Origin of the sequence: Streptomyces sp. NPDC050164 (assembly GCF_044459945.1) — a bacterium.
Classification (GTDB): Bacteria; Actinomycetota; Actinomycetes; order Streptomycetales; family Streptomycetaceae; genus Streptomyces; species Streptomyces coeruleorubidus_A.
Genome location: NZ_JBITJK010000002.1, coordinates 342,560 through 548,202, shown reverse-complemented (window position 1 = coordinate 548,202; position 205,643 = coordinate 342,560). Strand labels below are relative to the sequence as shown.

Below are 205,643 nucleotides of genomic sequence, written 5' to 3'. Positions count from 1 at the left end.
CAACCACTGATCGTCCGAAAGGTCCCCACGCCCCACACCGAGATCATCACGGCCTGAGGCGTGTTCAGGAGCTCAGTTCAAAAACACGCCCTAGGTCACGAAGGATCGCCAGGCGCAGCGGCGGCACAGAGTCCCTGGCGCACCGGATGGCCAGCTGCATGGCGGCCTCGCGGTCCATGCCGACGGCGACACCCCCGCGCACCACCTGCGCGAGCTGCTTCGCGAACCGGGTCGGTGCCTCCGGCATGTCGGCGTCGATGACGCGCCCCTGGTAGTCGTGCTCGACCCCGGTGCGGGCCAGCGTCACCACGTCGGCGGCGGCGAGGAGCCGTTCCGTCTCGTCGTCCGTCACCGTGATGCCGGACTCCGCGTCGACGCCGGCCAGGACTCCGCCCACGGCAGCAGCCAGCTCGGCGCGCATCTTCACCTCGTTGCCGGTGTTGCCGATGGCGCGGCGGCCGATGGCACGGCGGTGCTCAGTGGAGGCGGTGCGGATCAACACGAAGCGGTCGCCCATGGTGGAGATGACAGCGTGTGCCCGGTCCCACGCTGAGGTGACCGCACCGACCACGCAAATCCGCCCCGTCCACTCCAGGCGTCGTCCGCCGTCGGTGCCCACGTCGCGTACCCAGTGCCCGTCGTAGATCTCCCGGAGCGCGGCGAGCACTTCGGCGCGCGCGTCGCGGTTCATCGACAGGATCGTCGCCACATCCTTGATCACCAGGGTGCCCCGGTTTCCGAGTTGTCGGAGCAGGCCACCAGTCGCGTCCTGGGCGCGGTCCTTCTTGCCGGTGGCGGACAGCAGCGCGCCCTGGGAGGCAATCGCCGACACGACCAGAGCCCCTGCACCCTGCAACGGCGCCACCGTCTCGGTCTTCGTATGGCCGGGGCCGGACAGCACCAGCAGCCACAGCGGGTCGCCGTCGAGGCGTTCCACGGCCGCCGCCGCGAGCACTGCGTTGAGAGCGTCGAGGTCGTACTCGGTGCCGAGCCAGTTCCTGAACACCTTGTGGCAGGCGTCGAGGGTGAACTGTTCTATCGGCCGCGGCGCTGCGGCGGCCTCCTTCCGCTGCTGCGGGATCTTGCCCGGCGACAGCACTGTGCCGAGGATCTTGTCGAGATCCCTTGGCTTGGCCCAGCCAGCATCGACTGCGCCGTCGATCGTGGTCCACTGATCCCGTTCGGTGCTGGTGCGGAACATCCACCCGGAGATGGCGTCGCGCATCACCTCGCGGACCCGTTCCCGGTTGAGCAGGTGTGGGTCGAGCTGCGAGACGGCAGCGCCGAGGATGGCGAGGCTGTACGTCGCGTCGTTGAGCGTCTTGTTGCCCGTTCCGTTGTCAGGTGCCGTCCTGACGGTATCGGTCTCCTCGGCGACCGCCTGCTCGACGTAGCGGAGAAGCCGGCCCACGTGGTGCTCGACGTCGTCGGCGGAGCCGTCCATGAACTCTTCGGGGGTAGTCATGACCGCCTCGGAAGCGGGCTGCGAGCGGGAGAACTCTTCGGCCTCCAGGTCAGGCACATCGACTTCCTTCGTCGTACGGTGAAGGTCGAGCAGCAGGTTCAGCGGGCGTATCCCGGCGTGGTCGTATGCCCGCCCAAGACGAAGCGTTCCTATAGGACGGTGCCTGTACCGCAGAGCGTCATCGATGCCCTGGCCGCCCACCTGAAGGCGTACCCGGCCGGCCCGGACGACTTCGTGTTCGCTGGCCCCGTCAACGCGGACCACTTCGCCGACAACGTGTGGCGTCCGGCGGTCAAGGCGGCCGGGCTCCCGACGGGCACTCGTCTGCATGGCCTGAGGCACACGTACGCAAGCGTCCTGATCAAGCACGGAAAGGGGCCGAAGACCGTCGCAACGAGACTGGGTGACACGGTGGCCGTGGCGATGGCGATCTACGCGCACCTGTTCCCGGACGAGGACACCCGCGACGCGGTCGAGGAGTTCCTGTCGGAGGCAGCGTGATGTGCCCTCGATGTGCCCTCGGATCTTGGCCGAACAGATGAACGCCAGGTAGTCCAGATGGCAGCACCGCTCAGGTGAGTTCGCCCACAACAGCCCTTGGCGGAGGAGCTACCGGAGGTTTTGCGCCTTACGCTCGACGCACCGCACGACCCCCGACGCCCCTCTCAGACTTTTCCCGCCAGCGGAGGTTTCTGCTTCATGAAGCTCACCGTCGTCGGCTGCTCGGGGTCGTTCCCGTCCGCGGAATCGGCCTGCTCGAGCTACCTCGTCGAGGCCGACGGCTTCCGGCTGCTTCTCGACATGGGCAACGGTGCCCTGGGCGAGTTGCAGCGCCACTGCGGTCTCTACGACCTCGACGCGATCTTCCTCAGCCATCTGCACGCCGACCACTGCATCGACATGTGCGCCTACTTCGTCGCGCGCTACTACCGCCACGACGGCGGCCGCTGCGATCCGCTCCCCGTCTTCGGACCGGAAGGCACGGAACACCGGCTGACCACCGCCTACGCGGACACCCCCTCCGCCTCCTCCATGAGCGAGGTCTTCGACTTCCACACGGTCAAGCCGTCCACCTTCGAGATCGGCCCGTTCACGGTGCACACCGAGCGGGTGGCCCACCCCGTGGAGGCGTACGGCATCCGCGTCGAACACGACGGCAAGGTCCTGACGTACTCCGGCGACACCGGTGTGAGCCCCGCCCTGGACGAACTCGCCCGGGACGCCGACCTGTTCCTGTGCGAGGCGGCGTTCACGCACGGCAAGGAAAGCATCCCCGACCTGCACCTCAACGGCCGCGAGGCGGGCGAGACGGCCGCCCGAGCGGGTGCCCGCCGGCTGGTCCTGACCCACATCCCGCCGTGGACGGACCCCCAGGTCAACCTGGACGACGCCCGCGCGGTGTACGACGGTCCGGTGGACCTCGCGGCACCGCGGCAGACGTACGAGATCTAGCGGGTGTCCGCACCCCGAGTACGAAGAGGCCCCGGAACCGAAGCGGTTCCGGGGCCTTCAGCGTGTGCGGGCTACTTCGCCTCCGCCTTCTGGAGCTCGGCGAGTTCCTCGTCGGACTCGCGGCCCGGCGTCGGCAGGTTGAACTTGGTGATCGCGAAGCGGAAGACCACGTAGTAGACCGCCGCGAAGCACAGGCCGACCAGGGCCAGGCCCCACGGGTTGGTCGCGATGCCCAGGTTCAGGAAGAAGTCCACCGCGCCGGCCGAGAAGCCGAAGCCGTCCTTCATCCCCAGGGCCCAGGTCAGCGCCATCGAGACACCGGTGAGCACGGCGTGGATCGCGTACAGCACCGGGGCGATGAACATGAAGGTGAACTCGATCGGCTCGGTGACGCCCGTGACGAAGGAGGTCAGTGCGAGGGAGATCATCATGCCGCCGACGACCTTGCGGCGCTCGGGCCGGGCGCAGTGCACGATCGCCAGGCAGGCGGCCGGCAGGGCGAACATCATGATGGGGAAGAAGCCGGTCATGAACTGGCCGGCGCTCGGGTCGCCCGCCAGGAACCGGGCGATGTCGCCGCTCTTGCCCTCGTAGGTGCCGGCCTGGAACCAGGGGAAGGAGTTCAGCAGGTGGTGCATGCCGATCGGGATCAGCGCGCGGTTGGCGACACCGAAGATGCCCGCGCCGACGGCTCCGGAGCCCACCAGCCACTCGCCGAAGTTGTGCAGGGCCGTGCCGAGGACCGGCCAGATGCAACCGAAGACGATACCGATGACCAGGCCCGCGAAGGCGGCGAGGATCGGGACCAGGCGGCGACCGCCGAAGAAGCCCGCCCAGTCGGGCAGCTTGGTGCGGTGGAAGCGCTGGTAGAGCAGTGCGACGACGAGGCCCATCACCACACCGCCGAGCACCTTGGCGTCCACCGGCGCGTCCGTCATGACGACCTTGCCGTCGACGGCCGTCGCCACCTTGGGCAGGTTAGGGTCGGTGAACGTGGCCAGTACGTTCTTGAAGACCAGGTAGCCGACGACGGCGGCCAGAGCGGTCGAGCCGTCCGACTTCTTCGCGAAGCCGATCGCGATGCCCACGGCGAACAGCAGCGGCATGTTGTCGAGGATCGCGTTGCCGCCCGCGGTCATGAAGCTCGCGATCTTGGTGATGAACTCCGGGAACGACTCCCGCCCCAGCATGTCGGTGTTGCCGAGGCGGACCAGGAGCGCGGCGGCCGGCAGCACGGCGACGGGCAGCATGAGGCTGCGGCCGATGCGCTGCAGGACCGCCATCACCGCGGACCCCTTCTTCGGGCTCGCGGGCGCGGCTGTGGCTGTGGACATGAACTTCCTCCATGGGGCACGGCGCCGCCCAGGGAAGAGCTCGACGGGGGACGGCGGCGTCTCAAAAGGGGAACGCGGTTCGAAAGGGCACCGCGCGACCTTCACCAGTGAATGGTGTAGACCAGTTGTAGCACGGTAGACCGAACGAGTGGAACCCGCCAATTCCGCCCGTCTCCACCATCACCTTGGAGACGTTCGTCCGGCCCAGCCCGTCGTCCCTTTGTCGAGAGGCAGGATTCTGGTGTAGACCAGTCGAACGGACGGTCGCACACTGACGTGACGCCATCCTCGGCAGGCACGACATGACCGCTCGCAAAGTTTGGTCAACTGTGGGCTACTGCGACAAAGCGGTTCGGATCAGGGAGAACGAACATGGCCACCAAGGCTGAGAAGATCGTTGCCGGGCTCGGCGGCATCGACAACATCGAAGAGGTCGAAGGCTGCATCACCCGCCTGCGGACCGAGGTCGTGGACCCCGCCAAGGTCGACGAGACCGCCCTGAAGGCCGCCGGCGCCCACGGCGTCGTCAAGATGGGCAGCGCCATCCAGGTCGTCATCGGCACCGACGCCGACCCCATCGCCGCGGAAATCGAAGACATGATGTGAAGCGCGGGGATCGTCCCGGGCTTCACCCCCTGACAGATCCCCGAGGTCACCAGACCCCAGAGGTCACCGATGAGGGCCCCTTCCCACCGCGGGAGGGGCCCCTTCCGCATGTACGGATAGGCTCAGCGGCATGTCTCGAATCGACGGCCGCACCCCCCAGCAACTCCGCCCGATCACCATCGAACGCGGCTGGAGCAAGCACGCCGAAGGCTCCGTCCTCGTCTCCTTCGGCGACACCAAGGTCTTCTGCACCGCCTCCGTCACCGAGGGCGTCCCGCGCTGGCGCAAGGGCAGCGGTGAAGGCTGGGTCACCGCCGAGTACTCCATGCTGCCCCGCTCCACCAACACCCGCGGCGACCGCGAGTCCGTCAAGGGCCGCATCGGCGGCCGCACCCACGAGATCAGCCGCCTCATCGGCCGTTCGCTCCGCGCCGTCATCGACTACAAGGCACTCGGCGAGAACACCATCGTCCTCGACTGCGACGTCCTCCAGGCCGACGGCGGCACCCGCACGGCGGCCATCACCGGCGCCTACGTGGCGCTGGCGGACGCCGTCGCCTGGGCCCAGCGCAAGAAGCTCATCAAGGCCGGCCGCCAGCCCCTCACCGGCACCGTCAGCGCCGTCTCCGTCGGCATCGTCGGCGGCGTCCCCCTCCTCGACCTCTGCTACGAAGAAGACGTCAAGGCCGACACCGACATGAACGTCGTCTGCACCGGCGACGGCCGCTTCGTCGAGGTCCAGGGCACCGCCGAGGCCGAACCCTTCGCCCGCGAGGAACTCAACGCCCTCCTCGACCTCGCAGTCGCCGGCTGCACGGAACTCGCCGCCCACCAGCGCACCGCGCTTGATACCGTCCTCGAAAAGTAAAGGGCGCGCCAAGACGAGTGCTCGGCACGGGCAACCGTGCCGAGCGCGCTCGCGTCTGAAGGAGTACGGGCGCACGGCTCATCCCTGTGCGTCCGGCCAGCCGCACGGGCCGCCCGGCCCGACCGACGAGAGGGACCGTTCCATGGCCGCGAGCCGCCGACGCCGCACCGCAGCCGTCGCCGCCACCCTGGCGGCCGTCGCGCTGACCGCCGGACTCACCACCGGCTGCGCCGCCGTCGACAAGGCGCTGGACTGCGTCCAGACCGCCGACGCCATCGCCGACAGCGTCACGGAACTCCAGCAGGCCGTCGACAACGCGGCCAACGACCCGACGCAGCTCGACGAGTCCCTCGACTCCATCGACAAGAACCTGGAAAAGATCGGCGACAAGACCGACAACGCCGACGTCAACAAGGCAGTCGACGACCTCAACCAGGCCGTCGGCAACGTCCGTACGGCGATCAAGAACGGCGACGAGACGCCCGACATCAGCCCGGTCACGGACGCGGCGGGCGAACTGACGAAGGTCTGCACGCCGTAACGCTGACGGCCGGTGATCGACCGCGGGCCCGTCGTGGTCGCTCGCGCAGTTCCCCGCGCCCCTGACGGGGCGCGGCTGCCGCAATACTGGGGCCATGACGCGCTTGATCCTCGCCACCCGCAACGCCGGAAAGATCACCGAGCTCCGGGCGATCCTCGCCGAAGCCGGGCTGCCCCACGAACTCGTCGGCGCCGACGCCTATCCGGACATTCCCGACGTCAAGGAAACGGGCGTCACCTTCGCCGAGAACGCGTTGCTGAAGGCCCACGCCCTCGCCCAGGCGACGGGTCTGCCCGCGGTCGCCGACGACTCCGGCCTCTGCGTCGACGTCCTGAACGGCGCCCCCGGCATCTTCTCCGCCCGCTGGTCCGGCCGCCACGGCGACGACAAGGCCAACCTGGACCTGCTCCTCGCCCAGCTCTCGGACATCCCCGACGAGCATCGCGGCGCGCACTTCGCCTGCGCGGCGGCGCTGGCCCTGCCGGATGGCACGGAGCGGGTGGTCGAGGGTCAGCTGCGGGGTGTACTGCGCCATGAGCCGGCGGGTTCGGGGGGCTTCGGCTACGACCCGATCCTCCAGCCGGAGGGGGAGACGCGGACCTGCGCGGAGTTGACTCCGCAGGAGAAGAACGCGATCAGCCATCGGGGGAAGGCGTTTCGGGCGGTGGTGCCGGTGGTGCGGGAGCTGTTGGGCTGAGGACGAGGCCCACCTGGCTTACGCCAGGTGGGCCATCGATTTGAAGGTGTGCGGCCGGAGGGACTCGAACCCTCAAGGGATTTCTCCCACAACATCCTAAGTGTTGCGCGTAGGCCAATTCCGCCACGGCCGCGTCCAGGTCATGGTACCGGTCATGTGGGGCGAGGCTGTGGCGAACGCCTGCTGCCGCCTCTGCACCAGGTACTCGTCACCGCATGGCAGTTGGGGCACAGTAACCGCAAGTTCTCCAGCCGGTCGTCGCTCCAGTCACCGTTGATGTGATCCACCTCCAGCGTCATGGGTTTGCCGAGCCACTCGGGGCCGATCCCGCAGTCCGCGCACTCTTCGGCTATGCCCATCTCGTGGAGTGCCCGACGCAGTACAACGGTGCGGGTCCGACGCTCGCCGTCGTGCTTGACCAGGATCTCCTCAGGACGTCTGCCCAGGGCCGGACCCCGCTTCCCTCGCTGGTGGGCCTGTCCCAGAAAGTGCTCGGTGGTGAGCTGTTCCTCGTCGATCCACCGGCGCAGATGCTCGCGCTGGGTGCCACTGTCCGGGCGCCCCAGGCGGCGAAGCACCTCTGCGATGGAGACGGACTCGGCGACCGCGACACGCAGTTCCTCGGGTGCAGGTCGTGCACGCCGGCTGTTCATGAGGCGCGCCCCTGCTCACGCACCTTGGCGCGCCCCCGGTAATTGTCCGTCGTCGCGTGGCAGTTGGGGCACAGGAACCGAAGGTTCTCGATCCGGTTGTCCCTCCAGCGGCCGTTGATGTGATCGACCTCCAGGGGGAGTGGGCGGCCCCGCCAGACCGCCTCCATGCCGCAGAGGGCGCACCGCTCCGCCACTCCGGAAACCGTCATCGCCCATCTGAGGCGGTCGCTCGGAACACGCCGGGCGCGATCGGCGGGCTGCTCGACGAGGAAGGACTCCGGGGTGCGTGGACGCCAGGGCTTCCCACGCCTCGTCGGCACCCGGAAGTGCGACGTGTCGATGCCGTACGCCTTGATCCGGCGGCTGATGTGCGTGTGATGTCCGCCCACCACTTCGAGCCCGAGGTGCCGCAGCACGTCGCCCATGTTCGTCGACGCCGCGACCGCCTGCTCAAGGACGTCTCTCGTCCACTTCACCCCCTCACGCTCGAAGTGCGACACGTCCACCCCGAGCTTCTTCATCCGCTCGTGCACATACCGCCGCGTCGAACTCTTCGGATCCACCCCCAACCGCACCAATGCATCGGACAACGTCCGCGCCCCCCGAGCGGCCTCCTCCAGCCGCTCCCTGGTGTACGCACTCGCCCCCATCGAGCCCCTCCGTCACTCCGTCCCCGACCACCCGTTCGCGGTCTCGCACGGAGTAACGAACCGTTTATCGGACAGTCACGCCCGAAATACGGAACGGCTCGTACCGGACCTATCCGGTACGAGCCGTTCCAGGAAGCGGAGAGGGCCTCAGATCCCCAGATCCTTGATGATCTTCGCCACGTGCCCCGTCGCCCGGACGTTGTACAGCGCGCGCTCGACCCTGCCCTCCTCGTCCACGACGATCGTGGAGCGGATGACACCCATGTAGGTCTTGCCGTAGTTCTTCTTCTCGCCGAAGGCGCCGTACGACTCCAGGACCTGCTTGTCCGGGTCGGCCAGCAACGTGACCTTCAGGGACTCCTTGTCGCGGAACTTGGCCAGCTTCTCGGGCTTGTCGGGGGAGATGCCGATCACCTCGTAGCCCGCGCCGGCCAGCAGCTCCAGGTTGTCCGTGAAGTCGCAGGCCTGCTTGGTGCAGCCGGGGGTGAGGGCCGCCGGGTAGAAATACACGATGACCTTGCGGCCCTTGTGGTCCGACAGGGACACCTCGGTGCCGTCGGCGTCGGGCAGGGTGAAGGCGGGGGCCACGTCCCCCGGCTGGAGTCGCTCGCTCATCAGACCAGCTTGACGTGCTCCCTGGCCTGAAGTCCAGAAATCCCGGCCTGGATCGTCTGACCCTTCCGGGGGCTTCCTGCTTCACCGCGCTGTGCGGGCACGTGTGCCCGTCTTACCGGCGCTCCACAGGCGTTTTGCGTCTCCGCCCGTCCGGCGGCGACGATACGGCGTCCTTCGAAGAGGACGTTGCGGGCTGCGTTGTGATCGCGATCGTGCACCGTGCCGCACGCCCCGCACGTCCACTGCCGGACGTGCAGGGGCTTGGGTCCGTCCCGGTATCCGCAGGCCGAGCAGACCTGCGTGGACGGGAAGGCGCGGTCCACCTTGGCGAAGGTGCGGCCGTGCAGAGCCGCCTTGTACTCCAGCATGCCGACGAACGCGGACCATCCCGCGTCGTGCACGGACTTGGCGAGCCGGGTGCGGCCGAGACCGGACACCGCGAGGTCTTCCACGTACACCGCTTGGTTGTCGCGAATGATCTGCGTGGAAGCCTTGTGATGCCAGTCCCGGCGCCGGTCGGCCACCTTGGCGTGCTGGCGTGCGACCTTGAGGCGGGCCTTGGCCCGGTTCTTCGAACCCTTGACTTTCCGGGACAGCTCCCGCTGCAGGCGCTTGAGCTTCTTCTCTGCCCGGCGCAGGAAGCGGGGGCTGTCGATCTTCCGGCCGTCGGACAGGACGGCGAAGGCGGACAGGCCCAGGTCGATCCCGGTATCGGTCTCCACCTCGGGGAGGGTGTCCGGCTCGGTGTCCACGACGAAGCTGAGGAAGTAGCGGCCGGAGCTGTCCTTGGTGACGGTCAGGGATGTGGGTGCGGCTGGAAGCCGGCGGGACCACTTGACCTTGAGGTTGCCGACCTTGGCCACGTACACGGTGCCGTTGTCCTAGAGGGAGAAGGCGTTGGTGGTGAGGCGGATCGACTGCCGGGTGTCCTTCTTCGACTTATAGCGGGGCGGCCCCACTTTCCGGCCCTGCCGCTTGCCCTTCACCGAGTCGAAGAAGTTCTTGTAGGCGGTGTCGAGGTCCCTGAGGGACTGTTGCAGGACGACCGCTGACACGTCGGCGAGCCAGGCACGTTCCTCGGTGCGCTTGGCCTGGGTGATGCGCAGCCGGGACAACTCCGCCGACGTCACATACGGCAGCCCCGCCGCGTGTGCTTCCTTGCGGTCGCGCAGGCAGTCGTTCCACACCACGCGGGCGCACCCGAACGCTCTCGCCAGCGCACGGCGCTGGGCGGCGTCAGGGTAGGCCCGGTAGTTGTAGCGAAGCTGCATACCGATCACCGTATGAACGCTTCGTGGGCGCTCGCGGCGAAAGATCACATCCAACTGGAATTGCACACGATGTGAGCAAGTTTGTTCGAGGACTTCGAGATCTCCGCCTGCGGCGGTCGTCCGTGTGAACGCCGCGCCCTCTGCAAAGGCCCCGGTAACCGGGGTCCTGACAGTGCGATGAGCCGTGGAGCTGACAGACTGTCCGGCACAGGCTTCATACCGACTTCGGAGGCGACACGGTGGCGGACACGGCGGACACCAGAACCCCGGCGCAGATCGAGGCGGACATCAGGCGCCGCCGCGAGACCCTGGCCGAGACCCTCGACGAGATCGGGGTGCGGGTGCACCCGAAGACCATCGTCGGGGACGCCAAGGCCAAGGTCGCGTCCAATATCGATCACACCCTCGGGCGGGCGTATGTCGGGGTCAATCGGGCCGTCACCGATGTGCGGTCCCGGTTCGTGGACGAGGACGGGGCGCCGCGGCTGGAGCGGGTCGTGCCGGTCGCGCTCGTCGTCGTCGGAGTGGTCGGGCTGCTGGCCGTCAGCACGCGGCGGCGCAGGGGCTGACCCGACTGCGTACGTTCACGGGGAAGACAGGTAGGTTTCAGGGCGTGAGCGCCAAGAGAAACGAGCACAGCACCCATCCCGACAAGCTGCCCATCCGGATGCTGCACGACCGCGTACTCGTGCGGCAGGACACCAGCGAGGGCGAGCGGCGTTCCGGCGGCGGCATCCTGATCCCCGCCACGGCGGCGGTCGGCCGGCGGCTGGCCTGGGCCGAGGTCGTCGCGGTGGGGCAGAACGTACGGACCGTGGAGCCGGGCGACCGTGTTCTGTTCGATCCGGAGGACCGCGCCGAGGTCGAGGTGCGCGGTATCGCGTACGTGCTCATGCGCGAGCGCGATCTGCATGCCGTGGCCGCGGACCGGTTCGAGGGCTCGGAGGACTCGACGGGTCTCTATCTGTAGCCCCAGAAGAAAAGAAGCAGAAGCAGCAGCGGAAGGGACCGGTGGCCATCGTCACCGGTCCCTTCCGTGTTCCTTTGTTACGTTGGAGGGACCCGACGAGACGCGCCGTACCGGGACGAAGGCAAAGACGACGCACCCGCACCGTCAGCCCGTTTCCCGGAGGTGCCGTCATGGCCTGGGTTCTGCTCGTCGTCGCCGGTCTGCTCGAAGTCGGGTGGTCCGTCGGTATGAAGTACACCGACGGCTTCACGCGCCCGCTCCCCAGCGTTCTCACCGGTGCCGGGATCGTCGCCAGCATGCTGCTGCTGTCCCAGGCCGCCAGGACCCTGCCCATCGGCACCGCCTACGGCGTGTGGGTGGGCATCGGGGCGGCCGGGGCGGCGGCGTTCGGCATGGCCGTGCTGGGGGAGCCGGCCACCGCCGCCCGGATCTTCTTCGTTTGCCTGCTGCTGGTCGCCGTGGTGGGGCTGAAGGCGACCTCGGGCCACTGAGCCCGGCCTATTCGCGGCGCGCGCCCTGCGGGACCACACCCCAGCCGGGGCCCGACGGCCCGCCCGTCGAGCCGCCGTCGGTCTCGTCGCCACCGCCCTCGCTCGTGCCGCCGTCGGTGGCGGTGCCGCCGTCGCCGGTCCCGCCGTCCGCGGTGCCGCCGCCGGTGGGGGACTCGCCGCCCGTGCTGCCGTCGGTGGTGCCGCCGTCGGTCTGGCCCTGGGTCTGCCCCTCGGGCGCGCTCGGGGTCTGCCCGGGCGTCTCGGTGCCGGTGTCCTGGCCGCCGGTGGAGGTGCTGCCGCCGTCGGTGGCGTCGCCCGTGGTCGGGTCGGCCGGCGGTTCGGTGGCGGGGGCCTGCGGGACGTCGGCGCCCGGCTGGAGCCTGAGGTCGAAGTCGGTGACCGGCTTGTCCTTCAGGGCGTCCCGGGTGAACTGGGCCCAGATCTCGGCGGGCGCCCCGCCGCCGTTGATGCGGTCCAGGCCCATCGCGCCGTACAGCGACTTGTGGGCGGCGGTGACCGGGTCCTGGCCCATGACGGAGACGACCGTGGCGAGGTCGGGGGTGTAGCCCGCGAACCAGGCCGCCGTGTCCTCCTCGGCGGTGCCGGTCTTGCCCGCGGCGGGTCGGCCCGCGGCCTGTGCGGCGGAGGCCGTGCCGTTCTGGACGACGCTGCGCAGGACCGAGGTGGTGGTGTCGGCGGCCTCGCGGCTCACGGCCTGCCGGGTGCGCCGCTCGGGCAGCGCGATGGGCGAGCCCTCCTTGGTGACCTTCTCGACCATCGTGTACGTGCCGTGCCGGCCGTGGTTGGCGAGCGTGGCGTACGCCTCCGCCATGTCGAGGACGCTGGCGGTGGCCGTGCCGAGTGCGATGGCGGGGCCGTCGGCGAGGTCGGGGGTGGTCTCGGGGACGCCGAGGTCGATCGCGGTCTGCTTGACCTTCTGGGGGCCGACGTCGGCGGCCATCTGCGCGTACACCGAGTTCACGGACTTGTCGGTCGCCTCGGTGACGGTGATGTCGCCGTAGGAGACCTGGTCCTCGTTCTCGGGGGCGTACGGGTCGCCGTCCCAGCCCTGGACGGTGCGCTTGTTGGTGCCGTCGTAGATCGTGTTCGGGGTGATCGGGCGGCCGTCCTGGGTCTGCGAGTCGTTCTCGACGGCCGAGGTGAACACGAACGGCTTGAAGGTGGAGCCGACCTGGAAGTCCCTGCGGGTGGCGTTCGGGGTGTACTGCTTGACGTAGTCGATGCCGTTGTACATCGCCACGACCCTGCCGGTCTTGGGGTCGACGGCGGCGCCGCCCGCGCGGACGTAGGTGTCGACCTTGTTGTTCTTCTTGTCCAGCTTGTCCATCAGTTGCTCGTTGACGGCCTTCACGAACGCGTCCTGCCTGGGCTTCTGGAGCGTCGTGGTGATGCGGTAGCCGCCGGCGTCGAGCCGGCTCTCGTCGATGATCTTGTTCTGGGTGAGGTAGTCCTTGACGGTCCGGACGATGTAGCCGCGCTGCCCGGACATGCCGGTGGACAGGGTGGACTCCTTCGGCACCGGGAACTTCATGCCGGCCCGCTTGGACTCGCTGAGCCAGCCCTTCTTGACCATGCCGTCCAGGACGTAGTTCCAGCGGGACTCGGCGGCCTTGCGGTTCTCGGGGTGGGCGACGACGTCGTACTGGCTGGGGGCGTTGACGAGCGCGGCGAGGTAGGCGGCGCGGGCCGGGTCGAGGTCCGTGGCGTCCATGCCGTAGTAGGCCTGGGCGGCGGCCTGGATGCCGTAGGCGTTGCGGCCGAAGTAGCTGGTGTTGAGGTAGCCCTCGAGGATGTGGTCCTTGCTCACCTCGCGGTCCAGCTTGATCGCGATGAAGAACTCCTTGGCCTTGCGCGTGAGGGTCTGGTCCTGGCGCAGGTAGTAGTTCTTCACGTACTGCTGCGTGATCGTGGAGCCGGACTGCTTGCCCTTGCCGAGGGCGGTGTTCCAGGCGGCGCGGACCATGGCCTTGGGGTCGACGGCGGACTCGGTGTAGAAGTCGCGGTCCTCGGCGGCCAGGATCGCGTGCTGGGCGTCCTTGGAGATCCGCGGGAGGGTGACGTTCTCCCGGTTGACCTCGCCGTCGCGGGCGATCACGGAACCGTCCGCGTAGAGGTACACGTTGGCCTGCTTCGTGGCGAGCGCGTTGGCCGGCGGGATCTTCACCAGCGAGTAGCCGAGGAAGAAGCCGCCGACCAGCAGCAGGGCGACGATGATGAAGGCGCCGAGCGTCATACGCCAGGTCGGGATGATCCGGCGCCAGCCGGTCCGCTTCGGTTTCCCGGCCGGCCGGGCCTGAGGCGTGTTCGGGTCGCCGTCCGCCTGCGGCTCTCTCGGTGCCCAGCCCGGTGTCGGCTGCTGCGGCTGAGGCTCGTCACTCATGTCGTGCACGGACTCCTGTTTCGCGTCGTACGTCGTTCCCGTACGTCTCTGCTCGCTCTTGCGCCCCTGTGATGAAGACTGTCCCATCCGGCGATCAGTTCCCTGACCGAGGGCCGTGTCGTGAGCCGTGTGGCGAGGCGGGCGGTGTGCGCGCGAGCCCGCGGGCGGGCGCAGGGTGAACCGCGCTGTTGCGCACGCCTGCCCGAATCGCGATCTTGCCTGCGCGACAGTCGCCCGAACCTGCGCGACATTCGCCCGAAGGGGGACACGACCGTGGATGCGACGGCTCGTACGCTCCGTCCCGGCCGGCACCGCCGCCATGCTGCTCGCCCTGGCCACGGGCGCCTCGGCCCACGCGGACGCAACGGATCGTACCGTCTGGGCCGGTGCGCACACGCCCGCAGCGCCTTTGCCGCCCCTCGAAATTGCGTGGCACGCGTGATCACCGCTCCACTAAGCTCCTGCGCTTCGGTGCCGGGCGGCGAGGAGGGCTGTGGATGTGGGCTCGGGACGGTTGTACGCGGCCGTCGCGGCGGGGGGCTTCAGGCGGTACGCGACCTATAAGGCGGCCACCGTGGCCGGGGTGTTCACCAACACGGTCTTCGGCCTCATCCTCGTCTACACGTACCTGGCGCTGTGGGACGAGAAACCGCATCTGGGAGGGTACGACCAGGCGCAGGCCGTGACCTATGTGTGGCTGGGGCAGTGCCTGTACGCGACGCTGGCCATCCAGGGCGGCGGCGCCGAGAAGGACCTGATGGAGCGCATCCGCACCGGCGAGATCGCCGTCGACCTGTACCGGCCGGCCGATCTCCAACTGTGGTGGCTGGCGGGCGACGTGGGGCGGGCGCTGTTCCAGATACTGGGGCGGGGCGTCATCCCGTTCGCGTTCGGCGCGGTCTTCTTCCCCATGGCGCTGCCGACGTCGGTCGTCCCCTGGGCGGCCTTCGTGGTCACGCTCCTGCTGGCGACGGTCGTCAGCTTCGCGATCCGCTACCTGGCGGCCCTGAGCGTGTTCTGGCTCATGGACGGCATGGGCGTCAACCAGGTCGTGATGATCACCGGGGTCTTCTTCTCGGGCATGGTGCTGCCGCTCAACGCCTTCCCGGGCGTGTTCGGCGACATCGTGCGGGTGCTGCCGTGGGCGGCGCAGATCCAGATGCCGGCGGATGTCCTGATGGGGGAGACCGACCCGCTCGGGGCGTTCGTCTTCCAGGCGGCGTGGGCGGTGGCGCTGCTGGCGGCGGGGCGGCTGTTGCAGTCGGCCGCGACGCGGCGGGTGGTGGTGCAGGGTGGGTGAGCGCAGTGTCCTGCTGGAGGGGCTGCGGGCCTACCGGTTGATCGCCGGGATGTGGGTGCGGTCCAGCATGACCTACCGCACCTCCTTCGTCGTCACGGTGTTCGGCAACCTGATGGTGACCGGCCTGGACTTCGTGGGGATCCTGCTGATGTTCTCGCAGGTCGACTCGCTGGGCGGCTGGTCACTGCCCGAGATCGCCTTCCTGTACGGGCTGTCGGTGACGGCGTTCGGGATCGCCGACCTGGTGCTCGGCTCGATGGACGTCCTGGGCGCCCGGATGCGCGACGGCTCGTTCGACATCCTGCTCGTGCGTCCCGCGCCGGTGCTCGCCCAGGTCGGCGCCGACCGCTTCGCGCTGCGCCGTCTGGGCCGGATCACCCAGGGCGCGGTGGTCCTGGGCTGGGCGCTGGTCTCGGTCGACGTCGACTGGAGTGCGCCGAAGGCGCTGCTGGTGCCGGTGATGGTGGTCAGCGGCGCGGCGATCTTCTCGGCGGTGTTCGTGGCGGGCGCGGCCTTCCAGATCTTCGCCCAGGACGCCGCGGAGGTGCAGAACGCGTACACGTACGGCGGGACCACGCTGCTGCAGTATCCGCCGACCGTGTTCGGGAAGGACCTGGTGCGCGGCGTGACCTTCATGCTGCCGCTCGCCTTCGTCAACTGGGTCCCGGCCGCCTATGTGCTGGACCGGCCGTACCCGATCGAGCTGCCGCAGTGGACGGCCTTCGCGTCGCCGCTGGTGGCGGTGGCCTGCTGTGCGCTGGCGGGGATGGCGTGGCGGGTGGGGCTTCGTTCCTACCGGAGTACAGGGAGTTGAGTTGACCGGGGTGGACAGCGGGCTGACAGGGATGGACGGCGGGGCGTCCGGGGTGGACGGCGGGTTCATCGAACTCGACGGCGTCGAGAAGGTCTTCGACGTGCGCAAGAAGACGGGCTTCATGAAACGGGAGCGGCGGCAGGTGCGGGCCGTCGACTCGATCTCCTTCCGCGTGGAACGCGGCGAGATGGTCGGCTACATCGGCCCGAACGGCGCCGGCAAGTCGACCACGATCAAGATGCTGACCGGCATCCTCACACCGAGCGCCGGCCGGCTGCGGGTCGCCGGCATCGACCCCTCCCGCGAACGCATGCGGCTCGCGCATCGCATCGGCGTGGTGTTCGGGCAGCGTACGACGCTGTGGTGGGACCTCCCGCTGGTCGACTCCTACCGGCTGATGCACCGCATGTACCGGATCCCGGACGCCCGTTACCGCGAGAACCTCGACCGTCTGGTCGAACTCCTCGACCTGGGCGACCTGCTGGACGTGCCGGTGCGCCAGCTCTCCCTCGGGCAGCGGATGCGCGGCGACATCGCGGCGGCACTGCTGCACGACCCGGAGGTGCTGTACCTCGACGAGCCGACCATCGGCCTCGACGTCGTGTCCAAGTCCAAGGTGCGGGAGTTCCTGCGGGAGCTGAACGCCGAGCGCGGCACGACGGTGCTGCTGACCACGCACGACCTGCAGGACATCGAGCAGTTGTGCAAGCGGGTGATGGTCATCGACCACGGGCGCCTGATGTACGACGGCCCGCTCGCCGGGCTGCACGAGGCGGGGGAGAGCGAGCGGACCCTGGTCGTGGACCTGGAGCGGGAACTGCCGCCGATCGACGCCCCGGCACCCGCCCGGGTCGTCCGGGTGGACGGTCCGCGGCAGTGGCTGGCGTTCCCGGCGGCGGAGTCGGCGGCGCCGCTGGTCGCGCGGATCGCGGCGGAGTACCCGCTGGTGGACCTGTCGGTGCGGGAGCCGGACATCGAGGCGGTGATCGCCAAGATGTACGCGGAGCGTGCGACCGCATAGTGTCCGGGACATGTAACTCGTAGGCTGCTTTACATGACCGACGACTCAGTCCCGGACCTCCGCGCCTCCGACGCCGACCGTGAACGGGTCGCCGAGATCCTGCGGGACGCCCTCGCGGAGGGCCGTCTCGACATGGCGGAGTTCGAGGAGCGGCTGGACGCGACGTACCAGGCGCGGACGTACGGGGAACTGGCGCCGATCACCCGTGACCTGCCGGCCGCGGGCGTCACGGCGCCCTCCGTGTCACTGACCAAGGAGCCCGCCGCCGGCTCGGACGGCCGGGACTGGTCCGGGCGGATCGTCGGCGGTGAGGGATCCTCGACGTGGGCCGCCGCCGTGATGTCCGGCTTCCAGCGCAAGGGGCACTGGACGATGCCCCGGCGGTTCACCTGCTTCGCCCTCTGCGGTGGCGGGGAGATCGACCTGCGCGAGGCGAGCTTCGCGGACCGCGAGGTCGAGATCAACGCGATCGCGATCATGGGCGGGGTGGACGTCATCGTCCCGCCCGGCGTCGAGGTCGTCGTCCGCGGCATCGGCATCATGGGCGGCTTCGACCACCAGGAGGAGGGCGTCCCCGGCGCCCCCGGTGCCCCGCGCGTCATCATCACCGGCTTCGCCTTCTGGGGCGGCGTCGGAGTCCAGCGAAAGCTGACCCGGGCGGAGAAGCAGCGGCTCCGGGAGGAACGCCGCCGCCAGCTGGACTGAGGCGCCTGCTGCCTGCGGGCAGTCGTGCCGCTGGGGCGGCACGGGTGGGCGCAGGCGGCACCCCGCAGCGCCGGGTTGCGCACCCACCCGCGCCCAGCACCGACGCCGGTGCTGGGCAGCTGGCAGCTCTACAGCTCCGCCGGCGCCGACCCCTTCAGGCTCTCCAGGTCGAACGCCTCCGCCATCCGCGCATACCCCTTGTCACTGGGATGCAGATGATCGCCCGAGTCGTAGTCGGACCGCAGCCGGCGCGGGTCGTAGGGATCACGCAGCGCCTTGTCGAAGTCGACCACCGCGTCGAAGACCCGCCCCGCCCGAATCTCCGCGTTGATCTGCTGCCGCACAGCCTCCCGCGCGTCCGAGTACCCCCGGTGCCCGCCGAACGGCATCAGCGTCGCCCCCACGACCTTCAGCCCCCGCGCATGCGCCTGCCCGACCATCGTGCGCAACCCGCCGAGAATCGCGTTCGGATCGGCGAGCCGCGGATTGCGCAGGATGTCGTTGACCCCGAGGTCGATGACGACGACCTTGACGTTCGTCCGCTCCAGCACGTCCCGCGCGAAGCGGTTCAGCCCGCTGGGGTTGTCCGCCGGCCGGCCCAGTCCGTCCGTGAGGACCCGGTTCCCGCTGATGCCCTGGTTGACGACGCTGTAGCGGGGCAGGTCCCGCCCGGCGGAGATCTCCGCGCGTAGCCTGTCGGACAGGACGTCGGTCCACCTGTTGTTGGCGCCGGCGGTGGAGGTGATCCCGTCGGTGAGCGAGTCGCCGAGGACGACGACCGTCCCCTCGGACTCGTTGCTCAGCACGTCCAGCGCGGTCAGGTAACGCCAGTACATGCTCTGCTCGGTGTAGGGCGCGCCCGTCGCGTCGGCCGTGTGGTCGCCCTGGGCGACGTAGGAGATCTGCCGGGCGTGCGGGTGGTACGTCACCGGGCCGGAACTGGTCGGCGTGTACGTGGTGATCAGGACGTCCGCGTCGGACGGGATGACGATGCGCACGGCGTCGCTCATCACCTGCCGGCCGGGCGGGATGACGACCGTCGGCCCGCCGTTGAAGGTCAGCTGCCGCATCGTGTCCGTCAGCGCGGCGGGCGTACCGCCGCCGGCGGCGACCGCGATCGAGGCCTGTGTGATGCTCAGCGGCGACTGGCCGTAGAGATTGGACAGTGTCACGCGGGCACTCGTACCGCCGACGCTGGTGTGGACGACGTTGCGCACCGAACGGTCCGCCATGCCGGTCGTCTCCGTGCCGGGCTCGGCCGCGGCCGGGGAGGTGGACCAGGTGCCGACCCAGGTGCCGGTGGAGGCAGGGGCGGCGTTGTTCGGAAGACGGCTGTCGGTGATGGCGTTCCGGCTCTGCGTGCCGTCGTCGGACGCCACTCCGACGTATATGGCGGTGGAAAGGGCCACGATTGCAGCGACCAGTCCGGCCAAAAGGGCGTAACCACGACCCCGGGTCATGCTGTGTAGTTCTCCTCGGGCGATGGGAGCCCCAGGCTCCGATCTGATGTGCCCATGATGCGTCATGGGCAGGGGGGAAGCTCACAGGACCCCCCGTGGCATTACCCCCTCCCGACAGACGTCGGGAACTCCTGCTCCGTTCCAGGAGTCGGTGAGGAAGGGACAATGTGTGCGGGATCACCAAGCGGGTGGAGCGGATGGAACGGACGAAAGTGGAAGAAAAGGGCGGGGCCCGGGGGCAGCATGCCCGCCCGGGTGCCGTCACGAACCGTGCGATGACAGCCTTCAGCCCGGCGGACGAGGAGAAACAGCGCGGCGTGCGCCGCATGAAACTCACCGCCACCGGGCTCCTGCTGTTCGTGGCCGTGGTCTACGTCCTCGCCAAGTGGGCCCAGAACTCCGGCGCCGGACCCTGGGCGGGCTATGTCGCCGCGGCCGCCGAGGCGGGCATGGTCGGCGCGCTCGCCGACTGGTTCGCCGTCACCGCCCTCTTCCGCCACCCCCTGGGCATCCCCATCCCGCACACCGCGATCATCCCCACCAAGAAGGACCAGCTTGGCGTCTCCCTCGGCGAGTTCGTCGGTGAGAACTTCCTCTCCGAGGACGTCGTACGGCAGCGGCTGCGCGCCGTCGGCATCGGCAGCCGCCTCGGCGCCTGGCTCGCCGTCCCCGAGCACGCCGACCGGGTCACGGCGGAGCTGTCCACCGCCCTGCGCGGCGCCCTGACGGTCCTGCGCGACTCCGACGTCCAGGCCGTGGTCGGCGAGGCCATCACCCGCCGCGCCAACGCTCAGGAGATCGGCCCCGGCATCGGCAAGATGCTGGAGAAGGTCGTCGCCGACGGCGGTCACAAACGGGTCGTCGACCTGGTCGTCACCCGCGCGCACGACTGGCTGGTCCTGCACCGCGACGAGGTGATGGACGCCGTGGAGGGCGGCGCCCCCGGCTGGACCCCGCGCTTCGTCGACCGGAAGGTCGGCGAGCGCGTCTACAAGGAACTGCTGCGCTTCGCCACCGAGATGCGCGACATGCCCGCCCACCCCGCGCGCGGCGCCCTCGACCGCTTCCTCACCGACTTCGCCTCCGACCTCCAGTCCGACACCGACACCCGCGCCCGGGTCGAGCGGCTCAAGGGCGAGGTGCTGGGCCGCGGCGAGGTCCAGGACCTCATCGCCAGCGTCTGGACGGCCGTACGGTCCATGATCGTCGCGGCCGCGGAGGACGAGCGCAGCGAGCTGCGGCTGCGCGTACGGGCCTCCCTGCTGTCGCTGGGTTCCCGGATGGCGGCCGAGCGCAAGGTGCAGGACAAGGTCGACAAGTGGGTGGAGGGCGCGGCCGTGTACGTCGTCACCACCTACCGCAAGGAGATCACCTCCCTCATCACGGACACGGTGGCGAGCTGGGACGCCGAGCACACCACGAAGAAGATCGAGGCGAACATCGGCCGCGATCTGCAGTTCATCCGGATCAACGGCACGGTGGTCGGCTCGCTCGCCGGCCTGCTGATCTACACGGTGTCGCACGCGCTGGGGGCGTGAAGGGCGCAGGCGTGAGCGGTGGGACGTGACGCACCGGTGGCGTCAGGTGTCAGGGCGTAAGCAAAACCGCTCAGGGCACTCGAACCGGGTTCTTCTCGATGAGGAGGGAGCCCATGACCACCGCCGCACAGGCCGGGACCGGCCGAACCGTGACCACCGACATCCCCGCCCGCCTCGACCGCCTCCCGTGGTCACGCTGGCACTGGACGATCGTCATCGGCCTCGGCACCGTGTGGATCCTCGACGGCCTCGAAGTCACCGTCGTGGGCAACATCGCCAGCCGCCTGTCGGAGCCCGGCAGCGGCCTGCCCATCACCTCCGGCGAGGTCACCGGCCTCGCGGCCGCCCTGTACGTGGCAGGAGCCTGCTCGGGAGCGCTCTTCTGGGGCCGCCTGACCGACAAGTGGGGCCGCAAAAGACTCTTCATGATCACGCTGGCGGTCTACCTCGGCGCCACCGCCCTGACCGCGATCGCCTTCGACACCTGGTGGTTCTTCCTCTTCCGCTTCCTCACCGGCTTCGGCATCGGCGGCGAGTACGCGGCCATCAACTCCGCGATCGACGAACTGATCCCCAAGGAGTACCGCGGCCGCGTCGACCTGATGATCAACGGCAGCTTCTGGCTGGGCGCGGTCGGCGGCTCCCTCCTCTCGATCGTCGCGCTGGACACGGACATCTTCGCGGCGAACGTCGGCTGGCGCCTCACCTTCGCGCTCGGCGCGGTCCTGGCCCTGGTGATCCTCCTGGTCCGCCGGCACGTCCCGGAAAGCCCCCGCTGGCTGCTGATCCACGGCCGCGACGACGAAGCGGAACGCATCGTCTCCTCGATCGAGCGGAAGGTCGAGCAGGAGATCGGCGAACCGCTGCCGCGTCCGGACGGCGAGATCACCATCCACCAGCGCCGCAGCGTCTCCTTCCTGGAGATCGGCCGCACGGTCTTCTCCGACTACCGCCGCCGTGCCGTCCTCGGCTTCTCCCTCTTCATCGGCCAGGCCTTCCTCTACAACGCCATCACCTTCGGCTTCGGGGCGATCCTGACGACGTTCTTCGACGTCCCGAGCGGCAACACCGGCTACTACTTCGCGGTCATCGCGCTCGGCAACTTCTTCGGCCCGCTGCTGCTGGGCAAGCTCTTCGACACGGTGGGCCGCCGGGTGATGATCTCCGGCACATATGTGCTGTCCGGCCTGCTCCTGTTCGGCACGGCCTGGCTCTTCGACCAGGGCTCCCTGAGCGCGAGCACGCTGACGGCATGCTGGTGCGCGGTGCTGTTCTTCGCCTCGGCGGGCGCGTCCAGCGCCTACCTGACGGTCTCCGAGGTCTTCCCGATGGAGACCCGCGCCATGTCCATCGCCTTCTTCTACGCCATCGGCACGGCAGCCGGCGGCATCAGCGGCCCGCTCCTGTTCGCCGACCTCACCGGCACGGGCAAGGTCGGCGACACGGTCCTCGCCTTCCAGATCGGCGCGACCCTGATGTGCCTGGCGGGCCTGGCGGCGGCGATCCTCGCGGTGCGTGCGGAACGGCGTTCCCTGGAGGACATCGCCACGCCGCTGACGGCGGCGGCCGATGAGAAGGCGGGCCCGACGGGGCGAGGTGAGGGACGCGGCGACTCCACCTCCGCCTCGGGCTCCGGCTCCGGCTCTACGGGGTCGAGGACGGCGACGGCGTAGGGGTGCGTGACCTCCGGCTGGGGGTGGCCTCGGCTGTCCCGGGCTGGGGGCGGCGACGGTGTGGCGCGCCGCCTTTGGCTGGGGGTGGCCTCGGCTGTCCCGGGTTGGGGGCGGCGACGGTGCGGCGCACCATCTTTGGCTGGGGCAGCCTCGGCTCTCCCAAGCCGCGGGCGGCCGTGCCGACTTAGCTGCGGGCAGTCGTGCCGCTTGGAGCGGCGCCCGTCCCACAGAAAGCGGCACCCCGCCAGCGCGGGTGAGCGACCCCACCCGCGCCCGGGCTACCGCCCCAGCACCTTCGCAACGTGCCGGACGCTACTCGGCCCCACCCCGCCGCACCCGATCCCGCCGCCGCAGCAACAGCAACCCACCCGCGACAGCGGAAACCCCCGCCGCGGCGGCCCAGCCGACCAGATCCTCGGCGCCCGTAGCAGCCAGGTCACGATCCCCAGCGGGTGAGGCCGAGGCGCTCACGGCCCCCTGCGGCCGCGCACCCCCACCCGAGGCAGCCCCGGACGGACCCGCACTCGGCGCCGCCCCCGAACCCGCCCCCTCCACCCGCTCCCGATCCCGAGTAAAGGCCAGCGTGCCAAAGCCAAGCTGGTCGTAACCCCCACTGTTGGGCCCGTAATCCCCGCCCCCACCCTCAGGCGCAGCCTTGGCCGCCGCACGCGTCACATACGACGCCGACAGCCCCCGCCGCTTGGTGTAGTGGTTCGCGATCACCGCCCAGATCGGCCGAGTCATGGCCGGATTCACACCCGCGGCCTCGCTCGCGGTCTCACTCCCCGACCACCCTCCGATCGCCCCCTTCTTCCGCGTGTTGGCCGTATACGTCACATCCCCGCCCAGACTCCACTTCGCCACGTACTGCGCCCCCTTGAGGAACCGGCTGTCGTCGTACCCGTACAGATCGATCCCCTGGTTCCACGCCATCTCGCACACCGTGCCCATCAGCCCGACGCCGAGCAGCGCGTGCCCCTGGTCCCGCCCGGCCTCGACCCACTCGGCGAGCCCGTCGTCGTGCACGACGGGAATGGCGTGCTTGACGGACCCCATGCCGTCCCCGTGCTTGAAGTACTCCACGGCCCGGTCGACCACGGCACGGTCGTCACAGAAGATGCCGGTGGCGAGCACACAGGCGATGGCCGTCAGGTCCCAGTTGGGCCAGTAGTTGGTGACCACGGCGCCGTTGTGGCGGGTCAGGAAGTCGTCGCTGAGCGGATGGAAGACGTTCCGCATCACCTCCTGCGCACGCGCGAGCTCGAAGTCACCGTGATCGCGTACGAGTTCGGCGGCGTTGGCGAACTGGTAGCCGTACAGCCCGGCGGCCAGGAACCGGTCGGCGGAGCCCTGGATCGACGTCAGCTTCCCCGACCAGGCGTTGAGGATCGCCACCGCGGTATCGGCATGCGCGGTCTCGCCGCTGACGTGGTACCGCAGGGCGTTCTGGTAGGCGGCGTGGATGTCGTTGTAGAGGACCGCGTAGTTCTGGGGCGAACCCGCCCCCCGATACACCGTGGCCTGAGGATTGGCCCGCCAGCCGCTCTGCGCGTGCCGGTTGGCGGTGAGCTTGGCGAACCCGGCCGTATAGGGTCTGGCGCCCGCCTTCACCTTGGCCGCCATACGGTCCAGGTCGGTACGGGTGTGCAGCAGCCCGGGGTGAGCGAAGGCCGCGTCGGCGGCGGAGGCCGGGGCCGCCAGCGCGGTCGTACCGACGCCCACGCCGACACCGGCGGCTCCGGCTGCCGCGCCCGCGGCCTTCAACATGCTCCGGCGGCTGATCTGTCGTGTCACGTTGTCGTACCTCAGCGTCGTAAGTCGCGTTCCTGTGGGGACGGTGAGGAGACGCCCGGACGGCGCAGCGATAACAAAAACTGGGCTATAGTTGATCTGCATCCGGTCGCCGGAACTCCGGCAGACGGACGATGCGTTGGTGGTCCAAGGAAAGACGCCCCGCTTCCTGCGGGGAGATGCAGGTGCAAGGCCTGCCCGGCGCTCAAGACAAGAACCCCGGCCCTGGGTTTCAGGGCCGGGGTTCTTCGCTGTGTGCTGTTCTCTGCCGTGCGCGCGACACGCCCCGGACGCCGAAGGCCCGGAGCGCGGCCCGACTCACCGGAGCGCGGCCCGCCTCAGCCGCGCCGGTCGGCGACAACCCAGGACGTCAGACCCACGGCCCCCGCCACCCCGAACACGGCAGGCCAGGCACCCACCTTCTTGGCCAGCGGATGAGACGCGGCGAAGGCGGCGCCATACGCGGCCGACAACGCCCCCGCGGCCACCCCACCGGCCTGCTGCCGCCACTGCCGCGCGGCCGCGGCCCCGGCGACGGCGAGCACGACCCCGCCGAGCGGCCGCTGCCGGGTCCAGCGGGCCACGCCGTACCCGCCCACGAGCCCGCTCGCGGCGATCACCGCACTGGGAACCTTCGCCATACCTGCCTCCTGGTCCTGCTCCTGCTCTTGCTCCTGCTTCCGCTGCGCCTGCCCGCCGGCGATCCCTGAGGCTAACTCCCGAGGTCGGGGGCGCACGCGCCGGGGCGTATGAAGGCGCGTTGCCCAACGGCATCCGAACCTGAGTCGAGGCTTGTCAAGTTTCCGGCTCCGAGCTATATAAGAAGGCGAAGAACGTAGGGCATCGCACCGACAGAGCCTGAAGAGAGGAGTGACCAGTGATGCTCATGCGCACGGACCCCTTCCGTGAACTCGACCGGCTCACCCAGCAGGTCTTCGGCCCCGCCACGCGCCCGTCGGCGATGGCGATGGATGCCTACCGCTCAGGGGACGAGTTCTTCGTCCACTTCGACCTCCCCGGCATCGACCCCGAGACGATCGAGCTGGACGTCGAACGCAACGTCCTGAACGTCCGAGCCGAGCGCAGGTCCCCCGCCCCCGAGGGCGCCGAGCTGCTCGTCGCCGAGCGTCCCACCGGCAGCTTCACCCGCCAGCTCTTCCTCGGCGACACGCTGGACACGGAGCGCATCGACGCCTCGTACGAGGCCGGCGTGCTGACCCTGCGCATCCCGGTGGCCGAGCAGGCCAAGCCGCGCCGCATCCAGATCACGGGCGGCGACAGCCGCAAGCAGCTCAGCGGCTGACGGCACGGCACTCACCTACCCACGCATCCACGAGGGCTGTCCCGAGGACCGAGGACGTCCCACCCGCGGGACAGCCCCGCCCCACCCCCACCCCGCGTCGCCGGTGTCGTAACCCGGCGGCGCGCGACGCAGGACCGGATACGGAGGAAGACCCGCACATGAGCGTGACGACGGTGCCCAGTGTGACGACTGCTCTCACGGCCCCGAAGACCCTGATCCCCGCCCCGCCGCGCAACCACGACACCCGAGGCGACGACAACGCCTGGACCCGACTGATCGAAGCGGTGCGGGAATCGGGCCAGTACCCCACCAGGTCGGAGGCGGAACGGGTCACCCGTATCGTCCTGTCCGCCCTCGGCGGTCATGTGATCGGCGACGAACGGGTCGACCTCGCCCGTGCCCTGCCCGAAGAGGCCGCCCGGGTGGTCGCCTCCCAGATCCCGGCCACGCGCCGGCTGACCGCCGCGGAGTTCGTCGACTCCGTCGCGGCCCGTATCGAGGGAGCGACCCCCGCCACGGCCCGCTGGGACGTCAGCTCGGTCCTGAGCGTGCTGCCGCCCCTGGTCGGCGACGACCTGGTGACCCGCATCCTGGCCCAGCTCCCGGCCGGCTACGCCCTCCTGTTCGGCCGAGCGGACCTGAGCCCGGCGTCGTAGGCTTCTGAACCGCGTACGACGGCCACCGCCGAGGCCGACGGTGGCCGTCGGGCAGATGGCCAAGCCGCCGACAGGAGCCGCCACTTGACCCGCACGAGGTCCGCGACCCTCACCACCCCCGACGGCACGTACCTCGCCCACAGAGACCACCACCCCGCCGGGGAACCCGCCGCCACGTTCCTCCTCCTGCACGGCCTGGCAGGCCACCAGGGCGAGTGGGACACGCTCGCCGGGCAGCTGTCGGCCGACGGCCACCGCGTGGTGACGTACGACGCCCGAGGCCACGGCGCCAGCACCCGCACCCCGGCGACCACGACCCGCGCGGCCCATGTCCAGGACGCCGTAGCCCTGATCGAGGAACTCGGCCTGGCGCCCGTGACCCTGCTGGGCCAGTCCCTCGGCGGCCACACGGCCATGCTGCTGGCCGCGGCACACCCCCACCTGGTGAACTCCCTGATCCTGGTGGAAGCGGGCCCGGCGGGCCCGGCCCCCGACCTCCCCGCGCAGATCGCGACCTGGCTGGACAGCTGGCCGACCCCCTTCAAGTCCCTCGACGAGGCGGAAGCCTTCCTGGGACACGAGGCCTGGGCGAGAAGCCTGGAGAAACGAGAAGACGGCTGGTATCCGGGGTGGGACCGCACCACGATCATCGACACGGTCGCCGAACTGGCCACCACGGCCTACTGGACCGAGTGGTCCCGCATCACCTGCCGCATCCTCCTCATCCAGGGCGAACACGGCACGATGCGCTCCGACGAACCGGCCACGATGCTCACCCACCGCCCGCACACCCGGCTCACCCGCATCCCCGACGCGGCCCACGACGTCCACCTGGACCAGCCGGACCGTCTGTACGAAGCGATCAGGGCCTTCATCGGCTGACCCTTGACCTCAACCAAACTCGAGTTCCTACGTTGATCGTGTCCAGGCAACCACGGGAGGGGAACGCGTGAGCGCGCACACGAAGGACCAGGACCTCAAGGAGTACACCCACGACGAGCTGGCCGCCCAGCCGATCGGCGCATGGACGGGCCAGGCCTACCGCCTGGTGGTAGGAGCCCTGCGTGCCCAACTGGCGGTGGAGGGCCTCACCCAGCCCCACTGGTGGACCCTCAACCACGCGGCCGGCGCCCCCGGTTCATGGACCCGCACGACCCTGACCGACCGCCTGACCCCTTACGGCGACCTGAACACCGACTTCGACGAGGTATACGACGGCCTGATCGCCCGAGGCTGGCTCACGGAGGACGCGACGGGCGCCATGACCCTGACCGAGGAGGGCGAGGCCGGCCGCCTCCGTGCCCGAGAACGCAACCTCCGCGTCCACGAGCAAACCCACCAGGGCGTCCTGCCCGCCGACTTCGTGGTGACGGTCAACGTCCTGCGCCGGATCGTCGCCAACCTGGGCGGCAACGGAAACCTTCCCGACGACGGGAAATAGTTCGACAGCGCCCCGTCTCCCCGCCCATCCTTCGGTGGCGCACCAGCGCCCCCAACCCGCCCGAGGGAGACGGCCGTTGAACCCCGCCATCCGTCACATCACTTTCGACTGCACCGGAGAGCCCTACGAACTGGCGCGTTTCTGGTCCGAGTTGCTCGGCCACCCGATCTCCGACGAGGACAAGCCCGGCGACCCCGAGGTACTGATCGAGTTCCCGAACGGCGCCCCCGGCCTCCTCTTCGTAAGCGTCGAGGAGGACAAGGCAACCAAGAACCGCATCCACTTCGACCTGCAGCCCACAGGCCGCACCCGCTCCGAGGAGGTCGAACGCGCCATGACCCTCGGCGCCCGCATCCTGACGGACCGCACCCTCCCGAACGGCAGAGGCTGGGTCGTCATGGCCGACCCCGAGGGCAACGAGTTCTGCGTCGAACGGGGAGAACTGGATCCGGTGGAGGACCGGATGGAGGACTGACGGGTCCCGGCGTACGACAACGGCGGCGGCCGGAAGAGACGAGGACGCTCAGTCCAGCGATATCCCCACGCCCGGTAAGGGGCCTGCGGCCTGGCTGCTGCTTTGCAGAGCTGTCAAGTTCATGGCAAGCTACCGAACGATGATCGACGTCTCTATTCGGCTCGCGAATAGACGTCTGGTAAATGGGGGGATAATGCTTAAGTCCAAGTTCGCCCGCGCGGTAGCAGGGGCTGCAGGTGCTGCCGCGATGGTTGTCGCGACAGCGAGTCCGGCCTTTGCCGCAAACATGCGGGTAGAAACTATCCGCGGCTACATGACTTTCACTGACGACGGTGACGTCTTCAAGCTCTGCGACACTCTGGCGGATGGCAAGGGTGTGTACGGCGCGGTTTTCTACAACTCGTACATCGCCACTAACGGCTACCAAAGAGTGATGACGATGTCCGACGGCGGTGACGCCGGATGTGGCAGTAAGGGTCACAACATCGGAAACGGTGGCAGCTATACGTTCGTTATGTGCTGGGGGCGGTATCCGACTGGTCCGTTTGAGAACGAGTTGAGTTCTCCCTGTGACTCTACTGGCGAGTTCAACGAGTAGTAGCCGGCTGGTCTTTCGTGAGGGGTCGTCGGCTTACCGACGGCCCCTATTCGGTTTGAGGAGCGCCTCGTGGATGTCGGCCCGTCTTTCCCAGCGCACCCGGAGACGTCGGAAGCCATGCAGCCAGGCGAACGTGCGCTCTACCACCCACCGGTAGACACCCAGTCCGCTGCCCTGGGGTGTGCCGCGGCGGGCGATGACGGGCAGGATTCGGCGGGCATCAACCTTGTCGCGGTAGAGGTCGTGGTCGTAGCCGCGGTCGGCGAACAGTGAGTCAGGCTTGCGGCGGGGACGGCCGACCCGGCCGCGGACTGGCGGGATGGCGTGGAGCAGCCGCAGCTAGCTGGGTAACGTCGTTGCGGTTGCCTCCGGTGAGGATGACTGCGAGAGGAGTGCCGCGCCCGTCGGTGATCAAATGGTGTTTGGAGCCGGCCCGGCCCCGGTCGACGTGCCTCATGCAGTCGTTGCCAGACTCCGGAGTCATTCCAGTCTCGTAGTCGTCTCCAACAGGTCATGCCCGACCCGAAGCCCATCTCGTGGGCAGGTACTCGCCTGAACGCCGGTGGGCCGCCCGTACAGGATGCCGCAGAGAACCTTCCGATCCGGCACGGGCTTGCGTCCCGGGTACCGGAACCGCCGTTGCTTGCGCGGCAGCAGCGGTCCGATCCGTTCCCACAGCTCATTCGACACGATCCATGGTGAAGCCCCCATGGGATCAGAATGCCCAGCCCACCCTGCGGACACCACGGCCAGGGCCAAGGCGCCTCACTGCGTTGACCGTTGTTAGCCGGAATGCGACATCACCCGTGAAGGGCAAGGGTGCAGTCGCGGATCTGCCAGCCACCTCTCGATGAGGCCTGCTGGACTGATCGCGAAACGCGCTGCCTTTCACAGGACGGGACGCCATGCAGGCAACCACTACCGCTTCAGTCAACGGCAAACTCTTACCCCCTCGGTCCCCGCTGATGGGGTGGCTGGCCGTGGTCTCGGTGATGCTGGGAATCTTCGTCATCGTCACCACCGAGATCCTGCCGATCGGTCTACTGACCTCGATCGGATCCAGTTTCACCGTCTCGGACGGGATGGCTGGACTGATGATGACCATGCCGGGCTTCCTGGCAGCGATCGCCGCTCCACTGGTCACCGTGGCCACGGCACGCTTCGATCGCCGACTGATGCTGTGCGTCTTCATGCTCTTGCTGGCACTGGCGAACTTCCTTGCCGCCGCGGCACCCGATTACTGGCTCGTACTGACCTCCCGGATCATGGTCGGGATCACGATTGGCGGCTTCTGGTCGATCGGAGCCGGGTTGGCGGAACGACTGGTGCCGCCGGCCTCGGTCGGCAGGGCAACTGCTGTGATCTTCTCTGCCGTCCCGTTGGGATCCGTCCTCGGCTTGCCGACGGGCACCCTCATCGGAGATCTCGCTGGATGGCGAACGGCCTTCACCGTCATGGGAGTTCTGACGGTCGGCGTACTGGTCATGCTGCTCTTGTTCGTGCCGCCACTTCCTCCGGTCCAGGCCACACGGCTGGGCGTGCTCAACGGCATGCTCCGCAGCGTCAACACTCGCTTCGCACTCCTGCTGACGTTCCTTGTTGTGCTGGCTCACTTCGGCACCTACACCTACGTGACACCATTTTTGGAACAGGTCACCCACGCCAGCGGTGTTCTGATCACTACATTCTTGCTGCTCTATGGTGCCGCTGGCATCCTCGGCAACTTCCTGGGCGGCGCCTGGGTGGCCCGATATCCGCGGACCGTCTTCGGGCTCGCGGCCGCCCTGATCGCCGCGGTGACCCTCCTGCTTCCAGCGTTGGGCCGCTGGGAGACCGGCGCAGTGATGCTGCTGATCGTGTGGGGCATCGCGTATGGCGCCGTACCAGTCGCGTCGCAGACCTGGTTCTCCAAGGCGGTACCGCACGCCCCGGAAGCGGCATCCGTCCTGTTCACCGCCTCTTTTCAGGCAACGATCTCGATTGGTGCACTCGTAGGGGGAGTCATCCTGGACCGCACCTCTCCGTCCGCGCTCATGTTGCTAGGTGGTTGCACCGCAGTGCTCATGGTCCTGGCAGTAGGGGCACGCCCCGTCGGGCCGGACTGCAACGAGCGGTCCTGAACACACGGAGATTCGTCCACGGATGCTTCTGTCGAACGCTGAGCGCATGGCCCTCGACCTGGCTTCCGCTCGGTCAGCCACTGACCACTCGGCTCAGGACGGCTGGCCGACGCCGGGTGGGACCGCACCACGATCGTCGATACGGTCGCCGAACTGGCCATCACGGCCTACTGGACCGAGTGGTCCCGCATCACTTGCCCCACCCTCCTCGTCCAGGGCGAACACGGCACGATGCGCCCCGACGAACCGGCCACGATGCTCACCCACCGCCCGCAGCCCCGGCTCACCCGCGGGGAGAACTGGATCCGGTTGAGGGCCGGGTGGAGGACTGACGGGTCCCGGCGTACGACAACGGCGGCGGCGGAAGAGCCGAGGACGCTCTCAGCTCAGACCGAGCCCCAGCACGTCCGCCCATCCGCTCCACGATCAGGCCTTCCATGCGCTCCCCACCCCTCAGAAAGCCAGCGGACGGTCAATGCCAGGGAGTAGTAGATCCATTATCGCGGTCCAGGGAGGCGCCTGTCGCCGTTCTCCAGAATGATCTTTACACCCGATATGCGCCCGTAAGGTTTCCGGCGACGGGCACAACGCCCCCCACCAGGACGGGAGTTGAGAGTGACGCACGACGTTGCCGCGCTGAGGGAGGAACTCACGGCCATGGCCGTAGCCGATCACGGGTCTTCGGCCCACGCGAACAGCGATGACCCCGCCGAGCAGCTGGCGTGGCGCCGGCTGACCGCACGGCACGGTGACCGGCTCAGCGAGATCATGGACGAGTACGGCTGGCCGACGGCGGAACTGGTCGGCGAGGAGGCCGCCCGCGCGGCATGGCTGATCGCCCAGCACGCCGACCGGCAGCTCGACGTCCAGCGACGCGCCCTCCACCTCATGCAGCAGGCGGTGTCGGCAGGCTCGGCCGGCCCCCGCGAGCTGGCCTTTCTACGCGACCGCACCCGGGTCAACGAGGGCCGCAAACAGATCTACGGCACACAGATCGCCGGCGTGAAGGACGGGGCACCGGTTCCGTGGCCCTGCGAGGAACCCGACCGCGTGGACGAACTCCGCGCGGAAGTCGGCATCGAGCCCTTCGACGAGTACGTCGCCAAGTTCTCTACGACCTGAGGCCGGGCAGTCCCCGGCGGGCGCACCGAGCGCCTGCGCCAAGGCTCTTCGGGTAGCGCCGGGAGCCACCGAAACGGAACCCGGACATCCAGGAACACGTGTACGAAAAGGTCTCGCCGCGCGTGGCTGGAGGTGACAGGATCCCTTCAATCGGCCTGCTGAAGGCCTGAGTTGGGGGATTTACATGAGAAACGGGAGCTACAGACGTGCCACGGCGCTGGCTCTGGGGGTGACGTTGCTGGCCGCACTGCCGTCCGCCGCGACCGCTCATGCCGCGGACAGCGCAGCCGCCCGGACCACGGCCGAGGCGGACCGCACCGTGGATGCCGAGACCACCGATGACTTCGCCACCCTCGCGGATGCCGTTCTGACCAGACGGACCTCCGCACTCCTGGACGGATCTCAGGCAGCCCGCCGTGCCACCGCGGCGCTGCCGCTGAAGGGCGAGGTGCACGTCACCAGCGGGCTGGCCCGCGCCGAGGACACCGCGACAGACGTCCTGCGTGACCGCAGAGCGCGGCTCGCCGCCCTGGACGAGGCCTACACGGCGGCCGAGACCGAGGTCGACGTGGACGAGGTGCGGGTGACCGGCGACCGGGCCACTGCTCAGGTCACCGAGACGACGATGCTCACCTACAAGAAGATCGAGGGCGAGGAGCCGCCGACCACTGGCTTCCAGGCGAGGCACGAGCTGACCTTCGTGGCAGCGCCGGACGGCACGTGGGAGCTGACCGGATTCACGCCTCTCGACGAGGAAGGGCCGGCCGCGGTCAACTCGGTGGTGGACACCGCCGGGGACAGCGGCCCCACGTCCGCCGGCGCGGCGGAGGAACCGATCGACGAGGGCGGCGAGCCGGAAACCGACGGCCCCGCACCCCAGGAGACCAAGGCGGGCAGCACCCAGCCCACCGTCCAGGCCCAGGCCAAGGTCAGCGCCACCGCGAGCTACAACTACACCGCCATGGCGAAGTACGCGGAGAAGCACTGGAAGAACTACAACTCCAACTACCGCAAGTTCAACGACGTCGGGGGCGACTGCACCAACTTCATCAGCCAGGCGCTGCGGGCGGGCGGCTGGAAGAACGACACCGGCTGGTACAAGAGCTACAAGAACTGGTGGTACAACTCCTCGAACCAGACGACGTCCTGGATCAACGTCAACTACTGGGCGTCCTTCGCTTTGCACAGCGACCGGGCCTACAACCTGGACAACGTGTACAAGCTGGGGATCGGGGACATCCTCCAGATGGACTTCAGCGGCAACCGGTCCAAGGACCACTCCATGATCACCACGTACAAGAGCAACGGAGTGCCCTACCTCACCTACCACTCGACCAACACGTACCGGAAGTCGGTGAAAAGCCTTGTGGCGCAGTACCCGCGCGCGACGTATTACGCCTTCCGCACCTGACGGGAGCGGACACCGCTCATGGCGGCGTCGCGCCGGGCTGCTCATGGCGGTGCTCTGCGCGGTACTGCTCACCGCCTGTGGCGTCGGGGACGACTCCGCGTCCGCGAAACCCGACCTGGCGGACCAGGACCGTTTCCTGCACGACTACGTAGAGTTCCTCAACACATCGGACGAGGACGGGCTGGCCGGTCTGCTCGACGCCCATCCCCAGGGCTCCAAGGACGCCCGCGCCCGGATCAAGGAGTACGGCGGACAGGACTGGGACGTTCGGTGGACGCGTGCATCTGACTTCGCGGGCGTATGGAAAGTGGATATCACCGGCACCGCAGGTACCAAGAACCGCCCCGTCCGCGTCACTGAGACCATCACCTGGGAGAAAGCGCACTGGTTGATGGCCCCGCTCCCGGGTGTCGTACCGACCCCACCGGACGCGGCGGGGACCGAACCGCCCGGGTGAGCGCAACCGAGCCCCGCCGTTTCGCCCAAGAGGCGTCGGGGGCTTGAGCAGGACAGCGATAGTGCCTTCTGAACTGGAACGACAGGGCTTCTCCAAGGCTCCTGTCGTTCCAGTAGGAAGGCACTTCTTGCTCTGCGCACGAGTGGCTCCGCGCACCCACGGCTACCACCACTCACCAGCCACCCGGCGACGGTCCCGCACCCCGCCCCAATCGGCCCCGCCGCCTCACCCCCGGAACCGCCAACCTCGGAAGAACCGGGCGGCCGTGAGTACGTCACAGCCAACGTGATGGGTACAGACCTGGTTTGCTAGGCCAGCGACTTGTGCAACGCCTCAACCAGCGACGCCGCCCGAACATCGTCGGGCCCTCCGATGATGTGGTTCATCACGTAGCCGAAGGCGATGCCGTGCTCCGGGTCGGCGAAGCCGAGTGAGCCACCTCGACCGGTGTGGCCGAACGACTTCGGACCGGCCATGGCATTGGTCTCAGTGGGCAACATGTAGCCCGAACTGAATCGGCTCGGCACCAACATCACCTGATCGACCCCGCTGACCTGCTCCGCGGTCGCGAGCGCAAGGGTCCCAGGACTGAACAGACGCACGCCGTCCACCTCACCGATCAGCGCGGCGTACATACGCGCCAGTCCGCGCGCGGTGCCGATTCCGTTGGAGGCCGGGAGCTCCGCAGCCTGCACCTCGGGCGAGTTGAAGTCGATCTCAGCCGGATCTGTGACGGCGAACGCCCTGTTGCTGAGCGAGTTCGGATCGCCCCAGGCAGCAACCAGGTCGCGGAGTTCATCGGGGATCGACTCCGGGGGAGCGGCGGTGAGGTCGACCTCGGGCTGCTTGTACTCCATCCTGCTGACCCGTTTGCGTTCGCTCGAAGGCAGCCCGATGAAGAAGTCGAGCCCCAGAGGAGCCGCGATCTCTTCGGCGAAGAAGCGCCCCGGCGTGCGGCCCGACACCCGGCGGATCACCTCACCGACCAGCCAGCCCCAAGTTCTGCCGTGATATCCGTGCGCGGTTCCCGGCGCCCACACCGGACGCTGAGCAGCCAGTGCGGCCACCATCGGCTCCCAGGCCAAGGCCTCGGACAGTGGCACCGGCCGGTCCAGAGCGACCAGGCCGCCCTGGTGAGCCAGCAGCCAACGCACCGGAAGATCCATCTTGCCGTTCGCGGCGAACTCCGGCCAGTACTCGGCCACCGGAGCGTCCAGGTCCAACGTGCCGCGCTGGACCAGCAGATGGGCCGCAGTCGCCGTCGCCCCCTTGGTCGCTGAGTAGACGAGCTGCAGAGTGTCCCGCGCCCACGGGCGACCGGTGTCGACGTCGGAGACCCCACCCCACAGGTCCACCACCGGCCGGCCATCGCGATACACAGACACCGCTGCTCCGATGTCCCCGTGCCGGGCGAAGTTCGCTGCGAACGCCTCACGCACCGGTTCGAACCCGGCCGCGACCTCACCGTGGATCGTCGTCATGCCGTCCATCCTGGCGTGCTGCGGTGTGCTCCGAGGAACAGTTATTGCGGGAGACGCCCCGTGTCAGGGCTATCAACTGAGCAGCGACAGACCAGGCATGTTCGGGTGCCGCAGGAACTGCCCACCGCCCCACACGTGCAGCGTGAACGGCTCAGGCCCCGGTCGGCCCGCGCCATCGAAGGCGTCCAGAACTCCCTCGACGCGTTCCCACAACTTCACCGGGCCGCCCTCACGTACATCCCAAACACCGTCGCCAGGCGTGAGAGTGGCTGCGGAGCCACTCACGACGTCGACCAGGTGTACCACCTCGTCAACCTTGACCAACTGGGCTCCTGAAACGGCACATTGTGCGAGAAACCGCAGATGGAACGCCTCCTCCGTCGCGGCCATGAGGCGCTCCGGGCCGTGCCGGGCCGTCCTGGGCTTGTCCGGCAGGCCGGCGGACCAGTGGGCAGGGTTGCCGAACGACGGTGCGGCATGGGTTCGGGCAGCCATGAATGAGACCGTGCCCGGCAGCAGCGCCCCCTCCGCCGTGCCGTCCCCGGCGACGGTCAGCAGGACACGGGCGTACCCGTAAAGCCATCCCGACAGGGTGAGCAGGATCTTTCCGCCTGGCCGAGTCTGGGAGAGCAGTGCGGGCGGGACGGCGCGGAAGGAGCAGGCAGCCACGATGCGGTCGAAGCGGGCCTCGGGCCAGTACCCGTACAGCCCGTCCGCCACGGCGAGGGTTGGGTTGTAGCCGCAGCCGTACAGCGCGTCTGCTGCCGACTCCAACCGCCGGGGGTCGACCTCGATGCTGGTGACATCTCCGGAGTCGAGGCGTTCGCAGGCCAGCGCCGTCGAGTAACCGGTCCCGGTACCGATCTCGAGCACCGTGTGACCCTCGGTTACTTCCGCCTCGGCCCACATGCGCACCACCAGGGACGGCAGCGTGGATGACGAGGTGGGCGCACCACCACGCCGGACGACCGGGGCCTTCCAGTCGGGCTCCGCCCCGTCGAACTGGGTGATCAGCGTCGTGTCGGAGTACGCGGCCGCCAGCCACCGCCCGTAGTCCAACTCGGCGGTGACCGGTTCCCACAACGTCAGTTCTTGCTCGTCGCGCTCGTCGGCGGGCAGGTAGAAACCGGGTACAAACCGGTGTCGCGGCACTGCTGCGACTGCCGTTCGCCAGGCCGGGTCCACCAGGCCACCGTCTCGGGCGAGGACGTCCGCCATGGCTTCGCGCAGGCGGACCGCGTCGGTCTCAGGGTCGGGGGGCATCGCCATGACCTGCTGTTTCCTTCCTTACTCCGGTGCTCAGAGTGTCGGCGAACGCCTCGGCGATGTCCGCGGCGTCCGGAAGCCAGCCCCATTGCCCGTTCGGGTTGCATTCGATGGCCCACCAGTCTTCGGGATCGTCCCCGTCCTCGGTGAGCGCGAAGTCGAAGCAGCCGAAGACCAGGCCGAAGGAGTCCAGGTACTTGTACAAAGCGGCCTCGATCGCGGGAGGGACGGCGATGGGGGCATGCGCCAGCTCGTCCCAGTCACCTCGACGCCAGTCAAGAGCTCCGTCCGGCGCGGTGATCCGCTGGGCGAAGACTCGACGGCCGACCACGGTGATCCGTACGTCCCCGCTCTTGGGGATCTCGGCCTGGAACATGTGCGCGGTCATCGCCAACGTGTCGTCGAAGGTGTCGGGTTCAACGCGTTGGGTCCAGATCGCGCCGGTGTGGCCGTCATCGCTACGGGGCAGCCCGCGGAACGTCTTGTAGATGACCCGCCCATGGTCGGCGGCGAACTTCCTGGCCGCGCCCGCCTCATTGGTCACCAGGGTGGGCGGAACCCGCAGCCCGAGCTCGGCGAATCTCTGCAACTGGACCGGCTTGTAGTCCGCACGGGTCACCGCGTGTGGATGATTCACGTACAGCGCCCCATGCAGGTCGTTCAGGATACCGCCGAGCCCGTGCCTGGCCTCGGCGACCGTGAAGTCCCGTGGCTGCTGGGGTAGGTGCTGGAAACGCGTGGTGTACGGGGTGGGGCGACGGTAGTAGACCGCGGTCACTTCCCTCACCTCCACCTCTCGGCTCGTCGTGCGCAGTCGCCCATCCCAGACAGGGGTGTCGGGGCCAAGGCGGAATCCGAAGGCCAGCTCGGGCCCGATGTCGGCGGGATCGACGCGTACGACGGGCACCTCGCGCTCGTTCAATGCCCCGATGACACGGTCCGCTGTGCAGTCTTCCAACGCGGTGATGACCAGGACAGTGGAGGTCATCGGTCAGTCCGACTCGTAGTCGGTGGTGTTGTCGTCCTGCGTCTGGGGCTGCGGATTCTGTCCGTCTCCTCCTCCGGAGACGGACGCGGTACCGGTCGTCCTCGATGTGCCGTGCTTGCCCATCTCGATCACCTGGCCCATGGCGTCCCTGTACCTCGCCGTCTGGGTGGAACCGTCCAGTACGACGGTCGCGTACGACGGCGGGCGTACGGGGAGCCGGTCGGTGACCAGCCGCATGCCCCAGGGGCGCTGAGTGGTGACAGCCGTCTTGAGCTCACCCATGTCGTGCGGACAGACCTCCGCCTCCCCGGTTAGCCGCAAACGGCCCTTCTCGACCAGGCTGACGACCGAACATGGTCGACACAAGTCGCCGGCGTATCGCGGCGGAACCACCCAGTACGTTCCCGGTGGCCGCTGTCGGTCGATGCGCGGCACTCCCAAGTAGGTGCCACGACCAAGCCACGACACGATTCCGTTGTAGGCCCAGGCGAGAACGGCATGCCCGTCGACCAGCGCGTAGTAAGTGCCACCCGCCACTCGACGGTCGTAGATGATCGCCCCTCCCAGTAACTCGCCGAGCGCAGCCGCCACTCGGTCCTGATCCTCGGACTGAACAGCGGCGTGCACGACATCGGAGGCCATGCGCACCGCTGCGAACCCCTCGCCGAGCGGAAGCAGCGCGACGCCCTGTGCGGCCCACTCCGTCCGTACGCGCTCGGGCACTGGATGCGTCCGAGCCAGCCACTCCGAGATGTCCAAGTCCTCGTGTGTGTACACGGCATGTCTCCCTGCTGTCCGTCGGTCGGTACGGCAAACAGAGTCCACTACCCAAGTCGCCAATTCGAGGACTTCAAAAGGCCATCGAAAGGACTTACAAAGGGTCTGAGTGACCCCTTGAGTGGGAAAGGGTGTGCTGTCGAGGACCTTCATGGGATGGTAGGAGCGTTGTCAGCAGGAGGAGGTGGCCCCGTGCCAAGGCCCACAGGCAACGTTCGACTCAAGGCTGCTCGGGTGGCCGCCGGCTTCAACTCGCAGCAGGACCTGGCCAACGCCCTCACCGAGCACGCGAAGGACTTGGGCATTCGCGGCCTGTCCATCGGGGTACGCCAGGTTCGCCGCTGGGAGTCGGACAATCCACCGTGGCCGCAACCGGACTGCCAGCGTGTACTCGTCCACCTGCTCGGCCAAAACATGGAGTCTCTCGGTTTCACACCCCCGTGGGGTTCGGAGGGATCGACACCCGACCCCGTCCGGCGCACGTTGGTCACCGCTGGGGCTGCCGCCTTCGGGCTGGCGATGGGGCCGGGCCGAGCCACGGCTGCATCGCAACCGGTCACCGCCGGATCGGACTTCGAGGCGGTCACCCGCTCCCACCGCCGGCTCTACTGGTCTGTCGCACCGACCAAACTGCACCCGGCCGTCCTGGCGCACGCGACGCTCGGCTGCGCCCTACTGCCGGAGACGTCGGACTCCACTCGACGCACGATCGCCGCGGCGCTGGCAGAGACCTACCTCCTTGCGGGCCGGATCGAGTTTTTCGACCTCTCCGAGCCGACCACGGCACACGACACGCTCCTCCTCGCCCTGCAAGCCGCGGGCGAAGCCGACGACCCGTTGCTCGGTTCGGCGATCATCGCGCACATGGCCTTCATCCCGGGCTGGGCGGGCGATCAGGAAGGAGCCCAGGAACGCATGATCGCGGCACGCACCTACGCGCGCCGCGCTCCTGCCTCCGCGGAATTCCTCGCGTGGCTGGACGCCGTCGAGGCCGAATGCGAGACCAGGTGCGGCAACACCCGCACCGCCCTGCACCTGATCAGCCATGCGGAGGACACCCTGGAGGCTGGCAACGAGCATCCCTCCCCATCGTGGATGGACTGGTTCTCCCCGGCGCGACTCGCGGCCTTCAAGGGCAACACCCAGCTGCTCGCTGGCCACCTCCCGCAAGCACGTGCCGCGTTGCTCCAGGCGCTCGAAGCCATGACCCCGGGTGAGGAGAAGCAACGCACGGTCGTCTACGGCGACCTGGCAGCCGTCGAGGCGGCGTCCGGCAACCCCGAAGCGGCCTGTGAGTACGCGGGCAAGGCGCTCGATCAGCTGGCGCTCACCTGGTACGCCACCGGCATGGACCGCGTCCGCGAGGTCCGTCGTGCGCTCACGCCCCACCAGCACGAGAGCTGCGTTCGCGACTTCGACGACCGCCTGTACGACTGGTCTACGACACTCAGCGCGCTGAGGCGTTGAACTCGCGCACTCGGCCGCTTAGTTCAAGCAGCCCTTCGATGCGGAAGGTCGGCAGTTCCACAGCCTCGGTGCTGTTCCACTGAATGGTGGCCCACGGTCCGCGACGCACAAGCGCTGTGTGCATGCCCGCCTGCCTGGCAGGCCTGATGTCGTTGTCACACCGGTCACCGACATAAAGGATCTCGCCGACCTCGAAGGGCACGGCGTCGGCCACCCGCTTGAAGAACTCGGGGTCGGGCTTGCTGGCGCCCCAGTTGTCGGACGTACCGATCAAGTCGACGTCGTCGGAGAACAGCGCCCGCAAGATCCCCCCGGCGCGTACGGTCTGGTTACCGGCGATACCGAGCCACAGCCCGTCGGCCCGGAGCTGCCGGAGAGCCGGCCGGACGTCCTCGTACAGATCCTCTTCCCCAAAGCTCTCCGGCTGCCCGGCAGCGGCCCGCTTCTCCCGCTCCTCATAAAGATCGAACCCGGGCCGGAACTCCTGGAACGTCTCCCGGTAGTCGCGGCCTTGGGCGATCACGGCCCCGAACATCGCATGGAAGGTGTGCCGCGGCACACCCAGCCAGTCGGCCCAAGTGCCATACTCCCGGGTCTCGTCCACGAGGCACTCACCTACGTCGAAGACCACTGCGCGAATCATGGAGGGCAGAGTACCCGCGGCGCTGCCGGCCTCGTACGTGATCATCAAGCCGAGGCTGGTCCGAGGTGCGGCAGGGAAGAGTGTTGTCCAAGTCCAAACCATGGCGCTAGCTGTCGACTACGGTTATGTCGGCGTCGCATCATGATGACGTCTGATGCACCTATAAACGGGCGCTCGTCCGATAAGGCAGGTCATGGTCAGCGAGTGGCAGTTCGAGGTCCCTACGGCGGGTAGCAAGCGCCTGCCTCCCGATGGACGCTACATGGAGGCGCTCAGCAGCCAGGGATACGGATTCGACACCGCCATCGCCGACTTGGTGGACAACTCCATCGATGCAGGGGCCGAGAACGTCGTCATTCACTTTCTGCGTGATGGGGACGAGCTCGTCAGCCTCGTGATCGTCGATGACGGCAAGGGCATGGACGAGGATGAACTCGACGTGGCCATGACCGTCGGCGGCCGTCGTGGTTACGGCAAGGGGTCGCTCGGCATGTTCGGCACCGGCCTGAAGTCGGCCTCACTCAGCCATGCCAACTCGGTCACGGTGGTCAGCCGCACAAAGCGAACCCGGCCTGCAGGTCGTCGTTGGCTCATGGAGCATGCGAAGCATGGCTTCGAGTGCGACATCATCGATCCGCACTTCGCTCAGGATTTCGTCGACTTCTACCAGGGGCGCCCGATCTACTTCCAGGGCACCATCGTCCGTTGGGACGGGGTGAAGGACTTCCCCAATCATGGTGGTGGAGGCCAAACAGACCGCTACTTGCATCGGACCGTCAACAAGCTGGGCCTGCATCTGGGCCTTCACCTGCATCGCTTCCTTGCGCGGGGCAACTTCCACATCACTATTTCGATCCAGGACGTGCGCACGGGGGTCGAATACTCGAATTACGGAGTCGAGTCGCTCGATCCATTCGGATATCCCGTCTCCGGGGATCCGGCCTATCCGAGCACCTTCACCGCCCTCGTCCCGTCCGTGGGACCGGTCGAGCTCGCAGCGCATATCTGGCCGCCGCGGTCCTCCCTAGACGAGTACAAGGCGTTCGGCGCAGTGGTGGAGCGGGAAGGGTTCTACTTCTACCGCAACGATCGCCTCGTCCAGGCAGGCGGCTGGAACAAGTTCCGCCAGCCCGAGCAACACCTCGCCTTGGCGCGCGTGGCCGTGGATCTGCCGGACGACCCCGACGGCAAGGTCTTCCGGTTGACGGTCAAGAAGGAAGGAGTGCAAGCGTCCCCGGAGTTCGTCGATGCGCTCGATTCCGCCGCAGACGATCAGGGCCGTACATTCGCCGAGTACCTCGGAAGCGCCGAGCGGGTTTACCGGGAGGCTCGCAAACGCGCCGGTGTGGAACGCAAGGCCGTCGTTCCACCCGGGCGCGGTATCGATCCGCAGGTTCGCCAGGTGATCGAGGAGGAGCTGCCCGTCCTCACACAAGAGGAGCCCCTGCAGTTTCGCTGGCAGAAGCTGTCCAACGAAAAGTTCTTCGAGATTGACCAGGAATCCCATGTACTTCTGCTCAATCAGCGCTACCGCGCCGCCCTGCTCGGTGGCCGCAGCGGTTCCCTCAACGATGCGCCCATGGTCAAGTCCCTCATCTACCTCCTCATGCAGGATGCCTTCCAGCGCGAGCGGATGGGGAGCCGCCTGAAAGACAACATCGAGTTGTGGCAGTCCGTCCTCGTCGCTGCTGCTCGTGCGGAACTCGACCGAGTGGCTGACTGATGAGCCCACGCCAGGACAGGACACTGAAGGCGGCGGGCGAGGTCCCGATATCCACGTCGATCGAGCTGCCATGGACCACGGTCGAGCATTATCTCGGCCGCGGTCTCGGCGCGAGCTATCGGCTCTCTGCCGCCGACAAGCCGCTCGTCTCGTACGAGATCGTGGACGGCGGGCGTGACATCGCCCTCCACGTCGAGCTCGGCCGCCACGGTCCGCCCCGTTCACCGTTGCCGGCCGTACGCATTGACCAGGTGGCTCACGCCGGTCGACGCATGGCACGCCTCACCACGCCCCAGCCGGAGCTGCTCCGCGACTTTCACGACCTGTTGCTGGCCGTAGCGGATCGCATCGTCTCCGGCGGGCGGAACCTGAATGAGGCCTTCGACGAGACGGTGCGCGGCTGGAGCACACTGCTGGGAAGACCGCGCGGCTTGTCACTGGAGAGACGACTGGGTCTCCATGGCGAACTCGCCGTGCTGGTCAGGATGTCCCGAGTGGTCGGATGGCGGGCGGCGCTCGACATGTGGGTGGGACCGAGAGGCGAAGAGCACGACTTCGCTCTGGGAGCAGCCGATCTCGAGATCAAGACGACCGCCTCTGAACTTCGCAAGCACACAATCCATGGTCTCGGACAGCTCTCGCCGACCCAGGGTAGGCCGCTGTGGTTCGCGTCCCTCCGCCTCACGCGAGGAGGAACCGGAGGCCGCACTTTGAAGGATTCGGTCACTGCCGCCCGTGATGCCGCTGCCGCCGAGAACGTTGCCTCCGGACGACGTTTTGACCGGCTCCTCGAATCCGCGGGCTGGGACCCGGACCAGCCGGATGACGAACGCTGGACTCCACGCGACAACCCCTTGCTACTGCGAGCTGACGACATGCCTCGCATCACAGCCACAAATCTGCCCGGCAAGACCCTGGGACGAATCAGCCACGTTGCCTACGACATCGACGTCACGGGGCTGCCGCCGGCCGAGGAGCCTCCGATCGTCGACCTTGCGGGCCTCTCGCTTCCCTGACTCGCCCATTCCCGCCCACCATCCGGCCACCGTTCGGCACCTTGAGGAAGACCATGACTATCAGTTCCACCGACGACCTCCTCTTGCAGCTGCACAACGCCGCTCTTTCGGACATGCACACCAGTCGCCCGAAGAACCTGGTAAGGGCGCTTGTCTACCAGGCGGAGGACTTGTCGCCGGATGCGGAGAAGCTGGCCACCGAGGACGTCCTGCGGGAGGCGTTGGAGAAAGCTCACTCCACGGATCAACTGGTCGAGTTGTGGCGCAAGAAGCTCACGGATTGGGACTTCGCGCCCCACCCCACCTGGTCGGACAGTCCGGAGCGTACCGAGATACGGCGGTCAGACATCTACGGACTTCTTGGTCTTTCCGAAGAAACCCGCAAGCTGTTGGACGACCTCATTCCTGTCTCCAGGGTTGAAGCCCCGGTCGTCATCACCGACGAGTTCACTCCCTGGTATACACCCCAGTCGCAGCAAGGCCGTCCCTGGTATTGGCCGTCATACCGCTCCTACCTGGAGCAGAAGGGATGGGCTCCGGAGGCCGTCGCCGGGCTCGACGTAGCCACTGACGCCGTGGTCGAGCGCCTCGCCGATCCGACACAATCAGCGGCGTACCAGTCGAAGGGGCTGGTCGTCGGGTATGTGCAGTCAGGCAAGACGGCCAACTTCAGCGGTGTGATCGCCAAAGCGGTCGACGCGGGCTATCGACTGATCATCGTCCTCGGTGGCACTCTCAACATGCTCCGGGCCCAGACCCAACGACGCCTTGACATGGAACTCGTGGGTCGCGAGAACATTCTGCGCGGGGCGAGCGAGTACGAATCTGACTACGCTGACGACCCCGCGTGGAGCCAGGGCAAGTTCGTGACGTTCGGCGCCCTGCCGTCCGCCCTCGGCGCGTTCGACATCGTGCGCCTGACCACGCGGGACGACGATTACAAGAGTCTGCTCCAGGGGATCACGGCGCTCGAATTCGAGAAACGGGAGCCGGCGCTGCCCCTGTACGACCCGCACAACCTTCACCGGTCATCGGCGCGGCTCATGGTGGTCAAAAAGAACAAGACGGTTCTCGGCAAGCTCGTGAAGGACCTCAAGAAGATCAAGACGCCGCTGGCAGAAACCCCCGTCCTCATCATCGATGACGAGTCGGACGAGGCCTCCGTGAACACTTCGGACCTCGCCAAGCCCGATGCCGAGCGCACCGCGATCAATCAGAAGATCTCCGAGCTGCTCCGAATGCTGCCGCGGTCCCAGTACGTCGGCTACACCGCTACTCCGTTCGCCAACGTCTTCGTGGACCCGAGTGACGCCGAGGACATTTTTCCCAAGGACTTCATCGTCTCCCTGCCTCGTCCGGAGGGCTACATGGGAGCTCGCGACTTCCACGACCTCGACTCCCCGATCCCGGATGATCACCGAACCGTCGCCAACTCCAACGAGCTCGCCCACGTCCGCAACATCACGGTGGACGACGAAGCAGGAGAAGAGGACGTCTGCCTTCAGCGGGCCATGGACATGTTCGTACTCACGGCGGCCATGAAGCTGTATAGGGAGGAGCAAGGCGGCCTCGGCGATCGGTACTTCCAGCACCACACCATGCTCATCCATGAATCCGTCCGCACAGAAGTCCACCGAGAACTTCTGGGCAAGGTGACCCAGTTGTGGTGGAACGCCGGATACATGGGGCCACGCGGCCACGAGCGCCTCCGTGACCTTTTCGAGAGTGACATCTCTCCTGTGTCAGCCGTCCGCGCCGACGGCTACGCCGTCCCGCCGTCATATGACGACCTCGCCCGCTACGTGGGTCCAGCCGTCAACCGGATCGGTGGGGATGACAACCCGATCATTGTGGTCAACGGCGACAAGGACATCGAGACCGGCGAAGCCGACTTCGACAAACGCTCCATCTGGAAAATCCTCATCGGCGGCCAGAAGCTGGCGCGCGGTTTCACCGTCGAGGGGCTCACCGTCTCGTACTTCCGTCGTCGGGCAGGCAACGCGTCCACCCTGATGCAGATGGGTCGGTGGTTCGGCTTCCGCGAAGGCTACCGAGACCTGGTACGTCTCTTCCTCGGTCGGGCCGAGACCATGGGAGTCAAGGAAATCGATCTGTACGCGGCATTCGAGGCGATCTGTCTGGACGAGGAGAACTTCCGCGCCGAATTGAAGCAGTACGCCACCACGGTCGACGGAAAGCCGCAAATGACACCGGCTCAGGTGCCGCCTCTGGTTTCTCAGCATTTGCCTTGGCTCAAGCCGACAAGCCCCAACAAGATGTACAACGCACGCCTCGTCGAGCTCCACTCGCCGGGGCAGTGGCAGGAACCCACCGCCTACCCGACGAAGGCCGCCGATCTTCGGCACAACACTCAATTGTGGACGCCCGTCCTCGAAGCGCTGCCTCCCACCGTCACTTCGCTTGCCTACCACTTCCCCGCCGAAGGCGGCCGTGCGGCTGTCACCCACAGGTTCGATGCGCTCGTAGGTCGGCTCGATCCAGTAGAGCTTCTCGACATCGTTCAGGAGGTGCGCTGGGGTGCTCCCTCCCAGTTCGCACCCAACCTCGCGTATCTCGATGCAATCACCGCAGGTGCCTCGCAAGAGGTGGATGACTGGCTCCTCATCGCACCGCAACACTCCAAGCGAGGTCAGCGGCTGACGCTTGGTACGACTGGGCGCACCTTCGCATGGTTCGGCCGCGAACGCCGACGGGGTCCGCTCTTCGGTGCCATAAGCGAACCCAAGCACCGCGCAGTTCCACTGCGCATCGCCGGAGGCCTCGCTGACTCGGGTGACGCTGCCACCGAAAGCCTGGTCGCGCCTCGCAGGGGCGCCGTCATAGTCTACCCCGTCGTCGAAGTCAAGCATCGGTCCGACATCCCCGACGACGGCCGACTGGCGATGGAGAAGGTCGTCATGGCCTTTTCCTTCGTTGCTCCCGCCACAGCCCGCCGCGCCGACGGCCGCGTCCTCCGCTTCACGACCATCGATTCCGCCAAGGAGGGACAAGCGATCATCGACACTCCGTGACAAGGAAGCTGATTGGGCAGATCGGTCCGTCGGCGTGAGGACGGCCGATATATGGGGACGACGGGAGACAGCACTACATGACCTGGGGTAGCACGACGGGCGCGGCCAACCGCGGCAACATCGACCCATTAGGCCGGCTCACCTCGCTTGAGGTCTGCGCGGGTGCGGGAGGTCTCGCGCTCGGCCTCGAACGGGCCGGGTTCGACCCTGTACTGCTGATCGAGAGCCGCCCTATCGCGTGTGAGACGCTCCGTAGCAATCGCCCACACTGGGATGTGCGCGAGGTAGATCTTCTCGACTTCGATCCCGCCGAAGATCCGCAGGTATACGACATCCAACTGCTGTCCGGCGGCCTGCCCCGTGTGAAGTCTCCGGCGGCTGTGGCACGCACGCGCGGGGATGACGTGGAGCTGTCCGTACTCAAGGCTGCGGTCGACCTTGTCTATGGCGTGCAGCCACGTGCGATCCTCTTTGAGAACGTGTCGGAATTGATCACAAAGAGCGACTACGAACCGATCCGCGAGCTCATCGGTGAGGAACTGAGGCACCTCGGTTACCGGTTCTGCTGGCACGTCCTGAACGCCAAGGACTTCGGTGTGCCACAGAGCCGAGAGGTCGGACTGCTGGTGGCATTCAAAGGCGACCTGATCGATCGTTTCGAGTGGCCACAGCCCAACGCCGAGCCTGCTCCTACCGTAGGCGAGACACTGCAGGACTCGATGGGTGCCAGAGGCTGGCCCGACGCCGCCAAGTGGGCCGCTCAAGCGGACGTGGTTGCCCCGACCATCGTCGGTGGTTCTTGGGATCGTGGTGGAGCGGACTTGGGGCCGACGGGTGCCAAGCAGAAGTGGGAACGCATGGGCGTCGACGGCGTCACAGTCGCCGACCGGGTTCCGGACGCTGCCTTCTCCTGGAACCCTGCCTCGGGTCGGCAGGGTCGTGTCCCGCTCACCGTCGATCAGGTGGCCCTGCTGCAGGGCTTCCCACCGGACTGGCACATCGCAGGCCTGAAGACCGCCCGGTATCGGCAGGTGGGCAACGCCACTCCGCCTCCTCTCGCACAGGCGTTGGGGGAGTCGATCGCGAAAGTCCTGCGTACAGGGGCTGACGGCGCGGTGCGTGCGACCAGGGGATGAAGTTGCGACTCCCCCTCCCCGGCAGGCCGATAGACTTCCCCACCATGACCAGCACGCCATCCGACCAGCCAAATCGTCGGGATTTCCGCATTATTGACCTATTTGCGGGGCCCGGAGGCCTGGATGTGGCGGCCGAAGTGCTGGGCATCCCCTCAATCGGTATCGAGTGGGACGACGATGCCGTGGCCACACGAGTCGCGGCGGGGCTACCGACAGTCCATGGGGATGTGCGCCTCTTCGGCCCGGACAACCCGGGGTTCGAGGACTGCAACGTGCTGGCCGGCGGACCGCCGTGCCAGACGTTCTCCATCGCGGGCAGCGGTTCCGGCCGCAAGGCGTTCGACCTCGTTACGGGCTTCATTCACCGCATGCACGCCTGGTACAAGCGGGAAGAGGTGGGCGAAAAGGGGGAAACCTGGGAGGATATTCAGCGAGAACTGGACAAACTCGACGACGAGCGCACGGGGCTGGTCCTGCAGCCGCTGCGTTGGATCTTCGAGGCGATGCTCCGTCCTCGCCATGGTGGCGAAGGCCCTCAGCCGTTCGAGGTTGTCGTCCTGGAGCAGGTCCCCGCCGTCATCGAGGTCTGGCACGAGTACGAGAAGGTCCTGGGCGCCGTCGGCTACAAGACCAAAGCGAAGGTCTTCCATACGGAGCAGTACGGAGTCCCTCAGACCCGCCGGCGTGCCGTGCTTGTGGCTCGCTATGGCGATGCGCCCGCGCGTCTCCCGGAACCGACGCACCAGCAGTACCGCAAGGGCACGGCACCCGCCGACACCCTCTTCGGCGGTCGTGGTGCATGGATCTCCATGGAGGAGGCCTTCAACGCCGTGTACGAGCGGGTGGATGAAGCCCCCCGTCGTATCATGCCTTTCTGCGTCGTCTCCAACTACGGCAGTGGCGGTGATCCGAAGGCCCGCGGACGCCGTGCATCGAACGAGCCTGCGGCGACCATCACCGGTAAGTGGAAGCGCAATCGGATCGTCAGTGCAGATGCCCGAGAGGCGGATCTGGGGCGCTTGAGCAACGAGGAAGCAGGAGTCCTCCAGAGCTTTCCGTACCGATACCCATGGCGTGGTAACGAGCAGGCTCAGCAGATCGGTAACGCCGTGCCGCCGCGGTTCGGGGTGCATGTGCTCAGCGCAGCCCTGGGTCTCGGCGCTCCCGGAAGCGACGTCTGGGAAAGGGTGCTGTGTTGGAGTCGTGAAGGGGCTGCCTGAGCACGGTGTAGGGGCAGTGCTTCGGTTTCCCGGGCAGGGCTACCGCGGGGGCGGACGTGTGGCCGACCTGCTTCGATTTTGACGAGGCCAGTCGCTACGCCCATGCGGCAGACTGCCCGCTGTGGCTGATCAGCAGTACGAGGACGCGTACCACGCTTGGCGACTGTCGCTGCGCACACTGATGTTGGATGCACCGCGGCTGGCGCGATGGCAGGAGCGACGATTCCAGTTCGCCCATCAGGTGGGCGAGTTGTTGACCATGCCCTTCGGCGGCTCACCTGCGACGACCGGCCCTGCGCTTTACGGGGTGTTCCTCGCTGGAGTGGGGCTTGGCTACGTGGGCCAGACGCTGGAAGCCGACCGACGCCTGCGGGACCTTCCAGTGGGTGAGAGTCACCACTTGGCTAACACCGCCCCTCCCGAAGTCTGGGACAGGGTTGTCGTGGTGCGCTGGACCGATCTCTTGGCGAGCATCCCGGAAACCGAACAGACGGCTGCCACCGAGCTCGGGTATGGCGTCTGCGGCCTCGTTCTGGAGCACCGACTACAGCTGGAGTTCTCCCCTCCCCTGAACAGTCGCCGGCGACACCGCAGCGGAGAATGGCGTCCCCGGGATCACGGACAGAGCCGGTCCCGCGGCGCCGTCAACGCGTATGCGCTGCCCGAGTTGTGGCGAGAGACCCGGGCCACCTGGCAGCATCTTGCAGCGTTCCCGCCACCCGCAGACGGCACCCCGATCCTCACCACAGCGGCTGGTCGCGCAGTCTTCCCCACGGCAGCTTTGGATAGGGGCCTCACCGAATAACCGCTCCCCGCACGGGACTTGCTCGACCCGGTCGTCCCAACTAGCTATAGCGTTGTACTTCCAGCCCATCGACACAGGGGAGGCACGCACATGGCGCCTGAGACGGCCCGGCTCCACATTCAGTTCCACGGCAGAGTGATTGAACATCTCGGGATAGATATGTATCAGTCCCCTGTCGCTGCCATCGCTGAACTCGTGTCGAACGCTTGGGACGCGGATGCAACAGAGGTTGAGATCTCGCTACCGATGAACGTTCGGGCCGGCTCCGAAATCCTCATCAGTGATAATGGCGACGGGATGACTCTGGCCCAGTGCCAGGATCGCTACCTGAAGGTCGGTTATAACCGCCGTATCGAGCAACAGGCGGAGAAGACAAGCGGTGGCCGGCCGGTAATGGGCCGAAAAGGTATCGGCAAGTTTGCAGGTTTCGGAATCGCGAACCTTGTCGACGTGGAGACGGTCAGTGGGGAGACCGGTGAGCGGACAGTATTCAGGCTGGATGTTGAGAAGCTGACTGGATCGGGGGCCGAATACGCCGACAACACGCCCATGGAAGTGGAAGTTTTGGAGTACTCGGGGCCGGACGAGGAGAGGAAACCTCGGCACGGCACTCGAATACGACTGCAGCAGCTCACCATGAAGAAGACGCCCAATTCCGACCAGTTCAGGGTCAGTATGGCGCGGCGCTTTCTGCTCCTGGAGCGTGCAGAGGACTTCACTGTCACTGTCGACGGAATCCATATCGCTGAAGAGGGGGACAGTGAGCGGATCGAGTTCGACTATCCGTCGGATTATGACGACAAGCAGAGGCCCGCCGGATTGGAGATCGAAGATGGCTGGGGAGTCGAGTCGCTCTCGAATGGGGCGGAGATTCGATGGCGTTTTGTTTTTTATAGCGATCCGATCCAAGAGGAGGACTTGGCCGGCATCTCGATATTCAGTCATCACAAGCTTTCGCAGCGACCTTTCACCTTTAATCTGAGTGGAGGGTTCGGTGCTCAGCATGCGATCAACTATCTTTCTGGACGTGTGCAGGCTGATTACATAGACGATCAGGACAAGGATTTGATCTCCACGGAAAGGCAACGCATCAACTGGGAAGCCGATCAGGCCCTCCCGCTGCTCACCTGGGGACAGGAACGAACCAAGTCGCTACTGCGAATCTGGCAAGGTCGACGGGCCGAAGCCAAAGTCAGCGCCATGAACCTGCGCATGGCGCCCTTCTCGAACCGCTTGGACAAGCTAGAGCCGTACGAAGCCAAGATCGTACAGCGTGCACTCACGGCTGTGGCGCGAGTCTCCGCCCTGTCCGACGCCCAGTTCGATGATCTGGCCAACGCAATCTTGAGTGCATGGGAAGGTGGCCGCCTCAGGGAACTAATCAATGAACTTTCAAACGCGGCCGAGCTCGACGCCGAAGAGCTCGTCGGGATCCTGGCGAAGTCACGGGTCATGACGGCCCTTCACGCCGCAGAGCGAGTTCGCAGTCAACTCAACTTGATCAACGGCCTTGAGGAGCGGATCAACGAAAAGCAACTTGAGAATGCTGTCCGTGACTACATCGCTCAGAATCCATGGATGATTTCTCCGGAGTGGGAGACGTTCCGAGTCGAGCGAGGTCTGTCGAATTTGATGGAGGAGATCTCGAAAGAGACCCTCGACAAGGAGGAAGCCTGGAAGGCGCGAGTAGATTTGGTGCTGTCGTCTGGAGATCAGCTACTTGTGCTTGAATTTATGCGCCCAGGGAAGACGGCTGATTGGGACCATGTGTACCGATTCGAGAGGTACATCGAATCGGTACGGGACGTTGTCGACGTACGACGCTCGGAGTTCAGGTCGGTCACCGGTCTTATGGTGGCCGATAAATTGGAACGGCCAGCGGGATTCGCGAGGAAGCTCGACCGGCTACGCCGAGACGGCATGGACGCCACAGACTGGGCCGGTCTCCTGGAGAAGGCAAAGAGGCAGTGGCAGGACTACTTCGACATCCTTTATGCGCGTGCCCCGGAGGACGAGAGGATGCAGGCCCTCGCCTCGGGTGGCAGCAATGAGAACGAGACAGGTGAGGACGAGCCGTCTGATTCGTAGAGCGGGGATCCTGGGGCTATGCCCTCGCCCCGATACTGTCTCTTGAGGGGGTGTGTGCTACGTCATCCAGGAAGGGAGATCCTTCGCCAAACTCACCCCCTCTCGTGGCGCCGGCACCGCCGACTGCTGTGGGGAATCGCCCACATCCTCGGGCGTAGACATGCGGCCACGACGACGAACAGGTGCCTCGACCAGGAGTTTCTCGATGAAGGGAACCAGGGCATCGATGGCGGTACGGGGTACCCGGCCGTCGTCGGGGCCCTCGGGAAGCCGGTCCCAGTGCACGGCGGGAGCCGTTGCGGCGTCGGTGATCCAGTCCTGCAGGTCTTCGATGAGGGGCGGATCGTCGGGGGCAAGTACGTCGTAGACGAGGGTGCTGCCCGCGGTGTTGACTGCTGAGGAAAGCGCGTTGATGTGATCGCCGGGACGAGGGACGCCGGATGAGATCAGGCCCTTGAACACGGCCAGCAATGCCTGCGCCGTGGGCCGGTGGTCGATGACGTCCAAACGAAGCGTGGTGTTGAGGATGTCCTGGATGCTGCAGGCGACCTCGACGGGGCGATAGTCCGGACCGTCGCGGAACAGCTCTGCAGCCCACCACAGGCGAGAGAAACATTGCGTGTAATGGGGGCCGGAAAAGCGAGAGCTCTGGGCGATTTCAGCGCCCTTGTGTCGCCACACCACGTAGTCGGGCGCGACCAGCATCGCCAGGTGGTTCCACAGGTTCCCGTCGCCGGCTTCCGCGCGCGTCATTCGCAGTGTGGCGTGCAGACGGGGAGCGAGCCAGCCGTCGGCGGCCGTGCGGTTGTCGTCGAATCGCGTCATCGCCACGCCGATGAGTTCGCGGATCGGAGCGGTACGCCACCGAGTCTCGTCGTCGGGAAGGGGAGCGCTCGCCTTACGAAGAGCTACTTGGGGCGGGTTTTCCTGGCCCGATTGCATGCCTCGACTGAGGTGCTTGGCCACGGCTGCGTCGGGCAGCAGGCCAAGCAACGGCGGGACGTCGAAGGGCACAGCGCGCGGCATCAGTCGGTGTTCCTCTCGGTACGGTCGACGGTTCGCACCGCAGTGGTCAGTTTCTTGGAGATCTGCGCGCGGCGGCCCGCTGCGTACTGAATGCCGGTCTGCAGCTCCGACCAGCCGAAGCCCTTCGTGCGGCGTTCGTTGATCTCGTACAGGGCATCCGTGAGCTGCCGCCCTGGCAGAATGTCGGGCAGCATTTGGCGCAACACAGACTCTCGCCAACCGGTCGGCATCACAGGGGTCCCGTCCTCGTCGGTGTCGAGATCGCTGACGGCGGTGTGGAACATGGCCGTCCAGGCGTCCTGCGCGACCTGCGAAGCCGTCATCTCCCGAAGGACCTTTTCCGTCGGACCGCCACCGCGACTGCCGAGCACCTCCATAAGGCCCTCGACCGCTGTGGTGTTGAGATAGACGATCGGCATGTCACCGGACGTCTCGACGACCCACGATGAATCCTTGTAGGGGCGCAATCCCTCGTGCGGCCCGTCGCGGAAGTCGATTTCCACGATCTCGATCTCACGCTGCCGAACCGGCGTGGCCTCCTGGAGATCGACGTACCAGTCCTGCTCGGCAGAGCCCACAAGCCGCCCCGCGACGCCCTCGACGGTGGCGATCACCAGGAGGGAGAGCGTTGCCCGCCGCAGGTGCAGAGCACGCGACAGGGTGATTGAGCCGGTCCGGGAGCCGTCGGATGCCGGGAGGAGACGTGCGGTGGTGCGTGCGTTGGTCGCCTTCTCTGTCAGAGTCGCCAGGCAGATCACGTCTTGCCATGGACCATCGCCCAACTCGCCCTCCGGAAGGGTGGCGCGCAGGTCGAGGGTGGCCTCCTCCCAACCGGCTCGGCCCGATTGGTGTAGGGCCACTACGCGTTCCGTGGCCGATACGTTGGTGTAGGGGAGCGGCTTGCCGTCGATGCTGACCGAGACGACTTCACACCCCACGTCGCCGAGGAGAGTCGGGTACGGGAACACCGGTTTCACGCCGCACCTCCACGGGCCTTGGGCACATCTACGGCCAATCGGGCATAGCGTCCCTGGACGGGGTGAGTCGTCGGGTCTGTCACGCCGCTGAACACCGCTGTGCGAACGCCGGGTTCGACAATGACCGTGCCGTTCTCTGCACGGCACGACTCGGAACCGACGAGCAACTCCCAGTCCACGGACGGTCGGCCTCCGGAGCGCACATCGAACTTGGCGACGGGAGCCAGGACCCATGGGTCTGGGGCGTCCGGCAACCGCAGATGCACGGTGACGTGCCAGGCGCCTCGGTCGTCGACGCGGGCTTCGATATTCCGCACGGTGGGGAACGACTGGGCGCGACGCCCGGCGGGACCGGTGGATGTGTCGAGCTTGAGCAGCTCGCGCAGGACAGCAGGGCCCTCACTGCGTGCGATCTCCCGCTTGCCCAGGAGCAAGCGAACCGTCTTGTCGATCGAGGACCGGAACTCCTTCAACCTCGCCAGTGCTCCGCGTTGGTAGGCAGTGGTCAGTTCCTCGGTCCTGTCCCAACGATCGTGTTCGGGTGGTTCGGAGGCGCGTAGGTAAGCCTCGGCGAGTGCGACGTCCTCGCCGTCCCGCCCGGTCGCGTACCCGGCTAGCAGAACGGCTTGGAAGGGCGGGGTACCCAGAGGCAGGTCTCGCGGACGTTGCTCGGTGATGGTCATGCGGTTGCCGCGCATGCAGACCACACGGTTGATCTGTGCGTCGTTGTCGTCGGCGGGTGTGAGCAGGAGTGCGGCCCGGTGTTCGCGGCCCTTGTCGCGTTGGCGACCTTGGCCTTTGAGAGGCGTGACGATCAGGGGGACGTCGGCACGTACCACCTGCCCCGCGGAGGTAAGTTCGGCGACTGTGTCCCCGTCGAGGTAGGCCTGGAGGGCTCGACTGAGCGCCGGATGATGGAAGTGCGGGTCCACCTGTTGTTCCGGAATATAGACCTCGCCGTTGCGTAGTGTCGTGACACGTGCTTCCAGCAGCGGGCCGGCGGACCGTCCGCCGAGCATCGCCGCCCAGAAGCCGTCTGCGAGCGAGCGTACGAGTTTGTCGTGCATCTCCTGCAATGACTCGGTGTCGCCCGAAGCATCGTGTGCGCCGACGATCAGGAACGAGGTGCCGGGCTGGCCACTCGAACGACCGAGGTGCAAGCTGTGCACGGTTTCATCGTCGGCCCACCAGGACCTGGAGACACCCTCGTGTTCGGGGTCGGTGTCCGGTTCGCCCAGCCAGGCCGGTCCTGCGTACGCCTCCCCGTCCACCTCGTGCCAGGGGAGATCCATGCGTCCGATTACGCGGCCGGCGGTGCGTCCCTCATGCGGCTCCGACAGCGTCGAGTTGATCAGTACAAGGCCGAAGCGGCTTGTCGCCCACAACGTGGCCTTACCCAGGCCGTAGGAGCCGCCCGCTCGTCCTCCGGTGACCTTGTGGCTGTCGAGTTGGCGACGGACCACCGCGGCGAATCGTCCGTCGCTGTATTCCGGACCGGTCAGGCCCGCCGCGTTGTAGTCGTCGATGCGCAGAATTCGCAGTCGACGCTCCTGTGCAAGGTCTTCCAGAGCGGAGCGGAGACTTCGGGAAACCTTCTGGTTGCCTCGGGAGGCCTCTTCATAATGGGGCAGGAGCTCGTTCCAGCGCAGGGCGCCCAGGAAGGCGTCGAGATGGGGCCCGTCCAACTCGTGCAGCGTGTAATGCACGCGCACCGGTGAACGGTCGTCGTAGCGCTCGTCCAGTGAATTCTGCGTCGCCTCGCGCGCCAGTACCGAAAGGTCGGCGTCAAAGGCGAACGCGGCGGCGTTCCCGTACTCGCGGCCGCCGTCGGCATGCGCGGGTCGGTGATGCCAGCGCACCGGCCGGCCGGTCGGTACATCGACCGTGCGTGTCACGATCGCGGCGAGATCGGTGCCGAGGATCTCCGCGATGCGGGCTTTGGTCTCCTCACGTGGTTCCGCGCGGCCGTTGATCCATGCGGAAACGGCGGCACGCGTCTTGCCGACCTGGGTGGCCAAGTCGGTTTGCGACATGCCGGCTCGACGCAGCTGACGCGCCAGCCATGGGCCGAAAGCCTCGCCGCGTTCGGCGGGCGGAGGGGATTCGGGCATAGTGAGTCGCGCCTCCTGACACTGGGGCCATCCGAGGATGGTTCGCAAAGTGCGCCCAGGCTAACAGGCATCTTTGACGCTCGAAGAGGATGTCAAAAAGAGTCTGACATCGACGCTCGGGCCCACGATCAGACCAGCTGACGCGCCGCGCTCCGCCCATTCCCCACTCCGGAGTGGCTATGGGAGCTCATAGGTGGCTTTACGTCCGGGGGCTTGCCGCCCGGCGCGCCTCCACCAGATCCCGAACGCGAATCGCGGCTTCAATCGGGTCCTCGTGCTCCCACACTCGTACCGCCAACCATCCAGCTGAGGCCAGCCGCTCGTCGGTGTTCCTGTCCCGTCGCTGATTGCCCTCGATCTTCGTACGCCAGAACTCGGCATTGCTCTTGGGCCATGTTGCGTGCTGCGGGCACCCGTGCCAGAAGCACCCGTCCACGAAGACGGCGACTTTCGCCCGCCCGAACAGGATGTCGGCTTCTCGCCGGACTCCTTTCAGCGGTTTGCGATGCACTCTGTATCGCATCCCTGCTGCATGCAAAGCCCGGCGAAGCGCCATCTCGACTTCGGTGTTCCGACTTCTCTGCCGGCTCATCCGCGCACGGGTCTCAGGGGTCGTATCCACCGCTGGCCGCGCCTTTCCTTCATTGAGTCGGTACGTTGCTGCCCGGCTATGCGTCCGAGCCGTGGCACAGGCCGTAAGCCCGCCCCGACCCGCACCAGCAAGCAGCCCCCTGCTGCGGCGGCCAAGCCACTGCCCGCCCCCGGGCCGCCAGTGTCGTCGCGTACTGGGGGAGCAGCGTCGCGTCCGCCGGGGAGGAGAGTTCCGACGCTGCGAAGGCCTCGTAGGACGGGACCGTGCCGGTGACGATGCCCAGGTTGGGGGTGCCGGAGGAGGACAGTTCTCGTAGGGCGGACTCTATGGTCGCGAGGTGGGTCTCGTGGGACGGGTACTCCGAGGCCAGGGTCGGGTACGCCTCGAGGAGTTCCGAGAGTTCCGTTGCCGGCCAGTGGAGGATCGCCACCGGGAAGGGGCGGGAGAGGGCCTCGCGGTAGGCGCCCAGTTCGGCTCGGAGGCGAGTGATCTCCGCTTCCAGTTCCGCTGGGTTTTCCGAGCCCAGGGACCACACGCGCTTGGGGTCGTGGAGTTCGTCCAGGGTGATCGGGAGGGAGTGGACCGTGTCCGCCAGCGCGTCCCACTCGTCGTGGGACTTGCCCAGCATGCGGCGGACCCTGTGGCGGCCGAAGAGGAGGGGGTGGGTCGGCTGTGGGGGTTCCGGGACGTCGGTCAGGAGGAGGTGGACCGCCTCCGTGAACGTGTCGTGCGCCGCTTCCAGCTCGTCGTGGGACTCCAGGGCCTCGGCGACGATCACCCAGGGGGCCGGGTCCCTCGGGGACGCCACCCGGACGCCCTCGATGATCGCCCTGGCCTCGGCCTCGTGGCCGTACTCCCAGAGGTTCGACGCCTTGAGCGCCCGTACCAGGTGGGGGTTCTCCAGGCCGTCCGTGGAGGACAGCAGACGGTCGTAGAGGGCCGTGGCCGTGGGGCGGTCGCCGGCGAGTTCCAGGTGTGCCGCGGCGCGCAGCAGCAGGGCCTCGGCGTCCTCGGGATACAGGCCGGCGGTCCGCTCCAGGCGTGCCGCCTCGGCGGTGTGGTCGACGGTTTCGGCAGGCGTGTCGGGGCGCATGGGGGACACCGTACTGCCGGGAGGTGACGAGCGTGAGAGATGCGCGGGCCATACCTCTGGCCTGCGCGGGTTCCCCATGCTCGCCATCCCGGCTCTACGAATCGTCCCGAATCACCGCCAGGACGTCGGCGTGCCGTCGGCCTACAGCGTCACTCCGTCTATTTGGAGTGTTTGGACCGACTTCGCCGCGAACGGGACGCGTACCGATTTTCCGTTGAGGCGGATGTCCGAGCGGGGGGTGTAGAGGTCGCCGCCGCCCGTCGTCACCGTGTTCCAGCGGGGCACCGCGCCGTTCGTGCCGCCCGTCACCGTCGAGAAGCGGGAGAGGTCGAAGGTGAGGGTCTGGGCTGATGTGGACGTGTTCACCGCTACCAGCACCAGGCGGCGGGTCGACGCCGAGTACGCCGCCACCGCGTAGCTCACGCCCGTGTCCAGGATCGTCATGCCCGGGCGGATGTGGCGGCTGAACTGGGCCAGTACGTAGTGCTTGGTCTGGACTGTCGTCGGCTGGAGGGTGTTCTTGTCGTAGGCGATCATCGCCCAGCCCGTCGACGGGTCCATGACCTGCCAGTAGCACCACGCCGTGGGATGCAGCCAGCGGAAGTCGTAGCAGAGGTTCGACGCCATGGTCAGGCCCGTGCCGTCGCTGTCGCCCGTCTCGGAGTTCCACAGCTTCTTGCGGGACGTCGTCACCACGTCCGTGTAGAGGAGGTCGCGGCGGCCGCCGGAGCCCTGGTAGCCGTGCACGTTGACCTGGGAGACCAGGGCCTTGGTCGACGAGTTGAACGACGCCCACGTCGAGCGGGCCGTGTCGTAGTTCGTTTCGTCCGAGGCCGCGATGCGGATGCCCGTGAGGCCTCGTTTGTCCAGCTCGCTGCGCATGTACGGGAGTACGGCCGCCTGGACCGCGGGGTCCATGTGGCAGCCCTCCTGGGTGCCGGTCGCGGTCCACCAGGTGGAGGCCGGCTCGTTGAAGGGGTCGACCGTCGCGAAGTTCACGCCCCAGTTGTTGCGGGCGTACAGGGCGGTCGCCGCCAGGTGGGAGGCGTGCTGGCGGTAGTTCCAGGTCTGGAGGTTGTTGCCGCCGCCCGCCGCGCCGGAGGGGTTGTGGTTGCTGCACATCCACCACATGGGGGAGTTGGCGAAGAGTTCCGTGATCGCGCCGCGCTGCGTCGCCTTCACCAGCATCGCGCGCTGGTTGGCGTCCGCCGACCACTTCCAGGCCGAGGAAGTGGGGTCCTCGTTGTTCCAGTCCTGCCAGAAGCCCTCGATCTGCTTGAAGGCCGGGATGTTCGGCGACTCGACCATCCTCTCGCCGCCGACGCTGTTCCAGCTGCACGCGCCGAGGTTGTAGCGGGCGATGTTCAGGCCCAGGCCGGGGAGCGATCTGCCGTTGTACGTCACCGACTTGGTGGTGAAGAAGAGGTCCGCGAAGTCGTCCCGGGCGCCGAAGACGTTGGCCCACCAGGCGAGGGAGGTGCCCCAGCCCTCCCAGGTGCCGTACGTGGTCGAGGGGTTGACGGCGATCGTGGCGTCCGCGTGGGCGGTGCCTGTCGCCAGGGCGCTGCCGAGGAACGTACCTCCTGCTGCGGTCAGCAGGGTTCTGCGTCGTATCACGGCTCCTCCGTAGGGGAATCGGGGCAGGCGCCGGTCCCCCGGGGTCCGGCGTCGCGGGTTGGCCCGTTCATGGCAACGAGAAGCATCGGGTGTGGCGGGTGGGTTGTCGAGAGTTGCGACGAACCTTTCTAAAACCCGTGTACGAAGTCTCGGACGCGACCCGTCGGAGCGATCCTGTATAACGAACAGAGCGAAGAGAACGGGTAGTCGAGCGAGCGAGTGTTCGGGAGGAGGGGAGCCCATGGTCCGCGGTTGGACGAGTCTGCGTCCCGCTCTCGCGCTGCTCTTCCTGGTCCTGGAAGTGGCGCTGCTGGACACCGGCAGCCTCTACGCCACCGTCGCGCTCGCCGCGACCGCCGCGGCCTTTGCCGCGCTCGCGGTCTGCGCCCTCGTCGGCTCGCGCTGCGCGCCCGCCGTGCCGCGCACCCGGGTGCGCACGGCCATCCGCGACCGTGACCTCCGTACGGCCTTCCTGCCCCAACGCGACCCCGACGCCCGGGGACGCACCCGGCCCCGGGCGCCCGGACACGCCCTCCGGGCGACCTTCGCGTAGGGGCACCTCCAGGCACGTTCATGTAGCCGGCCCCGCGCGGGTCGTCATGCCGCCATGTCCCACTCCCGGCACGACGAGACCCCCGGAGGGCTCACCCATGTCCGTCTTCGCCAACCTGGTCGAGCGACTCGCCGACCTCCTCCAGCCACTGTTCGGCGCCTGTGCGGCCGCCGCCGCGATCGTCCTGTTCACCGCGCTCGTACGACTCCTCGTCCACCCCCTGTCCCGCGCCGCGGCGCGCGGCCAGAAGGCCCGGACCGCACTCCAGCCGAAGATCGCCGAGCTGCGGAAGAAGCACGGGAGGAATCCCGAGAAGCTTCAGCGGGCCGTGCTGGAGCTGCACGCCGAGGAGAAGGTGTCGCCGCTGGCCGGCTGCCTGCCCGGGCTGCTCCAGGTGCCCGCGTTCTTCCTGCTCTACCACCTGTTCTCCAGCGACACGATCGGCGGGCGGGCCAACGAGCTGCTCAGCCACCAGCTGTTCGCCGCGCCGCTGGGCGGGCGGTGGACGGATGCGCTGGGCGAGGGCGCTCTCCTCGGTGGTCCGGGGCTCGTCTACGCCGGGCTGTTCGTGGTCGTCGCCGGGGTCGCCGTGTTCAGCTACCGCCTCAGCAAGCGCATGATGGCCGCGAACCCGGCGCTCCCGGCCGGTGGCGAGCAGGTGGCGGGGCTGGGGGCGGTGACCAAGGTGATGCCCTTCATGTCCTTCTTCACGCTGGTCACCGTGGCCGTGGTGCCGCTGGCCGCCGCGCTGTACGTCGTGACCAGTACGACGTGGAGTGTCGTCGAGCGCGCTGTGCTGTACCGGTAGCCGGGTTCTGTACCGGTAGCCGGTCGGGTCCGTGGCGGTCCAGTACATGAACTGGGTATTGCGGAGCGGACGCCCAGCTTGGAGGATCGACCAGTCCTCCGATGGCTGCCCCGCCGCATCCGGGTCGCATGCCTCGGGCGGGCGCCCGCGATCGAGGGAGACGTGATCATGAAGCTGCTGCGAGTCGGTACGGCGGGGACCGAGCGGCCCGCGCTGCTCGACGCCGACGGGACCCTGCGGGACCTGTCGGGCGTCGTGCCGGACATCGACGGGGCGCTGCTCGCGGACGACGCGGCGCTCGGACGCGTCCGTGCTGCCGCCGACGCCGGTGAGCTGCCCGTACTGGACGCCACCGGGCTGCGGATCGGGCCGCCGCTGGGGCGGATCGGCAAGATCGTCTGCATCGGGCTGAACTACCACGACCACGCACGCGAGACGGGTGCCGAGCCGCCCGCCGAGCCGGTCCTCTTCATGAAGGCGCCGGACACGGTGGTCGGGCCGAACGACACGGTGCTCGTGCCGCGCGCGTCCCGCAAGACCGACTGGGAGGTCGAGCTGGCCGTCGTCATCGGGCGTACGGCCAGGTACCTGGGGTCCGCGGAGGAAGGGCTCGCGCATGTCGCCGGGTACGCGGTGGCGCACGACGTGTCCGAGCGGGAGTTCCAGATCGAGCGGGGCGGGACCTGGGACAAGGGCAAGAACTGCGAGACGTTCAATCCGCTGGGGCCGTGGCTGGTGACGGCGGACGAGGTGCCCGATCCGCAGCGGCTGTCGCTGCGGCTGTGGGTCAACGGGGAGTTGAAGCAGGACGGGACGACGGCCGAGCAGATCTTCCCGGTGGGGGAGGTCGTGCGGTATCTCAGTCAGTTCATGACGCTGTACCCCGGGGATGTGATCAACACGGGGACGCCGGCGGGGGTGGCGCTGGGGGCGCCCGAGCCCAAGCCGTTCCTTCGGGCCGGGGACGTCGTGGAGCTGGAGATCGAGGGGCTCGGGCGGCAGCGGCAGGAGTTCAAGAGCGCCTGAGGGGCGGGGCACACCGCCCTGCCTCTCCGTGGCACGAATCGAGGGCCTTCACCTTCCATGAGGTGAAGGCCCTCGCGCTTGGCGGTGACGCCGAGGGCGGACCGCTCAGGAACTTCGTCGGTCCAACACGCTCAACACCAGCCCCGGCCGGCGGCTGGAGCCGACGTCATCCGGATTTGACCTGGGCCCCTGTGCGCCGGTCTGACAGGGCGGCAGGCGGTGGCAGCAGCCCCGCCGCGGAGACCGTCAGGTCCGTCCGGTAGCCGTAACCATTCGACCGCGACGGTGCCGCATTGAGGACACAGCCGAGGAAACGGGCGTTCAAGGCGGTCAGCGCTTCAAGGGACTGGCGGAGGTGGCGGGTCCTGGTTTTGGGGCATCGCGCGACGAGGAGGGTGCCGTCGGCGAGCCCTGCCAGGACACCGGCGTCAGCGTACGGCAGCAGTGGGGGCAGATCGAAGAGAACGACGTCGTAGCACTCCCTCAGCCGGGACAGTAGTTCCTTGCATCTTCCGGAAGCCAGCAGTTCGCTGGGGTGGGGCGGCAGCGGCCCAGCGGGGAGAATCATCGGACCACCCTCGCCGAACTGCTGGACCACCTCTTCCAGTCGGGCGTGGCCGGACAGCACGGTCGTCAGTCCTTCCGCATCTCCCAGACCCAGGTATTGTCCACTGCGCGGTCGACGCAGGTCGGCTTCGACCAGAAGGACGCGGCGCCCGCCACGAGCCATCGCGATCGCCAAGTTGCAGGCGATGTTGGACTTTCCTTCGTTGGCCACAGGGCTTGTGATCGCGATGAGACGGGGCGGGGAGCTGATCTCGACGCACTCCAGGTGGGTGCGCAGGCGGACGAACGCCTCCGACCACGCGCCCTGGGGGCTGTGCAGGATCAGTGGATTGCGGGGAACGTTCGCATCGTACGGAATCGAGCCCAGGACAGGCGCGCCTGTTGCCTCGCGCAGATCGTCGACGCCCCTGACCTTGTCGTCCGTCAGAGCCCGCAGCCGTGTCAGGCCGACGCCGACCAGCGATCCCAGCAGCGCACCCAGGAGTCCGTTGAGCAACGGCCTGGGTGACACCGGACGGCTTGGTGCTGTCGCCCGGTCCAGCAACTCCGCGCTGACTGATCCCGTCCCGTCGTGGCGAATCCACCCCACACGGGGCAGCAGGACTTGGGCGGTGGCGTTGGCGATCGCGGCGGCCTTGTCGGCCGTCGGCGCGTCGGCGGTGAGCGCGAGGATCTGCACCCCCTCCTGGGTGTCAGCGCGGATGTGGCGGACAACCTGCCTGGTCGGCAGCCCCATGGTCTCGGCCGTGGCCTCGGCGACCTTGCCGGATTCGGCGAGCCGCGCGATGGTCGGCATCAGGTTCTGGGTGGTGTTGCTGACGTAGAGCTGCTCACCGGAGGCGGCGCCGCCGGTGACGAGCACGGTCGCGGTGGCCTCGTACCTCGGGGGCGTCATCGCGGTCACCACCAGGGCCCCGGTGATTCCGGCCAGGAGCGACAGCAGCACAAGCCCGCCGTTGCGCCAGGCCATGGAAAGCACCCGGGCGGCATCACGTGAGGTCGCCACTGGGCCCTCCCTTCGACAAGATGCCGGCCGTCTTCGCGGAGTGGGTGACGGGCCCACGACGGGGCTGGACCGACGCCTGATGGCCGGTGCGGCCCACGCCCGGCGGGTGAGGGACGAGGCGAAGGCGGAAGCGGCCACAGTGCGCGTCCAGCCATTGCGGGGCCCGCCCGGTGAGCGCGGAGGGGGCGGCCGCGTGGACGGTGATCTGGATGTCCGTCCGATCGGTGAGGACATCGAAGAGGCTGATCCAGTGTTCGGTGCGCTTTCCGGCAGCGGCGGTCAGAACGTGCATCGGCCCTCCCTTCTCATGGTGCTGGCGGTCGCGGTCAGGGCGATGCGGGCCACGTGCCACCAGGCCCTGCCCCGAGCAGGGTGCTGCCCGCGTCGGCGTGCGACGGAGAGCCCGATGCCCAGCAGTGCGCGGAGCAGTACCGCCGCCCTCACCAGGGGGTAAGTGCGGCGTCGGTGCCGGGCGAAGAATCGGAGCATGCTGCGGTACAGATGGGGCCAGATCCACGACGGATCTCGGCTGCTTGCCCCGACGACGTGTATGGCTTCGACCTCGGGTACGTAGTACACGCGGGCCCCGAGCCGCCCCGCCTGCCAGCACAGTTCCTCGTCCTCGTAGTACATGAAGTAGCCCTCGTCGAGACCGCCGAGCTGTTTGAGCAGCCCGGTGCGAATGGCCATGCAGGCTCCGGACACCCAGTCCACCGGGACGGGCGGTCCGGGGTTGCGGCAGGCGTCATAGGTGCGTCGCCGAGTTCTGCCGGACAGCAGGCGGCGCAACCCGACCGGCATCAGGCTTCCGCCGAAGCGGCTGGCCAGCACGGAGGTCAGCGACTCGAACGGGTGGGCGCTGATGGCGACGCGCCCGTCGGTACCGACGAGCCGGGGACCCGCGATGCCGACATCGGGCCGGGCTTGCAGCAGGGCGACCAGGGCTCGAGCAGTGGCCGGCGGCACCACGCAGTCGGGATTCACCAGAAGCACGATGTCGGTGTCCACCGTGGGGAGCGCCTGGTTCACCGCGGCCGCGAATCCGATGTTGGTCGGGTTGACAGTCCGCGCAACGGTGGGGAACCGGGTGGCGAGCACTCGTGCGGTCCCGTCCGTGGAAGCGTTGTCGACCACTCGTACCGCCAGCCCGGCGCTTCGCAACGCGGTGAGGCAGTCGGCGATGTGGGCCTCGGAGTGATAGGTGACGACGATCGCGGTGGCGACGGGCCCGGCGGTGCCCGGCTCGTCGGCTCCGGTCCGTTCGGCCGTCATGGGCGACCTCCTGTGGTCGGTGGATCGATGGTCCCGGTCCGGGTGGTGAGCAGCGTCAGTGCGGGCAGTAGCCCCAGTTCCCAATGGCCGTCGGTGGGGCCCGCGAAAGCCGCCGCTGCCAGGAAGCCGCAGACGAGAGCACCGAAGGCCAGAGGAACGCCATCCCGTACGGCGAGGGCCGCGCGCAGTGGGCGCAGCAGCGGCCACAGGACGGCGATGAGGCCGACGAGGCCCAGATTGGCGAGGATCATCACCCAGAAGACGTGGTAGGTCGGCCCGACGTCGGTGATCTTGAAGGTGGGGAGGTAGACATCGCGGGTCGTCTGGCCGAGACCGGCTCCGGTCAGCGGCCAGTCGGCGAAGACGCGCAGCCCGACCATCGCTTCGGGTGTCCGGTAGCCGGCCGTTTCGTCCAGGTGCTCGCCGGACAGCAGGATCCGGGCGCGCAGCCCGGCGCTGACAGCGGCTCCGCAGACCACGAAAACGGTTGCCCCGACCGCAGCCATGACCACGCTGAGGCGGACTCGCCTGGTGCCGCGCACCAGCAGAACCAGCAGGCCGATCCCGGCGGCCAGCCACATGGCCCGGTAGCCCGCGACAACCGTGTCGGCGGCGAAGAGGGTGATCAACGCTCCCAGACCGATGCGCCGCCACCCGCGGGTGCGGCCGGCAACGACGAGCAGCGGCACAAGCGCGAGTACCGAGAGCAGACCGCCGTGCCGCCCCGGCATCGTGAGCTCCAGCGCGGCGAGGGCGGCCCCCCCGGTCACATAGAGCACCGCCGCCGCTTGCATCCTGCGTGCGTTGGTCAGGGTGTGGGTGGTGACGAAGAAGTAGGCAGGGATGACCGCCATGTGATAGGTGGCGATCAACACCTGGTGGAGGGCGTGTCCGCGTGCCAGACCGAACAGCGCGCCGACCAGGGCGATCACCGCCAGGAGCGCCATCGCCTGGTCCACGGCGGTTCGCCGGGGTCGGTCGTCGGCCGCAGAAGCGGCGCGGCGTACCAGCAGCGCCAGGCAACCGATCGCCAGCACGCCGATGTGAAGGGCCGTGATGAAGGTGACATCGGAAGTGCCCAGCGCCTTGGCGGCCGCGACGCCACCGACGATGCCTACTGGGAGAACGGCCCATGGCCACAGGACAAATGTCACCAGGCACAACAGGGCCGCGGCGGGCAGGATACTCAGACGACCGGGAAGAACTTCCGCCGCAAGGGCTCCGGCGGAGCCGAGAGCGGCCGCGAGGCATGTGGCCGAAGCGGGAACGATGAGCTTCCTCGGAACGACGAGCAGCCCGCTCATGGGCCGGTCCTCTCCAGCCCCTCGAGCAGGCCCCGGATCTGCTCGCCCCGCGCCGACCAGCTGTTGCAAGCAGCAGCGGCGCGACGCCGGGCCAGCGCGGCCGGGCAGTGGCGCGAGTCCAATGCCTCCTCGATGGCCCGGACGAACCCTTGCGGGCCGGAGCCGAGATGGACGAGACCGGCCATCGGGATCAGAGACGGCAGCGGTGTGGCGGCGACAGGTTTACCTACGGCCAGGTACTCGTACAGCTTCTTCGGGTGCACGTAGTCGATCCGGCCGCCCACCCGATAAGGGATCAGGCCGGCATCACAGGCACGCAGTACGGCGGGCATCTCGTCAAAGTCGACCGGGCCCCGCAGATGTACGTTGGGCAGCCCCGCCAGCGGTGCACGGCCGGTACGGGTGGACGGCCCGACCAGCAGGAACGTCCAGTCGGGGCGAAGACGGGCCACGGCGGCCAGGAGTTCCGCGTCAAAGGCCCGGCTGTCGATCGCCCCGGCGTAGACGAGCCGCGGGTCGGCCAGCTGTGTGATCCACTCGTCGAGTGGACCTTCCGCGACGAACCTCTCCGGATCGCACCCGTTGGGGACGATCACGGGCGGGCGCCGTGAGGACGGCAGCCACCGCGGCAGCGCCGAGGACGAGGCCAGGACGAGATCTGCGGCGCCGACCGCCTTCCGCAAAGCGCTGCGCAGGTGGGGGCGGTTCCAGCGGTGCGTGAACGTCCAGTCCAGGTCCACTGCGTCATAGACGAGCAGATCTTCCCCCAGCCGACCGGCCGTCGGCGCGGCCAGGTCTTCATCGATCCACAGGATTCGCCGGCTGCCCGGGCGGCGGTCCAGCCAGCGGCGTACCAGCGCTGCGGCAACCCGGCGGTTGATCCAGTTGAGCGGGGGCAGCAGCCTGCCGAACGGCACCACGGTGGGAGGCACCGCGTGCCACAGGGATGGCGCGACCTGGCTGACGATGAAGGCCCAGCGAGGGCGTCGGCCCGGCGGGTCGACGAACAACACCCGGCGGCCGACTGCGAGTTCCCGGGCGAGGGCATGCTGACGGTGCGCTCCGGCGAGCCAGGGCACTCCACTGAGCATCACCGACCAGCTTCGCCCGTCACCGTCCGGCAGGGGGCCTACGTCGCCCTGGACGACGGCCCAGAGATCCCGGAGGCCGAGTTGACCGCGCCACCGCAGCGCGCGCCGAACCAGCCAGTCCACAAGCACCAGGGCCTGGAGTGTCCGCAACCGCCATCGGGGCTGCGTGACCTCGGCGTAGCGGATGAGCCCGTCGAGACGGAACTTGCTGCGAACGGCGGAGCCCAGCAGTCGGGTCGACGCACCGAGAGTGTGCGTAACGACCGCGTCCGGTGTCATCCAGAGCCGATGGCCGGCGAGGCGGAGGTTGCGGGCGAGCAGAACGTCATTGAAATAGAGCGGAAACCGCTCGTCGAAGACTTCGGCCGGATCCAGCACGGCACGGCGTAGCAGCAGACAGCTCGCAGACGGTTGTTCGACCTGCCCCTGGCGGGACAGGTCCGCTCCGCCCATGAGGTGTTCGCGCCATGGGCGCCTGAAACCCGGCAAGTACCGCAGCGTGGTGGCCAACGCCACGAGGCTGCGGAACGTGGGCAGGCGCATGTAGTGCTGTTGAACGCTGCCGTCAGGGTTGAGGTACAGCGGCGCCACACCAGCCACGTCGGGGCGCTCGCGCAGGAAACCGGCGAGGGCTGTGAGCGCTCCGGGCCACAGACGGACATCACTGTTGAGGAGAAGGATCATGTCCCCGCGAGCACGGGCGTACGCCTGATTGACCGCCGCGGCAAAGCCGAGGTTCCGCTCGTTGCGGAGAAGCAGCACGTTCGGGTGGGCGGCAAGCATGTCCGGGGAGCCGTCCCGCGACCCGTTGTCGACGACGATCACCTCATACCGCAGCCCATCGGTCGCGGCACGGGGCAGCGAGTCCAGACAAGCACGGGTTTCGGCACAGGTGTTCCAGCTCACCAGGAGCACCGATACTTCGGGCAGGGTCATCAGCTGTGCCACCCCGGCAGCCGGGCGAGCAGCTCGAGAGGATCGTGCCCACGGGGGTCCGGTCCTGCATTTCGGCGCGCAGACGCTCCAAACAGATCAATCATGTGAAGCACGACCATCCTCCGAGCGGCAGGCTGCTCGATCGACGCCACAAGACACTCGAAGCCGCATTAATTCATTTCAACCTCGGTTGGATATGGCTTTACTGGGTATTGGCCTATTCGGTCAGACGGTAATGGTGTCGATATCGATTCGGTTCCGACACGTCGGCGTGTCGTCTGTTTTTAGTGCATTCGTGCTACTCGCCTTTGCAATTCTCAGCGCCATTGCGGCGCCGGAAGGGTGTATGTCCTACACCCTTCCGGGGGGTCATCGCCCCCGTGGCGTTAGCTGTGCTTGACATGGCGTTATATCTGCCTGCGACAGGATTTTCCTCGTCACGGCCGACCCTGCCGCCGGGCCGGAAGCCATCCGAGAAGGTGTGAGGAGCGTGGAAAGTGACTACGTCTCGCAGACGGCGTAACGTCCTCGCCTCCGTGGCAGCAGCCGCTGTCATCGCCGCCGGCCCGCTGGTGCCCGCAGAGACGGCACATGCCGAGTACCCGCCGAATGCACCCAGTCTGAGCATCGATACGACAGGGATCGCCGGTGATCCGCTCACTTTCACCGCGACGGGGTTCGCCGCCAAGCAGCAGGTCGTCGCGGAACTCATCTCGAAGGCACCGGTGCTGGGCACGTTCTTCGCCGACTCGAAGGGCACGGTCTCGGGGACCGTCACGATCCCCGCCACCACCAAGCCCGGCCCACACACCTTCAGACTCACCGCCCGTGATCCGGACCTGGTCCTGTCAGCGGTGATCAATGTGCTGCCGCGACACCACAAGCTCCCGCCGGACGGTCAGCTCCCTGAGACCGGTTCCGGCCAAAGGACCTTCGTCATGTTCAGCACGGCTGTCGGTTTGCTGGCAGCCGGCGGGGGAGCCGTCCTCGTGGTACGACGTCGGCGCACGCGCCGCTGACCTGGCCGCCACCATGCAGCACTCCCCGGCCCCTGGAAGCACACGTCCCGCACAACCGCACCGCCGACGCCGGCGCGTCCGATATCTGCTGGCGGCCGTCGTGTTCCTGATCCTGGCGGGAGCGGCCTGGATCGCGGTCACCGGTCTGATCGCCCGTACCGAACTGCTGGCCGCACAGCGGGATCTGCACACGCTGCGGCAGTCGGTCAACGCAGGGCCGTCGCGGGACTCAGCCGCCGCACCCGTGCCTGGCACGTCGAAAGCCGAGGCGACGCTGCGTTCCGCGGCGGCACACGCTGCCCGAGCGCACGACCTCACCACCGGGCCCGCCTGGTACCCGGCAACGCACCTGCCCTTTCTCGGCGACCCGGCACGTATCGTGCGCGGCACGGCGCACGCCGCTGACCGGCTGACCCACGATGTGCTCACTCCCCTCGTCCGCAGCGTCCCGGATCTCACGGCCGACGCACGAGGCGGCGACACTCATCACCTGCTGACCGCCCTGCACGACGCGGCCCCGGCACTCGAACGCGCCGCGCAGGACGCCGCGGAAGTCCGTGCCCAGGCCCGCGGACTGCCACACGCCACCTGGTTGCCGGCAGCCGAGCGGGCCCGTACGCAACTGGTCCGCCAACTCGACCGGATTGCCCCGACGACGGCCGACGCCGCCCTTGCGGCCCGGCTCCTTCCGCCGATGCTGGGGGAACAGGGGCCACGGCGTTACTTCGTCGTCTTCCAGAACACCGCCGAAGCCCGCGGTACCGGCGGGCTGCCCGGGGCCTTCGCGGTGGTCACGGCCGACCGGGGCCGCATCGGCTTCGACACCTTCGGTAATGACACCGTGCTGCAGCCGACCCGGCCCACAGTGGACCTGGGAACGGATTACGCCGCCTTGTACGCCGCCAACGAGCCCACTCGGTTCTGGGGGAACTCCAATCTCAGCCCTCACTTTCCCTATGCGGCCCGTATCTGGGCCGAGGCATGGAGAGAGCACAGTGGCCAGAAGGTGGACGGGGTACTCGCCGTCGACCCCACTGCGCTGGGCCGGCTGCTGGAGGCCACCGGGCCGGCCCGTCTGCCCGACGGCTCCCTGCTCACCGGCGCCAACGCCGTGGAGCTCACCGAGCGAACGAGCTATGCGGCCTACCAGGACGTCACCGCCCGCAAAGCGTTCTTCCTCGACGTCGCCCGCACCGCCGCCACACAGTTGACCGGCGCCGCCAAGGATCCGCGGCGGATTCCCGCGCTGTTGCGGGCCGTGTACGACGTGCAGCGGGACGCACGTCTGAAGGTGTGGAGCACGCTCCCGGCCGAGCAACGCCTCATCGAACGCAGGGCATTCAGCGGCTCACTCCCCAAAGACGCGGGCCCCTTCGCCGGGGTCGTCGTCAACAACGCGGCGGCCACCAAGCTCGACTACTACCTCGACCGAAGGCTGACGTGGGAGCCGGGCCCCTGCACCCCGCACGGACGAACGGTCACCGCCACCGTGACGCTGACCAACCGGGCGCCGGCCTCGGGACTCCCGGCCTACGTCACCGATCGCCTCGACACCCGGGCCCGTTCCTCCAGGCCGGGTGACAACCGACTGCTGGTCTCCTACTACGCCAGTGCGGGAGCCGCCCTGACCGGGGCGATGCTGGACGGCCGTCGTATCCCGCTGAATCATGCCGTCGAACACGGCCACCCGGTGTACACCCTCGATCTGGAACTGCCCGGGGGGAGCACCCGCACCGTGACGCTGCACCTGTCGGAGCCGATCACCGATCGCGCCCCGACCCTGCTGCGCCAACAGCTGGTGAATCCGCTGCGGACCGAGGTGAAACCGTACCCCCCGTGCCGCCGTTGACGACGGCCGCAGCCGTTCGGCTCCGTCACCGGTCAGCCGGGTTCCGGCGTGGCGATCGGCCCACCGACTCCCCGATCCGCATGGCACGGCGACGCGGCCCCACCCCACCCTGGGCCGCAGTTCGCGTACCACCATTCGTTGATGCTTGCCGAGGACTGGGTGACCGGGAGACATCGGGAGCGATCAGCGGATCGGCGGGTTCTCCGGCAGCCGGGCGAGCAGCCGCAGGTGATCGCCGAGCCGCGGATGGGTGGTACGCGGTGAGCCGCAGGCGGCCCAGTCGGCGAACAGCAGAGACATCCCCGACGGGCTGGGCAGGCGGGAGGGCCTCATGTAGTACCGGGCGAAGACGGTGTCGCAGCGCTCGACCACGAAGCCGCACTCCTCCACCAGCGTCGTCAACGACCGCGCCGAGAAGTGCCAGCGGTGGCAGTCCGGCTGCAGATGCGGCCATGATCCACCCTGCCGTTGGGCGGAGGACGATGCGATGTTCGGCACTTCGAGGGCGAGCCATCCTCCGGCGGTGAGCGATGCCCGGGCCTTGGTGAGGAACCGCCGGGGCTCGTCGACGTGTTCGAGCACATGGAAGGCGCACACGGCGTCCACCGCGGTGGTCGGTGCGACCGTCTCGAAGCAGCCCTGCCGTACCGGCACCTTGAGCTCGCCCCGCGCATGGCGGACACAGACCTCGGACAGTTCCACTCCGTCGGCTGCGATGCCGGCTCTCCGGGCGGCTTCGATGAAGTAACCGCCTGCTGAGCCGGCCTCCAGCAGAGACCTCGGGCGGGTGGCCGACAGGAGCCACCGCATCCGTCGGGCGGCTTCGTACCGCCACTGCCCGGCGCGGGCGAAGTAGCGTCGGTAGTAGTGGCCGTCAAAGAGGTCCCACTGGTGTGCCCCGTCGCCGTTCGCGGCGGTCCAGTGGAATGCGCAGGCCGGGCAACGGCGCAGCAATCCGTCGAAGACCGGCTCGTCGCCCGCGGCCTGGTGGCAGAGGGGGCAGCGGGTCGCTTCCATCTGCAAGGTCATGTGTTGCTCCTTTTCCGCACGGAAACCGCGCCGCGATGTGGTGTCAACCCGGCGAGAGCCATGCGCAGTCGGGTCAGGTCTGATGCGCCGAAGAATCCGAGCAGGGCCAGCAGCGTGGCCGCGACCAGCACGGTCAGGCCACCCCGGCAGGCGACTGCCACGGCGGCGTCGGCCCGGTCCGTCCCGGGAGCCAGCCGGAACGTGACCAGACAGGCAAGGGTTCCCGCCGTCACGGCCGCGAAGACGGGTGGCCACAGTGCCCGCAGTAGCGGTGCCACCGGCCGCCGGGAAATGCTGTGGAAGTGCGCGAAGAAGTAGACGGTGCTCACGCAGGCCGCCAAGCTGGTCGCCAGCGGGACCCCCCAGGGACCGAGAAGCCGAAGCAGCGGAATGGTGAGCAGCAGATTGAGCACGGCGGCCAGCACTGTGCCGCGGGTCTCACACCCGGGCCTGCCCTCGGCCCGGGTCACCATCGCGGCCGCGCCGGCGATCACACTCGCGGCGCAGCCGGGGGCCAGGACCATGATGGTCACTGCCGCGGCAGGCAGTGGACGGCCGAGCCACATCCGCACCAGCGGATCGGCCGACACGACCAGGACGGTGGCCGCGACCGCGGCGAACGCCGTCAGATACCGGGTCAGATCGATGTAGAGCCGGTCGAGCCGACCGGGTTCATCGTCGGCCGCCGCGGCAGCCGACGGGAAGGCTGCCGTGAGAATGACCCCCGAAGGCAACCGCAGCAGCCCGACAAGGCGGCTGCCCAGGTCGAATCCAGCTACCGCCGACGGACTGTGGAAGCCTGCGAGCACCAGCCGGTCCGTCTCGCTGTTGACCGCGGCTGCCGCGCCTGCCACCTGGACACGTGAGCCGTACGACGCCACATACGCCACATCGGACGGTCTGATGTCCCGCAGGCTGGGCGTCAGCCCAGCGGCGTACCGGCGGGCCAAGCAGACGAACATCAGTGCCCGCAACGCACTGCTCACCACCACCGAGGCGGCCAGCTCCACCAGCCCGCCGCCCAGCGTGACCACCGCTGCCGCGAGCCCCGCGCCGAGCACAGCGGTGCCGGCGACGACCCAGGCCACCGGACCATAGCGCTGGGTGCCCTCGAGCACGCTCCGCCAGGGCAGCGCGAGGCTGTCGAGAAGAAAGCCCACCAGCAGGAACAGGGCGGCGCCCCGCGCCGGCGCGGAGAGCTCACCCAGTTGGAACACGCGGGCCAGCCACGGCCAGCAGATCGCCGTCCCGGCAAGGGCCAGCGCGGAGAGAACGGCACCCCACACAACGCCCAGGCCCAGTACGGCGCAGACCTGTCGCTGCCGCCCGCCTCCGACGGCTCGGGCGACCTCCCGGATCTGAACCGAGCCGAGCCCCAGATCGGCGAGCGACACAATAGCGATCAGACCCGTAAGCAGCGCCCACACACCGTACGAGCGGGCGCCGATGCTCCCGTACACCACCGGTAGCGACGCGACGCCGGCTAACGCGGTGGCGACCCTGGCCGCGAGAAGCCTGGCGCTGTTGCCGGCCACCCGAGCCGCAACGGCTTCGGCCGGAGCGGCGCTACCGCTGGAGGACTCGGGCGGGCTAGCCACCGGGAACCCACCCGGACCGGTCAGGAGCACAGAACGGATCCAGCTTCATGGCATTTATGTTTTGCCGTCACATCCCATGCCCGCCACTTGAGAAGCCAGGATTGCGTCATAAGGGAGCGAATCACTACACGCATGCGCGCCGGTACCTACCTGGATGACGCCGTTCGCCCTGTTAATCTCCGGCCACAAAGGGCTCTTCCCCAACAAGATCGAGTACTCAATCATGCCGGAATCCAAGACAGTCGGCGGGCAGCACGGCACACCCCTCAGTCCGCCGACCCATGCTCGGCCGTCACGCCAGGATGCCCAGCGGATGAGCGGCCTGCGCTGCGTGTGCTGCGGGAGCCGCAGTTTCACGCAGCGTCCGGCCTTGTGGCTGAAGCTGATCGAGGAGTGGCGGCTGAGCGAGGAGGAGGCCGGCTATATCGATCGGCAGCAGGGTTTGCATTGCACCCGCTGCGGGGCAAGCCTCCGGTCCCTGGCCCTGGCCCATGCGATCATGAAGGTCTACGGCTCGACGAGACTTTTTCCCGTCTTCATGCTTCGCCATCCTCTGCTCAAGGTCCTTGAGATCAATCGGGCCGGAACTCTTCACCGCTTCCTGCGGAGGATGCCGCGCACGAAACTGGTGAGCTTCCCCGATATCGACATGATGGCGCTTCCCTTCGATGACGCGTCGATGGACCTGGTTGTGCATTCGGACACGTTGGAGCATGTGCCCGATCCTGTACAGGGACTGCGCGAGTGCTTTCGCGTGGTCCGGCCGCGAGGCTGGGTCTGTTTCACGATTCCGGTTGTCGTCGGCCGGCTGACGCAGACGAGGGCCGGTAAGCCCCCGAGTTACCACGGAGTGCCGCCGGAGGGGACACCCGACTGCCTCGTCCATACGGAATACGGCGCTGACATGTGGACCCACGTCATGGAGGCCGGCGGCGGCGAGTGCCGCATCATCCGTCTCGAGTTTCCCGCCGCTCTCGCCATCGCCGCCCGTAGGTTCTAGTTCGGCGTCCCGGTCTTGACTGCGGGCTGATCAGAATCCTGCTCCGCTCGATGCGTCGGCCGTGTCACGGTGCGGCGGTCCGAGGCCGTGCCGTGCGCGAGGTGCTGCCAGGTGTGGCAGAGGTCGTCGGCGATCCTGCGCCAGCTGAATTCGTTGTCGGCACGGCTGCGTCCCTCGGCGGCGAGCCGCCGGGCGAGGCCGGGCTCGTCGCGGATCCGGGCCAGCCGGTCCGCGAGCGCCGCGGCGTCGCCGGCGGGAAAGAGCAGGCCCGTGGAGCCGATGACGTGGGGGATGTCTCCGATGTCGCTGCCGACAACGGGGACGCCGCAGGCCATGGCCTCGATCAGAACCCGCCCGAACTGCTCCCGCAGCGGGATGCCGATCCAGGGCACCACATTGCGCTGCACGATCTCGACCGACGGCAACGCCAGCACGCTCATCCGGGCCAGCAGCGAGGGCAGTTCAGCATGGTCCGCCCACCGTGTGAGCCGGACCCGCCCCGGACGGCGCTCACTTGCCCGCTGCACCTCGCCGCTCAGGGTTCCGTCGCCCACCACCTGCAGGTCGCAGTCGAGAAGCTCCGCGGCCAGGAGCAGGTCGCCGATGCCCTTGTGCGGCTCCAACCGGCCGACGAACCCCACGGTGAACGTCTGTGGGCGCTCCTGCTCGCGGGGGCGGAAGACACCGGTGTCGACCCCCAGTGGCACGACGGTCGCAGGCCCTGTGTAGCCCTTGGCGCGCAGCACGCGCAGTGCGCTCGGGGTGATCGGGAACGCATGGCTGACGGCACGGTAGGCACGCCGTTCCAGGAGTGGGAACGGGAACGGGAAGCGCATCACGATGTTCTGGGCCGCGTAAAGGGTGACCGGTGTACCCGGCCGGATCCGGTCGCGCAGCCTGATCGCCTGCCAGGTGGACAGGTAGGCGGCCTCACCGATGACATGCACGACGTCAGGTGCGGGCACGTCGCGCAACGCGTGCCCGGTGCCAGGGGCGAAGAGTACAGAGGCCATGTGACCGGTTCTGTCTTCCCCGAGCAGATGAGGCCGGAGCACGGGGCGGAAATTGCGGTATCGGTCTGCCAGCCCGCGCAGCCCTTGCTCGGTCAGCGGTGATACGTCGGCGGCGACCACCGTCAAGGTGACGTCGGGGCGGTCTGCGAGCGCGGCGAAGAGGTCCAACCAGTGTTCTGTGCGTTTTCCGACCACAGTGATCAAGATGTGCATGGCATGGCATCCTTCTAGTTCAGGCGGCTGGTAGTGAGAGCGAGCCGGACCACGCCGGCCCATGCCCGGGCCCTGAGTTCCGGGTGAGGGAACATTCGCGCGGGGAAACGGCGCTGAGGGTCACACCGAGAGACGCCCGGGCACATGTGGCCGGAGCTATATGGCATCCCTGCTGCTCGCTCTGCGCAGGTGCACGGCCGTAAGTGCGGGCACATACAGCACCTGGGCTCCGCGCCGCCAGGCCTGCAGGCACAGTTCCTCGTCCGCGTAGTACATGCAGGAGCCCTCGTCGAGACCACCGATCTCGGACAGCAGGGAGGCCCGCACCGCCAGGCAGGCCCCGGACACCCAGTCGACGGTCACCGCACGCCCGTAGCGGCCGCAGTCGGCGTAGGTACGACGCCGTTTCCTGCCCCAGAACAGCTGGTGCAGTCCCAGCGGCGCCAGGTTGCCGCTGAGGCGACCGGTCAACGCCAAGGCGAGGGAACCGAAGGGATGTGCGCTGGCGACGAGCCGCCCGCCCGGGTCGATGATGCGGGGACCGACAACACCTACCTCTGGCCGGAGCCGCAGCGTGGTGACCAGAGCCCGTGCGGTGGGTTCCCGCAGGATGCACTCGGGATCGACCAGAAGCACGACGTTTCCGACGGCGCCCGGCAGGGCCTGGTTGACGGCCGCGGCGAAGCCGACATGGACGGGGTTGGCGATCAGCTCGATCTCGGGGAAGTGTGCCGCGACAACGTGCACGGTGCCGTCGGCGGACGCGTTGTCCACGACGCTCACCCGCAGCCCGGCGTGACGCAGGGCTGACAGGCAGGCCACGACATGGTCCTGGGAGTTGGAGGTCACCACGATCGCGGTGGCACCCAGATCGCTCACGGGTGCCGCCGTCCCGGTGGTGCGGGCGCTCGGGCCGGCGCTAGCCACGGGGAAATCCACGGAGCAGATCGAGCAGCGTGCGCGCGAGCAGCATGAGGTCCAGACGGGGGGAATGGCAGCCCACATAGAGCAGGTCGCAGCGGAGCTTTTCCTCCACACTCGCTCCGTAGCCCCCGGTGAGCTGTGCGATACCCGTGAGTCCCGGCCGGACCAGGTGGCGCAGGTCGTAGTGGGGGACGTTCCCGAAAGTCGTGATGAGTTCGGAACGCTCCGGGCGAGGCCCCACCAGGCTCATCTCGCCGCGCACGACATTCCACAACTGCGGCAGCTCATCCAGCCTGGAGCGGCGCAGGAACCGGCCGAATGAAGTCATCCGGGGATCATCGGCGGCAGCCAGCACCGGCCCTGTCGCCTGCTCCGCGTCCACTCTCATCGTGCGGAACTTGATGATGCGGAAAGGCCGGCCACCCGCGCCCACCCTGTCCTGGAAGTAGAACATGGGGCCGCCTCGGCAGACCAGCATCGCTATGGCGAGCATGACCGGAATGACGAGGGGCGCGCCCAAGGTCACCAGTAAAAGATCGGACGCTCTCTTGATCCGAGCACTGGAGGCACGGTTTCGCGCAGTTGCCCGCAGCCGCAGCCACGGCAGCCCGCCGAAGCGGTAGAAGCGTGCCGAACCCAGCAACCCGTAGGCGGGCTGCGCCAGTACGAATACTTTGACGCGATGCGCTCTGCACAACTCCACCAACCGGTAGTCGAGGCCTTCCAAAGGGGCCTTCACCAGTAGCAGATCGGGATGATCCAGTACCAGTGACGCCTCGAACTCGGCAAAACCTTCGGAGAGCGTGACGCGCCTGACGACGTCGAACTCTTCCTCCAGGTTGTCTGAATCCCCGATCTCCTGTGTCGACTCGGCTACAATGACCTTTCGTTTCCTTCTCCATCGCACTACGGAGGGCGAAGGGACTTGACGGGACCGCCAGTTGACTCTCCCGGTCGAAGAGCTCTCAGTGACCGGAATCAGGGTGGCGCGGTTCATTCGCAATACTCCATTCCAGTTGCGAGATCGCACACCTCAGCGAAGCCAGTCAAATCTGGGCTTCAGAAGTTAATCACACAATACGTATGATGAAGCGGATGGCGCTCTGCGAAACTGGAAGGACTACCTGTTGGGAGCAAAGGCTGGACGGTCGCTGGTGCCGTCGATGAGAGCAGTACTTGAGCGCCGTGAGAAGGCTGCTTTGGTGCGGGTGGCGGAACTGCGGGCCGAGTTCGATCGGGTGAAGGCAGCCCTCGCGGAGGAGGTGCTGCATCACCGGTGATCGGCCCGGAGCAGTATCTCGAGGCGCTGGGAGCAGGACGCGTTCGCCCCGGCCGTCCATCCACGCCGGCACCGGCAGCGCGGCCCGCACTACCACCCTCTCGGCGTCCGTCATGTCCGTGCCGTAGCGGGGGCGGCGGTCCGGTTGGTCGGCCGCGTTGCCGAACCTGTCAGCGGTCGCCCTCATGCAAGGAGCTCGGCCAGGTCGCGCCACGCCTTCCTCGGGAGGGTTTCCCGGGGCTCGCCGTCCAGGATCTGGAGGGCGAGGTGGTCCGCCCCCGCCTCGAAGAAGGCGTCTATCTTGGCGCGGATCGCCGTCTCGTCGCCCCAGGCGAACAGGGCGTCGACCAGGCGGTCGCTGCCGCCGTCCGACAGGTCGTCCTCGGTGAAGCCGTGCCGGAGGAAGTTGTTGGTGTAGTTCGGCAGCGGGAGGTAGACCTCGAGGAACTCGCGGGCCAGGGCGCGGGCGCGGGCCGGGTCCGTCTCCGGGATCACCCCGAGTTCGGGGGCGAGCAGGGGGCCTTCGCCGAGGAGTTCGCGGGCGTGCGCGGTGTGTTCCGGGGTGACCAGGTACGGGATCGAGCCCGCCGCCCGGTCGCGGGCCAGCCGGAGCGACTTCGGGCCCAGGGCGGCCAGCAGGCGGCGGTCCGCCGGCACTCCGGCGGCGTCCAGGCCGTCGAGGTGGCCGACGAGCGCGGAGTAGGGACGGGAGTACTGCTCCTCGCGCTTGGCGTGGCTCACTCCGAGGCCCAGCAGGAAACGCCCGGGGTGGGCCGACTCCAGTTCCCCGAAGGCCGTGGCGGCGGCGTCCGGCTCGTGCTGCCAGATGCTCTGGATGCTGGTGCCGAAGGTGAGCTTCGAGGTCGCCTCGATCAGCGGGGCGGCGTTGGCGGCGGAGCTGTTGCCGCCCAGCCAGACGGCGCGGTAGCCGAGCTCCTCCAGTTCGGCGGCGGCCTCGGCGAGTTCCCCGCGGCGGTCCGGGTCCTCCGAGCGCAGGCCTACGCTCCAGATGCCGTACCGGCCGACGGTTTCCTTCAGGGCGGTGGTCATCGGTTGGGATCCCTCCGGTTGGGCGCCGTACGTGATCACGCGTACAGCAGGTGCCAACCGGAGGAGTCCGGCCGTAATTCCAAGTCGGCGCCGTTGATTTCGGCGCGCCGGCGGTCGCTAGCGGTCCTTGCCGAGGAACTCCTCCAGCGCCTCCACCACGAACCGGTGGTCCTGGAGCTGCGGCAGCCCCGACACCGTCACCGCGCCGATCACGCCGACGTCCTCGACGGTGATCGGGAAGGAACCGCCGTGTGCCGCGTACGTGTCGGGGTCGAGGCGCGAGGACTCCTCGAACGTCGTGCCCTTGGCGCGGAAGCGGGCGCCCACCAGGTAGGAGGCGGAGCCGTAGCGCTCGACCACACGGCGCTTGCGGGCGATCCAGGCGTCGTTGTCGGGCGTGGAGCCGGGCAGCGCCGCGTGGAAGAGCTGCTGGCCGGCGCGGTGGATGTCGATCGCGACCGGGGCCTGTCGCTCCCGGGCCATGCCGACGAGCAGCGAGCCGAGCGCCCAGGCGTCGTCATGGGTGAACTGGCGGAACACCAGGCGGCGTTCCTCCTTCTCCAGCTCCTCCAGGCTCGGGGTGAGCTCCGGGTGGAACTTCGGGGTCAGCTCCTGGCTGTGCGAAGGGTTGTGCGTGCTCTTGTGGGTCACAGGGTCACCGTCACCTTCTCGCGGGCCGAACGACGGGCGGCCTCCAGTACGTCCAGGGCGGCGGCCGCCTCCAGCGCGGTCGCCGGGTTCGGGGCGCCCTCCAGCAGGGCCTTCGCCACGGCCGCATAGTAAGCGGGGTAGTCGCCCGGGAGGGTGGGTTCGGGTCGGCCGCCGCCCGTGATGGGGGACTCGCCGGAACCCACGCGGCCCCACAGCGACTCGGGCTCCACGCCCCAGCCGGGCCCGGGGCGGTGGCCTTCGCGCAGGGCCGCCTCCTGGGGGTCGAGGCCGTACTTGACGTAGCCGGCGGCGGAGCCCAGGACGCGGAAGCGGGGGCCGAGCTGGGCGGTCGTCGCGGAGACGTAGAGGTGGGAGCGGACGCCGCCTGTGTGCGTGATCGCGATGAACGTGTCGTCGTCCGTCTCGGCGCCCGGGCGGCGGATGTCCGACTCCGCGTACACGGCGGCCGCCGGGCCGAAGAGGACCAGCGCCTGGTCGACGACATGGCTGCCGAGGTCGTACAGCAGACCTCCGATCTCTGCCGGGTCGCCGGACTCCCGCCAGCCGCCCTTCGGCTTCGGACGCCAGCGCTCGAAGCGGGACTCGAAGCGCCGGACGTCGCCCAACTCGCCCTCGTTGAGCAGCTTGCGCAGGGTGAGGAAGTCGTTGTCCCAGCGGCGGTTCTGGAAGACGGAGAGGAGCAGGCCGCGCTCCTCGGCCAGGGCGGCCAGCTCGCGCGCCTCGGCCGCCGTGCCCGCGACGGGCTTGTCGACCACGACCGGCAGACCCGCCTCGAGCGCGGTCGTCGCGAGCGGTACATGCGTCTTGTTCGGGGACGCCACGACGATCAGGTCCAGCTCGGCGGCCCGGTCGAACAGCTCGTCCGGGCCGGAGGCGAGGCGCACGTCCGGGAACTCGGCGCGGGCCTGCTGCTGCCGCTCGGGGTTCGAGGTGACCACCGTGTCGAGTGTGAGGCCCTCGGTGGCGGCGATCAGCGGGGCGTGGAAGACGGAGCCGGCGAGGCCGTAGCCGACGAGGCCGACGCGCAGGGGCGAGCCGGGTGTGCCGGAGGTGCCGAGGGGTGTGCCAGTCATGCCGCCCACTTTGGCAACGCTGTTGCCAAAGTGCAAGCGCCGGGGACAATGGGTGGCGTGAACAGGGCGAACGACCGTACGGGCGGAGTGGGCGCGGTAGGCGGAGCGGGCGGCATGGCTGGTGCAGGGGCCGGAGCGAACCTGCTCGCCCTGCGCAGCCACAACACCGCGCTGGTGCTCGACCTGCTGCGGACGGCCGGGTCCGACGGCATCAGCCGGCTCGAACTCGCCGAGCGGACCGGCCTCACCCCACAGGCGGTCAGTAAGATCACGGCCCGGCTGCGGGAGGACGGACTCGCGGCGCAGGCGGGGCGCCGCGCGTCGACCGGGGGCAAGCCGCGCACGGTGCTGCGGCTGGTGCCCGAGGCGGGGCACGCGGTGGGGGTCCACCTGGACCGGGACGAGGTCCGGGCCGTGCTCGTGGATCTGCGCGGGACGGTGGTGGGGGAGCGGCGGGCCGCGCTGGATCTGGGGGCCGGGGCGCGGGCGGTACTGGCAGCGGTGACGGAGGCCGTGCGGGCGACGGTGGAGGAGGCCGGGCGGGCGGTGGTGTCCGAGGCTGGGCGAGCGGCGGTGGCCGAGATGCCGCCCGCCGGACCGCTCCTCGCCCATGCCGGTTCCCTGCTCGGGGTGGGGGTGGCGCTGCCCGGGCCGCTCGATCACGTCCGGGGTGTGCTGCACCGGGTGACCGGCTTCCCCGAGTGGGACGGCTTCCCGCTGCGGGAGGCGCTGGCCGAGCGGCTCGGGGTGCCGGTCGTGGTCGACAAGGACACCAACGCGGCGGCGCTGGGCCTGGCGGCCGGGGGCGAGGCCGGCTCCTTCGCGTACCTGCACCTCGGTACGGGGCTGGGGGCCGGTCTGGTGATCGGCGGGAGCGTGCACCGGGGAGCCCGGACCGGGGCGGGGGAGTTCGGCCACCAGGTGATCCAGCTGGACGGCCCGCCGTGCACCTGCGGCGACCGCGGCTGTGTGGAGGCGCTGTGCCTCGGTGCGGCGGCGCGCGGCGATGTCGAGGAGGCGGCGCGGGTGCTGGGAGCGGGCGCGGCGAACCTGGTGGGGCTGCTCGACATCGACGTCGTCCTGCTGGGCGGCCGGACGGTGGCCGCGGCGCCGGAGGCGTTCGTGCGGGGGGTCGGGGCGGTACTGGGGGCGCGGGCCCGGCGGACGGGGGAGGACGCCGTGCCGGTACGTGTCGCGCCGGGGGGAGGGCGAGTCGTGGCGGTGGGGGCGGCTCAGCTGGTGCTGGGGCCGGTGTTCGGGCGGGGGGACGGCTGAGGGGCGGGGGCCGGACTCGTGCCGGGGGCGGGCGCCGGATCCGGCTGGGGCGTGGGTGTGCAGGCGGCGTCCGGGAAGATCCGCCGCAGGTGGTACTCCAGTACCGTGCGCACGTCCGCGAGTGAGCGGCGGCCGTGCAGAACGTCCAGGCCCAGCCCAATCGCACCCGACACCAGCAGGTCCGCCTCGTGCGCCCGGTCGATGCCCGGCGCGGTGCTCCCCGACGTCTCGCCCACCCCGATGATGTCCGAGACGAGCCGTTCCAGCGGCTGCTCAGCGGCCAGGAAGACCTCCGCGAGCACGGGATCGGTAAGGCTTCGCGCGTAGTACGCCGTGAACACGCGCAGGGCGAAGGCGCGTTGCTCGTCCAGGGGCAGGAACTCGTCCAGCACCGCCCGCAGCAGCGCGCACGGCTCCGTCATGTCGTACCGGATACGCCCCTGGGCCAGCCGTTCGTTCTCCTCGTGCAGCAGCCGCAGCGCGTCGACCATCAGGGCGTGCTTGGAGTCGAAGTGGTACTGCACGACCCGCAGCGAGACCCTGGCCTCGGCCGCGATCCTGCGCATGCTCGCCGCGTCCAGCCCCTGCTCGGCCGCGATACGCCACACCGCCTCGGCGATCCGGCGCCGCTGCCGTGCCCGGACGTCCGTCGGCCGGGGCGCGGGCGGGCTGCCCGGGGCGGGCAGCGGCTGCCTGCGCCGGCGGTACGCCCGGGCCTGGCAGCTCCGGGAGCAGTAGACGGGCGGGCGGCCTCGGCCCGGCCGGACCGTGGGCGTGCCGCACACCGGGCACGCCCGTTTATTTTCGTCACGCACGCCTTCACGATAGCGCGCCGAAAAAGTGTGACGTAAAGAGGAAATACGGCTCGGGGCAAGACCAATGCGCACCTGTCGATTGATACGTTCGTAACGTCAACGACGCACCTCTTCCGCGGAAAGGAAGGCCATGAAGTACGACGTCCTACAGGTCCTCGGCATGGTGACGATGGTCGTGTGCGCCCAGGCACTCGTCCGGCTCCTCGTCGACAACGGCGACCGGGGGCTGCTGGACGGGCTCCCCGGCGGCTTCCTCCCCGCGCTGCTGGCCTACGCGGTCCTCACCGCCGCCGGTGTCCTCCTGACCGGCTGGGCGCACTCGCGCGCGAAGGCAGCGGGGCGCCGCTGAGGGTCCCCTCGGGCCCTCGGCGTGTGCGCCGACCGGGCGGATCCGCACCGCCGTTCGGGGGCGTTCCCGGCGATGTCGGCTGGCGACCGGCTCCATCCGGCAATGTCACATCTCCATGCGACCCTGCACGTCCGCTCACCTCTGCCTGGCGGCGGCAGCCGCCGTCCTGCTCACCGGGGCTCCTCCGGCGTACGCGGAAGAGCCTGCGCCCGCCTGTGCCGCGCCCGACGACCACACCTTCCCGCTCACCACCCGCATCCACGGCGGGCCCGACGCCTACACGGCCGGGGGCGGGTTCGGGACCTGGTATCTCGATCTGACCAACACCACCGACCGGCCGTGCACCGGTATCCACCCCGTCGTCGTGCTCGTCGACGACAAACGGGCGCTGGAGCCGTCGCAGCCCCGGCTGGAGTTCTTCGAGGGGGCGCGGGCACACCCCGTGCGGTTCGAGAAGACCGGTGAGGACGAGCTCGTCGGGGCGTTCGCCGACGAGGAGGGCCGGTTCGCCGGGTTCAACGTCGGACCGGGCAAGACCGTCACCGTGAAGGTGCGGCTCGCGGTCACCTCGGACGCCGTACCGAACGACGTCACCGTCAACGCCGCCGTGGTGCAGCGGCACGACGACGACGGCGACTGGGTCGGGCAGTCGAACGACTACCGCTTCGGGATCCACGGCGATGCGCCGATCGACGGGGGCGAGCCGGAGACCGACGGCGGTACCGACTCCCAGCCGGAGTCCGAGGAGTCCGTCCCGCCCCGCGAGGACCGCTTCCCGTTCGCCGAGGAACTCGCCCGTACGGGAAGCGGCGGCCGGATCGCCGCGGCTGCCGCGGCGGTGCTGCTCGCCGTGGGCGGGGCACTGCTCCTTGCGCGCCGTCGCCGCTGAGGCGCGAGGAGGAGCCGTCCCGCCTGTCGGGACGCCGTATACGGGCCATTCCCCAAGATCCGGCCACTGTTTAGGCTTGGGCTGCCTGGCCCCAAGGCGCACGCTGGCCCGCGTACGGCAGGAGATCCCGCACATGGCAGACCGCAAGCCCATCGAGTCGTGGCTCACCGACATGGACGGTGTGCTCATCCACGAGGGCGTACCGATCCCCGGCGCCGACGCCTTCCTCAAGAAGCTGCGCGAGTCCGGGAAGCCCTTCCTGGTCCTCACCAACAACTCGATGTACACCCCGCGCGACCTGCACGCCCGGCTGCGCCGCATGGGCCTGGACGTGCCGATCGAGAGCATCTGGACCTCGGCCCTGGCCACGGCCCAGTTCCTGGACGACCAGCGGCCGGGCGGCTCGGCGTACGTCATCGGCGAGGCCGGCCTGACCACCGCGCTGCACGACATCGGCTACATCCTGACCGACCACGAGCCGGACTACGTCGTCCTCGGCGAGACCCGCACGTACTCCTTCGAGGCCATGACGAAGGCGGTACGGCTCATCCTCGGCGGCGCCCGTTTCATCTGCACCAACCCCGACGAGACGGGCCCGTCCACCGAGGGCCCGCTGCCCGCGACCGGCGCGGTGGCCGCGCTGATCACCCAGGCGACCGGCAAGAAGCCGTACTTCGCGGGCAAGCCGAACCCGCTGATGATGCGGACCGGGCTGAACGCCATCGGGGCGCACTCCGAGAGCAGCGCGATGATCGGCGACCGTATGGACACGGACGTGCTGGCGGGCATGGAGGCCGGGATGCAGACGTTCCTGGTGCTCACCGGCCTGACCCGGCCCGACCAGGTCGACGGCTTCCCGTACCGGCCGTCGCAGGTCGTGGACTCGATCGCGGACCTCGTCGACCGGGTCTGACCCCAAAGGCAGCGGGCCTCCGAGCCCGGGGCAGCGGGCCGGAGCTCAAACCCGTCGCCACCCGTATGGAGCAGTCGCCGCGTCCCTGAGGATGCGGTGGCCGACCGTGCGGGGGAGGCTCCAGGCGTCTGGAGGTTCACGATGGGTTCCCTGAGAGTCACTGTCTGTACGAGCGTCCTGGTCGCGGCCGCCCTCACCCCGGCGGCGTACGCGGCGGACGCACGGGGCGTCTCGGTGACCCCGGCGACCCCCGCGCCCGGCAGTGACGTCACGCTCCGCGTGACCGACTGCGCGGAGAGGACGGCCGTCGCCCGCTCGGCTGCGTTCGTCGCGGACGCGCGGCTCACCGTCACCGACGGTGAACTCGTCGGCGAAAGCCGCGTCCGCTCCACGCTCGGCGCGGGGACGTACGCCGTGCAGGTCACCTGCGGGGAGGCCGAACGGACCGGCAGGTTCACCGTCCGGGAGCGGGAGGGGCGGCGGTCCGCGTCCGGGCCGGGCGAGCATCCGTCCGCATCCGGGCCGGGCGAGCATCCGTCCGCATCCGGGCCGGGTGGGCAGCCGCCCGCGCCCGGGCCGATCGGACAGCCACCCGCACCCGGGACCGGTGGGCAGCCGCCCGTTCCTGAAGGCGGTGGGCAGCCCTCCGAATCCGGCGACGATGGGCAGCCGCCCGCGTCCGGGGGCGATGAGCAGCAGCCCGCCTCCCGGCGGCCGGGCCCGTACCCCTCACCCGTCGCCCCTGTCCAGGCGGGCGGTGGCGGCGCGGCGGACCTCGTCGCCGCCGAGGACCGCGGGGCCGGTCCCGGCACGGCGCAGGGGGTGACCGGCCTGATCCTCGCGGGGGTGGCCGCGGTGGTCGTCGCGCTGGGCGGTGTCCGCCGGCGTCGCGGAACGGACTGACCATGTCGGACCAGGATCGAATCAAGGGCCGCTCCCCGGGCACCGGCCGCCTGCTGGCCGGCGTCGCCTGGGTGGCGCTGCTGCTCGGGCTGTGGCTGTGGGGCCGCGAGGTGACCGACGTACGGCACGGCATATCCGCGCCCACCACCGGCGACATGGCGGCGGCCGGACGGCCCCCGGACGTGAAACTGCCACCCGCGCACCGCCCGTTGGGCGACGCGCTGCCGCAGCGCGTCGACATCCCCGGGCTCGGGGTGCAGGCGCCCGTGGTGGCGCGGGGCCTGGACGCGCGCGGCGCGCTCGATCCGCCGCCGTACGACCAGCCGGGCGCGGTCGGCTGGTACGCGGGCGGCGTGGCACCCGGGGCGCCGGGGACCGCGCTGATGGTCGGTCACGTCGACACCGACACCCGGCCCGCCGTCTTCTACAAGGTCAGCGCCATGCGCCCGGGCCAGACGATCCGGGTGATCCGGGCCGACGCCAAGGTCGCCGAGTTCACCGTCGAGTCCGTCCAGGTCCTCGCCCGCGACCGCTTCGACGCCCACCAGGCCTACGGGCCCCGCGAGTCGGGCCGGGCCGAGTTGCGACTGGTCACCTGCGGCGGCAGCTTCGACCGTACGACCCGCAGCTACACGGCGAACGTGGTCGTCTCGGCGTACCTGACGGGAACGGGCCTTTAGCACCCGGTGTACCCACCCAGCCCGGTCGACGACCCGCTCCCCCTGAAGTCGCCGACCGGGCTGGTCCTCGACCGCGCGCGCACGGGCTGCGGGAGTAACCCGGCGAGCTGCGCGGGAGCCGGCGGGAGCCACGGTGGGTGAAACTCTGGCCGGAGGCCGGGCCCCGCTGAGAAGACTCTAGAACCAAAGGGCCACCCGGGCCTAGAGGTTGAATAACGCCAAGTCCCGATACGGTGGCTCTGCGTCATCCGCGCAGGTGGGTTCGGCCTCGTGGGGTCCCGGGACGTATGTCAGGATTGAGACTTGGAACGGTGCACCCAAGGGGGAGTTGGATGTACGGCAGCAGGGGGGTAAGGGTGTCCGCCGCGAGGCGGATGTCCGCAGTGGTGCTGGGGGCGGCACTGCTGATCACGGGGTGTTCGTCCGACGGGGGGGACGGACCGGACCCGGGCGCCGACGAGGGCGCGGGGATCACACAGCAGCCCAAGGAGACCGCTCCGTTCTGGGTCAATCCGGACGGCACCGCGGCGAAGCAGGTCGCCGCACTGGAGAAGGCCGGCAAGAAGCAGGACGCCGAGCAGATCCGCAAGATCGCCGAGCAGCCGGTCGCCGAGTGGATCGGCCCGGACAATCCGCAGGAGCAGACGCAGGGCTTCACCGAGGCCGCCGACAAGGCCGGCCGTACGGCACTGCTCGTCCTCTACAACATCCCGCACCGCGACTGCGGCCAGTACTCGCAGGGCGGCGCCGCCGACGGCAACGCCTACCGCGAGTGGCTCGACGGCGTGGCGGCGGGCATCGGCAACCGCTCCGCCACGGTCATCCTCGAACCGGACGCGCTGCTGCACCTGGTGGACGGCTGCACCCCGGAGCAGTTCCACGAGGAGCGCTACGACCTCCTCAAGGGCGCCGTCACCAAGCTCAAGTCCCTGAAGAACACGCAGGTGTACCTGGACGCGGGCAACGCCGGCTGGCAGAACCCCGACCAGATCTTCGAGCCGCTGAAGCGGGCCGGCATCGAACAGGCCGACGGCTTCGCCGTCAACGTCTCCAACTTCTACTCCACCGACGACTCCATCGCCTACGGCAAGCAGCTCTCCGCCAAGGTCGGAGGCAAGCACTTCGTCATCGACACCAGCCGCAACGGCAAGGGCCCCTACACCCAGGGCAACCCGGACGAGCGCTGGTGCAACCCGCCGGGCCGCGCGCTGGGCGAGACGCCGACGACCAAGACGGCGGACCCGTTGGTCGACGCGTACCTGTGGGTGAAGCGGCCGGGCGAGTCGGACGGCGAGTGCAAGGGCGGGCCGAAGGCGGGGCAGTGGTGGGGGGACTATGCACTGAAGCTGGCCAGGGCTGGCTAGACCTTCGGGCAGACGTCCTCGACCTGGTCGGGATCGACCGCCAGTTTCCTCTCGTCCTTGGTCAGCTCCCGCCCCGCCAGGGCGCACAGCCGGTCCATCCACCGCTCGGGTTCGAGAGGGATCACGGAGGTGCGGGAGCCGTCGACGAGCGTGAGGGCCTTGCGATCGGTGCTCGGTGAGAGGACCGAGCCGTAGCCCACGTAGTAGCGGTAGGTGTCCTGGCGGTTCTCGATGTCCCAGACGACTTGTTCACCGGCGGCGGTGGTGGTGTGGAGGAGGCGGTCGCCCAGGAAGCGGCCGAGGTAGTAGACGCCGTTGTAGGTGAGAGCCGGCAGGTCTCGCTTCTTCTCGACGTCCCACAACCGCACTCGACCGCCGGCGTATTGCACAGCGAGGACTTCGCCGTCGGGGGAGAGGGCGAACGACCGGACCGACCGCTCACTTTCCCCCCTCTTGATCCACCTCTTGAACTCACCAGTCGTGAAGTCCCAGGTGCCGATCTCGGCCACCGTCCGCACCAGTGCCTGTGGTTTGCCGGGTATGGCGGTGGCGAAGGTGCCGGCCGCCTCGTTGGCGAGCTGGGCACGCTCCTGGACGGGCGGCCGGTAGATCTCGCCGTCCGGCTTGCCGGTGTCGAGATTCCAGCGGGAGACGTACGACAGCCCCGAGATCACGGCGTGGTCGTCGTCGGAGAAGCTCAGGTTGATCCAGGACGGGACGAGCCCCGTTTGGGGGTCCGCTCCGGAAGCCGTGATGCCGGGAGGGGCGGGCAGCTCAAGGACGTGCTCCTCCCGGAGGGAACCGTTGTCGATCCGCCAGACGAGGACCGTCCGCTGGTCCTCGGCGATGGTCAGCATCCGTCGCCCTTCCGGGCTGAAGGCGGCGTACATCGGGGCCAGCGGTCGGGACGACCGGGCGGTCGCGAGGAGCCGGTGGCCGGCCAGGTCCCACAGTTGCAGTCCGCTGCCGCTGGTGTCGACGACGGCCATTTTGCCGCTCGGTCCGTCCGGTGTGCGGATGCGATGGATCAGGGAGTTGGAGTCGAAGGACGTGGGCGGCTTGAGGCGTACGGTGACGATGCTGCCGCCGGCGGAGACGGCGGCGCGCAGGTCGTCCGGAGGGCCGGCGAGCGCGACCGCCGGAGCGAACGAGCGGCCGGTGATGTTCTGGTCCTCGGGAGGTGCGGCGGGGGTGTCGAAGGTGGACGGCCAGCCCTTCTCCAGATCGATGACGAGGAAGCGCATCCGGCCCAGGTCACTGCCGATGCGCCCGGTGGGATTGACCAGGTAGCGGCCCGTGGCGTCGAGCCGGGGTGCGTAGAGCGGGCACAGTCCCTGGAAGCTGTCGTTGCTCCAGCTCTGGAAGCGCCGGGGCGTGGTGCCCAGCCGCCACGCTTCGAGTGAGCCCTGCTCGGTGCAGGTGACCAGGACACGGCCGTTGCCGCTGACCGTCGCGGAGGCGGTGGCGCGATCGTCCCAGGGGCGGTGCAGCGAACCCCGGTTCAGGTCCCAGGACACCAGCCGGCCCCGTACGTCGTCCGCTTCCGCTCCGGAGGGCACGATCCGCGCCACGACCGTGTCGTCCGCTGCGAACCAGGCCTGTGCCGTGTCCCAGCCCTTCGGCGGGGCGAGGGTGCGTCCGATGCGGCGGCCGTCGTCCGCGTTCCACACGAGGACGCCCTCGCCGGGGATCGCGGCGAGGATCCGCTTGCCGTCCCCGTCGAAGCGCAGGTCATGAGGGGCGCGTGGATTCTTCTCGACGGACTTTCCCTCGCGCAGGTGGACGGGCCGCCTGTCCTTGGAGTCCGGGGCGGACGCCACGGCCAGGGAGATCACGCCCCATTCGCTGCCCCGGGCCATGACCGATCCGTCGGGCGAGACGGCCATCCGCGCGTTGTCGGTCGCTTTGATGTGCCGCCAGGGTTTGGGCCGGGCCTTGCCACGCAGATCCAGTCGCACGTACTGGCCGTCGCTCAGCAAGGCGAACGCGAAGGTGCCGTCCTCCGTCAGCGACACATCCTCGACATCGTTACGCCCTTCCATCACCACCCGCTCCACATCCTGCAACCGCAGGTACTGCGCGAGCAACGCCGACCGGGCCTCGGGCCGGGCCTCCGCCCGATACGCCCCGACCGCGTACAGCGAGGAGGCGGTCAGCGAGGTGCTGTCGAACCTCGCGGCCTGCTGCGCCAACCGATCCGAAGCCAACCGCCGCTGCTCCGTCAGCAGGTTCAGATACAGCACGGAAACCACCGCCGCCGCCACCACGGCCAGAACCGTGACAAGCGCCCACAGCACCCGCAGATACCGCTTCCGGCGCTCGGACCTCGCGGCCTCGTGTGCCTTACGAGCCCTCAGCCCGACACCCGCCTCGATGAACTCCCGGTCCTCTTCCGTGAGTTCGTCAGGCCGATCGGCGAGCCACCGCTCCGCGACCGACAGGGCCGGGTCCTCCAGCAGCAGCCCGTCCGGCCGCCCCGCCCGCCACCAGCGGGCCCGGTCGTAGCGCAGTTCGCCGCGCCAGGTGAGGAACGTACGGTCGCTCTCCAACTGCTCGGCCAGCGGCTGCCAGTGTTCGATGAGGGCCTCGTGGGCCAGCTCCACCGTCTCGCCCCGCTCGGGATCCGCGCCCACCACCAGGACGCGGGCCTCGACGAGCTCCCGGGCGATGGACCACCACTCCTCGCCGGCGTCACGGCGGGCGAGCCGGGCACGCAGGGCCGTGCCGCTGCCGGGCGGGACCTGGATCAGCGCGCGGAGCAGCCCGGTCGCGGCCTCCGGCGCCGTGCCCCGCAGCGCCCGCCGCCACGCGGAGTCCGCCCTGCTGCTCAGCACCCCGCCGAGGCCGCCCAGTTCGCGGTAGGTGTCGAGGCGGAGCCGGCCGCCGACCTGCAGTTCCCACAGGGTGGTCAGGACGAACCCGAGCAGCGGCAGGGCTCCCGGCCGGCCCGCCGCGTCCTCGATGAGCCGGTCGGCCAGTCCGCTGTCGTACTCCACGCCGGGGAAGGCCCGCAGCGGCAGCCGGACCACCTCGGTGAGCTGCTCGCGGGTCATCAGGCCCAGCTGGTGCGCGGGCGCTCCGCCGACCAGCCGGCTCAGCTCCGGGTGGCGCAGGGCCGCGTCCTGGAAGTCGGTCCGCAGCGCGACCAGGACCGCCACCCCGGGGTGCCGGCAGGCGTCGAGAAGGGCGTCCACCAAGGCGCGCAGCTCGTCGTCGGGACGCAGCAGGAGCGCCTCCGCCTGGTCGACTGCCAGCACGAGTCCGCGTGCCGAGCGGTGGGTCCGCAGTGCGTCCCGGACCGTCGCGGCGTCCGGTTGACGGCCCTCCGCGCGCAGGGTGACGACCTCCACCTCCTGCTCCTTCAGGCGGGGCAGGACGCCCGCCATGAGGAGGGAGGACTTGCCGGAGCCGGAGGGGCCGGTCAGTGTCACGCAGCCCTCGGGCGGCGACCCGTGCGGGCAGAGCAGGTCGACGACCGCGGTGACGTCCTCGTCCCGGCCGAAGAAGTGCGCGCTGTGCTCCTCGGTGTACGGGCGCAGGCCCGGGAAGGGGGAGGACGGCGCGAGGAGTTCGGCCAGTTCCGGCAGCTCGTCGAGGATCGTGCGGGTCGGGATGCAGAAGGCCTGCCCGCGGTGCGCCGGGGAGATCGAGGCGACGATGCCGACCACGGCACCGAGGTCGTCGTCCCACACGGCCGAGCCGCTGAAACCGGGCTGGATCGGGTCCGACTGCCCGTCGAGCGGCGACATCTGCAGTCGGCCCGTGCTGGTACGGGCCCGCAGCCGGGCCGTGTGCCAGCCGCCGCCGGTGTCGTCCCTGGGCAGTCCGAAAACGATGGCCTCGTGGTCCCAGACGTCCCTGGGCGCCACCATGACGACCGGCCGGGCTTCCGGGAGCGGGTCGGCCAGGGACAGTACGGCCACGTCCCCGGTGCCGTTCGCGCGCACCGGCACCCAGTCGCGGACGACGGCCTCGGTCTGCTCGCCCTCCTGGAGGACCAGGGTGACGCGCACGGGTCCCTCGGGCCGTGCCTCGCTCCTGCCCGGCAGCCCCAGGGCGTCCAGGACGACATGGGCGCAGGTCAGCACCAGCGTGGGCGCGATGAGCACCCCCAAGCCGCCGATGTGCCCGTCCGTGCCCGTGACCTGGACGGTCGCGGCGGCCAGGACGTCCTCGGCCACCGGGTCCGACGTGGTCGACTCGGTCATCTCCCGTTTCCCCCGCCACCGTTGACCACACGTGTTACCGATGTCGTACCGAGAGCACACCAGAGTGTGTGCACACGTCAAGCACGTTTCCCGACAACGCCCTCGCGGCGGACGAGCGAATGGGACAAACGAAAGGGGCGCCCCCCCGCACGGGAGAGCGCCCCTGTCAGCCGATGGCCACGACTCAGCCGATCACTACGGCACCTTGACCCACTGCGCCTTGCTCGGCGTGCCCCGGTCGTCCGTCACGAACAGCATGTACCAACCCGCCTGGACCAGGTTCCGGTTCTTCGGCATGGTCACCGTCAGCTTGTCGCCGGACGCCTTGAAGTCCAGGGCGATCGACCGCTGGTCGACGTCCGTGACGTGCGTGGCGGCGCTCGGGCGGATCAGCCGGACCTTCTGGATCTTCGCCGCGTCCGACGAGGTGAACGTCCCCGTGCCGCCGCGCTCGATGGTCTGCGGCCCGCCGGACAGCGAGGGCTGGTCCCCGCTGCCGTAGAGGTAGGGCGGCGTGTAGATCTCGATGCGCTGCTCGAACTTGCCCGGCTTGGTGTTGGCCTTGTCGCCGTACAGCGAGTCCGAACCGAAGAACATCACGCGGCCGTCGGGCAGCAGGATCGACCCGGAGTGGTAGTTGCGGCCCACCAGCGGGTCGGCGACCCGCCGGAGGTCGTTCTTCTCCGTGTCGTAGAGGCGCGCCTCGAAGATGTTGGAGTCGCTGCGGCCCCGGTAGTCCTCCGAGCCGCCGGAGATCAGCACGCTGTCGTCGGGCAGGATCGAGGCGTTCGGGTAGCGCGTGCCCTTGTCCAGGGACGGGCCGTCCACGAAGCGCGGGTCGTCGTCCAACAGGTCGACGATCCGGGTCTTCTCGCTGGCCTCCTTGGACTCGCCGACGCCACCGCCGCCGATCACCATGTACTTCTCGTCCTGCGCGGGCGGCAGCAGCACCGTCCCGGACGTCTCCATCAGCTTGGGGTCGCTCAGGCCGGGGATCTTCGTGAACCTGTTGGTGTCCACGTCCCACACGCCCGGGTCGCGGCCCACGTCGTCCGGCCCGTAGCCCGCGTTGGAACCCGAGTAGAAGATCTCGCCGTTCTGCATGAGGAACAGCGCCGGGTAGGTCGGGAACTGCCGGACCTTGTCGGTGTAGGTCCACTTCTTGGTCTTCGGGTCGAAGACCTCGTTCTTGCCCGGGACCAGCTGGCCGATGTCGTCCAGGCCGGAGACGCTGAGGATCCTCCCGTCGCTCAGGGTGGTGAGCGTCGGGTACCAGCGGGCCTCCTTCATCGGGTCGACCTTGATGTACTTCTCGGCTACCGGATCGAACTCGAAGGCGTCCCGGATCCCCTGGAAGTCCTTCTTGTCGAGGGCGAGCTTCTGCGCGATGCCGTACGTGTTACGCGCGTCATCACCCTTCAGGCCGTGCACGCGGTAGTTGTCCTGCGTGCCCGTCTCGTACTTCTGGCCCCGCTTCTGCGCCTCCACGTAGATCCGGCCGAGACCGGGGTCGTTGCGCAGGAACTTGCCGGTCGCCTTGTCGAAGACCTTCTTCGCGCGCGGTACGAGCACCGGGTCCTTCGAGACGAAGGTCTTGCCGTTCTCCTTGCCCGTGAACTTCGTGCCCGCGGGCAGCGTGATCGGCTTGTCCGGGTTCTCGTTGTGGACGATCATCAGGCCGCCGGCCTTGGTGACGTCGCCCTTGAGCTTCTCGTACCGCTTGGTGCCGCCCGCGATCAGCAGGTTGCCGTTGGCGAGTTGGGTGTGGCCGGTGCAGAACAGGTCGCTGGGCGTCGGGACCTTCTTGATGGTGCCCTTGACCGGGTCCCAGATCCGGGTGTCGAACCTCTTCGCGTCGAAGTTGTCCTGGTTGTTGCCCGACCCCGCGACGAGCAGCACCTTGCCGGTGCGCAGCAGCGCCGCGTGGATCGTGTTCTGCCGGTACTCCTCGGGAAACTCGATGATCTCCCACTTGCCGTTCGCGGCCTTGTACTCCGGCTTGTTGATTGTGTACTGGTGGTACTTCTCGGTCCCCAAGCGGTAGAGCCACGGCCCGTTCGCCCCGGCCAGCGCGAGTACCACCGCCGTGCCGATCGCGAGTCGACGGGCCCGGCGGCGGCCTGCACGGTCGTTCATTCCTTACGTCCCCCAAGTCCACCAAGGGCGATCTGCATGGTCTGGTCGGTCCCCCCGACCTCCCCGTTTCCGCCAGGGGTGGCGGCCCAACTGGGCTTGTTCTGCGGGGCGTGCGGCGCCGCCTGCTGCTGCGGGATGGGCAGCGGCTGCGTCCGGTGCGGTCCCGCAGGATCCTGCGGCTGCTCCACGGCGGGTGCGGCGGGCTTCTTCGCCTCCTGCCGCAGCTGCCAGCGCCAGGCGAAGACCGGCGAGGCGGTGATCAGCAGCGCGAACGTCGCCCAGATGATCATCGCGGGGTGCGAGTGGCCGAAGACGAAGCCGGCCGCGATCGACGCGCCGAAGATCGCGACGAAGTACCAGTGGTAGCGGAACGTGCCGAACCAGCGGTCCGGGCTCGCCGAGTCGCCCTTGGGCGTGACCACGAACTTGCTCTTGCGCCGCAGCACGGAGTCGATCAGCGCCTTCGCGTACAGCGGCGCCGACAGCGCGGACATCACCATGCCGGCCACACCGCCGGAGCCCTCCGGCTCGTGCGGCGAGACGTTGTGCCGGCGGTTCCAGACGTACAGGCCGATCTGGAGCGCGGAGGCGTTGCCGTAGAGCATCAGCCAGACCGCCGGGTCGATGTTCACACCCGAGGCGCCCAGGCCGAGGAACAGGCAGCAGCTCAGCGCCGCCAGGATCCAGTTCAGGGCCGACATCGGGTAGAAGATGATCATCATCGTGTAGTTGAAGAGCTTGCTCGGCGGCAGCGAGTACCAGCCCTTCCAGTACTGCCCGATGATCGTCTCGTACGTCCCTCGCGACCAGCGCATCTGCTGGGTGAAGAAGTCCGTCCAGGCGCTGGGGCCCTCACCGACCGCGAGCACGTCCGGGGTGTAGACCGAGCGCCACTTGTTGCCCGTCGCCGGGTTCTTGTGGCGGTGCATCTCGAAGCCGGTCGCCATGTCCTCGGTGATCGAGTCGTACAGACCGCCGATCTGCTTCAGCGCCTTGATGCGCACGGCGTTGGAGGTGCCGACGAACATGGGGGAGCCGTAGCGGTTGCCCGCGCGCTGGATCAGCGCGTGGAAGAGGAACTGCTGCGACTCGGCGGCCTTGGTGATGGGGTTGTCGTAGTTGCCGTAGACCTGCGGGCCGATGACGAAGCCGACGTCCGGGTCGCGGAAGAAACCGAGCATCCGCTCCAGGTAGTTGGGCAGCGGCACGTGGTCGGTGTCGACCGAGGCGAAGAAGTCGTAGTCGTCGCCGTGCGCCTCCAGCCAGGCGTTGTAGTTGCCGTGCTTGGTCTTGGCGCGGTGCGGGCCCTTGGCCTGGTTCCACTTCGCGACGCCCTTGCGGGAGAAGTGGTGCACGCCGAGGCGCTCGCAGACCGCCTTCACCTCGGGGTCGTCGCCCTCGTCGAGCAACCAGACGTGCATGAGGCCCCGGTGGCGGATCTTCACCGCGGCCTGAAGCGTCTTCGTCACCATCTCCAGCGGCTCCTTGCCGGGCACGAAGGAGGTGAGGAAGGCCACTCTGGTACCGGTCTCGGGCACCACCGGGATCGGGTCGCGGGCCACCAGCGTGGCGTGCGCGTTCGACACCACGTTCATGCAGCGGAAGAACTCGATCAGACCGATCGCGACCAGCATCACCACGTCGAGCGCGGGCAGCCAGTCGAAGGCCGGGTAGTCGCGCTCGGTCCAGTGCTCGGGCTGGAGCAGCCACACCAGCAGCACCACGGACAGCACCGGGGCCGCGGCCAGCATCAGCGCGACTCTTATGCGGTGCGGTTCCTGCGAGAGCAGCGACCGGTACTGCACCTTGTATGGCTTGGTCGGATCGGGTTGGGTGAGGGGACCCGCGAGCCGGCTGTAGTGCTCGTAGTCGTATCTCGGCAGCGTCTTCTTGATCCGCCGGAAAGTCCCCGTGGTGCTCATCCGATGCGTCGGCACCCTGAGCTGGGTGGTCTGGGACGGGTCGTGGTCCTGCTGTCGGGCGCCCGTCGGCCTCGACGTCATGAGTCATCCCCCCACACGCGGACACCGCGTGTTTTGTCGCTTCCTTCCGTCTGCGGCAGGTCCCCCTCGACCTTCACAGACGTATCAGTGGTGAGTCGCTGTCACCACGTCATCCACACCTTATAGACACGGCAACGCGACCTTCCGGTTGCATGATGCCCCCCACGGCATCGCTTCATGAACGGGGCCCCTACCCCCGCCCGACCCGCAACCGGTTCCTTTGCCCCCCAACTGCCGCGTATGCGCAGCATCTTGAAAAACCAGGAAACCAGGGTTCTACGGCGCTCATCATGATCGCAAGATGCGAAACGCGGTGTTTACCGGTCATACGCGTTCATTGTGGCGGGTGTGGGGGCCCTGTGGAGCCGTTGTGGACAGGCGGGCGCGGATGTTCCCGAAGTGCTCTCTTATGGCCTCCTCCGCCCGCACCGAGTCGCCGGACCGGACCGCGTCGAGGATCTCCCGGTGCTGCCGGCAGGTCACCTTAGGGTCCTGCGGCACGCCCCCGAGGTCCGTGCGGACCCGGTGGAAGGCGTCCCAGAACGCCTCCAGGACCTCGCTCAGCAGCACGTTGTCCAGCCCCCGGTAGAGGGTGGCGTGAAAGGCCCGGTCGGTCTCGGCGAGACCGGCTCCGCGCGCGGCCTGCTCTTCCATACGGTCGACGAGCCCGTCCAGTTCAACGAGGTCCGCTCGCGGTATCCGCCCCGCGAGCCGGGAGGCCAGCCCGGTCTCCACCGCCTCCCGCAGTTCCAGCAGCTGGAGCAGGGAGTCCTCGCCCCGGTAGTGCCCGGCGACCGTGCGGAAGGCCAGGCCCTCGATCATCGGGGCCAGGGACATCGGGCCGACGTAGGTGCCGAAGCCGTGCCGGATCTCCACGATGCCCATCGCCTGGAGCGCCTTCAGCGCCTCCCGCACCGAGTTCCGGCTCGCGCCGAGGTGCTCCATCAGCTCGGGCTCGGTCGGCAGCGGGGCCCCGGAGGCCAGCCGGCGGTCGATGATGAGCTTCTTGATCCGCTCCTGGAGGTCACGCGCTGCCATGGCGAGAGGGTATCCGGCCATTCGCGCGGTGGGCCGGGTTCCGGCCAGAGAGGCAAGAGGGAGGGGACACAAGAAAGCCCCCCGCTTCCGCGAGGGGCTTTCCGGTCGGTGCGCCGCCAGGGACTCGAACCCCGGACCCGCTGATTAAGAGTCAGCTGCTCTAACCAACTGAGCTAGCGGCGCGCGCTGACGGCGTAACTCTACAGGACGTCCGGAGGTGCTCCCGACCGCCTGCCCGGGCCCGGGCGGACCCCGTCAAGGGCGCCGCGTACATCATTCGGACCGTCAGCATGCGCGTGCGGAAGACAGTTGAGAAACTGACGGCGCGCGCCCGGACGGGCACAGGCGCGGCCTTTTTCCGCCGGAAGTGTGAGGGGAATCGCATGGAGTCTCCGGTATTCGAGGAATTCGACCCCGCGAGCGACTGCGACTGCCCCGGATGCGTCCACTGGCGCCGCGTCCTGCCGCATTCCTGGGCCGGCCGCACCACCGCCCACCCGGCCGCACACCGTGCCCTCGCCCTGGCCGCCGTGGCCTCGGCGGCGCTCGGCGCGGGCCACGCCGTACCGGCCACAGCCGCTCCGCACGCACCTCACCGACCCGGCGTTTCCGCAGGTGAAGAGCCCGACACCCCTCAGGGAGGCAAGGCCCCGCTGCACGGCCCCGGCGGCCGTCCCGCGAGGCCCTCCGCCACCCTCAAGCCAACCGCCATCACCCGTACGGAGATCATCAACCGGGCCAAGACCTGGGTCGCCGCGAAGGTGCCGTACAGCATGAACGACTACTGGTCGGACGGCTACCGACAGGACTGCTCGGGCTATGTCTCGATGGCCTGGACGCTGCCCGGAAACGAATGGACGGGCAGTCTCGCCCAATACGGTGAGCGGATTTCCAAGGAGGAACTCCAGCCGGGTGACATTCTGCTGTTCCACAATCCGGCCGACCCCGAGAGCGGCTCGCACGTCGTCATTTTCGGCGGCTGGACCGACTACACGCACACCTACTACATCGCCTACGAGCAGACCCGCCCGCGCACCCGCCGGCAGTCCACCCCGTACTCCTACTGGAGCGACTCCGACCGGTACCTCCCCTATCGGTACAAGGGCGTCACGCCGGAGGAGCCGGGGAAGGAACCGGGGACCGTACCGGGCAAGGAACCGGTCGGCGGGAAGCCGGGCGCACCGGCCGCCACGCCCTACCCGGGAGCGGCGTATTTCGGCCCCGGCGCGAACAACAAGTACGTCACGCTGCTCGGCCGCATGCTCGTCGCGCGCGGGGCCGGCGGCTCCTACGCCTCGGGCCCGGGACCGCGCTGGACGGACGCGGACCGGCGGGCGACCCGGGCCTTCCAGCTGGCCCAGGGCTGGACGGGCGCCGACGCGGACGGTCTGCCCGGCCCGCGCACCTGGGAGCTGCTGGTCACGGGGAAGGGCAAGGACGTGAAGGCCGGGGCGGTCGGGCCGCCGCCCTCCTCCCACGGTGTCCCCGGCTACCCGGGGCGGGCGATGTTCCGGCCCGGCGCCAGCAACATGTACGTCAACCAGCTGGGGAGGCAGCTGGTGCGCAAGGGGTTCGGCAGGTTCTACGGGGTCGGGCCGGGCCCGCGCTGGGGCGAGGCGGACCGGCGCGCCGTCGAGGCCTTCCAGCGCACCCAGGGCTGGCGGGGCGGCGCGGCGGACGGCTACCCGGGACCCGAGACCTGGCGGCGGCTCTTCTCGTAGCAGCCCTCCTCGGAGGGGGCCCGAACCCCGGCATCGGGGATCACCGTTGTGACGCATCTGGCGCGGAGGCTGGAGGCACCCATGAGTACGACCACTTCCCACACGTCCGAGCCCGACGGACCGGCCGACGGACCGGCCAGACCCGCCCGGCTCATCCAGAACGAGGCCACCACCGAGATCCCCGTCCACCTGCTGTTCCGCGACGACCCCGCCCCGGCGCCGGTACCGCTGAAGCCGGCGGTCGTCGGCCGCAGGCAGGGCACGGGGGAGCAGCCGCGCCTCGGACGCCCGGCGGCCCTCGCGCCGCGCCCGGTGCCGCAGGTCGACCCCGACCTGGTGGAGCGGCCCGCGCGGGTGCTGCCCGGGGCGGCGGGTGTGCTGGCCGGGGCGTGGGGGGCGGCCGGGTGTGTGGCCACCTCCTGGTGGGCCGGGTTGCTCCCGCCGCTCGTGCTGGAGGCGCTGCGGCTGCCCGCGCACGCCGGGGCCGGGCTCGGCCCCGCGCAGTGGGCGGCGTACGCGGGGGCCGGGGCGCTCGGGCTGTTCGGGTTCGGCGGGCTGGCCCGGGGCCGGACCGGGCGGGCCTGGGTGCTGGATCTGTTCGGCCGCTACCGGGGTACCGTCCGGCGCTCGGGTCTGCTGTGGGTCAACCCGCTGCTGCTGCGCCGCCGAGTGGACGTACGGCTGCGGCACTGGCGCAGCGAGCCGGTGCCGGCCGCCGACGGAGGCGGGGTCGCGCTGCGGGTGGTCGTCCTGGTGGTGTGGCGGGTGCGGGACACCGCGCGGGCCACGCTGGGCGTCGAGGACCACGAGACGTATCTGCGCGAGTGCGTCGAGGCGGCGCTGGCCCGGGTGCCGGTGGAGATGCCCGGCGGGACCAAGGGCTCCACGGACACGGCGGCCGAGGCGCTGACCCGGCTGGTGGCGGCCGACGCGGCGCCGGTCGGCCTGGAGGTGTTCTCGGTGCAGCCGGTCCGGGTGGAGTACGCCCCCGAGGTCGCCGCCGCGATGCACCGCCGCCGGATCGCCGCGCTGGACGCCCGGCACCGGGCGAGCGTGCTCACCTCGGTCGTGGACTCGGTGGAGGACACGGTGACCCGGCTGACCATGCGGGGGCTGGTCGAACTCGACGACTACGAGCGGAAGGTGCTGGTGAAGGATCTGACGGTGGCGTTCTGCGCGGGCCGGGGAGAAACAGCCCCGTGATTGGTATGGACATGTTCAACTGACGCCCATACTCTCAGGCTTGGTCTAGACCTACCTGCACGGCTCGCTGAACCTCCCCCACGTTCTCCAGGAGCGGCAGCATGCGCACAAGGACCAAGTTGTCCGCAGCCGCGGTGGGACTGGCCACGACCGGAGCCCTCGTACTCTCCTCCGGCGGCGCCAGCGGCCACGGCTACACCGACCTCCCCGTCAGCAGGCAGAAGCTCTGCCGGAACGGCACCGTGACCAACTGCGGCCCGATCCAATGGGAACCGCAGAGCGTCGAGGGCCCGAAGGGCTTCCCGGCCTCCGGCCCGGCCGACGGGCAGATATGCAACGCCGGCCTCGGCCAGTTCAGCCAGCTCAGCGCACCGCGGACGCCGTCCGGCGGGGCCTGGCCCACCACGAAGGTGACGGGTGGCCAGAGCTACACGTTCCGCTGGCAGTTCACGGCCATGCACGCCACGACGGACTTCAAGTACTACGTCACCAAGCCGGGCTGGAACCAGAACCACAACCTGGCCCGCTCCGACCTCAACCTCACGCCGTTCTTCACGGTGCCGTACAACGGCCAGCGGCCGCCGTCGACGCTCTCCCACAGCGGCAGGCTGCCGTCCGGGCTGAGCGGCCGCCACGTCATCCTGGCGGTGTGGACGATCGCCGACACGGGCAACGCGTTCTACGCCTGCTCGGACGTCACCTTCTGAACCTTCTGAGGTTCCCTTGAGTCACCGGTGCGGCCGGTGTGGGTAGGTTCCTCCCACGCCGGCCGATCGGGGCCGGCGCATCGACCTCGGGGGATGCGCGATGGACGTGATGTTCTACGGCGCACCCGGCCTGATCATGGCCGGGGCGCTCTTCATGACATACCGCGTGCTGAGTCGCTGGCTGCAGATCCGCGGCGCCTGGAACAGCGGCCTGACGGCTCAGGCGCGCTGCCTGCGGGCGTTCACGACGACCCACGGCGGCGGTCGTGACACCTCCGTCCGCACCACGCTGCACCACGTCTACGAGTTCATCACGCACGACGGTCGCGTGATCCGGTTCGAGGAGGAGAACGGGCCGGGGACGATCCTCGAGGGCGACTACGTCACCGTCTACTACACCGACGGCCCCCAGGTCGTGGCCACGGCCCAGGCGCCGAGCCGGGGCAGGCACGCGGCGGCCACCGTCGGCATCCTGGCGTTCCTCGGCGTGATCGTCGTGTTCTGCGTGGGCTTCATGGTGACGTACACCGAGATGTCGGCGATGGCCTCGGACGTCGCCGGATTCTGACCCGCCTGCCGCAGGCTGACCAGGGAGGACACCGAACACGCCGAAGGGCCTCCCGCTCCCACGAGAGGCCCTTCACCGGTGCGCCGCCAGGGACTCGAACCCCGGACCCGCTGATTAAGAGTCAGCTGCTCTAACCAACTGAGCTAGCGGCGCATGACTCCCGCCGACCGCGTCCGCATCGCGCGTTCGCGGCGGGCGACGAAGAAAATAATACCTGGTCCCGAGGGGTGCTTCGACCACCCGGGGCACCCTCTAGATCGCCATGGACAGCAGGACCGGTGCCGCGTTGCGGTTGAGGGCGTCCGCGGCCTGGCGCAGGCGGTGGGCGTGCTCGACCGGGAGGGACAGGGCCAGGCAGCCGACGGAGGAGCCGGCCGTGACGGGGACGGCGGCGCAGACCGTGCCGACCGCGTATTCCTGGAGGTCCAGGACGGGCGCGGTGGGTGGCTGGGACTCCAGCCGGGAGAGCAGCAGCCGGTCGCTGGTGATGGTGCGCGAGGTGAGGCGGGCCATCTTGTGCCGGGCGAGGTGGTCGCGGCGGGCGGCGTGGTCGAGCTGGGTGAGCAGGCTCTTGCCGATCGCGGTGGCGTGGGCCGAGGAGCGGAAGTCGACCCACTCGTTGACCTTGGGCGTGGCCGGGCTGTCGGCGTACTGGGTGACGCTGATCTCGCCGTCGACGTACCGGCTCATGTAGACGGCGGCGCCGACCGAGTCGCGCAGCCGGTCGAGGGTGTGCTGGAGCTTGTCGCGCAGGGCCTGCTCGCGGTGCTGGGCGGAGCCGAGGCGGGTCAGCGTCTCGCCCGTGACGTACGCGCCGTCGGTGATCTGCTCGACGTAGCCCTCGCGGCGCAGCATGCGCAGCAGCGCGGTCAGCCGCTCGGGTCCGATGCCGGTGTGCCGGGCGAGCTCGGCGTCGGTGACTCCGGTGGAACTGCGCGCCACCGTCTCCAGGACGCGCAGGGCTTCCTGGGCCGAGTGGTACGGGGTGGTCGGCGGCTCGTGCTTCAGCGCCACGGTGGTCTCCCCCTGCGCTTGCTGTTGGGCCGTGAATCCGGACAGCGAATCCCCTCCACGATAACCGGCAAAGGGGTTGGGGAGGGCGGGGGTTGACAAGATTCCCGGGCCCCCGGACTGGGGCATTGACTCTCTGGCATATGCCAGAAGCATGCCCCAGTCCGGGGGCCCGGTGTTCCGCCTGGTCACGCCCTGTAGTCAGAGGACCGCGCTGAGGAACTCCCGCGTGCGGTCCTGCTCCGGCTCGCTGAAGATCTTCTCCGGCGGGCCGGACTCGATGACCCGGCCCGAGTCGAACATCAGTACCTGGTCGGAGATGTCCCGGGCGAAGTTCATCTCGTGGGTCACGCAGAGCATCGTGATGTCCGTGGAACGGGCGATGTCCCGCAGCACGTCGAGGACGCCCGCGACCAGCTCCGGGTCGAGCGCGGAGGTCACCTCGTCCAGGAGCAGCACCTGCGGCCGCATCGCCAGCGCCCGCGCGATCGCCACCCGCTGCTGCTGCCCGCCGGACAGCTGCGCCGGGTGCTTGTCGAGGTGGTCGGTCAGCCCGACCAGCTCCAGCAGCTCGCGCGCCCGCTCCTCGGCGGCGTCCTTGGACATGCCGAGGACCGTGACCGGGGCCTCGGTGATGTTGCGCAGGACCGTCATGTTCGGGAACAGGTTGAACTGCTGGAACACCATCCCGATCTTCTTGCGGACCTCGCGCACCTGCTTCTCGGGCGCCGGGAACAGCTGCTCCCCGTCCACGGTGATGGTGCCCTCGTCGGGCTTGAGCAGCGTCATCAGCAGCCGGAGGATCGTGGTCTTGCCGGATCCGGAGGGGCCGATCAGCGTGACGTGCTTGCCGGCGTTCACGGAGAAGTCCAGGTGGTCCAGGACCGTGTGGTCGCCGAACCGCTTGGTGACCTGCTCCAGCCGGATCAGCTCGCCGGTGCTCCTGGCGGGGTTCTTCTCGGGGTTGGGGAGAGTGTCAGTGGGCAAGGCGTCGCTCCAGGGCTCGCAGGAGAAGGGAGGCCAGATAGGAAATGACGATGAAGGCCGCTCCGATCACCGTGAGCGGCTCGGTGAACTGGAAGTGCTCCTGAGAGAACAGGCGCGCGTGGCCGAGCATCTCCAGCACGGTGATCGCCATCAGCATCGGCGTGTCCTTGAGCATCGCGATGACGTAGTTGCCGAGCGCAGGCACGACCCGGCGCACCGCCTGCGGCAGGATCACCGCGGTCCACGTCCGGCGCAGCGGCAGGTTCAGCGCCGTCGCCGCCTCCCACTGGCCGACCGGCACGGCCTCGATACCGGCGCGGTAGACCTGCATCGTGTACGTCGAGTAGTGCAGCCCGATGGCGAAGACGCCCGTGGCGAGCGCCGAGAAGGTCAGGCCCCACTCGGGCAGCACGTAGTAGAGGAAGAACAGCTGCACCAGCAGCGGGGTGTTGCGGACGAACTCCGTGACGGCGCCGACCGGCCAGGTCACCCAGCGCGTCGGCAGCCGCATCAGCAGCGCCCACACCAGACCCAGCACGAACGAGATCAGCGAGCCGATCACCAGGATCTGCAGGGTGACCAGCAGACCTTCCCAGAAGTCCGGCATGAAGCCGGAGACCGCGCTCCAGTCCCAGTTCATCGGACCGCCTCCACCACGACCGGCTCAGGCGCCCGGGTCTTGCTGTCGGGCTTCTTCCCGACACCCGCCTTGAGCTTCTTCTCCAGCCCGCGCATGACCCGGGTGAGCAGGAAGGCGATCACGAAGTAGATGAGCAGGATGTACGTGTAGATCTCCGCGCTCTCCTGCAGCGCCAGGCGCACCAGATTGCCGCTGAACGCCAGGTCGCCCATGCCCATGATCGACACCAGGGCGGTGCCCTTGAGCAGCTCGATGAGCAGGTTGGAGAACGGCGGGATCATCTCCGGCACCGCCTGCGGCAGGAGGATCAGCCGCATCCGCTGCCACGGCGTGAAGCTGAGCGCGATGCCGCCCTCCTTCTGCGCCGGGTCGACCGCGCCCAGTGCACCGCGCACGATCTCGGAGCCGTACGCCCCGTAGGTCAGGCCGAGCGCCAGCGTGCCCGCCCACAGTGGCACCAGCTGCCAGCCGAAGGCCGGGGGCAGCACGAAGAAGACCCAGAAGATCATGACCAGGGCCGAGGTCCCGCGGAACACCTCGGTGTAGAAGCCCGCGATGAAGCGGACGATCCACAGCCGGTGGGTGCGCAGGACACCGACGACGAAGGAGACCGCCGTGGCCAGCAGCGCGCTACAGACGAGCAACTGGATCGTGACCCAGATGCCCTTGAGTACGAGTTCCCAGAGTCCCGAGGTCATCCGCCGCAGAGCTCCTTCGCGGTCAGATCCGTCATCTCGGCCTCCGTGAAACCGAAGGGCTTGAGGATGCGGAAGAGTTCGCCGCTCTTCTTGAGCTTGTGCAGCTCGACGTTGAAGGCGTCCCGCAGGTTGGTCTCGGTCGGCCGGAACGCGAAGGCGCCTCCGTCGACGTGCGGCTTGCCGCCCACGATCGGCTTGAAGGGCTCGGTGGCCTCCGCCTTGGCGGACTTCTTCACCACCTCGCGTACGGTGAGCGCCGTACCGGCGAACACGTCCACGCGCCCCGCCTCGACCGCGTTCAGGCCCGCGACCTGGTCCGGGACGATCAGGATCTCGCTCTCCTTGTACCCCGCCTCGACGGCGTACTGGATCTCGGCGTATCCGGTCCCGGTGGCGAACTTCGCCTTCTTCTCGACGACGTCCTTGTAGCTGTGCAGCCCCTTGGGGTTGCCCTTGCGGACGATGAACGAGTCGAGCATCTGGTAGTCGGGGTCGGAGAAGATGACCTGCTCGCAGCGCTCGGGATTGACGTACATCCCGGCGGCCACGACGTCGAACTGCTGGGAGTTCAGGCCCGGGATGAGCGAGCCGAACTCGGTCGGCACGGGCTGCACCCGGTCGACGCCGAGACGCTTGAAGATCACCTTGGCCAGTTCCGGTGCCTCACCGGTCAGCTCGCCGTTCTTGTCGATGAAGCCGAACGGGATCTCACCGGCGATGCCGAGGCGGACGACGCCCGCGGCCCGGAGCCGGCCGAGCAGGTCACCGCCCTCGGTGCTGGACGCCGTGGCCACTCGGCTGCATCCGGCGGCGCCCAGCGCGCCGAGCGCCGCGACCCCCGCGAGCAGCGACCGGCGTGTGGGCCCGGATGCGGCCTGGGATATGGGTTCCGGACTTCTCAGTGGGCTTCTCTGTGGTGGAGCCATGGGCGCGCGGCTACCCGACCGCATCCGAGTTATGCCGATCTTTTCAAGCCCCGCACGTCTCCCGGTGCGCCCTTGACCGCGGGGGCGGCGAGCACTCCCATGGAGGCATGGCTGATCGATATATCGAAGTCTCGCTGGTCAAACGCGACGTGACCTGCAGGGCCAGGCTCCTGGACGACCGCGCGCCGATCACCTGCGCGGCCGTCTGGGATGCCCTTCCGCTGGCCGGCGACGTCTACCACGCGAAGTACGCACGCAACGAGATCTACGCCCTTTTCCCGCCGTTCGCCGAAACCGAGCCACCTCTGGAAAACCCGACCGTCACCCCCATTCCGGGTGACCTGTGCTATTTCGCCTTCGCGGGTACGGAGTTGGGGACCAAGTCCTACGGCTACGACCGCGAGGTCCGTCCCGGGACCACGCTCGTCGACCTGGCCCTGTTCTACGAGCGGAACAACCTGCTGCTGAACGGCGACGTCGGCTGGATCCCCGGCATCGTCTGGGGCCAGATCGTCGAGGGCCTGGACACCATGGCCGAGGCGTGCAACGACCTGTGGAGGTCGGGAGCGGCGGGGGAGACGCTCAGCTTCCGGAGGGCCTGAGCCGGCTGGCGGACGCCACGCCGGCCTCGTACAGCGCGTGGGCCGCCCGCAGCACCAGATCGTCCCGGTGCCGGGCGGCCACGAGCTGAAGACCGATCGGCAGTCCGTCCCCGTCGGCGCCGACGGGCACGCTGGCCGCGGGCTGCTGCGTCATGTTGAACGGGTACGTGAACGGTGTCCAGCCCGTCCAGCGCCGATGGCCGGATCCCTTCGGCACCTCGGCGCCCGCCTCGAACGCCGTGATCGGCAGGGTCGGCGTGACGAGCAGGTCGTAGGTGTCGTGGAAGCTGCCCATCCGCCGCCCCAGGTCCATCCGGACGTCCACCGCGGCCAGATAGTCCAGCGCCGAGTAGCGGGCGCCCTGTGTGCAGATCTCGCGCAGGCCCGGGTCCAGCAATTCCCGCTGCCGCGGTCCCAGATGCTCGGTCACCCGGGCCGCCCCGCTGAACCACAGGGTGTGGAAGGCCTCCACCGGTTCGGTGAGGTCCGGGTCGGTCTCCGTGACGTAGGCGCCGAGCTTCGCCAGCCGCTCCACGGCGTGCCGCACCGCCGCCGCGACCTCCGGACGCACCGCCACCTGACCGCCCAGCACGGGCGAGTACGCCACGCGCAGCCCGTGCACCCCGCCCGTCAGGCCGTCCCGGAACGAACCGGGCGGCGGGGCGAGCGCCGACCAGTCGCGTGAGTCCGGATGGCCGATCACGTCCATCAGCAGCGCCGCGTCCGCCGCGTCCCGGGTCATCGGCCCGACGTGCGCCAGCGTGCCGAACGCGCTCGCCGGGTAGAGCGGCACCCGCCCGTACGTCGGCTTCAGCGCGAAGATCCCGCAGAACGACGCCGGGATACGGACACTGCCGCCGCCGTCCGTGCCCAGCGACAGCGGCCCCGCGCCGAGCGCCACGGCCGCCGCGCTGCCGCCGCTCGACCCGCCGGCGGTGCGCGAGGGGTCGTACGGGTTGCGCGTCACCCCGCTCAGCGGCGAGTCCGTCACGCCCTTCCAGCCGTACTCGGGGGTCGTCGTCTTGCCGATGAACACCGCCCCGTGCTCCCGCAGCCGGGCCACGGACGGGGCGTCCTCGTCCCAGCGCCCCGCCGGATCCACGGCCTTCGACCCGCGCAGGGTCGGCGCGCCGCGCAGCAGCAGGATGTCCTTGACGGTGACCGGCACCCCGTCCAGCAGCCCCTGTGGCTCACCGCGCCGCCATCGCTCCTCCGACTCCCGGGCCCGGGCCAGCGCGTCCTCGGCGGTCAGCCGGACGAAGGCGTTCACCTCCGGCTGGATCGCCTCGGCCCGCTCCAGCGCCGCGCGGGTCGCCTCCACAGGGCTCCACTCGCCCTTGCGGTAGCCCTCGAGGAGCCGTACGGCGGTCAGCTCGGTGAGCTCGGTCATGCACCCTCCAAGGAAACGTCAGTGTCCGGGTACATACCCGCGCTGCTTGTCGACCACGTTCTCCAGCGGCTTTCCCGCCGCCCACAGCTCGTACAGCTCGACGAACTGCGCGCCGAGCTCGTCCCGCCAGCCGATGGTGTCGCCGCTCATGTGGGGGGACACGATCAGGCCCGGGACCTGCCACAACGGGCTGGTGGGGGTCAGGGGCTCGGACTCGAAGACGTCCAGTGCGGCGCCCGCGATCCAGTGCTTGGCCAGGGCCTCGGCGAGCGCGTCCTCGTCGACCAGTTGGCCGCGGCCGACGTTGACGAAGCGGGCGGACGGTTGCATCACGCCGAAGCGGCGGGCGTCGAACATGCCCTGTGTCTGATCGGTGAGCGGTGCCGCAGCGATCACCCAGTCGGCGCGCGCCAGCAGCCGGTCCAGATCCTCCGGGCCGTGCACGCCGGTGCGCGGGGCGCGGCCCACGAGCGCCGTCGTGATGTCCAGCGCGCCCAGCGTGCGGGCGATCGCCCGGCCGATCGGCCCGGTGCCGACCACCACGGCCCGGCTCCCGGCGACCTTGTGCGACTCGCGGTGCCGCCAGGTCCGCTCCCGTTGCAGCTCCAGCGTGCGCGGCAGGTCCTTGGCCATCGCCAGCACGAGTGCGGCGACGTACTCGGCGATCGGCTGGTCGAAGATGCCGCGCGCGTTCGTCACCACCGTGTCGGAAGCGGCGAGTTCCGGACACATCAGGTGGTCCACACCGGCGCTCGCCGTGTGCACCCAGCGTGGCCGTGGGCCCTCGCCGGGCCAGGCGTCCCGCACGGCGCGCGAGGTGAAATCCCACACCAGCAGTACATCCGCACGCGGGAGGCGCTCGGCGAGACCCTGCGCGTCGGTGTGTTCGATACGGGCGTGGCCGGTGAGGCTCCCGAGGCGGGGGAGGGGTTCGGCGTCCAGGACGAGGAGGGTGGGAGTGGGCATGAGCAGCCGTTTCTCCAGCCGTGCGGCGGGGGCGGCCTGCCTTCGGGAGGCGGCCGGTGACGACGAGTTAACACGGTGTTGACCAGGGAATGATCCGGACGGATTGACCACGCTCGCACCCGAACCTACCGTCGTCAACACGGGCGTTCCCACGATCCGTTGCACACTCGTTGCCCAGTGTGAGGCCGGTGCCCTGCCATGGACGTCTCATTTCTCGGCGGGCCCAGCCCGCAGCGCGGGGTCGGCGTCGTCGCCCCCTTCGACTTCGCACTCGACCGCGAGCTGTGGCGCTGGGTGCCGGACGAGGTCTCCCTGCACATGACACGAACACCGTTCGTGCCGGTCGAGGTCAGCCTCGATCTGGCCCGCATGGTCAGCGAGCACCAGACGCTGAGCGAGGCGGTCCGCACGCTCAACGCGATCGCCCCCGAGGTCATCGCCTACGCCTGTACGTCGGGCAGCTTCGTCGGCGGCGTCATGGGCGAGCGCTCGATGTGCGAGGCGATGAGCCGGGCGGGCGCCGTACCGGCGATCACCACCTCGGGCGGACTGCTGGAAGCCCTGGTGGAGCTGGACGTACGGCGCGTGGCGCTGGTGACGCCGTACACGGTGTCGGTGACGCAGTCGCTGGAGGCGTACGTCGCCCAGGCGGGCGTCACGATCTCCGGCTGTGCCTTCATGGGCCTGACCCGGCACATCTGGAAGGTCCCCTACCGGGAGGTGGTGGACATGGCGCGGCAGGCCGTACGCGACGACGCCGACGCCCTGTTCATCAGCTGCACCAATCTGCCCACCTACGACGTCATCCCCCAACTGGAGGCCGAGCTGCGCATCCCGGTGATCTCGGCCAACCAAGTGACGATGTGGGCGGCGTTGCGCCGACTGGGTACCCGTGCGGTGGGACCGTATCAAGCGCTGATCAATCCGGATGCGCGTGCCGGTCTCGGATCGCCGGGGGCGGACCCCGGTCCCGTCGTGCCGGAAAAAGAGCAGCAGCAGGAAGGCTGGACATGACAGCACTGGGATTTCTCTACCCGGGCCACTCGGCCGAGGACGACTTTCCGCGCATCGAGCAGTTGCTGGGCAGCGACATCCGGGTGGACCTGGTGCACACCGACATCGGTGAGGACGCGCACCGGGTGGATGCGCTGCTCGAGATGGGCTCCGCCGGCCGGCTGGCGGCGGGCGTGCAGGAGCTGCGGCACGCCGGCGCGGACGCCGTGGTGTGGGCCTGCACCAGCGGCAGCTTCGTCTACGGCTGGGACGGCGCGCAGGAGCAGGTGCGCACCCTGGCGCAGACGGCCGGCATGCCGGCCTCCTCGACGTCCTTCGCGTTCGTGCACGCGGTGCGGGAGCTGGGGGCGCGCCGGGTCGCGATCGGCGCGACGTACCCGGACGACGTGGCCCAGCTGTTCGCCGAGTTCCTGCGGGCGGACGGCGTCGAGGTCGTCTCGGTGAAGAGCTCCGGCATCATCACGGCCGCCGAGGTCGGCACGTGGGGCGAGGCGGAACTCCTCGCCCTGGCCCGGCACTCCGACCATCCCGACGCCGATGCCCTCCTCCTGCCCGACACGGCCCTGCACACGGCGGCACACATCCCGGCCCTGGAGAAGGAACTCGGCAAGCCGATCCTCACCGCCAACCAGGTCACGGTCTGGGAGGCCCTCCGCCTGGCGGACCGCCGCGTGAACGCGCCGGAACTGGGCGTCCTGTTCACGAGGGAGCCGATCGTCCAGGCGTGAGCCGACCTGTGAACGGCTTCTGAACCGACGCCCGGAATCGGTCCCACCTCTTCGGTGGGGCAGATCCGGGCGTAGGGGGGCGAACTGTCCGCCAAGGGGTGAGGAACCCTCAACTCCGATGTCTCACCGGGCGCTTGAGTTGACCGAAAGCGCGTTCCCCTTCAGTTGTCCACCCCGTGCACACTGGCCACGTCCGCAGCCAGTCGCGCCGTGAAGGACGGTTCCCGATGGCCGAACCGGGCCGGTTCAGATTCCATGTAAGCGCTGTCCAGCTGTCGGGGTGCCTGCTGTGCTGGAGCCTGGCCGCAGCGATGGCCACTGCCGCCGTGGACGCCGTCCTCGACCCGCAGGCGCGCTGGTGGGGCGCCGTGTGGTCCCTGCCCTGGTGGCTCGCCTGTGCGGCCGCCCTCGCGTGGGCCGTTCTCCGCGTCCGCGAGAAGGCCGCCCGGCGGCCCCCGTACGGCGGAGTGCAGAGCGACTGGGAGCAGGTCGCCTGACGGTCCGGCTCCCATCCGGGAACAACCGGAGACAGTCCCCTGTTAACGCCGGAACGACAGCACACGGCCCACAGCAGGAGGCACCCCACCGTGGCGGCAGACGAGATACGCGGCGCAGCGCAGGGCAGCGCCCCCGTCCCCCTCTCCGTACTGGACCTGGTCACCGTAGGGGCCGGCCGCACCGCCTCCGACGCGCTGCGCACCAGCGTCGACCTGGTCCGCCTCGCTCAGGCCCGCGGCTTCCACCGCTACTGGGTCGCCGAGCACCACTCCATGCCGGGCGTGGCCTCCTCGTCCCCGGCCGTGATCCTGGCCCACCTCGCCGCCCACACCGACCGCATCCGCCTCGGCTCGGGCGGGGTGATGCTGCCCAACCACGCCCCGCTCGTCATCGCCGAGCAGTTCGGCACGCTGGAGGCCATGGCCCCGGGCCGCATCGACCTCGGTCTCGGCCGCGCGCCCGGCACGGACGGCGCCACGGCAGCGGCTCTGCGTCGCACCGACCGGCCAGGCGAGGGCGCCGACGACTTCCCCCAGCAGCTCGCCGAGCTGACCCGCTTCCTCGACGACGACTTCCCCGACGGCCATCCCTACCGCCGTATCCACGCCGTACCGGGCCCCGTCCAGGCGACCGGCCCCGGCGGCGTCCAGTCCCCGCACCGCCCGCCGGTCTGGCTGCTCGGCTCCTCCGGCTTCAGTGCCCGCCTCGCCGGTGCCCTCGGACTGCCCTTCGCCTTCGCGCACCACTTCTCGGCGCAGAACACGATCCCGGCCCTGGACCTGTACCGGGAGTCCTTCCAGCCGTCCGCCGTGCTCGCCGAGCCGTACGCCCTCATCGGCGTCTCCGCCCTCGCCGCCGACGAGGAGCGGGAGGCCCGCCGTCAGGTGCTGGCCGCCGCCCTCAGCATGGTCCGGCTGCGCACCGGACGCCCCGGCCTCGTGCCCAGCCCCGAGGAGGCGGAGGCCTACGAGTTCAGCCCGATGGAGCGCGACTTCGTCGACTCCTGGAACGCCAACGTCATCCACGGCACCCCCGACGAGGTCCGCTCCGGCCTGGACGACCTGGCCAAGCGCACCGGCGCCGACGAGCTGATGATCACGGCCAACGCGCACGGCGGCGACGTACGCGTACGCTCCTACGAACTCATCGCCGACGCCTACGGGTTGCCGACGCCCGCCTGAACGCCCGGCGTGCCCAGCAGCTCGGAGATGCGATCCGGCGGCACCGGACGGGAGTAGAGCCAGCCCTGTCCGGTGTCGCAGCCGATGCGCCGCAGCCGACTGGCCTGGGCCGAGGTCTCCACGCACTCGGCCGTGACGGTCAGCCCGAGCCGGTGGGCGAGCTGGATCATCGCCTCGACCACGACCTCGTCGGCCGGGTTCGGGCGGGTGGCCGTGTCCCGGTCGTCGTACTGGAAGCCGCGGACGAAGGTGCCGTCCAGCTTCAGGACGGACACCGGCAGGCGGCTGAGGTAGGCCAGGTTCGAGTAACCGGTGCCGAAGTCGTCGATGGCGATGCGCACGCCCATGTCGCTGAGGGCCTTCAGGGTCTGGAGCGGCCGGCCGGCCGAGCCCATCACCGCCGACTCGGTGAGCTCCAGCTGGAGCAGGTGCGGCGCGAGGCCCGTCTCGGCCAGCGTCTGGGCCACGTCGGCCACCAGGTCGGAGTCCCAGACCTGACGCACCGCCACATTCACGCTCACGAAGATGGGCGGCTCGTCGGGGTGGTCCAGCTGCCATCGACGGGCCTGCCGGCAGGCCGTGCGCAGCACCCAGCGGCCCAGCGGAACGATCGACCCGTCCTCCTCGGCAAGTCCGATGAACCGATTCGGCGTCAGTACGCCGAACTGAGGATGATTCCAGCGGATGAGCGCCTCGACCCCGTGCAGCCGGTCGTCCTCCATGCCGACCAGCGGCTGGTACTCCAGCCGGAACTCGCCCCGGTCGATGGCCGGCCGCAGCGTGGACGCGAGGGCCTGGCGGGTCATGCGGTGGGCGTTGCGCTCCGGGTCGAACAGGGTCCAGCGGGACTTGCCGTCGGCCTTCGCCCAGTACAGCGTGGTGTCCGCCGCCTGCATCAGGGCGGTCGGGGTCGTCCCGGCCGCGTGCCGCTCCACCACGCCGATCGACGCCGAGACCGACAGGCGCTGCCCGGAGATGTCGAACGGGTCCTGGATCGCCTCCAGCACAGACTCGGCGAGCTCGGCCAGTTGCTCGGTGCCCGTGGAGTCCTCGACGAGCAGCGCGAACTCGTCACCGCCGAGCCGGGCCACCAGCGGGGTGCTGGGCCGGGAGTGTCCGGCCTCGTCCGCGCAGCGCGTCAGGCGCTCGGCGACGGCGGCCAGCAGCCGGTCGCCCACGCGGTGGCCGAGGGTGTCGTTGATGGCCTTGAAGCCGTCCAGGTCCAGGTAGCACAGGCCGATCCGGCCGGTGCCGCTCTGCTCGTACGACTCCGCCTCCAGCGCGGCCGACAGGCGTTCGAAGAACAGCGTGCGGTTGGGCAGCCGGGTCACCGGGTCGTGCATCTGCAAGTGCCGCAGCCGGGCCTGGAGTTCGCGGCGGGGGCTGATGTCGGCGACGGAGAGCAGGACGACCCGGTCGTCGGCGGGCAGCGGGGCGACCGTCACCTGCACCCACAGCGAGTGCCCGTCGGGGTGCTTGAGACGGCGCGTGCAGCGCAGCCGGGACTGCCGGCCGCGCAGCACCTCGCGGTACGCGTGCCAGGTGCGGGCGTCGCAGGTGAGGTCGACCACGTCGGCGGCGACGGCCCCGGCCAGCTCGTCCGGGGCGCTGCCGAGCAGCGTGGCGAGCGAGTCGTTGGCGCTGACGACCATCCCCTCGCGGTCGACGACGGCCATGGCGAGCGGGGCGGCAGTGAAGACGGAGCGGTAGGGCGGATGCGCCGGAGGCTCGGTACGGGGAGGCGTGTCGATCTCACTCTCTGTGACGACCGGCCGGTCGAGGTCTGCCGCGGGCGCCGGCCCTTCGGAGGTTCCGCTCACCGCTCGCTCCCGCATGTATTCGATCTCTGTCCGTGCAGGAAAGGTCAGGAAAGTGTGCCGATCATAGATGCTGGCTCCGGGCCCTTCCAGCCAGTCATAAGTGTTCCCGGCCAGTCGGCTCTTCTGCCAGATCGTTTCTGCTCATGCACGGGCGGCTTCTTCAGGCCCCCGACCAGTTGTGACGTTCCGTGAGTGCTTCCGGGGCGTCGCCTTCCGTGATTTTTCGGCCCCTTCACCCGAGTGGTGCAGGCAAACAGGGTGCAGTACGACAAATCATCACAGGCTGGGTGCGGTGTCCCGTGAACCGTACCCGGAGGTACCCGTGCCGCGTCAGTTCTCGCGCGCCCGACTGCGCAGCACCGCGGCCGTGTTCACCACCATGTCGGCGCTCGCCGCGACCTCCCTCGGCACCGGCCCGTCGGCCGCCGAGCCCGACTCGGCCGCGCCCTGCGCGCTGACCCGCACCGACGCCCACCACTCGGAGGGCCTGGACACCTGGAACGCCGCCTATCCGCGCCCGGCCCGGGCCCTGGACGCGGTCATGGTCTTCCTGTCCTTCCCGGACGCCCATCCGCTGACCACGCCGCAGGAGCTGACCGCCGACCACTTCCCGGCCACCACCCGCTTCTTCGAACGCGCCTCCTACGGCCGTTTCACCCTGCGCCCGCACCCGCTGCGGCACTGGATCCGGATGCCGCAGCCGTCCACGGCGTACGCCATACAGCGCGACTGGAGCGCCGCGCACCGGGCCGCGTATCTGCGGGACGCGCTCTCCGTGGCCGACCCTCAGGTCGACTTCTCCCGCTACGACGTCGTGTACTTCGTCGCCGACCCGGACGCGCCCGGTGTGGACTCCGACGCGACCAAGGTGGTCAACCTCACGAGTCCGATGCGGGTCGACGGCGCCGATCTGCGCCGGGTCGTCACGGTGTTCGAGCAGCATCCGCCGGACCGGCTCGTGCTCGCCCACGAGACCGGGCACGTGTTCGACCTGCCCGACCTCTACCACCGGCCCGTGGACGGCAAGGGCGACTGGGACACGCATGTCGGCGACTGGGACCTGATGGGCAGCCAGTTCGGACTGGCTCCCGACCTGTTCGGCTGGCACAAGTGGAAGCTGGGCTGGCTGGCCCGGCGGCAGGTGCGGTGCGTGCAGGACGCCGGGCCCGCCCGGCTGACCCTGGAGCCGCTGGCGGCCGGGCCCGGGGTGCAGATGGCGGGTGCGGCGGGGGCGCCGGCCTTCGGTCTCGGGCGGGGCACCAAGCTCGCGGTGGTGCGTACGGGCCGCGACAGTGTGCTGGCGTTCGAGGCGCGGGGGTCGGTGGGCAACGACGTGGCCGCGTGCCGGCAGGGGGTGCTGGTGTACCGGGTGCGGGGCGAGGCGCAGTCCGGGGGCGGGCCGATCGAGGTGATCGACGCCCACCCGGGCACCGCGGCCTGCTGGGAGGACTCGGTCTACCCGCCCCTCGCGGATGCGCCGATCGGCCCGGGGGAGAGCTTCACGGTGCCGGGGGAGGGTGTCCGGGTGGAGGTGGAGGGGCGTACGGCGTCCGGGGCCTGGACGGTGAAGATCACAGCGGGCCGTTGAAGGTGCTCCGGCACGGCATGCAGAAGGCCCCTCGCTTTCGCGAGGGGCCTTTGCCGTCTGTGCGCCGCCAGGGACTCGAACCCCGGACCCGCTGATTAAGAGTCAGCTGCTCTAACCAACTGAGCTAGCGGCGCCTGCTGACGTCGTAGACCTTAGCACCCTGGTCGGCGGGAGGAAAAATCGATATCCGCACGGCCGAACGGGCCGCCCGGACGGCCGCCCACAGCAGTACCTCGGGGCCGGGCAGCCAGGGCTGACGGGTGTCGGGGGCGACGAGCCAGCGGGCGCCGGAGCGGCTGGGAGAGGCGTCGTCCGCCGGTGCCGGGACGGTCACCGCGTCGCCCGTGCCGTGGCACAGCAGGGGCGGTACCCCGCCCGTGCGGCCGGTGCGTCCGGACTCCTCGGTGTCCCCGCCGTGCTTGCCCCACTCCTCCCACTCCAGCAGAGCCGGCAGCCGCTGGGCCGTGCCGGGCGCGGCGAACAGCAGCATCCGGCCGCGGAGCTCGGCGACCGGCCCCGAGCCGGGCCCGTCGTCCCACAGTCGGTCGAGCATCTGCCGCCCGAACATCGCGGGCGCGCTGACGACGTCGAAGACCGCCCCGCAGGGCAGCACGACCGGTGCGTCCGGCCGCTCCTCCCAGAGGGCGAGCGTGCTCCGCGGATACGTTCCTGCCGAAGCGAGCCAGGCGGCTCCGTCCGGGGTGACGTGGGAGGCGTTCCATGCGCTGCTCATGGCGTCAATGTCTACCGGCCGTGAACGCGCGGTTCCCGAGGGTTGCGGGAAATCGGGACAGGAAGGGATGGGAGGGAGTATCTTGCCCGCCTGGCATATGCCGCGGAGATCGGCAAGGCGGCGGAGCCCCCGGGTCTCACACCGGGTCGACGGGCCCCCGGCCCTCGCCGCCGCCCCGCATCAGGTCCCGGCCGAACTCGACCATCTTCTTGGCGTAGTCCTCGGTCCACTCGGCCCGCTCGGCGATGTCCGCGGTCGTCAGCCGGTCGAACCGCCGCGGATCGGCCAGCTGCGCCGCCGCGATCGCCTGGAACTCCACCGCCCGGTCCGCCGCGGCCCGGAACGCCAGCGTCAGCTCCGTCGCGCGGGACAGCAGCGCGCGGGGATCGTCGATCGACTCGAGGTCGAAGAAGTGCTCAGGGTCGGAGGCCGCCTCCGCGGGCTCGAAGAGCAGGGGCGCGGGGCGTAGCCGCGGTTCGTTCCGACGCGGCGTGGGCTCCGCCATGTCTACTCCTCCTCGTACGTTGCGCTGACCCTCCCGGTGGAGTGGGCCACCGTCCATTGTCTCGCGGGCGCGCAAGTGGGCATCGCGGTAGTGGTACGGCTGCGACAGCATCGGTGTTCGTCAGGGCTGCCAGGACACCCGGTGTTCCGCCAGGTGTGCCAGCACCGCGTGATTCGCCTCCCACCCGTCCGGAAACTTCACCACCGTCCCCAGCTGCACCGGCTCCGTCGACGGATAGTCGTCCAGCAGGTCGCTGACGCCCGCCCGGCAGACCACGATGCACGCGTGCCGGTGGCGGGAGGCCAGGACGCACAGGCGGCCCGTCTCCAGGTGGAAGGCGGTGGCGTCGGGGCGGCCGGAGAGGGGGTGCAGGACCACCGTGACGTCGTACTCGCGGCCCTGGAGCCGGTTGGCCGTGTCCACGACCACGTCGGTGACGCCGAGGTCGGCCAGGGCGGCACGGACCGCGGCCGCCTGGTCCCGGTGTGCCGTGCCGACGGCGATCCGGTCGGCGGTCAGGGGAGAGGGGTCGGGTGAGCGTTCCGACGTCGCCGCGCCGCCCCGGTCCAGCAGCCGTCGTACGACCGCAGCCACCGCCCGTACCGCCTCCGGGTCCGTGCGCGGGGTGTGCCGCGCGGGCAGCTCCAGCAGGCCCCAGCCCGACTCGGCCGCCTCGTCGATCACCCGGTCGGGGCCCGAGCCGTCCGACGGCACGGCCAGGGACAGCCGCCGGTCGCCGTGGCCGGTGCCGCTGCGGAACGGGGTGTACGGGTAGAAGGCGTCCGAGACCAGGGGCGCCGCGGAGGCCGGGAGCCGCCAGGAGACCGGCAGACGGTGCTGGGGCAGGTCCGGGTTGTGCGCGAGCAGGGTCGTCACCGCCGAGGCCGACGGGTCGTAGGCGAGGCCCGCCCACTGCTCGCTGCCCACGATCGCGAACGGGTCGAGCTGCCCCGGGTCGCCCACGAACAGCGCCCGCTCGAACAGCCCGGCCACCGCGAGCAGCGCGTCCGAGCGCATCTGGTACGCCTCGTCGACGATCGCGTGCCGCCACGGCTCGTCGGTCTTCACGTGCGCCCACTTCGCCGCCGTCGAGATCACCACGGCCAGCCCGGCGAGGTCGGCCGCCTTCGCCGACTTGCGGACGTTCTCCAAGCCGTCGAGCGCCTTGTCGTACGGGTCGGCGTCGCTGCTGTGCAGCCGGCCCACCGGCAGCTCGGGGTTCTTCTCGGCGAGCCGCAGGACCAGGTCGTCGACCTGGGCGTTGGTCTGCGCCACCACCATCAGCGGATGGCCCGCCTCGGCCAGCTCCAGGGCCGCGCGGACGACGAGCGTGGACTTGCCGGCGCCGGGCGGGGAGTCGACGACGACACCACGCGCGGTGCCGTGCAGCGTGTCGTGGAGGATCGCGTCGGTGGCCTGCGTCGCGGCGGCGGAGGGATCGAGGAGCGTCGTCACAGCACGTCCTCCTCGGTCACCGGGTCGGCCGCCTCCAGGGTCGCCTCACCGGGCGGCCCGCCGTGCGTCCACGGCGTCTCCTCCGGGTCGGGCAGCTTCGCGCCGCCCCGCTGCTCGTGCTCGAAGAGCGTGAAGCAGACCCGGTCGCCCTTCTCCGGCACCGAGCCCGGCTCGGGCTCCTTGCCGCGGCCCATCTTGTCGAGGACCCGCAGCACGACGTACGCGCCGTCCTCCTCGGCCCCGACGAACTCCGCCGACTGCGGCTTCCCGCCCAGCGACCGGTACACCTTCGTGCGCTCCCCGAGGTGCGGCCGGTCGTCCGTGCGCACCGTGACCAGGGGGCGCGGGCTGGGCCGCTTGCCCTCGCTGTACGCCATCACGACGTTCGTGACCTCACCCGCGAACGCCTCCCCGGACAGCCGCCGTCCCGCCATCACCAGCGGGTCGTCGAGGGCCTCCTGCGCCTCCAGCCGGGCCTGTTCGCGCTCGCGTGTGGCGAGCTTGTTCGCCGCGGTGACCGCGTCGTCGCGGCGCGGCTGCGGGGGTTCGCCGGCCAGGACCCGGTCGCGGTGGCCGGTGAAGGACCAGCGGTCGCGGGTCCAGCGCTCCTCGACATGAGCCCCCTCGGGCAGCTCCCGCAGCAGGTCGAGGCCTCGCCACACCGCGTCCCAGGTGGGGCGGGTGCGGCTGAGCACCAGGTCCCGGATCTCCCGCTCGGCGGCGGTCAGCGCGCCGAGCCGGTCGTCGGCCTCCAGGCCGTCCTCGGCGGCGGCCAGGGCCGTGCGGGCACGGTCGTAGCGCTCGATGGCCGGGGCGAGCAGCTTGTTGTCGAAGGCCGGGTCGGTGGCCGGACCGGCCGGGGGACACGTCAGCTGGCCCTTTTCGTCCCGCTCCAGCTCGGCCCGCAGCGCCGCCTCGGCGCCGGTCAGGCCCTGCGGCGGGTCGACCCAGGCGAGCAGCGCCCCCAGGTGCTGGTCCTCCAGCGTGGACTGCCCGGTCGCCCAGTGCCGGCCCAGTACGTCGGTCATGGCCAGCAGCAGTGAGGAGCCGGGCACCCGGGCCCGCTCCCCGAAGTGCGTCAGCCACCGCCCGAGCAACGGCACCCGGGGCGGCGCCGGATACGGGGCCTGCGGATCCTGTTCCGCCGTACGCCGAAAGCGCGTGGAGCGCCCGAGCAGCCGCACCAGGTCGATGCCGCCGCGGCTCGGCACGATCAGCTGCGGCGCGTCCGCGCACAGGTCGACCTCGACCTTGACCCGCTTGCCGGTCTCCGGGTCGGTCTCGGTGCGCTCGGCGGCCTCCACGACCTCGGCGTACGCGTCGACGTACGGCAGCACCACGTCGGCCAGTTCGGCCAGGAACGCGAACCTGAGGTCGCGGTCGCGGGGCTGCGGGACGACCAGCAGACGCGGCGCGTCCCGGTCGGTGCCGACCAGCGCGCCGAGCGGGGCACCGGCCTCACCGGCGGTGGTGAGCGGCACGAACACCAGCGGGCGGTCGGACAGGTGCCGGTGCCGGACGGTCGCGGCGGGCTGGGCGCGGCCCGTGCTGACCGCTTCGAGCCGGGCCAGGGTGGAGATCAGCGACACGCCGCCTCCAGTGCCTCGGCGCGCAGGGCCGCGGCCCGCCGCAGGGCTGCCACGGCCGGATCGCCGGGGTCGCCCGCCTCGCCGCGAGCCGCCGCCAGGACGTCCTCGACCGTCGTCAGACCGCCGAGCTCCGCCCGCACCGGTCGCCCGAGCGAGGTCACCGCGCCCGTCTCGCGCGACCGGGTCCGGCAGTGGAAGGCCAGCTCGCACGCCGACAGGCACTCCGGCGCGTACGTCGCCGGGACCGATTCGACGGCGGCCGTCAGCTCGTCGGCGGGCAGCTCGGGGGAGAAGCACGTGCCCTCGGGGAGCGTCTCGGCGATGTCCTCGATGCGGGTCAGCCGGGTCAGCTGGCGGGCCGTCACCGCACGCTGCTTGCGGATGTCGACGGCGGACGCGGCCGGCAGGTTGGAGAAGTCCCGGGGGCAGACGAGCAGGATCCGGTGCCGCACGCGCGGGGACGGAGCCCTGTCCTGAGCGCTCCGCCTCCGGGGCGCTTCAGCCGGTGTCGAGGGGGCGACCGTGCTCGACCCTTCGGGCCTGCGCGCGCTCGCCCCCTCGACACCGGCGCACCCCTCCGGCTCCGCGCCGAGCCGCGCGGCGACCTCCTCCAGCGCCAGCACGTACACCGCCGCCTGCCGGGCCGCCGCCCCGACCTTCGCCGGGTCCGCCGAACCGTCAAGCAGCGGGAACGACTTGATCTCGACCACGGTCCAGCTGCCGTCCGGATGCACCACGACCGCGTCCGGTTCGAGGAACGCCGGGGAGCCCGCGACGTCGAGCGCGAGCATCGGGTGGTCGAGCAGCGTCCACGCGCCCGGGTGCGCGGTGGCCTCCCGCAACTCCAGCGCCGTACGGGCCGTACGCCCCTGGGGGCCGGTCGCCGTCAGGTCGGGCACGCGCGCCTCGGCGGGCGGCTCGGCGGTCCGGTCCAGCTTCTCGTGCACCAGCCGCAGCAGCTCCGCGCCGCCGTCGGCCTTGACCCGCGCCTCGAACGCGTTGCCCCGCGTGAGCGCGAACTGCGACTGTCCGAAGGCCGACGGCGAGCCCAGCGCGCTCGCCAGCGCCGCCTTGTTCACCCCGGCGCCGTCGAGGATCGCGCGCCGCGCACACCCGGGGTTGGCGGCCAGCGCCGCCAACGCGCGCGCGTCCAGGGCCTTCGCCGGTACGTCGGGACCGCGCAGCTCAGCGAGCCGGTGCCGGAGCGCCGTCCCCCGCGTCCTTGGGGGAGGCACTCGGCTCGGCTCCCACTGGGAACCGCGCATCGCGCTGCCGTGGAATTCGCTCACCCGCGGAAGTCTGACATCCGGCACTGACAATCGAGGAACCTGCGGCGGAAGATGCCGCCGTGACCGGCGCGACACTCGGCACCAACCGTGCCCTGGCGCGGTCCACCGTGCGCATCACGGCCGGCGCCAGCAGCAGCCCGACGCCCATCACGGCCGCGCCCGCGAGCGCGTCGAGGAAGTAGTGGTTGGCGGTGCCCATGACCACGATCGTCGTGATCAGCGGGTAGGCGACTCCCGCGACCTTCGCCGTGCGCGTACCGCCGTAGCGCCACAGGATCACTCCGCACCACAGGGCCCAGCCCACGTGCAGACTCGGCATGGCCGCGTACTGGTTGGTCATGCCCCCCATGCCGCGCGGTGCGCTCGCCGCGCCACCCCACCAGCCGTAGGAGCTGTACTGGGCCATCGTGTCCACGAAGCCGTGGCTCGCTTCGAGGAGCCGGGGCGGGCAGGTCGGCATCAGGGTGAAGCCGACCAGGCCTATGAGGGTGGACGTCATCAGCCACGTGCGCGCGGCGCGGTAGCGCACCGCGCGGGAGCGGAAGAGCCACACGAGGATCGCCGGCGTGACCAGGTAGTGCAGCGACGCGTACCAGAAGTCCGCCGGTATGCCTATCCAGGCCTCGCGCGTGAAGAGGCGGTTGAGCGGGTGCTCGAAGTTGAGATACAGCACCTTCTCGGCGCGCAGGAGCGCCAGGCCGTTGTCGACCGCACCGGAGACGTCGCCCCGGGCGAGGAGCCGGCCCGCCGAGTAGCACGCGTACACCAGCAGGATCAGCGGCAGCTCCGTCCACCAGCGCAGCCGGAGCGCCGGGGCCGCCTCGGTGCCCGGTGTCTCGGTGTGCGGCATCCGATCGCCCTCCCCCTTCGTCGTCACGCGGCGCCCGGCCGGTGGGTCGTGCCACTTTACGGCGTACGTGCGCGCCCTGGGAGCGCCCTCCGGACCTCAAAGACGCTGAGATCGCCCCCCGGGTTGCCCGCGACCAGCGTGCGCGATGATGGGGGAGTTCCGCTCGCGTTTTTCTCCCGGAAAGGTCCCCCATGGCTCCGCGCATCCTGCTGGCCCGGCACGGACAGACCGAGTGGTCGCTGTCCGGCAAGCACACGGGCAGGACGGATGTGCCGCTCCTGGAGGAGGGCCGGCGCGGGGCCAAGCTCCTCGGCGAGCGCCTGCACCGGGCGCCGTACGACGGTCTGCCCGGCGTCGAGGTGCGCACCAGCCCGCTGGCACGCGCGCGTGAGACGTGCGAACTGGCCGGTTTCGGCGAGCGCGCGCGTGCGTGGGACACGTTGCTGGAGTGGGACTACGGGGTGTACGAGGGCATGACCCCGGCGGACATCCAGGCCGTCCGGCCCGGCTGGCTCATCTGGCGCGACGGTGTCCCCGAGGGCGAGACCCTCGCGGAGATGACGGCCCGGGCGGACGAGGTGGTCTCCTGGGCCCGTGCCGAGGACCGGGACGTCCTGGTCTTCGCCCACGGGCACATCCTGCGGTCCATCGGGGCGCGCTGGCTCGGACTGCCGATCGACTTCGCGGCGCGGATACGGCTGAATCCGACGTCGCTGTCGGTGCTGGGGTGGGCTTACGGGGAGCCGGCGATCGAGAGCTGGAACGACTTGGGGCACCTGGCCACAGCCGCTTAGCCGCGGGCAGTCGTGCCGCTGGGGGCGGCACCCGTCCCAAAGAAAGCGGCACCCCGCCGGCGCCGGTGAGCGAACCCATCCCCGCCCGGGCCGCAGTCAACCTCAGCCCGTCACACCGTCCTCGGCAACGACGCGTGCCTTTCCAGGAACGCCGACACCCCAGAAGCCCGCCGGTGTGGTGACAACACCCGCGCCGTGGCCGCCAGCATCGTCTGGATCCGGGACGACTGGACCTCCTCCAGCAGGTCCAGCACCCGCATCCCCGCCACGGCGGCCTCGTCCGGCCGCCCGCCCCGCGCGAGGTCGTCCGCCAGCTCCGCCGTGTACAGCGCGATGTTCCGCGTGAAGTGCGGATCCTGCAGCTCCGCCGCCCGCCGCGCGTGCCGTGCCGCCCGGGGCCAGTCGCCGAGCGTGGACCAGCACTGCGCCTCCAGACCCTCCAGCTCGGCCTCTCCGTAGAAGCTCATCCACTCGGGGTCGTCGTCCGAGGGGCCCCGGTCGAAGAGGGCCTGGGCCCGGGCCAGTGCCTGCTCGCAGCCGACGCGGTCGGCGAGGCCCGCCCAGCCGCCCGCCTCGCGCAGGGCCAGCAGCGACATCAACCGGGCCGAGCCCACGGGCCGCGCGACGCGCTGTGCGGCCTGGGCGGCCCGGACCGCCTCGCGCGGCCGGCCCGCGTCGCGCGCGAGGAAGGCCGTGTTGCAGAAGGCATGCGCCTCCAGGGCCGGATCGCCGGTCATCCGGGCGGTCGCCAGCGCCTCCGCGTAGTGGGAGCGGGCGTCGTCGAAGCGTCCGGAGTCGTGGGCCAGCCAGCCCACGGAGATGGCCAGTTCACCGGCGCCCGAGTAGAGCCGGTCCGCCGTCGTCTGCCGGGTCGTACCGGCGTCCAGCAGGGCGTAGGCGGTGCGCAGCGGGGCCGCCGCACGGCGGTAGAGGCCGTCGGCCCCGTGCCGGTCGTCGAGCAGCCGGATGCGGCGGACGGCTTCTTCCAGGGCACCCGCGTCACTCGTCCCGGCGCGGCGCACGGGGCGCTGTGCCGCCGCGGCGTCGAGGGCGAGGCCGACAGGCCCCAGGGAGGCGGCGGCCACCGTGGCGCCGCCGGTCATGAATGCGCGACGTAGCACGTCGCTCTCCTCGTAGGTGTCGTGCGGGTGGTGCGGGTCGTACGGGTTCTGCGTTTCATACGGCTCGCACGCCCCGCTGGTCTCACTCGTGGCGTTGGCCGGGTTCGTGGTGAGCGTCAGGGGCGCGTCCTCGGTGTCGCGCGCCCGGCGTCCGCGTACCGACGAGCGGGGCGCGAACCCCAGGTCGGTGAGCGTGCGGCCAGGGAACATGTGCAGGAACACCCGTTCGTACGCGTAGTTGGGACAGCGGATCTCGCCCGCCTCGACCCGGCCGATGTACCGCGCGTCACAGCTGACCTGCTCGCCGATCGCCAGGGCGGCCCGGCGGATCGCCGCGGCGAACTCGGCCGGCGAGCGCTGTCCGCGCAGGTGCCGGAAGGCGAGGTTGGGCCGCGGTGGCCGGTTGGGTTGAGACGAGGTCACCGTTGACGACGCCATGGCCGGGTCCTCTCGTGCGAACCGACGAACCATGCCGGGTTCGGGGTGAGTTGTACGTGTTGTCCGTATGGTCTACCCCGTGTCCGGCGGGCAAGAACGTACCTGCTGTGCCGGAGTACTCACGCTGGGTTTGACTACAAACCGGATATCTCATCCGTGATCTGCCATGAAGTGCCATCCTTTGCGGCTGACTTCCGCCGTAGCCGTTGACGGCCTGCCGCGTTGAACCCCGTGGACCGGGAGGCCCCCGACTCCCGACCGCTCGTCCAAGCAGGGGTTCCGTGGTGGAGGCCGGGATGGAGACCAGCCAGATCAACGATCCTCGTACACCGCCGAGTGCGCCGCCGGCCGGCTGCGATGTCGTGACAGTGCCCGCCCGGCAGGGGCTGGAGGCGGTCGACATCCTGCGGCGCGGGGCCGGGGAAGCGGTCGGGCCCGTACTGCACGACGACGGCGGTGGCACGCTTGGCTTCCTGGTGCCGCCGGGGACGGCCGCGGGGTGGGACGTGCCGGGGAGCACGTGCACGGAGACCGACGGACGCGGGCTGACCCTGGCCCCCGCGCCTCCGGTGGAGGGCTCGGACTGGCTGCTGCCGCCCGGGGAGGCGGACCTCGCGACGGACCCCGCGGTGCTGCGCAAGGCCCTCGGAGAAGCGGCCCGGACGATCAAGGCGGCGGACAGCTGCCGCTGAGGCGCTGACGCCCGGCGGGTGCGTACGCCCCGCTTAACATCCCCACCCCGATAATGACCCAATGGGAAAGTCCAGGAGCGGTCGGCGCAGGCAGGCCGGTGCGGAAGCCGTCGTCGAGAGCGTTGACGGCGGGCTCGCCGAGCTGATCCCCGACCGGGAGCGGGCCCGGGCCTGGACCCTGGTGATCGACGGGGCCCCGCAGTCGCACGTCGACCTGGACGACCCGGAGTACCTGTCCTTCGAGTACCAGCGCCGGCTCGGGCATGTCATCGACCTCGTCGCCCCGCCGGGCAGGCCCGTGCACGCCGTGCACCTCGGCGGTGGCGCGCTCACCCTCGCCCGGTACGTCGCCGCCACCCGGCCCCGCTCCACGCAGCAGGTCGTCGAACGGGACGCCGGCCTGGTGCAACTGGTCCGCCGCGAGCTGCCGTTGGACCCGAACGCGCGCATCCGGGTGCGGTCCGTCGACGCCCGCGAGGGGCTCGCCAAGGTGCCGGACGGCTGGGCCGACCTGGTCATCACCGATGTGTTCAGCGGGGCCCGGACACCGGCCCACCTGAACTCGACCGAGTTCCTCGACGACGTACGAAGGGCGCTGAAGACCGGCGGCGTCTACGCCGCCAACCTCGCCGACGGGCCGCCGCTCGCCCACCTGCGCGGCCAGATCGCCACCGCCGCCGCCCGTTTCGAGCAGCTCGCACTGGTCGCCGACCCGACGGTGCTGCGCGGCAAACGCTTCGGGAACGCCGTCCTGGTCGCCTCCGACCAGCCGCTGCCCGTCGCCGAACTGACCCGGCGTGCCGCCTCCGACCCGCATCCGGGCCGGGTCGAGCACGGACGGACGCTGACCGACTTCACCGGCGGGGCCGTACCCGTCACGGACGTCGCGGCGGTGGCGTCCCCCGCGCCGCCCGCGTCGGTGTTCAGATGAGCCCGTACGGCACTCGGTAGGGAGGACCCCACGCGCATCCACGACTCCGTCTTCCACGCCTGCGTCGACCAGCCCGCGCCCGGAGTGGCCGAGACGAGGGAGGCGGAGGTCGTGCCGAGATCGAAGACCGCCCGCCCGCCGTCGGCGTCGTAGCTGGGTGGTTGTGTGGGGGCCGGGCGCGGTTTGCCGGCCGTCGGCGATGCGCTCGGCGTCCGGCGCTTCGGTGGGGGCGTCCGTTCCGACAGCGGCTTCGGCTCCTGGGGCGTCGCGTCGGCGGCCTTGACGGGCAGGGCGCGAGGCGATCGTCCTCGTGTCCGACGCGGGCCCCGGCATACCCGACCCGCAGGCCGCGATGGCGCGGGGCCGCGGCTCCGGGAGCGACGGCTCGACCGGGCTCGGCCCGGACATCGTGCGCCGGCTCGCGGAGTCGACCGGCGGGGACGTACGGGGCACCGCGGGCCGGTGCGGCGCCGGCGGCCGCGCAGGCTGGTCGCTGCATACAACCGCTCGCGCTCTGTCTGACGGCTTCCGCTCTCTTCGGCCGGCTCCCGTCCCCTTCCGGGCGCGTCCGCCCTCACGGGTCGGTCACGTTTCGACAAATCGAGCCGACGGCCCTTGACGCATGACCGGACATACGGCTGTTATGGCGCCACCGTGTTCGGTCAAGTTGATTTCTGGTCGATTAAGACCGGATTTCGCGCTACACCCTCATGGCCGAACCCCTGCCCTCAGGAGCCGTTCATGCACGACCTCTCGCCCTCCGGAGTCTCCTTCCCCGCTCCCAGCCGCCGCACCCTCCTGCGTGGCGTAGGCGGCGCGACCCTGCTCGGCGCCGGCATCCCCCTGCTGAGCGCCTGCGGCGGCAGCGGTACGGCCGCCGATCCGAAGACGGTCAGTCTCGGGTCGAACTCCTCGGACGCGGTGCCGAAGAAGGCGTTCGCCGAGATCTACGCCGCCTTCACGAAGAAGTCCGGCATCAAGGTCGACGTGAACACCAAGGACCACAACACGTTCCAGGAGCAGATCAACTCCTACCTGCAGGGTACGCCCGACGACGTGTTCACCTGGTTCGCCGGGTACCGCATGCAGTTCTTCGCGTCGAAGGAGCTCGCCACCCCGATCGACGACGTGTGGCAGAAGATCGGCGGGAACTTCCCCGAGGCGATGAAGAAGCTCAGCAAGGGCGAGGACGGCAAGTACTACTTCGTGCCGCTGTACACGTACCCGTGGGCGGTCTTCTACCGCAAGAGCGTCTTCGCCCAGCACGGCTACGAGGTCCCCACCACCTGGGACGCCCTCGTCGCCCTGTGCAAGCGGATGCAGAAGGACGGTCTGGTCCCGATCGCCTTCGGCGACAAGGACGCCTGGCCCGCGATGGGCACGTTCGACCAGATCAACTTCCGCACCAACGGCTACGACTTCCACGTCGAGCTGATGGCGGGCAAGGCCTCCTGGACCGACGCCAAGGTGCGCAAGGTCTTCGACCACTGGACGGAGATCCTGCCCTACCACCAGGAGGGCGCGGTGGGCCGCACCTGGCAGGACGCGGCGCAGACCCTGGTGGCGAAGAAGGCCGGCATGTATCTGCTGGGCACCTTCGTCGGCCAGCAGTTCACCAACAAGGCAGACCTGGAGGACCTCGACTTCTTCGCCTTCCCGGAGATCGACCCGCAGTTCGGGCAGGACACCGTCGAGGCCCCGACCGACGGTTTCATGCTCTCCAAGGCTCCGAAGAACAAGGCGGGCGCCGCCAAGCTGCTGGAGTACCTGGGCACCCCGGAAGCCGAGCAGATCTACCTCAAGTCCGACCCGAACGTGGTGGCCGCCTCCACCAAGGCCGACACCTCCTCGTACACGCCGCTGCAGAAGAAGGCCTACGAGATGATCTCCGGCGCGAAGAGCCTGACGCAGTTCATGGACCGCGACTCCCGCCCGGACTTCACCTCCACGGTGATGCAGCCCGCGCTCCAGAACTTCGTCCGCAACCCCAAGAACGTCGACAGCATCCTCTCGTCGATCGAGCGCCAGAAGAAGACGATCTTCGCCTCCTCGTGACCGGATACGGAGAATCGACGACTCGGATCTGACATGACTGCCACCCCCGCCAAGGTCCCGGAGACGGCCGACGAGCCGGCTCCGGGGCCCGCCCCCGCGTCCAAGCCCGCCAAGGTGCCCCACGGGCACAAGCGCCTGCTGACCCGCCGCGACCGGCTCACGCTCGGCCTGATGGCGGGCGTGCCGACGATCCTGCACGTCGCCCTGGTGTGGCTGACGGCCCTCGCCTCCATCGCGCTGGCCTTCACCACCTGGAACGGCATCGGCTTCGACTCCATCCAGTGGGTGGGCCTCCAGAACTTCCGTGAACTGTTCACCAGCAACCCGCAGTTCTGGCCCGCCGTCGAGCACAACGTCGTCTGGTTCGTCGTGCTCATCGTGCTGCCCACGCCCTTCGGCCTCTTCCTGGCCGTGCAGCTGGACAAGCAAATCCGCTTCAGCCGCGTCTACCAGACCGCGTTCTTCCTGCCGGTCGTGGTGTCGATGGCGGTCATCGGCTTCGTCTGGCAGCTGGTCTACAACCCCGACACCGGCCTGATCAACAGCCTCATCGGAGCCAACAAGCCCGGCCACTACATCGACTGGATCGGAGACCCGGACCTCAACCTCTGGGCCATCCTGGTCGCCGCCTCCTGGCGGCACGCCGGCTACATGATGATCCTCTACCTGGCCGGCCTCAAAAGCGTCGACCCCGCCCTGCGCGAGGCCTCCGCGCTGGACGGCGCCAATGAGTGGCAGACGTTCAAGAACGTCGTCTTCCCGACCCTGCGCCCGACCAACACCGTCGTCCTGGTCGTCACGATCATCGAGGCCCTGCGCGCCTTCGACCTGGTCTTCGTCTTCAACAAGGGCGCCCAGGGCACCGAACTGCTGTCGATCCTGGTGACCAACAACATCATCGGCGAGTCCAGCCGGATCGGATACGGCTCCGCCATCGCAGTCGTCCTGCTGGTGATCTCGCTCGCGGTGATCATTCCGTACCTGATCGCCACCTTCCGGAAGGAGCGGCGCGCATGAGCACCGTCGTCGGCGCTCACAAGCAGCGCACCCCCATTCGCCCCGCCCGGATCCTGCTGCACACCTTCCTGGTCGTCACGGCGCTGGCCTGGCTGGCGCCCCTGCTGTGGGCCCTGCTCGCGGCGATGCGGCCCTACTCGGAGACCAGTGAGAAGGGCTACGTCTCCTGGCCCAGCAAGCTGACCTTCGACAACTTCACCAACGCCTTCACGCAGTCGGACATGCTGCACTACTTCGGCACCACGCTGATCGTCGCCGTGCCGGCCGTGCTGCTGACGCTGCTGCTGTCGTCGATGGTCGCCTTCTACGTCAGCCGCTTCGACTTCCGCGTCAACCTGGCGCTGCTGCTGGTCTTCACGGCCGGCAACCTGCTGCCCCAGCAGGTCATCATCACCCCGCTGTACCGGCTGTACCTGCTGATCGACCTGCCCGGCATCACCATGAGCGGCAAGCTCTACGACTCCGCGCTCGGCCTGGTCCTGATCCATGTGGCGTTCCAGTCCGGCTTCTGCGCGTTCGTGCTGAGCAACTACATGCGCTCGCTGCCGCACGAACTGACCGAGGCCGCACTCGTCGACGGCGCCTCCGTCTGGCGCCTGTACTGGCAGATCGTGCTGCCGCTGTGCAAGCCCGCGATGGCCGCGCTCGCGACCCTGCTGTCCATCTGGATCTACAACGACTTCTTCTGGGCCATCGTCCTGATCTCCACCGGCGAGAACATGCCGATCACCTCGGCGCTGAACAACCTCTCCGGCCAGTACTTCACCGACCCCAACCTGGTCGCCGCCGGCGCCCTGCTCACCGCGATCCCGACCCTGATCGTCTACTTCGTCCTCCAGCGGCAGTTCGTCAGCGGCCTGACGCTGGGCGCCAACAAGGGCTGACCTTTCCCGAAAGAGATCACCGTGCACCACCCCTTCACGCCGCTGGCCTCCGTGCCCGTCGACCGCCGCAACGCCCGTGTCCACGAGGAGGGCTGGCAGTCCTGGAGCCCCAGCGGCGCCTATGCCCTCGGCACGGCGCCGTACCGCCCGACGAACGCCAACTGGGCCACGGTCTGCTACCGGCCCGGCGTCACCGTCCCGGACGGCGTCTTCCAGGGCGAGGGCCTGCTCGCGCTCGACCCCGGCGACGGCTCACCGGTCCGGCTGTGGGCGGCGGCCGAGCCGACGTGCGAGGTGCCGTCGATCCGGCTCGCCGTACGGGACGGGGTCGCGGAGGTCGGTGCCGACGGCCCGGTGAAGGAGTGCACGGGCGACGACATCCAGTCGGTGCTGGGCGACTGGGCCTCCGGTCTCGGACTCGAGGCCCCGCGCCCGGCGCCCACCGTCTGGTGCTCCTGGTACGAGTACTTCACGGAGGTCACCGAGGACGACATCCACGAGAACCTCCGCGCGATGGACACCCTCGACCTGCCCGTCGACGTCGTCCAGATCGACGACGGCTACCAGCAGGCCCTCGGTGACTGGCTCACCCTCTCCGGCCGCTTCCGCTCCCGCGCCGGTATCGCCGACAAGATCCGCTCCCGCGGCCGCCGCGCCGGCATCTGGACGGCACCGTTCCTCGTGGACCCGGCGAGCGAACTGGCCGCCGAACATCCCGACTGGCTGGTCCGGGACCCCGCCGGCGGCTACGCCCACGCGGGCCGCAACTGGGGCCATGACCTGCGCGTCCTGGACACCACCCACCCGGACGCGGCGGCTTACCTGACCGAGGTCTTCACCACCCTGCGCGCCGAGGGCTACGACTACTTCAAGGTCGACTTCCTGTACGCGGGCGCCCTGGACGGCGTACGCCACGCGGACGTCGACCCCCTCACGGCGTACCGCTCCGGCATCCGCCTGATCCGCGACGCGATCGGCCCGGACTCCTACCTCCTGGGCTGCGGCGCCCCGATGCTCCCCTCCATCGGCCTGTTCGACGCCATGCGCGTCAGCCCCGACACGGCCCCGCACCGCCGCCCCGAGGCGGACGACTACAGCCAGCCCGGCCAGGACCCGGCCGAGTTCACCGGCGCCGGCCGCCAGTGGCAGCACGGCCGTCTCTGGATCAACGACCCCGACTGCCTGATGGCCCGCCCGGCTGTCGAGACCCGAGAACAGTGGGCGGCGCACGTGGAGTCCACCGGCGGCCTGATGGCCTCCAGCGACCGCCTGCTGTCCCTGGACGAGTGGGGTGTGACGACGACCCGTCGCCTGCTGTCGGGAACGGGAACGGCGCGATGAAGCCGGCGCTGTCGGGTCGAGGTGGCGCGATACGGGAGCCGGGCCGCCGTGCCGACTTGTAGCATCTGAGCACCGCTGCACGAGGGGGACGCGTGATCGAACTGGCCGACATGGTCCGGGAGTTGCGAAAGCAGCTGACCGCCGCTCTGACCGAGGGGGACGGGGAGATCCTGCGCTTCGAGCCGGGGCCCGTGGAGATCGAGGCGTCCATCGCCGTCACGCGCGAGGCGGGCGGGGACGCCAAGGTCCGGCTGTGGGTCGTCGACGCCGGGGCGAACGGCAAGTACGCGCAGGCCGAGACCCAGCGGGTCACGCTCACCCTCACCCCCAAAGCCGTACCGGCGGACGGGGGCGTGCCGCAGACCGTGCTGATCGCGGGCGACGAGGTTGACGGCGAACGCTGACCGGGGGCTGCGGCCGGAACGGGTCGCGGAGATCATCGTCGGCCTGCCCGGCGCGGGCCGCCGTGGCTCGGGGTATCTCGTCGCGCCGGGGCGGGTCTTGACGGCCGCGCACGTCGTCGAGGGCGCGTCGGGCATCCGGGTTCGGTTCCAGGCCGACCGGCCGGGGGAGCGGATCGTCGAGGCGGCGGTGGAATGGGCGCACGCGGCGATCGACGTGGCGGTGCTCGCGGTTCCCGAGAGCCACATCGGCAACGTACCGCCGGTGTCGTACGGCCGTGTCGGTGAGCAGGACGCGGTGATCCGGTGCACCGCGATGGGTTTTCCGCGCTTCAAACTCCGTACCGACACCACCGGTGCACGGTTCCGGGACGCCGAGCACGTCCACGCGACCTGCGCGGTGCTGTCCAACCGGCGTGAGGGGACGCTGGACCTGGGCGTCACTCCACCGCCCGCCGAGGACCCCGACCCCGAGCGGGACGCGTGGGAGGGCATGTCCGGCGCGGCGGTCTTCAGCGGCGGCCTGCTGGTCGGCGTCGTCACGCGCCACCACCGCGGAGACGGTCCGGGCCGGATCGCCGCAAGCCGGGTGGACCGCTGGGCGTACGGCGTGGAGCCCTCCCAACAGGCGGAACTGGAGCCGCTGTTGGGGCACGGAGTCGGCCACCGCGCGCTGACCTCCGCCGCACCGCCGACCGGTCTCGACCTCATCCAGGAGGTCTACCGCGCCCACCTCGCGGACATCGCGCCGGAGCTTTTGAAGGAGCGGGAGACGGAGCTCGCGGACCTGCTCTCCTTCTGCGCGGGCCCGGAACCGTACCTCTGGCTCCAGGGGCCCCCGTGGGCCGGCAAGACGGCGCTGGCGGCGTGGTTCGCCCTCCATCCGCCGCGCGGAGTCGTCCCGGTCTGGTTCTTCATCACCGCGCGCCACGCGAGCCAGTCCGACGGCGACGCGTACACCGCGGCCGTCATCGACCAGCTCGCCGCCCTCGCAGGCCGCGAACCGAGCGGCACCGGCTCCCCGACCGCCCGCGACGGCGAGCGCCGGCTGCTGCTGCGTCAGGCGGCGCAGCGGGTGGCACACGACGGCGGCACGCTGCTCCTGGTGGTGGACGGCCTGGACGAGGACCAGTCCCTCACCCCCGGTGGAACCGGCACGAGCATCGCCTCCCTCCTGCCCGAACGCCCCCCGCCGGGCGTCCGCGTCCTGGTCACCAGCCGCGTCGGCCCCGGCCTCCCGGCCGACGTCAAGGGCCAACACCCGCTGCGCTCCTGCCGGGCGGTGAGGCTGTCGGCCACGGCCGCCTCCCGCCACACCGAGTACGAGGCCAAGTACGACCTGAGGGAAGAACTTTCCGGCGACCGCCTCCAGCGCGACCTCGTCGGCCTCCTCACCGCCGCACGCGGCACGCTCACGGTCGACGACCTGCGCGAACTCACCGGCGAGCCGGCGTATGAGCTGCGTCGGCGGTTGGAGAGCGCGTTCGGTCGGATCCTGCGGCTGCGCGGTGACGTCGGCGGCATGGGAGGCGGCGGCGGACCCGAGGGGTACGGCGACGACCTGGCCCTGTACACCTCCACCCGCGGGTACCTCTTCGCCCACGAGACGCTTCTCACCACCGCCCAGGAGGAACTCGGGCCGGACCTGGTCGCCTACCTGGAGCGTCTGCACGCGTGGGCGGACTCCTACGACAAGCGCGGCTGGCCGGAGGAGACCCCCCTGTACCTGCTCCAGCCGTACGGCCGTCTCCTCGTGTTCCTCGGGGAGGCGGGCCGACTCACGGACCTGGCCGTGGATGCCCGTCGACGTGACCGGCTGCGGGAGGCCACGGGGAGCGATGCGGCGTGCCTCGCGGAGATCGCGGCGGCGAGGGAGACGGTGCGGCGGGTCTCTCCCGACGACCTGGGGGCGTTGGCGGCGCTCGCGGTGGCGGGGGACCTGGTGGCCCAGCGCAACAAGGACCTGCATCCGGACATTCCGGCGGTGTACGCCCGGCTGGGACGAGTGCGGCACGCCATCGGGCTGGCCCGCAGTGTTTTCGAGTCGCTCGACCGGCTGCGGGCATTGGCCGCGGTGGCGCGTGTGCTGGCGGAGGCGGGGGACCGGCGGGCGGTGGGACTGGCGCAGGAGGCGGTGCGGCTGACGAGGGAGGAAGCGAAGACCTACAGCGACCACGGCCACCCGCATTGCATGGCGGCACACGGAGTTCTGGCCATGGCGCTGGCACGGGCCGGCCGAGCCGACGAGGCGGTGCGCGCGCTGTGCGAACTGCCGCGGCCGACCAACGGCCAGAGCACCGAGGCGTTCATCGAGGCGCTGCTCGGTACCGCCCTGGCGCTGCGGGATCCGGTGCGCGGCGCCGAAGTCCTGCGCCTGGCCGAACGGGCGGCCGAGACGGTGTGGCCCCGGACCGCTCGCGTACCGGTGCTGGTGACGGTCGCCGAGGCGTGGGCGGCTGCCGGTTCTCCCGACGACGCCAGTCGCCTGTACGACTTCGTGACCGAGCTCTCCCGACGCCGCGCGGGCGACCCGGGGAACCTCCCCGCCGTCGCCGCTCAGGCACTGCGCGGGGCCCGCCCGCGCGACGCCGAGGCCCTGGCCTCGCTGGCCGCGGCGGCACTGGACGGACGGGCACAGCCACGTGATGTGTGGCAGCTGCAGGACGTGGCACGCGGACTCGCGGCCACGGGCGGACTGGCCGAGGCTCAGCGGCTCGTGGGGTCCATGGTGCTGGAGCCCGATCCCGTGCAGATCCTGGCCCGAAGCGATCTCTGGCTGGACATCGTCATCGGGTGGGCGCGCGCGGGCAGGGCGGCGCAGGCGTGGGAGGCGATCCAGGAGGGAGCACAACGGGGGTATGTCAGCAGCGGGCGCGGCATCGTCGGGCACGCCGTGCGGCTCCTCGCTGCCGCCGGTCACGCCGATGACCTTGAGGAACTCCTCCTGCACAGCGCGGACTTCGACGAATGGGAGGTGATGGCCGAGGCGTACGCCGCGCTCGCCGCGCACGTCGCCGCCGAGCACCCCGAACGGTCGCTGCGCCTGCTTGGGCAGGCGGAGCACGGGCACCGCACGTCGGGGACCAGCACCTCCATCGCGCGCGACGTCGGTCTGGGCACTTTCGCCGGCGCGCTCGCCGCGATCGGGCGACCCGATGACGCCGAGCGGCTCCTGGAGGCGGTCGGTCTGCCGATGATGCGCTCCTGGGGATGTGCCGTGGCCTCCCTGGCCCTGGTCCGTGCCGACCGGGACCGGGCTGTGCGCTTCGCGGAACGGGCGTACGACCTCGCCTTCGCGCCTGACTTCCTCCAGATGTCGCAGACCGTCATGGTCACCGCCCTTCAGGCCATGGCGGGAGTGGGGGCGGCCGAGCGGGTCCTCGAGGTCGTCGAGAAGCTCCCGAAGTCGGGAGCCGTGCTCGAAGCGGGCAACCGCGACGACGTGTGGGCAGCAGTGGTCGAAGGACTGTGGCCGCATGCCCAGGGACCGGCCCGGCGATGGCTGGACAGTGTCCTGCCGGACCTGCGCGACGCGACTGTGTTCCGCGTCGTCCGGATCCTCGTCGCCGTGGGCCGCCACGACCCCGAGTTCGGCGCCCGCATCGGACGGCTCCTGCGGGACCGGGCCGTGGACCGCAGCCGCCGCGAGGAGCTCGAGGACCACGACCAGGCGATGCTCACGCTGTCGGCGCTGGCCGACGATCCGGCCGCCGCACACGACCTGGACACCATGGCGCACAGGCACGGTGAGTGGCCCGCGCACACCCGGGTGACGGCCGTCCTGGCGCTGGGCCACGCCGCACTCGGCGACCACGAGACGGCCCGGAGCATCGCCCTGCGCCCGAGGAGCGACAGGGAACGGGCGGAGGCATGCGCCCACCTCGCCGCCTATACCGCGTGTGTGCGCGACGAAGTGACGGCCGGTTCGTTCAGCGGCGGCCCCTTGCTCGTCCCACCGGCCGCCCGTCGCCTCGCCGCCCTGCTCCTGCCGCCCCCGTCCGGTCCGGACATCCCCCGCGCCCGAGCCCTCCTTGCCGAAGCCCTCATCCCCGAGGGCTGGGACGAAGCCGCCCCGGTCCTCGCCGCGCTCGATCCGGCCGCCGTACTGCGCGCACGGAACGTGCTCTTCGCCCACCTGGGACTCGGAAACTGACCCCGCCGCCCACAGGCCGCTCCGCCCGCTCCTTCGCTGTGGCCCGCGGCTACGGAAAACGCGGTGGGGCGCGGCACTCCCCTAATCGTGCCGCGCCCCGTCCCCCCGCCTCCGCAGTGGCTAGACCGCCTCCACCTCCGGCAGCGTGCCCGTCCGGGCCGCCCGGCCGTACCAGTGGGCGCTGGACTTCGGGGTGCGTTCGAGCGTCGCGTAGTCCACGTACACCGCGCCGAAGCGCTTGCCGTAGCCGTACGACCACTCGAAGTTGTCCAGCAGGGACCACAGGAAGTAGCCGCGGACGTCCGCGCCGTCGGCGATCGCGCGGCGGACCGCCGACAGATGGCCGTGCAGGTAGGCGACGCGCTCCGGATCGTGCACCCGGCCGTCCGAGTCGATCTTGTCGTCGTAGGCCGCGCCGTTCTCGGTGATGTACAGCGGCAGGCCCGGTGCCTCCCGGGTGTAGCGCATGATCAGCTCGTGCAGGCCGGTCGGGTCGATCGTCCAGCCCATCTCGGTGCGGTCGCCGGGCGTCTGGTGGAAGGCGACGTCGTCCGCGGCCGGCCAGGGGGAGTGGGCGCTGGAGCCGTGGCCGTCGGCGCGCGGTCCCTTCGCCGAGGGGTCGGCCGCCGAGACCAGCGCGGGCGTGTAGTAGTTGAGGCCCAGCGCGTCCAGCGGCTGGTTGATCAGCGACAGGTCGCCGTCGAGGACGTAGTCCCAGTCCGTGAGCTCCGCCGTCGCCTCGTACAGCGACTGCGGGTACGCGCCGTGCAGGATCGGGCCGTGGAAGACGCCGTTGGCCAGGTCGTCGATCCTCCGGGTCGCCGCCAGGTCCGCCGGGCTCTGCGAAAGCGGCCTGACCACGGAGGAGTTGAGGCTGATCGCGACAGAGTTGCGGGCCGGCATCACCGACCGCAGCGCGGACGCGCCCAGCCCGTGCGCCAGGTTCAGATGGTGCGCGGCACGCAGCGACGCCGCCGGGTCCGTCCGGCCCGGGGCGTGCACCCCGGAGGCATAACCCAGGAACGCGCTGCACCACGGCTCGTTGAGCGTCATCCACTGCTCGACCCGGTCGCCCAGCGCCTCGCCGACGATCTGCGCGTACTCCGCGAAGCGGTACGCCGTGTCACGCTCCGGCCAGCCGCCCGCGTCCTCCAGCTCCTGCGGCAGATCCCAGTGGTAGAGCGTGACGGCCGGCTTGATGCCCTTGGACAGCAGCTCGTCGACCAGCCGGCGGTAGAAGTCCAGGCCCTTCTGGACGGCCGGCCCCCGGCCGGTCGGCTGCACCCGCGACCACGAGACGGAGAAGCGGTAGGCGCCCAGGCCCAGCTCCGCCATCAGCGCCACGTCCTCGCGGTAGCGGTGGTAGTGGTCGACAGCGATGTCACCGGTGTCGCCGCCGGCCGTCTTGCCGGGCGTATGGCTGAAGGTGTCCCAGATCGACGGCGTACGGCCGTCCTCCCGCACCGCACCCTCGATCTGGTACGCGGAGGTCGCCGCGCCCCAGAGGAAGGCGGGAGGGAAGGTCACCGCAGTGGCCGGGTTCTCGGAGTCAGGCATGGAAGCGCTCCCATTGGAGGTCGTGAAGACCGACGGTGGAGGGGGGAGTGGGGGAGGGGGAGGAGGGGCCGGAGCAGCGCTGGCCCGGCCCCTGGAAACAGGGCGTCAGCCCTTGACGGCGCCCTGCATGATGCCGCCCACGATCTGCTTGCCGAAGATCGCGAAGACGATCAGCAGCGGCAGCGTGCCGAGCAGCGCGCCCGCCATGATCAGGGACTGGTCGGGGGTGTAGCCGCGGCCGAGTCCCGCGATCGCGACCTGCACGGTCGGGTTGCCCATCTGGGTCAGCACCAGGAACGGCCACATGAAGTCGTTCCACGTCTGCACGAACGTCAGCATCCCGAGCACGGCCATCGCCGGCCGCGCCGCCGGGAACACCACGTGCCACACCACGCGCCAGCTGCTCGCACCGTCGACCCGGGCGGCCTCGATGATCTCGTCCGGCAGCGCCTGGATCAGGTACTGCCGCATGAAGAACACACCGAACGCGCTCACCAGCGACGGGAGAATCACCGCTTGCAACTGGTCGGTCCAGTCGAGCTTGGCGACCATCATGTACAGCGGGATCACGCTCAGCTGCGGCGGCACCATCATCGTGCCGACCACGATCAGCATCAGCGCGCCACGGCCCCTGAAGCGCAGCTTGGCGAAGGCGAAACCGGCGATCGTCGACAGGAAGACGATGGTCAGCGCCGAAGTACCCGCCACGATCGTGGTGTTGAAGAACGCCTCACCCAGATTGGCGTCCTTCCAGGCGATCTCCAGCTTGTCGAACAGACCCGAGCCGAACCAGAACGGCGGCGGCGTCTGTGCGAGCCGCTGGTTGTCACGCGAGGCGGCGATCGCCGTCCACACCAGCGGGAACAGCGAGACGATCGTGAACACGATGAGGATCGCGTACGCGATCGGGCCGCCGTGCAACGTCCCGCCGGCCCGCGCGGACTTCGGCAGGCGGGGGCGTTTGGATACCTTCGCGGGCGCCGCGCCGGGCGGCGGGGCGTCTTGGGGCGTCACAGTCGTCGTCACGGCCGGAACTCCTTAACTACTGGCGCGCAGCCGGCGCGAGATGACGTAGTTGACGATGCCGATGACGATCAGCATGAGGAACATCGTCCAGGCGATCGCCGAGGCACGGCCCAGGTGCTGGGCGACCCAGCCCTGCTCGTACAGATACAGACCGAGCGTCTGGAACTGGTGCTCCGCGCCGCCGGAGGTGCCCTGGTTGGCGTCGAACAGCAGCGGCTCGCCGAAGACCTGGCTCGCGCCGATCGTCGACACGACACACGTGAACAGGATCGTCGGGCGCAGCGCCGGCAGCGTCACATGGATGAACTGCTGCCAGCGGTTGGCCCCGTCCAGGGCCGCGGACTCGTACAGGTCCTGCGGGATCGCCTGCATGGCGGCCAGGTAGATCAGCGCGTTGTAGCCGGTCCAGCGCCAGATGATGATCGTCGAGACGGCGATCTGCGAGAACCACTTGTCGTTCTGCCAGTCGACCGGGTTGATGCCGACCATGTCGAGCAGCCAGTTGATCATGCCGTAGTCACGGCCGAAGAGCAGGACGAACACCAGCGAGGCGGCGGCGATCGACGTCGCGTACGGCGCGAGCATCGCGACCCGGAAGAAGGTCGAGGCCCGCAGCTTGTAGTTGAGGATGTGGGCGATGCCCATCGCCATCAGCAGCTGCGGGACGGTGGAGATGATGCCGATGGTCAGGGTGTTCTTCGCCGCGTTCCAGAAGAACTCGTCGTCGAAGATCCGGGTGTAGTTGCGCAGCCCGACCCAGTTCATGTCGGTCGGCGCGGTGAGCTCCACCTGGTGCAGCGAGGCCCAGCCCGTGTAGATCAGCGGGAACAGGCCGAACGCGACGAACAGCAGGAAGAACGGTGAGACGAAGGCGTACGGGCTCCAGCGGATGTCCCGCTGCCAGCGGCGGGACAGCCGGTCCCGGCGCCGCCGCTCCTTCTCCGCGGCCGCGGCGTCCCCGGGCGGGCGACCCGGGGCCGCGCCCCCTTTCACGGAGGGCGCGGCGGTGTCGTGACGGGTGGCCATACGGGTCACTGGTCCAGCTTGTTGTCGATGGTCTTGGTGGCGGAGTCCCAGGCCTCCTTGGCCGTCTTGCCCTTCGTCGCCAGGATCACGCCGTTGTCCGTCAGGCCCTGCATGATGATCTGGTCCTTCGGGCCGATCACCTGGACCGGGGCGGTCTTGGCGGCCTCGGCGAAGATCTCGCCGATCGCCTGGTCACCCGTCATGTCGTTCTTGGCGCCCGTCACTTCGGGCATGGTGTAGGCGGACGGGGCGCTCGGGAAGCTGCCCTGCACCTTGAACAGCTTCGCCTGCTGCTCCGGCGCGGTCAGCCAGGTCACGAACTTCTGGGCCTCCTTCACGTTCTTGCCGCTCTTCGGCACGGTGAGGAAGGTGCCGCCCCAGTTGCCGCCCTTGGGCGCGGTGGCCACGGCCCACTTGCCGACCGCGTCCGGCTTCGAGTAGCCCTTGATCGTGCCGAGCATCCACGGCGGGCACGCGATGGCAGCGAACTTGTTGTTGGCGATCGAGGAGTTCCAGCTCGGCTGGAACTGCGTCACCGACTGGACGAGGCCCTTCTCGGCGGCCTCAGCGGTCAGGTCGAAGGCGGCCTTGACGGCCGGGTTGGTCTTGTAGATGACCTTCCCGGAGGCGTCGTAGAACTTCTCCTTCTCGCTGCCCAGGATCGCCTGGACCAGACCGCCGGGGGAGTCCATGAAGAAGGTGCCCTTGGGCGCCTTCGACTTGTAGCGCTCGCCGACTTCGACGAGCTTCGCCCAGTCACCGGTCCACAGCTTGCCGACCTCGGCGGGGTCGGTGGGCAGACCGGCCTGCTTGAAGAGGTCCGTGCGGTAACAGATCGCCATCGGGCCGACGTCGGTGCCGAGGCCGATGGTCTTGCCGTCCTTGGTCGTGGCCTGCTGCCACTTCCAGTCCAGCCAGTTGCTCTTGTTCACGCCCGAAACCTTGGACATGTCCTCGAGCTTGTCGGCCTGGGTGGCCGTGACCTCGGCGATGTTGGCGACTTCGACGGCCTGGACGTCCAGCAGACCGCTGTTGGTGGTGAGGTGGTTCAGCAGCGCCGGGTAGTAGTTCTCGTTCCGCTGGACGGCGTTCTCGGCGATCTTGATGTTCGGGTTGAGCTTCTCGTACTCGGCGTAGAGACCGGCTTCCTTGAAGCCCATGGTGCCGAAGAGTCCCACGGAGATCGTCGTCTTGCCGCCGCTGTCGCCCGACGGGGAGTCGGAGCCGTCGTCCTTGCCGTCGTCGGCACAGCCGGCCAGCAGCCCGGCGCCCAGCGACGCGACGGCCGCGAGGACCATCGCCTTGCGGGCGGTTCGGATGCGTGCTCGCATGTCGTCCTCCTGTTGCCCTGACGTGCCGACCCCCCGGCCAACTGCATTGTTGGACCCGTTTTCACTCGCTGCGGCTCGGGCGGGGAACGTGCGGGTTGTGTATGTGTCAGGTACTGTGGGAGCGCTCCCACCAGTGATGTGTTGAAGGTTCTCCGGTCGCGGCGGGGGTGTCAAGGGACCGGACAGCGAGAGATGCGTTCAGTTATCGGGCCGTTAACTGGACCCGGGCCGGGGTCCGCTGCGGCCCCCGGGCGGCGGTATCAAGCCAGCCGGACCGGCTCGCCGACGGAAGCGGAAGGCCGGGGACGGCGGGCCTCGGCAGCGGCCACTACAGCTGACAAGCCTGTTAAATTCCAGGCCAGCCGCAGAGTGCGGGTGTGGACGGGAAGGCGGAGCCCATGGCAAGCCACGGAGCGCGGGGCCGAAGCGGTGGCCGGCCCACCCTCGAAGAGGTGGCGGCGCGCGCCGGTGTCGGCCGCGGCACGGTGTCCCGGGTGATCAACGGCTCGCCCCGGGTCAGCGACGCCACCCGCGCGGCCGTCGAGGCGGCGGTCGCCGAGCTCGGCTACGTCCCGAACACCGCGGCCCGCGCCCTGGCCGCCAACCGCACGGACGCGATCGCCCTGGTGGTGCCCGAGCCGGAGACCCGGTTCTTCGCGGAGCCGTACTTCTCGGACATGCTGAAGGGCGTCGGGGCGGAGCTGTCCGACACGGAGATGCAGCTGCTGCTGATCTTCGCGGGCAGCGACAAGGAACGCCGCCGCCTCGCCCAGTACCTGGCCGCCCACCGGGTGGACGGCGTCCTGCTGGTCTCGGTCCACGCGGACGATCCACTGCCCGACCTGCTGGCCCAGCTGGACATCCCGGCGGTGATCAGCGGCCCGCGATCGGCCGCGGAGACACTGCCGTCGGTCGACTCGGACAACTACGGCGGCGCCCGCCAGGCCGTCGAGCACCTGCTGTCCCGCGGCCGCCGCCGGGTGGCCCACATCACCGGCCGCCTCGACGTCTACGGCGCCCAGCGCCGCATCGAGGGTTACCGCGACGCCCTGAGCGACGCGGGCCACGAGGTGGACGAGGCGCTGATCGAGCCGGGCGACTTCACGGAGGAGGGCGGCAGCCGTGCCATGGCGGCACTGCTGGAGCGCCGTCCCGACCTGGACGCGGTCTTCGCCGCCTCCGACGTCACCGCGGCCGGCGCCCGCCAGGCGCTGCGCGAGGCGGGGCGCCGCATCCCCGACGACGTGGCGCTCGTCGGCTACGACGACTCCGCCATCGCCCGCCACATGGAGCCGCCCCTCACCAGCGTCCGCCAGCCCATCGAGGTGATGGGCCGGCGGATGATAGACCTCCTCCTCACCGAGGTCGCCGACCGCCGCCCCCTGGCGTCCCGGGGGCTGGACCGACGGCAGGTGGTCCTGGCCACGGAGCTGGTGCCCCGCGCGTCGTCGTGACGCCGCACCCCCTGCTGGACATCGCCGAGGTCGCTCGGACCGAGCCGTACCTGCGCACGGTGGGCGAGGTCTTCCGGGCCTTCCGCGACCAGGACTCGGGCTGCGTGTCGTACGGGGTCCGGCTCGCCGACGGGGAGCGCTGGTTCGTGAAGGAGGCGACGACCGACGCCGCCCGGCACTCGCTCAACCGCGCCTGGGTCTTCCACCGGGCGGTACGGCATCCGGCGATCGTCCCCCAGCCGCACCGCTTCGCGGTCGGGGACGGGCACACGGCGGTGGTGATGCCCTGGCGCCGCGGGGAGTCCATGTACACGCCCGCGCGGCTACGGCACACCGGCCCTCCGGCCCGCTTCCAAGCCCTCCCCGTCCCCCCGGGTCCTGCGCGCCGTCGACCATCTCCTGGACGCCCACCTGGCGGTGGAGGCCGCGGGCTTCGTCGCCGTCGACCTCTACGACGGCGCGTTCCTCTACGACTTCGACGTCGGCGAACTCCACCTGATCGACCTGGACGAATACCGCCCGGGCCCGTTCGTGCTCCAGGCGGACCGCCTGCCCGGCTCACGGCGTTTCATGGCCCCGGAGGAATGGCAACGCGGTTCGACGATCGACACCCGCACCACCGTGCACGCCCTGGGCCGCGCCATCCGCCTCCTGCTGAGCACGGCCGACGAGGAGCCCACCTGGCGGGGCACGGCGGCCCAACTGACGCTCGTGGAACGGGCCACGCGCCCGGACCCGCCCGAACGCTTCACGACCGTGGCGGAGTTGACGACGGCGTGGCGAAGCTCGGCGCCCGGCGCCCCGGACAACGCCGCATGACATCCACGGCGTCCGGCACGAACATCCACCGCCGGCCGGCGGCGAGCCCTGACAGCAGCTGCCCCGCGCTGCCTCTGTGCATGTCGGGTTCAGTTCGGTCTTCCCGGACAGGTGCATGATCAGGGTCGCCAACCCGTCCACGTTGTACGCCCTGCAATACCTTCAGGAGGGCGGAACTGCTTGGCCAGTCGCTCCCGCTTGGACGGGGTCGGTCAATGACCTCGACGAATCGAACCTCCCGTGGAACGCCGGGATGGCGCACGACGGGACGATCATCATTCCCTGACAGAGCCCCGGCCGTCCGCAGACGACCGGGGCTCTTCTCTGCCCTCATGGGGGGGCGGGGGAGCCTCTACGGCATGACCCCGTGAGGGAGTGCGCTCGTGGCTCCATGCTGGTCCACGAGAACGTCCAGCGCGTGGAGAAAAGCTGTGTGGGTCCCGGCGTCCTGAGCCGCCCTGATCACCTCGTCCAGGAACTCGTACGCCTGCTCGTTTCCGTGAGGCCGCTCAGCCAGGGGAACGCGCTGCTCTCACGATTACGCCTCTCGCTCCTTCTTGACGCGCTCCAGGCGCGGGACGGTGACGGTCAGCTTTTCGGCGCTCGGGGCCGTCCACCTCAGGGCAAACGAGTGGACCCCGCGCAGGATGTACGTCCCGTCCCGCTTTACGTCGCTGACGATGCCTTCCTTGCCCGCGCTGGCGTCGTACACCTGGTCGCCGACCCAAGCTCTGGGCTTCTCCTCGGTCACCGGACCGGCTCACAGAACACCTCGGCCCAGACCTGCTTGCCCCATCGGTAGAGGTCGGTGCCCCAGCGCTCGGCCAGGGCATCGACCAGGAGGAGCCCCCGGCCGCTGGTGAGGAGGTCGTCACTGGGTTTGGCCAGCTCCGGCAGCACGCGGGCCTTGTCGACCACGCCGATCCGCACGAACCGCTCGCCAGGTCTGGTGACGACGACCCGGATCACGCGGCTGTTGGTGTGCTTGACCGCGTTGGTCACCAGCTCCGAGACGAGCAGTATCGCGGTGTCCGTCAGCTCCTCCAGGTGCCAAGCGGCCAGAGCCGTCCGTACGAGCTTGCGGGCAGTCTCGGCGCTCTCCTTCAGACCCGGGAGCGTCTCGGAGTATCCGGGGTGTCCCGTGTGATGCGGCTTCGCTGACGCGATCATCTGAACCTCAGGGGTGTCGGTGTACGACGGCCTTGGTTCAGTCAACGACCGCTCGTGTCTCCCGAGGAGGAAAAGTCGGCCGGGTGTGCATCACGCCCAAGCGGAAATTTCTCGGCTCTTGCCATCACTGATGGGACATCAGTGGCTACCGTGGGTACGTGGAGGGGAACGCGAGCCTCGCCAGCGCTATGCAGGAAGCGGGCTTCAAGCAGGCCGAGTTGGCCGAAGCTGTCAACGAGTACCTACGCCTGCACGGCCACGAGGGCACGGTGAGCGACCGGACCGTCCGGAACTGGCTGACCGGAAAAACCCGCTGGCCTCACCCGCGTCAGAGGGAAGCCTTAGAGGCAGTATTCGGATGTACGGCCGAAGAGCTGGGCTTCAGCCCGCCCGCGGCAAGACGTTCCACCACCGAACCGGAGCCACCCGTGAGGCGCAGGAACTTCCTCACTGCCACCACCGGCACCGCCGTTGCCGTCGTGAGGCCTGTCCAGGACTCTCGGCCGACCTCGGTCGGCACCTCGGATGTGATCCGCCTGCGCAGCGGCCTGGATGCCCTGATGGCCCTGGACGCCGCCCGGGGAGGCCACGAGGGGCTGGAGCGGGCCGCACTCGCCGGGGCGGACGAGGCCCTCGACAAGATCAAGCTGGCCGCCTCCCAGCGCATCCGCCAGCGCCTCTTCTCCGTGGCCGCCAACTACACCGCCACAGCCGCTTGGGCAGCCATCGACGGTCGCCAGCTCGACCGGGCCCAGAGCCGCCTGGACCGTGCCCTGTACCTCGCCGGGATGGCCAAGGATCCTGTCGTGGAAATGCGAGTCTGGAACTCCTACGCGATGCTCGCCCGCCAGCGGGACCAGTACACCGAGGCCGTCGACGCTGGGTATGCAGCCCAGGCGACGACCATCGCCCGGCGGGATCCCTTCTACGGGTCGCTCGCGCACGCTCGTACGGCGCTGGCTCACGCCAACGTCGGTGACCGCCAGGCCGCCATCAGGTCCCTGGGGTACGCCCAGGAGGCCATGGAGAAGACCTCCGAGGATGAGCCCCGGCCGAGCTGGGTGAGCTTCTACGGAGTGGCCGAACTGACCGCGATCAAGGCCATCGTCAGGGACCGGATCGGGGACGCTCCAGAGTCCGAGGCCGCCTCCCACCAGGCGCTGGCCGCGATCCCCAAGCACTTCCGCCGCAACCGCGCGCTGGCCACCACGCGGCTCGCCCTGGCCCAGGTCCACCAGCGCGAAGTCGAGCAGGCGTGCTCCACGGCCGCCTTGGTCTTCGAGCTGATGTCCGGCAACCCGCTCCCCGGCCGGATGCGGTCGCTCCTGGGTGACTTCTACCGGGATTTGATCACCCTTGCACCGGACGCGGCCGTCGCACAAGAGTGGGGAGACCGCTACCGAGCCGAATGGAGCCGAGCCTGATGGCCGACTTGGACGTCCGTCACTACACGCATGACGACCTGCCGCAGATCCGGCAAACGCTCATCGACATTCACGCGGACGCCCAGGGCGAAGCGATGAAGGACGACTTCAAGAAGCGCTTCCCCTGGTTCGTCGACCACTGGGGCTCCCGCGAGAGCTACTCCTGCGTGATCGCGTACGACGGCGACGAGGCCGTGGGCTTCGCGTACGGAGCCCCCGCCGTAGAGGGCCGCGAGTGGTGGCGGGAGTGCCTGGACGAGGCGCCGGCGAAGTCCCGGACCTTCTCCTACTCCGAGCTGGCCGTCCGCCAGGCCTACCGCAAGCAGGGCTTGGCCGAACTGCTCTCCCACTCCCTGTTGAACGACCGGGACGAGGACCTCGCCGTCCTGCTGGTGGACGTCACGCACCCCAAGGTCCAGGAGCTGTACGAGTCCTGGGGCTTCCGGAAGGTCGGCGAGCGCCAGCCCTTCCCGGACTCACCGGTGTACGCGGTCATGCTGACCGAACTCCCGCTCTCATCCTGATCCGGTCTCATCACCGTCGTCCTCAAGGGCGGTCCGTGCGGCCTTGGCGAAACCGTCCAGTGGACGTTCGAACCTCCCTTTATGGTGTAGGGGATGGCCGCGAATGGCCCCGCGCGCCAGTTCGTTTCTGAACTTCCTGACCTCGTCCGCGAACTCACCCGCAGCCTGAACCACGGAGTCCGGCCCCGCGATGGCGATGTTTGATCGGCGCTTGCGGATGTGGGCCTGAAGCGTCTCGAACTGGGTGAGGAAATCCTCCTTCGGACCATACATGGAGTCGATCAGCTCCTGGCCAGCCGCGATGAAGTCCGCGTACGCCTGTGATCGGGGGCCGCGCCTCTCCGTGAGGCTCTCGAACCGGCGCTGGCGCGCTGCCTCCGACTCCTGGTGCTGTAGTTGAAGGCGCGCTGCCCGGAATCCGAACCAACTGGTGCCGAAAGCCGTGAGTCCACCGATGGCCGCACCCAAGACGGCCGCAAGTCCCGCATCCACAGCGGCATTCTCCCTAGGAAACGACGAAAGCGCCCCCGACCTCCACGAGGGAGATCGGGGGGCGTTGGTGTTTCATGCCAGCGCTGGAACGCTTCGTACGAGTCGATGTCGGCCTGGCCTAGGACCGGACCCGGACCGACCTTGTACTTCCCACAGCCGACGGCCACGAGACACTTGCCCATGGCCGTGAAGATGGGCTAGGACTTCCCCAGGGCGGGCCTGGAGCCCTTCATGAAGAAGGTGGCGCCCGGGTAGGGCTCGTACTGCTTCGCCGAGGGATTGGCCGGCTGGGTCCCTCCAGGTCGGGGAGCGCCCTTCCTGAGCCGCGTGTACAGGGCATCGCCGGGGCATGCGGTGGCGTAGCCGTCAGGGTGGCCCTTGATCTCGTCACCGACGCCGTGCTTGCGGAGCAGCTCGTTGGCCGGGTGGCTCTTGCGGAGGTCCATGGCCTGCACGTCCTGCTCGGGCTTCTCGCCCATGGCGGCCTGGAGGAACCGGTCGATGGCCGACAGGGTTCTTGTCGTCGTGCTCGGCATCGAACTCGGCGAGCTTGACGGCGCTGTTCAGAGCCTGAACCGCTGCGGTCGTGAAGTCTGGGCCCTCTCGATGGACCATTCCGCGAGATCCGGGACCACTCCAACTGGGGGGCGATCTCGTTGTGACTGATGTCGTCAGCGTGGAGCAGACGGAGGCGCTCCTCGTCCTCGGCGGAGAAGGTTCGGGACACGGCCGGCTCACCCCCTCACGCGCGTGTGGTGACGGGTGACCGGTCAGGCCGAAACCGTCCCGAAGGCATGAAGTCCCTGACAGGATCAAGGGGTGGAACCAGGAGTCGTAGGAGTAATCGCGGCAGTAGTCGGAGCCGTAGCCACTGGGCTTTCGGCCCTCGTGACGAACAGGTTCGGGAAGGCTGTCGATCGAGAACGGGCCGCGCTGACCGAAGAACTTATGCCGGAGGGCACTCCCGCCGAGCCTCCGACGCCGGAGGAGAAGGACAGTGCCAAGTTCACCAAGCTTCTGATCCGGTACTACGGCTATGGGCTCACGCAGGCGCGAGCGAGCTTCTACGTGAGCCTGTTCGCTTCGATCATCGGCGGCGGCATTCTGATCACTGGGATCGGTCTCGCCATCTTTCGCGCTGACACCATCGGTGATCAGTACGCTTCGATCGTTTCCAGCGTGGCGGGACTGCTAACCGTGGCGATCGGCACCTTGTTCCACAAGCGCGCTGATGCCGCCTTGCGCCATATGGAGTCTCAGAGTCGAGGGCTCCGTGAGGACATGAAGGTAGAGAGGGATACGGACCAGGCCATTCGGTTGCTTCAAGAGGTCGATGAAGACCATTTGAAATCCCACCTGCAAGCTGCGTTGATCCTCAAGTTCTCGGGCTCCGAGATGCCGGACCTCGGCAAGGTGGTAACACGGGTCGATCTGTTTGAGAGGCTGCGTACCTCGGGTTTGATCACGTCCGCCGAACTGGCTGAAATCCGCCAACACCTCCCGCCACAGGCGCCCCTTGTAGATGGCTCGGTGCCTCCACCGAGGTCGCAGGCGTCTGGGAGGCCGACGACGAGAGCTGAGTGAGCCGGCCGTCTGGCGCTCCGGCTCGGGGCGCCAGACGGCCATGTGCCGACGGCCGTCATGACGCTCTGAGCAGCCAGATCACAGTTGGGGCATACGTGTGGAACTCGTGTATGCCTCATGGGTACCCTGTGCCGCCCGACTCTTCGTGCACTAGGGGATGCCGGTCGGGCTCTGAGGGGGATTGCCGTGAAACGGGTTCGGTACCGGCGGCGAGACGAATACGAGAGCGACCCGGAGTACCAGCGCATCCTGGCGGCGATGGAGCGGCCTTGGTGGAAGCGGCCGGCGGCCCTGTGGGGCGGCGTCGTCGCCGTTGCCGTCGCCTCGTTCTTCCTGGGCGGTGCGGTCCTGGGTTCTGACAGCAGCTCGGGCGCCCCTTCCCAGGACTCCTGGGTGCAGAATCAGGTGGACGGTCAGTCGCAAAACAACCAGCAGAAAAATCAACCTGCTGGGATATCCGCAGCGCAGAGGAGTCAGATCCTCAGCAAGTACTGCAATCGACAGGCTGGCGGCCCGTACAACGTGTCGGAGTCTGCGTACCTGGAGTGCTTGCGGAGCTACGAGGTGACGGATCAGGGCATGGTCATGCCGAGGTAGCCGGCTCCGAGGTCAGGCAGCAGGCATCAGCACCCGCTTGGCCTTGGCCCGGGTGCCTTCTCGGCCCTCGCGACATCGAGATGCCGGAAGAGCTTCTGGCCTCGGTGATCGAGGCCCTTCGCCCTTAATTCCGTCAAGTCGTGTGAATCCGGAGGTCCGGCTTACCAGCGGCCTCGTGGCATGTCGGCGATAGCGCTTTGGATCGCGGACGCAGCGGCTTGCAACCGCCTCGCGGCTTCCATCAATCCTGCGGCCCTGTCCTCCAGGCCGCCGAGCTTGTCGGCGGCGTTGGCGAGGACGTGGACGTTGTCCTCGAAGCTGCCCAACGACCGTGCAGAGTGGCTGAACAGCTCGATGGCGTCGGGGCTGATACCGAAGCCGTGGATACGGGGGTCCGCCAGCTCATCGAGCAGGGAATTGAGGAGGTCGGCCAGCTCTGGGGCGGTCTTGGAGAACTCGGCCAGTGCCGGGCGGACCTGATCGAGGAACTCACCCTGGGCCTCGGCGAGCATCTCGCTCAGACGGGCTTCGGTCAGCCCGGTCAGGCCCTCCAGCGCCTCGACGCTTTCCCCTTCCCGGCTAGCTTTCCACTCCTCGAGAAGTTCCACCGGGTAGTCGGCGCTGCTGGCGCCGTCGATCGTGGTGTGGTGGGGGACGCACAGCAACAGCAGGTTCTTGAAGCTGTTGCGCTCCGGCACTGACCACTTGGCATCGAACCGCTTCCCGCCAGGGTTGATGGCACGGATGTGGGCGATCTCAGCGTTCAGCTTCGGCACACCGTTGACCATCGTGATGACACGGCTTGTGCACCCAGGCCAGTAGCAGTAGCCCCTGCACAGGGTCATCAGCCCGGCGAGTGTGGCGTTGTCGTACTTCCTCTGTGCCATGCGCCCCCTCTGCGACAGCTCCTCCGGGAATGTAGGCCGTCATGCGGCACAGCGCCACGGTGCCCAGCCGGGCCGGCTGTCGCTCACAGTGGTTCGTTCGCTCTCACCGCTCGCGGAGGTGATGCCGGAAGTACCACCACAAGGCGACGAGGAAGCCGACGATGCTCCCCAAGATCAGCCATCCACCGATCTCGCCCGTCACCGCCCTCCAGGTGCTTGATTCGGCGAGGACTTCGTAGCAGGGCCTGTTGACACGCATGTTGGGCCCGGATCCAGGATTCCGATGGCAGTACTCATCGTCGTGCCATATGCCGAAGGTGATCAGGCCAACGACCAGGGCAGTCACAGAGATCCACGCCATACACCCGTGAGGCGTCCGTTGAGAGCCGAGCGCGGCAGGGCTGGACGTCGGCGTGCCGTGTTGGTGGGCCACCCAGGGCACGGCCTTGATCTCATGGGTCACGAGTCGGGCGTGCCGAAACGTGATCGGATCGGATCGCCCCGGCAGTGCTGCACCACATGCCTCACACATCCACCTGGCCGCAGCCACGCTGTTCCTCCTGCTGCGGAGCCTCCTTGCATCATGTCGGATCCGCCACGAGGCGGGTTCCGAATTCGATGACGTACGCGTCGCACTGGTTGAGCTGCGGCTCCCCTCCCGTAACCGTCAGGCGGGCGGCAGCGCCTTCAACTCCGGCTCTCCCGTCTCGACCCGCTTTCGGGGCTCTCGGGCAGTGCCCTCACTGTGCGGCAGTCCGTTCTGACGGAGGGCGTCAACGATATGCCGGGTTGCTGGGTGCCTGTCCCCGAGGACGGTGTAGAGCCCTCGGACGACCTCGTCCGCCGTGGGCTTCTGCGGGCTCTTGGCGGCCTCTTCCGGCTCCGGGCGTACGCGGCCGACACCACATCAGGGGAGGCGTCAGGGCGGTGCTGACGGCCTTGAAGGTCGGCGGCAATACGGGTGTCGGCTTCGGCGTTGCGGGCTTCCACGGGGGAGTGGTCCTGGTGACGTCGACCGTCGGCCCCGTCATGTTCGGGGCGACGGTGGTGGCGCCCGTGCTGATGGTGGCCTTCCCGTTTCCGGCGAGGGCGTGCACCCGCCCAGTCGTGCCGGGGCGGACCTCCACGCCGGTCAGGGTCTCCACGAAGTGCTCCGATCACGTGGCAAAGGACACGACGCTCTTGTCCTTCTCTTCCTCGCTGGGCTGGACGACGCCCTCGCCCTTGACCCACCCCGTGGGCCAGTGCTGTCCAGGGGCGTCTACGAGCGCCTTGAACTGAACGGCCTCCGGCTCGGAGCCGAAGACCTCGGACTGTGGCGCTCCCTCGCGGGAGCCGCCCTCACGCCACCGGACCTGATGTGCGGTGCTGCCGTACCTGTGGACGCGCTTGCGGATGCTCGCCATGGGTGGAAGGTAGAAAGCTTCTCAAGATCCCGGGTGGCCACCGGTGTGGCCACGGCGGATACGAAAGAGGCCGGTGACCTGATCAACGCAGGTCACCGGCCTCTTTGGTAAGGGTGAGTGACGGGACTCGAACCCGCGGCATCCTGGACCACAACCAGGTGCTCTACCAGCTGAGCTACACCCACCATGACCGGCTTGGAGATCAGTAAGTTCCCCGACCGGCCGAGAAAAAGTGTACAGGGTCCGAAGGGGTGCTCGCGCCCGGCTTTCGCGGCGCCCCTCCGCGGGCCCCCGGCACGGCTACTGGGCAGGCAGCACGTGCTTCGCGGCGATCTTCTTCGCGGTGTCCGAGTCGGGCCCGGGCTGCGGGACGAAGACGGCCTCGCGGTAGTAGCGCAGTTCCGCGATGGACTCGCGGATGTCGGCGAGCGCGCGGTGGTTGCCGTTCTTCTGCGGGCTGTTGAAGTACGCCCGCGGGTACCAGCGGCGGGCCAGCTCCTTGATCGACGACACGTCGACGATCCGGTAGTGCAGGTAGTCCTCCAGCGTCGGCATGTCACGCAGCAGGAAGCCGCGGTCCGTGCCGACGGAGTTGCCGCACAGCGGGGCCTTGCCCGGCTCCTTGACGAACTCCCTGACGTACGTCAGGACCTGCTGCTCGGCGTCCTTCAGCGTCGTGCCGTCCGGCAGCTCGGCGAGCAGCCCGGACGCGGTGTGCATCTGACGCACCACATCCGGCATCGTCTCCAGCGCCCGGTCCGGCGGCCGGATGACGATGTCCACGCCTTCGCCGAGCACGTTCAGCTCGGAGTCGGTGACGAGGGCGGCCACCTCGATGAGCGCGTCGTCCGACAGCGAGAGGCCGGTCATCTCGCAGTCGATCCACACCATGCGATCGTTCATGTGTCTAACCTTACGGGGAGCCGCCCCGGGCTGAGCCGAGCGTGCGGTGACCTTGTGGCCAAAGGGCGCGCCCGCTCGTGGCCAGGGGCGCGCCCGCCCCGACGCAGCGCCGGGCCCGCGCGGAGGGTGTTCCTCCGTGCGGGCCCGGTCACCGGCTCACATCACGTCGCGCTGCGCTGTCCCGGCAGACTCGCCCGGGTCGGTACGTACGCCTCCCGCCCGTTGTCGGACGCGCTCGACGCCGACGCGGACAGGGCCGGGGGCGATCCGACCGCGCTCGCCGCCGCCGTACGGCGGGACTGGAGCGGGACGGGGTGCTCCGGGTGCATCGAGGCGGGTTGCTGGCCCGGCTGGCCGGGATGCCCCCCGTGGCCGGGCATGCCGGACCCCGGACCGCCCGGGGCGGCCTCGGTGTCCTGCGGCCGCTCGCCCTGGGGACGACGGGCGCGGTACGCCGCCCGGTAGGCGGCCGGCGACGAGCCCAGCTGGCGGCGGAAGTGCCCGCGCAGGGCGACCGGCGACCGGAAGCCGCAGCGCCCCGCCACCTCGTCCACCGAGTAGTCCGACGTCTCCAGCAGGCGCTGCGCCTGGAGGACCCGCTGCGTGATCAGCCACTGCAGCGGGGCACTCCCGGTCAGCGAGCGGAAGCGGCGGTCGAACGTACGACGGCTCATGTACGCGCGTGCCGCCAGCGTCTCCACGTCGAACTGTTCGTGGAGGTGCTCCAGCGCCCAGGCGACGACCTCGGCGAGCGGGTCGGCGCCGATCTCCTCTGGTAAAGACCTGTCGAGATAGCGCTCCTGGCCGCCGCTTCGGCGCGGTGGTACGACGAGGCGCCGGGCCAGGGCCCCTGCCGCCTCGCTGCCGTGGTCCGTGCGCACGATGTGCAGGCACAGGTCGATGCCCGCGGCCGTGCCGGCCGACGTCAGTACGTCGCCGTCGTCGACGAACAGCTCCCGCGGGTCGACGTGCACCGACGGATAGCGTTTCGCCAGCGTCGGCGCGTACATCCAGTGTGTCGTCGCGGGTCGGCCGTCCAGCAGGCCCGCCGCCGCGAGGACGAAGGCGCCGGTGCACAGCCCGACGATGCGGGCGCCCTCCTCGTGTGCCCGGCGCAGCGCGTCGAGCGCCTCGTCCGGTGGCGGAGAAGTGATCGAACGCCAGGCCGGTACGACGACCGTGCCCGCGCGCGAGATCGCTTCCAGGCCATGCGGTGCGCTGAGTTCGAGGCCCCCTGTGGTCCGCAGTGGGCCGTCCTCGCCGCCGCACACCAGCAGTCGGTAGCGCGGAACGCCGGCGTCCTGGCGGTCGATCCCGAACACCGACAACGGTATGGAACTCTCGAAGATGGGACCGCCGCTGAACAGCAGCACCGCGACGATCTCCTTGCGGCGTCGCCCGGAAAGCTTCCGGGCCGCGGCTTCCGGCGCGGCAGTGGAGTCGTGGCTCATCCTGCTAAGCCCCCCTCGGTGGTCGCGGCTCCTCGGTTGTGTCGCTCCTGCACGTTTCCCCTCGGTCCTGCACGAGTCCCCCGCCGTAGACAGTCAAGATCGAATCTACTGTGTCCCGTTGCGCCGCAGTGGCCGGTTCGGCACTCGGCACATTGTCGACTTGGCAACTTGGCGTGAAGCATTCGATCACGAAGCGTTGCACTCGTGGGGCGTGCAGGGAAGTGCGCCTTGTCGCAGTGGCCAATCCGCGTAGGGTGCGCAGCACCCCTGAGGTCCTTTCCGTGCAGGTCGAACGGGGCTTGCGGGGCCGTCAGGGAGGGTGATGCACGGGTGCGAGAAGTTGGCTGAAAAGCAGCGTGCGCGTGCGCGAAAACCGGTCAGCCGACCGGTGTATCCCCGCCAGTGTGCCGTCCGCCACGGTGCGACCCCGTTCCGGTGCGGTGGTGCCGACCCCGGTGGGGCGCCCGGTCCTCGGCCGCCAGCCGGGCCGCGCCGCGCTCGGACTGGCGCAGCAGGACCCGGCAGGCGCCCGTGACGGCCGCGAGCCCGAGGGCCGTGCCGACGGCGCCGGCCAGGGAGGCGCCGTAGCCGAGGAGCACGACCGGGACGAGCAGGCAGCTGAAGGCCGCCCAGCGGACCACCTCCGTCGCGGAGTCCCGCGGCGGCGGGGTCGCGCGGTCGGCCTCGGAGGCGGGGCGAGGTCCGGGCATGCGTGCTCCCTGTGGCGTGACTCACGCAGTTCAACGCGTGGCCGGTGATCAGGTCACTGTGTGACCGGATCACCCCCACGGGTAAGTGAATCCTGTGCAAACCGCCTGTACAGCGCAGCAACCATTGCGTTACGGGCGTCGCCTCGTGCATGCTCCCTGGAACCCGCACGCACGGCGGGCGGGATCTGGGCTAAGGAGGCGTGCCGCCGTACCCTTGGGGGTATGGGGTTGGGAAGACCATTCCCGGACACAGCTCCGCCGCACACTGTTGTCCCACCCATAAAGGATCACAACCCCGAGACAGCCATGGCCGGTCACGAATTCTTCGAACCCGCGGACCGCAAGCGGCCCGTCGCCGATCCCACGGCGGCCGAGCCCCTGGCGGCGGAAGAGCCACGCCACTCCTGCGATCCCGCCTTCAAGCACGGGGTCGTCGTCGGCTTCGACGGCTCCACGTCCAGTGAGCGCGCCCTGGCGTACGCGATCGGCATGGCCCATCGCTCCGGGGCGGGCCTGATCATCGTCCACGTCGCCAACCGGCTGCCGACCACCGTGTGGGCCGGCTGTGAGCCGCCCGTCTTCGTGGACGTGCCGGACCACCGGACCGAGGTGCTCGGTCTCGAGCTGGCCTGTGCGGACTACCTCGCCGAGGTGCCCTGGATCCTGGTCGAGCGCGGCGGCGACATCTGCCACGAACTCGAAGAGGTCGGCCGGGAGTACGAGGCCGACGCGATCGTCGTCGGGTCGACCCACGGCATCGTCGGGCGGATCTTCGGCTCCGTCGCGGGGCGACTCGCCAAGCGGGCGAAGCGGCCCGTCGTCGTCATTCCCTGAGTGCCAACTCCCTTGCTCCCCTGGTGCAACGCTTGAATCTACTCGTGCGTAGAGGTGTTTGTGCCCTTGTGAAGGGCATATACGGGACACCGCACAACTGCACATGCACGAAGGGAGCCCGCCGTGGACAAAGACGTCTCCGCGGGAAGCGGAATCACCACCGTGGTCGGTCGACTCGCCCTGGGAATCACCCTGTTGGCCTTCGGGCTGGGGCATACCGCTGTAATCGACGGGGTGTCGACTGCTGACGCCGTGTCAATCGCCCGGTACGTGGGCGGCGTTGCCCTCTTCGTCGCCGGGCTGATCGCCCTGCGGGACGGGGACTCCGTCGGTGGGGCGGCGTTCTCGGTGCTCGGGGCGCTGTGGTTCACCTGGGCCGTGTCGGCGGGTGCCGCCGGCAATGAGGCAGGGTTCTTCCTGCTGTTGTTCGCCCTCGTGGCGCTGTCTCTGACGCTTGCGGGTGGGGAGCAGCTCGGTCAGGTGGTCTACGGGCTGTTCTTCGTCGCCCTGTTGCTCACGGCGATCGCCGAGTTCGCCGGTAACGACGGGCTCGCCAAGGTGGGCGGGTGGTTCGCCGTGGCTGCGGGGGCAGTGGCGTGGTACGCGGCCACCGCGGCGCTCGCGCACTGGCCCACGGTGCTTCCGCGACGCGCTGCCGGCCGGGGAGTGACGGCCACCGGTTAGCCGCGCAGGCTGGGGAGTTGGGCGGCTTCCCGGTGATGAAAACGGACCCCCCGTGCTTGGTGGCAGTGCGGGGGGTCCGTCCTCTTGTTTGGCCTGTGCGGGTGCGTTGTGGTTGCTCGCGCTGTTCCCCGCGCCCCTAAAAGAAGGGCACTTACTCAACCGTTACTGACTTGGCCAGGTTGCGGGGCTTGTCGATGTCCCTGCCCAGGGCCAGGGCCGTGTGGTACGCCAGGAGTTGGAGGGGGATGCCCATCAGGATGGGGTCGAGTTCGTCCTCGTTCTTGGGGACGACGATGGTTTCGTCGGCCTTCTCCTGGTGCTGGTGGGCCACCGCGAGGATCTTGCCGCTGCGGGCCTTGATCTCCTCCATTGCGGCGCGGTTCTTCTCCAGGAGGTCGTCGTCGGGGACGATCGCGACCGTGGGGAGGGCGGGCTCGATCAGGGCCAGGGGGCCGTGCTTGAGCTCGGAGGCGGGGTAGGCCTCGGCGTGGATGTAGGAGACCTCCTTGAGCTTCAGGGAGGCCTCGCGGGCCACCGGGTAGCCCCGCACGCGGCCGATGAAGAGCATCGAGCGGGCCTCGGCGAACTGCAGGGCCAGCTTCTTGACGTCCTCCTCGTGCTCCATGATCTCGGCGATCTGGGCGGGCAGCTTGCGCAGGCCCTCGATGATCCGCTTGCCGTGGCGGACCGAGAGGTCGCGGGTGCGGCCCAGGTGCAGGGCGAGGAGCGCGAAGGCGACCGTGGTGTTCGTGAAGCACTTCGTGGAGACGACGCAGACCTCCGGGCCCGCGTGGACGTAGATGCCGCCGTCGGCCTCGCGGGCGATCGCGGAGCCGACCACGTTCACCACGCCCAGGACCCGTGCGCCCTTGCGCTTGAGCTCCTGCACGGCGGCGAGGACGTCGTAGGTCTCGCCGGACTGGGAGACGGCGATGTAGAGGGTGTCGGGGTCGACGACCGCGTTGCGGTAGCGGAACTCCGAGGCCGGCTCGGCGTCGGCGGGGATGCGGGCCAGCTCCTCGATCATCTGGGCGCCGATCATGCCCGCGTGGTACGAGGTGCCGCAGCCGAGGATCTTCACGCGGCGGATCCGGCGGGCCTCGCGGGCGTCGAGGTTCAGGCCGCCCAGGTGCACGGTGGAGAAGCGGTCGTCGATGCGGCCGCGCAGCACGCGGTCCACGGCGTCGGCCTGCTCGTGGATCTCCTTGTGCATGTAGGTGTCGTGGCCGCCCATGTCGTAGGAGGCCGCCTCCCACTCCACGGTGGTGGGCTCCGCGGTGGTGCGGGTGCCCTCCGTGGTGTACGTGCGGAAGTCGTCGGCCTTCAGGGTGGCCATCTCGCCGTCGTCCAGCGTGACTATCTGGCGGGTGTGGGCGACCAGCGCGGCGATGTCCGAGGCGACGAACATCTCCTTCTCGCCGATGCCGAGGACGACCGGGGAGCCGTTGCGGGCGACGACGATCCGGTCGGGGAAGTCGGCGTGCAGCACGGCGATGCCGTAGGTGCCCTCGATCAGCCGGAGGGTCTCGCGGACCTTGTCCTCCAGCTTGGTGGCCTGCGAGCGGGCGATGAGGTGGACGAGGACCTCGGTGTCGGTCTCGGAGAGGAACTCGACGCCGTCCGCCTCCAGCTTGCGGCGCAGGTCGGAGGCGTTGTCGATGATGCCGTTGTGGACGACCGCGACCTTGCCCTCGTGGTCGAGGTGCGGGTGGGCGTTGACGTCGGAGGGCGCGCCGTGGGTGGCCCAGCGGGTGTGGGCGATGCCGGTCGTGCCCTTGAAGCGGGCCGGGACCTTGGCCTCCAGATCGCGGACGCGGCCCTTGGCCTTGACCATTTTCAGGCCGGAGGCCTTCGGGGACGTGATGACGACGCCCGCGGAGTCGTAGCCGCGGTACTCCAGGCGCTGGAGGCCCTCCAGGAGGAGGGGAGCGACGTCACGCTTCCCGATGTAACCGACAATTCCGCACATGTATACGTATTCCTCAGCCGTAGACGATGCGCCGCAGCTGCCGGAGCGAGAGCTCCGGCGGCGCCACCGCGCGATATTTGAGATCCGCCTCGATCCGCTCGAAGATCGCCGCGTTCACCAGGCCCTGGGCCTGGAGCTCGCGGTGGCGGCGACGGACGTACTCCTCGGTCGTCTCGTCGAAGTAGGCGAGCACGTCCTGGATCACACGCAGCGCCTCGCCCCGGTTGAGGGGGGTGGACCGCGTCAGATGATCAACGAGTTCGTCGTGCACCCGGTAGATCCTGAGGCACCGGCGACGCTTACGCAAGAATTCTGCCCGGTTTCGGGCAGGTGCCTGTTGGAATCCCTTGGGAGAACGTTGAACCCGTCATGAGCGCTTGTTCGTAGGCATCCACCGGGCAGCCGGTATCTCGTTGCCCGAGGCGTCGATTTTTGGACGCCATGGACATTCCTCGTATGGGCGTACCCGAGCGGCTCGCCGAGCGCATGAGCATGGCCGAGCAGCACGAGTACCTGCGCGCCAGGTTCTCCCGGCGCACGATGATCAGAGGCGGCGCCGTCACGCTCGGCGCCGTCGCGGGTGGCGCGTTCGTACCGGGCGCCACCGCCCAGGCCGCCGTTCCGAGCGGGCGGACCGGCATCGAGACCGTCGACGGTGCCCATGTGGCGCCCTTCGGCCGTCACCTCGCCTACGGCACCGACCCGCGCACTGAGATGACCGTCTCCTGGCAGGTCCCGGTCGCCGTCAGGAAGCCGTTCATCCGGGTCGGCGCCCACCCCTGGGACCTCTCCCGGAAGATCGACGCCGAGGTCCGCACTCTCTTCACGCCGGCCGGTGTGGGTGCGAGCGGTAACCACACCCAGTACTACGTCCACGCCCGGCTGGCCCACCTGCGCCCGGGCCGGACGTACTACTACGGCGTCGGCCACCAGGGCTTCGACCCGGCCGAGCCCCACCTGCTGGGCACCCTCGGCACCTTCACCACCGCCCCCGCGTACCAGGCGCCCTTCACCTTCACGGCCTTCGGCGACGAGGGCGCCAGCTACCACGCGCTCGCCAACAACAGTCTGATCCTCGGCCAGAACCCGGCCTTCCACCTGCACGCCGGCGACATCGCGTACGGCGACCCGACCGGCCAGGGCAGGAGCGACGACACCGGCTTCGACTCGCGCGTGTGGGACCAGTTCCTCGCCCAGACCGAGTCCGTCGCCAAGTCCGTCCCGTGGATGCCCGCCTACGGCAACCACGACATGGAGGCCTGGTACTCGCCGAGCGGCTACGGCGGCGAGGAGGCCCGCTGGACCCTCCCGGACAACGGCCCCGACCAGAGGAACCTCCCCGGCGTCTACTCCTTCGTCTACGGCAACACGGCCGTCATCTCGCTCGACGCCAACGACATCTCCTTCGAGATCCCGGCCAACCTGGGCATCTCCGGCGGCACCCAGACCAAGTGGCTGGAGACCCAGCTCACGAAGTACCGGGCCGCGCGCGACATCGACTTCATCGTCGTCTTCTTCCACCACTGCGCCTACTGCACCTCCACCTCCCACGCCTCCGAGGGCGGAGTCCGGCAGGAGTGGGTGCCGCTGTTCGAGAAGTACACCGTGGACCTGGTCATCAACGGCCACAACCACCAGTACGAGCGCACCGACGTCATCAAGGACGGCGAGGTCACCCGGAAGCTCCCGATCGGCGGCACGGCCTACCCCGAGACCGACGGCGTGGTGTACGTGACGGCCGGTGCCGCGGGCCGCAGCCTCTACGCGTTCAGCGCCCCGCTGTCGTACGAGGGCAACGAGCACGACGTGGACTCCGTGTCCTCGTTCGTCAACGTCAAGGGCGGCAAGCAGAACGAGACCGTCACCTGGTCCCGGGTGCGCTACCTCGACTACTCCTTCCTGCGCGTGGACGTCACCCCCGCGCCGAAGGGACGCCTGGCCACGCTCAAGGTGCGCGGCATCTCCGAGACCGGTGACCAGGTGGACCACTTCACGGTGGCGCGCCGGGCGAAGTAGCGCCCCGGGGCCGTCACATCCGCTTGAGGATCGCCTGCTTGGCCAGCGCGAACTCTTCGTCCGTCAGCACGCCCGTGCTGCGCAGCTCACCGAGCTCGCGCAGGCGGCGCAGCAGGGCGTCGTGATCGTCCTCGGCGGACGCGACCGGAGGAGAAGGCAGTTCCGGTCGCGCGTCCACCACGTCGCCGGCGGCGGCCCGGGCCGGGTGCGGAAGTCTGGCCTGGACCGCCGCCGCGACCAGCGCCATCAGCGGATCCTTCTTGAAGCCCCAGAGCTCCACGGCGTTGGGGTCGTACTTGGGCGGGGCCTTGGTGGGCGCGTTCCGCACGGTGAAGCGGAGGTAGCCGTTCTCCAGGCCGGCCGCCGGCTGCCACTCCACGCCAGTGATGTCGGTGAGCGCGAGCGTGCGGGCACCGGCGGCGGCCTTGGCGTCCTCCGTCTTCCAGTTCCACTCCAGGCGTATGCGCTCGCCGTCGAACCCGGCGGTGCCGTCTCCGGCGGAGACCGACAGCGGGACGGAGGGGCCCGGCAGCAGGTACGCGTCGACCGGGTCGGCGGAGACCTGGTCGAGAAGCAGGGCGTTCCGGACCTCGTCCGTGAAGTACTCGGCGACGCCGTAGCGGTCGGACTCCACGATCAGCTGGTACGGGTCGTGGGGCTCGGTGAGCCGGCCGCCGGTGGCGTGCAGCAGGGGGTCGGCGCCCTCGCGCAGGCGAAGCCTGAGCCGCCCCGCCTTCTTGCCCTGCTCGAAGGAGATCCCTGCCAACGCCCCCAGCGGGACGATCAGTTCACCTAACTCCCTGCGCAGCGGACTGACGTTCTTGTCCCGTCCGGGGGTCAGCCGCAGGGCGTCGCCGTCGAAGGCCCACGTGCCGTCCTTCTGGATGATTTCCGCCATGGGGTGGATTGTTCCATCAGTCTCACGAGAGAGTGGTCCAGACCTTTTGGCGTTCGCCGGCTCATGGAAGGGACCGTTTTGTGAAACAGCACCCCAGCACGCCTGGCCTTCCCGGTTCCCTGCCACGGCTCGACCACGTGGTCCCCGCGCCCGCTTCGGTCGCTCCGAGCGAGACCCCGTACCAGATCACCCGCAGCACGCACATAGTCGTTGACGACTCCCCCGAGGCCCGCCGCACAGGCGAGTACCTCGCGCGGATCCTCCGCCCCTCCACCGGCTACAAGAACGGTGGAACGCCCTGGGGATTGAGTGGTATCGGTCGCCGGAGGTGCCATGGGGGGGGGGTGCCGGTCGGTGAGTTTGTGCGGCTCCGTGGGGGCTGGTCGCGCAGTTCCCCGCGCCCCTAAAAGAATGCGCAGTTCCCCGCGCCCCTGAAACGACGGATACCCCCCGGTGGACCGTACACCGGGGGGTACCCGCCTGCTCGTGGGTCAGAACTCCGCGATCGGGTTCTTCAGGGTGCCGGCCAGTTGGAGGGCGCCCGACGGGTCCGACAGGTCCACCATCTGTTCGTTGTTGCGCAGTTGGAGGCGGTTGAGGCAGGACAGCGCGAACTCGGGGGCGAACATGTCGTACTGCTTGAACTTGTCGGCGAGTGAGGGCATCGACTCCTGGTAGGCGCGGGTGACCTCCGCGACCGTGCGCCAGAAGTCGTCCTCCTCCAGGATGCCCTCACAGGCGAGGTTCGCCGCGAGGAAGCGGAAGAAGCAGTCGAAGACGTCCGTGAAGACCGACAGGAGTTTCTTGTCCTCCGGGACCTCCACGCGCAGCCGCTCCACCGTCGGCGGCAGCACCGCGTCCGGGTCCATGACGGCGATCTCCTCGGCGATGTCCTTGTAGATCGCGCGCTGTACCACCCCGTCCTTCAGCACCAGGACGACGTTCTCGCCGTGCGGCATGAAGACCAGGTCGTAGGCGTAGAAGCTGTGCAGGAGGGGGGTGAAGTACGCGCGGAGGTAGTGGCGCAGCCACTCCTTCGGGGTGAGGCCCGACTGCTCGATCAACGCGCCCGCGACGGACGCCCCCTGGTGGTCGACGTGGACCAGGGACGCCATGGTGGCCAGGGACTCGCCGTCCCTCAGGGACGGCACCGGGCTCTCCCGCCACAGCGCGGCGAGCATCTTGCGGTACGGCGAGTAGCGGTCCGTCGCCTGCTCGTACTCCAGGTGCCGGTAGCCGACCGCCGCCCGCTCCCGGATGATCGACAGGCCCGTGGACTTCAGCACCGGGTCGTTCTCGATCAGCTGAGCCAGCCAGTCGTTGATGGCCGGCGTGGCCTCCATGTACGCGGCCGACAGCCCGCGCATGAAGCCCATGTTGATGACGGACAGGGCCGTCTTCACGTAGTGCTTCTCGGGGCTGGACCGGTTGAAGAACGTCCGGATGGACTGCTGGGCCAGGTACTCGTCGTCGCCCTCGCCCAGGCACACCAGGTACCCCCGGGCGACCTCGGCGGCGAAGGTGACGGTGAGCTTGTTCCACCACTGCCAGGGGTGGACGGGGATGAGGAGGTAGTCGGCCGGGTCCAGGTCCTGGTCGCGCAGGATGCCGTGGAAGCGCTCGACGGTCTCCTCACCCAGCTCCTCGCGCAGGAACGACTCGTACTCGATGCCGACACCGGCCGTGAACGCGGCACGCGAGCGGTGTGCCGCGAGCCAGACGAGCCGGACCGGGCTCGCCGTCTCCGGGGCGTACGACAGGTACTCGTGGATGCCGAAGCCGAGCCGGCCGTTGTTGGCCACGAAGCAGGGGTGGCCCTCGGTCATCGAGGTCTCGATGGTCTGGAAGTCGCCGCGCGCGAGCTCGGCGGCCGTGGTCTGCGGCTTGGTGAGCTTGTAGCAGGTGCCCGAGAGGGTGGAGGAGATCTCCTCCAGGTAGACGGGCAGGATGTCGTCGCTCAGCCCCAGGGACTTCTGCGTCTCGATGAAGAAGTCCAGGGCGGCGAGCGGGAGTTCGGCGCCGTCACGGTGACGGGTGATCGAGTCGGCGTCGACCTGCCAGTGGTCGAGGGCGCGAATCGTGGCCGTGAAGGTGTACCGGGTCAGGCCGTCGTCGCTGCGGACGACGTACGTGCCGTCACCGGTCGCCTCCGGCGTGATGAGCCGCTCGTGCGCGAACTCGGCGAGTGCCTTGCGGATCAGGAGGCGGTTGGCCCGCGCCCAGCGGTGGGGGGACAGATGCGCTACGGCGTCGGACAGGGTCATACGGCTACTCCTCGGGCGGCCAGGAACTGTTCGCGCGTGCAGAAGCTCAGCAGCGCGCGCTTCTCCGGCTTGTCGATCTCACGGACGGGCACAAAGCCGACGGCCTCGTTCAGCGCGTGCACGGCCTTGTTGCTCACGTCGGGCTCCACGACGACCCGCCGGGTGCGCGGGTCGGCGAACAGCTCGTCCATCACGGCGGTGATGACGGCCCGGGTGAAGCCGTGGACCGGCCGGTCGGTCGGCGCGACCAGGAAGTGCATGCCGACGTCGCCGGGCTCGGGGTCGTACAGCCCGGTCAGCTCCACGTACCGGGGGTCGTACTTCTCCATCAGGAACGCCGGCCGGCCCTCGTGCAGGCCGACGTAGGCGTGGTGGTGCTCGTGCGCCGCGATGCGCATGTACTCGCGCTCGACGTCCTGGAGTTTCGCGTCCTGCATCATCCAGTAGGCCGCCTTGGGGTGGGTGACCCAGGAGTGCAGCAACTCGGCGTCCCCGAGGGGGTCGAGCGGGCGGATGGTGAACGTACCGATGCCGGTGGTGCTCATACGGCGAACTCCTGGAACGCGATCGTCTTCTCGACCGGGTAGTACTCGGTGCCGAGCAGCTCGCGGATGATGTACGCGTTCCGGTACGGGCCCATGCCCAGGTCGGGGCTGGTGATGCTGTGGGTGTGGACGCCGGCGTTCTGCAGGAAGATCCCCCGGCCGGTGACGTCGATGGCGTAGTTGCGGGCGACGTCGAAGTTGCCCCGGGAGTCGTAGACGAGGCGGTCCCGCACGGGCCTCAGGAACTCCGGCTCGGCGTACCGGTAGCCGGTGGCCAGGACCAGGCCCTCGGAGGTCAGCTCGAAGTCCTTCTCCTGCTCCTCCTGGCGGAAGCCGAGCGTGTACGTGCCGTTCTCGTACGTCGCGCTGGTCAGGGAGGAGTTGGTGAGCAGGCGCGTGGGCACGGGACCGCCGAGGTTCTTCTGGTAGAGCAGGTCGAAGATCTCGTTGATCAGGTCCCCGTCGATGCCCTTGAACAGGCCCTTCTGCTCGGCCGTGAGGCGGTAGCGGGTCGCCTCGGGCAGCTCGCGGAAGTAGTCGGCGTACTCCGGCGACGTCATCTCCAGCGTGAGCTTGGTGTACTCCAGCGGGAAGAAGCGCGGGGAGCGGGTGACCCAGTTCAGCCGGTAGCCGTGGACGTCGATCTCGCTGAGCAGGTCGTAGTAGATCTCGGCGGCCGACTGGCCCGAGCCGACGAGCGTGATCGAGTCCTTCTTCTGCAGCTCCGCCTTGTGGCTCAGGTAGCGGGAGTTGTGGATGAAGTCGCCGCCCAGGTTCTCGCAGGCATCGGGGATGTAGGGCGGGGTGCCGGTGCCGAGGACGAGGTGACGGGCCCGGTAGGTGTCACCGGCGGTGGTCTTCACGAGGTAGACGTCGTCCTCGTACGTCACCTCCGCCACCGTCGTGTTGAAGCGGATGCTGCTCAGTCTGTTCGCGGCCCAGCGGCAGTAGTCGTCGTACTCGACGCGCAGCGGGTAGAAGTTCTCGCGGATGTAGAACGAGTACAGTCGGCCCTTCTCCTTCAGGTAGTTCAGGAAGGAGTACGGGGACGTCGGGTCGGCGAGGGTGACCAGGTCCGACATGAACGGGGTCTGGAGGTGGGCGCCGTCGAGGAACATCCCCGCGTGCCACTCGAAGTCGGGCTTCGACTCCAGGAAGACGCCGTCGAGTTCGTCGATCGGTTCGGTGAGGCAGGCCAGGCCGAGGTTGAAGGGGCCGAGCCCGATGCCCACGAAGTCATGAGTCTTGGTCGGGGTTTCAGGACGCGCGGTCAAGGGACTCTCCCAGGTACTGCTCGGCATGGCCGGCGATCAGATCGAGGACGGCGGCGATGTCGGACGCTCGCGTCTCGGGGTTGAGCAGGGTGATCTTCAGGTAGTGACGGGCGCCGACCTTGGTGCCCGCGACGATGGCGTCGCCGGAGGCGAACAGGGCCTTGCGGGCGTAGAGGTTGGCGCGGTCGATCTCGGCGGGGTCGGTGACGGACGCCGGGATGTAGCGGAAGACCAGGGTGGACAGGCTCGGCCGGACGACGACGTCGAAGCGGGGGTCGGCGGCAAGCAGCTGCCAGCCCTCCTGCGCCAGCTCGCACACCTCGTCGAAGAGCTGCCCGATGCCGTCGGCGCCCATGGTCCTGAGGGTCATCCACAGCTTGAGGGCGTCGAAGCGGCGGGTGGTCTGGAGGGACTTGTCCACCTGGTTGGGGATGCGTTCCTCCACCATGCGGCGCGGGTTCAGGTACTCGGCGTGGTAGGTGGCGTGCCGGAGCGTGGCCGCGTCGCGGACCAGCACGGCGGACGAACTCACCGGCTGGAAGAAGGACTTGTGGTAGTCCACGGTGACGGAGTCGGCGCGCTCGATGCCGTTCAGCCGGTCCCGGTGCTTCAGGGAGGCGAGCAGGCCGCAGCCGTAGGCGGCGTCGACGTGCATCCAGGTGCCGAACTGCTCGCACAGCTCGGCGATCTCGGGCAGCGGGTCGATCGAGCCGAAGTCGGTGGTGCCGGCGGTGGCGACGACGGCCATGGGGACGAGGCCGTCCTGCTTGCAGCGCTCCAGCTCGCGGGCGAGGGCGACGGTCTGCATGCGCTTGTCGTGGTCGACGGGTATGGAGACCACGGAGTCCTGCCCGAGCCCGAGCAGTTTCGCGGACTTCTTCACGCTGAAGTGGCTGACCTCGGAGGAGAAGATCCGCAGTTTCGCCAGGGAGTCGGTCTTGGCCTCCTCGCGGGCCAGCAGCAGCGCCTGGAGGTTGGACTGGGTGCCCCCGGAGGTGAACACGCCGTCGGCGGCGGGGCCGAGGCCGATGCGCTCGGTCGTCCAGTCGATCAGTTTGCGCTCGATGAGGGTGCCGCCGGCCGACTGGTCCCAGGTGTCCAGGGAGGAGTTCACGGCGGACAGGACGGCCTCGCCGAGCACGGCCGGGATGACGACCGGGCAGTTGAGGTGGGCCAGGTAGCGGGGGTGGTGGAAGTAGATCGCGTCCCGGAGGTAGACGTCCTCCAGCTCGTCGAGCACCGCGGCGGTGTCGTGCAGCGGCTGGTCGAGGTCGATCGCGTCGATGGCGGGGGCGAGGGCGTCGACGGTGACGCCGGTGAACGGCCGTTCGGTGGTGGCGAGTTTGCCGGCCACCCGCTCGACTCCGGCGGTCACGGAGCGGCGGTACTGCTCCGCGGTGGTGTCGTTGAGCAGGTGCGAGCGCATGTGGGGGTCCTCCGGTGGGACAGTCCGGTGCGGGACAGGGGCGGGCTGAACCGCGGGTTCAACTTAGGTAAGCCTAACCTAAGTTATCCTTCGCGGGACCGTGCCCTCCCGTGACTGTGGTCACTCGTGTCACTACGGTCGGGGTGAGGCCCGGGGGCTAGCCCTCCGCCCGCAACTGCTCCTCGCTCACGCCGCGGCGCCAGTAGCCGACGAACGTGACCCGGCGGCGGTCGATGCCGCGCTCCCGCACGAAGTGCCGGCGCAGCTCCTTCACGCACCCGGACTCGCCGGCGATCCAGACGTAGGGCCGCTCGGCGGGGGGCAGTTGGGCGTCGCGGAGCGCGTCGAGGACCATCGGGGAGCCCTCGTCGCCCTGCTCTTCTCTGACGAGCCAGGTGATCTCGGCGTCCGCCTCGGTCGCCAGGTCCTGGATGTCCCCGGCGTGCGGCACCTCCAGCCAGACCCGGGCGCGGGTGCCGGCCGGCAGCGCCTCGATGATGGCCGAGGCGGCCGGTACGGCGGTCTCGTCGCCCCAGACGACCACGAGGTCGGTGTCCTCGGGCGGCCGGAAGCGGATCGCCCGGTTGTCGGCGACGGCCGGGCCGAGCAGCAGGACCCGGTCTCCGGCGGCGGCCTCGGCGGCCCAGCGGGAGGCGGGGCCGGCCTGGACCGAGGCGCCCGGCTCGATGCCGTGCAGGGCGAAGTCGATGTCGATCTCGTCCGGGTCGCGGCGCAGCGCCCGCAGGGTGTACGACCGCATCACGGCCCGTACGTCGTCCGGCAGTTCACGCCAGCCCTGCCACCACCCGTCCCCGAGCTCCAGCGGGACGACCGGCTCGGGCTGCCCGGGGTGGGGCAGGAACAGCGACAGCGACTGGTCACGTCCGTCGGAGTGGAAGGCGTGCAGATCGGGCCCGCCGAAGGTGACACGGACCAGGGACGGACCGAGCCGCCTCGTCGTTACGACCTGGAGCGAGAAGAAACGGAACGGGGCGGCTACGGCGGTGGTCATAGAGGCTCCTGAGTCATGGTCAGGGGATGAGGTGAAGTACTTCAGGGGCGCGAGGCTGTGTCGATATGCGGCTCCGCCGCGTGGGCGCGACAAGCCACGACGGCCCCGCACACGCCAATGAAGCTCGACACCCCTGCGCTAGGCGACCTTCTTCGCGTTCTCGATGGCCTTCGCGAGGTTCTCCACCAACCGCACGCACTTGTCGTACGACAGAATCGGCTCAGCCGACCGCGAGATGACCTGCCCGGCCTTGACCGCGGGCAGCTTCTTCCATGTCGCCTCGGTGATGTTCGCCGGCTGAATCGCCGAGGACCGGTCGTCCATCATGATGATGTCGGCCGCGTACTTGTCGACGTTCTCCCAGCTGAGGCTCTCGAACCAGCCGCCGCCCTCGGCCTTGGCCTTCTCCGGCGGCTCGACGAAGTTCACGCCGAGGGCCTTGAAGTACTCCAGGTCGACGGAGAGGTTGGTGCCGGAGACGTAGAAGAGCTCCTGGCTCGCGGAACCGGCCATCACCTTGATGTCGGGGTGTGCCTTGGCGGCCTTGCGCAGCCGCTCGGAGGCCTCCTCGAACCGCTTCTTCGCGTCGGTGACCTTCGCGGCCTTCATGTCGCCGCCGAGGGACTCGGCCAGCTCCCACATGCGCTGGAGCGAGGCGGTGAGCTGACGGTCGTAGACGGATATGCCGACGCTCGGGGCGAGCTTGGCGATCTTGTCCTTGGAGGCCTCGGGGACGTACCAGAGGGTGCCGGCGGAGTCGAACATGGTGCTGATCAGCACCTCGGGGGCGAGGGCGGCGTACTTCTCGACGTTGAACTGGTCCCAGGTGTTGCCGAGGATGGTCACCTTGCTGATGTCCATGTCGCCGGCCTGGACGTCGGGCTTGCCGTCCTGCGTCTTGGTGGGGCCGAAGACGCCCTTGACGGAGACGCCGTAGTCGTACAGGGCGGCGGCGACGCCGGTGAAGGCGACGATGTTCGCGGGAACCTTGTCGAGCTGCACGTTCTTGCCGCGGTCGTCCTTGAAGGCCCACGGGCCGGACTTGGCGGACGCCTTGGAGTCCGAGCCGCCGTCCGTCGAGTCCTCGCTGCCACACGCGGTCACGAGGGCACCGAGTCCGAGAGCGCCGCCGGCGGCGAGGATGCCGCGGCGGGAGAAGCGGGCGGTTGTGGCGTTCGACATCTCTGGGTCTGCTTTCGTACGTTCGGAGCCACTGCGGGCACGGCTGACAGCCAGTTGGCTGGATTTAGGCTTAGGTTAGCCTAACCTCAGAATGTGTCCAGGGGGGCCCTGGTGCCTGTGCCCGGGGCAGGGCCGGGAATGCGGACGGGCGCAGTGATCCGGATCACTGCGCCCGTGAGCAAGCCCCAGCCGGTGGTTCAGCTGACCAGACCCAACTCCCTTGCGATCAGCATGCGCTGGACCTCGCTCGTGCCCTCGCCGATTTCGAGGATCTTGGAGTCGCGCCACATGCGGGCGACCGGGTACTCGTTCATGAAGCCGTAACCGCCGTGGATCTGGGTGGCTTCGCGGGCGTTGTCCACGGCGATGGTGGAGGAGTAGAGCTTGGCCAGGGCCGCTTCCTTCTTGAAGGGGGCGCCGGCCACCAGGCGGGCTGCCGCGTCACGCCAGGCGAGGCGGGCCGTGTGCGCCTTCATCTCCATGTCGGCGATCTTGAACTGGATGGCCTGGTTGGCGGCGATCGGCTTGCCGAAGGCGTGGCGCTCCTTGGCGTACTTGACGGATTCGTCGACGCAGCCCTGGGCCAGGCCCGTCGCCAGGGCCGCGATGGCGATGCGGCCCTCGTCGAGGATGCGGAGGAACTGGGCGTAGCCGCGGCCCTCCTCGCCCAGCAGGTTCGCTGCCGGGACCCGGACGTCGGAGAAGGACAACTCGCGGGTGTCCGAGGCGTTCCAGCCGACCTTCGAGTACGGGGCCGCGATCGTGAAGCCCGGCGTGCCGGAGGGGACGATGATCGAGGAGATGAGCGGCTTGCCGTCCGGTGTGCGGCCGGTGACCGCCGTGACCGTCACCAGGCCCGTGATGTCCGTGCCCGAGTTGGTGATGAAGCACTTTGTGCCGTTGATCACCCACTCGTTCGTCGACTCGTCCAGGCGGGCCGTCGTGCGGGTCGCGCCCGCGTCACTGCCGCCGTCCGGTTCCGTCAGGCCGAACGCGCCCAGGAGTTCGCCGGAGCACAGGCGGGGGAGCCACTCCCGCTTCTGCGCCTCGGTGCCGTAGCGGTAGACGGGCATCGCGCCCAGGGAGACTCCGGCTTCCAGCGTGATGGCCACCGAGGAGTCGACCCTCGCCAGCTCCTCCAGGGCCACGCCCAGGGCCAGGTAGTCGCCGCCCATCCCGCCGTACTCCTCGGGGAACGGCAGCCCGAACAGGCCCATGCGGCCCATCTCCCGGACGATCTCGTACGGGAACTCGTGCCGCTCGTAGAGGTCGCCGATCTTCGGCGCCACGACCTCGTGTGCGAACTCCTCGACCGTGCGGCGGAGTTCTTCCAACTCGGGGGAGAGGCGGTAGTCCATGGTGATCACTGCTCCTCGGTGTCCTCGTGGGACAGGGCTCGGACGGTGCGGGACGGGCTGGGTCGGCCCAGGTGGGTGGCCATCCACGCGCTCGTGGCGACGAGGCGGCCGAGGTCGATTCCGGTGTCGATGCCGAGGCCCCGGAGCATCCACACGAGGTCTTCGGTGGCCAGGTTGCCGGTCGCCGACTTCGCGTACGGGCAGCCGCCCAGGCCGCCCGCGGAGGCGTCGACCGTCGTGACGCCCTGCTGGAGGGCCGCGAGGGTGTTGGCGAGGGCCTGGCCGTACGTGTCGTGGAAGTGGACGCCGAGGGCGGTGGGCGGGATGCCCGCCTCGTCCAGGGCCGCGAGGAGCGCGACCACATGGCCCGGTGTCGCCACGCCGATCGTGTCGCCCAGGCTCAACTCGTCGCAGCCCATGTCCAGGAGGGACGTGCAGACGCGGACCACCTGGGGGACCGGGACCTCGCCCTCCCAGGGGTCGCCGAAGCACATGGAGAGGTAGCCGCGCACGTGGACGTCCTCGGCCTTCGCCCGGTTCACCACCGGCTCGAACATCGCCAGTGCCTCGTCCACCGTGCGGTTGAGGTTGGCCTTGGCGAAGGACTCCGTGGCGCTGGCGAAGACCGCCACCCGCCGGGCGTCCAGGGCCAGGGCGCGCTCCAGGCCGCGTTCGTTCGGGACCAGCACCGGCAGTGCCACCGGGAGGTCGCTGACCAGGGGGTAGAGCTGTTCCGCGTCGGCCAGTTGGGGGACCCACTTGGGGTGGACGAAGCTCGTGGCCTCGATCGTCGTCAGGCCCGCTTCGGCCAGGCGGCGGACGAACTCCGCCTTGATTTCGGTGGGGACGGTCGCCTGCTCGTTCTGGAGACCGTCGCGCGCTCCCACCTCGTGGATGCGGACGCGGGTGGGGAGGTCCTGGGCCGGGACCACCATCGGCAGACCGTCGACTGTCATTCCTCCGCCTCCTCGTGGGGTGCGATGACCGCCAGCACCTGGTCCATGGCGACCGTCGAGCCCGGGGCAACGTCCAGTTCGGTGACCTTGCCGGCGTGCGGGGCGGAGATGACGTGCTCCATCTTCATCGCCTCCACCACCAGCAGGCTCTGGCCCGCGCTCACCTCGTCGCCGACGGCGACCTTCACCACCGTCACCGTGCCCGGCATGGGCGCGGTCAGCGAGTCGGCGCCCGCGTGGGCCGCGCGGCTCAGGGACGCGGCCACCGGGTCGTGGTCGCGGACGTGCCAGGCGTCGCCGTCGCGGCCGAGCCAGTCGGCGGCGCGGTGGAAGGTGTGGCGGACGCCGTCCAGCGTCACCGAGACCCGGTCGCCCGTGACCGTGCCGGTGCCGCGCGGGGTGTACTCCAGTGGGTCCTGGACCCTGAGGTGGAAGGCGGGCGGTTTCCGCTCCCCGCCCAGTCGCCAGCCGCTGGGGACCGAGAAGGGGTCCGTCCAGCCGCCGGGCTCGGGCGTCAGCGCGTCCAGACGTACGGCCGCCGCCGCCTCGTACACCTCCTCCGGTACCTCCGTCGCGACCAGCCCCTCGACCTCCCGCTCGACCAGGCCGGTGTCGATGTCGCCGGCGACCACCGCCGGGTGGGCGAGCAGCCGGCGCAGGAAACCGGCGTTGGTCTGCACCCCCAGCGTGACCGTCTCCGCCAGGGCCGAACGGAGCTTGCGCAGCGCCGTCGCGCGGTCGGGGCCGTACGCGATGACCTTCGAGAGCATCGGGTCGTAGAGGCTGCCGACCTCCGTGCCCTCCGTGAGGCCCGAGTCGGTGCGGACGCCGTCGCCCTGGGGTTCACGGAGCCTCAGGACCGTGCCGCCTGAGGGGAGGAAGCCGCGCGCGGGATCCTCGGCGCAGATGCGGGCCTCCACCGCGTGACCCGTCAGGCGTACGTCCTCCTGCGCGAAGGCCAGGGGCTGGCCGGCCGCCACCCGCAGCTGCCACTCGACCAGGTCCAGGCCGGTGACGAGCTCCGTGACAGGGTGTTCCACCTGGAGGCGGGTGTTCATCTCCATGAAGTAGTACGAGGACGGGTCGCTGCCCGGGACGATGAACTCCACCGTGCCCGCGCCCCGGTAGCCGCAGGAGCGGGCCGCCTGGACCGCCGCCTCCCCCATCGCGGAGCGCGTCCGTTCGTCGAGGAGCACGCTCGGCGCCTCCTCGATGATCTTCTGGTGGCGGCGCTGGAGGGAGCACTCGCGCTCCCCGAGGTGGACGACGTTTCCGTGGCCGTCGGCCAGGACCTGGATCTCGATGTGGCGGGGGCGGTCGATCCAGCGCTCCACCAGGAGCGTGTCGTCGCCGAAGGAGGCCCGGGCCTCGCGGCGGGCCGCGGCGATCTCCTCCTCCAGCCGGGTCAGGTCCCGCACCAGGCGCATGCCCTTGCCGCCGCCGCCCGCGCTCGGCTTCAGCAGCACCGGCGCGCCCAATTCGCGGGCCGCGTCGGCCAGATCCGGGTCGCGCCCGCCGGGCACGACCGGCACCCCGGCACCCTGGACCGTCTCCTTGGCGCGGATCTTGTCGCCCATCAGCGCGATCGCGTCCGCCGGAGGGCCGATGAAGACCAGGCCGGCCTCGGCGCAGGCGCGCGCGAAGGCGGCGTTCTCGGCGAGGAAGCCGTAGCCGGGGTGGACGGCCTGGGCGCCCGTGCGCGCCGCCGCCTGAAGCAGGCGCTCCGCCGACAGATAGCTCATCGACGCCGGGGCGGGGCCGAGCCGTACCGCCGTGTCCGCCTCGCGGACGTGCCGGGCGTCGGCGTCCGCGTCGGAGAAGACGGCCACCGAGCGCACGCCCATCGACCGCAGCGTACGGATCACCCGTACGGCGATCTCGCCCCGGTTGGCCACCAGCACTGTCTCGAACATCGTCGTCCGTCCCCTCACATCCGGAAGACGCCGAACTGGGGGTCACCCAGGGGCGCGTTGGCGCACGCGGTCAGGGCCAGGCCCAGGACCTGCCGGGTGTCCAGCGGGTCGATCACACCGTCGTCCCAGAGGCGGGCCGTCGCGTAGTAGGCATTCCCCTGGCGTTCGTACTGGGCGCGGATCGGGGCCTTGAAGGCGTCCTCGTCCTCGGCCGGCCAGGACTCGCCGCGCGCCTGAAGCTGGTCCCGCTTGACCGTCGCGAGGACCGAGGCGGCCTGCTCGCCGCCCATGACGGAGATCTTGGCGTTCGGCCACATCCACAGGAAGCGGGGGGAGTACGCCCGGCCGCACATCGAGTAGTTGCCCGCGCCGTACGAGCCGCCGACCACGACCGTCAGCTTCGGTACGCGTGTGCAGGCCACGGCCGTGACCATCTTGGCGCCGTGCTTGGCGATGCCGCCCGCCTCGTAGTCCCGGCCGACCATGAACCCGGAGATGTTCTGCAGGAACACCAGCGGGATGCCGCGCTGGTCGCACAGCTCGATGAAGTGGGCGCCCTTCTGGGCGGACTCGGAGAACAGGATGCCGTTGTTGGCGACGATGCCCACCGGGTGGCCGTGGATCCGGGCGAAGCCGGTGACCAGGGTCTGGCCGAACTCGGACTTGAACTCGGCGAAACGGGAGCCGTCGACCACGCGCGCGATGATCTCCCGTACGTCGTACGGAGTGCGGGAGTCGACCGGGACGGCGCCGTAGAGGCTGTGCGGGTCGGCCTTCGGCTCGATCGCCTCCGCGACCTCCCAGGGCAGGGGGCTGCGGGTGGGGAGCGTCGAGACGATGGTGCGGACGATGCGGAGCGCGTGCGCGTCGTTCTCCGCGAGGTGGTCCGTGACGCCCGAGACGCGGGAGTGGACCTCGCCGCCGCCCAGCTCCTCCGCCGTGACGACCTCGCCCGTGGCCGCCTTCACCAGGGGTGGTCCGCCCAGGAAGATCGTGCCCTGGTTGCGGACGATCACCGCCTCGTCGCTCATCGCCGGGACGTACGCCCCGCCGGCCGTGCACGAGCCGAGGACGGCGGCGATCTGGGGGATGCCGGCGCCGGACATGCGGGCCTGGTTGTAGAAGATCCGGCCGAAGTGGTCGCGGTCCGGGAAGACCTCGTCCTGCATGGGGAGGAAGGCGCCGCCGGAGTCCACCAGGTAGACGCAGGGGAGGCGGTTGTCGAGGGCGACCTCCTGGGCGCGGAGGTGCTTCTTGACCGTCATCGGGTAATACGTGCCGCCCTTGACCGTGGCGTCGTTGGCGATGATCACCGTTTCGCGGCCGCTGACCCGGCCGATGCCGGCGATGACGCCGGCGGCCGGGGCCTGGCCCTCGTACATCCCGTCGGCCGCGAGCGGGGCCAGCTCCAGGAAGGGCGAGCCCGGGTCGAGGAGGGTGTCGACGCGGTCGCGGGGGAGCAGCTTGCCGCGCGCGGTGTGGCGGGCGCGGGCCTTCTCGCCGCCGCCCTGTGCGGCTGCGGCCAGCTTGGCGTGCAGTTCCTCCACGAGGGTGCGGTGCGCCTCCTCGTTGGCCCGAAAGGCCTCCGACGCGGGGTCTGCCGCGCTCGTGAGCTCCGGTGCCTCGTGCATCCTGCGGTCCCCTCACCTTGTTAATGAGCGTTAACGCATTTCCTTCAGGTTAACGAGCGCTAACCTCCCTGTCTAGAATTGATTTCATGGCCACGAGAACCGACGCCCCCACCCGACGCGAGCAGATCCTCAAGGAGGCCGCGCGGCTGTTCGCCGAGCGGGGCTTCCACGGGGTCGGAGTTGACGAGATAGGTGCCGCTGTCGGGATCAGCGGGCCCGGGCTGTACCGGCACTTCGCGGGCAAGGACGCGATGCTCGCGGAGCTGCTGGTGGGGATCAGCGGGCAGTTGCTGACCGGGGCGAAGCGGCGGGTGGCGGAGGCGGACGGGGGTGCGGGGGCGGAGGCGGTCCTCGACTCGCTGATCGAGGGGCATATCGACTTCGCGCTCGACGACCGGCCTCTGATCACCCTGCACGATCGGGAGCTGGATCGCCTCCGGGACAGCGACCGGAAGATGGTGCGGCAGCTTCAGCGGCAGTATGTGGAGCTGTGGGTGGGGGTGGTGCGGGAGGTGTACCCCGGGTTGGAGGAGCCTGCGGCGCGGTCGGCTGTGCACTCGGTGTTCGGGTTGCTGAACTCGACGCCGCATCTGGGGAGGGCGGGGTCTTTGCCCGGGCGGGGGGCTACGGCGGAGTTGCTGCATCGGATGGCCCGGGGGGCGTTCGGGGCGGCGGGGGGTTACTACTCCAGCCGTAGATCGTGATCGCGCCGGCGGGGCTGCGTTCGCGGGACGGATCGATATCGGATCGCGGGAGGCGGTCACCCGCTGGCACGCTGCCCCCATGGATCACGCAGAAGTACTGCTCATCGGAGGACGGGCTGGTGTCGGCAAGACGACGGTGGGGTGGGAGGTTTCGGCGGTACTGCGCGCCGCGGCGGTCTCTCACGCGATCATTGAGGGTGACTTCATGGGGCAGGCGCATCCGGCACCAGAGGGAGATCCTCACCGCGCGGAGATCACCGAGAGCAATCTGACTGCCGTGTGGGCGAACTTCGCTCAGCGCGGCTACCGGCGCCTGATCTATACGAACACCGTGAGTGTGCTGCCCGAGGCGACGGGCATGTTCGAACGTGCCATGGGGGCCGGGGTGGGGATCATACGAGTCCTGCTCACCGCCTCCGACGCCACCGCTCGTGAGCGGCTGATGGGCCGGGAACTCGGTTCGGAGCTGGAGCAGGAGCTGGAAAGCAGTGTCCGCAAGGCACGGCTCCTGGATCAGCGTGCCCCGGCAGAGACGGTGCGGGTGGTGACGGACGGACGGCCTGTCGTGGACATCGCGCGGGATGTGGTGGCCGCCACCGGTTGGGCTGGGCCTCACGCCGCTCGCAGATCGTGATGGTGTTGGCGGGCTGGTCCGGGAATGGGTACGGCCACTGATGATCAGCGGCGGCCACACCCGGCTGTCCGTCGGCCCCACCTGCGGCCGGGCTATTTGGTGAGTGTCTGTCGGCGGATGGGCTGAAGTGCCTGCTGGGGATCTTTGCCGTGGTATGCCCCGAGGGTCTGGATGAGGTCTTCGAATGCTCCCAGTGCTGCCAGTACTAATCGGGGATGTGCCCCTTGCTGCGATGACTCCACCGATTCCCCTCTGACCTGCGTAGATGGGTCATCGTTGGTTCCAGTGGCTTCCGGTCGGTCCTCGGTGGCTAGTGTCCTGAGCGTGTCCAGGGGTGGCCTCGCCGGAGCCCAGGCCCCGCGCACGGTAGGCGGATGCATGATGGACGCAGGCCAAAGGGGGCGACCTGCGAAGAAGATCGTCATGAAGCAAAAGACCGCCAGCATCGCCACTGTCATCGCCCTCGTCGCCGGTGGTGCCGCAGCCTGCGGAGGCGGCGACGATGGGGTAGCACCGGCGCCCACGCTGACCGGGATGGAGGGTGTGTCGCCCCCACCGACCTCGCCGCCGCCCACGAGCAGCACGCCGAGGCTAGCGGTGGGGCAGACCATCCACATCTCCACCTCGCCCGCGCAGGTGGCCAGGCCGATTCCTGCCGGTGCCGCCGACGTGACCCTGCGCGACCTGGATGTCACCACGATTTACCGGTCGAAGGACAACCCCGCCTCTGCGCAGAAGGCGGACCCTGGCGAGCAGTTCGTCATCTGGACGATGAAGGTCACGAACACCGGCCCGGACGAGTTCAACCTCTACCCTCTGACGGCAGCGCAGCGGTGGACGTCGGACGGCCAGGTGACAGGACCGGACCTCTTCCTTGGCATCGACGACGATCTCGGCGGCGAGCCCGACCCGCGACCGGGCGAGACCGTCACCGGCAGCGGCGGGGCTGTCGTCCCCGAAGGGAGCGGAGTGCTGGAGTTCGCCGACCGGCAGGGCGTCCCGATGTTCGAGATCGCCGTGAAGCGGTAGGGAGTCACCAGGAGGCCGAAGCAGGGCAGGGCGGCCCTACTCAACGGCTTCAGCGGCGGACACCGAGGTCCGCATCGCCTCGGCCATCCGCCCGGCCGCGTCCGCGCGGACCATGCCGAGATGCACGTACGGCTTGCCGCTGTGGGTGACCATCGGGCGCACGCCGCCCCAGACGCTTTCGGGAAGCCCGAGACCGGCCAGGGCAGCCCGGATGGCCTCGGCAGCGTCCGTGGCCTGCTTGCGGCCATCCCGATACGTCTCCATGTCCATCGTCATCAGTGCCCGCCCCCGGCATGGTCGCGGACGCCCGTGGCATGCCTGGCGGCCTGGGCGATGTCACCGCGATTCCTGCATGCGTTGAGCTTGCGCCACTCCGACTGACAGGTCGCGCAGCCAGCGATGGGCGAGCAATCAAGCAACCACGCGTTGAAACCCACAGGCAGATCGATGGGCGGTTCCTGTGTGGACTTGTGCCTGGTGGATGGCATGGACGCTCCCCGAGTCTTCGTGACACCGGTTACGACGGTAGGGAGCTGTGAGCTGGCCGGTCCACGAAGTTGCACGCGGTTGCACGCAAGCCGTGGCGACCTTGACGCCCATGTCACTCCACCGTGAAGCTCACCCTGCAACCGGCTCGACGTAGGGAGAGGCAATGCAGCTACGGTTCGTCGGCAAAGATCCGGAGTCCGGGGATCACGGCTGCCCGGCCGTGGGGGTGGACGAGATGACGCACGATCTCGTCATCCAGGGCATCAGGGCCGACGCCGATACGGTCGCCCGGACCGTCCAGGACAGCCCGCTCCCCGACCAAGAGGGAGTGATCCGGCTACCGCAGCGCATGGTCCCGCTGCTGAGGGAGGCACTTGATGGCGCAAAGCCTTAACAGCTTTGCCGACCTGATCCGGTCCGTGGAGCACTCGGCCGTCCACCTTGAGATGAGGGACGTGTACGCGATCCCCAACGAGGACAAGGGATTCTCCGCCTGGCAGCGCGGTCACCGGCTCGACCCCGACAACCGAAAGTCGTGGTGGCGACCCTGGCTCGACCTTGTCCAGGAGGTCACTGCCAAGGGCGTCGTCATGCGCCGGGCACGGATCGCCTCCGAGCCGGTGAGCGAGTACATCCGCTACGAGCACTCCTTCACGTTCACCAACGTCGCGGCGGGCGAGGAGGTCCGTTGGCTTCCGAGGCGGCAGGCTTCGGACCTCGCACTTCCGGGGAACGACTTCTGGCTCTTCGACGACCGCATTGTCCAGTTCAACGTGTTTGACGGTGAGGGGCGCTGGGTCCACACCGATCAGACCGATCAGCCGGCGGTTGCCCGGTTGTGCTCCACCGCGTTCAGCGCCGTCTGGGAGCGGGCCATCCCGCACGAGAAGTACGTCATCTGAGAAGCCCGGTACGCCAGTTCATGTCCACATCCCCGCTGTCCACCGCTCAGGCTGCCCGTGCGGCCATCGCCGCCCGTCTGGACGAGATCAGGAAGGACGCGGGGCTCACCGGGCATGAGCTGGCGCAGCAGTGCGGCTGGCACAAGTCGAAGGCGTCCCGCATCGCAAGGGCCAAGACCGCCCCGTCCGACGAGGACATACGGGCATGGTGCCGGGTCTGTGGCGCCGAGGAGCAGACGGCCGACCTGATCGCCGCCTCCCGCACCGCCGAGTCCATGTACGTCCAGTGGCGGCAGATCCACCGCGACGGCATGCGGCGCGTCCATGAGAAGACCGTCCCGCTGTACGAGCGCACGGTCCATTTCCGCGTCTATGCCTCGAACGTGGTCCCCGGCATGCTCCAGACCGCCGAGTACGCGACAGGACTCCTGCGGTCCATCACGGACTTCCAGGGCACACCCGACGACGTGGCCGACGCCGTCCAGGCGCGCCTGAACCGCTCCCGCGTCGTCCAGGAGGGCAACCACCGGTTCGCCCTGCTGCTCGAAGAGACGGTGCTGTACTACCGGGTCTGCGACGACGCAGCGATGGCCGGGCAGCTGCGGTACCTCCTGGAGGTCATGTCCCGGCCCAACGTGTCCCTCGGGATCATCCCCTTCACGGCCCGTCGCACCGTGTGGCCGCTGGAAGCCTTCTACGCCTTCGACGACGTCCAGGTGGCGGTCGAGACGCTGACGGCCGAAGTCAACATCACGGCCCCTGGCGAGATCCGCACGTATCTGAAGGCGCTCGGAGAGCTGTCCCGGATCGCCGTGTACGGCCGCGAGGCAAGAGAGCGCATCACAAAAGCCATCGGCTCCCTGCGCTGACCTGCCAAACTCTCTCCCATGGATGCAGGGTGGGCCGCAGTGTTGGCCCCCGACACGTGATGGCGTTCGATGCCGTGGACGACCGGATCCAGCACGTCTGGTCCGTGCTCGACCCCGACAAGCTTCGTTCCTGGTCAGCGAGATGACGTAGTCGTCCTGACCCGCAGGTAGTAGAAGCGGGTCGTCTGGGTCGGGTTCTGGTTGTCATCGCTGGCCAGGAGGACCTTCAGGGTGTTCTTCGTGCGGCCCGTGATCGTCATGGCCTCGATGTTGTCGAGGAGCGGGTTCGGCTGGGGTTGCTTGGCCGTTGCGCCGAGGGAGGGGCAGGTCACGAGGTCGGTGAGGAGGGTTTTCTTGATCAGGTGGGCCTCAGGATGGCCCGTCAGGGTCTCGATGCCGCTCGTGTCCGTCGCCCCGCGGGAGTCGGCCAGGTAGAGGCGGACCGTGTTGCCCACGCCGGAGGTGAAGCCGCGTTCCAGGACCAGGAGGCGGCCGTCGGGGGTCGCCTGGACCTCGGGGACGCCCAGGCCGGGGTCCGTGCGGTAGGCGTACTGGGCGCCGAGGGCGAAGTGGCCGTGGGGCGTCCTGCGCCAGGTCTGGAAGCGGACGATCGTCGAGTCGTCGCCGGAGAGGGCGTACTCCATGGAGGCCAGCAGGGTGCGGCCGCCGGGGAGCAGGGTCAGGCCCTCGAAGGTGCCGTTGGGCCGGGCGCGGCCCGCGGGGCTCACGCGCAGGGCGTCCGGGACCGGGAGGCGGTCGAGGAGCCTGCCGGTGCGGGAGTAGCGGCGTACGGAGGGTTCCGTCTCGGAGGTGATCAGGCGCGTGCCGTCGCGGTCGACTACCAGGCCCTCGGAGTCGAGCGCGCTGCCGTTCTCGTCGGTGAGCGGCACCACGGACCGGGGCTTCAGCGTCCTCGCGTCCAGGCGGAAGAGCGACGAGCGGTCGGAGAGGGCGGCCAGTGAGCCGTCCCGGTCCACGGCCAGCGCGGAGAAGTTGCCGACGTAGGTGTTCTCGTACGTCGTCTTGTCCAGCGCGTCGGAGAAGCCGTCGATGGAGACGGCCGGCGAGCAGGCGTGCCGGGTGTGCGCCTGTGCGGGGCCGACGGCGGTCAGGCACGTGGCCGCCGCCAGGCCCGCGGTGAGGAGGGCGAAGTGGGTTCTCAGTGGCATGGGCGTCACCGTAGGGCGGGCCGGTGACGTCGGGTAGGCCGCACGGTGAAGGGTCGGCTTGCGACCAGGTGTCCGCGGACGGACGGTCAGCTCGCGGCCAGGTCCTTGTGGATGACCTTGGCTACGGCCTGGATGGTCGCGATGCCGTAGTTCATGGTGCTGTTGCCGTGGGTGAGCACGGTGATCATGTAGTCGTGGCCGCCGCCCTTGAACGCGCCGACGCTGTGCACCCGCCAGCCGTTCGTGGAGCGTTGCAGCCAGCCGTTCTTCACCGCCACGGTGACGCCCGAGGGCACTCCGTACGGCGTGCCCCAGCGCTGGGACGAGACGACCTGGCCCATCAGCTTGAGGATGTAGGCACGGGAGTTGTCGCTCAGGACCGCGTTCTTGGCGGTCAGGAGCTTCAGCAGCTTCTGCTCGTCGGTGACGGTGATCTGCGTCAGGCCCCAGTAGCCGTTCGCGCCGGGCTTGGTCTGGGTCATGCCGGCGGCGGTGAGGAAGCCCCTGATCTTCGTCATGCCGAGCTGCTTCCACAGGGTGGAGGTCGCGGCGTTGTCCGACTTGGTGATCATGGCCTTGGCGAGGGTGTTCTCGCGGTCGGTGAGGTACCGGTTGGTCTTCTTCGCGTCCCACAGCAGCGTGGCGAGGACGGTGACCTTGACGACACTGGCCGAGTCGTAGGCGGTGCCCGCGCGCAGGGTGCAGGTCGTGTTGGTGCTGCGGTCGTAGAGGCCGACGGCGACGGTGCCCTTGCGGGTGGCGAGCGCGGCGGTGATGTCCTGCTTCAGCTTGGCGGCGAGACCGGCCTTGGCGGACGTACAGGTCACGGCCGCAGTGGCAGCGGCTGCGGGCGTGGCGGCGGCGACGAGCGGCACGAGCACGCCCGTACCCACGGCCGCCGCCAGCACTCTCGCGCGGCGGGGTATCCCAGAAGTCATGCACCCCATGACTCATCAGGTCGGGGTAAAGGTTGTGCGACTTGGCGAAGGTTTGTGCGAGTCGTTACCGGGCGCTGTGTGGTTTCACAGGAAAGCACCAGCTTCGGCACAGCGGCCACAAACCAGGGCTGTCCACGATGCTGAGGTGACATCTGCCACCGAATCCCAGCTCCGCACCGCCGCGCCGCCCTCACCCCCGCCTGGGGAAAGGGCAGCCCCGCGCTGGTCGCTCCCCATGCTGCTCGCGATCCTCGCCCTGGCGGCGGTGCTCTACTCCTGGAACCTCTCCGGCTCCAGCCTGAACAGCTTCTACAGCGCCGCCGTGCTGAGCGGCACGCAGAGCTGGAAGGCCTGGTTCTTCGGCTCGTTGGACGCCGGGAACTTCCTCACCGTCGACGGGCAGCGGCTTCGGCGGGCCCGGGGGCGGGGGCGGGGGTGGTGGCGGCCGGGGCTTCCCGGGCGGCGGCTTCCCGGGTGGCGAGGCGCCCCCCCGGTGGGCAGAACAGGGAGAGTGGGCAGGCCCCCGGCGGGACCAGTGGCTCCGGGGCCAGTGCTCGGCCCGGCGGCCTGGGCGGAGGTGCCGACAGTGAGCTCGTCTCGTACCTGAAGAAGCACCAGGACGGCACCAAGTGGCTTTTGGCCGTGTCCAGTTCGCAGAGTGCCGCCCAGTTCATCGTGAGCAGCGGGGAGCCCGTCATCTCCATGTGGGGCTGGTCCGGCAGCGACAAGGCGATGACGCTCGCCAAGCTCAAGGAACTGGTGAAGAAGGGTGAACTGCACTACGTCCAGCTCGGCGGAGGCATGGGCGGCGGACCCGGTGGTGACTCCTCCCTCAGCTCCGAAGTCACCGCGTGGGTGCAGAAGCACGGCACGGCCGTGAAGTCGACGCTCTACCTCTGATCTTGCGCAGTGCGCCGCCCTTCAGGGCGGTGGTGAAGCGCATCTCAAGACTGCTCTGACCTCAGCCGTGGGTACGGGTCCGCACTGTTGACCTCAGCTCACGGGGCGCTGCTGCCGCTCGATGTACTGCTGCACGACGGTGAGCGGCGCCCCTGCGCATGAGCCTGCGAAGTAGGAGCCGGACCAGAAATGCCCGCCCCACAGGTACCGGCGGACGTGCGTGTCGTACTCCTTGCGCAGTAGCCGGGCGGAGACGCCCTTGAGGCTGTTGACCAGCTTGGAGAGCTGGACCTTCGGGGGGTAGTGCACCAGCAGGTGCACGTGATCGTGCTCGCCGTTGAACTGCTTCAGCTCGGCCTCGAAGTCCTCGCACACCTCCCGCATGATCTCCTCGCACCGGGCCAGCATGGCGTCGGTGAAGACTCCGCGCCGGTATTTCGTGACGAAAACCAAATGGGCATGCAGGTTATGGACGACGTGACGGCCGGTGCGCACATCGGGATTCGGGTTCCATCGCGGTGACATAGACCAACCGTAGTATGGTGGTCGTCGTGAGTGAAAACCCCTTGGTGAAGCGGCAGTTCGGGCATCGAGCCCGGCTTGCGCTGTCGCCTGCCGAGGTGTCGAACACCGATGCTCAGGCGCACGCGGCCCGTACGATGTGGAATCTGCTGCACGCCTGGTGGCAGATGATGCCGAAGGACAAGCGCACGCTTGCGAACGCCGATGCCGCGATCCGGCAGGCCCGCAAGGACCTTGATTTCCTTGCCGTGTTGCCCGCGCAGGCCGCGCAAGCGGTGCTGAGGACATACTTCCAGGCGTGGCGCAACTGCTGGGACGGCCGCGCCGACGCGCCGAACTTCAAGGGCCGCTTCCGGTCCGTCATGTCGGTGGACGTCCCGCAGGGACGCGACCTGAACATCAAGCGTGTGCACCGGCGCTGGGGCATGGTCAACCTGCCCAGGATCGGCCGGGTCCGGTTCCGCTGGACCAAGAACCTCCCCGTCGGCAAACACTCCCCTACCGACAACCGGATCACCGGCGCCCGGCTGGTGAAGGACGCACTCGGCTGGCACATCGCCTTCCGCGTGACGACCCTCGAAACCGCCCCGGGGCCCCACCAGGGACCGGAGGTCGGCATCGACGCCGGTGTCAGCCTGCCGCTCGCCCTGTCCAACGGCGACCACCAGGACCACGGACGGCCGCCCCGTCTCCCGGACGGCACCGCCGACCGGGACAAGTGGCTCACCCCGAAGGAGAAAGCCAAGCTGCTGCGCCTGGAACGCGAAGCAGCGCACCGCAAACGCCTCCGCAAACGCGGCGAGAAGACCTCCCGCCGCTTGCAGCACACCTACGACCAGATCAAGCAGCTCCGAGCAAAAGCCACGCGACGAGCCCTTGACTGGCAGCATCAGACCACCACCTACCTCGCCCGCACCTACGGCGTCGTGGTGGTCGAAGCACTCACCATCACGAACATGGTCAAGTCCGCTCGGGGCACCGTCGAAGAGCCGGGCAAGAACGTCAAAGCCAAGGCCGGTCTCAACCGCTCCATCAGCCAGGAGGCATGGGGCCGCACGACCGCGATGTTGACGTACAAGCTTGCCCAGCGCGGCGGCACCCTGGTCAAGGTCCCGGCTCCCGGAACCTCCCAGCGCTGCTCAGCCTGCGGCCTCACCACACCGGGCAGCCGGGAAGACCAGGCCACGTTCGTATGCAAGAACCCGCACTGCGGATGGTCGGGCAACGCCGACTTCAACGCAGCCCGGAACATCTTGCACCTGTACCGGATCGGCCTCGTGGCGATCCCGGCTGCCGGAAGGTGCAGTCGTCAGGCGCGCAAACGCGTCAAGCCCGCCACCGCAAGGTAGGCAGGAATCTCCCGGCTTCAGCCGGGAGAGCACTTCAACGTCTCGACCCGTCCGACGTCAGCTGATCCCCGTCCCACCGGCGAACGGCCCTCTGACACCACGGTCAGGGGGCCGTTCCACTGACCCCTGCCGAAACTCTTGACGCCGCCTTTCCCACCGGGATACTTGCGGTCGACAGCGCGTCAACTGCCGCTTCAGTGACGAGGGTTCGCCGTATCCGATCTGATTCGACAGTGGGTCCGTATGTCCGAGATCCCGAACGTTGTACGAAGTTTCGCAAGCTTTGTCACGGCCACCCCCCACAGGAGGATCCGCAATGAGCCCACGCAAGGCACTCATAGCTGCCCTGACGGCCGCACTACTGGCCGGCCCAGGCGTCGCCCAGGCCGCCACCCCCCACACCGCACCCACCCCGGCCCGCGAACGCGCCGCCGCGGCCACCATCACCTGGTCGCTCGTGCGGGCGAGCAACCCCACCGAGGACCAGCGCACCGCCTACGACGCCATCACCCGGGCCATGAACGCGGCGGTGGCCCGCTACAACAACCTCAGTGACCTGGGCAAGACCATCACCGTCCGCTACGAGCCGGGCGTCCCCACCGCCGACGGCAACATCAACGGGACCATCCGCTTCGGCAGCAACCGCAGCTACATGACCGAGCGGACGGCCCTGCACGAGATCGCCCACACCATCGGCGTGGGCACCAGCTCCGGCTGGTCCCGCCTAGGCGGCAGCGGCACCTGGACCGGCGGACAGGCGACCGCGCTGGTCAAGCAGTACGACGGATCCGGGGCGAAGATCTCCACCGGCGGCGGCCACTTCTGGCCCTACGGCCTGAACTTCGAGAACGAGATGTCGAACACGGCGGCCGACCGCCACGTCCACCTCGTCGCCGCGATGGTCCGCGACGGCCTCTAGGCAGTGTTCGAGCCGTCCTCGAGAAGTAACTGGCGTGTGGGGTGGGCCGGCCGGAAAGTCGCGGGCGGCCCACCGCATCGTGTCTGTTGAGGCGGGCGCCGGGTACACGGTTCATTCACGTGCGTGGGGCCGAGGGAGAGGAGGTCGGGACAGTGGCGGTGAAGGCGATGGGATGGGCGCACTCGTTCCCCATGTCCGAGGGAGTACGCGCCGGGCGGGAGTGGACACGCAGGCGTCTCGAATCCCTGCCCTGGACCGCTGCGGAGCCGGACACGGTGGACGCCATCGTGCTGGCCGTGTCCGAGCTGATCACCAATGCGCACATCCACGCGCACAGCGACGCGCACCTGGTCCTCACATGGGACGGCGACTGCCTTCATGTGAGCGTCCACGACGAGGACCCGACGCTGCCGCGCCAGCGCGAACCAGAGCCGGGGGATGTCTCCGGCCGCGGAGTGGCGATCGTGCAGAAGCTCGCCGATGAGTGGGGGATGCGGTGCCAGCGGAACGGCAAGACGGTGACGGCATGCTTCCGCCCCGCCGATACCGATACCGGCAACGACCGGCATGACGGCAGCAGTAACTGAGTTCTGCTCACCGGTGCGCCGTGCGGGTCCTGACGGTCGGGGTCACTGCCGTGGTGACGGTGACCCTGTGGGCGTAGGCCGTGACCGTGGCGCGGCGTTCATGACCATGCTCCCCGCTCGGCCCGCGTCGTCGGTCAGAAGGGCATGCGGCCGCGGGAGCGGCGACCTGCCGAACCGCTGCGGCTCACCGCGCGCGAACTGCTGTGGAAGGGCTTGCTGAAGAGCCGGCCCAAAATGCCGGGCGCTTTGCCACCGGCCCGGGCCCCGGCACCGAGCGTACGTTGCGCGCCGCGTTCGGGGTGGCGGGAGAGACGGGGGACGAGGAAGGCCAGGACGGCCAGGACCACACACCCGACGATGACGGCGGCGACTACCATGATCAGCTCCCCTTCGCTGGTGAACGGGTACACGGGTGCCCCGCTCTGTCCCGCCCATGTGAGGAGCGAAGAATCGGCCTGATCGGACCGGCCGCCACTCAGTCCAGGTGCGTCGGCGCGAACATCCGCAGCACGGCCGGGAGCAGGACCACCGAGGGCCCCGGCGACGCGAGTTGCTTCGCGAGGTCCTGCTCCAGGTTCTCCGGGGTCGTACGGACCCCGGGCACGCCGAAGGACTCCGCCAGGGCCACGTAGTCCGGCCGGGTCAGTTCCGTCGCGGTCGCCTCGCCGAACGCGTCGGTCATGTACTCGCGCAGGATGCCGTAGCCGCCGTCGTCGACGATCAGCCAGGTGACGTTCAGGCCGTACTGGCGGGCCGTCGCCAGCTCGGCGATCGAGTACAGGGCGCCACCGTCGCCGGAGACGGCGAGGACCGGCCGGGTCGGGTCGGCCACCGCCGCGCCGAGTGCCGCCGGGAAGGCGTAGCCGAGGCCGCCCGCGCCCTGAGCGGAGTGCATGTGGTTGGGGCCCTTGGCGTCGAAGGCCGACCAGGCCCAGTACGCGAGGATCGTCATGTCCCAGAAGGACGGGGAGTCGGCGGGGAGCGCCTTCCGTACCGACGCCAGCACCTCCTGTTCCAGGGTGAGTTCCTGGGCGGCGATGCGGTCGGCGACCTTCGCGAGCAGCGCGCGGACGCGATCCGGCGCCGTCGGGTCCTGCCGCTCGGAGACCGTCTCCAGCAGCGCCTGCAACGCGAGGCGGGCGTCCGCGTGGATGCCCAGGGCCGGGTGGTTGGACTCCAGTTTGCCGAGGTCGGCCTCGATCTGGACGACCCGGCCGCGCGGCTTGAACGTGTGGTAGTTAGAGGAGAGTTCGCCGAGTCCCGAGCCGACGACGAGGAGTACGTCCGCGTCCTGCAGGAAGTCCGTCGTGTGGCGGTCCTCGATCCAGGACTGGAGCGACAGCGGATGCGTCCAGGGGAACGCGCCCTTGCCGCCCGGCGTCGTGACGACCGGTGCCTGAAGCGTCTCGGCCAGCTGACGCAGCTTCTTCGACGCGTCCGCCCGGACCACTCCGCCGCCGGCGATGATCGCCGGACGGGCCGCTTTCGACAGCAGGTCGGCGGCCACGGCGGTCAGTTCGGGGCGCGGCGGCAGCTCCTCGGGGAAGGCGTCGCCGCCGGTCACCACCGGGATCGCCGTCCGCGCGAGCAGCACGTCCTGCGGGATCTCCACCCACACCGGCCCGTGCGGGGCGCTCAGCGCCGACTTCCAGGCCGCCTCGATGGCGGACGGTATCTGCGACTGGGTGCGCACGGTGTGGACCGACTTCACCACGCCCCGGAACGAGGCCGCCTGGTCGGGCAGTTCGTGCAGATAGCCGTGGCGGCCGCCGCCGAGCCCCGCCGTCGGGACCTGGCTGCTGATCGCCAGGACGGGGGCGCTGGCCGCGGCCGCCTCCTGGAGCGCCGCCAGCGAGGTCAGTGCTCCCGGCCCCGTCGACAGCAGCAGGGGCGCCGCCTCACCCGTGATCCGGCCGTAGGCGTCCGCCGCGAACCCGGCGTTGTTCTCCACCCGCAGGCCGACGTACCTGAGGTCGGAGCGGCGCAGTGCGTCGAACATGCCGAGCGCGTGCTGGCCGGGCAGTCCGAACACGGTCGTCGCGCCCAGCCCGGCCAGCGTCTCCACGACCAGGTCTCCGCCGGTGCGGCCGGGGGGAGGATTCAGGGCGGCCTCCGTCTGGGCGGGCGTCGGGCGGAGCACCAGGTCGTGGTCGTGGGTCACTTCGCTTCCGAGTCCTTCCGGGCCGCGGCGATCTGGCGCGACATGATCGTGGTCAGTTCGTACGCCGTGTGGGACGCGGCCACCGACGTGATCTCCGCGTGATCGTACGCGGGGGCCACCTCGACGACGTCCGCGGAGACCAGGTTGCAGGACGTCAGCCCGCGCAGGATCTCCAGCAGCTCGCGCGAGGTCATGCCGCCGGCCTCGGGCGTGCCCGTGCCGGGGGCGTGGGCCGGATCCAGGCAGTCGATGTCGATGGAGATGTACAGCGGCCGGTCGCCGATGCGCTGGCGCAGCTGGTCGGCGACCTCGTCGGCGCCGCGCCGGTAGACGTCGGCCGAGGTGACGATGCCGAAGCCCATCTTCTCGTCGTCGGTCAGGTCCTGCTTGCCGTAGAGCGGGCCGCGGGTGCCGACGTGGGACAGGGCGGAGGTGTCGAGGATGCCCTCCTCGACCGCGCGGCGGAACGGGGTGCCGTGCGTGTACTCGGCGCCGAAGTACGTGTCCCAGGTGTCGAGGTGGGCGTCGAAGTGCAGCAGGGCCACCGGGCCGTGCTTCTTCGCCACCGACCGCAGCAGCGGCAGCGCGATGGTGTGGTCGCCGCCGAGGGTCATCAGGCGGGCGCCCGAGCCGAGCAGGTCGTCCGCGGCGGCCTCGACGGTCTCGACGGCCTCGTTGATGTTGAACGGGTTCACGGCGATGTCGCCACCGTCCGCGACCTGGGCGAGGGCGAACGGGGAGGCGTCCTGTGCCGGGTTGTAGGGCCGCAGCAGCCGGGACGCCTCACGGATCGCGTTGCCGCCGAAGCGGGCGCCCGGCCGGTACGAGACACCCGAGTCGAACGGCACGCCCACCACGGCGACGTCGGCCCGTCCGCCGACCTCGTCGAGCCGGGGCAGCCGGGCGAAGGTCGCGGGACCGGCGTACCGCGGGACGCGGGAGGAGTCGACGGGCCCGCGGGGAGTCTCGTTGCTGCTCATGGAGGAATGCCTTCTTTCCTACGCTTCATCGCGTATGTACTGCTTGTCGTACGACTTTACCGGGGAGCCGGGGCCGGCTCGGATATGGGTTCGGATGCCTGCCCGGCGACGCGTTCGCGCCAGGCGGCGAGGACGGCCATGCCGGTCGGCCTCGCCATCAAGGAGGCGGCGCCGTAGCCCCCGAGCGACGACATTCGGTCCCAGCGCATCCGCCTGAATCTGGGGCGACCAGTCCAGTCGACACTAGGCACCTGCCAACGACTGCGACATGTACATTTCGTACACCGCAGCGCGAAAGTATGGAGGAAACGTCCATCACACCGGGCACCGACGTTCCGGATTTGGGCATCCACCTGGCTTTGAGGACCGGGGCTAATGCGTGATCGTCTGCTGCAGCGGCGTCACGGGCCTGTTCGTGAAGATCGTCAGGTAGCCTCAGGTTTACATGCGGCCCGCGCCCTGGCCCGCGCCACCCGCGCCCCGCTGCTCCGGCACGGCCCGCGCCCCGCCTTCGCCGACCTGGTCCCGCCCGGTGAGGCGGCGGCCCACGCCCGCACCCTGCTCGCGCCCGTCACGGCTCACCCCGCGCTTTCCGAGACCCTGCGCACCTGGCTGTCCCCGCACGGCAGTTGGGACCGCACGGCCGTCGCCCTGTCCGTGCACCGCAACACCGTGCGGCAGCGCATCGCCCGGTGCGCGGCCCTGCTGGAGACCGACCTCGACGACCCGGACGTACGCATGGAACTCTGGTTCGCGCTGCGGCACATCTGAGTAGCTGACCAGGGTCGCGCTGAGTACGTGACGCACATCCCAGCGTGCGATACGCCAGGACCGCCCACAGTCGGCTGCCTCACAATGGGAGCCATGCCGATACCCGGGACACCCAGCCGCGCCGAACTCGTCGACCACCTCGTCAGGACGCGCATCGCGGGCGACGTCGCCACCCCCCGCGAGAACAACCTCTCCCACTACCGCCAGCTGGCGAACGGCAACCGCCACTACTGGCTCGGCCTGGAACTCGGCGACCGCTGGAGCGACGAGCAGGACGTCCTCGCGGTGATGGCGGAACGGGTCGGAGTGAACGACGACCCCGAGCACCGGTACGGCCAGGACACCATCGATCCCGAGCTGACCATCGCGGCCCTGGACCGGCTCGCCGGCCGGCTGCGCAAGGCGGCGGACGGGCAGCAGCGGGTCCTGTTCGCCACCGGCCACCCCGGCGGCCTGCTCGACGTGCACCGCGCGACCGCGTCCGCCCTGCGCGCGGCCGGCTGCGAGATCGTCGTCATCCCGGACGGGCTGACGACGGAGGAGGGTTACGTCATGCAGTTCGCGGACGTGGCGGTCCTGGAGCACGGCGCCACCCTGTGGCACACCCACTCGGGCGAGCCGATGAAGGCCATCCTGACCGCCCTGGAGCGCGAGGGCCGCCCGCTGCCCGACCTGGTCGTCGCCGACCACGGCTGGGCGGGCTACGCGGGACAGCACGGCGTGGACTCCGTCGGCTACGCCGACTCCAACGACCCGGCCCTCTTCCTCGCCGAGGCCGAGGGCACCGTGCAGGTGACGGTGCCCCTCGACGACCACGTGGTCAGCCCCCGCCACTACGACCCGATGACGGCGTACCTCCTGGCGGAGGCCGGCCTCAGCCAGTGAGCTCGTCGCGCGGGACGCGGACCACGCCCTCCTGGATCACCGTGATGGCCAGCCGCCCGTCCTGTGTGTATATCCGGGCCTGCCCCAGTCCCCGGCCGCCGTACGCGGACGGGGACTCCTGGTCGTAGAGCAGCCACTCGTCGGCGCGGAACGGCCGGTGGAACCACATCGCGTGGTCCAGGGAGGCCCCGACGACGTCCCCGACGGCCCAGCCGCCCCGCCCGTGCGCGAGCAGCACGGAGTCGAGGAGCGTCATGTCGGAGACGTAGGTGGCGAGGACGACGTGCAGCAGGGGATCGTCGGCCAGCTTGCCGTTGGTCCGGAACCACACCTGCGAGTGCGGCTCGCGCGGCTCGCCGAACTTCCCGTACGGCGGCTCGTCGACGTAGCGCAGATCGACGGCGGCCCGGGCCTCGAGGAACTTCTCCACGACCGCCGGGTCGAGATGGCCGTATCCGCGCAGCCGCTCCTCACCGGTGGGCAGCGTGGCGGGATCGGGCGCGTCCGGCATGCGCTCCTGATGGTCCAGCCCGTCCTCGTAGACCTGGAAGGACGCCGAGAGGTGGAAGATCGGCTTGCCGTGCTGGACGGCGACCACCCGGCGGGTGGTGAAGGAACGGCCGTCGCGGATCCGGTCCACGGTGTAGACGATGGGCGCGCCGGGATCGCCGGGGCGCAGGAAGTACGCGTGCAGCGAGTGCGCGGGCCGGTCCTCGGGGACCGTGCGCCCGGCGGCGACGAGCGCCTGGGCCGCGACCTGCCCGCCGAAGACGCGCGGGACGACGGCGGACCGGGACCGGCCGCGGAAGATGTCCTCCTCGATCTGCTCCAGGTCGAGCAGATCGAGGAGGTCCTGTAGTGCCTGACTCATGCGACTTTTGTACCGGCCACTGATTGCGGTCGGCTTACAGGCCCATGTCCTTCGCGATGATCGACTTCATGATCTCGCTGGTGCCGCCGTAGATGCGGTTGACGCGGTTGTCCGCGTACAGGCGGGCGATCGGGTACTCGTTCATGTAGCCGTAGCCGCCGTGCAGCTGGAGGCAGCGGTCGATGACGCGGTGGGCGACCTCGGTGCAGAACAGCTTCGCGGAGGCGGCCTCGGCGGGGGTGAGCTCACCGGCGTCCAGGGCCTCGGTCGCGCGGTCGGCGACGGCCTCGGCGGCGTCCACCTCGGCCTGGCAGGCGGCCAGCTCGAACTTGGTGTTCTGGAAGTGGGCGACCGGCTTGCCGAAGACCGTGCGCTCCTGCACGTACTGCTTGGCGAACCGGACGGCGGCCTTGGCCTGGGCGTAGGCGCCGAAGGCGATGCCCCAGCGCTCGGAGGCCAGGTTGTGGCCGAGGTAGTAGAAGCCCTTGTTCTCCTCGCCGAGGAGGTCCTCGACGGGCACCTTGACGTCGACGAACGCCAGCTCGGCGGTGTCGGAGGTCTTCAGGCCGAGCTTGTCGAGCTTGCGGCCGACCGAGTAGCCCTCGGACTTGGTGTCCACGGCGAACAGGGAGATGCCGTGGCGGCGGTCCTCGGCGGTCGGGGCGGCGGTCCGGGCGCAGACGATCACGCGGTCGGCGTGCACACCGCCGGTGATGAAGGTCTTGGCGCCGTTGAGGACGTAGTGGGTGCCGTCCTCACTCAGCTTGGCGGTGGACTTCATGCCCGCGAGGTCGGAACCGGTGCCCGGCTCCGTCATCGCGATGGCCCACATCTCCTCGCCGGTGACGAACTTCGGCAGGTAGCGCTTCTTCTGCTCGTCGGTGGCGAGCATCTTGATGTAGGGCAGGGCGAGCAGCACGTGCACGCCGGAGCCGCCGAACTGGACGCCCGCGCGAGCGGTCTCCTCGTAGAGCACGGCCTCGAACTTGTGGCTCTCCAGGCCGGCGCCGCCGAACTCCTCCGGGACGTTGATCCCGAAGATGCCCAGCTCACCGAGCTTGTAGTAGAAGTCGCGGGGCGCCTGGCCCGCCGCGAACCACTCGTCGTACACCGGTACGACCTCGGCCTCGATGAAGGCGCGCAGGGTCTCCCGGAACGCCTCGTGATCCTCGTTGAACACCGTACGGCGCACGCCGCCACCTCCAGGGACCTCAGCTGTCTAAGCGCTTGCTCATGCCAAGATACCGGCGAGTATCAATCACCGTCCAGGGTGGGGCCGGGGTAACGCTCGTCACGCCGCGGGATGAAAACGGCCTCCCACGGCGTTGGTGCCTTCCGGCAGACCAGGACGATCGGAGGGCACCCGCGTGACACCGCAACGGGGATGGGCGCGACGACTGTGGGCCTATGCGTGGCGCCACCCGAAGGACGTCGTACTCGCCCTCGGCTCCTCGCTGGGCGGCATGGCGGTCATGGCCCTCGTCCCGCTGATCACCAAGGTGATCATCGACGACGTCATCAGCGACCACACCCGCTCGATGACCACCTGGGCCGGCCTCCTCATCGCCGCCGCACTGGTCGTCTACGTCCTCACCTACATCCGCCGCTACTACGGCGGCCGCCTCGCCCTCGACGTCCAGCACGACCTGCGGACGGAGATGTACGGGACGATCACCCGGCTCGACGGCCGCCGCCAGGACGAGCTGTCCACCGGCCAGGTCGTCGGCCGGGCCACCAGCGACCTCCAGCTGATCCAGGGCCTGCTGTTCATGCTCCCGATGACCATCGGGAACTTCCTGCTGTTCCTGATCTCCCTGGTGATCATGGCGTGGCTGTCCCTGCCGCTCACCCTCGTCGCCCTGGCCGTCGCCCCCGCCCTGTGGTGGATCGCCAAGCGCAGCCGCACCCGGCTGCACCCCTCCACCTGGTACGCCCAGGCCCAGGCCGCCGCCGTCGCCGGCGTGGTCGACGGTGCCGTCAGCGGAGTCCGCGTGGTGAAGGGCTTCGGGCAGGAGGACCAGGAGACCGGGAAGCTCAGGGACGTCAGCCGCAGGCTCTTCGCCGGGCGGCTGCGCACCATCCGCCTGAACTCCGTCTACACACCGGCCCTCCAGGCCGTCCCCGCCCTCGGCCAGGTCGCGATGCTGGCGCTCGGCGGCTGGCTCGCGGTGGGCGGGCACATCACGCTCGGGACGTTCGTCGCCTTCTCGACCTACCTCGCCCAGCTCGTCGGCCCGGTCCGCATGCTCGCCATGGTGCTCACCGTCGGCCAGCAGGCCCGCGCGGGCACCGAGCGCGTCCTGGAGCTGATCGACACCGAGCCGTCCCTCGAGGACGGCCGCAAGGAACTGCCCGCCGACGCCCCCGCGACCGTCGAGTTCGACGACGTCTCCTTCGGCTACGACGCCGACCGCCCGGTCCTCGACGGGCTCTCCTTCGAGATCCGGCCCGGCGAGACCCTCGCCGTCGTCGGCTCCTCCGGCTCCGGCAAGTCCACGGTCTCCCTGCTGCTGCCGCGCTTCTACGACGTCACTCGCGGTGCCGTCCTCGTCGGCGGCCACGACGTGCGCGAACTGACCCTTCAGTCGCTGCGGGCCGCGATCGGGCTGGTCCCGGAGGACTCCTTCCTCTTCTCCGACACGGTCCGGGGCAACATCGCCTACGGCCGCCCGGACGCCACCCAGGAGGAGATCGAGCAGGCCGCCCGCGCCGCCCAGGCCGACCGGTTCATCGCCGAACTGCCCGACGGCTACGACACCACCGTCGGCGAGCACGGCCTCACCCTCTCCGGCGGCCAGCGCCAGCGCGTCGCCCTCGCCCGCGCCATCCTCAGCGACCCGCGCCTGCTGGTCCTGGACGACGCCACCTCCGCCGTGGACGCCCGCGTCGAGCACGAGATCCACGAGGCCCTGAAGGAGGTCATGCGGGGCCGCACCGCCCGCCCGTCGCCCGACCACCACCCCTCAACGAGCGCTGACGCGCGCACCACCCTATTGATCGCCCACCGCCGCTCCACCCTGAACCTCGCCGACCGCATCGCCGTCCTGGACGGCGGCCGCCTCGCCGACATCGGCACCCACGACGAGCTCCAGCGGCGCTCCGCCCTCTACCGGCGCCTGCTCACCGACCCCGACGAGCTCGGCGCGGTCTCCCCGGGCCACACCCAGCCGGCCTGCCCCCAGGAGGACACCTCCGTCCGGGACGAGCTGGACGCCGAGTTCGACGCCGAGCGCGGGGTGACCCCACGGCTGTGGAGCGGCGACCGCGAGCGCAAGGACCTCGCCCTCGCCGAGAGCCCCGCCACCCCCGAGCTCCTCGCCCAGGTGGAGGCGCTGCCCCCGGCCACCGACGCCCCCGACGTCGACGAGAAGCAGGCCGTCCAGCCGGAGGAGTCCTACGGCCTGCGCCGGCTGCTGCGCGGCTTCGGGCTGCCGCTGCTGGTCAGCCTCGGTCTGGTCGCCGTCGACGCGGGCATGGGTCTGCTGCTGCCGATCATGATCCGGCACGGCATCGACTCGGGCGTCACCCAGGTCGCGATCGGCGCCGTGTGGGCGGCGTCGCTGCTCGCGCTGCTGACGGTGGCCGTGCAGTGGGCGGCCCAGGTCGGCGAGATCCGGATGACGGGACGTACCGGCGAGAGGGTGCTGTACTCGCTCCGGCTGAAGATCTTCTCCCAGCTCCAGCGCCTCGGGCTCGACTACTACGAGCGGGAGCTGACCGGCCGGATCATGACCCGGATGACGACCGACGTCGACGCGTTGTCGACGTTTCTGCAGACGGGCCTGGTCACTGCCTTCGTCTCGGTCGTCACCTTCTTCGGCATCATGATCGCCCTGCTGGTCATCGACGTGGAGCTCGCACTCGTCGTCTTCGCGACCCTGCCGCCGCTGATCATCGCCACGTACTTCTTCCGCCGGGCGAGCGTGAAGGCCTACGAACTGGCCCGCGAACGGGTGTCGGTGGTCAACGCCGACCTCCAGGAGTCGGTGTCCGGGCTGCGGATCGTGCAGGCCTTCCGGCGCGAGCGGGACGGCGGGCGGCGGTTCGCCGGGCACAGCGACAGCTACCGCCAGGCGCGCATCCGGGGCCAGTGGCTGATCTCCGTGTACTTCCCCTTCGTGCAGTTCCTGTCGTCGGTGGCGGCGGCGGCCGTGCTCATCGTGGGCGGAGCGCGGGTCGACGCCGGGACGCTGGCGATCGGCTCGCTGGTGGCGTACCTGCTCTACATCGACCTGTTCTTCGCGCCCGTGCAGCAGCTGTCCCAGGTCTTCGACGGCTACCAGCAGGCGTCCGTCTCGCTGGGCCGCATCCAGGAACTGCTCCAGGAGCCGACGTCGACGAAGTCCGCCGACGAACCCCGCGAAGTGCTCTCCCTGCGCGGCGAGATCGCCTTCGAGGACGTGCACTTCGCGTACGGCGATGGCGAGGAGGCCCTCGGCGGGGTCGACCTGCGCATCCCCGCCGGGCAGACCGTCGCGTTCGTCGGCGAGACCGGGGCCGGCAAGTCGACCCTCGTCAAGCTCGTGGCCCGCTTCTACGACCCCACCGGCGGCCGGGTCACCGTCGACGGCACCGATCTGCGCGCCCTCGACATCACCTCCTACCGGCATCGTCTCGGAGTCGTCCCGCAGGAGGCGTACCTCTTCCAGGGCACCGTCCGCGACGCCATCGCCTACGGCCGCCCCGACGCCACCGACGCCGAGGTCGAGGCGGCGGCCCGGGCGGTCGGCGCGCACGAGATGATCGCCACCCTGGAGGGCGGCTACCTCCACGAGGTCGCCGAGCGCGGCCGCAACCTCTCCGCCGGACAGCGCCAGCTGATCGCCCTGGCCCGCGCCGAGCTGGTAGACCCGGACGTCCTGCTCCTCGACGAGGCGACCGCCGCGCTGGACCTGGCCACGGAGGCCCAGGTCAACCAGGCCACCGACCGCCTGGCGGGCCGCCGCACCACCCTGGTCGTGGCCCACCGCCTCACCACCGCCGCCCGCGCCGACCGGGTCGTCGTCATGGACCACGGCCGGGTCGCCGAGGACGGCACGCACGAGGAGCTGCTCGCGCGCGGCGGGCGGTACGCCGAGCTGTGGCGGACGTTCATCGGGGCCGCGGAGCCGGAGGAGCCGGTCGGCGCATCCCGCTGAGACCTGGGCGACCGGCGTCTGCGTGACGCTCGTGCAACCGTCCGACATACGTCATGCGTCCGTACACCTGTACGCCGATGATCGCACGACGCGGTACGGGAGGACGACAGTGGACAGTGGAGCGATACGCCGGCGGCTCGCGCTCGGCCTGGCCGTGCTGACCGCCTCCGGCCTGCTCGCCGTCGCGGCGCCGGGCGAGGCGCAGGCCGCCGCCTCCGCCACCTACTGTCCCGGCCGCAAGGTCCGCACGCTGCCGTTCTCCACCGGAACCGTGCTCATCTACAAACGCGGCGGCTACGTCTGCGCCGTGACCCTCACCAAGAAGCCCGGCGTGAAACGGAAGATGTCGGTGAGCGTGCAGGCACGCGGCAGCCGCCCGGTCGTCGACGAAGGCCGGTACTCCTACCACGCCGGCCCGGTGATGGCGCACGCCGGGCGCCGCTGCGTATGGCTGAAGGGCAGGGTGGGGCAGGGGGTGTTCAGCTCCGGCTGGATCCTGTGCTGACGCCCGGCGCATAGAGGGTTATCCCCATGTCCCCTGGCGCTGACGGGAGTTGGTCCGCTAGCTTCCGGCGCACATCTGTCTCACAGGGGAGTGCGCATGCGCAAGGCGCTCAGATGGCTGCTGGCGCTCACGGTGCTCATAGGCACGTTGAGCACGGCCGGAGCGGCCACCGCCGCCGAGCCGGAGGCCACCGGCACCGACAGCACCACTGACATCAAGGAAAGGCTGCTCTCCATACCGGGCATGAGCCTGGTCGAGGAGAAGCCGTACACCGGCTACCGCTTCTTCGTCCTGAACTACACGCAGCCGGTCGACCACCACAAGCCGTCGAAGGGCACGTTCCAGCAGCGCATCACCGTGCTGCACAAGGACGTCGCGCGCCCGACGGTCTTCTTCACCAGCGGCTACAACGTCTCCACGACGCCCCGCCGCAGCGAGCCGACCCAGATCGTGGACGGCAACCAGGTCTCCCTGGAGTACCGCTTCTTCACCCCGTCCCGGCCCGCCCCGGCCGACTGGTCCAAGCTGGACATCTGGCAGGCAGCCAGCGACCAGCACCGCGTCTTCAAGGCGCTGAAGGGCATCTACGGCAAGAAGTGGATCTCCACGGGCGGCTCGAAGGGCGGCATGACCGCCACCTACTACGAGCGCTTCTACCCGCGTGACATGGACGGCGTGGTCGCCTACGTCGCCCCCAACGACGTCGTCAACAAGGAGGACTCGGCCTACGACCGCTTCTTCGCGCGCGTCGGCACCGAGGAGTGCCGCGACCGGCTGAACGGCGTGCAGCGCGAGGCGCTGGTGCGCCGCGAGCCGCTGGAGAAGAAGTACGCGGCCTACGCGCAGGACAACGGCCTCACCTTCACGACCATCGGCAGCCTGGACAAGGCCTACGAGGCCACCGTCCTCGACTACGTGTGGGGCTTCTGGCAGTACAGCCAGCTGAAGGACTGCGATCAGATCCCGGCCGACGCGAAGAACGCCACCGACGACCAGATCTGGGACTCCGTCGACACGATCTCCGGCTTCTCCGCCTATGCCGACCAGGGCCTTACGACCTACACGCCGTACTACTACCAGGCCGGCACGCAGCTCGGCGCGCCGACGATCGAGTTCCCGCACATCGAGAAGAAGTACATCCGCTACGGCTACCAGCCGCCGCGGAACTTCGTCCCGCGTGACATCCCCATGAAGTTCCAGCCGCAGGCGATGCGGGACGTCGACACCTGGGTCCGGCACAACGCCCGCCGGATGCTCTTCGTCTACGGCCAGAACGACCCGTGGGGCGCGGAGCCGTTCCGCCTCGGGCGGGGCGCGAAGGACTCCTACGTCGTCACCGCCCCCGGCATGAACCACGGCGCCAACGTCGCGGGCCTCGTGCCCGAGCAGAAGGACCTCGCCACCGCCCGCATCCTCGATTGGGCCGGAGTCGCCTCCAGCGCGGTGCGGTCCGACCCGGCGGCGGCGAAGCCGCTGGCGAAGTTCGACGCCAAGCTCGACAAGCGGGACGTACAGCGTGAGATGACGCTGCGGCCGTAGCCGCCCGCTGCCGGTACTCGACCGCCTCTCGGCCCACTGGGAACGGGAGGCGGTTCGCGTGTCCGGCATCCAGTCCTCGGCCGCGTCGCCTGTCACGTGGGAGGTCGGCTTCGGCAGCGAGGTTCGCCCATGATCGCACCGCCCGCTTTCCACAGCGCCGAACCGGCCGACCAGGACCGAATACGATGCCTTCCAGGGCACCGAGCAAGGTGCATAAAGTTCCGCGAGGAAGCAGATCGCGGCGAAATTCGGCGGACGAGGGCATGTCACCGCAAGGAGGCCCTCGGCGCCCGGCTGTGTTCCTTCGACCAGATGCAGGAGGTCTTCCGGTGACGCCAGCCGAGCGGCCGTCCGCACCGAAGCCGGGCCCGCCGCCCCGCCGTACCCGCTGGTTCCAGCCTTCGAGATCGTCTTGAAGAGAAAGGTCGACGCTGGCGAGGTCGAAACTGCCTGGTTCGATCGGCACGACTCTGCCCAGACCGCCGTCGCCGATGTACCGGACAAGTGGCCCGACGCCTACAAGGAGGTCGTCAAGGCCCGGCTTGACATCATCGGGTCCAACAAGGACATCCGGCTGATCGAGCGCCCCGAGTACAAGCGCCGCTGGATGACGGATCCCTGGAAGAAGCGCGAGGCCGCCGCCCTCCGTGCCTGGCTGTTGGATGCCGCTGAAAGGGAGGAGCTGTGGTTCGAGGAGCGCGGTGAGTACACCTCGCCCCGCACACTCACCGTCTTCCAACTTGCCGACGCCTTGCGTCACGACGAGGACGTCCAGGCTGTCCGTGCGCTCTATGCCGCGGACCATCTCGACAAGCCAGACGCCTCACTCGCCACCGTCCTCGCGGCCGTCATCGAGCCCGAGCACGTCCCGTACCTCGCCGCCCTCCGCTACAAGGAGTCCGGCCTGCGGAAGCGCGCCCAGTGGGAGCGGGTGTGGGACCAGCAGCGGGAGGAGGATCGTACTGGGGAACGCCTGGCCATCAAGGTGCCCCCGAAGTACACGAGCGCCGACTTCCTCAAGCACTCCTACTGGGTCCAACCGCGGCAAGCTCGACGTGCCGAAGGAGCGGTTCATCTCCTACCCCGGCGCATCCCCGGACGGCGACCCGTCCCTCCTCCTCGGCTGGGCCGGCTGGAACCACCGCGACCAGGCTGAGGCGCTGGTCAACCTCCTGAACGACCGTGAGAATGTGGATGGTTGGCCCAGGGAAGACCCGCGTTATGTCCCGATGCTGGCCGGGCTCCTGGAGGTCATGCCCTCGGTCCGCCAGTGGTACGACAAACACGACGAGGAGTGGGGCGACAACCCCGCCAAGGAGTTCCAGACAGCACTGAACCGCGGCCTCGCCAACCGCCATCTCTCGGAGGCTGAGCTCCGCGACTGGCGCCCTGAGAAGAAGCGGGGCGGGCGCAGAGCCGCAGAGTAGCGGTTGGAAGGTCGGGACGGGGCGGCCGTCAGTCGGCTGCCCCGTCTTCCTCGCCGGCCTCGGCGGGCGGCAGCACATCAACCACGAAAGACCCCTTGTGCGGCAGGGTCTCAATGAGTCCTCGGTCGCGCAGGTCACGGAGTGCGCGCCGGATGGTTCGGTCGGCGACGCCGTAAGTCTCGGCGAGCCGCGTGATGCTGGACAGTGCTCCGCCGGGCGGGATGCGTCCCGACCTGATCTCTTCCTCAATGGCGTGTGCGATCCGCTGCCACTCGTATTGAGCCATGCCCTCAGCTTCGCCTGGTGCACCGGGACCTGGATCGGCGGACCATGGTGCACCAATGGCGCCCATGGCGTACCGTGGTACATGCCAGAAAACCCCCGCGACGGGTGCAAGCCGTCCGGGGGCGTGGCCGATCTGAACGGAGCAGACCCGACATGCGGAACCTTATCCGCCGTACCGCCCATTGGCTGAGCTTCCTCCTCACCCCCGGCACCGGCAAACGCCGTGGCACTCCCCAACAACCGCACCCCACGGCCGTGCGCCACACCGCACCGCCACCCACGCCCGCAAACCTCCCCCCGCCCCCGCTCCCCCTACGGCCTCCCCACCCCCCTCGACGGCACCGCCTCCCGCCTCGTGCGCCCGTACCTCCTCGCCCACGCACAGGAAGCCGCCTTCTGGCGGTGCCGCCGCCTCGACATCGACCTCGCCGCCGACTTCGGCATCGGCCCGGACGAGTACCTGACCGGCGCCCAGGGGGTGGCCGGCTGATGACCCCACCGGCACACCACATCGCGCCGGCGACCACCCTGCGCCTGTTGCCCTGGCCCTCCCCGGACGGCAAGCCGTGTTACCTGTCCACGGACGACAACGGCGGCTACCTCTCGCGCCTCGCCGACGACATGGAAGCCGCACAACTCGCCACCGCCGCCGACGTGCTCGGCCTCGCCCGCAAGGTGCTGGACGACCCGGCCTCGCCGTACACCGAAGTCCGCTACGCCGGACTCCGGCTCGCCGAGTGCCTGACCGACGCCCTCCGCGTCGCCGAGTCCCGCGGGGCTCGCCTGCCTGTACCGGAAACAGGGGAGACCACGGACGCCGAGGACACCGAAGGCACCAAGGGCACTGAGGATTCCGGAGACCCAGGACGCGACCCGTTCAGCGCCCCGCCCGCTTCCACGCGGTGAGGAACTCCTTGTACAGAAACCGTTGGAAGGACTGAGCCCTCACGAGCCCGAACTGCTTGCCCAGGGGCCGTGCTCCGAACCACAGACTGCCGGCGGCGGGCCGCTTCCGCCGCCTCCCCGGCCACCGGCCGTGTCAGGCCGCCTGTATACCGGCGAGCTTCTTCGCGGCCGTGATGCGCTTGGGGTCTTCGATGATCTGGGTCCCGGCCCCCTTGCCGGGGGTGACGCTCCACTGCCTGAGGGTCTCCGCGACCCGGGCGAGTTTCGCCGAACCCGGCGGGACGTCGATGAAGAAGACCGATTCCTTGGGCGACTCCGTGTCGCCACCCCACCTGACGACACCCTGGAGCTCGGCGAGGATGTCCCGGATCGCCGTGACCTGGTGGGGGAAGAAGTTGCCCTTGACCCCGAGCGGATAATTGTCCGGGTACAGCGCCAGCGCGGTGCCCGACAGGTGGTTGGACTCGAAGTCCGCCTCCACCCGCCGGTCCTCGCTGTACCCGATGACCTGTCCGCGGCTCGCTTCGAGCCGGGTGACGTCGTAGTGGAAGCGTTGCGCCACATAGGCCAGGACGGTCCCCACATCCCCTTCCCGCAGAACGACCCGGAGGTCCGTTCCCGGTATGTCGTAGGGGGCGGTGCCCGACGAGCTCGCGGTGAGGACATCCCAGCCGTTCGCCGATCTGGGTCTCTTCCACGAGGTGTCGGCGGCCTGGGCGGTGCCGGGAGCGAGAAGGACCTCCCCCGTGGCGAGCAAGGTGGCTCCGGCGGCGACACCGGTGATGCCTCTGATCAGGGTGCGGCGTGAGAAATCGGTGTTCATGAGATCACTCCAGAGGTTTTTCTGACTCGCTTGCGCAGGTACACGGAAGTGCCGGCCGAGACGAGGGCGGCACCCGCCAGGAGGCACACGAAGACGGTGACCGACACCGAGACGTACTCCACGGTCGACCCGTCGGAGTACACGCAGGCGTTTCGAAGAGGCCAGTACTGCTGTTCGATGGCCGCCAAGTCGGCGCCGGCGTCGTTCCGGCTCGTGCACAGTTCGGGGAAAGGCCCACCCGTGGTGACGGAGAACCAGCCGTAGCAGTACACCGCCACCGCCGAGGAGGCCAGGATCAGGGCGACGACCGCGTAGACCCTGCGCACGGGCAGCGGCGGGTGGCTCAGCAGGATGAGGACCACCACGATGCCCACCATCGCGGTGACCAGACTCGCAGCCAGCAACGCGCCCATCAGAAACATGTGAAACCTACTTCTTCTCTGCTTCCTGCGCGGCGAGGAACTTCGCCCGGCGCGCCACCTGCTGGTCGATGAGCCGCTGCAGCGTCTCGGCGAAACCCGTGTAGAACTCGCTCATCACGGAGTCGGACTCGTTCCACGGTTCCTTGCCCGCCGGGCAGTTCCTGTGGATGAGGAGAGTACGGGTGGAGGACAGCAGCGTGTCGTCTATCTGGTCCTCCAGGAACGCCTTCGCCGTCTCCCGGATGTTGCTCGTGACGCCGCCGAACCGGTAGAGCTTGAAGTCGCTGAAGCGCGTCAGATGGCCCGTTCCGATCAGGATCCTCCTCAGCTCCTGGACGATGTTCGTGTTGCCGTTCTTCAGGCGCTCGGCGATCAGGAACCCGTCGATGTCCTCGATGAGGTCGCCCAACGCGAACGTCGATGCGACATCGGGCCTGCACAGCGTCTTGCGGCAGAAGTCCAGGGGCGACGCGTTGTCCGAGCGGCTCCATTCACCGTAGAACGTGAGCAGGTCTCCGCCCCAGCTCGCCAGTTCGGCGCGGTTCGCCTTGCCCACCCCGGCGTTGCCCTTGAGGAAGCTGCCGTCACGGAGGCCACGCTGCGGCTGTGTCTGCCCGAAGTCGACGAGCGGGCGGTGCGCGGCCTCAAGTTCTCGGAGGCACTCCCCGCCCGACTGGCCGAGGCGACGCTCGCCGCACGCACCGCTGACGAGGACGGAGCCCGTGCGGTTCTCACCGAGCCGGTGCGTCTCGCTACGCTCAACCGCCCATAGAGTCAGGTGCTGAGTTCCCGCGGTGCCGCACAGGGCGTTGAGCTGCGTGACCGTCAGCGCTTCAGGGGCAGCGGAGCGGATCGCGGAACAGGGCCCTGGCCGACAGTGGTCGGCGCACGGCCGCCGGCCCCGCCGGCCGTGCGCTCACAGCGGCCGAGCGCACCCCACGGACCGGTCGCCGCCGAGCCGGACGTACAGGGCGGTCGAGGCAGGGCAGTCGGCGCGCCTGGTGACGGCCTCGGTCACCTTGTACTCCGGCTCCTGCTTGTCCTTCCCGTCGCAGTTGGTCTCGCGGACCTGACCGTCGCCGGAGCTGTAGACGCAGTCGCCGACGATGGTGCGGGGCCCGCCCCCGCCGCCCGGGTCGCCCGGGTGCGGCGGCTGGAGGTTGCGCATACAGGCGTAGCCCTGCGGCACCGCCCCGTCGCCGTCCTCGTCGGACGCGGGCCGCTGCTCGCTGATGTGCAGCACGAAGTCCGTCGTCGCCGGGCAGCGCGGCCCGTCCCGGACCGTGCCGTCGTGCCGCGCCACGACCCGGGCCGCCGCCCGCTCACCGGCGCACGGCACCTCGGTGAAGCTCGTCGTGCCGAACGAACTGCACTCGTCGACCGCGAGGAACACCGCCCCGTAGCCGGACGGCCGGGTCACCGGCGCCGACCCGGCGGCGGTCGTCCCCGACGCCGGTCCGCCCAGCCGGCCGTCCTCCGCGACACCCGCCGAGGGACTCTGGCACCCGGTCAGCAGCGCGCCGAACAGCACCAGAAGCCCCCACGCCACCCCCGCCGAACTTCCTACGCGCATTGCCGTCCCCCCCCATGCCCTAGCCCAGCGTGGCCCCTCGCAGGGGCGCACGCCAGGCACATGGGAGGGTTTGCGCACCTTGGGGGTGGTGCGCCCGATCCATGGCGTACGGCTAGTACGACAGCCCGTACCCGATCGGGTACAGCACCTGCTCCGGATCATCCGCCCGCCGCACCGCCACCGGGAGTTTCCCGCGGGGATCCACCCGTCCGGCGATCGCCCGTGCGGCGGCCCGCAGTTCGACGTCGGTCCAGGAGTAGGCCGCGAGGCACGCCGGGACGGAGGGCAGTTGGGCCACGTCGTACGGGTTGCGGATCGCGACCGCCACGACCGGCCGCCCCGTCGCCACGAGCTGCTCGACCAGCGTCTTCTGGCTGCTGCCCGCCGTGACGTTGTACGTCGCCGCCACCACCGCGTCCGCGTCCCGCGCCGCCGCGACCGCCCTGGCGATGACCGCCGCGGACGGGGCCGTCCCGGTCGGCAGGGCGGTGGCGGTGAAGCCGAGCTCGGTCAGCGCGGCGGCGAGCACTCCGGTCGGCGGTCCGGTCGTCCCCGACGGCGAGGCCGGATCGGCCCCGACCACCAGCACCTTGGGGTGCCTGCGCCGGGACAGCGGCAGCAGCCGCCGCTCGTTGACCAGCAGGGTCGTCGTCCGCTCGGCGATCCGGTCGGCCGCCGCCAGGTGCGCCCGGGTGCCGACGGTGCGGTCGACACCGTCGTGACTGACGTAGGGCGCGCGGAACAGCCCCAGCTTCGTCTTCAGCCGCAGGATCCGCAGGATCGACTCGTCGAGCCTCGCCTCGGTCAGCTCGCCGCTGCGCACGGCCGCGAGGACCGCGTGCCAGGCGAGGTCCAGGTCCGGCGGGTTGAGGAGCTGGTCCACGCCCGCCTTCAGCGCGAGCACCGGCACCCGGTCGTCGCCGTACTTGGTCCGCACGCCCTCCATGCCGAGGGAGTCCGTGACGACGACCCCGTCGTAGCCGAGCCGCTCGCGCAGGATGCCGGTGAGGATCGGGCGGGAGAGGGTGGCCGGGTCGCCGGAGTCGTCGAGGGCCGGGACCATCAGATGCGCGGTCATGATCGAGTCGATGCCCGCGGCGATCGCGGCCCGGAACGGCGGTGCGTCCAGCTTCTCCCACAGCTCCCGGCTGTGCGTGATGGTGGGGAAGCCGGTGTGGCTGTCGACGTTGGTGTCCCCGTGCCCGGGGAAGTGCTTGGCGGTCGCCGCCACCCCGGCCCCCTGGTACCCGGCGACCTCGGCCGCCACCAGCGTGGCCACCGCCCGCGGGTCGGCGCCGAAGGACCGTACGCCGATGACCGGGTTGGCCGGGTTGACGTTCACGTCGGCCACGGGGGAGTAGTCCTGCCGGATGCCCATCGCCCGCAGCTCGCGCCCCGCGATCCGCCCGAGCGTCCGGGCATCGGACCGCGACCCGCCCGCGCCGACGGCCATGGCCCCCGGGAAGAGCGTCGCGGGTCTGCCCACCCGGGCGACGATCCCGTGTTCCTGGTCGGTGGAGACGAGCACGGGCAGCCCGCGCGGCAGGTCCAGGGAGGCCCGCTGGATGCCGTTGGACAGATCCGCGATCTGGTGCGGCTCGCGGGTGTTGTGCGCCCAGGCGAAGTAGATGATGCCGCCGACCCGGTACTTCGCGACCAGCTCGGCGGCCGTACGGACCCCGATCTCCTTCAGGTTGGCGTCGATGTCGGCCTGGTCGGGGGCGGTGGCGGAGTGGCCGTACACCCGCATCACGAAGAGCTGGCCGACCTTCTCCTGAAGGGTCATACGCGAGACGAGGGCGCGGAGTTGCCTGTCGTCGGGGGCGTCGGCGGCGTACGAGGGCCCGGCCGCCGCGAGGGCGGTGGCGGCGCCGGCCGTGGCGGCGAGGACGGTGCGTCTGGAGGGCTGTGCGGTGTTTCCCGTGCTTCCCGTGCCGGTGTCGTGCACGTGCGCTCCTTCCGGAGGTGATCCGCTCGGATCCGCTGAAGGAAACTTCCAAGAGGCCACCAATAACGGGGAAGTTTCTGCCAGTCAAGGGAACGCACACTAACCGCACAGGGGCCGCCACCGGCGCGGTTGGAGGGGGACGCGCCGATGGCGGTGGTGCCGCCGGCCGCGGTACGGCGGAGAGGGTGGTCAGCGATCGCAGCCAGCAGCGAGGGCCGACACCGCACCGGCGTGACTCTCCGGCGGCCTGCGATTGGACGACGGGAGTCCGGCCCGGGTTCCCGACGCGGGCCGGATTTCCGGAAGTCGGTACGCAGGGGGAGGCAGGAGTTCAACGGGGCGGGTGAGTCGACGAACGGCCCTCGCCGCCGACCTGGCGGTGGCGGCGACGGAGGACCGGGAGACCTACGCCTTCACCGGGTGCCGACGAGGTGGGCGCCTGCATCGACGCGCAGCTCGCCCGCGCGGCGACGGGGCGGCTCGCGCCCGGCGCGCAGATCTCGACGGCAACGGGACGAGCGGTCGGCGCCACGGCGTACTGGGAACCACGCTCCTGGCTCCCGGTCGGTGACGGCACCGGAACGGCCGCGGTGCCGGAAGCGGCTGGAGGAGCGGGTGAACGGGTTCCTCGCACGGTCGTGGGTCCACGACCCCGATACGGCCGCTGCCCCGCCCGGGTCCGCGGGGCGGGGCAGCGAGTGTGGCTCAGGGCCGGATCAAAGGGTGTGCTCGACGAACCTCGCCGCCGTCTCGGCCAGCACCTCCCG

General features: G+C 69.4%; 187 protein-coding genes, 5 tRNA genes, 8 pseudogenes and 1 riboswitch (1 of these 201 cut by a window edge). Of the genes and pseudogenes, 95 read left to right on the top strand and 105 right to left on the bottom strand.

Going from position 1 to position 205,643, the window contains the following annotated elements; translation table 11 throughout:
* Window positions 1–64: 64 nt before the first annotated feature.
* Window positions 65–901 carry a hypothetical protein gene (locus ACIBNA_RS05330; RefSeq protein WP_399163911.1) on the bottom strand — a complete coding sequence of 279 codons (837 nt, stop codon included), beginning with the start codon at window positions 899–901 and terminating at the stop codon, window positions 65–67.
* On the opposite strand from ACIBNA_RS05330, the gene ACIBNA_RS05325 reads away from it, so the two are divergent.
* Together ACIBNA_RS05325 and ACIBNA_RS05320 are read left to right on the top strand one after the other, a co-directional pair.
* Complete coding sequence (locus ACIBNA_RS05325; protein WP_399163910.1) at window positions 881–1,966, top strand: site-specific integrase; 1,086 nt, start codon at window positions 881–883, stop codon at window positions 1,964–1,966. The genes ACIBNA_RS05330 and ACIBNA_RS05325 overlap by 21 nt on opposite strands.
* 198 nt (window positions 1,967–2,164) lie before the next feature.
* Window positions 2,165–2,917 (top strand): MBL fold metallo-hydrolase, encoded by a 753-nt coding sequence (locus ACIBNA_RS05320; RefSeq protein ID WP_399163909.1) that lies wholly within the window; start codon window positions 2,165–2,167, stop codon window positions 2,915–2,917.
* A gap of 71 nt (window positions 2,918–2,988) precedes the next feature.
* Here the strand turns inward: ACIBNA_RS05320 and ACIBNA_RS05315 are convergent, their stop codons facing one another.
* Window positions 2,989–4,251, bottom strand: a complete 1,263-nt coding sequence (locus tag ACIBNA_RS05315; protein WP_399163908.1) for a PTS transporter subunit EIIC — start codon at window positions 4,249–4,251, stop codon at window positions 2,989–2,991.
* Window positions 4,252–4,623: 372 nt separating this feature from the next.
* Between ACIBNA_RS05315 and ACIBNA_RS05310 the strand changes: the two genes are divergently transcribed.
* The 4 genes from ACIBNA_RS05310 (at window position 4,624) to rdgB (ending at window position 6,963) form a co-directional block, all read left to right on the top strand.
* Window positions 4,624–4,857, top strand: coding sequence for a glucose PTS transporter subunit EIIB (locus tag ACIBNA_RS05310; RefSeq protein ID WP_010039992.1), 234 nt, complete (start codon window positions 4,624–4,626; stop codon window positions 4,855–4,857).
* Window positions 4,858–4,987: 130 nt separating this feature from the next.
* Entirely contained in the window at window positions 4,988–5,725 is a 738-nt protein-coding gene (rph, locus tag ACIBNA_RS05305) for a ribonuclease PH (protein ID WP_351406611.1), read from the top strand.
* Window positions 5,726–5,867: 142 nt separating this feature from the next.
* A complete protein-coding gene (locus ACIBNA_RS05300) occupies window positions 5,868–6,266 on the top strand; it encodes a hypothetical protein (protein WP_399163907.1) in 399 nt (132 codons plus the stop codon).
* A 94-nt stretch (window positions 6,267–6,360) separates the two neighbouring features.
* Window positions 6,361–6,963 carry an RdgB/HAM1 family non-canonical purine NTP pyrophosphatase gene (gene rdgB, locus ACIBNA_RS05295; protein ID WP_399163906.1) on the top strand — a complete coding sequence of 201 codons (603 nt, stop codon included), beginning with the start codon at window positions 6,361–6,363 and terminating at the stop codon, window positions 6,961–6,963.
* Window positions 6,964–7,012: 49 nt separating this feature from the next.
* Here rdgB and ACIBNA_RS05290 read toward each other — a convergent pair.
* The 5 genes and pseudogenes from ACIBNA_RS05290 to ACIBNA_RS05270 form a co-directional block, all read right to left on the bottom strand.
* Window positions 7,013–7,096: transfer RNA gene (locus ACIBNA_RS05290), tRNA-Leu, on the bottom strand.
* Window positions 7,097–7,115: 19 nt separating this feature from the next.
* Window positions 7,116–7,616, bottom strand: a complete 501-nt coding sequence (locus tag ACIBNA_RS05285; RefSeq protein ID WP_399163905.1) for an HNH endonuclease — start codon at window positions 7,614–7,616, stop codon at window positions 7,116–7,118.
* Window positions 7,613–8,266, bottom strand: coding sequence for an HNH endonuclease signature motif containing protein (locus tag ACIBNA_RS05280; protein WP_399163904.1), 654 nt, complete (start codon window positions 8,264–8,266; stop codon window positions 7,613–7,615). Before ACIBNA_RS05280 ends, ACIBNA_RS05285 begins: the two co-directional genes overlap by 4 nt.
* Window positions 8,267–8,413: 147 nt before the next feature.
* Window positions 8,414–8,881 carry a thioredoxin-dependent thiol peroxidase gene (gene bcp, locus ACIBNA_RS05275; protein WP_388063875.1) on the bottom strand — a complete coding sequence of 156 codons (468 nt, stop codon included), beginning with the start codon at window positions 8,879–8,881 and terminating at the stop codon, window positions 8,414–8,416.
* Window positions 8,881–10,152: pseudogene (locus ACIBNA_RS05270) on the bottom strand (RNA-guided endonuclease InsQ/TnpB family protein). Before ACIBNA_RS05270 ends, bcp begins: the two are co-directional and overlap by 1 nt.
* Before the next feature lie 239 nt (window positions 10,153–10,391).
* On the opposite strand from ACIBNA_RS05270, the gene ACIBNA_RS05265 reads away from it, so the two are divergent.
* The 3 genes from ACIBNA_RS05265 to ACIBNA_RS05255 all read left to right on the top strand — a co-directional run bounded on the left by ACIBNA_RS05265 (window position 10,392) and on the right by ACIBNA_RS05255 (window position 11,613).
* The gene (locus tag ACIBNA_RS05265) at window positions 10,392–10,721 is read left to right on the top strand and encodes a DUF3618 domain-containing protein (protein ID WP_399163903.1); all 330 of its coding nucleotides are present in this window, start codon (window positions 10,392–10,394) and stop codon (window positions 10,719–10,721) included.
* 44 nt (window positions 10,722–10,765) lie between these two features.
* Window positions 10,766–11,122, top strand: coding sequence for a co-chaperone GroES (locus ACIBNA_RS05260; protein ID WP_010040015.1), 357 nt, complete (start codon window positions 10,766–10,768; stop codon window positions 11,120–11,122).
* Between the two features lie 66 nt (window positions 11,123–11,188).
* A riboswitch (guanidine-III (ykkC-III) riboswitch) is annotated at window positions 11,189–11,259 on the top strand.
* Between the two features lie 33 nt (window positions 11,260–11,292).
* Entirely contained in the window at window positions 11,293–11,613 is a 321-nt protein-coding gene (locus ACIBNA_RS05255; protein WP_399163902.1) for a DMT family transporter, read from the top strand.
* A gap of 7 nt (window positions 11,614–11,620) precedes the next feature.
* Here ACIBNA_RS05255 and ACIBNA_RS05250 read toward each other — a convergent pair whose 3' ends face one another.
* A complete protein-coding gene (locus ACIBNA_RS05250; RefSeq protein ID WP_399163901.1) occupies window positions 11,621–14,014 on the bottom strand; it encodes a transglycosylase domain-containing protein in 2,394 nt (797 codons plus the stop codon).
* Window positions 14,015–14,513: 499 nt separating this feature from the next.
* Here ACIBNA_RS05250 and ACIBNA_RS05245 point away from each other — a divergent pair, with 499 nt between their 5' ends.
* From ACIBNA_RS05245 to ACIBNA_RS05230, 4 genes are read left to right on the top strand one after another with little or no spacing between them, the layout of a single operon-like run.
* A complete protein-coding gene (locus tag ACIBNA_RS05245; protein ID WP_399163934.1) occupies window positions 14,514–15,314 on the top strand; it encodes an ABC transporter permease in 801 nt (266 codons plus the stop codon).
* The gene (locus ACIBNA_RS05240; protein ID WP_399163900.1) at window positions 15,307–16,128 is read left to right on the top strand and encodes an ABC transporter permease; all 822 of its coding nucleotides are present in this window, start codon (window positions 15,307–15,309) and stop codon (window positions 16,126–16,128) included. The genes ACIBNA_RS05245 and ACIBNA_RS05240 overlap by 8 nt, the downstream gene beginning before the upstream one ends.
* 31 nt (window positions 16,129–16,159) lie before the next feature.
* A complete protein-coding gene (locus ACIBNA_RS05235) occupies window positions 16,160–17,149 on the top strand; it encodes an ATP-binding cassette domain-containing protein (RefSeq protein ID WP_399163933.1) in 990 nt (329 codons plus the stop codon).
* 33 nt (window positions 17,150–17,182) lie between these two features.
* The gene (locus ACIBNA_RS05230) at window positions 17,183–17,854 is read left to right on the top strand and encodes a DUF1707 domain-containing protein (RefSeq protein ID WP_399163899.1); all 672 of its coding nucleotides are present in this window, start codon (window positions 17,183–17,185) and stop codon (window positions 17,852–17,854) included.
* 128 nt (window positions 17,855–17,982) lie between these two features.
* On the opposite strand, the gene ACIBNA_RS05225 is transcribed toward ACIBNA_RS05230, so the two are convergent.
* Window positions 17,983–19,314: an SGNH/GDSL hydrolase family protein gene (locus ACIBNA_RS05225; RefSeq protein WP_399163898.1), complete on the bottom strand. Its 1,332-nt coding sequence runs from the start codon at window positions 19,312–19,314 to the stop codon at window positions 17,983–17,985.
* Window positions 19,315–19,511: 197 nt separating this feature from the next.
* Between ACIBNA_RS05225 and ACIBNA_RS05220 the strand changes: the two genes are divergently transcribed.
* Window positions 19,512–20,852 (top strand): DUF445 domain-containing protein, encoded by a 1,341-nt coding sequence (locus ACIBNA_RS05220; protein ID WP_399163897.1) that lies wholly within the window; start codon window positions 19,512–19,514, stop codon window positions 20,850–20,852.
* A gap of 113 nt (window positions 20,853–20,965) precedes the next feature.
* Window positions 20,966–22,525 (top strand): MFS transporter, encoded by a 1,560-nt coding sequence (locus ACIBNA_RS05215; protein WP_399163896.1) that lies wholly within the window; start codon window positions 20,966–20,968, stop codon window positions 22,523–22,525.
* A gap of 312 nt (window positions 22,526–22,837) precedes the next feature.
* Here ACIBNA_RS05215 and ACIBNA_RS05210 read toward each other — a convergent pair whose 3' ends face one another.
* Window positions 22,838–24,292 (bottom strand): alginate lyase family protein, encoded by a 1,455-nt coding sequence (locus tag ACIBNA_RS05210; RefSeq protein WP_399163932.1) that lies wholly within the window; start codon window positions 24,290–24,292, stop codon window positions 22,838–22,840.
* A gap of 362 nt (window positions 24,293–24,654) precedes the next feature.
* Window positions 24,655–24,957 carry a hypothetical protein gene (locus ACIBNA_RS05205; RefSeq protein ID WP_399163895.1) on the bottom strand — a complete coding sequence of 101 codons (303 nt, stop codon included), beginning with the start codon at window positions 24,955–24,957 and terminating at the stop codon, window positions 24,655–24,657.
* A gap of 239 nt (window positions 24,958–25,196) precedes the next feature.
* On the opposite strand from ACIBNA_RS05205, the gene ACIBNA_RS05200 reads away from it, so the two are divergent.
* The 6 genes from ACIBNA_RS05200 to ACIBNA_RS05175 all read left to right on the top strand — a co-directional run bounded on the left by ACIBNA_RS05200 (window position 25,197) and on the right by ACIBNA_RS05175 (window position 28,789).
* Window positions 25,197–25,619 carry an Hsp20/alpha crystallin family protein gene (locus ACIBNA_RS05200; protein WP_274818074.1) on the top strand — a complete coding sequence of 141 codons (423 nt, stop codon included), beginning with the start codon at window positions 25,197–25,199 and terminating at the stop codon, window positions 25,617–25,619.
* Between the two features lie 158 nt (window positions 25,620–25,777).
* On the top strand, window positions 25,778–26,275 hold the full coding sequence (locus ACIBNA_RS05195) for a DUF2267 domain-containing protein (protein ID WP_397705797.1): 498 nt from the start codon (window positions 25,778–25,780) through the stop codon (window positions 26,273–26,275).
* An 84-nt stretch (window positions 26,276–26,359) separates the two neighbouring features.
* Window positions 26,360–27,157 (top strand): alpha/beta fold hydrolase, encoded by a 798-nt coding sequence (locus ACIBNA_RS05190; RefSeq protein WP_399163894.1) that lies wholly within the window; start codon window positions 26,360–26,362, stop codon window positions 27,155–27,157.
* A gap of 67 nt (window positions 27,158–27,224) precedes the next feature.
* Complete coding sequence (locus tag ACIBNA_RS05185) at window positions 27,225–27,716, top strand: MarR family transcriptional regulator (protein WP_399163893.1); 492 nt, start codon at window positions 27,225–27,227, stop codon at window positions 27,714–27,716.
* A gap of 76 nt (window positions 27,717–27,792) precedes the next feature.
* On the top strand, window positions 27,793–28,191 hold the full coding sequence (locus ACIBNA_RS05180) for a VOC family protein (RefSeq protein ID WP_399163892.1): 399 nt from the start codon (window positions 27,793–27,795) through the stop codon (window positions 28,189–28,191).
* A 193-nt stretch (window positions 28,192–28,384) separates the two neighbouring features.
* Window positions 28,385–28,789, top strand: a complete 405-nt coding sequence (locus ACIBNA_RS05175) for a hypothetical protein (protein ID WP_399163891.1) — start codon at window positions 28,385–28,387, stop codon at window positions 28,787–28,789.
* Window positions 28,790–28,822: 33 nt separating this feature from the next.
* Here the strand turns inward: ACIBNA_RS05175 and ACIBNA_RS05170 are convergent.
* Window positions 28,823–29,500, bottom strand: a pseudogene (locus ACIBNA_RS05170) (IS5 family transposase).
* Between the two features lie 194 nt (window positions 29,501–29,694).
* On the opposite strand from ACIBNA_RS05170, the gene ACIBNA_RS05165 reads away from it, so the two are divergent.
* The 4 genes from ACIBNA_RS05165 (at window position 29,695) to ACIBNA_RS05150 (ending at window position 33,899) form a co-directional block, all read left to right on the top strand.
* Window positions 29,695–30,909 carry an MFS transporter gene (locus tag ACIBNA_RS05165; protein WP_399163890.1) on the top strand — a complete coding sequence of 405 codons (1,215 nt, stop codon included), beginning with the start codon at window positions 29,695–29,697 and terminating at the stop codon, window positions 30,907–30,909.
* Between the two features lie 615 nt (window positions 30,910–31,524).
* Window positions 31,525–32,031: a DUF6624 domain-containing protein gene (locus tag ACIBNA_RS05160; protein WP_399163889.1), complete on the top strand. Its 507-nt coding sequence runs from the start codon at window positions 31,525–31,527 to the stop codon at window positions 32,029–32,031.
* Between the two features lie 184 nt (window positions 32,032–32,215).
* Entirely contained in the window at window positions 32,216–33,442 is a 1,227-nt protein-coding gene (locus tag ACIBNA_RS05155; RefSeq protein ID WP_399163888.1) for an amidase domain-containing protein, read from the top strand.
* Between the two features lie 43 nt (window positions 33,443–33,485).
* Window positions 33,486–33,899, top strand: a complete 414-nt coding sequence (locus ACIBNA_RS05150) for a hypothetical protein (protein WP_399163887.1) — start codon at window positions 33,486–33,488, stop codon at window positions 33,897–33,899.
* Window positions 33,900–34,207: 308 nt separating this feature from the next.
* Here ACIBNA_RS05150 and ACIBNA_RS05145 read toward each other — a convergent pair whose 3' ends face one another.
* The 4 genes from ACIBNA_RS05145 to ACIBNA_RS05130 form a co-directional block, all read right to left on the bottom strand.
* Complete coding sequence (locus ACIBNA_RS05145) at window positions 34,208–35,380, bottom strand: serine hydrolase domain-containing protein (protein ID WP_399163886.1); 1,173 nt, start codon at window positions 35,378–35,380, stop codon at window positions 34,208–34,210.
* Window positions 35,381–35,452: 72 nt separating this feature from the next.
* Complete coding sequence (tgmC, locus tag ACIBNA_RS05140) at window positions 35,453–36,649, bottom strand: ATP-grasp peptide maturase system methyltransferase (RefSeq protein ID WP_399163885.1); 1,197 nt, start codon at window positions 36,647–36,649, stop codon at window positions 35,453–35,455.
* Window positions 36,627–37,634 (bottom strand): ATP-grasp ribosomal peptide maturase, encoded by a 1,008-nt coding sequence (gene tgmB / locus ACIBNA_RS05135; protein WP_399163884.1) that lies wholly within the window; start codon window positions 37,632–37,634, stop codon window positions 36,627–36,629. The genes tgmC and tgmB overlap by 23 nt, the downstream gene beginning before the upstream one ends.
* Window positions 37,635–37,637: 3 nt before the next feature.
* The gene (locus tag ACIBNA_RS05130; RefSeq protein ID WP_399163883.1) at window positions 37,638–38,411 is read right to left on the bottom strand and encodes a putative ATP-grasp-modified RiPP; all 774 of its coding nucleotides are present in this window, start codon (window positions 38,409–38,411) and stop codon (window positions 37,638–37,640) included.
* Between the two features lie 192 nt (window positions 38,412–38,603).
* Between ACIBNA_RS05130 and ACIBNA_RS05125 the strand changes: the two genes are divergently transcribed.
* On the top strand, window positions 38,604–39,878 hold the full coding sequence (locus ACIBNA_RS05125) for a transcriptional regulator (RefSeq protein ID WP_399163882.1): 1,275 nt from the start codon (window positions 38,604–38,606) through the stop codon (window positions 39,876–39,878).
* Here ACIBNA_RS05125 and ACIBNA_RS05120 read toward each other — a convergent pair.
* The gene (locus ACIBNA_RS05120; RefSeq protein WP_399163931.1) at window positions 39,859–40,521 is read right to left on the bottom strand and encodes an HAD family hydrolase; all 663 of its coding nucleotides are present in this window, start codon (window positions 40,519–40,521) and stop codon (window positions 39,859–39,861) included. The two genes, ACIBNA_RS05125 and ACIBNA_RS05120, sit on opposite strands and share 20 nt — an antisense overlap.
* Window positions 40,522–40,714: 193 nt before the next feature.
* Between ACIBNA_RS05120 and ACIBNA_RS05115 the strand changes: the two genes are divergently transcribed.
* The 7 genes from ACIBNA_RS05115 (at window position 40,715) to ACIBNA_RS05085 (ending at window position 51,541) form a co-directional block, all read left to right on the top strand.
* Window positions 40,715–42,244, top strand: coding sequence for an ATP-binding protein (locus ACIBNA_RS05115; RefSeq protein WP_399163881.1), 1,530 nt, complete (start codon window positions 40,715–40,717; stop codon window positions 42,242–42,244).
* Window positions 42,244–43,260: a PD-(D/E)XK motif protein gene (locus ACIBNA_RS05110; protein WP_399163880.1), complete on the top strand. Its 1,017-nt coding sequence runs from the start codon at window positions 42,244–42,246 to the stop codon at window positions 43,258–43,260. Before ACIBNA_RS05115 ends, ACIBNA_RS05110 begins: the two co-directional genes overlap by 1 nt.
* A 53-nt stretch (window positions 43,261–43,313) precedes the next feature.
* Complete coding sequence (locus ACIBNA_RS05105) at window positions 43,314–46,292, top strand: Z1 domain-containing protein (protein ID WP_399163879.1); 2,979 nt, start codon at window positions 43,314–43,316, stop codon at window positions 46,290–46,292.
* Window positions 46,293–46,369: 77 nt separating this feature from the next.
* Window positions 46,370–47,428: a DNA cytosine methyltransferase gene (locus ACIBNA_RS05100; protein WP_399163878.1), complete on the top strand. Its 1,059-nt coding sequence runs from the start codon at window positions 46,370–46,372 to the stop codon at window positions 47,426–47,428.
* A gap of 44 nt (window positions 47,429–47,472) precedes the next feature.
* Window positions 47,473–48,648, top strand: a complete 1,176-nt coding sequence (locus ACIBNA_RS05095) for a DNA cytosine methyltransferase (RefSeq protein WP_399163877.1) — start codon at window positions 47,473–47,475, stop codon at window positions 48,646–48,648.
* A 121-nt stretch (window positions 48,649–48,769) separates the two neighbouring features.
* Window positions 48,770–49,453 (top strand): hypothetical protein, encoded by a 684-nt coding sequence (locus ACIBNA_RS05090; RefSeq protein WP_399163876.1) that lies wholly within the window; start codon window positions 48,770–48,772, stop codon window positions 49,451–49,453.
* Between the two features lie 90 nt (window positions 49,454–49,543).
* Entirely contained in the window at window positions 49,544–51,541 is a 1,998-nt protein-coding gene (locus tag ACIBNA_RS05085; RefSeq protein ID WP_399163875.1) for an ATP-binding protein, read from the top strand.
* A 57-nt stretch (window positions 51,542–51,598) separates the two neighbouring features.
* On the opposite strand, the gene ACIBNA_RS05080 is transcribed toward ACIBNA_RS05085, so the two are convergent.
* The 6 genes from ACIBNA_RS05080 to ACIBNA_RS05055 all read right to left on the bottom strand — a co-directional run bounded on the left by ACIBNA_RS05080 (window position 51,599) and on the right by ACIBNA_RS05055 (window position 58,957).
* Window positions 51,599–52,567 carry a DUF6339 family protein gene (locus tag ACIBNA_RS05080; protein ID WP_399163874.1) on the bottom strand — a complete coding sequence of 323 codons (969 nt, stop codon included), beginning with the start codon at window positions 52,565–52,567 and terminating at the stop codon, window positions 51,599–51,601.
* Window positions 52,567–53,544 carry a hypothetical protein gene (locus tag ACIBNA_RS05075; RefSeq protein ID WP_399163873.1) on the bottom strand — a complete coding sequence of 326 codons (978 nt, stop codon included), beginning with the start codon at window positions 53,542–53,544 and terminating at the stop codon, window positions 52,567–52,569. Before ACIBNA_RS05075 ends, ACIBNA_RS05080 begins: the two co-directional genes overlap by 1 nt.
* Complete coding sequence (locus tag ACIBNA_RS05070) at window positions 53,541–55,655, bottom strand: helix-turn-helix domain-containing protein (RefSeq protein ID WP_399163872.1); 2,115 nt, start codon at window positions 55,653–55,655, stop codon at window positions 53,541–53,543. Before ACIBNA_RS05070 ends, ACIBNA_RS05075 begins: the two co-directional genes overlap by 4 nt.
* Window positions 55,656–55,854: 199 nt before the next feature.
* A complete protein-coding gene (locus tag ACIBNA_RS05065; protein ID WP_399163930.1) occupies window positions 55,855–56,211 on the bottom strand; it encodes a very short patch repair endonuclease in 357 nt (118 codons plus the stop codon).
* 112 nt (window positions 56,212–56,323) lie between these two features.
* Window positions 56,324–57,340 (bottom strand): SEC-C domain-containing protein, encoded by a 1,017-nt coding sequence (locus tag ACIBNA_RS05060; RefSeq protein ID WP_399163871.1) that lies wholly within the window; start codon window positions 57,338–57,340, stop codon window positions 56,324–56,326.
* A gap of 141 nt (window positions 57,341–57,481) precedes the next feature.
* The gene (locus ACIBNA_RS05055) at window positions 57,482–58,957 is read right to left on the bottom strand and encodes a beta-1,6-galactanase (protein ID WP_399163870.1); all 1,476 of its coding nucleotides are present in this window, start codon (window positions 58,955–58,957) and stop codon (window positions 57,482–57,484) included.
* A 241-nt stretch (window positions 58,958–59,198) separates the two neighbouring features.
* On the opposite strand from ACIBNA_RS05055, the gene ACIBNA_RS05050 reads away from it, so the two are divergent.
* From ACIBNA_RS05050 to ACIBNA_RS05040, 3 genes are all read left to right on the top strand, one after another.
* A complete protein-coding gene (locus ACIBNA_RS05050; RefSeq protein ID WP_274816616.1) occupies window positions 59,199–59,510 on the top strand; it encodes a DUF6412 domain-containing protein in 312 nt (103 codons plus the stop codon).
* A 97-nt stretch (window positions 59,511–59,607) separates the two neighbouring features.
* Window positions 59,608–60,318 carry a YidC/Oxa1 family membrane protein insertase gene (locus ACIBNA_RS05045; RefSeq protein WP_399163869.1) on the top strand — a complete coding sequence of 237 codons (711 nt, stop codon included), beginning with the start codon at window positions 59,608–59,610 and terminating at the stop codon, window positions 60,316–60,318.
* Window positions 60,319–60,486: 168 nt separating this feature from the next.
* On the top strand, window positions 60,487–61,344 hold the full coding sequence (locus ACIBNA_RS05040; RefSeq protein ID WP_399163868.1) for a fumarylacetoacetate hydrolase family protein: 858 nt from the start codon (window positions 60,487–60,489) through the stop codon (window positions 61,342–61,344).
* A gap of 166 nt (window positions 61,345–61,510) precedes the next feature.
* On the opposite strand, the gene ACIBNA_RS05035 is transcribed toward ACIBNA_RS05040, so the two are convergent.
* The 5 genes from ACIBNA_RS05035 to ACIBNA_RS05015 are packed head-to-tail and all read right to left on the bottom strand — an operon-like array spanning window position 61,511 to window position 67,520.
* Window positions 61,511–62,917 carry a polysaccharide biosynthesis tyrosine autokinase gene (locus tag ACIBNA_RS05035; protein ID WP_399163867.1) on the bottom strand — a complete coding sequence of 469 codons (1,407 nt, stop codon included), beginning with the start codon at window positions 62,915–62,917 and terminating at the stop codon, window positions 61,511–61,513.
* Window positions 62,901–63,209, bottom strand: coding sequence for a hypothetical protein (locus ACIBNA_RS05030; protein ID WP_399163866.1), 309 nt, complete (start codon window positions 63,207–63,209; stop codon window positions 62,901–62,903). Before ACIBNA_RS05030 ends, ACIBNA_RS05035 begins: the two co-directional genes overlap by 17 nt.
* Entirely contained in the window at window positions 63,197–64,189 is a 993-nt protein-coding gene (locus ACIBNA_RS05025) for a glycosyltransferase family 2 protein (RefSeq protein ID WP_399163865.1), read from the bottom strand. The genes ACIBNA_RS05030 and ACIBNA_RS05025 overlap by 13 nt, the downstream gene beginning before the upstream one ends.
* Window positions 64,186–65,493 carry an O-antigen ligase family protein gene (locus tag ACIBNA_RS05020; protein ID WP_399163864.1) on the bottom strand — a complete coding sequence of 436 codons (1,308 nt, stop codon included), beginning with the start codon at window positions 65,491–65,493 and terminating at the stop codon, window positions 64,186–64,188. The genes ACIBNA_RS05025 and ACIBNA_RS05020 overlap by 4 nt, the downstream gene beginning before the upstream one ends.
* Window positions 65,490–67,520, bottom strand: coding sequence for a glycosyltransferase (locus ACIBNA_RS05015; protein WP_399163863.1), 2,031 nt, complete (start codon window positions 67,518–67,520; stop codon window positions 65,490–65,492). Before ACIBNA_RS05015 ends, ACIBNA_RS05020 begins: the two co-directional genes overlap by 4 nt.
* A 536-nt stretch (window positions 67,521–68,056) precedes the next feature.
* On the opposite strand from ACIBNA_RS05015, the gene ACIBNA_RS05010 reads away from it, so the two are divergent.
* Window positions 68,057–68,539, top strand: a complete 483-nt coding sequence (locus ACIBNA_RS05010) for an LAETG motif-containing sortase-dependent surface protein (protein ID WP_399163862.1) — start codon at window positions 68,057–68,059, stop codon at window positions 68,537–68,539.
* Window positions 68,540–68,639: 100 nt separating this feature from the next.
* Complete coding sequence (locus tag ACIBNA_RS05005) at window positions 68,640–70,388, top strand: DUF4012 domain-containing protein (protein ID WP_399163861.1); 1,749 nt, start codon at window positions 68,640–68,642, stop codon at window positions 70,386–70,388.
* Window positions 70,389–70,571: 183 nt separating this feature from the next.
* Here the strand turns inward: ACIBNA_RS05005 and ACIBNA_RS05000 are convergent, their stop codons facing one another.
* Together ACIBNA_RS05000 and ACIBNA_RS04995 are read right to left on the bottom strand one after the other, a co-directional pair.
* Window positions 70,572–71,417 (bottom strand): class I SAM-dependent methyltransferase, encoded by an 846-nt coding sequence (locus tag ACIBNA_RS05000; protein ID WP_399163860.1) that lies wholly within the window; start codon window positions 71,415–71,417, stop codon window positions 70,572–70,574.
* Window positions 71,414–72,952: a lipopolysaccharide biosynthesis protein gene (locus ACIBNA_RS04995; protein WP_399163859.1), complete on the bottom strand. Its 1,539-nt coding sequence runs from the start codon at window positions 72,950–72,952 to the stop codon at window positions 71,414–71,416. The genes ACIBNA_RS05000 and ACIBNA_RS04995 overlap by 4 nt, the downstream gene beginning before the upstream one ends.
* Before the next feature lie 217 nt (window positions 72,953–73,169).
* Between ACIBNA_RS04995 and ACIBNA_RS04990 the strand changes: the two genes are divergently transcribed.
* Window positions 73,170–74,015 carry a class I SAM-dependent methyltransferase gene (locus ACIBNA_RS04990; RefSeq protein ID WP_399163858.1) on the top strand — a complete coding sequence of 282 codons (846 nt, stop codon included), beginning with the start codon at window positions 73,170–73,172 and terminating at the stop codon, window positions 74,013–74,015.
* On the opposite strand, the gene ACIBNA_RS04985 is transcribed toward ACIBNA_RS04990, so the two are convergent.
* From ACIBNA_RS04985 to ACIBNA_RS04960, 6 genes are all read right to left on the bottom strand, one after another.
* Entirely contained in the window at window positions 74,012–75,304 is a 1,293-nt protein-coding gene (locus ACIBNA_RS04985) for a glycosyltransferase family 4 protein (RefSeq protein WP_399163857.1), read from the bottom strand. The two genes, ACIBNA_RS04990 and ACIBNA_RS04985, sit on opposite strands and share 4 nt — an antisense overlap.
* 93 nt (window positions 75,305–75,397) lie before the next feature.
* Complete coding sequence (locus ACIBNA_RS04980; protein WP_399163856.1) at window positions 75,398–76,168, bottom strand: glycosyltransferase; 771 nt, start codon at window positions 76,166–76,168, stop codon at window positions 75,398–75,400.
* Window positions 76,161–77,162, bottom strand: coding sequence for a sugar transferase (locus tag ACIBNA_RS04975; protein ID WP_399163855.1), 1,002 nt, complete (start codon window positions 77,160–77,162; stop codon window positions 76,161–76,163). Before ACIBNA_RS04975 ends, ACIBNA_RS04980 begins: the two co-directional genes overlap by 8 nt.
* Before the next feature lie 465 nt (window positions 77,163–77,627).
* On the bottom strand, window positions 77,628–78,494 hold the full coding sequence (locus ACIBNA_RS04970; RefSeq protein WP_399163854.1) for an LLM class F420-dependent oxidoreductase: 867 nt from the start codon (window positions 78,492–78,494) through the stop codon (window positions 77,628–77,630).
* A gap of 117 nt (window positions 78,495–78,611) precedes the next feature.
* On the bottom strand, window positions 78,612–79,145 hold the full coding sequence (locus tag ACIBNA_RS04965) for a heme-degrading domain-containing protein (protein WP_399163853.1): 534 nt from the start codon (window positions 79,143–79,145) through the stop codon (window positions 78,612–78,614).
* Complete coding sequence (locus ACIBNA_RS04960; RefSeq protein WP_399163852.1) at window positions 79,142–80,239, bottom strand: Gfo/Idh/MocA family oxidoreductase; 1,098 nt, start codon at window positions 80,237–80,239, stop codon at window positions 79,142–79,144. The genes ACIBNA_RS04965 and ACIBNA_RS04960 overlap by 4 nt, the downstream gene beginning before the upstream one ends.
* Before the next feature lie 114 nt (window positions 80,240–80,353).
* Here ACIBNA_RS04960 and ACIBNA_RS04955 point away from each other — a divergent pair, with 114 nt between their 5' ends.
* Window positions 80,354–81,514: an ROK family protein gene (locus ACIBNA_RS04955; RefSeq protein ID WP_399163851.1), complete on the top strand. Its 1,161-nt coding sequence runs from the start codon at window positions 80,354–80,356 to the stop codon at window positions 81,512–81,514.
* Here ACIBNA_RS04955 and ACIBNA_RS04950 read toward each other — a convergent pair.
* Entirely contained in the window at window positions 81,472–82,329 is an 858-nt protein-coding gene (locus tag ACIBNA_RS04950; protein WP_399163850.1) for a TetR/AcrR family transcriptional regulator, read from the bottom strand. The two genes, ACIBNA_RS04955 and ACIBNA_RS04950, sit on opposite strands and share 43 nt — an antisense overlap.
* 130 nt (window positions 82,330–82,459) lie before the next feature.
* Here ACIBNA_RS04950 and ACIBNA_RS04945 point away from each other — a divergent pair, with 130 nt between their 5' ends.
* From ACIBNA_RS04945 to ACIBNA_RS04920, 6 genes are all read left to right on the top strand, one after another.
* A complete protein-coding gene (locus ACIBNA_RS04945) occupies window positions 82,460–82,678 on the top strand; it encodes a hypothetical protein (protein WP_399163849.1) in 219 nt (72 codons plus the stop codon).
* Between the two features lie 115 nt (window positions 82,679–82,793).
* On the top strand, window positions 82,794–83,567 hold the full coding sequence (locus tag ACIBNA_RS04940; RefSeq protein WP_399163848.1) for an LPXTG cell wall anchor domain-containing protein: 774 nt from the start codon (window positions 82,794–82,796) through the stop codon (window positions 83,565–83,567).
* A gap of 133 nt (window positions 83,568–83,700) precedes the next feature.
* Window positions 83,701–84,480 carry an HAD-IIA family hydrolase gene (locus ACIBNA_RS04935; protein ID WP_274816607.1) on the top strand — a complete coding sequence of 260 codons (780 nt, stop codon included), beginning with the start codon at window positions 83,701–83,703 and terminating at the stop codon, window positions 84,478–84,480.
* Window positions 84,481–84,621: 141 nt separating this feature from the next.
* Complete coding sequence (locus tag ACIBNA_RS04930; protein WP_399163847.1) at window positions 84,622–85,383, top strand: hypothetical protein; 762 nt, start codon at window positions 84,622–84,624, stop codon at window positions 85,381–85,383.
* A 2-nt stretch (window positions 85,384–85,385) separates the two neighbouring features.
* Window positions 85,386–86,063 (top strand): class F sortase, encoded by a 678-nt coding sequence (locus ACIBNA_RS04925; RefSeq protein WP_399163846.1) that lies wholly within the window; start codon window positions 85,386–85,388, stop codon window positions 86,061–86,063.
* A 332-nt stretch (window positions 86,064–86,395) separates the two neighbouring features.
* On the top strand, window positions 86,396–87,427 hold the full coding sequence (locus tag ACIBNA_RS04920) for a glycoside hydrolase family 6 protein (RefSeq protein WP_399163845.1): 1,032 nt from the start codon (window positions 86,396–86,398) through the stop codon (window positions 87,425–87,427).
* Here the strand turns inward: ACIBNA_RS04920 and ACIBNA_RS04915 are convergent.
* The 5 genes from ACIBNA_RS04915 to ACIBNA_RS04895 all read right to left on the bottom strand — a co-directional run bounded on the left by ACIBNA_RS04915 (window position 87,424) and on the right by ACIBNA_RS04895 (window position 96,995).
* Window positions 87,424–91,635, bottom strand: coding sequence for a trypsin-like peptidase domain-containing protein (locus tag ACIBNA_RS04915; RefSeq protein WP_399163844.1), 4,212 nt, complete (start codon window positions 91,633–91,635; stop codon window positions 87,424–87,426). The two genes, ACIBNA_RS04920 and ACIBNA_RS04915, sit on opposite strands and share 4 nt — an antisense overlap.
* Before the next feature lie 195 nt (window positions 91,636–91,830).
* Window positions 91,831–93,771 (bottom strand): galactose oxidase-like domain-containing protein, encoded by a 1,941-nt coding sequence (locus ACIBNA_RS04910; protein ID WP_399163843.1) that lies wholly within the window; start codon window positions 93,769–93,771, stop codon window positions 91,831–91,833.
* Entirely contained in the window at window positions 93,768–95,774 is a 2,007-nt protein-coding gene (locus tag ACIBNA_RS04905; RefSeq protein WP_399163842.1) for a glycosyltransferase family 2 protein, read from the bottom strand. Before ACIBNA_RS04905 ends, ACIBNA_RS04910 begins: the two co-directional genes overlap by 4 nt.
* A 324-nt stretch (window positions 95,775–96,098) precedes the next feature.
* Window positions 96,099–96,812 carry a FadR/GntR family transcriptional regulator gene (locus ACIBNA_RS04900; protein ID WP_399163841.1) on the bottom strand — a complete coding sequence of 238 codons (714 nt, stop codon included), beginning with the start codon at window positions 96,810–96,812 and terminating at the stop codon, window positions 96,099–96,101.
* Window positions 96,813–96,921: 109 nt separating this feature from the next.
* Window positions 96,922–96,995 (bottom strand) — tRNA-Lys (locus ACIBNA_RS04895).
* A gap of 200 nt (window positions 96,996–97,195) precedes the next feature.
* On the opposite strand from ACIBNA_RS04895, the gene ACIBNA_RS04890 reads away from it, so the two are divergent.
* The 4 genes from ACIBNA_RS04890 to ACIBNA_RS04875 all read left to right on the top strand — a co-directional run bounded on the left by ACIBNA_RS04890 (window position 97,196) and on the right by ACIBNA_RS04875 (window position 101,011).
* Window positions 97,196–98,533: a peptidoglycan-binding protein gene (locus ACIBNA_RS04890; RefSeq protein WP_399163840.1), complete on the top strand. Its 1,338-nt coding sequence runs from the start codon at window positions 97,196–97,198 to the stop codon at window positions 98,531–98,533.
* 81 nt (window positions 98,534–98,614) lie between these two features.
* A complete protein-coding gene (locus ACIBNA_RS04885) occupies window positions 98,615–99,736 on the top strand; it encodes an SPFH domain-containing protein (RefSeq protein WP_399163839.1) in 1,122 nt (373 codons plus the stop codon).
* A 101-nt stretch (window positions 99,737–99,837) separates the two neighbouring features.
* A complete protein-coding gene (locus ACIBNA_RS04880) occupies window positions 99,838–100,443 on the top strand; it encodes a lytic polysaccharide monooxygenase (RefSeq protein ID WP_399163838.1) in 606 nt (201 codons plus the stop codon).
* Window positions 100,444–100,543: 100 nt separating this feature from the next.
* Window positions 100,544–101,011, top strand: coding sequence for a hypothetical protein (locus tag ACIBNA_RS04875; protein ID WP_399163837.1), 468 nt, complete (start codon window positions 100,544–100,546; stop codon window positions 101,009–101,011).
* A 79-nt stretch (window positions 101,012–101,090) separates the two neighbouring features.
* Here the strand turns inward: ACIBNA_RS04875 and ACIBNA_RS04870 are convergent.
* The 6 genes from ACIBNA_RS04870 to ehuB all read right to left on the bottom strand — a co-directional run bounded on the left by ACIBNA_RS04870 (window position 101,091) and on the right by ehuB (window position 105,273).
* A tRNA-Lys gene (locus ACIBNA_RS04870) sits at window positions 101,091–101,164 on the bottom strand.
* 99 nt (window positions 101,165–101,263) lie between these two features.
* Window positions 101,264–102,025, bottom strand: a complete 762-nt coding sequence (locus tag ACIBNA_RS04865) for an IclR family transcriptional regulator (RefSeq protein WP_399163836.1) — start codon at window positions 102,023–102,025, stop codon at window positions 101,264–101,266.
* Window positions 102,026–102,223: 198 nt separating this feature from the next.
* On the bottom strand, window positions 102,224–103,009 hold the full coding sequence (ehuA, locus tag ACIBNA_RS04860; RefSeq protein WP_399163835.1) for an ectoine/hydroxyectoine ABC transporter ATP-binding protein EhuA: 786 nt from the start codon (window positions 103,007–103,009) through the stop codon (window positions 102,224–102,226).
* Window positions 102,999–103,649, bottom strand: a complete 651-nt coding sequence (gene ehuD / locus ACIBNA_RS04855; protein ID WP_399163834.1) for an ectoine/hydroxyectoine ABC transporter permease subunit EhuD — start codon at window positions 103,647–103,649, stop codon at window positions 102,999–103,001. Before ehuD ends, ehuA begins: the two co-directional genes overlap by 11 nt.
* On the bottom strand, window positions 103,646–104,347 hold the full coding sequence (gene ehuC / locus ACIBNA_RS04850) for an ectoine/hydroxyectoine ABC transporter permease subunit EhuC (RefSeq protein ID WP_399163833.1): 702 nt from the start codon (window positions 104,345–104,347) through the stop codon (window positions 103,646–103,648). The genes ehuD and ehuC overlap by 4 nt, the downstream gene beginning before the upstream one ends.
* Window positions 104,344–105,273 carry an ectoine/hydroxyectoine ABC transporter substrate-binding protein EhuB gene (gene ehuB / locus ACIBNA_RS04845; protein ID WP_399163832.1) on the bottom strand — a complete coding sequence of 310 codons (930 nt, stop codon included), beginning with the start codon at window positions 105,271–105,273 and terminating at the stop codon, window positions 104,344–104,346. Before ehuB ends, ehuC begins: the two co-directional genes overlap by 4 nt.
* 107 nt (window positions 105,274–105,380) lie before the next feature.
* Here ehuB and ACIBNA_RS04840 point away from each other — a divergent pair, with 107 nt between their 5' ends.
* On the top strand, window positions 105,381–105,875 hold the full coding sequence (locus tag ACIBNA_RS04840; protein WP_399163831.1) for a DUF3830 family protein: 495 nt from the start codon (window positions 105,381–105,383) through the stop codon (window positions 105,873–105,875).
* Here ACIBNA_RS04840 and ACIBNA_RS04835 read toward each other — a convergent pair.
* Window positions 105,856–107,265 (bottom strand): amidase, encoded by a 1,410-nt coding sequence (locus ACIBNA_RS04835; protein ID WP_399163830.1) that lies wholly within the window; start codon window positions 107,263–107,265, stop codon window positions 105,856–105,858. The two genes, ACIBNA_RS04840 and ACIBNA_RS04835, sit on opposite strands and share 20 nt — an antisense overlap.
* An 18-nt stretch (window positions 107,266–107,283) precedes the next feature.
* Complete coding sequence (locus ACIBNA_RS04830; protein WP_399163829.1) at window positions 107,284–108,231, bottom strand: D-2-hydroxyacid dehydrogenase; 948 nt, start codon at window positions 108,229–108,231, stop codon at window positions 107,284–107,286.
* 198 nt (window positions 108,232–108,429) lie between these two features.
* On the opposite strand from ACIBNA_RS04830, the gene ACIBNA_RS04825 reads away from it, so the two are divergent.
* The 4 genes from ACIBNA_RS04825 (at window position 108,430) to ACIBNA_RS04810 (ending at window position 111,652) form a co-directional block, all read left to right on the top strand.
* Entirely contained in the window at window positions 108,430–109,245 is an 816-nt protein-coding gene (locus tag ACIBNA_RS04825) for an aspartate/glutamate racemase family protein (RefSeq protein WP_399163828.1), read from the top strand.
* Complete coding sequence (locus tag ACIBNA_RS04820) at window positions 109,242–109,973, top strand: aspartate/glutamate racemase family protein (RefSeq protein WP_399163827.1); 732 nt, start codon at window positions 109,242–109,244, stop codon at window positions 109,971–109,973. The genes ACIBNA_RS04825 and ACIBNA_RS04820 overlap by 4 nt, the downstream gene beginning before the upstream one ends.
* Before the next feature lie 311 nt (window positions 109,974–110,284).
* The gene (locus ACIBNA_RS04815; protein ID WP_399163826.1) at window positions 110,285–110,470 is read left to right on the top strand and encodes a hypothetical protein; all 186 of its coding nucleotides are present in this window, start codon (window positions 110,285–110,287) and stop codon (window positions 110,468–110,470) included.
* Between the two features lie 90 nt (window positions 110,471–110,560).
* Window positions 110,561–111,652, top strand: a complete 1,092-nt coding sequence (locus tag ACIBNA_RS04810) for an LLM class flavin-dependent oxidoreductase (RefSeq protein ID WP_399163825.1) — start codon at window positions 110,561–110,563, stop codon at window positions 111,650–111,652.
* Here ACIBNA_RS04810 and ACIBNA_RS04805 read toward each other — a convergent pair.
* Window positions 111,628–113,487, bottom strand: a complete 1,860-nt coding sequence (locus ACIBNA_RS04805) for a putative bifunctional diguanylate cyclase/phosphodiesterase (protein ID WP_399163824.1) — start codon at window positions 113,485–113,487, stop codon at window positions 111,628–111,630. The genes ACIBNA_RS04810 and ACIBNA_RS04805 overlap by 25 nt on opposite strands.
* A 277-nt stretch (window positions 113,488–113,764) precedes the next feature.
* Here ACIBNA_RS04805 and ACIBNA_RS04800 point away from each other — a divergent pair, with 277 nt between their 5' ends.
* Window positions 113,765–115,060, top strand: a complete 1,296-nt coding sequence (locus ACIBNA_RS04800) for a M6 family metalloprotease domain-containing protein (RefSeq protein WP_399163823.1) — start codon at window positions 113,765–113,767, stop codon at window positions 115,058–115,060.
* A 60-nt stretch (window positions 115,061–115,120) separates the two neighbouring features.
* Here ACIBNA_RS04800 and ACIBNA_RS04795 read toward each other — a convergent pair.
* The 7 genes from ACIBNA_RS04795 to ACIBNA_RS04765 form a co-directional block, all read right to left on the bottom strand.
* Window positions 115,121–115,194 (bottom strand) — tRNA-Lys (locus ACIBNA_RS04795).
* Window positions 115,185–115,793, bottom strand: a complete 609-nt coding sequence (locus ACIBNA_RS04790) for a bifunctional DNA primase/polymerase (RefSeq protein WP_399163822.1) — start codon at window positions 115,791–115,793, stop codon at window positions 115,185–115,187. The genes ACIBNA_RS04795 and ACIBNA_RS04790 overlap by 10 nt, the downstream gene beginning before the upstream one ends.
* 136 nt (window positions 115,794–115,929) lie before the next feature.
* A complete protein-coding gene (locus ACIBNA_RS04785; RefSeq protein ID WP_306966778.1) occupies window positions 115,930–116,298 on the bottom strand; it encodes a hypothetical protein in 369 nt (122 codons plus the stop codon).
* A gap of 120 nt (window positions 116,299–116,418) precedes the next feature.
* A complete protein-coding gene (locus ACIBNA_RS04780; RefSeq protein WP_399163821.1) occupies window positions 116,419–117,753 on the bottom strand; it encodes an AAA domain-containing protein in 1,335 nt (444 codons plus the stop codon).
* On the bottom strand, window positions 117,750–119,342 hold the full coding sequence (locus ACIBNA_RS04775; protein WP_399163820.1) for a hypothetical protein: 1,593 nt from the start codon (window positions 119,340–119,342) through the stop codon (window positions 117,750–117,752). The genes ACIBNA_RS04780 and ACIBNA_RS04775 overlap by 4 nt, the downstream gene beginning before the upstream one ends.
* A complete protein-coding gene (locus ACIBNA_RS04770) occupies window positions 119,333–120,577 on the bottom strand; it encodes a hypothetical protein (protein WP_399163929.1) in 1,245 nt (414 codons plus the stop codon). The genes ACIBNA_RS04775 and ACIBNA_RS04770 overlap by 10 nt, the downstream gene beginning before the upstream one ends.
* Complete coding sequence (locus ACIBNA_RS04765; RefSeq protein ID WP_399163819.1) at window positions 120,528–121,481, bottom strand: phosphatase PAP2 family protein; 954 nt, start codon at window positions 121,479–121,481, stop codon at window positions 120,528–120,530. The genes ACIBNA_RS04770 and ACIBNA_RS04765 overlap by 50 nt, the downstream gene beginning before the upstream one ends.
* A gap of 191 nt (window positions 121,482–121,672) precedes the next feature.
* Here ACIBNA_RS04765 and ACIBNA_RS04760 point away from each other — a divergent pair, with 191 nt between their 5' ends.
* Window positions 121,673–122,275 carry a histidine phosphatase family protein gene (locus ACIBNA_RS04760; protein ID WP_399163818.1) on the top strand — a complete coding sequence of 201 codons (603 nt, stop codon included), beginning with the start codon at window positions 121,673–121,675 and terminating at the stop codon, window positions 122,273–122,275.
* A 110-nt stretch (window positions 122,276–122,385) separates the two neighbouring features.
* On the opposite strand, the gene ACIBNA_RS04755 is transcribed toward ACIBNA_RS04760, so the two are convergent.
* Window positions 122,386–123,834, bottom strand: a complete 1,449-nt coding sequence (locus ACIBNA_RS04755) for a hypothetical protein (RefSeq protein WP_399163817.1) — start codon at window positions 123,832–123,834, stop codon at window positions 122,386–122,388.
* Window positions 123,835–124,130: 296 nt separating this feature from the next.
* Here ACIBNA_RS04755 and ACIBNA_RS04750 point away from each other — a divergent pair, with 296 nt between their 5' ends.
* Window positions 124,131–124,526, top strand: a complete 396-nt coding sequence (locus ACIBNA_RS04750) for a hypothetical protein (protein WP_399163816.1) — start codon at window positions 124,131–124,133, stop codon at window positions 124,524–124,526.
* Between the two features lie 61 nt (window positions 124,527–124,587).
* Window positions 124,588–125,457, top strand: coding sequence for a spermidine synthase (locus tag ACIBNA_RS04745; protein ID WP_399163815.1), 870 nt, complete (start codon window positions 124,588–124,590; stop codon window positions 125,455–125,457).
* Window positions 125,458–125,486: 29 nt separating this feature from the next.
* On the opposite strand, the pseudogene ACIBNA_RS04740 reads toward ACIBNA_RS04745, so the two are convergent.
* Window positions 125,487–125,756, bottom strand: a pseudogene (locus ACIBNA_RS04740) (hypothetical protein); the annotation flags it as partial.
* Window positions 125,757–125,758: 2 nt separating this feature from the next.
* On the opposite strand from ACIBNA_RS04740, the pseudogene ACIBNA_RS04735 reads away from it, so the two are divergent.
* The 7 genes and pseudogenes from ACIBNA_RS04735 to ACIBNA_RS04705 form a co-directional block, all read left to right on the top strand.
* A pseudogene (locus ACIBNA_RS04735) lies at window positions 125,759–125,979 on the top strand (two-component sensor histidine kinase); the annotation flags it as partial.
* Between the two features lie 219 nt (window positions 125,980–126,198).
* On the top strand, window positions 126,199–127,512 hold the full coding sequence (locus tag ACIBNA_RS04730; RefSeq protein ID WP_399163814.1) for an ABC transporter substrate-binding protein: 1,314 nt from the start codon (window positions 126,199–126,201) through the stop codon (window positions 127,510–127,512).
* A 33-nt stretch (window positions 127,513–127,545) separates the two neighbouring features.
* Window positions 127,546–128,529 carry a carbohydrate ABC transporter permease gene (locus ACIBNA_RS04725; RefSeq protein ID WP_399163813.1) on the top strand — a complete coding sequence of 328 codons (984 nt, stop codon included), beginning with the start codon at window positions 127,546–127,548 and terminating at the stop codon, window positions 128,527–128,529.
* Window positions 128,526–129,413 carry a carbohydrate ABC transporter permease gene (locus tag ACIBNA_RS04720; protein ID WP_399163812.1) on the top strand — a complete coding sequence of 296 codons (888 nt, stop codon included), beginning with the start codon at window positions 128,526–128,528 and terminating at the stop codon, window positions 129,411–129,413. The genes ACIBNA_RS04725 and ACIBNA_RS04720 overlap by 4 nt, the downstream gene beginning before the upstream one ends.
* A 21-nt stretch (window positions 129,414–129,434) precedes the next feature.
* A complete protein-coding gene (locus tag ACIBNA_RS04715) occupies window positions 129,435–130,754 on the top strand; it encodes a glycoside hydrolase family 36 protein (RefSeq protein WP_399163811.1) in 1,320 nt (439 codons plus the stop codon).
* A gap of 92 nt (window positions 130,755–130,846) precedes the next feature.
* Window positions 130,847–131,158, top strand: coding sequence for a trypco2 family protein (locus ACIBNA_RS04710; RefSeq protein ID WP_399163810.1), 312 nt, complete (start codon window positions 130,847–130,849; stop codon window positions 131,156–131,158).
* On the top strand, window positions 131,142–135,308 hold the full coding sequence (locus ACIBNA_RS04705; RefSeq protein ID WP_399163809.1) for a trypsin-like peptidase domain-containing protein: 4,167 nt from the start codon (window positions 131,142–131,144) through the stop codon (window positions 135,306–135,308). The genes ACIBNA_RS04710 and ACIBNA_RS04705 overlap by 17 nt, the downstream gene beginning before the upstream one ends.
* A gap of 120 nt (window positions 135,309–135,428) precedes the next feature.
* Here ACIBNA_RS04705 and ACIBNA_RS04700 read toward each other — a convergent pair whose 3' ends face one another.
* From ACIBNA_RS04700 to ACIBNA_RS04685, 4 genes are all read right to left on the bottom strand, one after another.
* Window positions 135,429–136,865, bottom strand: a complete 1,437-nt coding sequence (locus ACIBNA_RS04700) for a GH1 family beta-glucosidase (protein ID WP_399163808.1) — start codon at window positions 136,863–136,865, stop codon at window positions 135,429–135,431.
* 105 nt (window positions 136,866–136,970) lie between these two features.
* Window positions 136,971–137,891, bottom strand: a complete 921-nt coding sequence (locus tag ACIBNA_RS04695) for a carbohydrate ABC transporter permease (protein ID WP_399163807.1) — start codon at window positions 137,889–137,891, stop codon at window positions 136,971–136,973.
* A 12-nt stretch (window positions 137,892–137,903) separates the two neighbouring features.
* Window positions 137,904–138,917 (bottom strand): carbohydrate ABC transporter permease, encoded by a 1,014-nt coding sequence (locus ACIBNA_RS04690; RefSeq protein WP_399163928.1) that lies wholly within the window; start codon window positions 138,915–138,917, stop codon window positions 137,904–137,906.
* Window positions 138,918–138,922: 5 nt separating this feature from the next.
* Entirely contained in the window at window positions 138,923–140,248 is a 1,326-nt protein-coding gene (locus ACIBNA_RS04685) for an extracellular solute-binding protein (protein ID WP_399163806.1), read from the bottom strand.
* Between the two features lie 398 nt (window positions 140,249–140,646).
* On the opposite strand from ACIBNA_RS04685, the gene ACIBNA_RS04680 reads away from it, so the two are divergent.
* Window positions 140,647–141,702 carry a LacI family DNA-binding transcriptional regulator gene (locus ACIBNA_RS04680; protein ID WP_399163805.1) on the top strand — a complete coding sequence of 352 codons (1,056 nt, stop codon included), beginning with the start codon at window positions 140,647–140,649 and terminating at the stop codon, window positions 141,700–141,702.
* Window positions 141,699–142,521: pseudogene (locus tag ACIBNA_RS04675) on the top strand (serine/threonine protein kinase). The gene ACIBNA_RS04680 and the pseudogene ACIBNA_RS04675 overlap by 4 nt, the downstream one beginning before the upstream one ends.
* Window positions 142,522–143,059: 538 nt before the next feature.
* Here the strand turns inward: ACIBNA_RS04675 and ACIBNA_RS04670 are convergent.
* Window positions 143,060–143,272, bottom strand: coding sequence for a hypothetical protein (locus ACIBNA_RS04670; RefSeq protein WP_399163804.1), 213 nt, complete (start codon window positions 143,270–143,272; stop codon window positions 143,060–143,062).
* Window positions 143,269–143,691: an ATP-binding protein gene (locus ACIBNA_RS04665; protein WP_399163803.1), complete on the bottom strand. Its 423-nt coding sequence runs from the start codon at window positions 143,689–143,691 to the stop codon at window positions 143,269–143,271. Before ACIBNA_RS04665 ends, ACIBNA_RS04670 begins: the two co-directional genes overlap by 4 nt.
* Before the next feature lie 428 nt (window positions 143,692–144,119).
* On the opposite strand from ACIBNA_RS04665, the gene ACIBNA_RS04660 reads away from it, so the two are divergent.
* Both ACIBNA_RS04660 and ACIBNA_RS04655 read left to right on the top strand, forming a co-directional pair.
* Entirely contained in the window at window positions 144,120–145,115 is a 996-nt protein-coding gene (locus tag ACIBNA_RS04660; protein ID WP_399163802.1) for a hypothetical protein, read from the top strand.
* A complete protein-coding gene (locus ACIBNA_RS04655) occupies window positions 145,115–145,639 on the top strand; it encodes a GNAT family N-acetyltransferase (RefSeq protein ID WP_399163801.1) in 525 nt (174 codons plus the stop codon). Before ACIBNA_RS04660 ends, ACIBNA_RS04655 begins: the two co-directional genes overlap by 1 nt.
* Here the strand turns inward: ACIBNA_RS04655 and ACIBNA_RS04650 are convergent.
* Both ACIBNA_RS04650 and ACIBNA_RS04645 read right to left on the bottom strand, forming a co-directional pair.
* On the bottom strand, window positions 145,631–146,131 hold the full coding sequence (locus ACIBNA_RS04650) for a hypothetical protein (RefSeq protein ID WP_399163800.1): 501 nt from the start codon (window positions 146,129–146,131) through the stop codon (window positions 145,631–145,633). The genes ACIBNA_RS04655 and ACIBNA_RS04650 overlap by 9 nt on opposite strands.
* A gap of 197 nt (window positions 146,132–146,328) precedes the next feature.
* Window positions 146,329–146,667 carry a hypothetical protein gene (locus ACIBNA_RS04645; RefSeq protein WP_399163799.1) on the bottom strand — a complete coding sequence of 113 codons (339 nt, stop codon included), beginning with the start codon at window positions 146,665–146,667 and terminating at the stop codon, window positions 146,329–146,331.
* Window positions 146,668–147,019: 352 nt separating this feature from the next.
* Here ACIBNA_RS04645 and ACIBNA_RS04640 point away from each other — a divergent pair, with 352 nt between their 5' ends.
* Together ACIBNA_RS04640 and ACIBNA_RS04635 are read left to right on the top strand one after the other, a co-directional pair.
* Window positions 147,020–147,715, top strand: a complete 696-nt coding sequence (locus tag ACIBNA_RS04640) for a hypothetical protein (RefSeq protein WP_399163798.1) — start codon at window positions 147,020–147,022, stop codon at window positions 147,713–147,715.
* Between the two features lie 186 nt (window positions 147,716–147,901).
* Complete coding sequence (locus tag ACIBNA_RS04635) at window positions 147,902–148,312, top strand: hypothetical protein (RefSeq protein WP_399163797.1); 411 nt, start codon at window positions 147,902–147,904, stop codon at window positions 148,310–148,312.
* Window positions 148,313–148,473: 161 nt separating this feature from the next.
* Here the strand turns inward: ACIBNA_RS04635 and ACIBNA_RS04630 are convergent, their stop codons facing one another.
* From ACIBNA_RS04630 to ACIBNA_RS04600, 7 genes are all read right to left on the bottom strand, one after another.
* Window positions 148,474–149,199, bottom strand: coding sequence for a hypothetical protein (locus ACIBNA_RS04630; RefSeq protein ID WP_399163796.1), 726 nt, complete (start codon window positions 149,197–149,199; stop codon window positions 148,474–148,476).
* Between the two features lie 103 nt (window positions 149,200–149,302).
* On the bottom strand, window positions 149,303–149,662 hold the full coding sequence (locus ACIBNA_RS04625; RefSeq protein WP_399163795.1) for a hypothetical protein: 360 nt from the start codon (window positions 149,660–149,662) through the stop codon (window positions 149,303–149,305).
* Window positions 149,663–150,356: 694 nt separating this feature from the next.
* Window positions 150,357–150,605 (bottom strand): hypothetical protein, encoded by a 249-nt coding sequence (locus ACIBNA_RS04620; RefSeq protein WP_399163794.1) that lies wholly within the window; start codon window positions 150,603–150,605, stop codon window positions 150,357–150,359.
* A 112-nt stretch (window positions 150,606–150,717) separates the two neighbouring features.
* Window positions 150,718–150,790 (bottom strand) — tRNA-His (locus ACIBNA_RS04615).
* A gap of 115 nt (window positions 150,791–150,905) precedes the next feature.
* On the bottom strand, window positions 150,906–151,508 hold the full coding sequence (orn, locus tag ACIBNA_RS04610) for an oligoribonuclease (protein ID WP_399163793.1): 603 nt from the start codon (window positions 151,506–151,508) through the stop codon (window positions 150,906–150,908).
* A 161-nt stretch (window positions 151,509–151,669) separates the two neighbouring features.
* Window positions 151,670–152,959, bottom strand: a complete 1,290-nt coding sequence (locus ACIBNA_RS04605; RefSeq protein WP_399163792.1) for a helix-turn-helix domain-containing protein — start codon at window positions 152,957–152,959, stop codon at window positions 151,670–151,672.
* Between the two features lie 377 nt (window positions 152,960–153,336).
* Window positions 153,337–153,669 carry a hypothetical protein gene (locus tag ACIBNA_RS04600; protein WP_274816554.1) on the bottom strand — a complete coding sequence of 111 codons (333 nt, stop codon included), beginning with the start codon at window positions 153,667–153,669 and terminating at the stop codon, window positions 153,337–153,339.
* Window positions 153,670–153,975: 306 nt separating this feature from the next.
* Between ACIBNA_RS04600 and ACIBNA_RS04595 the strand changes: the two genes are divergently transcribed.
* Window positions 153,976–154,503, top strand: coding sequence for a universal stress protein (locus tag ACIBNA_RS04595; protein ID WP_274816553.1), 528 nt, complete (start codon window positions 153,976–153,978; stop codon window positions 154,501–154,503).
* A gap of 123 nt (window positions 154,504–154,626) precedes the next feature.
* Window positions 154,627–155,187 (top strand): GPR1/FUN34/YaaH family transporter, encoded by a 561-nt coding sequence (locus ACIBNA_RS04590; RefSeq protein ID WP_399163791.1) that lies wholly within the window; start codon window positions 154,627–154,629, stop codon window positions 155,185–155,187.
* Between the two features lie 151 nt (window positions 155,188–155,338).
* On the opposite strand, the gene glmS is transcribed toward ACIBNA_RS04590, so the two are convergent.
* Entirely contained in the window at window positions 155,339–157,156 is a 1,818-nt protein-coding gene (gene glmS / locus ACIBNA_RS04585; protein ID WP_399163790.1) for a glutamine--fructose-6-phosphate transaminase (isomerizing), read from the bottom strand.
* Between the two features lie 13 nt (window positions 157,157–157,169).
* Complete coding sequence (locus tag ACIBNA_RS04580) at window positions 157,170–157,427, bottom strand: hypothetical protein (protein WP_037673904.1); 258 nt, start codon at window positions 157,425–157,427, stop codon at window positions 157,170–157,172.
* A gap of 185 nt (window positions 157,428–157,612) precedes the next feature.
* Between ACIBNA_RS04580 and ACIBNA_RS04575 the strand changes: the two genes are divergently transcribed.
* Entirely contained in the window at window positions 157,613–159,172 is a 1,560-nt protein-coding gene (locus tag ACIBNA_RS04575) for a fibronectin type III domain-containing protein (protein WP_399163927.1), read from the top strand.
* Between the two features lie 13 nt (window positions 159,173–159,185).
* Here ACIBNA_RS04575 and ACIBNA_RS04570 read toward each other — a convergent pair whose 3' ends face one another.
* The 11 genes from ACIBNA_RS04570 to ACIBNA_RS04520 all read right to left on the bottom strand — a co-directional run bounded on the left by ACIBNA_RS04570 (window position 159,186) and on the right by ACIBNA_RS04520 (window position 173,631).
* Window positions 159,186–160,070: a DUF4429 domain-containing protein gene (locus tag ACIBNA_RS04570; protein ID WP_399163789.1), complete on the bottom strand. Its 885-nt coding sequence runs from the start codon at window positions 160,068–160,070 to the stop codon at window positions 159,186–159,188.
* Window positions 160,071–160,561: 491 nt separating this feature from the next.
* Entirely contained in the window at window positions 160,562–162,334 is a 1,773-nt protein-coding gene (locus ACIBNA_RS04565; protein ID WP_399163788.1) for an IucA/IucC family protein, read from the bottom strand.
* Window positions 162,331–162,879: a GNAT family N-acetyltransferase gene (locus ACIBNA_RS04560; protein ID WP_399163787.1), complete on the bottom strand. Its 549-nt coding sequence runs from the start codon at window positions 162,877–162,879 to the stop codon at window positions 162,331–162,333. Before ACIBNA_RS04560 ends, ACIBNA_RS04565 begins: the two co-directional genes overlap by 4 nt.
* The gene (locus ACIBNA_RS04555; RefSeq protein ID WP_399163786.1) at window positions 162,876–164,153 is read right to left on the bottom strand and encodes a lysine N(6)-hydroxylase/L-ornithine N(5)-oxygenase family protein; all 1,278 of its coding nucleotides are present in this window, start codon (window positions 164,151–164,153) and stop codon (window positions 162,876–162,878) included. The genes ACIBNA_RS04560 and ACIBNA_RS04555 overlap by 4 nt, the downstream gene beginning before the upstream one ends.
* On the bottom strand, window positions 164,137–165,579 hold the full coding sequence (gene desA, locus ACIBNA_RS04550) for a lysine decarboxylase DesA (protein WP_399163785.1): 1,443 nt from the start codon (window positions 165,577–165,579) through the stop codon (window positions 164,137–164,139). The genes ACIBNA_RS04555 and desA overlap by 17 nt, the downstream gene beginning before the upstream one ends.
* A gap of 157 nt (window positions 165,580–165,736) precedes the next feature.
* Window positions 165,737–166,591, bottom strand: a complete 855-nt coding sequence (locus ACIBNA_RS04545) for a siderophore-interacting protein (protein WP_399163784.1) — start codon at window positions 166,589–166,591, stop codon at window positions 165,737–165,739.
* 138 nt (window positions 166,592–166,729) lie between these two features.
* Window positions 166,730–167,773, bottom strand: a complete 1,044-nt coding sequence (locus tag ACIBNA_RS04540) for an ABC transporter substrate-binding protein (protein ID WP_399163783.1) — start codon at window positions 167,771–167,773, stop codon at window positions 166,730–166,732.
* Between the two features lie 197 nt (window positions 167,774–167,970).
* Entirely contained in the window at window positions 167,971–169,131 is a 1,161-nt protein-coding gene (locus ACIBNA_RS04535) for an acyl-CoA dehydrogenase family protein (protein ID WP_399163782.1), read from the bottom strand.
* A gap of 5 nt (window positions 169,132–169,136) precedes the next feature.
* Entirely contained in the window at window positions 169,137–170,087 is a 951-nt protein-coding gene (locus ACIBNA_RS04530; protein ID WP_399163781.1) for a hydroxymethylglutaryl-CoA lyase, read from the bottom strand.
* A complete protein-coding gene (locus ACIBNA_RS04525; protein ID WP_399163780.1) occupies window positions 170,084–172,000 on the bottom strand; it encodes a biotin carboxylase N-terminal domain-containing protein in 1,917 nt (638 codons plus the stop codon). The genes ACIBNA_RS04530 and ACIBNA_RS04525 overlap by 4 nt, the downstream gene beginning before the upstream one ends.
* A 14-nt stretch (window positions 172,001–172,014) precedes the next feature.
* Window positions 172,015–173,631, bottom strand: coding sequence for a carboxyl transferase domain-containing protein (locus tag ACIBNA_RS04520; protein WP_399163779.1), 1,617 nt, complete (start codon window positions 173,629–173,631; stop codon window positions 172,015–172,017).
* A gap of 86 nt (window positions 173,632–173,717) precedes the next feature.
* On the opposite strand from ACIBNA_RS04520, the gene ACIBNA_RS04515 reads away from it, so the two are divergent.
* The 3 genes from ACIBNA_RS04515 to ACIBNA_RS04505 all read left to right on the top strand — a co-directional run bounded on the left by ACIBNA_RS04515 (window position 173,718) and on the right by ACIBNA_RS04505 (window position 175,998).
* Complete coding sequence (locus ACIBNA_RS04515) at window positions 173,718–174,335, top strand: TetR/AcrR family transcriptional regulator (protein WP_399163778.1); 618 nt, start codon at window positions 173,718–173,720, stop codon at window positions 174,333–174,335.
* A 79-nt stretch (window positions 174,336–174,414) separates the two neighbouring features.
* Window positions 174,415–174,969 (top strand): AAA family ATPase, encoded by a 555-nt coding sequence (locus ACIBNA_RS04510; RefSeq protein ID WP_399163777.1) that lies wholly within the window; start codon window positions 174,415–174,417, stop codon window positions 174,967–174,969.
* A 423-nt stretch (window positions 174,970–175,392) separates the two neighbouring features.
* Complete coding sequence (locus ACIBNA_RS04505) at window positions 175,393–175,998, top strand: hypothetical protein (protein WP_399163776.1); 606 nt, start codon at window positions 175,393–175,395, stop codon at window positions 175,996–175,998.
* A 36-nt stretch (window positions 175,999–176,034) separates the two neighbouring features.
* Here the strand turns inward: ACIBNA_RS04505 and ACIBNA_RS04500 are convergent, their stop codons facing one another.
* Window positions 176,035–176,274, bottom strand: a complete 240-nt coding sequence (locus ACIBNA_RS04500) for a hypothetical protein (protein ID WP_392094233.1) — start codon at window positions 176,272–176,274, stop codon at window positions 176,035–176,037.
* Window positions 176,275–176,650: 376 nt separating this feature from the next.
* On the opposite strand from ACIBNA_RS04500, the gene ACIBNA_RS04495 reads away from it, so the two are divergent.
* The 3 genes from ACIBNA_RS04495 to ACIBNA_RS04485 are packed head-to-tail and all read left to right on the top strand — an operon-like array spanning window position 176,651 to window position 178,258.
* Entirely contained in the window at window positions 176,651–176,881 is a 231-nt protein-coding gene (locus tag ACIBNA_RS04495) for a hypothetical protein (protein ID WP_399163775.1), read from the top strand.
* Window positions 176,865–177,389, top strand: coding sequence for a DUF6879 family protein (locus tag ACIBNA_RS04490; protein ID WP_392094237.1), 525 nt, complete (start codon window positions 176,865–176,867; stop codon window positions 177,387–177,389). The genes ACIBNA_RS04495 and ACIBNA_RS04490 overlap by 17 nt, the downstream gene beginning before the upstream one ends.
* A gap of 20 nt (window positions 177,390–177,409) precedes the next feature.
* Window positions 177,410–178,258, top strand: coding sequence for a helix-turn-helix domain-containing protein (locus tag ACIBNA_RS04485; protein WP_399163774.1), 849 nt, complete (start codon window positions 177,410–177,412; stop codon window positions 178,256–178,258).
* 134 nt (window positions 178,259–178,392) lie between these two features.
* Here the strand turns inward: ACIBNA_RS04485 and ACIBNA_RS04480 are convergent, their stop codons facing one another.
* Both ACIBNA_RS04480 and ACIBNA_RS04475 read right to left on the bottom strand, forming a co-directional pair.
* Window positions 178,393–179,427, bottom strand: coding sequence for an esterase-like activity of phytase family protein (locus tag ACIBNA_RS04480; RefSeq protein WP_392094241.1), 1,035 nt, complete (start codon window positions 179,425–179,427; stop codon window positions 178,393–178,395).
* 86 nt (window positions 179,428–179,513) lie between these two features.
* Complete coding sequence (locus ACIBNA_RS04475) at window positions 179,514–180,365, bottom strand: serine hydrolase (RefSeq protein WP_399163773.1); 852 nt, start codon at window positions 180,363–180,365, stop codon at window positions 179,514–179,516.
* A 353-nt stretch (window positions 180,366–180,718) separates the two neighbouring features.
* On the opposite strand from ACIBNA_RS04475, the pseudogene ACIBNA_RS04470 reads away from it, so the two are divergent.
* A pseudogene (locus tag ACIBNA_RS04470) lies at window positions 180,719–181,259 on the top strand (hypothetical protein); the annotation flags it as partial.
* 99 nt (window positions 181,260–181,358) lie between these two features.
* Here ACIBNA_RS04470 and tnpA read toward each other — a convergent pair.
* Entirely contained in the window at window positions 181,359–181,790 is a 432-nt protein-coding gene (tnpA, locus tag ACIBNA_RS04465) for an IS200/IS605 family transposase (protein ID WP_392094245.1), read from the bottom strand.
* Window positions 181,791–181,816: 26 nt separating this feature from the next.
* On the opposite strand from tnpA, the gene ACIBNA_RS04460 reads away from it, so the two are divergent.
* The 3 genes from ACIBNA_RS04460 to ACIBNA_RS04450 all read left to right on the top strand — a co-directional run bounded on the left by ACIBNA_RS04460 (window position 181,817) and on the right by ACIBNA_RS04450 (window position 184,642).
* Window positions 181,817–183,136 carry an RNA-guided endonuclease InsQ/TnpB family protein gene (locus ACIBNA_RS04460; RefSeq protein ID WP_399163772.1) on the top strand — a complete coding sequence of 440 codons (1,320 nt, stop codon included), beginning with the start codon at window positions 181,817–181,819 and terminating at the stop codon, window positions 183,134–183,136.
* 316 nt (window positions 183,137–183,452) lie between these two features.
* Window positions 183,453–184,055, top strand: coding sequence for a hypothetical protein (locus tag ACIBNA_RS04455; protein ID WP_399163771.1), 603 nt, complete (start codon window positions 183,453–183,455; stop codon window positions 184,053–184,055).
* Between the two features lie 152 nt (window positions 184,056–184,207).
* A complete protein-coding gene (locus ACIBNA_RS04450; RefSeq protein ID WP_399163770.1) occupies window positions 184,208–184,642 on the top strand; it encodes an ATP-binding protein in 435 nt (144 codons plus the stop codon).
* A 134-nt stretch (window positions 184,643–184,776) separates the two neighbouring features.
* Here the strand turns inward: ACIBNA_RS04450 and ACIBNA_RS04445 are convergent, their stop codons facing one another.
* The 4 genes from ACIBNA_RS04445 to ACIBNA_RS04430 form a co-directional block, all read right to left on the bottom strand.
* Entirely contained in the window at window positions 184,777–185,019 is a 243-nt protein-coding gene (locus tag ACIBNA_RS04445; protein WP_261678737.1) for a DUF6411 family protein, read from the bottom strand.
* A gap of 98 nt (window positions 185,020–185,117) precedes the next feature.
* A complete protein-coding gene (locus ACIBNA_RS04440; RefSeq protein ID WP_399163769.1) occupies window positions 185,118–186,803 on the bottom strand; it encodes a thiamine pyrophosphate-binding protein in 1,686 nt (561 codons plus the stop codon).
* Entirely contained in the window at window positions 186,800–187,783 is a 984-nt protein-coding gene (speB, locus tag ACIBNA_RS04435; protein ID WP_399163768.1) for an agmatinase, read from the bottom strand. Before speB ends, ACIBNA_RS04440 begins: the two co-directional genes overlap by 4 nt.
* Before the next feature lie 56 nt (window positions 187,784–187,839).
* Entirely contained in the window at window positions 187,840–187,992 is a 153-nt protein-coding gene (locus ACIBNA_RS04430) for a hypothetical protein (RefSeq protein ID WP_399163767.1), read from the bottom strand.
* Between the two features lie 223 nt (window positions 187,993–188,215).
* On the opposite strand from ACIBNA_RS04430, the pseudogene ACIBNA_RS04425 reads away from it, so the two are divergent.
* Window positions 188,216–188,554 (top strand): annotated as a pseudogene (locus tag ACIBNA_RS04425) (helix-turn-helix domain-containing protein); the annotation flags it as partial.
* A 93-nt stretch (window positions 188,555–188,647) separates the two neighbouring features.
* Window positions 188,648–189,439, top strand: a complete 792-nt coding sequence (locus ACIBNA_RS04420) for a phosphatase (RefSeq protein WP_399163766.1) — start codon at window positions 188,648–188,650, stop codon at window positions 189,437–189,439.
* Here the strand turns inward: ACIBNA_RS04420 and tesB are convergent.
* Both tesB and ACIBNA_RS04410 read right to left on the bottom strand, forming a co-directional pair.
* On the bottom strand, window positions 189,429–190,310 hold the full coding sequence (gene tesB, locus ACIBNA_RS04415) for an acyl-CoA thioesterase II (protein ID WP_399163765.1): 882 nt from the start codon (window positions 190,308–190,310) through the stop codon (window positions 189,429–189,431). The genes ACIBNA_RS04420 and tesB overlap by 11 nt on opposite strands.
* 34 nt (window positions 190,311–190,344) lie before the next feature.
* Window positions 190,345–191,502, bottom strand: a complete 1,158-nt coding sequence (locus tag ACIBNA_RS04410) for an acyl-CoA dehydrogenase family protein (protein WP_274816526.1) — start codon at window positions 191,500–191,502, stop codon at window positions 190,345–190,347.
* A 175-nt stretch (window positions 191,503–191,677) separates the two neighbouring features.
* On the opposite strand from ACIBNA_RS04410, the gene ACIBNA_RS04405 reads away from it, so the two are divergent.
* From ACIBNA_RS04405 to ACIBNA_RS04385, 5 genes are all read left to right on the top strand, one after another.
* Window positions 191,678–195,448: an ABC transporter ATP-binding protein gene (locus tag ACIBNA_RS04405; RefSeq protein WP_399163764.1), complete on the top strand. Its 3,771-nt coding sequence runs from the start codon at window positions 191,678–191,680 to the stop codon at window positions 195,446–195,448.
* Window positions 195,449–195,557: 109 nt separating this feature from the next.
* A complete protein-coding gene (locus tag ACIBNA_RS04400) occupies window positions 195,558–195,953 on the top strand; it encodes a hypothetical protein (protein WP_399163763.1) in 396 nt (131 codons plus the stop codon).
* 96 nt (window positions 195,954–196,049) lie between these two features.
* Window positions 196,050–197,492, top strand: a complete 1,443-nt coding sequence (locus ACIBNA_RS04395; RefSeq protein ID WP_399163762.1) for a S28 family serine protease — start codon at window positions 196,050–196,052, stop codon at window positions 197,490–197,492.
* Window positions 197,493–197,904: 412 nt separating this feature from the next.
* Window positions 197,905–198,648, top strand: coding sequence for a DUF7008 domain-containing protein (locus tag ACIBNA_RS04390; RefSeq protein ID WP_399163761.1), 744 nt, complete (start codon window positions 197,905–197,907; stop codon window positions 198,646–198,648).
* Window positions 198,548–198,919, top strand: coding sequence for a DUF7008 domain-containing protein (locus ACIBNA_RS04385; RefSeq protein WP_399163760.1), 372 nt, complete (start codon window positions 198,548–198,550; stop codon window positions 198,917–198,919). The genes ACIBNA_RS04390 and ACIBNA_RS04385 overlap by 101 nt, the downstream gene beginning before the upstream one ends.
* Before the next feature lie 28 nt (window positions 198,920–198,947).
* On the opposite strand, the gene ACIBNA_RS04380 is transcribed toward ACIBNA_RS04385, so the two are convergent.
* Window positions 198,948–199,205: a GntR family transcriptional regulator gene (locus ACIBNA_RS04380; RefSeq protein WP_399163759.1), complete on the bottom strand. Its 258-nt coding sequence runs from the start codon at window positions 199,203–199,205 to the stop codon at window positions 198,948–198,950.
* Window positions 199,206–199,427: 222 nt separating this feature from the next.
* Between ACIBNA_RS04380 and ACIBNA_RS04375 the strand changes: the two genes are divergently transcribed.
* The gene (locus ACIBNA_RS04375; protein ID WP_399163758.1) at window positions 199,428–199,694 is read left to right on the top strand and encodes a hypothetical protein; all 267 of its coding nucleotides are present in this window, start codon (window positions 199,428–199,430) and stop codon (window positions 199,692–199,694) included.
* Window positions 199,694–200,110 carry a hypothetical protein gene (locus ACIBNA_RS04370; RefSeq protein ID WP_399163757.1) on the top strand — a complete coding sequence of 139 codons (417 nt, stop codon included), beginning with the start codon at window positions 199,694–199,696 and terminating at the stop codon, window positions 200,108–200,110. The genes ACIBNA_RS04375 and ACIBNA_RS04370 overlap by 1 nt, the downstream gene beginning before the upstream one ends.
* 133 nt (window positions 200,111–200,243) lie before the next feature.
* Here ACIBNA_RS04370 and ACIBNA_RS04365 read toward each other — a convergent pair whose 3' ends face one another.
* The 5 genes from ACIBNA_RS04365 to ACIBNA_RS04345 form a co-directional block, all read right to left on the bottom strand.
* Entirely contained in the window at window positions 200,244–200,933 is a 690-nt protein-coding gene (locus ACIBNA_RS04365; RefSeq protein ID WP_399163756.1) for a hypothetical protein, read from the bottom strand.
* A complete protein-coding gene (locus ACIBNA_RS04360; protein WP_399163755.1) occupies window positions 200,930–201,355 on the bottom strand; it encodes a hypothetical protein in 426 nt (141 codons plus the stop codon). Before ACIBNA_RS04360 ends, ACIBNA_RS04365 begins: the two co-directional genes overlap by 4 nt.
* 7 nt (window positions 201,356–201,362) lie before the next feature.
* A complete protein-coding gene (locus ACIBNA_RS04355; protein WP_399163754.1) occupies window positions 201,363–201,911 on the bottom strand; it encodes a hypothetical protein in 549 nt (182 codons plus the stop codon).
* A 360-nt stretch (window positions 201,912–202,271) separates the two neighbouring features.
* On the bottom strand, window positions 202,272–202,928 hold the full coding sequence (locus ACIBNA_RS04350) for a hypothetical protein (protein ID WP_399163753.1): 657 nt from the start codon (window positions 202,926–202,928) through the stop codon (window positions 202,272–202,274).
* A 112-nt stretch (window positions 202,929–203,040) separates the two neighbouring features.
* Entirely contained in the window at window positions 203,041–204,876 is a 1,836-nt protein-coding gene (locus ACIBNA_RS04345) for a glycoside hydrolase family 3 N-terminal domain-containing protein (RefSeq protein ID WP_399163752.1), read from the bottom strand.
* A gap of 343 nt (window positions 204,877–205,219) precedes the next feature.
* On the opposite strand from ACIBNA_RS04345, the pseudogene ACIBNA_RS04340 reads away from it, so the two are divergent.
* Window positions 205,220–205,436, top strand: a pseudogene (locus ACIBNA_RS04340) (N-acetyltransferase); the annotation flags it as partial.
* A 156-nt stretch (window positions 205,437–205,592) separates the two neighbouring features.
* On the opposite strand, the gene ACIBNA_RS04335 reads toward ACIBNA_RS04340, so the two are convergent.
* Window positions 205,593–205,643: the 3' portion of a sugar phosphate isomerase/epimerase family protein gene (locus ACIBNA_RS04335; RefSeq protein WP_399163926.1), read on the bottom strand. The gene runs 747 nt beyond the window's last position; 51 of the gene's 798 nt are visible here — the last part of the coding sequence; the start codon falls outside the window, past its right edge; the stop codon is at window positions 205,593–205,595.

What these genes read in the sequence shown, in the direction of transcription:
- ACIBNA_RS04730 (WP_399163814.1), top strand. Translation starts at nt 126,199, where the DNA reads ATGCACGACCTCTCGCCCTCCGGAGTCTCCTTCCCCGCTCCCAGCCGC.
- ACIBNA_RS04420 (WP_399163766.1), top strand. Translation starts at nt 188,648, where the DNA reads ATGCCGATACCCGGGACACCCAGCCGCGCCGAACTCGTCGACCACCTC.
- ACIBNA_RS04490 (WP_392094237.1), top strand. Translation starts at nt 176,865, where the DNA reads ATGGCGCAAAGCCTTAACAGCTTTGCCGACCTGATCCGGTCCGTGGAG.
- rph (WP_351406611.1), top strand. Translation starts at nt 4,988, where the DNA reads ATGTCTCGAATCGACGGCCGCACCCCCCAGCAACTCCGCCCGATCACC.
- ACIBNA_RS05225 (WP_399163898.1), bottom strand. Translation starts at nt 19,314, where the DNA reads ATGACCCGGGGTCGTGGTTACGCCCTTTTGGCCGGACTGGTCGCTGCA.
- ACIBNA_RS04600 (WP_274816554.1), bottom strand. Translation starts at nt 153,669, where the DNA reads ATGCCCGGACCTCGCCCCGCCTCCGAGGCCGACCGCGCGACCCCGCCG.
- ACIBNA_RS04620 (WP_399163794.1), bottom strand. Translation starts at nt 150,605, where the DNA reads ATGGCGAGCATCCGCAAGCGCGTCCACAGGTACGGCAGCACCGCACAT.
- ACIBNA_RS05255 (WP_399163902.1), top strand. Translation starts at nt 11,293, where the DNA reads ATGGCCTGGGTTCTGCTCGTCGTCGCCGGTCTGCTCGAAGTCGGGTGG.
- ACIBNA_RS04505 (WP_399163776.1), top strand. Translation starts at nt 175,393, where the DNA reads ATGAAGCAAAAGACCGCCAGCATCGCCACTGTCATCGCCCTCGTCGCC.
- ACIBNA_RS05070 (WP_399163872.1), bottom strand. Translation starts at nt 55,655, where the DNA reads ATGCCCGAATCCCCTCCGCCCGCCGAACGCGGCGAGGCTTTCGGCCCA.
- ACIBNA_RS04835 (WP_399163830.1), bottom strand. Translation starts at nt 107,265, where the DNA reads ATGACCGAGCTCACCGAGCTGACCGCCGTACGGCTCCTCGAGGGCTAC.
- ACIBNA_RS04540 (WP_399163783.1), bottom strand. Translation starts at nt 167,773, where the DNA reads ATGTCGAACGCCACAACCGCCCGCTTCTCCCGCCGCGGCATCCTCGCC.
- tnpA (WP_392094245.1), bottom strand. Translation starts at nt 181,790, where the DNA reads ATGTCACCGCGATGGAACCCGAATCCCGATGTGCGCACCGGCCGTCAC.
- ACIBNA_RS04485 (WP_399163774.1), top strand. Translation starts at nt 177,410, where the DNA reads ATGTCCACATCCCCGCTGTCCACCGCTCAGGCTGCCCGTGCGGCCATC.
- ACIBNA_RS04905 (WP_399163842.1), bottom strand. Translation starts at nt 95,774, where the DNA reads ATGACGTCGAGGCCGACGGGCGCCCGACAGCAGGACCACGACCCGTCC.
- ACIBNA_RS05015 (WP_399163863.1), bottom strand. Translation starts at nt 67,520, where the DNA reads ATGACCCTGCCCGAAGTATCGGTGCTCCTGGTGAGCTGGAACACCTGT.
- ACIBNA_RS05080 (WP_399163874.1), bottom strand. Translation starts at nt 52,567, where the DNA reads ATGCCGCGCGCTGTGCCCTTCGACGTCCCGCCGTTGCTTGGCCTGCTG.
- ACIBNA_RS04840 (WP_399163831.1), top strand. Translation starts at nt 105,381, where the DNA reads ATGGCTGATCGATATATCGAAGTCTCGCTGGTCAAACGCGACGTGACC.
- ACIBNA_RS04525 (WP_399163780.1), bottom strand. Translation starts at nt 172,000, where the DNA reads ATGTTCGAGACAGTGCTGGTGGCCAACCGGGGCGAGATCGCCGTACGG.
- ACIBNA_RS04920 (WP_399163845.1), top strand. Translation starts at nt 86,396, where the DNA reads ATGTACGGCAGCAGGGGGGTAAGGGTGTCCGCCGCGAGGCGGATGTCC.
- ACIBNA_RS04935 (WP_274816607.1), top strand. Translation starts at nt 83,701, where the DNA reads ATGGCAGACCGCAAGCCCATCGAGTCGTGGCTCACCGACATGGACGGT.
- ACIBNA_RS04875 (WP_399163837.1), top strand. Translation starts at nt 100,544, where the DNA reads ATGGACGTGATGTTCTACGGCGCACCCGGCCTGATCATGGCCGGGGCG.
- ACIBNA_RS04565 (WP_399163788.1), bottom strand. Translation starts at nt 162,334, where the DNA reads ATGACCCTGTCCGACGCCGTAGCGCATCTGTCCCCCCACCGCTGGGCG.
- tesB (WP_399163765.1), bottom strand. Translation starts at nt 190,310, where the DNA reads ATGAGTCAGGCACTACAGGACCTCCTCGATCTGCTCGACCTGGAGCAG.
- ACIBNA_RS05050 (WP_274816616.1), top strand. Translation starts at nt 59,199, where the DNA reads ATGGTCCGCGGTTGGACGAGTCTGCGTCCCGCTCTCGCGCTGCTCTTC.
- ACIBNA_RS04925 (WP_399163846.1), top strand. Translation starts at nt 85,386, where the DNA reads ATGTCGGACCAGGATCGAATCAAGGGCCGCTCCCCGGGCACCGGCCGC.
- ACIBNA_RS05020 (WP_399163864.1), bottom strand. Translation starts at nt 65,493, where the DNA reads ATGAGCGGGCTGCTCGTCGTTCCGAGGAAGCTCATCGTTCCCGCTTCG.
- ACIBNA_RS04815 (WP_399163826.1), top strand. Translation starts at nt 110,285, where the DNA reads ATGGCCACTGCCGCCGTGGACGCCGTCCTCGACCCGCAGGCGCGCTGG.
- orn (WP_399163793.1), bottom strand. Translation starts at nt 151,508, where the DNA reads ATGAACGATCGCATGGTGTGGATCGACTGCGAGATGACCGGCCTCTCG.
- ACIBNA_RS04750 (WP_399163816.1), top strand. Translation starts at nt 124,131, where the DNA reads ATGGAGACCAGCCAGATCAACGATCCTCGTACACCGCCGAGTGCGCCG.
- ACIBNA_RS05195 (WP_397705797.1), top strand. Translation starts at nt 25,778, where the DNA reads ATGAGCGTGACGACGGTGCCCAGTGTGACGACTGCTCTCACGGCCCCG.
- ACIBNA_RS04645 (WP_399163799.1), bottom strand. Translation starts at nt 146,667, where the DNA reads ATGCCGAGCACGACGACAAGAACCCTGTCGGCCATCGACCGGTTCCTC.
- ACIBNA_RS04630 (WP_399163796.1), bottom strand. Translation starts at nt 149,199, where the DNA reads ATGGCACAGAGGAAGTACGACAACGCCACACTCGCCGGGCTGATGACC.
- tgmC (WP_399163885.1), bottom strand. Translation starts at nt 36,649, where the DNA reads ATGGCGATGCCCCCCGACCCTGAGACCGACGCGGTCCGCCTGCGCGAA.
- ACIBNA_RS04915 (WP_399163844.1), bottom strand. Translation starts at nt 91,635, where the DNA reads ATGACCGAGTCGACCACGTCGGACCCGGTGGCCGAGGACGTCCTGGCC.
- ACIBNA_RS05235 (WP_399163933.1), top strand. Translation starts at nt 16,160, where the DNA reads ATGGACGGCGGGGCGTCCGGGGTGGACGGCGGGTTCATCGAACTCGAC.
- ACIBNA_RS05120 (WP_399163931.1), bottom strand. Translation starts at nt 40,521, where the DNA reads ATGATTCGCGCAGTGGTCTTCGACGTAGGTGAGTGCCTCGTGGACGAG.
- ACIBNA_RS04785 (WP_306966778.1), bottom strand. Translation starts at nt 116,298, where the DNA reads ATGGCGGAGCCCACGCCGCGTCGGAACGAACCGCGGCTACGCCCCGCG.
- ACIBNA_RS05045 (WP_399163869.1), top strand. Translation starts at nt 59,608, where the DNA reads ATGTCCGTCTTCGCCAACCTGGTCGAGCGACTCGCCGACCTCCTCCAG.
- ACIBNA_RS04500 (WP_392094233.1), bottom strand. Translation starts at nt 176,274, where the DNA reads ATGACGATGGACATGGAGACGTATCGGGATGGCCGCAAGCAGGCCACG.
- ACIBNA_RS04380 (WP_399163759.1), bottom strand. Translation starts at nt 199,205, where the DNA reads ATGGCTCAATACGAGTGGCAGCGGATCGCACACGCCATTGAGGAAGAG.
- ACIBNA_RS04760 (WP_399163818.1), top strand. Translation starts at nt 121,673, where the DNA reads ATGGCTCCGCGCATCCTGCTGGCCCGGCACGGACAGACCGAGTGGTCG.
- ACIBNA_RS04900 (WP_399163841.1), bottom strand. Translation starts at nt 96,812, where the DNA reads ATGGCAGCGCGTGACCTCCAGGAGCGGATCAAGAAGCTCATCATCGAC.
- ACIBNA_RS04655 (WP_399163801.1), top strand. Translation starts at nt 145,115, where the DNA reads ATGGCCGACTTGGACGTCCGTCACTACACGCATGACGACCTGCCGCAG.
- ACIBNA_RS05155 (WP_399163888.1), top strand. Translation starts at nt 32,216, where the DNA reads ATGAGAAACGGGAGCTACAGACGTGCCACGGCGCTGGCTCTGGGGGTG.
- ACIBNA_RS05175 (WP_399163891.1), top strand. Translation starts at nt 28,385, where the DNA reads ATGCTTAAGTCCAAGTTCGCCCGCGCGGTAGCAGGGGCTGCAGGTGCT.
- ACIBNA_RS04685 (WP_399163806.1), bottom strand. Translation starts at nt 140,248, where the DNA reads ATGCGAGCACGCATCCGAACCGCCCGCAAGGCGATGGTCCTCGCGGCC.
- ACIBNA_RS04885 (WP_399163839.1), top strand. Translation starts at nt 98,615, where the DNA reads ATGAGTACGACCACTTCCCACACGTCCGAGCCCGACGGACCGGCCGAC.
- ehuD (WP_399163834.1), bottom strand. Translation starts at nt 103,649, where the DNA reads ATGAACTGGGACTGGAGCGCGGTCTCCGGCTTCATGCCGGACTTCTGG.
- ACIBNA_RS04955 (WP_399163851.1), top strand. Translation starts at nt 80,354, where the DNA reads ATGGCTGGTGCAGGGGCCGGAGCGAACCTGCTCGCCCTGCGCAGCCAC.
- ACIBNA_RS05110 (WP_399163880.1), top strand. Translation starts at nt 42,244, where the DNA reads ATGAGCCCACGCCAGGACAGGACACTGAAGGCGGCGGGCGAGGTCCCG.
- ACIBNA_RS04455 (WP_399163771.1), top strand. Translation starts at nt 183,453, where the DNA reads ATGAGCCCACGCAAGGCACTCATAGCTGCCCTGACGGCCGCACTACTG.
- ACIBNA_RS05325 (WP_399163910.1), top strand. Translation starts at nt 881, where the DNA reads ATGGCCGGGGCCGGACAGCACCAGCAGCCACAGCGGGTCGCCGTCGAG.
- ACIBNA_RS04890 (WP_399163840.1), top strand. Translation starts at nt 97,196, where the DNA reads ATGGAGTCTCCGGTATTCGAGGAATTCGACCCCGCGAGCGACTGCGAC.
- ACIBNA_RS04570 (WP_399163789.1), bottom strand. Translation starts at nt 160,070, where the DNA reads ATGGCGGAAATCATCCAGAAGGACGGCACGTGGGCCTTCGACGGCGAC.
- ACIBNA_RS04960 (WP_399163852.1), bottom strand. Translation starts at nt 80,239, where the DNA reads ATGACTGGCACACCCCTCGGCACCTCCGGCACACCCGGCTCGCCCCTG.
- ACIBNA_RS04765 (WP_399163819.1), bottom strand. Translation starts at nt 121,481, where the DNA reads ATGCCGCACACCGAGACACCGGGCACCGAGGCGGCCCCGGCGCTCCGG.
- ACIBNA_RS04605 (WP_399163792.1), bottom strand. Translation starts at nt 152,959, where the DNA reads ATGAGCCACGACTCCACTGCCGCGCCGGAAGCCGCGGCCCGGAAGCTT.
- ACIBNA_RS05000 (WP_399163860.1), bottom strand. Translation starts at nt 71,417, where the DNA reads ATGACCTTGCAGATGGAAGCGACCCGCTGCCCCCTCTGCCACCAGGCC.
- ACIBNA_RS04820 (WP_399163827.1), top strand. Translation starts at nt 109,242, where the DNA reads ATGACAGCACTGGGATTTCTCTACCCGGGCCACTCGGCCGAGGACGAC.
- ACIBNA_RS04545 (WP_399163784.1), bottom strand. Translation starts at nt 166,591, where the DNA reads ATGACCACCGCCGTAGCCGCCCCGTTCCGTTTCTTCTCGCTCCAGGTC.
- ACIBNA_RS05085 (WP_399163875.1), top strand. Translation starts at nt 49,544, where the DNA reads ATGGCGCCTGAGACGGCCCGGCTCCACATTCAGTTCCACGGCAGAGTG.
- ACIBNA_RS04370 (WP_399163757.1), top strand. Translation starts at nt 199,694, where the DNA reads ATGACCCCACCGGCACACCACATCGCGCCGGCGACCACCCTGCGCCTG.
- ACIBNA_RS04520 (WP_399163779.1), bottom strand. Translation starts at nt 173,631, where the DNA reads ATGCACGAGGCACCGGAGCTCACGAGCGCGGCAGACCCCGCGTCGGAG.
- ACIBNA_RS05310 (WP_010039992.1), top strand. Translation starts at nt 4,624, where the DNA reads ATGGCCACCAAGGCTGAGAAGATCGTTGCCGGGCTCGGCGGCATCGAC.
- ACIBNA_RS04430 (WP_399163767.1), bottom strand. Translation starts at nt 187,992, where the DNA reads ATGCGCTGGGACCGAATGTCGTCGCTCGGGGGCTACGGCGCCGCCTCC.
- ACIBNA_RS04350 (WP_399163753.1), bottom strand. Translation starts at nt 202,928, where the DNA reads ATGCGCGTAGGAAGTTCGGCGGGGGTGGCGTGGGGGCTTCTGGTGCTG.
- ACIBNA_RS04790 (WP_399163822.1), bottom strand. Translation starts at nt 115,793, where the DNA reads ATGAGCAGCGCATGGAACGCCTCCCACGTCACCCCGGACGGAGCCGCC.
- ACIBNA_RS04725 (WP_399163813.1), top strand. Translation starts at nt 127,546, where the DNA reads ATGACTGCCACCCCCGCCAAGGTCCCGGAGACGGCCGACGAGCCGGCT.
- ACIBNA_RS04910 (WP_399163843.1), bottom strand. Translation starts at nt 93,771, where the DNA reads ATGAACGACCGTGCAGGCCGCCGCCGGGCCCGTCGACTCGCGATCGGC.
- ACIBNA_RS05105 (WP_399163879.1), top strand. Translation starts at nt 43,314, where the DNA reads ATGACTATCAGTTCCACCGACGACCTCCTCTTGCAGCTGCACAACGCC.
- ACIBNA_RS05315 (WP_399163908.1), bottom strand. Translation starts at nt 4,251, where the DNA reads ATGTCCACAGCCACAGCCGCGCCCGCGAGCCCGAAGAAGGGGTCCGCG.
- ACIBNA_RS04975 (WP_399163855.1), bottom strand. Translation starts at nt 77,162, where the DNA reads ATGAACCGCGCCACCCTGATTCCGGTCACTGAGAGCTCTTCGACCGGG.
- ACIBNA_RS05150 (WP_399163887.1), top strand. Translation starts at nt 33,486, where the DNA reads ATGGCGGTGCTCTGCGCGGTACTGCTCACCGCCTGTGGCGTCGGGGAC.
- ACIBNA_RS04360 (WP_399163755.1), bottom strand. Translation starts at nt 201,355, where the DNA reads ATGTTTCTGATGGGCGCGTTGCTGGCTGCGAGTCTGGTCACCGCGATG.
- ACIBNA_RS04515 (WP_399163778.1), top strand. Translation starts at nt 173,718, where the DNA reads ATGGCCACGAGAACCGACGCCCCCACCCGACGCGAGCAGATCCTCAAG.
- speB (WP_399163768.1), bottom strand. Translation starts at nt 187,783, where the DNA reads ATGAGCAGCAACGAGACTCCCCGCGGGCCCGTCGACTCCTCCCGCGTC.
- ACIBNA_RS05300 (WP_399163907.1), top strand. Translation starts at nt 5,868, where the DNA reads ATGGCCGCGAGCCGCCGACGCCGCACCGCAGCCGTCGCCGCCACCCTG.
- ACIBNA_RS05205 (WP_399163895.1), bottom strand. Translation starts at nt 24,957, where the DNA reads ATGGCGAAGGTTCCCAGTGCGGTGATCGCCGCGAGCGGGCTCGTGGGC.
- ACIBNA_RS05285 (WP_399163905.1), bottom strand. Translation starts at nt 7,616, where the DNA reads ATGAACAGCCGGCGTGCACGACCTGCACCCGAGGAACTGCGTGTCGCG.
- ACIBNA_RS05165 (WP_399163890.1), top strand. Translation starts at nt 29,695, where the DNA reads ATGCAGGCAACCACTACCGCTTCAGTCAACGGCAAACTCTTACCCCCT.
- ACIBNA_RS04495 (WP_399163775.1), top strand. Translation starts at nt 176,651, where the DNA reads ATGCAGCTACGGTTCGTCGGCAAAGATCCGGAGTCCGGGGATCACGGC.
- tgmB (WP_399163884.1), bottom strand. Translation starts at nt 37,634, where the DNA reads ATGACCTCCACTGTCCTGGTCATCACCGCGTTGGAAGACTGCACAGCG.
- ACIBNA_RS05250 (WP_399163901.1), bottom strand. Translation starts at nt 14,014, where the DNA reads ATGAGTGACGAGCCTCAGCCGCAGCAGCCGACACCGGGCTGGGCACCG.
- ehuC (WP_399163833.1), bottom strand. Translation starts at nt 104,347, where the DNA reads ATGACCTCGGGACTCTGGGAACTCGTACTCAAGGGCATCTGGGTCACG.
- ACIBNA_RS05320 (WP_399163909.1), top strand. Translation starts at nt 2,165, where the DNA reads ATGAAGCTCACCGTCGTCGGCTGCTCGGGGTCGTTCCCGTCCGCGGAA.
- ACIBNA_RS05230 (WP_399163899.1), top strand. Translation starts at nt 17,183, where the DNA reads ATGACCGACGACTCAGTCCCGGACCTCCGCGCCTCCGACGCCGACCGT.
- ACIBNA_RS04990 (WP_399163858.1), top strand. Translation starts at nt 73,170, where the DNA reads ATGACGCCGTTCGCCCTGTTAATCTCCGGCCACAAAGGGCTCTTCCCC.
- ACIBNA_RS04880 (WP_399163838.1), top strand. Translation starts at nt 99,838, where the DNA reads ATGCGCACAAGGACCAAGTTGTCCGCAGCCGCGGTGGGACTGGCCACG.
- ACIBNA_RS04830 (WP_399163829.1), bottom strand. Translation starts at nt 108,231, where the DNA reads ATGCCCACTCCCACCCTCCTCGTCCTGGACGCCGAACCCCTCCCCCGC.
- ehuB (WP_399163832.1), bottom strand. Translation starts at nt 105,273, where the DNA reads ATGGCTCCACCACAGAGAAGCCCACTGAGAAGTCCGGAACCCATATCC.
- rdgB (WP_399163906.1), top strand. Translation starts at nt 6,361, where the DNA reads ATGACGCGCTTGATCCTCGCCACCCGCAACGCCGGAAAGATCACCGAG.
- ACIBNA_RS05115 (WP_399163881.1), top strand. Translation starts at nt 40,715, where the DNA reads ATGGTCAGCGAGTGGCAGTTCGAGGTCCCTACGGCGGGTAGCAAGCGC.
- ACIBNA_RS04745 (WP_399163815.1), top strand. Translation starts at nt 124,588, where the DNA reads ATGGGAAAGTCCAGGAGCGGTCGGCGCAGGCAGGCCGGTGCGGAAGCC.
- ACIBNA_RS05065 (WP_399163930.1), bottom strand. Translation starts at nt 56,211, where the DNA reads ATGGCGCTTCGCCGGGCTTTGCATGCAGCAGGGATGCGATACAGAGTG.
- ACIBNA_RS04530 (WP_399163781.1), bottom strand. Translation starts at nt 170,087, where the DNA reads ATGACAGTCGACGGTCTGCCGATGGTGGTCCCGGCCCAGGACCTCCCC.
- ACIBNA_RS04575 (WP_399163927.1), top strand. Translation starts at nt 157,613, where the DNA reads ATGGGCGTACCCGAGCGGCTCGCCGAGCGCATGAGCATGGCCGAGCAG.
- ACIBNA_RS05220 (WP_399163897.1), top strand. Translation starts at nt 19,512, where the DNA reads ATGGAACGGACGAAAGTGGAAGAAAAGGGCGGGGCCCGGGGGCAGCAT.
- ACIBNA_RS04475 (WP_399163773.1), bottom strand. Translation starts at nt 180,365, where the DNA reads ATGACTTCTGGGATACCCCGCCGCGCGAGAGTGCTGGCGGCGGCCGTG.
- ACIBNA_RS05040 (WP_399163868.1), top strand. Translation starts at nt 60,487, where the DNA reads ATGAAGCTGCTGCGAGTCGGTACGGCGGGGACCGAGCGGCCCGCGCTG.
- ACIBNA_RS04680 (WP_399163805.1), top strand. Translation starts at nt 140,647, where the DNA reads ATGGCAAGCCACGGAGCGCGGGGCCGAAGCGGTGGCCGGCCCACCCTC.
- ACIBNA_RS05280 (WP_399163904.1), bottom strand. Translation starts at nt 8,266, where the DNA reads ATGGGGGCGAGTGCGTACACCAGGGAGCGGCTGGAGGAGGCCGCTCGG.
- ACIBNA_RS04930 (WP_399163847.1), top strand. Translation starts at nt 84,622, where the DNA reads ATGGGTTCCCTGAGAGTCACTGTCTGTACGAGCGTCCTGGTCGCGGCC.
- ACIBNA_RS04480 (WP_392094241.1), bottom strand. Translation starts at nt 179,427, where the DNA reads ATGCCACTGAGAACCCACTTCGCCCTCCTCACCGCGGGCCTGGCGGCG.
- ACIBNA_RS04665 (WP_399163803.1), bottom strand. Translation starts at nt 143,691, where the DNA reads ATGATCGCGTCAGCGAAGCCGCATCACACGGGACACCCCGGATACTCC.
- ACIBNA_RS04945 (WP_399163849.1), top strand. Translation starts at nt 82,460, where the DNA reads ATGAAGTACGACGTCCTACAGGTCCTCGGCATGGTGACGATGGTCGTG.
- ACIBNA_RS04825 (WP_399163828.1), top strand. Translation starts at nt 108,430, where the DNA reads ATGGACGTCTCATTTCTCGGCGGGCCCAGCCCGCAGCGCGGGGTCGGC.
- ACIBNA_RS04510 (WP_399163777.1), top strand. Translation starts at nt 174,415, where the DNA reads ATGGATCACGCAGAAGTACTGCTCATCGGAGGACGGGCTGGTGTCGGC.
- ACIBNA_RS04700 (WP_399163808.1), bottom strand. Translation starts at nt 136,865, where the DNA reads ATGCCTGACTCCGAGAACCCGGCCACTGCGGTGACCTTCCCTCCCGCC.
- ACIBNA_RS04595 (WP_274816553.1), top strand. Translation starts at nt 153,976, where the DNA reads ATGGCCGGTCACGAATTCTTCGAACCCGCGGACCGCAAGCGGCCCGTC.
- bcp (WP_388063875.1), bottom strand. Translation starts at nt 8,881, where the DNA reads ATGAGCGAGCGACTCCAGCCGGGGGACGTGGCCCCCGCCTTCACCCTG.
- ACIBNA_RS04805 (WP_399163824.1), bottom strand. Translation starts at nt 113,487, where the DNA reads ATGCGGGAGCGAGCGGTGAGCGGAACCTCCGAAGGGCCGGCGCCCGCG.
- ACIBNA_RS05215 (WP_399163896.1), top strand. Translation starts at nt 20,966, where the DNA reads ATGACCACCGCCGCACAGGCCGGGACCGGCCGAACCGTGACCACCGAC.
- ACIBNA_RS04535 (WP_399163782.1), bottom strand. Translation starts at nt 169,131, where the DNA reads ATGGACTACCGCCTCTCCCCCGAGTTGGAAGAACTCCGCCGCACGGTC.
- ACIBNA_RS04395 (WP_399163762.1), top strand. Translation starts at nt 196,050, where the DNA reads ATGCGCAAGGCGCTCAGATGGCTGCTGGCGCTCACGGTGCTCATAGGC.
- ACIBNA_RS04940 (WP_399163848.1), top strand. Translation starts at nt 82,794, where the DNA reads ATGCGACCCTGCACGTCCGCTCACCTCTGCCTGGCGGCGGCAGCCGCC.
- ACIBNA_RS05200 (WP_274818074.1), top strand. Translation starts at nt 25,197, where the DNA reads ATGCTCATGCGCACGGACCCCTTCCGTGAACTCGACCGGCTCACCCAG.
- ACIBNA_RS05100 (WP_399163878.1), top strand. Translation starts at nt 46,370, where the DNA reads ATGACCTGGGGTAGCACGACGGGCGCGGCCAACCGCGGCAACATCGAC.
- ACIBNA_RS04365 (WP_399163756.1), bottom strand. Translation starts at nt 200,933, where the DNA reads ATGAACACCGATTTCTCACGCCGCACCCTGATCAGAGGCATCACCGGT.
- ACIBNA_RS05030 (WP_399163866.1), bottom strand. Translation starts at nt 63,209, where the DNA reads ATGCACGTTCTGACCGCCGCTGCCGGAAAGCGCACCGAACACTGGATC.
- ACIBNA_RS05095 (WP_399163877.1), top strand. Translation starts at nt 47,473, where the DNA reads ATGACCAGCACGCCATCCGACCAGCCAAATCGTCGGGATTTCCGCATT.
- glmS (WP_399163790.1), bottom strand. Translation starts at nt 157,156, where the DNA reads ATGTGCGGAATTGTCGGTTACATCGGGAAGCGTGACGTCGCTCCCCTC.
- ACIBNA_RS04690 (WP_399163928.1), bottom strand. Translation starts at nt 138,917, where the DNA reads ATGGCCACCCGTCACGACACCGCCGCGCCCTCCGTGAAAGGGGGCGCG.
- ACIBNA_RS04445 (WP_261678737.1), bottom strand. Translation starts at nt 185,019, where the DNA reads ATGGTAGTCGCCGCCGTCATCGTCGGGTGTGTGGTCCTGGCCGTCCTG.
- ACIBNA_RS05210 (WP_399163932.1), bottom strand. Translation starts at nt 24,292, where the DNA reads ATGTTGAAGGCCGCGGGCGCGGCAGCCGGAGCCGCCGGTGTCGGCGTG.
- ACIBNA_RS05025 (WP_399163865.1), bottom strand. Translation starts at nt 64,189, where the DNA reads ATGACGGCCGAACGGACCGGAGCCGACGAGCCGGGCACCGCCGGGCCC.
- ACIBNA_RS04560 (WP_399163787.1), bottom strand. Translation starts at nt 162,879, where the DNA reads ATGAGCACCACCGGCATCGGTACGTTCACCATCCGCCCGCTCGACCCC.
- ACIBNA_RS04970 (WP_399163854.1), bottom strand. Translation starts at nt 78,494, where the DNA reads ATGACCACCGCCCTGAAGGAAACCGTCGGCCGGTACGGCATCTGGAGC.
- ACIBNA_RS05060 (WP_399163871.1), bottom strand. Translation starts at nt 57,340, where the DNA reads ATGCGCCCCGACACGCCTGCCGAAACCGTCGACCACACCGCCGAGGCG.
- ACIBNA_RS04985 (WP_399163857.1), bottom strand. Translation starts at nt 75,304, where the DNA reads ATGGGCCGGCGTGGTCCGGCTCGCTCTCACTACCAGCCGCCTGAACTA.
- ACIBNA_RS04755 (WP_399163817.1), bottom strand. Translation starts at nt 123,834, where the DNA reads ATGGCGTCGTCAACGGTGACCTCGTCTCAACCCAACCGGCCACCGCGG.
- ACIBNA_RS04720 (WP_399163812.1), top strand. Translation starts at nt 128,526, where the DNA reads ATGAGCACCGTCGTCGGCGCTCACAAGCAGCGCACCCCCATTCGCCCC.
- ACIBNA_RS05145 (WP_399163886.1), bottom strand. Translation starts at nt 35,380, where the DNA reads ATGACGACGATCCACGGTGAGGTCGCGGCCGGGTTCGAACCGGTGCGT.
- desA (WP_399163785.1), bottom strand. Translation starts at nt 165,579, where the DNA reads ATGCGCTCGCACCTGCTCAACGACACCACCGCGGAGCAGTACCGCCGC.